The following is a 230,686-nucleotide window of genomic DNA, read 5'->3' on the forward strand; positions in this document are numbered from 1 at the left end:
TGTTAAAGAACAAGCTTAAAGTTCTAGCAATTGCATAGACGCCGACCTTTGTTAATAACGCACCGAAGAATGCAATAATAGCGAAAGGTGGCGCATAATAAGCGCCTGGTAGCCAAATATACATAGGGAAGACACCAGCTTTTGTAGCAAAGACAAATATAAATAATATAAATACAATGTTTACTAAGCCACTTTCATGTGCTGATAAATCATTCAAACGTTGACTAATATGCGCTAAGTTTAAAGTGCCCACGACAGAGTATAGAATCGCTACACCCATGACAAAGAATGATGATGATACAACATTGACTAATATATACTTAATCGTTTCTTGTAATTGAATCTTTGTCGTACCAATAACTAATAAACAGTAGGATGACATTAAGAATACTTCGAAGAATACGAATAAGTTGAAAATATCACCTGTTGTAAATGCACCGATGATACCAATAAGCATAAACATAATAGAGAAATAATAATAAAACGTTTCTCTTTCAACACCAATAGATCGATAAGAATATAATATGATGAGTGCAGTAATGATAATACTCGTAATAATCAATAATGCACTAAAAATATCTAATACAAAAACGATACTATAGGGTGCTTTCCATGAACCTAATTCTAATTTAATAGGTCCATCTTGTAAGACATTTTTTAAATTAAGTATTGCAATTATTAATGTAATGATTGTACCTACTAATGCGACATAACGTTTGATATGCGGTCTTTTTCCAATGAAAACGAGTAATATTGCCGTCAGAATTGGTACAACTAAAGTAAGAGCTAACATATTACTCTCTGACATCTTCTGGAACTCCTTTCATACTTTCAACGTTATCTGTACCAAGTTCTTTATAAGTTCTAAATGCTAAAACTAAAAAGAAAGCAGTAGTAGCAAAAGCGATAACGATGGCTGTTAATATAAGTGCTTGTGGGATTGGATCAACATAACTTTGCGTGCCTTTTTCATAAATAGGTGCTTTGCCATGTTTTAATCCGCCCATAGTTATTAAAAATAAATTTGCTGCGTGTGTTAGTAGCGTAGTCCCCATAATGATCCGTATCAAACTCTTAGACAAAACGAGATAGACGCTAATTGCTGTGAGGATACCACTAACAAATATCATAATAATTTCCACTATTCGTTCTCTCCAATCGATAAAATAATAGTCATTACAGTTCCAACTACGGCACATAAGACACCGAAATCAAAGAATACAGCGGTAGTCATATGCATGGGCGCTAGCAATGGAATAGGTATGTCAAATGTGACATGTGTAAAAAAGTTGTTGGACATGAACCAACTTGCCATTGGAGTACCAACGCAAAATAATAATCCGATACCAATTAATATTTTAAAATCAATTGGAAAAATACGTCTCATTGTCTTTATATCAAATGCAATGGCAATAACAACCAAAGCGCTTGAGAATAATAAACCTCCAACGAAACCGCCACCTGGTGTATAGTGACCTGCTAGAAATAGTGAAAAGCCGAACATCATAACCATGAAGAAAATGATGACTGCTGTATATTGGAACATTAAATCATTTTTCTGTCTGTTCATGACGTTTCACCTCACTTGTTTCTGAACGATGTTGATGTTTCATACGTAATTTAATCATTGTATAAATACCTAAACCTGCGATACCTAATACGGATGATTCGAATAAAGTATCCATGCCACGGAAATCTACTAAAATAACATTAACCATATTTTTACCTGAAGCAAGATCGTAAACATGATCTTGATAATAATGAGTGATTGATTCGAAGTGTCTATTGCCATACGCAATTAATCCTAAAATCGTCACAACAAGACCAACACCAGCTGAAATTAAAGCATTTGTGACTTTAAATGATCGTGTTTCGTTGTAACGGTTAAGATTAGGTAAGAAATAGAAACATAGTAAAAATAATGCGGTAGAAATGGATTCTACAACAAATTGTGTTAATGCTAAGTCAGGTGCTTTAAAGAATATAAACAACACTGAAACAGAATAACCGACAGCGCTTAACATAATAATGCTAAATAAACGAGATTTAGCAAAGACAATTAAGAACGAAGCAATGACAAGTAAAACAATGATGCCTACTTCAAATATTCTAATGCGACTGACATCTTTGAAATTAATTGTGAATGGAACGCTTAATAAAATTACTGTAGTTAATAAAATTAATAAACCGAAGATAATCACGAGATTATTTCGAGAAGATTCAGTGACATAGCTATTTGTCATATTTTTAGAATACGTTGGCATTATTTTACCAGTTCGATCGTACCAGTAATTAAGTGTAAGTTGGTTAGGTTGTGACTGTAATAATTTAATCCAATAAGCAAACGTTATGATGAGTAAAATACCAATGATGTAGATACCAATAGTTGTAATAAATGCCGGTGTTATACCGTGGAATAAGTGAAACTCGGCACTTGCTTGAGTTGTTTGACTCATTGATGTTGTCGCTGGTTCAATAATCGATTGTGTCAATACTCCAGGGAATAGACCAAATATAATAACTAATATAGCTAATATTGATGGTGAAATAAGCATTAATATAGATGCTTCATGAGCTCGTTTTGGTAATTGATTAGGTTTATATTCTCCAAAGAATATATGCATAATAAATTTAATTGAATAGACAAAAGTAAAAATACTTCCGACAATGGCAAGTATTGGGAAGATGAGGCCTAATGTATTTAGACTCATCACATGCGCGTGTGTTAATTCAATGACGGATTCTAAGAATTTCTCTTTAGATAAAAAGCCATTAAAAGGTGGGACGCCTGCCATACTTAATGAAGTAATAACGGTAATCGTGAACGATATAGGCATAATAGTTAATAAACCACCTAATTTCTTAATATCACGCGTTCCGGTACTATGGTCGACTGCACCAGTTATCATGAATAACGAACCTTTAAACGTAGCATGATTAATTAAATGAAATGCAGCTGCAGTAAAGGCAGCTATATAAAGTTGACTATCTTGACCTTCAAAATGATAGCTAACTGCACCCATACCTAACATAGACATGATCATTCCGAGTTGTGACACAGTTGAAAAGGCTAGTATACCTTTTAAATCTTGTTGTTTTGTTGCATTTAAAGATGCCCAAAATAAAGTGATTAATCCAACTAGTGTAACTGTCCAAATCCAACCTTGTGATACAGCAAAAATGGGCGTCATTCTTGCAATTAAATATAAACCAGCTTTAACCATTGTTGCCGAATGTAAATAGGCACTAACAGGTGTTGGTGCTTCCATTGCATCTGGTAACCATATGTAAAAAGGTACTTGAGCTGATTTAGTAAAGGCACCAATTAAAATAAATATCATAGCCAGGATAAAGAAAGGACTGTTTTGTATTTCTGCAACGTGTTGAATAATATAATGTAAACTAAATGAATCTGACGCTACAGAAAGTAAAATGATGCCACCTAAAAGGCTAAGTCCTCCAAAAACTGTGATGATTAAAGATTTTTGAGCACCATAAATGGAAGCCTGTTTCTCTCTCCAAAATGATATAAGTAAAAAACTTGAGAACGAAGTTAACTCCCAGAATAAGTATAAAATAATAAGGTTATCTGAAAGAACAACGCCTAACATTGCACCCATGAAAAGTAATAAATAACAGTAAAAATTCCCTAATTGTTCTGATTGGCTTAAATAACCAATGGAGTATAAGACAACTAAACTGCCGACACCAGTAATCAGTAAGCTGAATAACAACCCTAATCCATCAACATAAAGGTTGAAATTCATACCGATATGTGGCATCCACTTAAAAGTTTTCATTACGGTATTACCTGACGAAGTAGTCGTAATAAAGGATAAGAAATATATAAATAAGACGACGGGGACAGGTAATACAAACCAACCTATGTGAATTCTTTTGAAGAAGCGATATAGGATTGGAATAATGAGTGCAAATATTAACGGTAATAGAACCGCAATATGTAACAAACTCATTAAATTGTCCTCCTTTAAAAATGTTTATGATATTCATTATACATGAATCATATCATTCTGAAAAACGACTGAACGCTTGAAATTACTGAATTTCTATCCACTGTTAAATAAGAAGAAACACGCCAATTTTTAATGAAAATTTTGTTTGTATTGAATAGTATAATCATCTTTAAGTTGTTCTAAATTTTGTAATGAACGCTTTGCATGTGCGTCATTTTTTTCTTTTAATTGTGACTCTAAATTTGAAATAGCTTGTTGAAGAGAATCTTCATATGACATTTTTTCGACATTAAAGTCACGTAATTGTGAACGCTTAGCATATCTTTTTTCATAATGGCTTAATGCTTTACGCTCATGGAAAAATACACCTGTCGATTCATTAGGATTGTGTAAATCACCTTGTTTAGGATGTTTGATCACTTGTTCAACTTGAACTAAAACGTCGTCACCAGTATCTTCTTTAATTGAAACTCCGTAGCTTCCTGTCTTATGAGAAAATCGATATAACATGCTATATTACTTCCTTTCAAATGTGTTAATATATACGTATATCATAACATGAATGGAGAATTTTAATGACGAACTATCCTCAGTTAAATAAAGAGATACAAGAAGATGAAATTAAAGTTGTAATGCATACTAATAAAGGAGACATGACATTTAAGTTATTCCCTAATATTGCACCTAAAACAGTTGAAAACTTTGTTACACATGCTAAAAATGGTTACTATGATGGGGTAACTTTCCACCGCGTAATCAATGATTTTATGGTACAAGGCGGCGACCCGACTGCAACTGGAATGGGTGGCGAAAGCATTTATGGTGGTGCATTCGAAGATGAGTTTTCGTTAGAAGCGTTTAATTTATATGGTGCATTATCTATGGCTAATGCTGGTCCGAATACAAACGGTTCACAATTTTTTATCGTTCAAATGAAAGAAGTACCACAAAATATGCTAAGTCAATTAGCTGATGGTGGTTGGCCAGAACCAATCGTTAAAGCGTATGGTGAAAATGGAGGTACGCCTTGGTTAGATCAAAAACATACTGTATTTGGTCAAATGGTTGAAGGTGAAACAACATTAGAAGACATTGCGAATACGAAAGTAGGACCTCAAGATAAACCTGTACATGATGTAGTTATCGAATCTATCGATGTTACTGAATAAGGTGACTGTTTGTATTTAACGATTCGTAAACATGATTTTAGGATAATTTCAATTTAAAAAAGATTAGAAACTTCACGCTCAAGTAAAGTCATACTTTGAACGTGAAGTTTTTTAATGTTATATAACATAGAGGGGCACAACATTTTTATCAGACATTTTATTATTATCATTATGGGAATGAATAAAGTTCCATAGGATCTATTTCAAAATAATTCAAAAAATTCAACGTTATAGTTAGTCCCTTAATTTGTTTTATGCTATGATAATAGTGTTAAGAAAAACGAAATAAGGGGTTATCAAGTTGAATAATCACTACAAAGAAGGTCAACATATTAAGGTACGTGTGACTGGTATTCAACCGTATGGCGCATTTGTTGAGGCCCCTGACCATACTGAAGGACTTATCCATATTTCTGAAATCATGGATGATTATGTCCATAACTTGAAGAAATTTCTATCTGAAGGACAAGTCGTCAAAGCTAAGATTTTATCAATTGATGAAGAAGGTAAACTCAACTTGTCTTTAAAAGATAATGATTACTTTAAAAATTATGAACGTAAAAAAGAAAAACAGTCGGTGCTAGATGAAATAAAAGAAACAGAAAAGTATGGGTTTCAAACACTTGAAGAACGCTTACCGGTCTGGATCAAACGGTCTAAACGTACTATACGTCAAGATTAAAGTGACGTAATTATATTCGTTATATTTATACTAAGAATATAGGGATGATATAAACGATAGTATCTATTTTGTGATGGATATTATCGTTTTTATTTTGAGAAAGTTGAACAAGTATAGCTTCAGTCTCTAAAGAGCCCTTTGATTGTTTGATGATGATTCATATAAAAAATCTATAAGCAAATAAATAGAGCATAAAATCTTTTCATGTTATAGTCTCCATTATTATTAATCTGGAGGTAGAGTTATGAATAGTAAATATAATTCATTATTTGAAAGTGTGACATTGCCAAATGGCGTTGAATTAAAAAATAAGTTCGTTTTAGCGCCTTTAACACACATTTCATCTAATGACGATGGCACAATTTCAGATGTTGAATTAACATATATTGAAAAGCGTGCGAAAGATGTCGGATTAGCGATTAATGCAGCGAGTAATGTGAACAATCTTGGTAAGGCATTTCCTGGACAGCCTTCAGTAGCTCACGATGCAGACATAGAAGGTCTTAAAAAACTTGCACAAGCGATGAAGAAAAATGGTGCTAAAGCATTAGTTCAAATTCATCATGGTGGGGCTCAAGCATTACCTGAATTGACGCCCGATGGTGATGTAGCTGCTCCAAGCCCAATTTCATTAAAAAGTTTCGGCCAAAAACAAGAACACGATGCAAGAGAAATGACATCAGAAGAAATTGAACAAACGATTAAAGATTTCGGTGAAGCAACACGACGTGTTATACAGGCTGGGTTTGATGGTGTTGAAATTCATGGAGCTAACCATTATTTAATCCACCAATTTGTTTCACCTTACTACAATAGAAGAAACGATATATGGGCTGAGAATTTGAAATTCCCAATGGCTGTCATTGATGAAGTGCTTAAAGCGAAAAAAGATTATGCATCTGATGATTTCATTGTTGGATATCGTTTGTCACCAGAAGAAGCGGAATCACCAGGTATTACAATGGATATTACTGAAGAATTAGTTAATGCAATTACTAAAAAAGACATAGATTATATTCATGTATCAATTATGGATATTTATTCTAAAACACGTGATGGACAGTATGAAGGACAAAATAGATTAGAACTTATTCATAAATGGATTAATGGACGTATGCCATTAATCGGTATTGGATCAGTATTTACTGCTGATGATGCTTTAAATGCAGTTGAAGATGTTGGCGTAGAATTAGTAGCTTTAGGACGTGAGATTCTACTTGATTATGATTTTGTAGGGAAAATTAAAGAAGGTAGAGAATCTGAAATTATAAGCTATTTTGATCCAGAACGTGAAGATAATCATGAATTACCACCTAAATTATGGCAACAATTTAATAATGGTTTTTATCCTTTACCTAGAAAAGATCAATAATATATTTAAAGCTAGAAAAGATCATTTACCAATGATTATTTCTAGCTTTTTTTATACACTTTTATAGAATTTTTGGTATATTGTAAAATCAATAAAAGGTGTCACTATAAGGTTTTAGAAACAATAAAAGATATATTATGACGAATTTTTAAACTTTTACTTGTACAACATAGCGGGCATGTGTCATTATATTTGTAAGGGCTTTCAAAAATATAAAAATTTAAGTAATACATGTTGAAATAAGAGATAGAAAAATTACAACTTTAATAAAATGAGACTATTTAGAAATATATTAATGTAATCTGTTTGAGAGCCACTGGAAATCAGTTATGATATTGGTAACTAGCTTTAGTATTTATTAAACAAAGGGGAGATATTATGACTAAGTCAGAACAAATTATTGAATTAACAAATCACTATGGAGCACATAACTATGTACCGCTTCCAATCGTCATTGCCGAAGCAGAAGGTGTATGGGTAACTGATCCGGAAGGTAATAAATATATGGATATGCTATCTGCATATTCAGCAGTAAACCAAGGACATAGACATCCTAAAATTATTCAGGCACTTAAAGATCAAGCAGAGAAAGTAACATTAGTATCACGTGCTTTCCACAGTGATAATTTAGGTGAATGGTACAAGAAAATTTGTGAATTATCAGGTAAAGATAAAGCATTACCAATGAATACTGGTGCAGAAGCTGTTGAAACAGCATTAAAAGCAGCACGACGTTGGGCTTATGATGTGAAAGGTATTGAACCAAATAAAGCAGAAATCATTGCATTCAATGGTAACTTCCATGGTCGTACAATGGCACCCGTGTCATTATCGTCTGAAGCAGAATATCAAAGAGGATATGGTCCATTATTAGATGGTTTCCGTAAAATTGATTTTGGTGACGTAGAAAAATTAAAAGCAGCAATCACTGATAATACTGCAGCAATTTTAGTAGAACCTATTCAAGGCGAAGCTGGTATCAATGTGCCACCGGAAGGTTATTTAAAAGCAATCAGAGAATTATGTGATGAGCATAATATCTTATTTATAGCAGACGAAATCCAAGCTGGGTTAGGCCGTTCAGGTAAGCTATTTGCCACAGACTGGGATAATGTTAAACCAGATGTATACATTTTAGGTAAAGCGCTTGGCGGTGGCGTACTGCCAATTTCCGTTGTCTTAGCTGATAAAGAAGTTTTAGATGTATTTACACCAGGTTCACATGGTTCTACATTTGGCGGTAATCCATTAGCTTGTGCCGTGTCACTAGCTGCTTTAGATGTCATTGTAGATGAAGACTTACCTGGCCGTTCATTAGAATTAGGTGAATACTTCAAATCTGAATTACAAAAAATCGAACATCCTTCAATTAAAGAAGTACGTGGCCGTGGCTTATTCATCGGAATTGAATTAACTGAGAATGCAAGACCATACTGTGAATCATTAAAAGAATTAGGTTTATTATGTAAAGAGACACATGATACAGTTATTCGATTTGCACCACCACTTGTTATTACTAAAGAAGAATTAGACCTTGCAATTGAAAAAATTAAACAAGTTTTTAAATAAGTTCAAAAAGTTGTAACAATCATTTTGCAACCCCTTTAAAAAGGATAAAGTTGTGTTACAATAATAAATGAAAGCGAAATCATTAGTTAAAAAGAGGCGAAAAGGATCATGACTGAGAATAATAATTTAGTGACTTCTACTCAAGGAATTATTAAAGAAGCTTTGCATAAATTGGGCTTTGATGATGGTATGTACGATCTAATCAAAGAACCACTAAGATTTTTACAAGTACGTATTCCAGTGCGTATGGATGATGGTACAGTTCAAACATTCACTGGTTATCGTGCACAGCATAATGATGCAGTAGGTCCAACTAAAGGGGGAGTGCGTTTCCACCCAGATGTTGACGAAGAAGAAGTTAAAGCATTATCAATGTGGATGACATTAAAATGCGGAATTGTTAATTTACCATACGGCGGTGGTAAAGGTGGTATCGTGTGTGACCCTCGTCAAATGAGTATTCATGAAGTTGAACGTTTATCTCGTGGGTATGTTAGAGCGATTTCACAATTCGTAGGACCAAACAAAGATATTCCAGCACCAGACGTATTCACTAACTCACAAATCATGGCTTGGATGATGGATGAATACAGTGCACTAGATAAATTCAATTCTCCAGGATTTATCACTGGTAAACCTATTGTACTTGGTGGATCACAAGGACGTGACCGTTCAACTGCACTAGGCGTTGTTATTGCAATTGAACAAGCAGCTAAACGTAAAGGCATGGATCTTAAAGATGCTAAAGTGGTTATCCAAGGTTTTGGTAACGCAGGTAGTTTCTTAGCTAAATTCTTATATGATTTAGGTGCGAAAGTAGTTGGTATTTCAGATGCTTACGGTGCTTTACATGACCCTAACGGTTTAGATATTGACTATTTATTAGACAGAAGAGATAGCTTCGGAACTGTAACAAACTTATTTGAAGAGACAATCTCAAATAAAGAATTATTCGAATTAGACTGTGATATCTTAGTTCCAGCAGCGATTTCAAACCAAATTACTGAAGAAAATGCTAATGATATTAAAGCAAGTATCGTGGTTGAAGCTGCAAACGGACCAACTACACCTGAAGCGACACGTATTTTAACTGAACGTGGCATCTTATTAGTGCCAGATGTTTTAGCTAGTGCAGGTGGTGTAACAGTTTCATACTTCGAATGGGTTCAAAACAATCAAGGTTACTATTGGACTGAAGAAGAAGTTAATGAAAAATTACGCGAAAAATTAATTACTGCTTTCGATACAATTTATGAATTATCACAAAACAGAAAGATCGATATGCGTTTAGCAGCCTATATTGTTGGTATCAAACGTACAGCAGAAGCAGCTAGATATCGTGGATGGGCATAATAGCCTTTATTAATATCGGTTAAACCCACTTTCATATAAAATAAAAACATTCACTCAGAAATTGTTGAGTGAATGTTTTTTGTTTAATTTAAATCATTTTTAACTTGTTGCAAGACTTTTAAAATAGTTTCACTGTCTTCAATATTTAGATAGTGAACCATTGGTTTGGCATTTGGATAGGGCACAACCAATTCACAATCATTCAATATTTCTGACGAAGAAGGTGTCGTTTTAATCAATAATCGGTTATCGTATAATCCACCAACTACACATTTATCATAGTATATGATATATTCTCCCATCATTTTACGAGTCGTAATATGATCTTCATTCATGTATTGCATAAATCGATTGAGTATATTTTCAGATGTTGCCATGTTTTCACAACCCTTAAGTTAAAAGTATGAATCTAACGTTAGTATACACAATGATTTATAAGTATTGCTATTTTTGGTTTAAATTTTTGTATTTATCTGCATAGTTGGTAAATACACCATCAATGCCATAGTCATTCAAACGTTGCATATCTGCTTCTTCATTAACAGTAAATGGATGTATTAGGAATCCTAAATCTTTTAAATGCTTAGTATTTTCTTCATTTAAATCTGTATATTCAGGCCCTACACCAACTGCATAAAACTTAATACGTTTTAAATCTGCTTCACTTTGGAAAGGTAACTCGCCTTTATCTAATAAACGAATTAAAGGAATATTAGGATTTAATTGTTTCATTTTTTGTAGACTAGGTTCAGAAAAAGATTGAACAATGACATGACCATTTTTAAGTGATTGATCAGTCAACATACCATGTTTGTTTAAACTTTGAATTAATTGATTTTCCATACCTGGATAAACATCAGGAGATTTTGTTTCGATATAATAATTAGCGTTTTTACCGTAACGACTTAAAATTTCATCCAAAGTAGGGACCTTTGCATTGTTATATTCTGATTTAGCAAGGTCAGGATGTTGTTTGTTAAACCAACTACCAGCATCGAGTTTCTTTAACTCTGCTAATGTATAATCTTTAACTTGTCCATGTCCATTAGTAGTACGATCAACGGTTTCATCATGCATGGCAACGAGATGACCATCTTTCGTTCTTTGTAAATCAATTTCTATGTATGACGCTCCTAATTCTTTATGACTTTTATCATAGGCATTAAATGTATGCTCAGGAGCATAACCACTTGCACCTCTATGAGCAATTGTCGTGTGAGCTTCACCAGTTAAGTTTTTCTGCCATTGCGAATGACTTTGATTAGTATGATTAGATGTTTGAGTTTGTGTTTGATTTTCAGTTGAATCTGAGGTTTGTGTTGATTGACCATCTCCGCTTGCAAGTGCTGGTGTACTGACACTTAGCATAGATAAAGTGATTGTTGCAACTCCAACAGATACCCATTTATTTAATTTCAAAGTAATAACATCCTTTCAATTTGAGTGTTACTACAATCATGGCAATATTTTTAAATATGAGAAATAGAATTTACTGAATAATTAAACAACTATAAAGAACTTAATATTCATTTCAAAATATATTAATAATTAACAAACCATTTACATTGTTGAAGTTTTAAAAATATTGAGTAGTTATGCTTTATGATATGCATTTATCTTAATGTGAAATACGTTTATATTTATCTGCATAGTTGGTGAAGACACCGTCGACACCATAACGATTTAATCGTTTCATATCAGCACTTTTATCTACAGTAAAAGGATGTACGATAAAACCTAAATCTTTTAAATGAACAGTGTTAGATTCATTTAAGTCAGTATATTCTGGGCTAATGCCTGTTGCATATTTGCGAATATATTTTAAGTCTTTATCTGTCAATTGTTGTAATTGGTGTTTTTTTAATAATCTAACTAACGGAATAGACTTATTTTGATGATGGATTTTTAACAGACTATCTTCAGAAAAGGATTGAATCATAACATGACCATTTTTTAAAGAGGTTTTATTTAATAAATCATGTTTTTGAAGTGTTTGTAAAAGTTGATCTTCCATACCTGGATAAACATTAGGTGATTTTGTTTCGATGTAATAATTTGCATGTTTACCATATCTTGACAGTATTTCATCTAAGGTTGGTACTTTGGCATTTTGATATTCTGGTTTAGCCTTTTCAGGATGTAATTGATTAAACCATTCACCAGCGTTTAGTTCTTTAATTTGTGCTAGCGTTAAATCTTTGATTTTGCCATGACCATTAGTAGTTCGATCAACTGAATCATCATGCATCGCTATGAGTTGGCCGTCTTTTGTTCTTTGTAAATCAATCTCAATGTATGAGGCGCCAATATCATGATGACTTTTATCATAGGCATTAAGTGTATGTTCAGGCGCATAACCACTCGCGCCTCTAAGTGCAATTGTTACAAATGTTTCTTGTGTGGGATTGGTATGCCATTTTGAATGTTGACTGGCTTTGTTATTGAACTGTTCAGATTTAACACGAGTGTTTTGGAAGTAAGTATAAATAAACAGACCAATGAAAGACAAAAATATAAAAAATAATAAAAATAAAGTAGTTTTGGGATGTTTAAACATAGATTGCCCTTTCTAATAATTTTTGAATACTTGATTATTATACTATAAGTTGACAGGCAATATAATTATAATTTAAAACAGTTGTTTTAGTTTTTATGTTGGAAGAGGAGAGGATTGGAGAGAAAAACAAGGAGAGACAATTTGTCTCTCCTTGCTAAATATATTATGAATTCATTAATTGTTGTGCAACTGATAATTGGTGTTTAACAGCATCTTGACCTGTTGAACCATAACTTTTACGACGTTTTAAACAATTTTCAGGCTTTAAAAAGTCATAAATATCAGCTTCGATACTTTCATGATGTGATTGATAATCTTCTAAAGGTATATCAAGTAAATAAATACCTTTATTAATACAATCTAAGACGATTTTTCCAACAATTTCATGTGCTGTTCTAAATGGAACGTTCTTACTTACTAGATAATCTGCTAATTCAGTAGCATTTGAAAAATCTTTAGTAACTGTTTCATTTAAACGGTTGGTATTTACCGTCATAGTATCTAGCATACCTTCAAATATTTTTAATGAACCTTTAATGGTATGAATCGCATCAAATAAGCCTTCTTTATCTTCTTGCATATCCTTGTTATAAGCTAATGGTAATCCTTTGAGTGTTACTAACATACTCATTAAATGTCCTGTGGTACGTCCAACTTTACCTCTAATCAATTCAGCCATATCAGGATTTTTCTTTTGAGGCATGATGGATGACCCTGTAGAAAAGGCATCAGATAAAGTAATGAATTTAGCTTCATCTGTAGACCAAAAGATAATTTCTTCAGAAAATCTTGATAAATGAACCATAGTTAATGAGATATTATGCAAAGTTTCAACAATATAGTCACGGTCACTTACTGCGTCCAAACTATTTTCATAAACTGCACTAAAATTGAGTAATTCTTGTGTTTCATGACGATCAATAGGATGTGTTGTCCCACTTAATGCTGCTGCACCAAGAGGGGAGATATCGATTCTTTTCATACTATCTTGGAAACGTGATTTATCACGTTCTAACATCCAAAAGTAAGTCATAATGTGATGTGCAAATGAAATAGGCTGTGCACGTTGCAAGTGCGTATAACCTGGCATAATCGTGTCGACATGTTGGTTAGCAATTGTCAGTATTGTTTGTTGTAATGATTTAATTAATTCAATAATGCCAGTTACTTCTTCTTTAGTATATAAATGCATATCTGTAGCTACTTGGTCATTTCTACTTCTTCCTGTGTGAAGTTTACCCCCAGCTTCACCAACACGTTGAATCAGTTCATGTTCAATATTTAAATGAATATCTTCTAATGACGCTTTGAATTCGATTTTATTTTGATGTACGTCTTTTTGTATTGCTTTTAGCCCTTCGATAATTGTATGGGCTTCATCTTGACTAATAATATTTTGATTAGCGAGCATTGTAGCATGTGCAATACTGCCTTGTACATCTTGATCGATTAGATTTTGATCGAAATCAATTGAAGCATTAAATTCATCAACCCATTCTTCTGGTTGTGCTTCAAATCTGCCTCCCCAAGCTTTATTACTCATTACTATAGCCTCCATGTAACATAGCATTGACTTGTGTTGGTAAACCATAAATATCGATAAATCCTACTGCAGCTTCTTGATTAAAGGCATCTTCTTTAGTATAAGTCGCAAGTTTTTCATCATATAGTGTATATGGTGATTTTCTGCCGTTTACAATCGCATTGCCTTTGAATAATTTAACTCTTACGTCACCTTCAACATATTGTTGTGTACTGTCTATAAATTGTTTAAGGCTATCAGTCAATGGTGAGAACCATAAACCATTGTACACTTGTTCAGAAAATTGCTTTTCAATGACTGGTTTGAAGTGTGCCACGTCTTTAGTAAGCGTAATTGTTTCTAATGCATTATGTGCTTTTAAGATGACTTCCGCACCTGGTGTTTCATAGATTTCTCTTGATTTAATACCTACTAATCTATTTTCAACATGGTCAATTCTACCAATACCATGTTTACCAGCTAATTCATTTAAATAAAGGATTAAGTCATCTAAATTGTAATCTTTACCATCAACTTGAACAGGTACACCATTTTTAAATGAAAGGATAATTTCATCAGCTTCATCAGGTGTATCTTCTAATGCATTCGTTAAATCGAAGGCATCTTCAGGGGGAGCAGCATATGGATCTTCTAAAATACCGCATTCGTTAGCTCTACCCCATAAATTTTGATCGATGGAATAAGGTGAATCATAGTTAATAGAAACTGGAATATTATGTTTGATAGCATAATCAATTTCTTCTTCACGACTCCATGCCCATTCTCTTACTGGTGAAAATGCTTTTAAGTTAGGATTAAGGGCTTTAATAGCAACTTCGAAACGTACTTGGTCATTACCTTTACCTGTACATCCGTGAGCAATACCTACTGAATTTGTTTTTTCAGCAATTTCAACTAACTTTTTAGAGATTAGGGGACGAGATAATGCTGATACTAATGGATATGCATTTTCATACATTAAATTCCCTTTAATAGCATAGCTAACATAATCATCACTAAATTCTTTTGTTGCATCAATGATGTGACATTCTACAGCACCCATTTTTAATGCTTTGTCATGAACAAGGTCTAAATCTTTACCTTCTCCTACATCTAAACAACAAGCGACTACATCGTATCCTTTGTCAATTAACCATTGTACTGCAACGCTTGTATCTAATCCTCCGGAATATGCTAAAACGATTTTCTCTTTCATATTTACACCTCAAATTATTTTCAGAATTTTAATATAAATTCATCATAGCAAATTCTTGATGAAAAATAAACCATAAAACTACATAAATATACATTTTAGGTATAACTTTTTAGAACCGAAATACATGTAATGGTTGATTTGTAGGTATTTTGATTAATTAATAATTTTTAGAAAATTGTATAAAGGGAGGGTGGTGTTTTGATGATTTAAGAAGATGACACTGAAAATTCACTTTTTGAATATAAAATAGAGACTTGTGAATTGAATAGCATATACAAACTTAGTAGAATTAAAGTAGTAAAACTTAGGAGGCTTTTTAGATGACTCATATTCAATTAGATTATGGTAAGACTTTAGAATTTTTTGGAGAACATGAATTAGAACAACAAAAAGATATCGTGAAGACATTACACAAAACGATACATGAAGGAACTGGTGCAGGAAATGATTTCTTGGGTTGGGTAGACCTTCCTGTTGATTATGATAAAGAAGAGTTTTCAAGAATTGTAGAAGCTTCTAAACGTATTAAAGCAAATTCTGACGTGTTAGTTGTTATTGGTATTGGTGGTTCATACCTTGGTGCACGTGCTGCTATTGAAATGCTAACATCTTCATTCAGAACAAATAATGACTATCCTGAAATTGTGTTTGTAGGTAATCATTTATCTTCAAGCTATACAAAAGAGTTAGTAGATTATTTAGCTGACAAAGATTTTTCTGTAAATGTTATTTCTAAATCTGGTACAACTACAGAACCAGCAGTTGCATTCCGTTTATTCAAACAATTAGTTGAGAATAAATATGGTAAAGAAGAAGCTAAAAAACGTATCTTTGCTACAACTGATAAGCAAAAAGGTGCATTGAAACAATTAGCTACGAATGAAGGCTATGAAACATTTGTAGTACCTGATGATGTTGGTGGTCGCTATTCAGTTTTAACTGCTGTAGGTTTATTACCAATCGCAGCTGCAGGTATTAATATTGAAGCAATGATGATTGGTGCAGCAAAAGCACGTAAAGAATTATCTTCTGACAAATTAGATGAAAATATTGCTTATCAATATGCAACAATCCGTAACCTTCTGTATAGCAAAGGTTATACAACTGAAATGCTTATTAACTATGAACCTTCAATGCAATATTTCAATGAATGGTGGAAACAATTATTCGGTGAATCAGAAGGTAAAGACTTTAAAGGTATTTATCCTTCAAGTGCTAACTACACAACTGATTTACATTCATTAGGACAATACGTACAAGAAGGTCGTCGTTTCTTATTTGAAACAGTTGTAAAAGTGAATCATCCAAAACATGATCTTACTATTGAAGAAGATAGTGACGATTTAGATGGATTAAATTATCTTGCTGGTAAAACAATTGATGAAGTTAATACAAAAGCGTTTGAAGGTACATTATTAGCACATACTGATGGTGGCGTTCCAAATATCGTTGTTAACATTCCACAATTAGATGAAGAAACATTTGGTTATGTCGTTTACTTCTTCGAACTTGCTTGTGCTATGAGCGGCTATCAATTAGGTGTCAATCCATTCAATCAACCTGGTGTAGAAGCATATAAACAAAATATGTTTGCTTTACTTGGTAAACCAGGATTTGAAGATATGAAGAAAGACCTTGAAGCAAGATTATAAGGTATCAATTGCAAAGCAAACATGATTAATTTTAAATATTAAAATATAATTGAAATCATACCGATGGAACATATTAAGTTTCATCGGTATTTATATTGATATTGAGAATAATCTAGGTCTTAAGATGTATTTATTAAATTCAAAAAAGATAGTTGTTTCAAAAAGCTATAATTACAACTATAATAAATATAGTAATGTTTACCGAAGAAAGGATTTGGGATTTTGTCGTTTGAACAGTTAGAAGAGTGGTTTGATTTATTTCGGCAATTTGGATATATTCCAGGTTTTGTGCTCATTTATTTTCGTGCGATTATTCCAATATTACCACTAACGTTATATGTCATATTAATAATGCATACATATGGTGCAATCGTAGGTATTATCATTTGTTGGCTAGGTATTGTTTCCGGTACTTTTACTATGTTTTTAATATTCAAGCGATTAGTCAACACAAATAAGATGAAGCAATTTAAAACTAAGCGATCTGTACAACGATTAATTAGTTTTATTGATAGACAAGGTTTAATACCATTATTTATATTATTATGCTTTCCATTTACACCAAATACCTTGATTAATGTCGTAGCAAGCCTTTCACATATTAAGATAAAGTATTATTTTATTGTACTAACTTTATCTAAATTGATTTCTATCACTGTATTAGGGATAATGGGACGAGAAGTAACGACTATTTTCACTAATCCGATAAGAGCAATTGTGACTATACTTTTTTTCATCATACTTTGGTTTATCAGTAAAAGAGTAGAAAAGCATTTTATGGGCTCTACTAAGGAGTGAAAAAGTGAAAACTGTTATTAAATATTTGATTTCCTTAATATTTGCGATTATTATTGTACTGTTTATCCAAACATTCCTAATTAGAGGAGCTATTGTCACAGATGACAATATGTCACCTACTTTAGTTAAAGGTGATAGGTTAATTGTTAATAAAATAAAAGTGACATTCAATTTATTGGATACTGGTGATATTATTATGTACAACATTGACGGACATACGCATTTTGGTAGGATTATAGGCGAACCAGGTCAATCTATTGAAATAAGAAATAATAAAATTTATCGTGATGATAGAGAAGTTAAAGATAAATTTGCGAAAAATAGACAATTAAAAAACTTTTCATTAAGAGATATGAAATATTCTGATGGCGATATCATTTCCCCTAAACATTATTTTGTGTTAAATGATAATGATCATAATCAATCAGACTCTAGACGCTATGGTTTAATTGATAAAAAGAATATTATTGGAGATATAAGTATTAAATATTATCCGTTTGAAGCATTTACGACAGATTTTAAATGAATATAAGAGGTGTCTAATTTGAAAAAAGAAATTATGGAGTGGGTTATTGCCATAGTAGTGGCAGTAGCACTGGTTTGGTTTATTAAAGATTTTGTTGGTCAACCGTATACAATTAAAGGTGATTCAATGGACCCAACATTAAAAGACGGTGAACGTGTAGTTGTAAATATTATGGGATATAAAATAGGTGATGTGAAAAAAGGGAATGTCATCGTTTTCCATGCTAACAAGAAAGATGACTACGTAAAACGTGTGATTGGGGTACCTGGTGATAAAGTACAATATAAAAAAGACCAATTATACATTAATGGTAAGAAACAAGACGAACCATATTTAAATTATAATGAGAAGCGTAAGCAAGTTGAATATATTACAGGTACTTTCCAAGTGAAAGATTTAGCTAATGCAAATTCTAAATCTAATGTTATACCTAAAGATAAATACTTAGTTCTAGGTGATAATCGTGAAGTAAGTAAAGATAGTCGTTCTTTCGGCTTAATCGATAAAGATCAAATTGTTGGTAAAGTATCATTCAGATTCTGGCCATTAAATGAATTTAAATTTAACTTTAATCCAGATAATACTAAAAATTAATATGATTTGAAGCGGTAGATGTTGTGATGACGTCTACCGCTTTTTTGTTTTACATATCTTGCCGGGGAGCAGGGACCCAAACATAGAGAATTTCAAAAAGAAATTCTACAAACAATGAAAGCTATGGTTACGACGAAATCTCAATATTAATTTAAATTAAAGGATCACCCTAGCTAAAGCTAGTGCGCATAAAGTCATACTTTTGCAAAGCAAATTAGTATGACTTACCTAATAGTGAAAGCTATTAGGAACAATAATTTATAAAAATGTTACATATAATATTGAGTGACTTGGCAGTAGTTGACTGAACTAAAATCAATATTCTATTAATCTTAGTTCTAGTCAACCTTGTAGAGGAGTGGGGCCCCAGATATAGAGAATTTCAAAAAGAAATTCTACAAGCAATGCAAGTTGGGGTTACGACGAAATCTCAATATTAATTTTAGAGATTTCTTTACCACTCCCGTGTTAAAATGTTGTCAAAGGAGTGAAGGCTGTAATGGAATTAAATGCATATATAGGTAGAGCTGGGACTGGTAAATCCACAACGATGGTTAACGAAATTAAAGATAAAATGAAACGTGACCCACTTGGAGATCCAATTATTTTAATCGCTCCAACACAAAGTACATTTCAATTTGAACAAGCATTTGTCAATGACGAAGCATTGAATGGTAGCTTAAGAACCGAAGTACTTCACTTTGAAAGATTAAGTCATAGAGTATTCCAAGAAGTTGGAGGCTTTACGGAACAGCGACTTTCTAAGGCTGCGACAGAAATGATGATTTATCATCTAGTACAACAATATCAAGATGATATGAAATTATATCGTTCGCAAGCTAAATATTTTGGATTTAGTGAAAAGTTAGCAGAGCAGATTCAAGATTTTAAAAAGTACTCTGTTTTACCAGAACATATAGATGAATTTTTAAATACACATCATGTTCAAACAAGAACAAAACATAAATTAGAAGATATTTCTTTAATATTTAAGCAATTTGAATCGAGAATGCACGGACAATTTATTACAGTAGAGGACTCATTACGTCAATTTATCAAACAAATGGATCAATCTGAGTGGTTGAAACGGTCAGAAATATACATAGATGGCTTCCACAACTTTTCAACATTAGAATATGAAATGATACAAGCATTGGTAAAGCATGCTAAGAAGGTAACAGTATTACTCACTACTGATGGCAATCAAGATGCTTTCAGTTTATTTAGAAAACCCTCAGCAGTACTTACTCATCTCGAAGATATAGCACAAAATTTGCATATTCAATTAAATAAAAATATCTTTACAGATATTTATCGCTTTGAAAATAATGACTTAAAATCATTGGAGTCACAATTTGATGCATTACAAATCACGCCACAGAAATCAGAGGGATTTATCGATATCTTCGAATCATCAAGTATGAGAGAAGAAATAAATGAAATCGCACGTCAAATACTTAAAGACACACGTGATAATCAATTACGTTTTCAAGACATTGCGATCCTCTATAGAGATGCGTCTTATGCGGATTTATTTGAATCTATATTACCTTTATATCAAATTCCATTTAATATCGATACAAAGCGTTCAATGACACATCATCCTATTATGGAAATGATTCGTTCATTAATCGAAGTCATACAATCTAATTGGCATATCAATGCAATGATGCGTTTGTTAAAAACAAATGTACTCACAGACCAATTTAAAAATAGCACCCATCTTATAGATTTATTGGAAAACTTTGCGATAGAACGAGGAATATATGGCAAAAAATGGTTAGATGATGAGATATTTAATATTGAAAACTTTAGAAAAATGGGACGTAAAGAACATCAACTGACTCAAGAAGAAAGAGACACATTCGAACAGGTAGTTAAATTAAAAACAGATGTCATCGATAAAATTTTATACTTTGAACAAGCCATGAATGAAGGCGAAACAGTACGTGATTTTGCGACGGCATTTTATGAGAGTATGGAGTATTTTGAATTGCCGAATCATTTGATGACTGAGAGAGATATGCTAGATAATGATGGCTATCATGAACAAGCTGAAGAAATTGATCAAATTTGGAACGGATTAATACAAATTTTAGATGACCTAGTGACCGTCTTTGAGACCGAAAATATGTCATTATCCCGTTTCTTGGAAGTGTTTGATATAGGATTAGAACAATTAGAATTTGTTATGATTCCACAAACACTAGATCAAGTAAGTATTGGTACCATGGATTTAGCAAAAGTAGATAATAAAAAGCATATCTTCCTAGTAGGTATGAATGATGGTTCAATGCCACAACCCATTTCTTCCTCTAGTTTAATTAGTGACGATGAAAAGAAATTATTTGAAGAAAATGCCCAAATTGAATTAAGCCCTACGTCAGATATTCTACAAATGGATGAAGCATTTGTGTGTTATATCGCGATGAGCCGTGCAACATCTAAAGTGACATTTTCATATAGTTTAATGGGGGCATCTGGTGATGAAAAAGAAATGAGTCCATTTTTAGCTCAAATTAAAGATATTTATCAAGACTTGAATGCGATAAATCTCCATCAGATGCATCAAGCGCAACCTATGTCGTTAATTGAACATGTACATCAGACTAAAATTAATTTGTTTGAATCACTTAGAGCGTGGTTAGACGAAGAAATTGTAGCAGATACATGGATAGATGCATTCCAAGTTATGAGAGATGACGAGCATTTAAATAAGGACCTAGATTACTTAATTACGTCTTTAACTTATGATAATGAGACAACACAACTTAGTGAAACACTGGCGCAAGACTTATATGGTAAAACAATCAATGCAAGTGTATCGAGATTCGAAGGATATCAACAATGTCCATTTAAACACTACGCTTCACATGGCTTACGACTCAATGAACGTACAAAATATGAATTACAGAACTTTGATTTAGGTGATATCTTCCATTCTGTATTGAAATACATTTCAGATCGGATCAATGGCGATTTTAAACATTTAGATCAAAAGAAAATCAAGTCATTAACTACTGAAGCATTAGAAACTATTCTACCTAAAGTGCAATTTAATTTACTGAATTCATCTGCATATTACCGCTACTTATCACGAAGAATAGGTGCCATTGTTGAGACGACACTCAATGCATTAAAATATCAAGGCGATTATACAAAATTCAAACCACAACAATTTGAAACAGGTTTCCGTAAAAAGCCTAAATCTGATGATGAGTTAATTGCACAATCATTAACAACTAAACAAGGTGTACCCATTAATATCAGAGGTCAAATTGACCGTATTGATACGTATACTAAAGACAATCAAAGCTATGTTAATATTATCGATTATAAATCGTCAGAAAGTAGTGCTACGCTTGATTTAACGAAAGTGTATTATGGCTTACAAATGCAAATGATGACATATATGGATATTGTGCTTCAAAATCAAGATAGATTAGGATTAACAGATATAGTTAAACCTGGAGGATTGCTATATTTCCATGTTCACGAGCCAAGATTAAAATTGAAAAACTGGTCGGAAATTGATCAAGACAAAATAGAAAAAGACTATATTAAATCATTTAAAATGAGTGGATTAGTTAATAGTGATGAAGATGTTTTAGATGCATTAGATATTCGATTAGAACCTAAGTTTAAATCCGATATAGTACCAGTTGGTTTAACGGCTAAAGGTGCTATTAGTAAAGCTGGTAGTCAAGTTGCGGATGAAAAAACCATTTATAAATTTATAGAACATAATAAAAATAACTTTATTGATACAGCAACACATATTATGGATGGTCACACAGAAGTATCACCACTTAAATATAAACAAACATTGCCGTGCCAATTTTGTAGTTATCAATCAGTATGTCATGTGGATGGTATGATTGATAGTAAACGATATCGCACAGTTGATGAATCGATTAATCCAAAAGAAGTAATACAACAAATGGAAGAAAATGGAGGTGAAGATGAATGATACCTACAAAACCTAAAGATGTTATTTGGACAGATGCACAATGGCGTAGTATTTATGCAAAAGGTCAAGATACGTTAGTAGCGGCTGCTGCAGGATCAGGAAAGACAGCTGTTCTTGTAGAGAGAATTATTCAACGAATTTTAAGAGATGAAATTGATGTTGACCGTTTATTAGTTGTAACATTTACGAATTTAAGTGCTAGAGAGATGAAGCATCGTGTGGATCAACGTATTCAACAGGCATCCATAGAAGATCCCAATAACGAACATTTAAAAAATCAACGTATCAAAATACATCAAGCACAAATATCCACATTGCATAGCTTTTGTTTAAAACTAATTCAACAACATTATGATGTATTAGATATCGATCCGAATTTTAGAACGAGTAGTGAAGCGGAAAATATTTTACTTTTAGAACAAACGATCGATGAGGTTTTAGAACAACACTATGATAAGTTAAATCCTGATTTCATTGATTTAACAGAGCAATTATCCAATGATCGTAGCGATACACAATTTAGAAACATAATTAAACAGTTATATTTCTTTAGTATTGCTAATCCTGATCCATTCCAATGGTTAAATCAACTCTCTGCACCATACGATGATGAAAGACAGCAAGATGATTTATTAAAATTATTAAACGATTTAGCAATGATTTTTATTAATGCTGGTCATGAGTCACTTGAAAAAAGTTATGAATTATTTTCAATGATGGAAGGTGTTGAGAAACAATTAGAAGTTATTGAACAAGAACGTCGATTTATACGTGATTTATATCATAACGATCAATTACAGGTTGATGTACTTGTTCATCATCAATTTGTAAGTCGATTCCCAAGTATTAGCGCTAAAATAAAAGAAGAAAATGCGATGATGCTCGACGCTCTAGAAGATGCAAAAGCCTCATATGATAAATATAAAGACCTGATTAATAAAGTAAAAAACGATTATTTTTCAAGAACTCCAGAAGATTTAAAACGCGATATGCAATTACTTGCACCGCGTGTGCGCTATCTTTCAGAAATTGTGAAAGATGTCATCCATGATTTTAGTAAGCATAAGCGAAGTCGAAATGTATTAGATTTTGCAGATTACGAACATTTTGCACTTCAAATTTTAACCAATGAAGATGGTACACCTTCAGCCATCGCTGACATGTATCGTCAACATTTTTCTGAAATTTTAGTGGATGAGTATCAAGACACGAACCGTGTACAAGAGAAAATCTTATCTTGTATTAAAACGGGAGATGAGTCGAATGGTAATTTATTCATGGTTGGTGACGTAAAGCAATCCATTTATAAATTTAGACAAGCAGATCCTAGCTTATTTATTGAAAAATATAATCGATTTAATGTGGATGGACAGAATGCAGGAATGCGTATTGATTTATCGCAAAATTTCCGTTCACGTAAAGAAGTATTATCTACTACTAATTATTTATTTAGGCATATGATGGATGAAGCAGTAGGTGAAATCACTTACGATGATGCTGCACAATTGTATTATGGCGCACCATTTGATGAAGTAGATCATAATGTAGAATTACGTACATTAGTAGAAGCTAGCTCTGAAAATAGTAAATTAACGGGTACTGAGCAAGAAGCCAATTATATCGTTGAACAAGTAAAAGATATTTTAGAACATCGAAAAGTCTATGATATGAAAACAAATACGTATCGACCAGCGACGTATAAAGATATCGTTATTCTAGAACGAAGTTATGGCCAAGCACGTAATTTACAACAAGCATTTAAAGATAATGATATCCCTTTCCATGTCAATAGTAGGGAAGGATATTTTGAACAAACAGAAGTACGTTTAATATTATCGTTTCTTCGCACAGTTGATAATCCATTACAAGATATTTATTTAGTCGGGTTAATGCGTTCAGTGATTTATCAATTTACAGAAGATGAATTAGCTAATATTCGCGTATTTAGTCCGAATGATGATTATTTTTATCAATCGATTCAACAATATATAAAAAATGATATGGCTAATAAAAAATTAGTAACTAAGTTAAAACGATTTTTAGCTGATATTCAACATTATCAAGATTATAGTCAACGTTACCCTGTCTATCAATTAATTGATAAATTCTATAACGACCATTATGTGATTCAATATTTTAGTGGACTCATAGGTGGCAGAGGACGTCGTGCAAATCTTTATGGCTTGTTTAATAAAGCAATTGAATTTGAGAATTCAAGTTTCCGAGGATTATACCAATTCATTAGATTTATCGATGAGTTGATTGATAGAGGTAAGGATTTCGGTGAAGAAAATATCGTAGGTCCGAATGATAATGTGGTTAGAATGATGACCATTCATAGTAGTAAAGGATTGGAATTCCCATTTGTCATTTATTCAGGACTATCTAAACGATTTAATAAAAATGATCTGAGTAGACAAGTTGTATTGAATCAGAAATATGGTTTGGGTATGGATTATTTCGATGTTAATGAAGATATTGCGTATCCTTCATTATCTTCAGTTGCTTACAAGGCAATTAACGAGAAGGAAATGATTTCTGAGGAAATGCGTTTAATTTACGTTGCATTAACACGTGCCAAAGAGCAGTTAATTCTAATAGGAAGAGTAAAAGATGAAAAAGAGTTGGGCAAATTAGAAAGGTTACCAATTTCAGGAAATCATCTTGCTGTTAATGAACGTTTAACTGCATCAACACCATTTACTATGATTTATAGTATTTTAGCTAAATATCAATCTTCAAGTATTACGAATGATCAAAAGTTTGAATCAGACATTGAACAATTAGATAGTAATGTTAAACCGAGAGTGAATTTATATGTAGATAACTTCGAAGATATTTCTACAGAGACCGTAGTTTCAGAAAGTGAAATAAGAACTGTGGAAGATATTGAACGTTATCAAAGCGGTAATGATGACATCAAAGCTAAAATTAAAGAAAAACTTACATTTGAATATCCATATCAAAAGGATATTGAAAAACCATCAAAGCAGTCTGTATCTGAATTGAAGCGTCAATTAGAAACAGAGGAAAGTGGTACAAATTATGATCGAGTGCGTCAATACCGTATTGGTGTATCAACATACGAAAGACCTAAGTTTTTAAGTCAACAAGGTAAACGTAAGGCGAATGAAGTGGGAACATTGATGCACACAGTCATGCAGCACTTGCCATTTAAAAAAGATAGATTAACTGAAACCGAGTTAGACGAATATATAGATCTTTTAGTTGAAAGAAATATTATCGAATCAGACGCTAATGAGGATATAAGATTTAATGAGATTATGACATTTATACAAAGTGATTTATACATGAATATTGCATGTGCTGATCGCGTTTTCCGAGAACTGCCATTTGTAGTCAATCAAGCTAAAGTGGATCAGTTAGAGTTAGTTGATGAAGGTGTATCGATTATTCAAGGTATGATTGACTTGATTTATGTGAGTGAAGGTCAATATTACTTTGTAGATTATAAGACAGATGCCTTTAATCGTCGAAGAGGATTAACAGATGAAGAAATTGGACAACAATTGAAAGATAAATATCAAATTCAGATGAAATATTATCGCAACACATTAGAAACGATTCTTCAAACCAAAGTTAAAGGTTATCTATATTTCTTTAAATTTGGCATGTTAGAAATTGATAACCATGAATGATTTAAGACTATCCAAATGCAATATCATCATTAATCTGTAGAAACTTTCTTAATTTTCTTACTTATATATTTGTTATTTCGTGGTCATTATAGTTATAATATGTATTAAGATATAGATGAGGAGTTGATTATGAATGAAATTTTTATCATTCAAGCATAATGACAGAACTTCATACGGTGTTAAAGTTAAACGTGAAGATGCTGTTTGGGATTTAACATTAGTATTTGCTGATTTTGCGGAAAGTGATTTTCATCCAAAAACATTATTAGCAGGGTTACAACAAAACCAAACGTTAGATTTCCAAGAACAAGTACGTAAAGCAGTTGTTGCTGCAGAAGATAGCGGTAAAGCTGAAGATTATAAAATTTCATTTAATGATATTGAGTTTTTACCTCCAGTTACACCACCGAATAACGTTATTGCTTTCGGTCGTAACTATGAAGACCATGCGAGTGAATTGAACCATGAAGTACAACGTTTATACGTATTTACTAAAGCTGCGTCATCATTAACAGGTGATAGTGCCACAATTCCTAATCATAAAGATATTACAGATCAATTAGACTATGAAGGTGAATTAGGTATTGTCATTGGTAAGTCTGGAGAAAAAATCCCTAAAGCGCTAGCATTAGACTATGTTTATGGTTATACAATTATTAATGATATTACAGACCGTAATGCACAAAATAATCATGACCAAGCATTTTTATCTAAAAGTTTAACTGGCGGTTGCCCAATGGGACCATATATCGTTACGAAGGATGAACTTCCTACTCCTGAAAATGTTAACATTGTAACTAAAGTTAATAATGAAATCCGTCAAGATGGTAATTCTGGTGAAATGATTTTAAAAATTGACGAGTTAATTGAAGAAATTTCTAAATACGTTGCTTTACATCCAGGAGACATTATTGCTACTGGTACACCAGCTGGAGTGGGTGCAGGTATGCAACCACCTCAATTTTTACAACCAGGCGACGAAGTAAAAGTAACAATTGATAATATCGGTACTTTAACAACATATATTTCAAAATAATTGATGGAATTGTATAATGTTAAATAACAAAGTAGCTATCTTGAAGGTATTAAACTTCAATGATAGCTACTACTTTTATGTTATGATAATTAAAGTAAATAAATTAGTGGGGGGACATTGTCTTGTTACATGTTCATATTTTAAGTTGGGTATTAGCAATCATTTTATTTTTTGCAACATACTTAAATATTTCAAAAGTACAAGGAGCATCACCATATTTTAAACCTTTACAAATGTTGCTAAGATTATTTATGGTATTGGCGCTTATTTCTGGATTCTGGGAATTAATTAAAGAATTCGCAGCAGCAAGCCAAGGTGAAGGTGGCAATCATATGTTACTTACATTGAAAATGCTTTGTGGCTTAGGCGTATTAGCATTGATGGAAGTTTCAATTGCTAAGAGAAAGAAACATGAAAATAGTGATAAATTATTCTGGATGACGATTGCATTAATTATCGTAACTATCGCAATCGGTATTATTCTTCCATGGGGACCAATCAGTAAGATGTTCGGTTTATGATAATAAGTCATAAACCATGTTTATGTAAAATATAGGAGGTTGAGACATAAAGTTTTTGGGCTTTTGTCTCGACCTCTTTTACTTTATTTATTGTGCTTTGTAACCAATCATATTGATTAAATCTTTGGGATGACTATATGGTGGAGCGTAGGCAACTTCGAATTCTGTTAATTCATCAACTGTCATATTATTTTGCATCGCCATTGATAAAACATCAATTCGTTTATCTACGCCTTCTTGACCAACTGCAGCTGCACGTATGATTACTCTTGTATCTTCATCATAATAAACTCTTAAATGTACGGGTGTATTACCTGGGTAATAACCTGCATGTGCACCTTGATTCGTTTCAACCATTTTATAATTAAAGTGAGATAACTCATCAGGTTTGACGCCAACACTAGCAAATGTATAATTAAAGAATTTTACAATATTTGCGCCAAGATATCCTTTAAATTTAATATTGCTTTTTCCAACAAGTTGTTCTGCGATTACACTGGCAGCACGATGAGCGCCCCAAGCGAGAGGTACATTAGCTTTTAAGTTCACGTGTCTGTAATGGGATGTGATGACATCGCCTAATGCATAGATATTATGAATATTAGTTTGGAAATAATCATTAACCGGTATAAAGCCCTTGTCATCAATTTGGATATTAGATGACTTAATAAATTCAGAATTAGGTTTTGTACCGATACCTTCAATGATGATATCAAATTGTTCTTTTTTACCAGATTTGAATGAAACGTCATGACCATTGATATCAGTGATTTCTTCATTTAAACGATACTCAATATGTTTTTCTTCTAGTTCATCAAAGATAGGTTGATTCATATCTTGATCCATTAATTTATTGACTTGTTCGGAGCGATGAATAAGTGTGATATCTAACCCACGTTGATATAAATTTTCAAGCACTTCAAGCGAAATATAACCGGCACCTACAATAAGTGCTTTATGAACGTCATGAGTATCAATATATTCATTAATTGCATCAGTATCTTCTAAATTCCTTAAAGTAAAGGCCATGTCAGTATTAAAGTTAAGTCGATTGGCACTGCAACCAGGACTAAGTATTAAATAATCATAAGGTTCTTCAAATGTTTCGTCAGTTGTTCTATTTTTTACAGTAACAGTTTGACGCGTATCATTAATAGCTATGACTTCATGATATGTTTTTACATTAATATGCTTTTTGTCATAAAAGGCTTCAGGTGTATACGCTAAAACTTTTTCTCTTTCAGTGATTGTATCGCTTAAATAATATGGTAAAGCACAATTTGCAAAGCTCATATCTCTATCTTTTTCAAATACAGTAATCTCACTACTTTGATCTAAACGTCTAATTTGGCTTGCACAAGTTGCACCACCTGCAACAGCACCTACTACAACAATTTTACTCATTTGACAACCTCCCTATATCATAAAAATTCTGAGATAGGACTATGTGACCTTCTCAGATTGATTTAACATCCTGATCTATGAATAATATCGGATATTTAAATTAAAGAAGTCATTTAAATATCTACCAATACCATCATTGTTGTTACTAAATGTAGTTTCATCAGCTATATCCTTTAGTTCTTGTAAACCATTATCCATAGCAATACCATGTTGTGCATATTTAATCATTTCAATATCATTATCTTCGTCACCGAAAGCAATAATATGTTGTGGATCAATATTTAAAAACTGTCTGACTTGTTCAATACCACGCGCTTTATTAATACCACGTTTAACGATTTCTATCACTGGGAAAGGTGCGCCCCAACGACGATGTTCTATATTTTCAGCATAAAAATGAGTCAATTTATCTTTTATTTCTGGGATTTTACTTTCTTCAGCTTCTACTAACAGTGATGTAGGTGCTTCATTAAGTTGTTCAAGTAAGTTACCAGTTTGGATTCTAGGATTCCCCATAGAGAAACCTTCAAACAAACGAGGATCATGATTATTGATAAAAACATAATCTTTAACTTCTGCAATGATATTAGTCACTTGAAATTGTTGTAACTTTTCGATGATATTTTTTGACATATCAATGTCTAATACTTCATGTATTGTTTTGAATTCATCAGATTTAGGGTGATGTACATAGGCACCATTAAAGTTCACAACTGGTGTATCCATATTTAACTCATGATAATAAATTTGGCTCGCTCGGTATGGGCGTCCAGTTGCTATCATAATGGAGTGACCGCGTTGTTGTAATTCAGTTAACACTTGTTTCGTATAATTAGAAATTTCTTTATTATCATTTAGTAAAGTTCCATCTAAGTCTAAGCAAATTAAATAAGGTTGCATAACTATCTCCTTATGTCGTTGTAATATATTGTAGTAGTATCATAGCATTTTATTGGCGTTTTGTCGGATATTTGATATATTAGTATAAAGATAAATATAGAGAGGTGATACTAATGGAAGAGGCGTTAAAAGATAGTATCCTAGGGGCTCTAGAAATGGTAATCGACCCTGAATTAGGCATTGATATTGTTAATTTAGGTTTAGTATATAAAGTTGATGTGGATGATGAAGGACTTTGTACTGTTGAGATGACATTAACTTCTATGGGTTGTCCTTTAGGACCGCAAATTATCGAACAAATTAAAACTGTTTTAGCAGAGATTCCAGAAATTCAAGATACTGAAGTAAACATTGTATGGAGTCCACCATGGAATAAAGACATGATGTCTAGATACGCAAAAATTGCACTAGGCGTTGGATAATCTTTATGACAAAGAATAAGAATGGTCATGTAGTTTAATGCACGAATTGTGTATAGGATACTATGTGCCATTCTTTTTTATTTTTGAAGCGTATGACCATGCATATATAAGTCAAACTCTGACGTATTATTCCTAAATATAAAAAAATTCTTTGGAAAATTATCAGAAAAACAAATCGTCAATAAAAATATAGTATTCATTTAGTATTTAAATTGAATTTATATTACGGTTGTATTACAATATTTAAGACTGATTGTAACTAGAACACAATAAATTTAAGTTGTGAATAAATTGTCAGTAGAGTAACCTTAGTCCAACTCTACTGACTATTAAAGTTAATCTGTTTTGAAAATGATGATTTAGACATTTTATAAGACATACATATCTCTTTTAACTTAAGACTCGAATGACATTGATGTATTGATTAATCATATTAATTAGTAAGATGTCTTAAACGAAATTCGAAATGATTCTATGGGGAAGAAAGTGAAATATGGAAAAAGAATATAAAAGAACTAAAACTAGGGGTAAGCGATTAAGATATATGCCTGGTTTGGATGGATTAAGAGCGATAGCCGTTATCGGTATTATCATTTACCATCTAAACAAGCAATGGTTGACAGGCGGCTTTTTGGGCGTTGACACATTTTTTGTTATTTCAGGTTATCTAATAACAAGTTTATTATTAAAAGAGTATGAAGAAACTGGCATTATTAATTTAAAGAATTTCTGGTTACGTCGTTTAAAACGACTGGTACCAGCAGTATTAGCGTTACTTTTAGTAGTAGGAATAGCAACTTTACTATTCAAATCTGAAGATATAGTTAGAGTGAAACATGATATTATAGCAGCTATATTCTATGTTTCAAATTGGTGGTATATAGCTAAAGATGTCAACTACTTTGAACAGTTCTCGTTTATGCCATTAAAACATCTATGGTCGTTAGCGATAGAGGAACAATTTTATTTATTTTTCCCTGTTGTTTTAATTACACTATTGCTAACTATAAAGAAATATCGAAATATTACATTGATTTTTTGGATTATTTCATTATTATCACTCATGCTAATGATTGTGATTTCACAACCTCATCTTAATCATTCAAGAGTGTATTTTGGAACTGATACGAGACTCCAAACATTATTATTAGGTGTGATTTTAGCTTTCTTATGGCCGCCATTTAAACTTAAAGCCGAACCACCTAAAGTTTTACAACGAGCAATTGATGGCGTGGGATTCATTGGACTGGCCTTTTTGATCTTGCTGTTCTTTACAGTTCAAGATGAAAGCGACTGGATATATGATGGCGGTTTTTATATTATTTCTACTATGACTTTGTTGATTATAGCAAGTGTTGTTCATCCATCTACACTAGTATCAAAGTTATTAGGCAATCCATTGTTTGTTTATATCGGTAAACGTTCATATAGTTTATATTTATGGCATTTCCCTATTATAAGTTTTGTACATAGTCATTTTATTGCTGGTCAAATTCCGTTTTATGTTTACATTGTGGATATTATTTTAACAGTGTTATGCGCTGAAGCTTCATATAGATATATCGAAACACCATTTAGAAAAGAAGGTTTAAAGGCATTCACATTGAAACGTAAATACAAACCTGCGCTTATAAGAACAATTGCAATTATAATATGCATCATTCCGTTTGCATTTATTATGGGTGGTGCCTTTGATGGTTTAGGTAAAGATAAAATCGATCAAAAATCCAATTCATTCAATACTGATTTAGAAAATAAATATTTAATAAGAATGATTCCAATAGATAAAATTGGCCAAAAAAGTAATAGAGATACAGATGTTTATACTGATATTAGTCCATTGCTAATCGGAGATTCGGTAATGGTAGATATAGGTGAAAACTTTAAAGATAGAGTACCTAAAGCTAAAATTGATGGTAAGGTTGGTCGTAACTTATACCAAGCAATTCCACTAGTTGAAGCCAATTATAAACAATACAATAAAAAATCAGACCAAGTTATTTTAGAATTAGGTACTAATGGAGATTTTAATAAAAAGCAACTTGATGATTTAATTAATAAATTTGGAGATGCGCAAGTATATTTAGTCAATACCAGAGTGCCAAGAGGTTATGAGGATCATGTCAATAAACTTATGGCAGATGCAGCTAATGAAAAAAGTAATGTAACATTAATCGATTGGTACAAAAGGTCAGAAGGACATACAGAGTACTTTGCGCCAGATGGCATACATTTAGAACATAGTGGTGTAGAAGCCTTAACAAATGAAATTTTAAGTAAGATTAAAAAGAAATAATCATCCAACAAATTAATAAATCAAACTAATCATACGTGTATGATTTTACTAAAATATATTGAATGGTGAATAAATTCATAATAAAAACCCGAGATACTAGATATCTCGGGTTATTTTGTATCATTTAACAAAACCGTTTGATGCGGTTAAATGAAGTTATTAATACTTTGTTTGTTGTTTGAATTATTGGGAAATAGAATAATAAAAGGTTTGATTCATCACATTTGATATTAAAAATAAACCTAAAAAATATTACAAAAAACAAGCTTAAGTTGTTGATAATTTATTAGAAGGGGACTATAATGTAGTTAAGGTCAAAGAAAGTCAAAGTCAAATCGAAAATTTTTTACCTTTGACCGACTCTAAAATGATAGAGGTGAATACAATTGGATATCAATAAAATGACATATGCTATACAAGGTTCATTACAAAGAGCCATTGAGTATAGTAAAGAATTTGAATTACAAAATATCGAAATTGAAGCAATTTTAAAAGCGACATTAAATGAAAGTGAAAGTTTAATTAAGAGTGTTCTAGAACGTGCAAATATTGATGTAGAAGAACTAGAAAAAGCTTATGATAATAAATTAAAAGCTTATCCAACTGTACAAGGAGATAATGTACAGTATGGTCAATATATAAGTGCAAAAGCGAATGAATTGATGAATAAATCTGAAACATATATGAACGAATATGATGATGAATTTATTTCAATGGAGCATGTGCTTCGTGCAGCAATGGATATTGATCAAACTACACAAAACTTTATAGGTAATAAAACTGAAGTGGTTAAAGAAATAATAAATAAAATAAGAGGGGGAAATCATGTGACTAGTCAGAACCCAGAAGTAAATTATGAAGCATTAGAAAAATATGGACGTGACTTAGTAGAAGAAGTATGTCAAGGTAAAATGGATCCGGTCATTGGCCGTGATGAAGAAATTCGTAATACAATACGTATATTAAGTCGTAAAACAAAAAATAATCCTGTATTGATTGGTGAACCAGGTGTTGGTAAAACGGCGATTGTTGAAGGATTAGCACAACGTATTGTTAAAAAGGACGTACCTGAATCATTATTAGATAAAACCATTTTCGAACTTGATTTAAGTGCATTAGTTGCAGGTGCCAAATTTAGAGGTGAATTCGAAGAGCGCTTAAAAGCAGTACTTAAAGAAGTTAAGGAATCTGATGGTAGAATTATATTATTTATAGATGAAATTCATATGTTAGTAGGCGCTGGTAAAACGGATGGCGCAATGGATGCAGGAAATATGTTAAAACCAATGTTAGCACGTGGTGAATTACATTGTATTGGTGCTACAACATTAAATGAATATAGAGAATATATTGAAAAAGATTCAGCTTTAGAACGTCGTTTCCAAAAAGTGGGTGTCAGTGAACCAGATGTAGAAGACACAATATCCATTCTACGTGGTTTAAAAGAACGCTATGAAGTGTATCATGGTGTACGTATTCAAGACCGTGCATTAGTTGCAGCAGCAGAACTTTCCGACAGATATATTACTGATAGATTCTTACCAGATAAGGCTATTGACTTGGTTGACCAAGCATGTGCAACGATTCGTACGGAAATGGGATCAAATCCGACTGAATTAGACCAAGTGAACCGACGTGTAATGCAATTAGAAATTGAAGAAAGTGCATTGAAAAATGAATCTGACAATGCTAGTAAACAACGTTTAGAAGAACTTCAAGAAGAACTTTCAAATGAAAAAGAAAAACAAGCGTCATTACAATCACGTGTAGAACAAGAAAAAGAAAAAATTGCGAAACTACAAGAAAAACGAGCAGAATTAGATGAAAGTAGAAAAGCATTAGAAGATGCACAAACTAATAATAATCTTGAAAAAGCAGCAGAATTACAATATGGTAAAATACCTCAATTAGAAAAAGAATTAAAAGAATTAGAAGATGTTTTCCAAGATGAACAAGGCGAAGATAATGATAGAATGATTCGTGAAATTGTATCTGATGAAGAAATTGGTGATATCGTTAGTCAATGGACTGGTATACCAGTTTCTAAATTAGTTGAAACAGAAAGAGAAAAATTACTTCACTTAGGTGACATTCTTCATAAACGTGTGGTTGGACAAGATAAAGCTGTAGACTTAGTATCAGACGCAGTTGTACGTGCAAGAGCAGGTATTAAAGATCCGAATAGACCTATCGGTAGTTTCCTATTCTTAGGACCTACAGGTGTAGGTAAAACAGAATTAGCTAAATCATTAGCAGCATCACTATTCGACTCTGAAAAACATATGATACGCATTGACATGAGTGAGTACATGGAGAAACATGCAGTGTCTAGATTAATTGGTGCCCCTCCAGGCTATGTAGGCCATGATGAAGGTGGTCAATTAACTGAAGCAGTAAGACGTAATCCTTACTCAGTTATCTTACTTGATGAAGTAGAGAAAGCACATAGCGATGTGTTCAACGTATTACTTCAAATATTAGATGAAGGTCGATTGACTGATTCTAAAGGTAGAAGCGTGGACTTTAAAAATACAATTATTATCATGACTAGTAATATCGGTTCACAAGTACTATTAGAACAAGTTTCAGAAACAGGAGATATTAGTGAATCAACTGAAAAAGCAGTCATGGATAGTTTACATGCTTACTTCAAACCTGAAATTTTAAACCGTATGGATGATATTGTGTTATTCAAACCATTATCAGTAAACGATATGAGTATGATTGTCGATAAAATATTAGGTCAATTGAATATGAGATTAGTTGATCAAAGAATTTCCATTGAAGTAACTGACGAAGCGAAAAAATGGTTAGGTGAAGAAGCTTATGAACCTCAATTTGGTGCACGTCCATTGAAACGATTTGTACAAAGACAAATTGAGACACCATTAGCTCGTATGATGATTAAAGAAAACTTACCAGAAGGTACTAAAATAAATGTAGATCTTAATAATGATAACGAATTAACATTTGACGTGACTAAACCAGAATAATCGTGTTAATTCATAAAGAACAACAGGCTAGAAGAGCAATTCTAGCCTGTTGTTTTGTTTGTATTGGAAGATAAACAAAACAAAGCTGGTAGCGACTATATTAAAGTGCGCTACCAGCATTTTTTGTAATTAATAACAAATGTCTCGACTATTACAAGAGATGACCATTTGTTTAATTTTTATTATTCGTATTGTTCTGACGTACTTTTTGGACTTATTGTAGCAGCTAAGATAGCAACTGCTACAGTAAAGATAACAGCCATGATGATTGGAGATACGACGTTTAACGCACCGCCACCATTTAAACTATTCAATACGAAATTGACCATTTGTAATAAGACTAATGCCCAAATAAATGTCATGAGGTATTTCATTGTATGTGACCTCCAATATAATATATACCTTTATTTTAATAGAAAAATACATGTTTGTATAGAGCGAATCAGAATGTAGTAAGATATATAATCACATTAACGATATATGATATCATTATTAAAATAATCATTAATTTCAGAGATATGATTTGATTTGTATTAAACAAATGCAAATATAGGTTATCATAATAGAATCAGTACTTTATTTTGTTTATCATTTAAATGATAAATAAAAGTGATATGCTTGAGTTTAAAAACAGTAATATGTTAAATTAATACCTGGTATTAAAAATTTATTAAGAAGGTGTACAACCATGGATGTGGGTATTAAAGGTTTCGGAGCTTATGCTCCAGAAAATATAGTAGACAATGCCTATTTTGAACAATTTTTAGAAACGTCAGATGAATGGATTTCTAAAATGACAGGAATCAAAGAAAGACATTGGGCAAATGAAGATCAAGATACTTCAGATTTAGCTTATGAAGCAAGTGTTAAAGCAATTAAAGATGCTGGTATTCAACCAGAAGATATAGATATGATTATTGTGGCGACAGCTACTGGAGATATGCCATTTCCAAGTGTAGCGAATATATTACAAGAACGTTTAGGTACAGGTAAAGTGCCTACAATGGATCAACTTGCAGCATGTTCTGGATTTATGTATTCAATGATTACAGCTAAACAATATATTCAATCTGGAGATTATCATAATATTTTAGTTGTCGGTGCTGATAAATTATCTAAGATCACTGACTTAACAGATCGATCTACGGCAGTTTTATTCGGTGACGGTGCTGGCGCAGTTGTCATTGGCGAAGTATCAGAAGGTCGTGGTATTATTAGTTACGAAATGGGATCTGATGGAAGCGGTGGCAAATACTTATATTTAGATAAAGAAACTGGTAAATTAAAAATGAATGGACGAGAAGTATTTAAATTTGCAGTTAGAATTATGGGCGATGCGTCAACACGCGTTGTTGAAAAAGCAGGTTTAACTTCTGATGATATCGATTTATTTGTTCCTCATCAAGCTAATATAAGAATTATGGAATCAGCTCGTTTACGCTTAGGTATTGAACCAGAAAAAATGAGCGTATCTGTAAATAAATACGGCAATACATCTGCTGCATCAATACCATTAAGTATCAATCAAGAGCTAGAAAACGGTAAAATTAAAGATGACGATACTCTTGTCTTAGTAGGTTTCGGCGGAGGCCTGACTTGGGGCGCAATCGTTATCAAATGGGGAAAATAGGAGGATAACTAATGAGTGAAAATAATAGAGTTGTTATTACAGGTATCGGAGCCTTATCTCCAATCGGTAACGATGCTGAAACAACATGGCAGAATGCATTAAAAGGAGTTAATGGTATCGATACTATCACACGAATTGATACTGAAAATTATAATGTGCATCTTGCTGGTGAATTAAAAGATTTTAATATCGAAGACCACATCGATAAAAAAGAAGCACGCCGTATGGATAGATTTACTCAATATGCTGTTGTAGCGGCTAGAGAAGCGGTCAAAGATTCTCAATTAGATATCAAAGCTAATGCTAACCGTATTGGTGTGTGGATTGGTTCTGGTATTGGTGGTATGGAAACATTTGAAACGGCGCATACACAATTGGTAGAACGTGGACCAAGACGTGTCAGCCCATTCTTTGTACCAATGTTAATTCCTGATATGGCTACAGGCCAAGTATCTATTGATTTAGGTGCTAAAGGACCAAGTGGTTCAACTGTTACAGCATGTGCAACAGGTACTAACTCAATTGGTGAAGCATTTAAGATTATCCAACGTGGTGATGCAGATGCAATGATTACTGGTGGTACTGAAGCACCAATTTCTCATATGGCTATTGCAGGATTTAGTGCAAGTCGTGCATTATCTACAAATAATGACAAAGAAACGGCATGTCGTCCATTCCAAGAAGGTAGAGATGGATTTGTTATGGGTGAAGGTGCAGGTATTGTGGTAGTAGAATCACTAGAATCTGCAAAAGCACGTGGTGCCAAAATTTATGCTGAAATTGTTGGGTACGGTACAACAGGCGATGCTTATCATATTACTGCACCAGCACCAGAAGGTGAAGGTGGTTCTAGAGCAATGCAAGCTGCATTAGATGATGCAGGTATTGAAGCAAAAGATATTCAATATTTAAATGCGCACGGTACAAGTACACCAGTAGGTGATTTATATGAAGTACAAGCCATTAAGAATACATTTGGCGATGCAGTCAATAATTTAAAAGTAAGTTCTACTAAATCAATGACTGGTCATTTATTAGGTGCTACTGGTGGTATTGAGGCAATCTTCTCTGCACTTTCAATTAGAGATTCTAAAATTGCACCAACGATTCACGCTGAAACACCAGACCCAGAATGTGATATAGATTATGTTCCGAATGAAGCGCAAGACTTAGACATTACACATGCAATGAGTAATAGTTTAGGATTCGGCGGACATAATGCAGTATTGATATTCAAAAAATTTGAAGATTAATAAATATAAAGCGCAAGTGTGAATTACATCGCACTTGCGCTTTTTTACATATTGAATGAAATAATTATTGTGATTAAAACTAAAACGAAATGTATAAGCAGGTTAGGGAACACCCATGAGGAAATCATGTAGTGTTCTTTTTTGACGTGTTGAGGATTTAAAAAGCTATCATCTTCCATACTACGTTTTCTTGAATTAGAGGAAAGTTGATATTTTAAACGTCTAAATCCATAGCTTGTTACATCGAAGATACCTTCTTGAACTAATAAAATAATAAACAATATGATGAAAATCACTAATGAAACATAAAATAAGACATTGATGTACTCGACCCATGTATGTTTGGTCCATAGCCAAAAAATAAAAGAAATGAATAGAGTTATTAGTAATGGATAGAGATAAGATTTAATTAATTTCAATAACATCACTCCGTATCGTATTGGTTTTAGTTTACATGAATCAACTTATTCTGAAAACAAAAAAATTCTATTTTATAAATTGCTTGCTTTATTGCATTAACGCAAAACTATATTGATTTTACATGTAAGTTACAGATATAATACTAATAAAGTATTCTGAATATTTTGAAGGGATTGTCAATTGTGAAAAATAAATGGGGGGATTAGATGGGAAAATACATCCTTAAAAGATTAGGTTATATGTTTTTATCATTATTCATCATTATTACAATCACATTTTTCTTGATGAAAATGATGCCAGGATCACCATTCAATGATGCAAAATTAAATGCTGATCAAAAAGCGATATTAAATGAGAAATATGGGTTGAATGACCCTGTCGCAGTACAGTACGTACACTATCTAAAAAATGTTGTGACAGGCGATTTTGGTTATTCATTCCAATATCATAATCAACCGGTTTGGGAATTGATTAAGCCAAGATTAATACCATCATTTGAAATGGGATTAACGGCAATGATTATTGGTATTATCGTTGGACTCATTTTAGGAATTGCTGCAGCTACAAAACAAAATACATGGGTGGATTACACGACGACTGTGATTTCAGTTGTTGCAGTGTCAGTACCATCTTTCGTATTAGCTGTATTATTACAATATGTGTTTGCAGTACGTTTAAGATGGTTCCCAGTTGCAGGTTGGGAAGGATTTTCTACAGCAGTGTTACCTTCACTCGCTTTATCTGCAGTAGTATTAGCAACAGTTGCCCGATACATACGAGCTGAGATGATTGAAGTACTAAGTTCAGATTATATTTTATTAGCACGAGCAAAAGGTAATTCAACGATGAGAGTATTATTCGGTCATGCGTTAAGAAACGCTTTGATACCCATCATTACGATATTAGTTCCGATGTTAGCAGGTATTTTAACTGGGACACTTACCATTGAGAATATCTTCGGAGTACCTGGATTAGGGGATCAATTCGTACGTTCGATTACTACAAACGATTTCTCAGTCATCATGGCGACAACGATTTTATTTAGTACATTATTTATCGTATCTATTTTTATCGTAGATATCTTATACGGCATTATCGATCCTAGAATTCGTGTTCAAGGAGGTAAAAAGTAATGACAGATAAAAGAATGGATAAAGATTACTCAAATGCAGCAATGTCACATACCTCTGAAGGGGCAGTTTCTACGGATTTTGTATTAAGAGAATTAGATTTAAATCAAGAGCCAGAGTTACAACGTGAAAGTAAAAACTTCTGGCAAGATGCGTGGGCGCAATTAAAAAGTAATAAACTAGCTGTTGTTGGTATGATTGGACTGATTTTAATTGTGTTATTCGCCTTTATTGGACCTCTAATGAATAACAGAGATTATGCAGAACAAAATGTTGAACATCGAAATTTACCAGCGAAAATACCAGTATTAGATAAAGTGTCATTTTTACCATTTGATGGTAAGGGAACAGATGGCAAAGATGCCTATAAAGAAGCACATGCTAATGAAAATTATTGGTTTGGGACAGATCAATTAGGTCGCGATTTGTGGACAAGAACATGGAAAGGAACACAAATTTCATTATTCATTGGTATTGTTGCAGCAATATTAGATATCTTTATTGGTGTGACTTATGGTGCTATATCAGGCTTCTTTGGTGGTCGAATTGATAATGTCATGCAAAGAATCCTAGAAGTTATTGCGTCGATTCCTAATCTAATCGTCGTTATTCTCTTTGTATTGATCTTTGAACCTTCGATTTGGACTATTATTTTAGCGATGTCCATCACAGGTTGGTTAGGTATGAGTCGTGTTGTTAGAGGTGAATTCTTAAAATTAAAGAACCAAGAGTTTGTACTTGCTTCTCAAACTTTAGGGGCATCTAAATTCAAACTTATATTCAAACATATTTTGCCTAATACATTAGGTGCAATTGTTGTTACATCTATGTTTACTGTACCAAGTGCTATTTTCTTCGAAGCGTTTTTAAGCTTTATTGGTATTGGTGTACCAGCACCACAAACATCATTAGGATCACTCGTCAATGATGGACGTGCAATGTTATTAATTCACCCGCACGAATTATTTATACCAGCAATCATTTTAAGTTTATTAATTTTATTCTTCTATCTATTTAGTGATGGATTACGTGATGCATTCGATCCGAAGATGCGTAAATAAAGGAGGGGCATGTATATGGCAGAGAGAATTTTAGAAGTCAATGACTTGCATGTTTCGTTTGATATTTCTGCAGGTGAAGTTCAAGCTGTCCGAGGTGTAGACTTTTACCTGAATAAAGGGGAAACATTGGCAATTGTTGGAGAATCAGGTTCTGGCAAATCCGTTACGACTAAAGCAATCACGAAGCTATTCCAAGGGGATGCTGGTCGAATTAAACAGGGAGAAATTAACTTTTTAGGGGAAAATTTGGCAAATAAAAGTGAAAAAGAATTAATCAAATTGCGCGGTAGAGATATCTCAATGATATTCCAAGATCCAATGACCTCTTTAAACCCAACGATGCAAATTGGCAAACAAGTTATGGAACCATTAATTAAACATAAAAATCTAAGTAAATCTGAAGCTAAACAACGCGCATTAGAAATTTTAAATCTAGTTGGATTGCCAAATGCTGAAAAGCGTTTTAAAGCATACCCACATCAATTTTCAGGTGGTCAAAGACAAAGAATTGTTATCGCAACAGCACTGGCATGTGAACCCAAAGTATTAATCGCTGACGAACCGACGACAGCACTTGATGTAACAATGCAAGCGCAAATATTAGATTTGATGAAGGAACTTCAACAGAAAATTAATACTTCAATTATTTTTATTACACATGATCTAGGTGTTGTAGCAAATATTGCTGATAGAGTAGCCGTTATGTATGGTGGGCAAATGATTGAAACAGGTAATGTTGATGAAATCTTCTATGGTCCTAAACACCCTTATACTTGGGGATTATTATCATCAATGCCGGATTTAACAACAAGTAATGATACAGATTTAATTGCGATTCCAGGGACACCACCAGATTTATTACATCCACCAGTTGGAGATGCATTTGCTAGACGAAGTCAGTATGCATTAGATATTGATTTTAAAGAAGAAGCACCATGGTTTAAAGTATCACCTACACATTTTGTTAAGTCGTGGTTGTTAGATGAAAGAGCGCCTAAAGTTGAACCACCATTAGCGGTTCAAAAACGCTCAAAAACTTTACCTAACCGTTATGCACAACCCATCAAAGTAGAGAGGGTGGCGTTTAATGATTAAACAAAAAACGAAATTATTAGAAGTAAAACATTTAAAGCAATATTTTAACCAAGGTAAAAAGAACGAAGTTAGAGCAATTGAAGATATTTCGTTTGATATTTATAAAGGTGAAACTTTAGGTTTAGTTGGAGAATCAGGTTGTGGTAAATCAACTACAGGTAAAGCTATCATTAAATTAAATGATATTACTAGTGGAGAAATTATTTATGATGGTACGGATATACATAATATTCGTAAACGCCAAGATATGTTGAAATTCAATAAGAAGATTCAAATGATCTTTCAAGATCCCTATGCGTCTTTAAACCCACGTCTAAAAGTCATGGACATTGTTGGAGAAGGTATAGATATTCATCATTTAGCTACTGATAAACGAAATCGTAAAAAGCGTGTATATGATGCATTAGAAACAGTAGGCTTAAGTAAAGAACATGCGAACCGTTATCCTCATGAATTTTCAGGTGGACAACGTCAACGTATTGGTATAGCACGAGCATTAGCAGTAGAACCAGAATTTATTATTGCTGATGAGCCGATTTCAGCATTAGACGTTTCCATACAAGCACAAGTCGTCAATATAATGTTACGACTACAAAGAGAAAAAGGGATTACGTTCTTATTTATTGCACATGATTTATCAATGGTTAAATATATTTCAGACAGAATAGCTGTGATGCATTTTGGAAAAATTGTTGAACTCGGACCTGCAGATGATATATATAATCATCCTTTACATGACTATACGAAATCATTGTTATCAGCGATTCCTCAACCTGATCCAGATGTTGAAAGACAAAGAAAACGTATTACATATGAAGCAGACAAAACAGATGATCAAAACAGACGATTGCACGAGATTCGACCAGAACACTTTGTCTTTACAACTGAAGAAGAAGCAGAAAAATTAAAACAGCAAGTTAATACTGCTGGATAATCAAAGGGAGGGGGATACGTATGAGAAAATGGATAACATTGATTGCAATTTTTATCATTTCATTAAGCACCTTATCAGGTTGCAGTAACAGTAAAAGTTTATATTCAGATGAAGGTCAAGTTATGAGATTAGTTTTGAGTCAAGATATAACTTCATTAGATACTGGTCTAATTACTGAAGAGAAATCTTTTGAAGTAACCGCACAAGCTTTTGAAGGGTTATATGTATTGGGAAGAGGAGATAAAGCAAAACTTGGTGTAGCAAAAGAATTTCCTAAAAAATCTAATAATGGAAAAACATTAACTATTAAATTAAGGGATAATGCAAAATGGAGTAACGGTGACCCAGTAACTGCAAATGACTTTGTATTCGCTTGGAGAAAAGTAGTTAATCCTAAAACTGGATCAGAATTTGCTTATATCATGAATGATATAAAAAATGCAGAAAAAATAAATACAGGTAAAAAACCGGTTAAAGATTTAGGAATTAAAGCAATAGATAAATATACTTTGAAAATAGATTTAGAAAAGCCTATTCCATATATTAATCAATTATTAGCCTTAAATACTTTTGCTCCACAAAATGAAAAAGTAGCAAAGAGGTATGGAAATAAATATGGAACGAATGCAGAAAAAGCAGTATATAATGGACCATTCAAAGTAGATGAGTGGAAACCAGAAGATAAAATTCGTCTAACTAAAAATACAAAGTATTGGGATCAAAAAAATGTTAAATTAGATAAAGTTAATTATAAAGTATTAAAAGACCAACAAGCCGGCGCTTCACTCTATGACACTAAATCAGTTGATGATACTAGTATTACTGCAGATCAGGTAGATAAATATAAACATAATAAAGGTTTAAGGTATCGTTTAACTTCAGGAACATTTTTTATAAAGATGAATCAAAAAGAATTTCCAGATTTCAAAAATAAGAATTTAAGACTTGCTATCGCCAATTCTATAAATAAAAAAGGATATGTAGATTCAGTAAAAAATAATGGTTCGATACCGTCTTCTACTTATACTGCTAAAGGAGTAGCTAAATCTCCAGACGGAAAAGATTATACAAATCAAATTAAATCACCACTAAACTTTGATTCTAAAGCAGCTAAAGAACATTGGGAAAAAGCACAAAAAGAATTAGGAAAAAAGAAAGTAACTTTTTCAATGAATACTGAAGATACACCTGATGCTAAGATATCTGCAGAATATATAAAATCTCAAGTAGAATCAAATCTACCTGGAGTAACATTAAAAATAAAACAATTACCGTTTAAGCAACGTGTTAATTTAGAACTTACAGAAAATTATCAAGCTTCACTTGGCGGTTGGTCTGCTGATTATCCGGATCCAACAGCTTATTTAGAAATTATGCAAACAGGTAATGCGCAAAATAACACTAATTGGGGTAACAAGAAATATGATAGTCTAGTAAAACAAGCTAAAGGAAGCTTGTTACAGAAACCTAATGAAAGAAATTTAGCAATGAAACAAGCTGAAGAACTTTTATTAAAAGAAGCCCCTGTTGCGCCTATCTATCAAAAAGGAGAAGCACATCTAATAAACCCACAGGTTCAAAACTTTTATTATCATAAAGTTGGACCAAATTATTCATTAAAAGATGTGTATATCGATAAATCGATTGATAGAGAAACTGGTAAAAAGAAAAAATAATATAATAAAAAAGCACTGAGGAATGACAACCTCAGTGCTTTTTCGTATGGTGAATCGATTATCTTTTACGGCCAAGACCCATAGCTTTTTCCATTTTTTTCAATGTTTTAAATGAGGCTTGATGTGCCTTTTCTCTACCTTTATCTAAAATATCATCTAGTTCATCAGAGTTATAAAATGCGTCGTATTTTTCTTGGAAGTCAACTAGGAATGATTTAACTATTTCTGCTAAATCACCTTTGAATTTTCCGTAACCTTCACCATCATATTTCGCTTCAATTTCTTTAATAGGTTCGTTAGTTAAACCAGAATAGATTGAAAGTAAATTAGAAACGCCTGGTTTATTATCACGGTCAAACTTAATAATACCATCTGAATCAGTGACTGCACTTTTAATTTTTTTAGCTGCTACATTTGGTTCGTCTAATAATGAAATGAAGTTCTTTTGATTATCATCACTTTTACTCATTTTTTTAGTAGGGTCTTGTAAACTCATCACACGACCACCCACTTTTGGCATACGAATTTTTGGTTTAATTAATACGTCATTATAACGACTATTAAATCTATCTACCAAATTACGTGTCAATTCCATATGTTGTTTTTGATCTTCACCAACAGGAACAATATTAGTATTATAAATCACTATATCAGCTGCCATTAATGGTGGATAAGTAAGTAATCCAGCTGGGACGCCATCAGTTCGTTTTTGAGCTTTATCTTTAAATTGTGTCATACGTTCTAATTCACCAATTGAAGCTATTGTAGTGAGCATCCATCCTGCTTGAACATGTGCAGGTACTTCAGATTGAATGAATAGGGTAGATTTGTCAGGATCAATACCTGAGGCTAGATATATTGCTGCGAGTTGTCTAATTTGTTTTCGTAATTTCAAACGGTCTTGAGGTACAGTGATTGCATGTTGATCAACAATACAGAAGAAACAATCATAATCATTTTGTATTTCTTCAAATTGTTTTAATGCACCTATATAGTTACCAATTGTTGGTATACCGCTTGGTTGAATGCCTGAAAATAATGTTTCCATATTAGATGCCTACTTTCTCAAATATTATTTATCTCTCATTATAACAGTATTTCTTTAAATTGTAAGTTGTGTTAAAATGAATGTATATCTAAGTATTAAATAATTTGTGAGATAATTTTGAATAATTTCAAGATTTCTCAGAAAAATTAGGATTTTCTCATTTAATTTTAATGTTAGATGGTTATAATATATATTGTAAGGTTAAGAAAGCAAATAATAATCATTTCTTTAATCTATAACTAATTTAAAATTAATGAATGAATCCATTTATAGGAGAGTGAGATGTATGGTAACATTATTTACTTCACCAAGTTGCACATCTTGCCGTAAAGCGAAAGCATGGTTACAAGAACATGACATTCCATATACGGAGCGTAACATTTTTTCTGAACATTTAACAATCGATGAAATTAAATTAATATTAAAAATGACTGAAGACGGAACTGATGAAATTATTTCAACTCGTTCTAAAACATACCAAAAATTGAATGTTGATATTGATTCTTTACCATTACAAGATTTATATTCAATTATTCAAGATAACCCAGGTTTATTACGTCGCCCAATCATTTTAGATGATAAACGTTTACAAGTAGGTTATAACGAGGATGAAATCAGACGTTTCTTACCAAGAAAAGTCCGTACGTTCCAATTACAAGAAGCTCAACGTTTGGTTGACTAATTACTTTAATAACTATGTGATTTTATCACTTTACTAAAAGATATTAAGACAACACTATTGTTAAATGGTGTTGTCTTTTGTGTATGCTTTAAAAAGTAAATCGAGAATAAATACGCTGTTTTTTAGCATTAAAATAGGGAATATGTTAATATAAGAAGCCATCTTAAGAATAGTTAAATTTAATCAAACAAATAGATTGTAATTTGAGTCACGTTCTAATACAATATGGTTACTATTCATCGACTGTAAGGAGTGAGATGATATGAGAATAGAACGCGTTGATGATACAACAGTTAAATTGTTTATAACATATAGCGACATAGAAGCACGTGGTTTTAGTCGTGAAGATTTATGGACTAACCGCAAACGCGGTGAAGAATTCTTCTGGTCAATGATGGATGAAATTAATGAAGAAGAAGATTTTGTCGTTGAAGGACCATTATGGATTCAAGTACATGCCTTTGAAAAAGGTGTGGAAGTGACTATTTCTAAGTCTAAAAATGAAGACGCCATGAATATGGCCGAAGATGGTAATTTTGATCAATTTGATGACCAAGTAAATGAACTTTTAGCTCAAACACTTGAAAGCGAAGATAATATCGAAAATATATTTGAACAACGTAATCAACAAAAGAAAGCGCAACAAGAACAATCTCAAAGACAACGCAAACAAGCGAATATTCGTACAGTGATTGTAAAATTTGAGGATTTAGAACAAGTCATTAATTATGCATATCACAATAATCAAAGTGCTGATGAGTTTGAAGATTTACTTTATATGGTTGACTCACAATATTACTATGCTATTCATTTTGATGACACGGTCGATCAAGAGACAATTAATGATAGTTATAGTCAATTATTAGAATTTGCATACCCAACTGATAAAACAGAAGTATATTTAAATGATTATGGTAAGATTATTATGAGCCATGACGTTACTTCACAAGTGCGTCGTTACTTTACTGATGCAGTTGAATAATGATAATAGAGTGATTTAAACGAGACATGTTGATGTCTCGTTTTTTTATATTTAAGGAAACGATAATTGACACAAGTAAATTGAGGGTTTGCTTCGTTGAAATATATGAGGTGAACTGATGTTAGTAGCTATCAATGAAAATCATGAATATGTGTTAGCAAAACAAGCAATAAAGAATAGGAACTATTACTGTCCACATTGTAGAACGAAAGTAATTTTAAAAAATGGGGCGAAAGTAATAGCGCATTTTGCGCATATGGATCCATGTAAGATATGGCGTTCAAAAGGGGAAAGTGCATTACATTATCAAACTAAATACAAAATTGCCGCAATGTTTAAAAGGGTGAACTATAATGTTGAAATTGAACCATATTATGAAAATATACAACAGTTCCCTGACATCGTAGTTAATTCATCATTTGCGATTGAAGTACAATTTTCTTCCATTCCTTTGTCTGAAATTCAAAAGCGTACCGTAGGGCTAATGAGTGTCGGACTTAGACCAGTTTGGATTATCGAAGATATCAAATACAGAAACGGTAAATTAACATTAAATAACCAGCAAACCAGTTTTATAAATGCGATTCATAGGTCTTTGTACACATGGCAAGAAAAGTGTTGCCAATTAATTAGATATTCAAATATCCAAAATATTGGAGGGAGACAATTTCGTGCAACAAGGACCATTGTTGAAGATGTGGCAACAATACTGACGGAAAAAAGACATAACAATATGGCATATTATAAGTTAGATGAAAGCTTGATAACTCGATATATACAATACTGTCGTCGTAAGAATTCGGTATTAGAACCCACTTTAAGTGCTATGTATCAATTGCGACCTAATGACAAACATGTCATTCAACAGTTTGGTATCATTATCCCATTACAAATCTTTATCAAAACACATCCAATTGAATGGCAACTACAATTTCGACTTTTAGAACTACGTGACGAATTGACGTGTCAGAACATAGATACTGTGATTAAGTTACGACATTTTGCAAATCACCATTACAGCCAATCAATTCTGTTAAATAAAATAATAGAACAGTACCAAAATGCTCGAAAATCGAATTGTAATGACGTGCAAATTATCCGTTAAAATGAGAAAATTAAGTTATTGATTATTTCGAGGAGGTTTACATGATGAGTCAACAATTATCTAGAGAAGAACAGGAACGTAAATATCCTGAATATACATGGGATTTAACAACAATATTCCCGAGTGATGATGCATTTGAAGAAGCTTTTAAAGATGTAGAAAGTGACATTGGTAAAGAAGAACAATTTAAAGGTCACCTAGGAGATAGTGCAGATACTTTATATCAAGCATTAGCATTAGAAGATGAAATAGGCACCAAATTAGAAAAGGTATATGTCTATGCCCATTTAAAACAAGACCAAGATACTGCCAATGATCAATACACAGGAATGGAAGCACGTGCACATCAATTAATTATTAAATTTAGTTCAGCATGGAGCTTCTTAGTACCAGAAATTTTACAACTTGATGAAAAGACAATTCAAACGTTTATTCAATCAAACGATAAACTAAAACAATACGAATTTGATTTACAACTTATCAATGAAAAGCGTCCACATATTTTAGATGCTGATACTGAAAAGTTATTAACTGAAGCTCAAGATGCATTATCTACGCCTTCAAATGTATACGGTATGTTCAGTAATGCAGATTTAGAATTTGAAGATGCTATAGATAAAGATGGTAAAGCACATCCATTAACGCAAGGTACGTTTATAAAATATCTAGAATCAGATGATCGTGTTTTAAGAGAATCTGCATTTAGAAATGTATATAAAGCTTATGGTTCTCATAACAATACGTTAGGCGCGACATTAGCAGGTGAAGTGAAGAAAAATGTATTTAACGCGCGTACACATCACTATAAATCTGCTCGTGAAAAAGCTTTGAGTAATAATCATATTCCAGAAGAAGTCTATGATAATCTAGTGAAAACTGTTCACAAATATTTACCTTTACTTCATAGATATACGCGTTTAAGACAAGAGTTGTTAGGCATCGATGACTTAAAAATGTATGATTTATATACACCATTAGTGAAAGACGTTAAATTTGAAATGCCTTATGAAGAAGCTAAATCATGGATGTTAAAAGCACTTGAACCAATGGGCGAAGAGTATTTAAATGTGGTTAAAGAAGGATTGGATAATCGCTGGGTTGATGTTTATGAAAACAAAGGTAAACGATCTGGTGGATATTCATCTGGTGCACATTTAACAAATCCATTCATCTTATTAAATTGGTCAGATACAGTTTCAGATTTATATACTTTAGTTCATGAATTTGGTCATTCAGCACATAGTTATTTCAGTCGTCAAAATCAACCATCCAATCTAAGTGACTATACAATATTTGTAGCTGAAGTAGCATCTACATGTAATGAAGCTTTATTAAGCGATTATATGGATAAACATTTAGATGACGACAAACGTTTATTATTATTGAATCAAGAACTCGAACGCTTTAGAGCGACATTATTCCGTCAAACCATGTTTGCAGAATTTGAACATAAAATTCATCAAATAGAAGAAGCAGGGGAACCATTAACTCCAACTCGTATGAATGAAGAGTATGCCAAACTGAATAAACAATATTTTGGTGATGCGGTTGAAACAGATGAAGACATTAGTAAAGAATGGTCACGAATTCCTCACTTCTATATGAATTATTATGTATATCAATACGCAACAGGTTATAGTGCTGCACAAAGTTTAAGTCACCAAATCTTAACAGAGGGACAACCAGCTGTTGAAAGATATATAAATGAATTCTTGAAAAAAGGTAGCTCAAATTATCCAATTGAAATCTTAAAAAATGCAGGTGTAGATATGACATCACCTGAACCAATTGAGCAAGCTTGTGAAGTATTTGAACAGAAATTAGATGCTTTTGAAAAACTTATGAAAGCTTAATATGCTTGAATTCGCTTACATTATGAACAGATTGTGACAATTTAAATTTAATCAAACTCAAAGGTTGAAATGGGCTATACGTCGTGTTATATTATGAACATGAAATTAATCACATAACAAACATACCCCTTTGTTTGAAGTGAAAAATTTCTCCCATCCCCTTTGTTTAGCGTCGTGTAATCAGACACGGCGTTTTTTTATTTGTCTTAAAATAGGTAGTAGGCAATATACATAAATTATTCAAATTATGAATAAACAAAAAATCAGCGCAACAGATATCAAATAATCTGTTGCGCTGATTTTTAAATATTGATAGAGCCAAGATAGGATTTCAACATTTAGGCATTTTAGATTTCCAAAACTTGCCGTCTGGATAATTTAATTTTTCCACTTTCTGTTGAAGCATGAGTTTTTTCAATTCTTTATTTAATAATTTTTCAGGCCACTCATATATTGTGAGTAACTCTTCCATTGTCACAAGTTGCTTCTGTTGTATATATGTTTCTAACTTCGGTGGCAAACTCTTTTCGATTGGCGTTCCCATAAGTTCATTGATGATGTATGTGTATATGTGATATGGATAAAGCCCTTCAACTTTTAACCCTTCTTCATGCACGTCTTCACTGAAGAATACGAGGGATGGAGACTGTTCTATTTCCATTTCACGTGCTATATGCAAGTCAACTTTTAAACTTTCTGTTAGTTTACTTTTCTGTAAGTCTTCTTTAAACACATCATAATCAATTCCAGCATTTTTTACACAATCACATATCATTTCTTCGGTGATAATATCGCGCTTAGGTATAATTTCATTTTGCATTAAATGTATAAATCGTTCTGCTCTTAAACGGCCTTGTAATTCGGCCGCTTTGTATGCGAGTGCAATATTATCGAAATCAGAGGTGCTTTGTGCTTGGCATTTTGTTAAAACTTTTAATGAAGGATTAAGAATATGTCTAACACGTATATATTGATTATATTCAATTCTTAGTTTTGATAAGATTGCCGATATTTTGAAACAATCTTTACTAAAAGGATCGAAAAAAGAGTAAATTTCTATTTTGCATACAGGTGATAGATCAGTATTTGCATCTTCACGACTCTTATTCTCCATTACTCTTAACTCTTCAGCCATGTCTTTTCACCTACAATTATTTTTCGGAATTCACCATATGATTAGCTGTTAGTCGCAATCTTTCAAATAAATAGTCACCAACCCCAGCAGGGAAGTTAGCATGATTAATTGCTATAGACATATTTTCTAACCAAGCATCGCGCTCATATTCAGTAATCGTAAATTCCATATGTCGTCTTTTCAACATGGGATGTCCATGTTCCTGTGTATATAAATCAGGGCCTCCTAAAAACTGAGTTAAAAATTGTTTTTGTTTTCTACTCGTTTCTATAAAATCACCAGGGAATAAATGATTAATTCTATCGTCTTTTTCTACTAATTGATAAAAATGATCAATCATTTGATATAGTGCATCTTGCCCAATGATGTCATATGGTGTTTTAGGCATAATATCACCGTATTTCATTAATATATATCTAATATAACATGAATTTTTACATTTGAAAGTAATTTGCATTATAGCTTCCGTTGTTGTTGTTACGCTAAATTAGCTTTTCTATTAAAGAAACGTTGGACTTTGTTTAAAGGCTTCTCGTGGGTCATTTGAAATGATTTCAGTAAGTCATAAAACTTTTGTAAACCCTCTTCATAATCATGTACTTCGAATTCTAGCTCGTAATCTTCAGTGCCGAGATATTCACTTTTGTCTAACACAAGAAGTTCATTTTGATAAGGTGTCTCCATTCTATATGTAGTTAAAGCGCCTAATATCACTAATGTACCATCTTGAACATCAAAGTCATCCACTAAAATTTGTCTAATCTCGACAGGCAATTGATTGTGATAAACCATTTTGTCAATTTCAGGTTCAAGAGGGACATTAAAATTGTATTCCGTTAAACCTACCTCTGCAGGTACTTTGAGCGTCATCTCATAAGTATTGTCTTTGACTCGAATTCTTAAAGCAGAATAGTGATCTTTGAGTTTGAAATCGGCAGTATCTATATAGTAATTGATCTGTTTGAAAGGTGATTTATCCTTGAAATATTGATCTTTAATATTATTATATGTTGATTCACTAAGTATTTGTTTAAATTCAATTTCATTATTAGTTGCCATTCATTGTAACTCCTCTGCATCATTGTTTGATTTACTATTAGTATGACTGAATTGGCTCTTGTTTTAAAGTAAGACAATGTTTTGAAAAGACAAACATTATTTAAAATTGAAATTAGAATAATAATATATCTAAAAAAATTCAAATACATATAATAATGTGACAATATTCGGCTACATACGTGTGATGTAAGCATAAATTATGTTAAACTAATATGGAATAAGGAGGGGCAAGCATGCGTATATATATAAATGAAATCAAAGTGAAAGACGATACAATTTACTGTTATTCAGAAGATTCGATTGAAGGATTAGAAGAAGTAGGACAAATGCTTGTTGATAGTGATAATTATGGATTTGCATACATCTTAGATGATGGTCAATCCTATTCGTATTTAATCTTTGTAGAAGAAACATGGTCGATGTTACATGAAAACAAAGGGAAGAAACTCATTGTAAACGATGAGTTAGAACTTAAACATTTCCAAGAGGAATTAGATTACATATTAGACAATATTGAAGGCAATAATAACTATGGTAAGGAGTTTGTTTCTGCTGTTGAAAAAACTTTTGAACTAGAATGAAGCGGAGTGAAGTAATATGAACCAGTGGGATCAATTTTTAACACCCTACAAACAGGCTGTTAATGAATTAAAAGTAAAATTAAAAGGATTACGTAAACAATATGAGATTAGTGAACACAGTTCTCCCATTGAATTCGTAACAGGCCGCGTTAAACCTATTTCAAGTATTATAGATAAAGCAAACAAAAGGGAAATTCCATTTGATAGATTAAGAGAAGAAATGTATGACATAGCTGGACTCAGAATTATGTGCCAATTTGTTGATGATATAGATGTCGTAGTTAATATATTACGTCAACGTAAGGATTTTAGTGTTGTTGAAGAAAGAGACTATATTCGCAATACCAAACCAAGTGGCTATCGTTCATATCATGTGATTATTGAATATCCTATTGAAACATTAAATGGACAGAAATCTATTCTAGCTGAAATTCAGATTAGAACATTGGCTATGAATTTCTGGTCAACCATAGAACATACATTGCGTTATAAATATGATGGAGATTATCCAGATGAGATACAGCATCGTTTAGAAAGAGCGGCAGAAGCGGCTTACTTATTAGACGAAGAAATGTCCGAGATAAAAGATGAAATTCAAGAAGCACAGAAGTATTATACTCAAAAACGTGCGAAAAAACATGAAAATGACTAATGAGGTGTAAACATGCGTTATACAATCCTAACTAAAGGTGATTCTAAGTCCAATGCGTTAAAGCATAAAATGATTAACTATATGAAAGATTTTCAGATGGTTGAAGATAATGAAAACCCAGAAATAGTCATTTCAGTCGGTGGGGATGGCACTTTACTACAAGCATTTCATCAATATAGTCATATGTTGTCGAAAGTGGCATTTGTTGGTGTTCACACCGGACATTTAGGGTTTTATGCTGACTGGTTACCTCATGAAGTCGAAAAATTAATAATTGAAATCAATAATTCAGAATTTCAAGTTATTGAATATCCATTATTAGAAATCATTGTTCGATATAATAATAATGGTTATGAAACAAGGTATTTAGCATTGAATGAAGCTACAATGAAAACTGAAAATGGATCAACATTAGTTGTGGATGTTAATATTCGCGGTAAACATTTTGAGCGTTTTAGAGGAGATGGACTTTGTATATCTACGCCATCTGGGTCAACAGCTTATAATAAGGCTTTAGGTGGTGCATTAATCCATCCATCTTTAGAAGCAATGCAAATTGCAGAGATTGCTTCAATCAACAATCGTGTGTTTAGAACAGTGGGTTCACCATTAGTACTTCCTAAACATCATACTTGTTTGATAACACCTGTCAATCACGATACAATACGAACTACGATTGATCATGTGAGTATTAAGCATAAGAATGTAAATGCAATCCAATATAGAGTAGCAAATGAAAAGGTAAGATTTGCACGCTTTAGACCATTCCCATTCTGGAAGAGGGTACACGATTCATTTATTTCAAGTGATGATGAAGTATGATTTTTAGATATACGATTGCACAGCAAGAAACGCTTAAATCATTTTTACAACGACATGACTTTTCTAAGAAAACAATTAGCGCCATTAAAACTAATGGCGCTTTACTTGTCAATCAGAGGCCTGTCACAGTGAGGTATCAATTGAACTTAGGCGATCAGCTTGTTGTTCAACTACCGTTAGAAATACCTAGTGCCAATTTAATACCATACTTGAAACCACTAGATATATTATTCGAAGACGACTATATCATTATTGTATCTAAACCCAATAGACAAAACTGTGCACCTTCACGTGAACATCCACATGAAAGCTTAGTTGAACAAGTATTGGGTTATTTACAACATAAAGGTGAACATACCAATCCCCACATCGTAACCCGTTTAGATCGAAATACTACTGGGATTGTACTTTTCGCGAAATATGGTTATATCCACCATTTATTTTCAAAAACTAATATGGATAAGGTTTATACGTGTTTGGCACACGGTATTACTGAACCAAGTGGCGTGATTGAAGCACCCATTGCTAGAAATGAAGCAAGTATTATAGAAAGGCAAGTATCAGAAAACGGTAAATATGCCAAAACATTGTATCGTACTATAAAACAAAAAGAGAATGTAAGTTGTTGCGAAGTGCAACTGTGTACGGGTCGAACACATCAGATTAGAGTGCATTTTCAATATATAGGTCATCCTTTAATAGGTGATACATTGTACGGCGGAAAACATGGTAAAATAGAAGGGCAATGCTTACATTGTTCAAAACTTTGTTTTGAACATCCAGTTAATAAAAAAATGATACATATCGAAATTGATCATAAACAACTCAATCAATGGTATGACTTAATATAAAAAATTGTTTTGGAGGTGTTTAATTTGTCTAACGACACAGAATTAAAAGAGAAAGAACATGTGAACGAAAACGTGTATGATAAAGATTTATTAGATCGATTATTACAAGATGGCGACATTGATGCATTTAGAGAAGAATTTTTATCAATGCATAATTACGAACAAAGTGAGTACTTTGAAGATACCGATGAAGAAAAGCGACAAAAGATATTTGAATTCTTATCTCCTAGTGAAGTTGCTGATTTCTTCGACCATTTAGATATAGATGATGAAGAATATGAGGAGCTATTCGATAATATCAATGCGAACTATGCTAGTCATATTTTAGAAGAGATGTCTTACGATAATGCGGTAGATATTTTAAACGAATTATCCAAACCGAAAGTTGCTAGTTTACTCACATTAATGAATAACGAAGATGCAAATGAAATCAAAGCATTGTTACATTATGAAGAAGATACTGCCGGCGGTATTATGACGACGGAATATCTTTCTTTAAAATCAACAACACCCGTGAAAGAAGCATTGATGCATGTTAAAGAACAAGCGCCTAATGCAGAAACCATATATGTCATTTTTGCGGTAAATGAAGATGATCAATTAGTTGGTGTTCTATCATTAAGGGACCTAATCACTGCTGAAAACGATGCTTATATTGAAGATGTCATGAGCGAACGTGTTATTAGCGTTGATGTTGCAACAGACCAAGAAGACGTTGCACAAACAATGAGAGACTATGATTTTATTGCGGTACCAGTAGTAGATTATCAAAATCACTTACTAGGAATCATTACAATCGATGACATTTTAGATGTAATGGACGAAGAAGCTAGTGAAGACTACTCTCGTTTAGCCGGGGTTTCTGATATTGACTCTACGAATGACTCAGTCATCAAAACAGCGACGAAACGCTTACCGTGGTTAATCATTTTAACATTCTTAGGTATGATAACAGCGACTATTCTAGGTAGTTTTGAGGATACATTATCTAAGGTTGCCTTATTAGCAGCATTCATTCCTATTATTAGCGGGATGTCAGGTAATTCTGGTACACAATCATTAGCCGTTTCTGTGCGTAATATCTCAACTGGAGATATTGATGAACAAAGTAAGTTTAAAGTAGCTTTAAGAGAAGCAGGAAGCGGATTGTTGTCTGGAATTGTGTGCTCAATTATTTTAATTATTATTATTATTTCAATCTATCGACAACCATTATTAGCAGTCATCGTAGGTGGTAGTTTGACTTGTGCTATGACAGTTGGAACATTGGTAGGATCAATGATTCCATTACTTATGAATAAATTAAAAATTGACCCAGCAGTAGCAAGTGGTCCATTTATTACAACAATTAATGATATTGTCAGTATGTTAATTTATTTCGGCTTAGCAACATCATTTATGTCTTATTTAACTTAAGGAGGAACGAATGGAGTTCTTATCACTTGTGATTGTAGTCGTTGCTGCATTTTTAACACCTATTATTGTTAATAGGTTGAATATCAACTTTTTGCCAGTAGTCGTCGCTGAAATCTTAATGGGAATTATCATTGGTAATTCATTTTTAAATCTAGTAACCAAAGATTCTATGCTTAATATTCTATCAACATTAGGCTTTATCTTTTTAATGTTTTTAAGTGGTTTGGAAATTGATTTTAATGCATTTAAAAAGGATGCACGACCACGACAAGGTGAAAGTAAAGAAGAAAAGAAAGTGCCTGGTCATTTAAATCTAGCTATGTTAGTTTTCGGGTTAATTATGATTGTATCAATCATTTTAGCCTTTACATTTAAATGGTTCGGTTTAATCGATGATGTATTATTAATGGTTATCATCATTTCAACGATTTCTTTAGGTGTTGTAGTACCGACATTAAAAGAAATGAACATTATGAGAACTACGATTGGACAATTTATCCTTCTAGTAGCGGTATTAGCCGATTTAGTTACAATGATATTATTAACCATATATGGTGCAATGAACGGCCATGGTGGTAGCACTATATGGCTTACTGGCATATTAGTTGTATTCACTATTGTATTTTATGTTATCGGTGTATTATTCAAGCGCATGTCATTTTTACAAAAGTTAATGGGTGGTACAACCCAAATTGGTATTCGTGCTGTCTTTGCCCTTATTATATTGCTTGTAGCTTTGGCTGAAGGCGTAGGTGCAGAATACATACTCGGAGCATTCTTAGCAGGTGTTGTTGTATCATTATTAAATCCTGATGAAGAAATGGTTGAAAAGTTAGATTCATTTGGTTATGGATTCTTTATTCCAATTTTCTTCATTATGGTTGGTGTCGATTTAAATATTCCGTCACTTGTTAAAGAACCATCGCTACTGATTATTATTCCTATATTAATCTTAGCATTTATCGCATCTAAGTTAATTCCAGTATTCATTATCAAACGTTGGTTCGATTTAAAAACAACGATTGCCTCTGGATTTTTATTAACTTCAACATTATCGCTTGTGATTGCAGCTGCCAAAATTGCGGAGCAGCTTAAGACAATTTCGCCTGAGACATCAGGATTACTGATATTAAGTGCAGTCATTACATGTGTATTTGTACCAGTCATCTTTAAAAAATTATTCCCTGTACCAAATGAAATGAATCGTCGTATCGAAGTGAGTTTAATTGGTAAAAATCAACTCACTATTCCAATTGCTCAGAACTTAACATCACAACTGTATGATATTTCACTTTATTATCGTAAAGATTTAAGTGATAGTCGCAAGTTATCCGATGAAATTACAATGATTGAAATTGCGGATTATGAGCAAGAGATACTAGAAAGATTAGGTCTATTCGATCGTGATATTGTTGTTTGTGCGACAAATGATGATGAAATAAATAGAAAAGTAGCCTTAATGGCGAAAGAACATGGTGTTGAACGTGTTATTTGTAGATTAGAAAGTACCAATGAAGATATGGAAATGAAATCATTAGGTATTGAAATTTTCAGTAACTACTTAAGTAATAAGATTTTACTTAAAGGTTTAATAGAAACACCTAATATGCTTAACCTATTAAGTAATGTAGAAACATCATTGTATGAGATTCAAATGTTGAATCATCAATATGAAAATATGCAATTACGAAACTTCCCATTCGGTGGAGATATAATCTTCGTGAGAATTGTCCGTAATAATGACTCTATCGTTCCGCACGGTGACACACAATTACGCTACAAAGATAGATTGATTGTTACAGGATCAAAAGAATATGTTGACGAATTAAAACAAGAATTAGAATTTTATTATTAAGCTATTATACAAATCGTCTGTAAGTATAAGTAATACTTGCAGGCGATTTGCTATTGAAGAAGAAAGTCTAAATGGGTGATAGGAGTTAGACAAATCTAAAATGCTTTATTATCTGGTACTAAAAGTGTTAGAATATGATGAGTGAATAAAGAAGGAAACGTTTGAAATCAACTATTATATATCTAATTTAAAGGAGTTATTTGCATGTTAAATCTAGAAAATAAAACTTACGTCATTATGGGAATTGCTAATAAACGTAGTATTGGTTTTGGTGTTGCAAAAGTATTGGACCAATTAGGTGCAAAATTAGTATTTACATATCGTAAAGAACGTAGCCGTAAAGAATTAGAAAAATTATTAGATCAATTAAATCAACCTGAAGCACGTTTATATCAAATTGATGTTCAAAGTGATGAAGATGTTATCAATGGATTTGCTAAAATTGGTGAAGAAGTAGGTAATATCGACGGTGTTTACCACTCAATCGCATTTGCAAACATGGAAGATTTAAGAGGACGTTTCTCTGAAACTTCTAGAGACGGTTTCTTATTAGCACAAGATATTAGTTCATATTCTTTAACCATTGTTGCACATGAAGCTAAAAAATTAATGCCTGAAGGTGGTAGTATAGTTGCAACTACTTATTTAGGTGGCGAATTTGCAGTACAAAACTATAATGTTATGGGTGTTGCAAAAGCAAGTTTAGAAGCTAATGTTAAATATTTAGCGCTTGACTTAGGTGAAGACAATATCCGTGTGAATGCTATTTCAGCAGGACCTATTCGTACACTAAGTGCAAAAGGTGTGGGTGGATTCAATACTATACTTAAAGAAATTGAAGAACGTTCACCATTAAGACGTAATGTCGATCAAGAAGAAGTAGGTAAAACTGCTGCATACTTATTAAGCGACCTATCAAGTGGTGTGACAGGTGAAAATATTCATGTAGATGGTGGATTCCACGCAATTAAATAATTGAGTTATTAACTACAAAAGTATATTACTTATAACATAATAAAAGACCAAGTGATTGATGAAAGAATCACTTGGTCTTTTTGCTTTGTAAATATTGATAAGACAAATTTTATTAATCTTTGACATTGCTATTTGCTTTATCAATAATACGTTGACGATATTTAAAGATATTGCTAATAACTGTTTTTAACACTGCATATAAAGGTACAGCAATTAAAATAAGTGTGAAACCACCTAAATCACCTGCAGCTAATATAACCACAATAATTGTTAATGGATGCATGCTAAGTGATTTACCCATTACATTTGGCGTGATGACATTACCTTCCAATTGTTGAGCAATCAATGTAATGACACATACCCAAATGAACGTTGAAGGTCCATCGATAATACCTAAAATAGCTGCTGGCGTGAAAGAAAGCCATGGACCTAAGAATGGTATTAAGTTAGCAACACCAGCGAATAAAACAAGTAACGGTGTATAAGGTAAGCCGATTATTGTATAACCAATATACAAGATGATACCTAAAATAACACTAACTGTTACTTGACCTTGAATGTAAGATTTTAACGTATAGTTTAAGTCTTTTAATAAATCTACGACAAATACTTTACGTTCACCTTTGAAAAATTTAGCTACAGCAGGAATAAATTTTTCATGATCTTTCAACATGTAAATAAGGAAGAACGGTACCATTATTAATAAGAAAATGGTAGAAATTAATGATGTAATATATGAAATTGAGTTAGATAATACATCTGTGACGCCATCTCCCATTGATTTAACCATGTTATTTATTCGATGTGTGACATCACTAGGTAATTTATCAATTTGTGTTAGTGAGAAATTGATTAAACGCTCAGTTTCTTTTTGTAGGGCAGGTGTTTGTTTAATTAAGTTATTAATATTTGAAATAATGATAGGTGCAATAAAGGCTACAACAATAGCGATAATTGCAATTAATACTACAAATATAGTTAAAATACTTGCCCATCTTGGGAATCCCCATTTTTCTAATAATGTTTGAAATGGTAAACATATGTAGAATAAGAACCCACTAATTAAAAAAGGAAGAAAAACAGAACCGATGATAGTTACAACTGGTGTAAATACTTCATGCACTTGCATAAATAGTTTGATGAGTATGAACAACATAATTAAAGCTATGCCGGTTCTAAACCAAACTTTATTTAACATATATAGATCCTCCTGAAAATTTTCATTTTTTATAGTCTTATATAGTATATCTCAAATTGAAAAGCTACAAAAGAGTCATGATTCGATAAAGTGACATATTGAGTAAGTTAAAAATACATATTATTTAATGAAAATTCTGAAAATATATTGTAAAGTGTATATGTACATTGTATAATTTTTTTAATCGATAATAATTAAGGGGGTATACGATGATTGAAAAAATCGTTACATTTTTAAATGATCTCGTCTGGAGTAAACCATTAGTATACGGATTATTGTTAACAGGGATTTTATTTAGTTTGAGAATGCGTTTTTTTCAAGTGAGACATTTTAAAGAGATGATACGTTTAATGTTCCAAGGGGAAAAGTCACCAAGTGGTATCACAAGCTTTCAAGCTATAGCTATGTCGTTAGCAGGACGTGTTGGGACAGGTAACATTGTAGGTGTCTCGACTGCTATATTTATTGGAGGGCCAGGCGCTGTATTTTGGATGTGGATTAGTGCCTTTCTAGGTGCTAGTAGTGCATTTATCGAATCTACTTTAGGGCAAATTTTCAAACGTGAAGATAAGGGAGAATATCGTGGAGGACCAGCATACTATATTGAATATGGGATAGGTGGAAAATTTGGAAAGATATATGGTTTAATATTTGCGATTGTTACAGTAATTTCAGTAGGATTACTCTTACCTGGTGTTCAATCGAATGCAATTGCTAGCTCTATGCACAATGCTTTTAATGTTCCAAATTGGATAGTGGCTATTATCGTTGTCGTTATTTTAGCGTTAATTATTTTTGGTGGACTACGTTCAATTGCTAATGTTGCTACAGCAGTTGTACCGTTTATGGCGGTAATATATATATTAATGGCCATTGTAATCATTATTATAAATATTCAACATGTTCCAGCTTTATTTGCACTAATTTTCAAATCTGCGTTTGGGTTACAGTCAGCATTTGGTGGGATTGTCGGAGCCATGATTGAGATAGGTGTAAAAAGAGGTTTGTATTCTAATGAAGCAGGACAAGGTACAGGACCGCACGCCGCATCAGCTGCAGAAGTTTCTCATCCAACTAAACAAGGACTTGTTCAATCATTCTCAGTTTATGTAGATACCTTATTTGTATGTACAGCGACAGCGCTCATCATTTTACTTTCAGGTACATATAACGTAACTGATGGAGAGACTAATGCAAATGGCACTCCACATTTAATCAAAGATGGAGGAATATTTGTAGAAAATGCAGATGGCAGTAAAGATTATTCAGGTACTGCAATGTATGCTCAAGCAGGTATAGATAAAGCTTTCCATGGTAGCGGCTACCATTTTGATCCACATTTTTCTGGTATTGGTTCATACTTTATTGCCATTGCTTTATTCTTCTTTGCTTTTACGACGATATTGGCATATTACTATATTGCAGAAACCAATGTAGCTTATTTAACAAGACATCAAAGTAAGAGGACTACACATATCTTCTTTATCATAGCAAGGTTAGCTTTATTATTTGCAACTTTTTATGGTTCAATTAAAACAGCTGATGTCGCATGGGCATTAGGGGATTTAGGTGTTGGATTAATGGCATGGTTGAATATTATAGCAATATGGATATTGCATAAGCCTGCGTTAGAAGCACTTAAAGACTATGAACAACAAAAGGCACAATTGGGTTCTGGCTACTATGCTGTTTATAAGCCTGATGCGAAGAAAATACCTAATGCAATATTCTGGTTGAAAACATATCCAGAAAGATTGAAAAATAAATAATGAGTTTATCATTTTCAAGATGAAAGAATATACTTATTAATTATTAATCAGTATTGGAATAAATAGAACAAATAAACATAGCAGTAGATTTCATTTTGCAGTTTTAATCAAAGTTCATAACGCACATAATTTAAAAATATAACGTCTCTTGGTACAATATAAATAATACTACTAGGGGGCGTTTTAGCATGTCTGAATTTAAACCAGGTAAAATTAACAAACATATATTGTATAGTGACATATTAGAAAGAGATGTTACTATTTCTATTTACTTACCTGAAGAATATACTGATTTATTTAAATACCAAGTGATTATATGCTTCGATGGTTTAGACTTTTTAAGGTTTGGAAGAATTCAACGAGAATATGAAAAACTACGTAAAGATAATGAAATTCAAAGAGCGATTATTGTAGGTTTTCATTATGAAGATGTAGAAAAACGTCGTGAGGAGTTTCATCCAAAAGGTAGTCGATCACATTTAACAGTTCAAGCAGTTGGTAAAGAACTATTACCGTTTATAGATGCAACTTTCCCAACATACAAAGTGGGTAACGCTCGACTTTTAATGGGTGATAGTTTAGCTGGAAGTATAGCATTACTTACAGCATTAACGTATCCAACAATATTTAGCCAAGTTGCAATGCTAAGTCCACAATACGATGAAGTGGTTAAAGAAAAAGTTGAGAGATGTGACACGAAATCACAACTTTCTATTTGGCATGGAATTGGTTTAGAAGAGGAAGACTTTAAATTACCAACGAATGGCAAACGTGCTAATTTTTTAACTCCTAATCGTGAGTTGAATGCACTCATTAATCAATTTGATATTCGTTATCACTATCAAGAATTTGATGGGGGACATAATTGGAAATCATGGAAACCGTTGTTAGGGGATATTTTAAAATACTTTTTAGATGAAGAGTTACCAGAGTAAATCATACTCATAATTCATCATGTTCAATCGTTATTCAAATTAATAACGTACAAATATTATTATGTATATTGTTTAAAATAGAAAAAATAATTTTAAGTTTAAAGTAACGGTTTTCATAGAATTTTGATATAATGGAAATAGGTTAAACAAAGGAGGAATTCAAATGATTTTAGGATTAGCTTTAATCCCATCAAAGTCATTTCAAGAAGAGGTAAATGCATATCGTAAGCGTTATGATACACATTATGCACAAATTATGCCACATATTACAGTGAAATCTCAATTTGAAGTTAATGATGCGGATTTAGATTCAGTTAAAAAAGAAATTGAAACTCGAATTAAAGGTATTTCATCAATTGATATTCATGCAACTAAAGCATCTAGCTTTAAACCAGTAAATAATGTCATTTACTTTAAAGTTGCTAAGAATGACGAACTTGAAGAAATTTTCGATCGTTTTAATACAGATGATTTCTATGGTAAGGCCGAACATCAATTTGTACCTCATTTTACAATTGCTCAAGGTCTTTCAAGCCAAGAATTTGAAGATATTTATGGTCAAGTAGAGTTAGCAGGGGTAGATCATAAAGAGACAATCGAAGAATTATCATTACTACAATTTAGCACTGAAGAAGACAAATGGAATGTTATCGATACATTTAAATTAAATTAGAAATAAAAAAATAGTTATAAAAAAATGGAGTGAGATAGTGGAATCTATGGTACATAGATCTTTATCTCACTCCATTTTTAATTACTTAGCTCGTTTTCTATTTATAAAGTAATAGCCATAGAATAATGCTAAAACTAAGAAAATAAGTGCAGAAAAATAGAATGTATTATTTAAATTATTAGTAAACTGTGTAATTAAGCCCCCTAATAAAGGACCAATCATAGAACCAAAGCCTTGAACACTATTAAATACACCCCAAGTTTCTTCTTGTTCTTTTGGATTAATATGTCCAGCCATAAATGTGTTCCATGCCGGTAATAAGATGCCGTACATGAGACCAATGAATAGCGCGATACCCCACACAATATATATATTAGTGATTAGAGATAATCCAAATATCATAAGTGTGTATAAGATGAACCCACCGAATATAATACTATACATAAATCCTTTACTATTTTTATCAATTATTTTTGAAAGAAATAGCATTGAAACAGCACAACCAATTCCACCAATCATGATTGCGATTGTATATTCAATCGTTGATACATGTACAATTTTTGTAGCGTATGTAGGCAGAATAGGTATTAATGCTGAAATCGCAGCACCTTGGAGTAATATACCAGGGAATAAAACAATGTGTCGTTTAGTTACATTTACAATCTGTAATAATTGTTCTTTAACAGGTTTAGTATTGTAATTAGTCAATTGAATATTAACGAAGTAGTATAATACCCATGCGATTAATACTACTAAAGACATCATAAATACAAAATGTAATGGATGTATTTTAATTAAGAAGTTCATTACGACCCAACCAACTAATAAACCTAACAACCATGCAAAATATACATAGCCCATTTGTTTACCACGTTTATCTTCTTGAACGCTTGATAACATAATAACCCAAATAGGGCTAACGGCTATACCTAGCATGATAGCACTAATAATGATGACAATTGGTGATGATGGAAACCAAATGACTAAGAATAAACTTAGAAATGCTAATAAAAACCCAGAAGTTAATACTAGCTTAGCACCAAACTTCTTTAATAAAAAACCTATCACAAAATTTGTTGCTGCATCTGCAATAAAATGAATAGAAAATGCTAATGATGTCACTGCAACTGCAATTGAAGTGACAGTAGGTAGGTAGTTTATATAACTTAATATGTACATACCTCTCGCAAATTCCATAAGAAATAAAATGACTAGCATTATAATAAAATTTTTATTATTAGAATAGTTATTTAACGAAGAATCTTGCATATAAAGGCACCTTTCCATAAATCTCTTCTGGTTGCGAAGAATGGCCTAATAGTTCTAATAGATCTTTGCATAACTTTTGAGTGGCATACTCAATTTTAGATTCTTTCATGTTTGAAGTCATTTTATTTATTATTGATTCATTATTTGTAAGATGTGTAACGATATCTATAGCTTCATCTGGTGTATTGGCAATTTTACCAAATTCCATATCCTCAAAATAATTAGCATTTTCTAATTCTTGTCCAGGAGCTGGATTTAAGAAAATCATTGGAATACAACGAGTAAGTCCCTCTGAAATTGTAATACCACCAGGTTTTGTAACCATTAATTGACTTGATGCCATCCATTCATTCATATGTTTTGTGAAACCTAGAATGAGAACATCAGGATGATCTTTGAATTGAGCTTGTAAAGAACGTTTTAATTCTTTGCTACGGCCACAAATCATAACAACTTGTGAATGTTTACTTTTCTCTAAGATTTCATTAATCATTTGGTCGAACCCTTTTGAAACACCAAAAGCACCTGCAGACATTAATATTGTAGGTCTATCAGGATCTAAGTGATGTTTACTTAACCAAGCTCTTTGATCAATATGTTCTTCGAATTTATCTGAAATCGGGATTCCCGTGACTTTAATTTGTGAGGCTGGTACGCCTACTTCTATAAAATCATTTTTGGTATCTTTAGTTGCTACATAATAGCGATCTGATTCAGGAGTAATCCAGTTTTTATGCATTCTATAATCAGTCATCACTGTAGCTACTGGAATATTGATATTAAATTGTTCTGTTAAAACAGACATGACTGGTGTAGGGAATGTTAATAAAATTAAATCCGGTTTCTCATTAATGAGTATATTAATCAATTTATTTAGACCGTAATATTTATAAAAACATTTATCTAGTTGATCAGGGCGGCTATAATAAAAGTTTTTATACATATTTCTGAAATATCTAAAGCTATTGATATACCATTTTTTACATATAGAAGTTAAAATAGGATGCGCTTCCATAAATAAGTCGTGTTGAATCACACTTAAATGGTCCAAATTCATTTCATTTAATTGGTTTACGATGCTTTGAGTAACTTGCATATGACCGTTACCGAAAGAACCAGTAATAATCAATATCTTTTTATTTTGAGTAACCATTAAAAGCCACCCTCCGTTAATTTTTAAAATTTATAATAAGTGTAACGTATTTTAATACATTATAAAAGGAATATCGTGATTACATGTACATGAAATACCATTGATTTGTAGCAATTTAGTCTTAATTACAATTTAAAAGGGTAATTAGACACTGCCCGAAAATTTGTATTTATGCATTATACCACAACTAACTTAAAAATAAATTTGAAAGAACTTAATACAAGTGATGTATTATCTTTATAATTACTTTAAATAAGGTTGATAATCTATTTATAATGTTAGCATGGTTTAACAAGTATGTATTATTAAAACCTATCAAATAACAAGAATTTTAGTTTTATTTAATAGTAAATTAATAAATGGGGTATAAATTTACATTTTCATAGCTTTGAATGAGCTAAATGATTATCTTTCGTGGGCTTACAAGAGGTATAACCTCATTTAATATATGTAAGAAAAATCAAAATGATGATATAAGAAATTGGCTTGAAATAAGTTAGTTTTTGTTGTTTTAGAATAACCAATATTTAATACAGTTAAATAGAAAGAATAAATTTATCATAGTCATCAAAACGTGTATAATAGACTTATTGTAAAAAAAGGAGCGATTCATTTTGAATGCGAGTGTATTGTTCGAAAAAATTCGAGTAAAACAAGTTATAGGAACATTAGATAAAGAAGTAGTAGATATCACTACAGACTCAAGAACAGCTAAAGAAGGCAGTATTTTTGTCGCATCAAAAGGTTATACAGTTGATAGCCATAAGTTTTGTCAAAATGTAGTAGATCAAGGATGTAGTATCATTGTAGTCAATAGAGAGCAAGACTTAAAAGGTGAAGTTACTCAAATTATTGTACCTGACACTTTAAGAGTAGCGAGCTTATTAGCACATGAATTATTTGACTTTCCAAGTCATCAATTAGTTACATATGGTGTAACAGGAACAAATGGTAAAACATCTATAGCAACAATGATTCATTTAATTTATAGAAAATTAAATAAAAGTAGTGCTTATTTAGGAACGAATGGTTTTCAAATTAATGAAACAAAAACAAAAGGTGCGAATACAACACCAGAAACAGTATCTCTAACTAAAAAAATCAAAGAAGCTGTTGATGAAGGCGCTGAAGCAATGACAATGGAAGTATCTAGTCATGGTTTATCATTAGGTCGATTAAGAGGCGTGGAATTTGATGTTGCGATTTTTTCTAATTTAACGCAAGATCATTTAGATTTTCATGGAACAATGGAAGCATATGGACATGCTAAATCACTATTATTTAGTCAATTAGGAGAGGACCTCGCTAAAGAAAAATATGTAGTATTAAATAATGATGACGATTTTTCAGAGTATCTAGCTTCTGTTACGCCGTATGAGGTGTTTACATATGGTATAGATCATGATGCACAGTTTAAAGCAATTAATGTAGAAGAATCTTTACAAGGTGTTAAATTTGAATTTGACACACCATTTGGTAGTTATCAAGTTGAAAGTCCATATGTAGGTAAATTCAATATTTCAAACATTATGGCAGCTATGATAGCGGTTTGGAGTAAAGGTGCGACATTTGAAGACATCATTGAAGCGGTCAAATCGCTTGAACCAGTAGAGGGACGTTTAGAAGTATTAGACCCTAATTTGCCAATAGATTTAATTATAGATTATGCACATACTGCAGATGGAATGAATAAACTCATTGATGCAGTTAAACCATTTGTGAAACAAAAACTTATCTTCTTAGTAGGAATGGCTGGTGAAAGAGACATGACTAAAACGCCTGAAATGGGTAGCATAGCTTGTCGTGCTGATTACGTTATTTTCACGCCTGATAATCCTGCCAATGATGATCCTAAAATGCTTACAGCTGAATTAGCTAAGGGTGCCACTCACTCAAATTATGTTGAATTTGAAGATAGAGCAGAAGGTATTAAACATGCCATTGATGTGGCAGAACCTGGTGATACTGTAGTATTAGCTTCAAAAGGTAGAGAACCTTATCAAATTATGCCTGGGCATGTAAAGGTACCACACCGTGATGACTTAATTGGTTTAGAAGCGGCTTATAAAAAATTTGGCGGTGGGCCTGTTGAAGATTAGAGAATATACAGAAGGAACATACGCATTTCAAGTATATTTTCAAAGATTGAATGATACAATGCTTATTGCTATACCTGATCAATTTTGGTCAGTTGAAGTCGCCCTTGATTTAACTAGGTCAGAAATAAACGATACGTTATTGATGCAATTTTTCACATTTAATGGTGAAGAAGAAGCTCAAAAATTAGCAAATGTTGTAACCAATTGGTTTGAAACAATATTAAAGGAGAATGATTAATGAATATAAAGGAAGAAGTAGAGTCAAGAAAGACTTTTGCTATTATATCCCATCCGGATGCTGGGAAAACAACCTTAACTGAAAAACTACTATTCTTCAGTGGTGCTATTCGTGAAGCAGGTACTGTTAAAGGTAAGAAAACAGGTAAGTTCGCTACAAGTGACTGGATGAAAGTAGAACAAGAACGTGGTATTTCAGTAACGAGTTCTGTAATGCAATTTGATTATGATGATTATAAGATTAATATTTTAGATACACCAGGTCACGAAGACTTTTCAGAAGATACGTATCGTACTTTAATGGCAGTAGATAGTGCTGTGATGGTAATTGACTGTGCGAAAGGTATTGAGCCCCAAACACTCAAATTATTTAAAGTTTGTAAGATGCGAGGTATTCCTATCTTTACCTTTATTAACAAGTTAGACCGTGTTGGTAAGGAACCATTTGAATTATTGGATGAAATTGAAGAAACATTAAATATTGATACTTATCCAATGAATTGGCCAGTAGGTATGGGTCAAAACTTCTTTGGTATTATTGATAGAAAATCTAAATCTATTGAACCGTTTAGAGATGAAGAAAATATCTTACACCTAAATGACGATTATGAACTAGAAGAAGATCATGCGATTAAAAATGATAGTGCATTCGAACAAGCGATTGAAGAATTAATGTTAGTAGAAGAAGCAGGAGAAAATTTTGATAACGAAGCATTATTAAATGGTGAATTGACACCAGTATTCTTCGGATCAGCATTAGCTAATTTCGGAGTTCAAAACTTTTTAAATGCTTATGTCGATCATGCACCAATGCCAAATGCTCGTCAAACTAAAGAAGATGTTGAAGTAAGTCCTTTTGATACTGACTTTTCAGGATTTATATTTAAAATTCAAGCAAACATGGACCCGAAACATAGAGATAGAATTGCATTTATGAGAGTAGTCAGCGGTGCATTTGAACGTGGTATGGATGTAACCTTACAACGTACGAGCAAAAAACAAAAGATTACACGATCAACATCATTTATGGCGGATGATAAAGAAACAGTTAATCATGCAGTCGCAGGAGATATTATAGGTTTATATGATACAGGAAATTATCAAATTGGAGACACATTAGTTGGTGGGAAACAAAACTTTAGTTTCCAAGATTTACCACAATTTACACCTGAAATATTTATGAAAGTATCTGCGAAAAATGTTATGAAACAAAAGCATTTTCATAAAGGCATTGAGCAATTAGTACAAGAGGGTGCGATTCAATACTATAAAACATTGCACACGAATCAAATTATTTTAGGTGCAGTTGGACAGCTACAATTTGAAGTTTTTGAACATCGAATGAACAATGAATACAACGTAGATGTAGTGATGGAACCAGTAGGCCGTAAAATTGCAAGATGGATTGAAAACGAGGAAGATATTAAAGATAATATGAATACATCTCGTTCGATACTTGTACACGATCGTTATGATAATTATGTATTTTTATTTGAAAATGAATTTGCGACACGTTGGTTTGAAGAAAAATTCCCAGACATTAAATTATATAGTTTATTGTAAAATGTTTGTCTCTCTATATATATGGGTATCGCTTTAAATGTAATGATGATGTTATTAAATAATAAATTGTCATTATAGCAATTAACCTGTATAATATTTATATTCACAAATAAATACCTATGACACTCATGTCAGAGGGGAGTAACTTGATGGTCACTTAAATGATTTAAGTGATTTTACGCTTTATCGTCATTACGAAGTATTCACTTCCGGTAAAGTGGGCAATAATATTTGCTAAGTGAGACCTTTGCTATTATTTAGCATAGGTCTCTTTATTTGTATAAAATTTAAAGGAGTTGTCCACTATGGATCCGAGTTTGTTGTTATCCTATGCATGGGTATTACTAGTCTTAGTATTTTTAGAGGGTCTTTTAGCTGCCGATAATGCAATAGTAATGGCAGTTATGGTAAAGCATTTACCACCTGAGCAAAGAAAGAAAGCACTATTTTATGGTTTATTAGGCGCATTTATATTTAGATTTTTAGCATTATTCTTAATTAGTATTATTGCTAATTTCTGGTTTATTCAAGCAGCAGGAGCTGTATATTTAATCTATATGTCAATTAAAAATTTATGGGAATTCTTCCATAAGAAAGATGACAAGAATCAGGAAAATGTTGGAGATGACCATCACTTTGACGAAGAAGGTCAAGAAAAGAAAGTTGGTCCCAAAGCATTCTGGGGTACTGTATTTAAAGTAGAATTCGCAGACATTGCATTTGCTATTGATTCCATGTTAGCAGCATTAGCAATCGCTGTGACTTTACCAAAAGTAGGTATACATTTTGGTGGCATGGATTTAGGTCAATTCTCAGTGATGTTTTTAGGCGGAATGATAGGCGTTATTTTAATGCGTTTCGCAGCAACATGGTTTGTTGAATTATTAAATAAATATCCTGGTTTAGAAGGCGCAGCTTTCGCGATTGTAGGTTGGGTCGGAATTAAATTAGTCGTATTAGTATTAGCACATAAAGACGTAGGTATCTTACCAGAAGAATTCCCACATACAGTTTTATGGCAATCTATTTTCTGGGCAGTCCTAATATTACTAGTTGTTATCGGTTGGTTAACATCAGCTGTAAGTAATAAAAAGAAAAAGAAATAATAATCTAAGGCTTCGTATATTAATACGAAGTCTTATTTAATATTTGTTAAACATTGCAGTTTTAATAATAAAATAATAAAATTTATATATACATAATACTATTTATTGAGGTTATACATATCGCAGTGAAAAATGTTACCTTAAACCCATTGAGTATGTCATAATAAAAGTAATTGATTGAAATGATAGGAGTGGCTATCTAGTGGATAAAAATAAAAAACAAGTAATTCCTCGTAAAAGCTATCGACGTCAACGTCGTGAATTTTTTCATAATGAAGAAAGAGAAGAAAGAGTAGAAAAACAAAGACAAAAAGAAAGAATTCAAGCTAAAAAAGAAGAATACCAAGCTAAAGTTAATGAAGAAAGGGTTAAAGATAACTTAAGAAAAGCAAGAATAGAAAAGCTAACTAAAGAAGAAATCCAACAACAACAAAATCAAGTATCAAATCAAAATGATAAAACGAATAAAACGCAACAAGATCAAGAAAATGATAAGTCGAAATTAACATTACCTGAGGAACAACAACTTAAACGAACGCAAAATCGTAAAAATCAATCATCAAATGATAGCAAACAAGAAGATCATGAAAAATCTACTTATGGGGAGCATCAAAGTGATAGATTAGCATCAAAAGCATCTCAAGAAAATCACCTAAATAACGGTAGTGAAATTGAAAGTGAAAAGAAAAACAATAAAACAGAATCTAGTAAGAAGTTAAATAAACAATCAACTTCTGTTGAAAATCGTGATTTTGATACTGAAAAGAAACATCAGCATCATAGCAAGCAAAGTGCTAAACAAAATCAATTTGAAACAAAGAAAGATAATGCATCTTCAACTCAAAATAAAGTAGAAAATAAAACGGATTATCTAGATATTATCAAGTCATTCTTTAAGGAACATTGGCCTAAAATAGCGATTATTATAGGCGTGATATTATTAATTATTATACTTAACGCTATTTTTACTAATGTTAATAAAAATGACCATACAAATGACAGTGCTTTAACACCTACGAATAAACATTATACTGACACAATGAAAAGTGCGAATAGTACAGTAAAATCTGTAGTAACAGTAGAGAACGAAGGGACAAAAAATACTTCAGTTCCAAATAATACATCTAAAGCAGATAATGAAATTGGTTCAGGTGTCGTCTACAAAAAAGTGGGCGACTCTCTTTTTATTATGACAAATGCTCACGTAGTTGGTAATAAGGATAAACAAAAGATAACATTTGGTAATAATAAGTCGGTTCAAGGAAAAGTGATTGGTACCGATAAATGGTCTGATATAGCAGTCATTAAAGCTAAAAGTGCAGATGATTCTGTAAAAGCCATCACTACTGGTAATTCTAATCATCTTGTTTTAGGAGAACCTATTATTGTAGTGGGTAATCCATTAGGTGTTGACTTCAAAGAAAGTGTATCTGATGGTATAGTCTCTGGTTTAGATAGGCATGTACCAGTAGATATTGATAAAGACGATAGCTATGATGTACTAATGAAAGCCTTCCAAATTAATGCTCCTGTGAATCCTGGTAATTCAGGTGGTGCAGTTGTAGATAGAGATGGTAAACTGATAGGTATTGTTTCTCTGAAGATTGATATGGATAATGTGGAAGGTATGGGATTTGCAATACCAATTAATGATGCTCAAAAAATAGCTGCTCATTTAGAGAAAGAAGGTAAAATTGAATATCCTAATACTGGAATCAAAATTAAAAATGTAGCAGATATTGATGATGACGAACGCCAATCAATCAAATTACCCGATAGTGTTAAAAATGGTATTATAGTTGGTGAAGTAAAGCCTAATGCCCCTGGCGATAAATCAGGGTTGAAAAAAGATGATGTCATAGTAGAATTAGATGGGAAAAGAATTGAAGATAATTTAAGATATAGACAAATTATATTTAATCATAGAGAAGACAAAAGTACATTAAAAGCTAAAGTGTATAGAGATGGAAAAGTCATTAATATAGATATAAAACTAAAATAATGTTGAGGTGAAATGAATGTCGATATTTGGCCAACTATTAAAAAGATCCAGTCCTCAACAAGGGATAGTTCTATACTATTTAGCAGCAATTGTTGTCGCGTTCTTGTTGTTAAATCTACCATATGTACACAAATCTGGAGTCGACGTTAATCCAATAGATACATTATTTGTAGCAGTATCTGGAATAAGCGTTACGGGATTAACACCAATTAGTATTGTTGATACGTATTCTACGTTTGGTCAAATTATTATACTAGTCATTTTAAATATTGGCGGTATCGGTGTGATGGCCATTGGAACATTATTGTGGGTCGTATTAGGTAAACATATAGGTATTCGTGAACGCCAGCTAATTATGCTTGATAACAATAAAGATACAATGAGTGGGACTGTAAAATTAATCTTAGAAATAGTTAGAACCATATTTGTAATTGAATTTATAGGTGCACTTTTACTTGCATTTTATTTTTATAGAGATAATCCCGATTTAAAATATGCTATTATGCAGGGGATATTTGTTTCTATATCAGCCACAACTAATGGCGGTCTCGATATCACAGGTGATTCACTTGTCCCATATGCAAAAGATTATTTTGTGCAAACGATTGTAATGTTCCTAATCGTTTTAGGTTCTATTGGCTTTCCAGTGTTGCTTGAAGTCAAAGCCTACATTAAAAATAGAGTAACAAATTTTAGATTTTCATTATTTACGAAAATTACAACATCAACATATTTATTCTTATTTGTTTTTGGTGTTATCATTATTTTCTTACTTGAACATAACCATGCATTCAAAGGGATGAGTTGGCATCAGTCGTTGTTTTATTCGCTGTTTCAATCAGCTACAACTAGGAGTGCAGGATTACAAACCATTGATGTATCTCACTTTAGTGATGCAACAAATATCATTATGAGCATTTTGATGTTTATAGGTTCATCTCCTAGTTCAGTAGGTGGTGGTATCCGTACTACTACTTTCGCTATTTTAATTTTATTTGTCATTAATTTTAGTAATTCTGCAGATAAAATTTCAATTAAAGTATTCAATAGAGAAATTCATATTATGGATATACAACGATCATTTATGGTATTTACCATGGCTTCCATTTTGACCTTCACAAGCATGATTATTATATCTGTAGCAGAGCAAGGAAAACTATCGTTTTTACAAGTTTTCTTTGAAGTTATGTCGGCGTTTGGTACATGTGGTTTAACACTAGGTGTAACAGATGATGTAAGCAATATTACAAAAATTGTATTAATGATATTAATGTTTATAGGACGTGTAGGTTTAATTTCCTTTATTATAATGATAGCTGGAAGAAAAGAGCCTAAAAAATTCAGCTACCCTAAAGAACGTATACAAATTGGATAAATTTAATTAAAGACATTTTAAGTATCAAAGACAGTTTATACTTAAAATGTCTTTTGTATTATTGTTGATAAAATAAGTTATCTATCCAAAGAGATATCACTTAAACAAAAATACATGTTAAACTAACCATAATGAGAGGTGTGTTGAGATGGAGAGAAATGAGAATATCGATGTAGATGTCATAGCAACTTCTGATATGCATAGTCATTTTTTAAACGGAGATTATGGCTCAAATATATATCGTGCCGGAACTTTTGTTAAACAAGTAAGAGACAATAATCAAAATGTAATCTTATTAGATAGTGGCGGTAGTTTGGCAGGGTCATTAGCAGCATTTTATTATGCTATTGTTGCACCATATAAGCGCCATCCAATGATAAAGTTAATGAATGCCATGCAATATGATGCTAGTGGTATTAGCCCTAACGAATTTAAATTTGGATTGTCATTTTTAACGCGTTCTGTTGCATTATCTAGATTTCCATGGTTATCGGCTAATATAGAATATATCAAAACGAAAGAACCATACTTTTCAACACCATATTCTATTCAACATTTTGATAATTTAAAAATTGCAATAGTAGGATTAACAGCTGATGGCCTTATGAAAAATGAATATGCAGAGATGGAAGAAGATGTGAGTATTGAAAAAACATTATTATCAGCTAAAAGATGGATTAGATATATACATGAAATCGAAGAACCAGATTTTTTAATAGTGATATATCATGGTGGATTAGACAAAATTAGCAAATCTAATAAGAAACACGAGGTAAATGTCAATGAAGCTGAAGTATTGATGGAGGAATTAGGGGTTATAGATCTCATCATTACAGCACATCAGCATCAAACTTTAGTTGGTCAAGATCATGGAACAGTTTATGTACAAGCTGGACAAAATGCAGAAGAACTCGTGCATGTGAAAATTAGATTTAAAAAAAGAACTAATACCTATGAGGTTGAGGAAATTTTACCTGAAGTCATTGATTTGAATAATTATGATGAAGATGAAGATTTACTTAATGTCACGTATTATGATCGAAAAGCAGTTGAACATTGGGCAGGCGAAGAGATAAACGAAACTGAAATAAACGCACCAGTTAAAGATTTAGCAGAGTTAGTTGGACAACCACATCCTTTTGCTCAATTATTACATGATAGCATTAGATTAGCCTATAATTATCAAATTAGTTGTGTACATATACCACGAAATGGTGAAGAAGGACTAGACGGCGTCATAACGAATAGAGTTTTATATGATGCGTACCCATATCCAGATAAACCTGTTGATTTAACAATTAAAGGGCAATGTATTAAAGATATATTAGAATTTTCATATTCATATCTTGAATTTGAATCAGACACTTTAAAATCTACACTGATTGATGAAACGTTATGTACATTTTGGCAAGGATTTAACTATACCATTGACATGAATCAAGCACCATTTAACCGGGTAACTTTAGATGGTATTGATTTAAATGGATTATATAGAATAAATATGACTGATTATTGTTATAGAAACTATCAAGCATATTTAAAAGATGCTATTATTCATCAAACTAGTGAAAGTACAATGAGTACACTAATTGCCAAAAATTTATCAGATAAGCACTATTCAATTGAATTAATAAATAATTTTAAAGTGATTAAGTAATTCGATATCATTTCACCTTCATATTAATTAACGTATGTGTCGAAATAATTACTTTAAAAAATAAATAGAGCTCTAAATCATGTAAGGACACATGGTTTGGAGCTCTAAACTTATACTTTAAATATTTATTTTCTAATCATTTAATATTCTAAAAATTATCCGTGAAAAATTAATAAAAGAATAATAGCAACAATTTGTGCAATAGATGTTGTAGCAATACGTCTTGTATATTCATAACTAATTGACAGTAGTAATTGAGTTATAAAAATAAACAGTACTATCCACCAATTATCTAAATATATAAATAGAGAGCTTGAACAAATTGCAGTGATTAAGATAGATAACCAATTCGGCAAATTGTACTTATTTAACTCATTTTGTAAAACAGTGCGCATATATAATTCATGACACGGTATAACGAATGCTAATGTTACTAACATTTGCCATTTCCAGTGTACACCAGTTTTGGCTAATTCTTTTATTAATGAAGCATAAGTTAGTTCAGACGTCATGAGTGATAAGATCAATTGAATAATGATTAAAATAATACTGGCAATAATCCCAATACCTATGGATGTTAATAACCGTTTAGAATGTATATCACGTTGATAAAATACATAACTAATACCAGCTATTAGCATAATTCCAGTATACAAATACCAATATTCTTGATGTTCACCCCACATAACAAATAAAATGGCATGAAAAACTATGAAACTAATTATAAACCATAATAAAGCTTTCGAAACTTTTTTCATTACAACTAACCTTCTTGTTCAACAATTTTATAACGTTTATGATTAATAACCGTTTTTTCAGGTAAGTCTAGTGAGTTAAAGTTTTCCATTATTGTTAAGTCTACAATAACTGAGTTATCATTTATTTTTTCAACTCGGCCTCTTAAACCATCATAAAATTCTACGATATTACCTACTTCTGCAACAGTCATTTCGAGTCCTCCCTTAATTCATAGCTAGACTATATTGTACTAAAAAAAACACTACAAATAAACTAATAACACTAAAAACGCTTAGAATTAATGCATAAATTATGAAAATTTTGTCATTATTGAGTAAATAATTGGAATTTTAAATGTAAATTGTGCATAAATAAAGTAAGGGCATATATAGAGAATCTATAAGGAGCGTTTGTTATGAAATTTGTTAGTAATAATGATATAACTGATCCAACACTTAACTTAGCTATGGAAGAATATGTATTAAAAAATCTGCCGTCAGAAGAAAGTTATTTTTTATTTTATGTAAATAGACCTTCCATTATTGTTGGTAAAAATCAGAACACGATTGAAGAGGTCAATAAATCATATGTTGATGAAAAAGGTATAGATGTTGTACGTAGAATCTCTGGCGGTGGTGCAGTTTATCATGATACAGGTAATTTAAACTTTAGTTTTATTACAGATGATGATGGTAATAGCTTCCATAACTTTAAGAAGTTTACAGAACCTATCGTTCAAGCTTTACAATCATTGGGCGTAGACGCAGAAATGACAGGACGAAACGATATTCAAGTTGGTGCTGCTAAAATTTCAGGAAATGCAATGGTTAAAGTTAAAGATAGAATGTTTAGTCACGGAACATTAATGCTAAACAGTGAACTTGATGAAGTTCAAAATGCATTGAAAGTTAATCCAGCTAAAATTAAATCAAAAGGTGTTAAATCTGTTAGAAAACGTGTGGCTAATATTGAAGAATTTTTAACAGAGTCTATAGATATTGACCAATTTAAACAAATCATTTTAAAATCAATATTTGGTGAACAACAAGTTGAAGAGTATGTATTAACTGATGAAGATTGGAAAAATATCGAGAAATTAAGTAATGAAAAATACCGTACTTGGGACTGGAATTATGGTAAAAATCCAAAATATAATTTTGAACGAGAAGAAAAATTCGAGAAAGGATTTATTCAAGTCAAATTTGATGTGAAAAAAGGTAAAATTGAACATGCAAAAATCTTCGGTGATTTCTTTGGTGAAGGGGATATTAGTGATTTAGAACATGCCTTAGAAGGGTGCCTTCATGACTTTAACCATTTAGAAGAAGCATTGGCAAATTATAACTTATATTATTATTTTGGTGATATAGATAAAAATGAAATATTAAGATTAATGTCTTAATGTCTAATAAATTAAAAGGTCTATTCTCTAACTTTTTAGTAGGGAATAGACCTTATTTTGAATGACTCGAATCTAAATTATTCACTGAGAAATGCCTCCAAATTTTTATATTCTGTCGTGTACTCATTGAATGCTTTCTCATCTTTATTTACTAAAGCTTCATCAATTAGTAATTTCAATTCTTTTTTTCTAACTTCTCTAAGTGCTTCATCAATGACTAGTTCAACGCCTAAATCATTAACCGTAGTTACAAATTCTTCAAGTGTCGTATGTTTCACATTTGTATTATGATTCATAGGGATCTCGACCTTTCGTTTGAATTTAATATATAAATATTATACATTTTTTAAATTTTGAAATCAATGAATATTCTGACATTTTATGCGAAAAAATGTACCATATTACACTTTAAGAATAACTTGACTTTTGACATTTTTCTTATAAAATAAAAAACATATTATTGGTTCTATAAAATAGAATTGATAATAAAACTTAATAAAGCGAGGTTTTCCCAATGACAACTCAGAATATATACGTAATTAGAAAGGGAGACATGGTGATTAGGCCTAATTATGATGATCAAAATCAACCAAATGGTTCAGAAATTATTCGGTTTGATAAGACAGTCCTACAAAGTCCATTTAAAGTTCAGAAGATTATTGAGAGGTCATGTAAATTTTATGGCAACAATTATTTAAGTAAAAAGGCTGAAACCAATCGAATTACAGGTATCTCTAGTAAACCCCCAATTTTATTAACTCCTTTATTCCCAACTTACTTTTTTCCTACTCATTCAGATCGACAAGAAGAAAATTTATGGATTAACATGCATTATGTTGAGTCTATTAAAGAATTAAAACATCGTAAATGTAAAATCATATTTGCAAACAATGAAACCATTACCCTAAATGTATCATTCCACAGTTTATGGCATCAGTATACGAACGCAATCTTCTTTTATTATATGGTAGATAAACAATCCCGTATGAAATCTAATGACCCCGATAAACCTATCGATTATGAAAAATCCTCACTAAACATTTTTGAAGCATTATCACGTTATTCGCTATTTGTAGATAAATAAATTATGATGAAATTTAAAATATGCGGAACGTTATATTAATATAGTGTAAATGTTCCGTATATTTTTTTAAGTTATCTCTTGATAAATTACGTAAAATTGATATAATAATATTTGTGCTTGATAGAGAAAGCACTGCAATTTAATTATTCCACAGTAGCTCAGTGGTAGAGCTATCGGCTGTTAACCGATCGGTCGTAGGTTCGAGTCCTACCTGTGGAGCCATGGAAACGTACTCAAGTTGGCTGAAGAGGCGCCCCTGCTAAGGGTGTAGGTCGCGAGAGCGGCGCGAGGGTTCGAATCCCTCCGTTTCCGTTTTATAGTATAAATCAGTTTAATTCTGATTACCTTAAACTCGTTAGAACGTTGTTAAATCAACGTTCTTTTTTATTTTGTTAAAAATCCGTTTAAGTTTGTTTAATATATTTTGGTCAATATATGGTCAACACACTTTATTTAATGCGAATGGATAGTCCCTTCGTTACTATAAATAAGCCTAGAATGGTTTTAATCCATTCTAGGCTTATTTTTTTGACTTATTAAGAGTTGAACTTATTTATTTATAACATGTACTACGAAGAGTTAAGATTCTTTAGTGCGTGAGACCTTTAAAACGAAATACATTGAACATAGTAGCAAGCCAACTATGAGGCTAGGCGATAATTGAATATCATAGTATAAAAACACCATGAAATTAGAATCTAACCATAGGGCTGATTTAAAATCATGGTGTTTATTATTATAATATCAATGCAATACTCAAGCTGTATTCCTAAAGTGATAAGATACTTACAAAAGTCTGTTAATATTAAATAAAATGATTAGTAAAATTGTATCCACTTTTTCCAACTATAACTGCTCATCACTGCTACATTCATTACGATATGAATTACTTCGAACTCATAACCACTAACGTATCCTCGGGTTAACTTTAAGGTGAATATGGAACCTAACATCACACAAATATAGAAAACATTAACATACGGTGTTAAAATCCCAAATATCAAGAAGATACCTCCAACAACTTCACCAATTGACATTAAAATAGCAAGTAGTGGGGGTAAACCTAATGAACCTAGAAAATGTATCGTACCTTCTAGGTCTACAAATTTTAAAGTACCATGTACTAAAAAAGATGTCGCTAACATCCATCTAATTAATAAAATTCCAAATCTCATTGATAGACTGACCTCCAGATTGTTATAAAATAAAAAAGTAAATTTCATAAGTAATTAAGAATAAAAGACTTTAAATTTCTAATAAAAATTATAATACTTATAAAATTTATCTTATTATATAACGAATGGAAGGTTTTGTCTTTATTAAATGACCATTTATATAAAAAAGCCCATCAATAGTAATAAATACATTGACGAGCGATAATTTTGATAAAGCGTTCTTTATTTTTTACCGTTTGATTTACCTGAAATCAAATCACGGATAATTTTAACAATGTAACCTGTTATAAGCGATCTTACTACACGTTTAATAATGTTCATCATGGTTATGTCTCCCTTTTGCTTTTACTTGATAGATATAATATACCCAGTTTTTTATGTTTTAAAAGTGAATGGAAGATAAATCGTTAGAATAGGATAAATATTATTATTCAAAAACAATGTAGCCATCTTTGTCAGCCTTTTTAGTAAAAGCGACAATAACAGCATGAATAATAGCCACAATACTTGGAATACCAGTCCAAAAGAAGGCAAGATGTAAAATACCTTGTCCAACTTTGTCAGCATAAAACTTATGAACACCAATACCGCCTAAAAAAATAGCTACTAATATATAAATGACTTTATTAACTCTCATTATGATTGCCTCCTAAAGATAAAATGTATCGTTTAAAGATTTAAGTACATGACAAACTTATAAATCTATTTTAGATAGTCCTTCTAATAATTCAATTCTACCACCGAAATTTTTAAAATCTATATGAGGTAGGTCCTTTGATTTATATTATATCGTAGATTCTATATAATGAAATTAAGACATACTTTGAGGAAGGATATATGATGATTAGACAAGCGCATCCAAGTGATAATAAGCATATCGCTGAATTATGTTATATGATTTGGGAAGATATGGAATTAGATATAGTTAATGAAATTAGTAAAGAAAGAATGATGAACATACTAGAGCTAAGTGTTGTGAATGTTGAATATCGAAGTTATTATAAAAATGTTTGGGTTTATGAAGTGGATGGCAAAGTTGCAGGATGTGTTATTGCTTATGATGGTAAACATGAACTTGATTATGAGGAAAATTGGTTAAAGTTACCGATTGATGAAGATATCCGTAAATATGGGACGCCTTTACCAGTGAAAGAAGCAGCGGACGATGAGGTGTATATTGAAACTGTCGCTACGTTTCCCGAGTATCGAGGACAAGGTATAGCTACACAACTAATGACTTATCTCCATGAGATGTACCCTGAGAAAAAATGGAGCTTAAATTGTGATTATGATAATGAAAAAGCGTTAGGATTATATGAAAAATTAGGGTTTAAAACTGTGAGTGATATAGATCTTTACGGTCATTTATATAGACATATGATTAAGCAATAAAAAACTCGACAATGAATGATTATCATTGCCGAGTAATTAAATGTCATTAAATTGCACCTAACAACGCACTAATATAAATGCCTAATGCATATAATAAACCGAAAATAGTATTTGTTTTACCTGTAGCAGCCATGGCAGGCATCATTGTTGCAGGTGTATCATTTTTGTTAAATCTTCTTACAGCTTTAATTGGCATTGGGAATGACAATAAAACTAATAAATAGAATAATGATCCACCAGATTTAAATAAGGCTGTAAATACTACAAGCGCATATGCAACGATATACATTATTGCCATAAAGATAACTGAGGCGCGTTTACCAAGTAAAATAGGTAGTGTTTTACGTCCACTAGCTTTATCTTTGACGCGGTCTCTAATGTTGTTAGCCATATTTATAAGGCCAATCGTTATGACGATAGGGATACTTAACCAAATGATTAGTCCTTGAACATTACCTGTTTGAATGAAAAAGGCTAATAAGATGATAATCATACCCATAAATACGCCTGAGAATAATTCGCCAAATGGCGTCCATGAAATTGGCATTGGTCCACCAGTATATAAATAACCAATTGCCATACAAACAACGCCTATTGGAATAATCCAAAATGAACTATGGAAAGCTAGGAATATACCCAGTAAAGCTGCGATAATATAAAAAGCAATTGCGATATTCATCACAAGTTTAGGACTCATACCGTTTCGCACAATTGCACCACCGATACCTACAGAAGTATGATCATCTAAGCCTTTTTTAAAATCATAGTATTCATTAAACATGTTTGTAGCTGCTTGGATTAATAAGCAAGCAATTAACATGGCTAAGAATAAACTAAATTTAAGATGATCTTCACTACCAAGTAGGAATAATTTAGCTGACGCTGTACCAACTAGTACTGGCACAACTGCGGCAGTTAAGGTATGAGGTCTCATCAATTGCCAATACTTTTTAACCGTTGAATATTGTTGATATTGATCTGACATTTTTTATAACCTCTTAATTTTTTTAGTTTTAACATTAATATTTTAAAGTAATTATGAATAAAGGTCAATTCACGTGAAAAATTGCATGTGATTATTAAGCAATTCACACCAAAATTGGTATTGAAAAATGATACAATATACTAATGAGTAAATATAGAAGAAAGAAGTGAGATGAATGACTGTTAACGTAAGAGAAGATGAGATTGTCGACAAGCTATATGGAAGTTCTAAGGATTGGGTCTCCGTTGAAGTAGAGATAGAAAAACAGTTAGATCCAAGTAAGTTATTTCATATAACTGAATCGCAAGCAGGTGATCGTTTTTATTTGCGATTAAATGACAATCAGTCTTCATATTTCGGTTATCATGCGATTCGAAAATTTGAAAATGATTTCGAAAATAAACAGTCTATCTTTAAAGAATGGGAAACGTTAAAAAAAGATATAGAATTAATTCATCCAGATTATGAGAAACATCATTTACGTTTGTGTGGTGGGTTCCAATTTTCAAAACATAAGTCTGATGATGAATGGCGAGCATATGGTTTAAATCATTTTGTGTTACCTGAGGTATTGATTTCTATAGAAAACGAACGAACATTTGTAACTTATACAACTGAAAAAAGTACATTTGATATGGAGACATTCAAGTCATTAGTAAATGATTTGGAACAAGCCAATGTTGATACAGAAGATGATCACCTGGGAAATGTTACACGTATGGAGGATATCTATTTAGATGAATGGCGAGATTTAGTACAAGAAGCGATTGATCATATTGACTATTCTAAGAAAATTGTACTTGCACGTAGAAGATTAATAAAATTTGATAAAAAGATTAGCATTCCATATATTTTAACTAGAGCATTAAAGAATGAAAAAAACAGTTATATCTTCTTACTTGAATCTAATGAATCTGTGTTCTTCTCACAAACACCTGAACAATTATTAAAGGTTGAAAATCAAGTGCTTTCAACCAAAGCAGTAGCAGGTACGATTAAACGTTCTCAAAATGAACAAGAAGATGAAGCAAACATACAAGCTTTTCTAAACGATAAAAAGAATTTAAACGAACATCAAATTGTAGTTGAGAGTATATTGAATGACATTCAACCCTATGTTGAAGATGTATACTACAATGAAACACCAAACATTTTAAAAAATGACCATTTGTATCATCTATTTACAAAAATAGAAGGTAATTTAAAAGAACAGTCTTATATTGGGTTAATTGATCGAATGCATCCTACACCAGCGTTAGGTGGTTATCCTAAAGATGAAGCACTAGAATTTATAGAACAAAAAGAATTTGGCACACGTGGTTTATACGGTTCACCGGTAGGATATATAGATGTCTATGATGATTGTGAGTTTATCGTAGCAATTCGATCTATGTTGATAAAAGGTGATCAAGCAACACTATTTGCTGGATGTGGCATAGTTAAAGATTCTGATCCAGATAGTGAGATTGCTGAAACAGCAGTGAAATTTTCACCAATGATGAATGCTTTAGGAGTAGATAAACATGAGTAATAAAAATGAAGCTTTAACGACACAAGTCTTTACATTTGCATCAGAACTATATGCTTATGGTGTGAGAGAAGTTGTTATTAGCCCGGGGTCACGTTCGACGCCATTAGCTATTGCGTTAGAAGCACACCCAAATATTAAAACGTGGATTCATCCGGATGAACGTAGTGCAGCATTTTTTGCATTAGGTTTAATCAAAGGTAGTCAAAGACCCGTCGCTATTTTATGTACATCTGGTACAGCAGCGGCTAATTACACTCCAGCAATTGCAGAAAGTCAAATTAGTCGAATACCACTCATTGTATTAACGAGTGATCGACCGCACGAACTAAGAAGTGTAGGTGCACCACAAGCAATTAATCAAGTAAATATGTTCAGTAATTATGTCAATTTCCAATTTGATATGCCAATTGCTGATGGCACAACCAATATGCTAGATACGATACATTATCAAATGCAAATCGCAAGTCAGTATCTTTATGGACCACATAAAGGGCCGATACATTTTAATATGCCATTTAGAGAACCATTAACACCTAATTTAGATAGAAAAGATCTATTGAAATCAGAAACAAAAACATTACCTCATTATCAAAAAATGGTACATGTTGATCCTATTAAGGATAAAATTGAAAAGCCTAAAGGTCTAATCATTGTTGGAGATATGCAACATCAAGAAGTAGATCAAATTCTAACTTATTCAACGGTTTTCGATATACCTGTGTTGGCAGACCCATTAAGCCAGTTAAGACGACATAATCATCCTAATGTCATTACAACCTATGATTTATTATATCGAGCAGGTATGGATTGGGATGTTGATTTCGTAATCAGAGTTGGTAAACCGGTTATTTCTAAAAAGTTAAATCAATGGCTAAAAACGACTACAGCATTTCAAATTTTAGTACAAAATAATGATAAAATTGATGTTTTCCCTGTACCGCCAGATGTGTCATACGAAATATCGGCTAATGACTTTTTCAGATCACTAATGGAAGAAAGAACAATAGACAGAAAAGCATGGTTACAACAATGGCAATCATTAGAAAAACAATCTCGAATTGAAATCAATGATTTTCTACAACATGCCACTGATGAAGCGGCCTATGTCGGCACATTGCTTTCTAAATTAACTAATGAAGATGCTTTGTTTGTAAGTAATAGTATGCCTATTAGAGATATCGATAATTTACTATTTGATAATGAAGCGGAAATTTATGCTAATCGTGGCGCGAATGGTATTGATGGTGTTGTTTCTACGGCATTAGGTATGGCAGTACATAAAAATGTTACGTTACTCATTGGTGATTTAGCCTTTTATCATGATATGAACGGCTTACTTATGTCTAAAATTAATGACATACATTTAAACATAGTTTTATTAAATAACGATGGTGGTGGTATCTTTTCATATTTACCGCAAAAAGCATCAGCAGCAGAATATTTCGAGAGATTATTCGGAACACCAACTGGCTTAGATTTTGAACATGCGGCATTGTTATATGATTATAATTTTAAGCGATTTGATCATTTAACTGATTTTAAATTTGAATCGTTATCTAAATTAGGTTCGAATGTTTATGAAGTCATCACCGATAGAGAAGATAATTTACAACAACATCAAATTTTATATAAGAAATTGAGTGAAATGATTAATGTTATATCATAATTTTTATCAATCAAAATCATCTTCCAAGCAATTGTTAGTTATGTTACACGGATTTATTAGCGATGGCAGAACCTTCGATAATCATATTGATAAGCTAACAGAACAAACTAACGTATTAGTCATTGATTTACCAGGTCACGGAAAAGATGAAACTTCTATGGATATAGAATGGAGCTTTGATTATATCAATCAAGCATTAAATCAAGTTTTATCTGAATATCAACAATATCAGCTATATTTATTTGGTTATTCAATGGGAGGTAGAGTAGCTTTATATTATGCGTTGCATGGTTCTATTGAACTTGCAGGTTTAATATTAGAAAGCACATCACCAGGTATTCAAAGTGAAGAAGATCGAATTGAGAGACAACAAGTAGATGCTGCAAGAGCGAAAGTATTAGAAATAGCTGGTTTAGAAATATTTGTCAATGATTGGGAACGATTACCATTGTTCCAATCACAATATGACTTAGAAAAATCAGTTAAAAAGCAAATTCGGAATAATAGAATGAGTCAAGATCCTCATCGTTTAGCAAAAGCATTACGAGATTATGGTACAGGACAGATGCCTAATCTATGGTCATTACTATCACAAATCGATATTTCAACATATATTATGGCAGGAGAGCTAGACGCGAAGTTTGTAAAAATTGCACAAAAATTGAAAGACTCAATTGTTAATAGCAGAAAAACAATAGTTTCTAATGTTGGGCATACAATTCATGTGGAAGATAGCACGGAATTTGATACAATGATATTAGGTTTTTTAAAGGAGGAGCAAAATGACTAGACAGTGGAAAACACTTAGAGAATATGATGAAATTAAATATGAATTTTTCGAAGGTATTGCAAAGGTAACTATTAATCGTCCTGAAGTACGTAATGCATTCACACCTAAGACAGTGGCTGAAATGATTGATGCATTTTCACGTGCACGTGATGATCAAAATGTTTCAGTGATTATCTTAACTGGAGAAGGAGATAAAGCATTCTGTTCAGGTGGAGATCAGAAGAAACGTGGACATGGTGGTTACGTTGGCGAAGACGAAATCCCTCGTTTAAATGTTTTAGATTTACAACGTTTAATTCGTGTTATTCCTAAACCAGTTATAGCAATGGTTCGTGGTTATGCTATCGGTGGCGGTAACGTATTAAATGTTGTATGTGATTTAACTATTGCAGCAGACAATGCGATTTTTGGTCAAACAGGTCCAAAAGTAGGTTCATTTGATGCTGGTTATGGTTCAGGCTATTTAGCTAGAATCGTTGGACACAAAAAAGCAAGAGAAATATGGTACTTATGTCGCCAATATAATGCACAAGAAGCATTAGACATGGGCTTAGTTAATACAGTGGTACCATTAGACAAAGTAGAAGATGAAACAGTTGCTTGGTGTCAAGATATTATGAAACATTCACCAACTGCTTTACGTTTCTTAAAAGCTGCAATGAATGCAGATACAGATGGTTTAGCTGGTTTACAACAAATGGCAGGCGATGCGACTTTACTTTATTATACAACTGATGAAGCTAAAGAAGGTCGTGACGCATTTAAAGAAAAACGTGACCCAGACTTTGACCAATTCCCTAAATTCCCATAGAATCTCATAATAAAACCACTTGTTTGTTATAAAGCGATGATGGATGCATCGCTTTATAACTACAAGTGGTTTTTTATTTATTAAGCAAATTGATTAGGGTAATACGTTTTTAAATACGTTTCTAAACGTTGCATGCCCTCTTTAAGTAAAGTCATATCGTAAGCGTAAGAAATACGAACATGGCCTTTACCGATATCTGTGAAAGATGAACCAGGTACCATAGCGACGTGCGCTTTTTCTAAAACATCGACACAAAAGTTAAAATCATCTTCTGTGTAATTTTTTATACTTGGGAAAATGTAAAAGGCACCTTCGGGTTTAGCATTCAATTCAAATCCTAATGATTTTAATGTAGTGATTAAGTAATCTCGACGTTCTATATATGCTTTGTTCATATGTTGTGGTGCTTCTAAGCCTTCAGTTAATGCAGCGATACACGCGTGTTGGGCAGGAACATTAGCACAAATACAGTTATAAGCATGCATGAATGTTAACTTTTCAATTAAATATTCTGGTCCCATTAGGAAACCTATACGAATGCCCGTAGCAGAGTGTGATTTACTTAAGCCACCTATAAGTAGTAATTGATCTCTAATAATGTCAAATTCAGCAAATGAAGTATGTTGACCATTAAAGGTATTTTCAGCATAAATTTCATCACTAATAATAAATATCTCATAATCAGATAAAGTTTTTGCAATAACTTCAACTTCAGACTTGGATAGGGTGACACCTGTAGGATTAGTTGGATAATTAAGCAAAATCGCTTTAGTTTGATCAGAAATATGTTGCTTGATTAACTCGGGTGTGATTTTAAACGCAGAAGCAGATGTATCAATAAATACAGGTTTACCCCCTAAAGTTTGTATTAAAGGAATGTAACCAGCATAAGTTGGTCCAGGAATTAATATTTCATCACCTGGATTGATGATACTTCTTAATGCGGTATCTAATGCTTCACTAGCCCCGTTGGTAACGATGATTTCATCTACGTTATAGTTAAAGCCATATTTATTGTTAAAGTACTGTCTGATTGCCTCTCTGGTTTCAGGTAACCCTTTATTATGAGAATATGTAGTTTTATTGTCTTCGATAGCTTTGATATAAGCTTTTTTAACAACATCAGGCATAGAAAAATCAGGTTGCCCAATGGTTAGATTAATACAATCATCAATGTGTTGCATACGATTAGAAAATTGACGAATACTAGGCGCTCTTAAAAATTTAGATTGCTCGTTCAATTGTAATTTCATTTATCTTAACTCCTCTAAAAAATACCAAAATATAGTACTGTAATTGTTTGAATAGTCATATAATTCTTTCAAATTATTACTATCATAACATATTTTTTAGTACTACATTTTGGTATGAAAACAAAAATTTTATAGTGATTTTTACCCTTTGAATTTAGAAGGGGGCTTCAAGTTAATAATTGGATTAGTCCATTTACATATTAAGCGATTGGATAAAAGATATACAATAACACCTGATGTTATTATTAAAAACAAATACGTCATTATGGAAACGGGAGACTTGAATGGGTATAGTCCGAATCCACGAATAATACCGATAATTAAACCATGTAATAAATACACATACATTGTTCGACTACCTATATAAGTGTAAAAGCGTAACTTTTGTGATGTTAAATTTAAAAATGCAAACATCGAAGTTAGTATTACAGCATAGAGTAATAAACGTTTAAGAGGACTATATACATCTTCAGCATTATGTTCAAGTGACGTATAGGGTGAACTGCCTAACAACCAATCTGCATTTATAGGATGTATAAGATACCCAATAAAATAAAGGACAAATACAACAATAGAAATAGGTACCCATTTTTTACTTCTAATTATCATACTTTGTTGTTTAGTAAATAAATGACCTAAATAAAAAATAGGGAAAAATACAATCGTACGAGAAATACTCATATATTCATCAATATTAGCAGAGAATCCAGCAAAGATTGAAACAAGTAAAGATGTTCCTAACACAATCATAGGATTATATCTTCTAACGATCACTAATACAACGTGAAAGAAAAATAATGTTAGTAAGAACCACAATGCAAAGACTGGATTGAAAGGGTCCAATTGTAAACTATCACTTTTACCAGTTAAGAAATAATAAACTGAGTAAAATGCGAAAAATATAAAGTAAGGTAATAATAATTTTTTAGCAATATGTTCTAGATAATAGGGTTTATCCAAATTTTTCGCAAAATATCCTGAAATAAATAAAAATGTCGGCATATGGAAACTATAAATAACAAGATATAATGCAGATAAGTATTTATCTTCAGAAGTGTAAGGTTGCAATAGGTGTCCTAGCACCACTAAAAATATGAGTATTGCTCGGGCATTATCAAAGAAATAATCCCTTTCCTTGATGGAAGGCATATAAATGTCTCCTTTTTTCATGTTTGACTGTACTTAATTTATTATATTTTATGACAATTATGCAACGATTTTGTCCGTAGTATAAAATTCTATTGTATATCTTATAAAAAAAGCATATAATATTATCAACTAAATAAAGTGGAGTAGAACAGCATGTATAAACAACTTGAAAAACTTATCACACTTACTAACAACGATTTAAATATAGTTAACCGACGCTTTGGACAAAGAACAGACATTACATCAGAACAATTAGAATTACTACGTATATTGTACAATTATGATCGTTTATCTCAATATGATTTAACGATGAAAGTGAGTAGAGAACAATCTATTGTTTCAAGATGGATTAAGAAACTTGTATTGAAAGGTTATATTACAAGTCATCAATCACATGAAGATTTAAGATGTAAAGAACTTGTACTTACTGATGAAGCACGTGCACTTATTAAACAGATCAATACAGCGCGTTGTGAGTTAATAGAAGCCCGTTGCCAATGTTTATCAGATAGTGAGATTGAGAATTTAAACCAGCTATTAAATAAGTTGAATAGTCGTCATAGTTATATTTAATCATAACCGTGGAGTCAATGTTGTTGTAATAGAGATCATCTTACAATGGGTAGGGTGATTTCTTTTAATATTTAAATATATATAAGCCAGTAGATGAATTCATCTACTGGCTTTTTATCAGGGATTTAACCCGTTATTTTGTATTAAATTAAGCTTTGAATTTTGGAATATCGAAGAATTTACCAACTTCACCAATTTGATCATATAAACCTTTTAATACTTGTGCATTTGAATCTGCCCAATTAATATCTGTTGCATATTGGTGTGTACCAGGATTTTCTGGATTCCAACGCATTTTATATAACGTATTTTGTCCTGCTTTCACATAAGAATTGCCAATAAATTTAGCGCCACCAATAATAGCTTTTGAAACAGAATCCCAACCAGATGCTTTAGCAAATTTCACACCTTCACCTAAAGCATTATAGTCATAGGCAGCGATACCGAATACATTGTGATATTTAGTTGCAGAACGTGTATTAACTGCACCATTTGTTATATTAGCACCTTTAGCTAATTGAGATTGGCCATTTCCTGTTTCTAATAAGGCATGTGAAATTAAATAAATTTCATTTAGTCCATATTGCTTAGCAGCTTGACTAAATGCAGCACCTTGATTTTCAAGAACGCCCTTACCTTTAAGTAATTTATTTAAAGTAGCTTCAGATAAATATTGTGGTTGATCTAAACGTAAAAATTGATATTTAGAAACTGGATCTTTAGCAAGTTTATTTGAATCCATGGCATTTTTAGTTTCACTAAATGTCGCATTTGACCATACACCAGGTGTTCTTTGTACCTGTGGGCCATAACTTAAGTTATTTTGAATCGACGCCATTTGATTTAATGTACGACCTGTATTTGAATATTTAACTAATTCTTTTGTTAGATCACTTTCTTTAATCCATACGTATTTACCATTAGTAAGTTTACCATAATACCAAGTCACACCATTTTGTTGTTTTTGTTTAATGACTACAAATGGTTTCTCAAAATATGTTTTTAAAGAATAGCCATTTTTAGCACTTGGTTCGTCGTAATAGTGACCATTGTTATTTTTGATAACGAAAGTATAGTTATAAGGTGTAGCTGGATTATTTGAGTTTGCTTGTTCTAAATCTTTAGCAGCAATCCAACCAGTACGATTATTTACAGTACCATATAAATATTTTTCTTTACCAACATATACTGCTTTTGAAGCATTAAATGTTTGATTTGCTAATTGGCTAGCAGGTAATAATTGTTGATTTTTAGTACCCCAAGCTATTGAATAAAGGCCATTGTTATTATTATTAACTTTATATTGACCTGTTAATTTTGCTTCATTACCTAAGTTCTGAACGTCAACATCATTGATATTAACCCAGCCTAAAGGTGTATTTGAAGCTGTATTTTGCAATAATACGTATGTTTGATCGCCTTCGGTTCTTTGTTTAGAAATAGTGAAGGTACGGTCAGCATATTTAGTACCACTCTTAGCAGTTTTATCGTATACAGAACTACGGATACCAGTATTATTAGCTTTCACTTGACCAATTTGTTTAGTAGCTTGTGTTGTATTCACATTAGTTGGTGATTGAGCTTTAGCTGCTTCATTATTAGTTGTATCATTTGACTTTATAGCCATTTTAGGTTGTGCAAGTGCTGTTCTTGTAGCAGTAGGCTCAGTTAAATAATATTTGCTAATCCAACCAGATATACCATTGACAGTACCATATAAGTAAGTTGATTTATCGATTTGTTGTTGCTTTGTAGCTTTAAAGGTTTGGTTACCTTTACCAGATACTGTACCAGCTTCTTGTTTAAATGTACCCCAAGGGACTGTATAAGCTTTTGTACCAGGTTTAACATTATAAGATTTATTTACAGAAATAGGGGACTTAGCTGTATTGTAAGTAACATCACTTTGTTTAACCCATCCGTATTTTTTACCTGTATTATAATCTTGTACAAGGTAGAATTTATCATTACCTAAAGTAGCTGTTTTTGAAACTGCTAATGTTTTTTGAACTTGGTCAGTTGATTTACCTGTTTTATCATAAACAGTTGTATAAACACCACTGTTTGATGTCTTAATCTGTGCTACACCATTATTAGCAGCAACCGTTAATTGACTGTTAGTTGCAGGTTTAGAAGGTGTAGTTGGTTTAGTTGTATTAGATGTTGATGGTGTTGTTAAGAAACTTTTACTAATCCATCCATTTACACCATTAACAGAACCATATAAGTAAATAGCTTTATCAATTTGTTGTTGTTTTGTAGCTTTAAAAGTTTGGTTACCTTTACCAGATACAGTACCTGCAACTTGTTTATCAGTACCCCAAGGCACTGTATAAGCTTTGGTACCAGGTTTGACATTGTAAGATTGATTTACTTTAACAGGTGATTTAGCAGTGTTATAAACAACATCACCTTGTTTAACCCAACCAAATTTTTCACCAGTATTATAATCTTGTACAAGGTAGAATTTATTATTACCTAATGTTGCTGTTTTTGTTACAGACAATGTCTTTTGAGCTTGGTTAGTTGAATGACCTTTTTTATCATAAACAGTTGTATATAAACCATTATTAGTTGGTTTAATTTGAGCCATACCGCTATTAGCAGCAACTGTTAATTTATCATTTGTTGATGGTTTTGTTGTTGAACCACCTGTAGAAGGCTTCGTAGTTGTACCACCAGTAGATGGTTTTGTAGTAGTTGTTGTACCCCAAGGTGCAACTTGGCCCATTTTAATTTTATATTTTTCATTAATTAAATCATATAATTCGTTGTAACTATAATTATGTTGTTGTAAGTAACCGTGTGGATCAGCATGGTCTGTTCCACCTAACCATCTACTAATTGCTGCGTGAGTCCATACAGTACCACTACCGTCGTTTTCTGCACTATTTGGTTTTAAGCCATAGTACTGTAATTGAGTGGCTGCATAATCAGCGTAATTGTTCATTGAACGTGCAAATGAATCATAGTCGTGTGTATGTACGATTTCAACGTTGATAAAACGGTTATTCGCATTTGGACCAGCACCCCATGATAAATAGTCAGTAGGTGCAGTTTCAATAATTCGGTTACCATCTACAAATGCATGTACGAAAGCTGAGTTGTAATTATTTTTCATGTAGTTGATTTCGCCAGTAATTGTAGAATTCTCATTTGCTGTATCGTGAACCACAATACCTTCTGGACGGCCTACACCATTTCTATAGCCATATTTAGGGAAGTATGATGAATAATCTTCTTCGATTTGTGGTGCTTTAAAGTTCTTTTTACGAATATAATCATTAATTGAAGATTTCACTTGTGGTTGATACTTTGGTAATGATGAAGTTGCTCTATTAGCAGTTGCATACATCATTCTTGGTTTAGCTACTGAATTGAATGTAGTGACTTGTTTAGCATTTTCTTTAGTAGCATTGTCATTAGACTGAGTAGATGAAACCTTAGCAGATTCATTTACCACGTTATTAGCTTTTAACTCGTTAGCATTAGGTGTTGCTGACTGTGTTTTAGTATTAGAAGATGTAGCAACATTTTCTTTAGATTGTTGAGTTGCTTGTGTCTTTTGTGATGGTTCAACTGAATTAGCTTCATCGTCTACGTCATCTTCATCATCATCTAATCTGTAGCCACCATTATCCTTAACGGTTTGTTTAGCATTTTGATTAGTTGTATTAGTTTGTTGTTGAGCTTGGTTCTGAGTTGTAGTCTCAGATGTTTCTTCTTGTGCTGTTTGAGTCTCTTGTTTAGCATTTTGTTGAGCAACCTCTTGTTTGCTTTCTTCAGTTGAATTTTGTTGTGAAGATTGTTGTTTTTCATTGTTATCAAGGGCTTGATTTGATTCTTCTTGTTTCTGAGTTTCCTCAACAGTTGAATTTTCTATGATTTGATTATTATTTTGATTAGACGCATCAGTAGTTTGAGCTTTTACATTTGTATTTTCATTAGTAGAAGCATTTTCAGTCTTCTGTTGATTAATTGATGCATCATTATTTTCTGTAGAAGTAGTTTTTACTGGTTTGACTTTAGTTGGATCTTGATAAGTTTGAGTACCAGAAATATTTTGTGTAGGATTACTCACTTCTTGTTTGGCATTGTTAGCTTGTTTTAGTGTTGCTTGGTCATCCAGTACATTTTTATTTTTTGTTTGATCTTGTGCTGTTTCTGCTGCATCTGCATGGTGAGCCGTAAATGCTGTTCCCAATAAAGTTACTGCAACCATTGACGGTAATTTGCAATTGAATATTTTCGTCATTATATAATTACTCCTTGTATCTTTTGAATTTGTATTAATTATAGTATGAGAAAAGGAGTGTGTACGTCTTTTAACAGATTTGTAATAGAATTTTAACCTATAAAAATTTGCCATAGTAGGGATGTAAGGGCTTTAAACATTGATGGTACGCAAGTAATTTCATAGAAATTATTAATTTGAGTTTAATGAAATATTACAAAAGATATAGTGAAGATAAGTTATCAAGTAATCATATTTTTATTCATAACGATATGCTTAATATTTTCTTCATAAAAAGGTCGTCCAGAAGTGATATAACCTAACTTTTCATAAAAAGGGGTAGCATAATATTGTGCATGCATTGTCAAACGGGTAAGATGATGTTCACGAGCTATCGTTTCAATAAAAGTTAATAGTTTTAAACCTAACCCTAAGCCTCTATATTCTTTTAGAATTGCTACGCGTTCAACTTTACCTATATATTCATCTAAGAGTCGTATGCGTGCAGTTGCAATTGGTTGAGAATCATCCACATAACCAATAATATGTATTGCCACTTCTTCAAATTCATCTATCTCATGATCTTCGGCAACATGCTGTTCTTTTACAAAAACTTCTTTTCTAATTTTAAAACAATCTTCTAACATTTGTTCATTCGTCACTTTATTAAACATATTCAAACTCCTTTGGATATAAAATAGGGAAGGAGACAATTAATTCGATGTCTTCTTCCCTAAAGTAATCTATGATTTTATAAAGCTTCTTTTCTAATAATTGCGGTATATTGCCAAAATATTCTCATTTGAGCTATATTCCAATTGTTCATTCCCATTGTAAACCCAGACGGTTTAAATAGTGTTACATCCGTTACTTCAAGTGCCGCGGCAATTAAATATTGTAAAGGAACGCTAATACTTTTCATTTCTTCGGTAATACCATTTTCATCATATACCCAAGAAAATGGCAGTTCTGATTCGAAAATATCTACCTTATTAAAAATCTCTGGAAGAGCTACGATGTAACAAGCCCCATCTACAACAGGATTATGATTACTTTCTTTATAATAAATAAGTAGCGCTTCATAATTTTCTCTATGTTCATGATTCACATAGAAAAATTCATTTCTAAATAAAGCCATGTCTTTACTATGGATAATTTGTTGTTCTAAAACATTAAACATACCATTGATGTTGGCAATCTTTTCGTATGTTTTTCGTGACATCTTAGCAACTCCTTTCCTATCATTATATAATTGGATTAATAAGCAGTTGTATCAATTTCTTGACCCTGTTGGGACTGTTGTTGATTGTTTTGATTATTAACTGTGTCATTTGGTTGTTGTGCATTCATATCTGATTGCTGTGCATCCATATCGTTGCTTTGGGATTGATCATTACTACTATCTGATTGTTGATTCGCATCATTACTGTTATCTTTTTTATGCTTTTTATTTGTTGTATCATTTTGAGCTTTTCTTAATAACGAATCATCTAATTTAGTTAATGGAACTAATGAACCATAATGATCAATGACTCTTTCATTTAAGAAGTCATCTTTATCTGTAATTTTAGATAACCCTAAATCAGAGCGCAAGATATTTGAATATTTTTGAATACTTTTAATGCTAGGATTGTAATAATAAATATTTTCTAACATATCGTCTTTACCTTCTAGTTGTGATTTCTTCATCTCTACACTATCAGATAAATACATTTTAGCTAATGATTTAATTTCAGATTTAGTTAAATTATGTTTCGCATTTTTTCCGACAATACTAATGACTTCGTCTAACTTATCAAATGAATCTAACGTTTGGGCTTTTTGGAATAAGATTTTAATTAAGTCCATTTGACGTTGACCACGTTTTAAATCCGAATCATGGTGGCGTGTTCTAGCAACAGCTAAAGCTTCATCACCATTTAATTTTTGGTAGCCTTTTTTTATTTTAATTCTTCCCGTATCATCACTATTTGGTTCATTCAAATTATAAGGTACATCATAATATATACCACCGAGCTCATCAACAGCTTGAACGAACGCCTTCATATTAACACGTGCATAATAATCGACTGGTACATTCATTGTGGCCTCTACTGAATCCATAGCAGCAATAGGACCACCATATGCGTGTGCATGAGTTATTTTGTCATAATAGCCTACTTTAGGGATATAACTAATCGTATCACGAGGTATGCTTAACATTCTGATTTGATGTTTATCTTGATTAAAAGTTGACAGAATCATTGCATCTGATCTTGAATGTTCTAAACTCTGACCATTTTTTTCACGGCCTTCATTATCATCGATACCTAAGAATAAGATAGAGATTGGATCTTTTTCAGGGTCGATTTTTGAACTTCTTAAGTTAGATTGTCGATCAGCATTACTTTTATCTTGAGAAGATTCAAATGCTTTCTCCGATGATTTGAAAAGATTATTAGCAAAAACAACAGGGATTGCAATAAGAGCGAAGGTTAGTAGAATTAAAAAGAATTTAAAAAATTTATTCATATTTGTTGCTCCTAAATAGTATAAACTTATTTTTTTGTTTCATTAAAAGTTATGTTGTTTCTTGGTATCGGTGTTAATTATTTTCCACACTATAGCCTTAAATTGTATTACTTTATTGTTAAAATTACAACACATACATATGCAAAAATATTTACATTCTTAAAATTTAATTTACATATCATATTATAAATGATTCCACGTATTAAATGTGAATAGAGAATCATATTTATTGTGAAATTATAGAAAAGTACTGAAATTGATTAACCTATAACCAATGTTTGAATCATTATGTTATATATAGGTGATGCTTTTAAGAGTTTCAAGAAAAATTATGTTGCATATGTATAAATTGTTGCATATTTACACCTAATAAATTTGCTATGATTTTATTTTTAATCAATAGTTATTAGTTGTTTACAGATAAATAAAATAGAAGTGACAAATCATGTATATTAAATAAATACTATGAAAGCTGATTTGTGGCTTTAATTAATTTTTGATGTTTATTTTACCTTTATGGTACTAAAGTACAATGGAAATAATTTTTTAAAGAGGTATTATTTAATTTAAAGTGATTTAAAAAGGGATATACGTTATAATTATGCATAGTGTATAAAAGGTTTACCATGTGAATCGACCATATTTTCATTTACTAGATAAGTGTGTATTTATATTAAAGTAGATTTACTTGTTTAAAGGAGGATGGTATAAGTAAATTGAACATTAAATAAGGTAGTGTTGTGTTACTTCTGTATTCGAGAAAGAAAAAATAATAAAAGATTAATTAAAATATTTTTCTAGGCGTATTATGGATATAAAAAATGAATGTCATAATATCAAGATTTTATACTGACGAAAAGTATTGATATTAACATGTGAGGCAAATAATAACATGAAACTAAATAAGACTAAAATTATATTTTTTATAATAGTATTAGTAATACTTATTATATTAATGATTATATTTGGAAGAAAGTGGAGCGAATACTTACAAACGGATAGCCGCATATTTCAGAAAAATGATAACGAAACATACATATTGAAAAAAGATAAACATGAAAAGGCACCTAAAAAACTTAAAAATGTGATGGATAAGAAAAATCCTGTCTATAAAGATATTGATAATTATTTGAAAGAAACTAACTTTAATGGTACTGCAACAGTATTCGAAAATGGGAAAGTTAAATTAGATAAAGGGTATGGATTTAAAAATTTTGAAAATGGTGAAAAAAATTCAGCTAATACGATGTATTTAATCGGATCTTCTCAAAAATTTACAACTGGATTGATATTAAAACAACTTGAAGTTGAAAATAAGGTTAATATCAATGATCCTGTGACAAAATACTTACCTTGGTTTAAAACTAGTAAGGAGATAACATTAAAAGATTTGATGCTACATGAGAGTGGTTTACATAAATATGAAGCATCTACAAATATTAAAAACTTAGACCAGGCTGTTAAATCAATTCAACAAAAAGGTATTGATGATAAGTTTTATCATAAGCATCAATATAATGATGGAAATTATTTAGTGCTTGCAAAAGTGATTGAAAAAGTAACGCATAAGCCTTATGTTGAAAATTATTATAATAGGTTGGCTAATCCATATAAATTAAAACATAGTGCTTTCTTTGATGAGAAAGTATATCAAAAGTATATGGCTAGGGGTTATAAAATCATTCATAATAAATTCTCTTTAATGCATCCTAAAATTCTTGATCAGTATTATGGTGCTGGTAACTTATATATGGCACCTCATGATATGGGACAATTAATACTTGCTTTACAACACTATAAAATATTTGATGCGGATGTGACGAATCCACTACTTCACGAATTTGATACAAAACAATATCCTAAGGAATACCGATACGGTTTTTATGTTATGCCGACAATAAACCGAGTGAATGGTGTATTCTTCGGACAGAAATTTACAGTTTATTACAATGACAAATATATCGTGATATTAGCAAGTAACTTAACTGTAGAAGGTGAAACAGCTGATGAAACTAATGAGAATAAAATGAAACATGTATTCTATGATATGCTTCATCAGAAAAAGCAATATAATGTTCCTGGAATTCAAGTGAAATAAGTTGAATGATAAAAATATAAACGCACATGTTGTCTATGAGACAGACAACATGTGCGTTTTTGTATTAATTTATTTACAGTGAGCAAGTGCTTGTAAAAAAGCTTGTTGGTAATGCTTTGAAATAGGGGAATGAACAACCTGACAGTTGGGTTCTATTGGATCAAAGTCTACAACAGTTGCCCCTTTAGTAAGTATACCTTGTAATTCTATTTGAACGTTAGCATCAAATACATTAAATAGGTCAGCATCGATTAAATATAAAATAGTGAATACATCATATAATTTGATACCTTCATGAATATTTTCAGTTCGATAATGTTGGAATAGTTGAAATAACATATCACCGGTCTGATTCATTATTTTTATTTTTTTTATAAATTCATGAGAAAACATGGCTTGACGTGCTAAATCTAATCCAACCATAACCAATGGAAGTTGAGAATTAAAAACAATATTAGCTGCTTCAGGATCACAATACATATTAAATTCTGCAAGAGGTGTAACGTTACCTCTGCCGCTACTACCACCCATAATTACAATTTGCTTAATCTTTGATTTGATTTCTGGATAGGTAGCAAGTAGAAGCGCAATATTTGTTAATGGTCCAATAGCAACAATAGTAATGGGGGAAGTGCTTTCCTTTAATACATTTTTCATGGCTTCGATAGCGTTCATAGGTGAAATTGTTTCATCTGTAGGAGATTTAAAATCATAGCCATCCATACCGGATTCCCCATGAACTTCAGCTGCATCAACAGGATTTGAAATTAATGGACTTGATGCGCCTTTAAAAACAGGAACACTGCTATTGAAAAATTGTTTTAATTTTAAAGCGTTAGCAGTAGTTTTATCAATATTTACATTACCATTTACAGTTGTAATCATTTTTACATCTAATTGAGGATGATTGAGTGCTAAGCTAATCGCTGCAGCATCATCAATGCCCGGATCGGTATCTATAATTAATGGGATTGTCATGTCTATCTGCTCCTTAATAATATTAGATAACTATATTTTGACGTAAAAAAGACCTGCTAGCAAATGCTAACAGGTCTAAAAGTATGATTTTTATACTTTTTATAAGTGGTGTGAGTGACCACCTTGCATAACCCAATATGTTCCGATAACAGTAATTAGAGTTATGATAATTGCAAAGATAACTTTGAATAATTGAACTCGTCCATCTTTACCTTCAGTTAAATGCATGAACATTAATAATTGAAGTGCAGCTTGGATAAATGCAAATCCAAAAATAATAGTTACTTTTGCTTGGAAAGTCATTGATGTGTATAGAGTTACGAAAACTGCTAAAAGCGTTAATACGATAGAAGCAATAAATCCTACTGTATGTTTTACGATTGTATTCATCCGCTATACACCATCCCTATCATATATACGGCAGTGAAGATGAAGATCCAAACAACATCTAAGAAGTGCCAGTATAAACTTACTATAAATAATTTTGGAGCATTATATGAATCCAAACCACGAGTAGCAATTTGAATTAATAAGCAAATAATCCAAACAATACCAACTGATACGTGACAACCGTGTGTTCCTAATAGAATAAAGAAACTAGACCAGAAGGAACCGATAGTAGGGTTAACACCTTCAGTTGCGTAGTGTGCGAATTCGTAGATTTCGAAACCTACGAAAACAAGCCCTAGTAGTACAGTAAGAATCATCCAAAACATCATTAAGTTTTGTTTTTCTTTACGCATATAGTAAATTGCAATACCACAAGTGTATGAACTTAATAATAACGCAAATGTCATTATTAAAACTAATGGTAATTCAAATAATTCTGTAGTCATCTTGCCAGCGTAATCGCCACCGTGTTGCAAAGTTAATAACGTTGCGAATAGGGTACCGAATAACGCGAATTCGGCTGTAAGGAAAATCCAAAAGCCAAGTTTATTTAATTCGCCTTCATGCGTACGTGAATCGATTGTATTAGTATCATGACTCATGACTTACAGCCTCCCTTTCTTTAATTCGTGCTTCTCTTAAACGTGCCTCAGTTTCAGCTACTTCAGAAGCAGGGATATGATAACCGTGGTCGATTTGGAAACTTCTCCAAATCATTGTACCAAAGATACCTGCTAAGCAGATGATCGCTGGAATGATTGTTTCAAAGATTAAGAAGAAACCACCAATTGTGAAGAAGATACCCATCCAGAAACCAACTGGAGTGTCATTTGGCATATGAATATCTTTGTAATTATGGTTGTCTAAGTAATGACGACCATGTTCCTTCATATCTACGAATGTATCATAGTCATTCCAATCTGGAGTGACAGCAAAGTTGTATTTAGGTGGAATTGCTGAAGCAGTAGTCCACTCTAATGTACGACCAAGGCCATCCCAGTTATCACCAGTAGCTTCACGTGGTGCTTTGATGTGACTGTATACAATACTTACCACTAAGAATAAGAAACCGACTGCCATTAATAAAGCACCGATAGTTGAAATGAAGTTCAATAAGAACCAACCATCAGAAGGCATATAAGTGTATAAACGACGTGGCATACCATCTAATCCAAGGATGAATTGTGGTAAGAAACAAACGTTAAATCCGATCATGAAGAACCAGAAGCACCATTTGTTTAACGTTTCGTTTAATTTGTAGCCCATCATTTTTGGATACCAGAAGATTAAACCAGCTAAGCAGGCAAATACTACACCAGTAACCAATGTATAGTGGAAGTGAGCTACTAAGAAATAAGTGTTGTGATATTGATAGTCAGCTGATGCCATCGCTAACATTACACCAGTAACCCCACCTAATAGGAAGTTAGGGATGAATGCTAATGAGAATAACATCGGTGACTCGAAAGTAATTCGACCTTTATACAATGTTAATAGCCAGTTGAATAGCTTAACTCCGGTAGGTACACCGATTAACATTGTTGAAATTGAGAAGAATGAGTTGATTAATGCACCATTACCCATTGTGAAGAAATGGTGAACCCAAACTAAGAAACTTAAGAACGCGATACCAGCAGTTGCCCAGACCATGCTTTGATGACCGAACAAGCGTTTACGCGCAAATGTTGGAATAATTTCAGAGTAAATACCAAATGCAGGTAAGATAACGATATATACTTCAGGGTGCCCCCATACCCAGAAGAAGTTCGCCCATAACATAGGCATACCGCCATCTGCTACTGTAAAGAATGCTGTTCCAAAAATTCTATCTACTGTCATTAAAGCTAAAGCCACTGTTAATACAGGGAAAGCTAAAATAACGATTAATGTAGTAATAAAAGTTGTTACAGTAAACATTGGCATTTGCATAAACTTCATTGTAGGTGTTTTACATCTTAAGATTGTTACAAAGAAGTTGATACCGGTCATTAAAGTACCTAAACCGGAGATTTGAATTGCAACTAGATAGTAGTTAACACCTGGACCTGGACTAAATTCACCAGCAAGTGGTGCATAGTTTGTCCAACCAGCAGCTGGTGATCCACCTATGATAAATGATAGGTTGAATAAAATCATACCAGCAAAGAATAGCCAGAAACTTACGTTGTTCATTACAGGGAAGGCAACATCACGTGCGCCAATTTGTAATGGAACAACAATATTCCATAAACCAAAGATAAATGGCATAGCCATGAATATAATCATGATAACGCCGTGCGTACTGAAAATTTCATTGTAGTGATTTGATTCCAAGAATTTGTTATCTGGAATTGTTAATTGCGTACGAATAAGTAACGCGTCAATACCACCACGGACGAACATTAATACGGCACAGATTAAATACATAACACCGATTTTTTTATGGTCTACGGATGTGAACCATTCTTTATAAAGATATTTCCATAATTTGAAATACGTAATTACCGCTATAAGGCCGATAACTAAGAATGGCGCACCAATTTGTGCCATTGTAATCATCCAGTTACCTTTAACGATTAATTGATCCCATGGAAAATTCATTAATGTCCACCTCCATGATCATCTTTTTTAGACGGACTATCGTCTTTTGCTTCTTTGGAAATTTTTTCCATTTCCTTAGCATTGTGTTTTTCTTTCTTCTTGAATTCATTGTCGTATTTTTCATTGTTGCCAAGAATCATTGGTGTCATACCATGACGTTTGTAGTTAGCGTTTGAAATAGTAACCTTACGTGCTGGTTTCACTGGTTTATCTTTAACATCTTTATAAAGATCTTTTTCGTCGATGAAGTTAGGATCTTTTTGAACGTAATTATAACGTTTGTATGCGTGGAAGATATACTCAGGATCAGCTGCAGGGTCAACGAACGCCATATGAGTACCATTAAACGTTAATTCTTTGTTAGGTGTGCTTGGTAAGATTTGTTTATCAAATGTATCTTGATCTAACGTTTTCTTACTTTTAGCTTTTTTCACCCATTTGTTGAAATCACTTTGGCTTACAGAGTGAACATCAAATGTTTGACGTGAGAAACCTTCACCGTTGAAGTTTGAGTTTCTACCTCTGAAAGTACCTGTTTGATCTGCTGTTAATGTCCAATTCATAGTCATACCAGTCATGGCATATTTCTGACCACCTAATTGTGGGATCCAGAAACTTGTCATTGTATCCATAGATTGTAACTTGAATACAACTGGTCGATCTTTAGGAATTGTTAAAGTATTAACAGTTTCGATGTGTTGATCTGGGTAGGCAAAGAACCATTTGTAACCAGCGCTGACTGCGTAAACCACAAGTGGGTCTTTGTCTTTTTCTGGTGGTTTTTCATAATCGTATAATGTTTTAACAGTTGGAATTGCTAAAGCAATAACGATAATGATAGGTACCACAAACCAAATTGTTTCAATTAAAGAATTGTGGTGCATCTTACCTGATTCATCATTCTTATTGTAGCTATACTTAAAAATAAAGAATGCGAACATGGCAAGAACAACGACAACAATAACAAGCATGAAGATAATTGAATAGATGATCAAGAACTTCTGACTACTTGCTACTGGCCCTTTTGCATTGAAAACTTCAATGTTCGAACAACCACTAAGTAAAATTAGTGTTCCGACCATTAGAAGCAAAGACTTAAATTTTGACACTTTTTTGACCTCCTAATACTACAAATGTAGGGCTTACCATTAATTTTAGTTTATTACGCAATATTTACAAGTACCTAAAAGAAAAAAATTATTGATATAAGCAAAAAATTTAAAAAAATTTGAGATATGACGGGGATTGTAAGATTTGTTAAAATTGTGTGTACATTTTGTGAAAAGGGATAAATTTGTGAAATTGCAATAAATTATGATTTTCAAGATAGATATTTTGAAGAAATTCAGAAAATAAAAAAAGTTGAGAATTTAATCTCAACTAAATATAAAATATTATTTGACTTTAATATTTCTAATTGAAGTTTTTTGAGCACCGTCTGAATCTGTGACTTTGTACTTAACCTCATATGTACCTGATTTAGTAGTATCAACATCGCCATCAATTTTGATTTTATGTGTTAAATCACCATCTTCTTTATCATAAGCGCTAATGCCTTGAAGTAGGTTATAATCTTCACCTTTTTCGATGATGATGTCATTCACGCCTCTTAATTGAGGTTCTGAATTAGTTGTCGCTTCGGCATTTAGATTAGGTGTGACTAAAGTAGCAGATACTCCGATTGCTGATAGTGACTGAATTAGTTTATTCATAAAGTAACCTCCGAATGTTAGTCAACTACGATTTATGTATATCATACGTTAATTTTCAGAATAGTACATCATACTATAGTCTTAATATACCTGATTAATTAGATTTTTAAAACATATAATAAGAAATAAATAATTAAAATTATGTAAATTGAACGTTATGTGAACAATTTTACATTTCTTTGATTCAATATATATATAAGGTATAGAATGACAATGTAAAAAAGTTTTGGTTTTAAATACGAGTTATCTGGGAGTGGAAATAATGTTAAGTGAAAGAGAAAAAGACGTAGTTAAAGAAACAGTACCTGTATTACAAGATAAAGGGGTAGAAATCACTTCGAATTTTTATGCACGCATGTTCAAACAACATCCTGAACTAAAAAACATGTTTAATCAAACGAATCAACAGCGAGGATTACAATCTACTGCGTTAGCACAATCTGTGTTAGCTGCGGCGGTTAATATTGATCATCTTGAAGCTATCCTACCTGTAGTTAAAGAAATCGCGTATAAACATTGCGCTTTACAAGTACCACCAGCAGGGTATGATATCGTTGGTGAAAACTTAATTGCAGCAATCAAAGATGTTGTTGGATTAGATGATGACCATGAAATTATCAAAACATGGAAGAAAGCATACCAAGAAATTGCAGATATTTTCATCTCTGTTGAAAAGGATATATACACAGAAATGTTATGGGATGGTTTCCAACCATTTAAAGTTGAAACAATAGAACAAGTATCTTCTGATATTAAGGCTTTCACAGTATCTTCAAATGAATATGATTTAAGTCAGTTTGTACCTGGTCAATATATTACCGTTGATGTGGGTAGTGAAAAAATGCCATACAGAGCTAAAAGACATTATTCAATTGTAAAAGGTGATCAAAACCATCTTACATTCGCAGTGAAAAGAGATGTCACTACAGAACATGAAGGTGAAGTATCTACAATTTTACACGATGAATATCAAGAAGGAGATAACATTAATTTAACAGCACCTGTAGGACCATTCCATGTTGTTGAAAAGAGTAATAAACAATTGTTCTTAGGATCTGGTATAGGTGTAACGCCACTCGTATCTATGTTTAATGAAGTAGTAAATGACAATGGTGAAGCTCGATTTATACAAGTGACAAATGACACGAATGATGCACCATTCTCATCATTATTAACTTCTATTGCTAATAAGAATGCACAAGCAACATATGACTTACATGATAAAAATAAAAACGGTTATATTGGTAGAGAGCAATTAAAACAGTGGATTGATGATGATACGGAAATCTATGTTTGTGGTGGAAAATCATTTATTCAATCAATGATTAAATCTTTAAAAGAATTAAATGTTGATGAATCTAAAATTCATTACGAAACATTTATACCTAAATTAAGTGTAGCGGTATAATTAGAATTGAATATAATATAAAAATAGCAGGAGGTCATGGCCTCCTGCTATTTTTATTTATACGGTTATTCAATACCTCGACGCATTTTCTCTGCTAGTAAAGTATTATTCAGTACCATTGTAATTGTTAAAGGACCAACGCCACCTGGTACAGGTGTAATAGCACTTGCGACTTCTTTCACTTCGTCAAATGCGACATCTCCTTTTAATTTACCATTTTCATCAGGTGTATTACCTACATCAATAATAACCGCGCCTTCTTTAACCATTTCTTTAGTAACTAATTCAGGTTTGCCGACTGCGCTGACAACGATATCGGCTTCTTTAACGAAACGCGCCATGTCTTTCGATCTTGAATGTAGTATTGTGACAGTTGCATTTTGTTGCAGTAAAAGTTTGGATACAGGTTGACCTACGATATGACTTCTACCAATAACCACAGCGTTTTTACCTTCGATATCAATATCAGCATGCTTTAAAATTTCCATGATACCTAGTGGTGTACAAGGTACAAAAGTTTGTTCATCAATATATAATTTACCAATATTACTTGGATGGAAGCCGTCTACATCTTTTTCTGGATTAATAGCTTCTAATACTTTTTGTTCACTAACTTGTTTTGGAAGAGGTACTTGAACTAGGATACCACTGACAGAATCATCATTATTTAAACGTTCTAATTCTGATAAAACATCTTCTTCAGAAGTATCTTCGCTTAAATGAACGATTTCAGAAATCATACCAATTTTTTCTGCAGCTTTCTTTTTAGACCTAACATAGCTTTGGCTAGCACCATCGTTACCGACTAATATGACTGATAATTTTGGTGTATATCCTTTAGATTTAAGTACTTCAACTTGATCTTTTAAACCTTGACGATAATCTTTAGCGATTTGTTTACCATCTAATAATTTTGCTACCACAATATCTCCTCCTAATTTTTCAATAACTTAACTTTAACATTAAATTTACACAATTTAATAGCTAAAAGACGTAAATTTAATTAAAATTTCAAATTAAAGTTCGATTTTTGATTGAAAAAGCATTTGATGATTGTTATGCTATATCTGTAATATACAACTTACTGACAAATAAATCCAAAGTTTTGAAAGGGTGTACATCTTGAAAGTAGCAGTCATTATGGGTAGTTCTTCCGATTGGGAAATTATGAGTGAAAGTTGCACAATGCTTGAACAATTTGAAATTCCGTATGAAAAGAAAGTCGTTTCAGCGCATCGTACGCCTCATTTAATGGTAGATTTTGCGAGTCATGCATGTAACAACGGTTATGATTTAATCATAGCTGGAGCCGGTGGTGCAGCACATTTACCGGGGATGGTGGCATCGATGACTACATTACCTGTTATTGGTGTACCTATTGAATCTAAAAGTTTAAAAGGGATGGATTCACTGTTGTCAATTGTTCAGATGCCAGGCGGAATTCCAGTCGCGACGACAGCTATTGGTAAAGCAGGTGCCAAAAATGCCGGTATACTAGCTGCAAGAATATTAGGTATTAGTCATTCATCAGTTCGTAAAAATTTGGAAAATTATGAAAAAACATTGGTACAAAAAGTGGAGGAAATGCAAAATGAACTTCAATAAACTATCATTTGGCGCAACCATAGGCATTATTGGTGGTGGTCAATTAGGTAAGATGATGGCACAATCAGCACAAAAAATGGGATATAAAGTGATTGTTTTAGATCCAAGTTCTGATTGTCCATGTCGATATGTGGCACATGAATTTATAGAAGCGAATTATGATGACGAACGTGCACTTCAACAATTAGGTGAAAGTTCGGATGTCATCACTTATGAATTTGAAAATATATCAGCAGAGCAACTTAAGGTGTTAACCGAAAAATATAATATTCCTCAAGGCTATCAAGCCATACAATTACTTCAAGATCGTTTAACTGAAAAACAAACATTAGAACAAGCAGGGACACAAATTGTTCCTTATACCTCAATCAAACAAAAAGATGATTTATCAAAGGCAATTAACACACTTGGTTATCCATTCATTGTTAAAACACGTTTCGGTGGTTATGACGGCAAAGGTCAAATATTAGTTCAATCTGATGAAGATATCGAAGAAGCAGTTAGACTCGTATCAAATCAAGAATGTGTCGCAGAACAATTTTTAAATATAAATAAAGAAGTGTCACTTACTGTGACCATTGGTAATCATCAACAAATCACATACTTCCCACTACAAGAAAACGAACATAGAAATCAAATTTTATTTAAAACAGTAGTCCCAGCAAGATGTAATCAAACAGAGAATGCAAAACGAGAAGTTGAAAAAATTATAAAATCTGTCCATTTTGTAGGAACTTTTACAGTTGAATTTTTCATAGATGATAAAGACCAATTGTATGTAAATGAAATTGCACCACGACCTCATAATTCTGGACATTATTCCATTGAGTCATGTGATTATTCACAATTTGATACTCATATTTTAGCTGTCACTGGTCAAACGTTGCCTGACAAGATAGAGATACTAAAACCTGCTTTCATGATGAATTTATTAGGTAAGGATTTAGATTTATTAGAAGATGAATTTGGAGAACATCCTGAATGGCATGTCCATATTTACGGTAAATCTGAGCGTAAACCAAATAGAAAAATGGGGCACATGACTATATTAACGAACCAAATCGATGACACTGAAAAGGACATGTTGAAGCGTTTTGAAGGGAGAGACCAATAAATGTCATTACTTTATGAAGGTAAAGCTAAAAGAATATATACAACGGATAAACCCAATGAGTTACGTGTTGAATACAAAGATGAAGTGACTGCTGGCAATGGTGCTAAAAAGGATGCCATGTCTGGCAAAGGAAAACTAAATAATCGTATTACTTCCATTATCTTTGAATACTTAGAAAATAATGGTTTGAAAAGCCATTTTATCAAACAATTATCGGATACTGAACAATTAGTAGAATCAGTGAAAATTATTCCATTAGAAGTGGTAGTTAGAAATATTGCAGCAGGTTCTATTACACAAAGACTTGGATTTGAAAAAGGATATCAATTTGATGCGCCATTGGTTGAATTTTTCTATAAAAATGATGAGTTAAACGATCCATTGATTACAGAAGACCATATTAAGTTATTACACATCGCTTATGATGATCAAATTTCAACATTAAAATCAATGGCACTCGATATTAACAAAGTTCTTATTCAACTTATGGACGAAATGGAATTAAGACTTGTAGATTTTAAAATTGAATTTGGTATTACAGATGAAGGAAATATTTTATTAGCTGATGAAATTTCACCAGACACATGCAGAATATGGGATAAACACTCAGATACGAATTTCGATAAAGATGTCTATCGAAATGATACAGGCTCATTAATTGAAACATATCAATCATTTTTAAATAAATTGGAGGATTTAAAATAATGAAAACAATTGAATTACATGTCACTTTACAACCCCAAGTATTAGATACACAAGGTCAAGCATTAAATCGTGCAGTTCATGATTTAGGATATAAACAAGTTAATGATATTCGTGTAGGAAAGGTATTATACATGACTGTTGATGAAGCTACGGATGAAGCGGTTGATAATATTATTACAACATTAAGTGAAAAGCTATTTGCTAACACAGTGATTGAAGAATATAGCTATAAAGTGATTGATGAAAAGGAGAATGCATAACATGAAATTTGCTGTTCTTGTATTTCCTGGTTCAAATTGTGATAGAGATATGTATAATGCAGCAATCAAATCAGGTGTTGAAGCAGAATATGTTGATTATAGAACGACAACATTAGCAGGGTTTGATGGTGTACTTATTCCTGGAGGGTTCTCATTTGGAGATTATTTAAGATCAGGTGCTATGGCAAGTGTCGCACCAGTTATCAATGAAGTGAAAAGATTAGCGAATGAAGGTAAACCAGTGCTAGGTGTATGTAATGGATTTCAAATTTTAACAGAAATCGGTTTACTACCAGGTGCATTACTTCATAATGATTCACATTTATTTGTCAGTCGTAATGAATCTTTACGTATTGTAAATAATCAAACGCCATTCACTAATTTATATGAAGAAAATGAATTAGTTGTTTATCCAGTAGCACACGGAGAAGGACATTACTACTGTAATGAAGACATTTATAACGATTTGATTACTAACAATCAAATTATTTTGAAATACACTGACAATCCTAATGGGTCATACGCTGATATAGCAGGTATTGTTAATAAAGCAGGCAATGTTTGCGGTATGATGCCACATCCTGAAAGAGCAATGGAATCATTATTAGGTACTGATAGCGGTATTAAATTATTTGAGGCTATGGTGAATAGTTGGAGGGAACAAAATGTCTAAATTTATCGAACCAAGTGTTGAAGAAATTAAGTTAGAAAAACTATATCAAGATATGGGATTGAGCGATAAAGAATACGCTAAAGTATGTGAGATCTTAGGCAGAGAACCCAATTTTACTGAAACAGGTATCTTTTCAGTAATGTGGAGTGAACACTGTTCTTACAAACATTCAAAGCCATTTTTAAAACAGTTTCCTACTACTGGTGAACATGTATTAATGGGACCTGGAGAAGGTGCAGGTGTTGTAGATATTGGTGACAACCAAGCAGTCGTTTTTAAAGTGGAATCACATAACCATCCTTCAGCTATTGAACCTTATCAAGGTGCTGCTACAGGTGTAGGAGGAATCATTAGAGATATTGTTTCTATTGGAGCACGTCCTATTAATTTATTAAATAGCTTACGCTTTGGTGAGTTATCAAACAAGCAAAATCAGAGACTGCTTAAAGGCGTAGTTAGTGGTATCGGTGGCTATGGTAACTGTATTGGTATTCCAACAACTGCTGGTGAAATCGAGTTTGATGACCGCTATGATGGTAATCCTCTTGTTAATGCTATGTGTGTCGGCATTATTGATCATGACATGGTACAAAAAGGGACAGCTAAAGGTGTAGGTAATTCTGTTATTTATGTAAGTTTAAAAACAGGTAGAGATGGTATTCACGGAGCAACGTTTGCATCTGAAGAATTAACTGAAGAAAGTGAAAGCAAACGACCATCTGTCCAAATTGGTGACCCGTTTGTTGGTAAGAAATTAATGGAAGCAACATTAGAAGCTATAACATTTGATGAATTAGTCGGAATTCAAGATATGGGAGCGGCAGGATTAACTTCTTCTTCTTCAGAAATGGCGGCTAAAGGTGGCAGTGGTCTCCACTTAAGATTAGACCAAGTTCCAACAAGAGAACCAGGTATCTCACCATATGAAATGATGCTATCTGAAACTCAAGAAAGAATGTTACTTGTTGTCGAAAAGGGAACAGAACAAAAGTTTTTAGATTTATTTGAAAAACATGAATTAGATAGTGCAGTCATTGGAGAAGTGACTGATACAAATCGCTTTGTATTAACATACGAAGATGAAGTGTTTGCAGATATTCCAGTACAACCCTTATCAGACGAAGCACCAGTATATGTTCTTGAAGGTGAAGAGAAAGCGTACAATACATCTAAAAATGACTATAGTCATATAGATACTGAGAATGTATTTGACCAGTTATTACAACACCCAACGATTGCATCAAAACATTATTTATATGAGCAATATGATCAACAAGTTGGTGCAAATACGATTATTAAACCAGGATTACAGGCATCAGTGGTAAGAGTTGAAGGCACGAATAAAGCGATTGCTTCAACGATTGATGGTGAAGCACGATATGTATTTAATCAACCTTATGAAGGCGGAAAAATGGTAGTAGCAGAAGCGTATCGCAATTTGATTGCTGTGGGTGCGACGCCACTAGCAATGACAGATTGTTTGAATTATGGATCTCCAGAGAAAAAAGAAATTTACCAACAATTAATTGATTCTACAAAAGGAATGGCAGAAGCTTGTGATGTATTAAAAACGCCTGTTGTATCAGGTAATGTATCGTTATACAACGAAACAAGAGGTACATCTATCTTCCCGACGCCGGTAGTTGGTATGGTTGGGTTAATTGATGATGTTAATTATTTAGCTAATTTTAAACCACAGTCTGGAGAAACATTATATCTCGTTGGTGATACAAGAGATGACTTCGGCGGTAGCCAATTAGAAAAATTATTATATGGCACAGTGAATCATGAATTTGAATCAATTGATTTAAGTGATGAAGTTGCAAAAGGCGAAGCGGTGAAATCAGCTATTAGAAGCGGTGCTGCATCACATGTTCAAACAGTCGGAAAAGGTGGTTTATTAATTACACTAGCAAAAATGAGTGCTCATTATAATTTAGGATTAGAGGCTAATATAGATGTTTCTAATGCTCAGTTATTTAGCGAATCTCAAGGTAGATATATCATTTCTGTTAAAGAAAATGAATCACTAAACATTGAAAATGCTATTGAAATTGGTCAATTTAATAGTGGTAGTCAGTTCAAAGTGTCAAATAACCAAACAACGATTATCAAAAATGTAGCAGATATCAAAGATGTTTGGGAAGGAGCTATTAGCCAATGTTTAACTACTCAGGACTAAATGAGGAATGTGGTGTTTTTGGCATTTGGAATCATCCAGATGCTGCTCAATTAACGTATATGGGATTGCATAGTTTACAACATAGAGGTCAAGAAGGTGCAGGAATAGTAGCTGCCAATCATGAAAAATTAGTAGGTGAAAGAGGACTTGGTTTACTTACTGAGGCTATTAAAGATGATCAATTATCGAGATTAAAGGATTATCATAATGCAATTGGACATGTGAGATACGCTACTTCTGGTAACAAAGGTATAGAAAATATTCAACCTTTCTTATATCACTTTTATGATATGAGTGTTGCGATTTGCCATAATGGAAATCTGATTAATGCGCAATCTTTAAGACAAAATCTTGAAAAACATGGTGCGATTTTCCATTCGTCATCTGATACTGAAGTGATTATGCATTTAATTCGTAGAAGTAAAGCACCTACATTTGAAGAAGCTTTAAAAGAAAGTTTACGTCAAATTAAAGGTGGATTCACATTCGCAGTGTTAACTAAAGATGCATTATATGGTGCAGTTGATCCTAATGCTATTAGACCTTTAGTAGTCGGTAAAATGCAAGATAACACTTATATTCTAGCTAGTGAAACGTGCGCTATTGATGTTTTGGGAGCAGAGTTTGTACAAGATATTCATGCTGGTGAATATGTCATTATTAACGATGATGGTGTCCAAGTTAAATCATATACAAGACATACGAATACTGCAATTTCAGCCATGGAATATATCTATTTTGCCAGACCAGATTCTACGATTGCCGGAAAAAATGTTCATGCAGTTCGTAAAGCCTTTGGTAAACGTTTAGCACAAGAAAGTCCAGTAGAAGCTGACATGGTTATTGGTGTGCCTAATTCGTCGTTATCAGCAGCAAGCGGTTATGCCGAAGAGATAGGATTACCTTATGAAATGGGTCTTGTTAAAAATCAATACGTAGCGAGAACATTTATTCAACCGACACAACAACTTCGTGAACAGGGTGTACGTGTTAAATTGTCAGCGGTCAAAGATATTGTTGAAGGTCAGAATATTATCCTAGTCGATGATTCTATAGTTAGAGGAACAACATCTAAACGAATTGTGAAAATGTTGAAAGATTCAGGAGCCAATGAAGTCCACGTTAGAATTGCATCACCAGAATTTATGTTCCCAAGTTTCTATGGTATTGATGTATCAACAACTGCTGAATTAATATCAGCGAGTAAATCACCTGAAGAAATTTGTGAATATATAGGTGCTGATTCGCTTGCGTATCTTAGCGTAGATGGATTAATTGAATCGATTGGTTTAGATTATGATGCACCATATAGTGGTTTGTGTGTTGAGAGCTTCACTGGAGATTATCCAGCTGGATTGTTTGATTACGAAGAGAATTATAAAAAGCATTTAAGTGATCGTCAAAAAGCATATATTAATGAAAATAAACATTATTTTGATAGTGAGGGAAATATAAATGTCTAAAGCATACGAACAATCAGGTGTAGATATCCATGCAGGTTATGAAGCGGTAGAAAGAATGTCTAGTCATGTTAAACGTACGATGCGTAAGGAAGTTATCGGTGGTTTAGGTGGCTTTGGTGCCACATTTGATTTATCTCAACTCAATATGAAAGCCCCAGTATTAGTTTCAGGTACTGATGGTGTAGGTACCAAATTGAAATTAGCAATTGACCACGCTAAGCATGATTCAATAGGTATAGATGCGGTGGCCATGTGTGTGAATGATATTTTAACTACAGGTGCAGAGCCACTTTACTTTTTAGATTATATTGCAACGCATAAAGTAGTTCCTGAAATCATTGAACAAATCGTTAAAGGTATCAGTGATGCTTGTGAAGAAACTAATACAGCTTTAATCGGTGGTGAAACTGCCGAAATGGGTGAAATGTATCATGAAGGTGAATATGATTTGGCCGGCTTTGCAGTTGGCGCTGTTGAGAAAGATGAATATATTGATGGTTCAGACGTGAAACCTGGTCAAATCATTATAGGTTTAGTATCTAACGGCATTCATTCCAATGGATACAGTCTAGTTAGACAACTCATTAAAAAGTCAGGTATAAACCTTAACGATACATTTGAGCAACATACTTATTTAGAGACATTTTTAGCACCAACCCAATTATATGTAAAACCAATATTAGAATTAAAAAAACATGTGTCAATAAAAGCTATGAACCATATTACTGGTGGTGGATTTTATGAAAATATTCCTCGTTCTTTACCAGACGGATTATCTGCAGACATAGATGCAAATGCGTTTCCGACACCAGCAATATTCGATTGGTTGCAGGAACAGGGTAATATTAGTACAGATGAAATGTATAACATATTTAACATGGGCATTGGTTTTACTGTTATTGTCGATGAACACGATAAAACTCAGACATTAGAAATATTAAAACAACAGAATGTGAATGCCTATGAAATCGGTCGAATTGTAGAAGATAGCCATAAACCGATTCGTATTCAGGGGGTACAAACGTGGTCAAAGTAGCAATCTTTGCATCAGGTTCTGGAAGTAACTTTGAAAACATCGCACGACATGTTCAACAAGGACATTTAGAGGACATTGATATTACTGCACTTTATACAGATCATCATGATGCTTATTGTGTTAATAGAGCAGAACAACTTGGTATACCAGTACATATCAATGAACCAAAACATTTTGAATCAAAATCTCATTATGAACAACATTTATTATCTTTACTTTCTGCAGAAGGGGTTCAGTGGATTGTATTGGCCGGTTATATGAGATTAATTGGGGAGGATATTTTAACAGCTTATCCTCATAAAATATTAAACATTCATCCATCATTATTGCCGAAATATAAGGGGATAGACGCAATTGGACAAGCATTTCGTAGCGGGGATTCAATAACAGGATCAACGGTACATTATGTTGATAGTGGTATGGATACGGGAGAAATTATTGAACAAAGACAATGTGATATCAAAACGGACGATACTATTGAAATGTTAGAAGAGAGAGTCAAACAATTAGAGTACCAATTATATCCAAGCGTTATTGCGAAAATCATTCGATAGAGGAGTATAGCGAACAATGAAAAGAGCAATTTTAAGTGTTTCAAATAAAAACGGTATTGTAGAATTTGCGACATCTTTAAAGGAATTAGGTTATGAGCTTTATTCAACAGGTGGAACGAAACGTATTTTAGAAGAGGCACAAGTTGAAGTGAAATCTGTATCTGAATTAACACAATTTCATGAAATTATGGATGGACGTGTTAAAACTTTACATCCAGCAGTACATGGTGGGATTTTAGCAGATAGAGATAAATCAGAACATTTGGATGAATTAAAAGAACAACACATTGATTTAATAGATTTAGTAGTCGTTAATTTATATCCATTCCAAAAAACAGTAGAAAATCCAGATGTTACAGAAATGGATGCGATTGAAAATATTGATATTGGTGGTCCGACAATGTTAAGAGCAGCTGCCAAGAATTTTAAACATGTGACAACCGTTGTACACCCTGCTGATTATAATGAAGTGATTAGTAGAATAAAAAATGACCAATTAGACGAAGAATACCGCAAATCACTTATGATTAAAGTATTTGAACATACAACTCAATATGATGAAGCTATTGTGAATTTCTTTAAAGGGAATAAAGAAACCTTACGCTATGGTGAGAACCCACAACAATCTGCTTACTTTGTAAGAACAACTGATGCTAAACATACAATTGCTGGAGCTAAACAATTACATGGTAAGCAACTTAGCTTCAATAATATTAAAGATGCTGATGCAGCACTTTCATTAGTTAAAAAATTTGAAGAGCCAACTACGATTGCCGTAAAACATATGAATCCATGTGGTGTAGGAATTGGAAATACAATTGAAGAGGCTTTCCAAAATGCTTTTGATGCAGATAATCAATCCATTTTTGGTGGAATTATTGCATTAAATCGACCAGTGACAGCGACGTTAGCTGAAACACTACATTCTATCTTTTTAGAAGTCGTTATCGCACCTCAATTTACGAAAGAGGCTTTAGATATTTTAACGAAAAAGAAAAATATTCGACTATTAGAAATAGATACAACAATTGATAATAGAGAACAAGAATTTGTGTCAGTATCTGGTGGCTATTTAGTACAGGATAAAGATAACTTTGAAGTAAGTCGTGATGAAATGACTGTTGCTACAGAAGTACAACCAACTGAAGCGCAATGGGAAGCAATGTTGTTAGGTTGGAAAGTGGTAGGTGCCGTTAAGAGTAATGCAGTAATATTAAGTAACGCTAAACAAACAGTAGGTATTGGTGCTGGTCAAATGAATCGCGTAGGTTCAGCCAAAATTGCATTGGAAAGAGCAATTGAAATTAATGATAATGTTGCATTAGTATCAGATGGCTTTTTCCCAATGGATGACACTGTAGAATTAGCTGCTCAAAATGGTATTAAAGCAATTATTCAACCTGGTGGATCAATTAAGGATCAAGATTCTATCGATATGGCAAATAAATATGGCATTACAATGGTAATGACAGGAATGCGACATTTTAAACACTAATCATAAGATGTTGAAGGGAGAAAAGTCATGAAAGTACTCGTTATTGGTGCAGGTGGACGTGAACATGTATTAGCCTATAAATTAAGTCAATCATCAATAGTAGACCAAGTTCATGTGATACCAGGCAATGAAGCAATGGTTAATGTGGCACAAATCCATACTAATATTAAAGAAAATGATCACGAAGCTATCTTAGACTTTGTCACTAATCATCAAATAGAATGGGTTGTAATTGGACCTGAACAACCATTGATAGATGGTTTACCTGATTTATTAAGAAACCATCAAATTAAAGTATTTGGCCCTAATCGCGATGCAGCACAAATTGAAGGCTCAAAGGCATTTGCTAAAAGAATAATGGCTAAATATGATATTCCTACTGCACAATATAAGGAAATTAATAATAAGGAAGAGGCATTAGTTTTCGTTGAAACATGTGACTTGCCAATCGTTATTAAAAAAGATGGTTTAGCTGCAGGTAAAGGTGTAGTGATTGCTACAAAAAGAGATGAAGCTAAAGAAGCAGTTCAACAAATGTTTGAAGAAAAATCAGGAACAATTGTATTTGAAGAATTTTTAGAAGGTGAAGAATTCTCTTTAATGACATTTGTTAATGGTAAGAGAGCTGTTCCATTTGATTGTATTGCTCAAGATCATAAACGTGCTTATGATTACGATAAAGGGCCAAATACAGGTGGTATGGGTGCATATTGTCCAGTACCTCATATTAGTAATGATATAATTGCTAGAACAAATGAGGAGATTGCTCAACCGATTGCAGATGCAATGGCTAAAGAAGGCCACCATTTCTTTGGACTATTATACATCGGTGCTATTTTGACTCAAGAAGGGCCGAAAGTCATAGAGTTTAATGCAAGATTTGGTGATCCAGAAGCACAAGTGTTATTGACAAGAATGAATAGCGATTTAATGCATCATATTGTTGCACTTGATAATGATGAGCCGATTCATTTTGAATGGAAGGATGAATCAGTGGTTGGTGTCATGTTGGCTTCTAAAGGCTATCCAGGTAATTACGAAAAAGGGCATCAAGTTAGTGGATTTGAACTAGACTCAAATTACTTTGTAAGTGGTTTGAAGAAGGATAATGACCAGTTTGTTAACAGTGGTGGACGCGTCCTATTAGCTATAGGTGAAGGGCAAAATATAAAAGAAGCGCAAGCCGCTGCCTATAAACGTGTTAAAAAGATAAAGAGCAATCACTTGTTTTATAGAACAGACATCGGAAATAAAGCATTGAAATAAAAGAATAATTAAAGAGAACAGGACAGAAATAACATGTTACTAAAATTTATTTCCTTGTCTTGTTTCAACAAGGTTGACTATAATTGTAAAAATTTTATATTAGAGCATCTTTACAATTCATTACTTAGACGGTTGTAATTATGGACTTTAGCTCATGTATATTCCTATAGTTTATCTGAATATATAAGTTGATATACATGTGTAAGTCGTTCTAATTTCTATGAGAAAAAGAATGCGCCTACAGTCAACTACTATAATTATATGATTAAATCCTGAGACATTATTTTTGTCCCAGGATTTTTTATTTATATATGGAATGAATGGATAAAATACTTTATTCTAATCTACCTATTCGAACATCATGGATACCAGTTATTGGCAAGATAGATGATAAATAATAAGAAAGTCCGATAATAATTAATAAACATATAATCAATATAATATCTTTGTATGAGAATGGTGCGTGATAATAATACGTTCTAGGACCATCTTTAAAACCTTTAGACTCCATTGCAACAGATAGTTGATGTGCACGTCGTATGTTTTGACTTAATAACGGAATAATTAAATGTTTAAGTCTTTTGAAACCTCTATAATTAGATTTGTTTATCATTTGATATCTCATTTTTAAAGAACGACGTAATTGAATTAAAGAACTGATGATTAACGGTATCATTCTAATTGCGGCCATAAAGGCATAGGCAACTTTAGGCTTTACTTTTAAATGTTGCATTAGACTATAAAAAATCATGACTACTTGTGACGTTAATGCTATAAGAATACCAAACATCGACACTGTAATTGTACGAAGAGAAAGGTGAATACCTCTGACGATACTTTCCGTACTAATTTGAATGATTCCAAATTTAAATAAAATGTGGTCACCATCACCGTATAAAATCATGAATAGTGATGACAATAGAGCAAAGAACGTGGTTGCTAGTATAAAAGCACCAGTAATTTTAAATTGCGTTCCGTTAAACATAAGTAAAAAGATAAACATGAGACAAACGATGTAAATCATAAAGTCAAAATTATGAATAAAAATAATAAAGAAAAATAGTAAAACGCCTAAAACGAGTTTAGTGATAATATTGACGTCATCCATAAAGGTGTGTCTAATTTTCCAATGTTCAAACATGTTGATCACCTTTGATTTCTGTTAAATATTGGTTTTCAATTATCCATTGACGTGTTGGATAGCGTTTAATAATCTCTGGATCATGTGTAACCATAATGATACTTTGCCCCTTAGATACTCTCTCTTGAAATAGTTTTATTAATTGAAATGTATTGTGGCTATCCAAACCAAATGTTGGTTCATCTAAAAGGATGATATCTGCATTTGAACTTAATGCCGTTGCTACACTTAACCTACGTTTTTGACCCATTGATAATTCGTAAGGATGTTGATTTTTAACATTGGTTAAGTCTAGTAAATCTAATAAGTCGAGGGTTTTAGATTCTGCAATAGATGAATCTAAATGGTTAAAATGAATCAATATTTCATCATAGACAGAGTTAGTGATAAATTGAAGTTCTGGATTCTGATACACAAGATATATGTGCTTTGCAGCATCTTTAATTTTACGCAATTCCTGACCTTGAAATGTCATTACGCCTTTATATTTGATTAATTGTAATATGGATTCTAATAATGAGGTTTTACCAGTACCATTTTGACCAGTTATCGTGATCCACTCACCTGAATGAATAGCTAATTGATCCACTTTGAATAAATCTTTCTTATTACGAATAACAGCACCATTTTCAAATTTAAATAATGGCGCTTCAGATGAGGGAGCCATATATTTTGGCTTAGGAGCGTAATGCCATGCATTTGGATGCCACACGCCGTATTCACTAAGTAAATGTTCATAATGCTTTAAAATATGATTTGGCGTATCATCAGCAATAATTTGTCCTTCATAGTTCATTAATAAAACTCTATCCACATGTTGCCAAATATGTTCGACCTTATGTTCGACTATAAGTACTGTTTGGTCTTTCCAGAGCTTGATTAAACGTTGCCATAAATCTGATGTCGCATTAACATCTAACATTGCAGTGGGTTCATCTAAAAATAGCGTATCTGCTTGTTGTAATATGGTTTCAACTATAGCTAATTTTTGCTTCATACCGCCACTTAATTGATTGATTTGTGTATTTTCGTTTACATTTAAATTTACTGATGCTAATGCTTGGCTGATGGCTTCATCCATATCTTGTCTTGGCACTTCTCTATTCTCTAAAACAAAGGCAAGTTCTTCATAAACTTTAGGCATACAAAATTGTGAATCCGGATCTTGGAAGATAACCCCATTATGCTGATTGATTTGCAATTCGTCATATTTCATAGGTAATTCTATTAAATTGGGTACAATACCACTTAATACATTTAAAAGTGTACTTTTACCAGAACCGGACGGTCCTAGTAAAAGTACTTTTTCTTTATCTTTAATTTCTATATTTAGATTATCAAAAATTTTTCGATATCCATTAGGATATTTCAAACGTAAATTTGTAACTTTCAACACTTTTAAGTCCCCTTATAATGTATCGTAATCATCTTTAGAAGCGGGTCTGAATACTTTAGTTATACCAGTTTGATCCAATGCTTTAACCAATAAATAAGATAATAAACCAGCAATGATAATACCACTAATCGCACGGAAAACAATGAATAAAATTAAGTTCCATCCAGCAACTTCATTTAAATAACCATAAAAATAGTCGACTGGGAATGAAATAAGTGCAGTCACTAATCCCGCAAGCATAGCTACCATGACTGAACGAGACTGGTATTTGAATATAGCAAAGACAATCTCACAAGCTAAACCTTGTAGTAGGGCATAGATGATTGTAGGTATATCAAATTTACCCATCACAATTGTTTCACCGGCACCTGCAGCAAACTCAGCAAGTAAGGCGATACCTGGCTTAGGAATAATTAAATAACAAACAATCGCAGCCATAAACCATACACCATATGTTAATTGTTCAAGGTGTAAACCAGCGACTTGTGCAACATTATAAAATAGCCACCATAAGTTATAAATAATGGCAAAAATGAGAGAGATAAGTACTGTTACTAATATCTCAGAAAGCTTTAAACCTTTTGACATAAAAACATCCTCCTAAAAAAACGCACAACCATCTCTAGGAAAGTTGTGCGTAAAACATAAGAATATGATTCAACATACGATTATCATCTTTGTTAATTACACTTTCCTACGCTAGTATCTAGCTAGATCAGGTTCAAAGGGTTTGAGGGTTAACCTCATCTCAGTTCAAAACACCCCTAGTGCGTTTATTATTTTAATTTGTCTTTAATGTATGATTTTTCATGTGGATTGTCAAGTTAATAAAATATATAATAAATTAATATTTTTATATGATGTGTGCTTATGAAAACTCTAAGTCAGTCAATACGTAGTATTAAATATAAAATAGCACAAAGATGATTTAAAATTTCAAATCATCTTTGTGCTATTATTTTTTTGTATTTATGTCCCAAATTCATCGTTATTATAGAATATTGGATGATCTAATGGTTAAATAGTCAATTAGTAATTAATTTAATGCGTCATCAATATCTTTTTTAGTTTGTTCTGTATCATTTGTTTTTTCTTCCTTTTGCTCTTTTAATTTCTCTTCTGCTTTTTTGGCTTTTTCAGCTGATTTTTTTGCAAATTCTTCGTTACTCATAATAAATCCACCCCTAATTGTGTTTTATTGTTTACATACACCTTTTACCCAGTTATGCTAATAATAAACTTTTCTAGGTCTATAGACGTATTTAATGATTTATTAAAGACAAGAATAAGTTCTTCATATATAATAACTTTTGAGGTGAATAGTATGTCTTTTCTTAAGAAACACACCGAGATTATATTTAGTTATATCATCGGTATCGTTTCACTTTTCACAGGACTCATTATATTAATTAACTTACCGCTTATTAAACAATTAAATGGAGATAAGAAGGTAAATACACATGTGTATAATATATGGGAATTCCTGAACGCATTTTTCGCTGAAATAATTAAAGTGATGAGTAGATTTATCGGGAGTTTCCCAATTGTAAGTGCCATAATTATTATATTATTTGGTATCTTTGTAATGTTACTAGGTCATACGTTATTTAGAACAATTAAGTATGATTATGATATTTCAATTTTCTTCTTAGTCATAGGGATAATGTATTTCTTAATTACTCTAGTTCTTATGATGCAAGTATATGGGTTCTTTGGTATCGTATTTATTATTCCGTTCATCATACATATCGGTTATATTGTATATAAAGATGAATTGAATAGTGATAATCGAAAGAGTCATTATATGTGGATTATCGTATCATATGGTATCAGTTACCTTATTACGCAAATTGCATTACATGGTCGTATAGATGCTAATGAAATTGAATCTATTGACATCTTAAGTGTTAATACATTCTTTATTATTATGTGGTTATTAGGACAAATGTCAATTTGGAACTTCTTGTTCTTAAGACGTGCGCTACCGCTTACGAAACAAGAATTAGGTGAAGAAGAACCTGAATTATCAAGAACAAGTAAAGGTAATGTCTCGAATCAAACTAAAGTTCACTTAAAACAACTACAAGATAAGACAACAGAATATGCACGTAAAACAAGAAGAAGTGTTGATTTAGAAAAAATTAGAGTTAAAAGGGATAAATTTAAAGAAAAAGTAAAAAAAATTGTTGATATCCAAGAAGATGATATTCCACATTGGATGAGAAAACCAAAATGGATAAAACCAATGTATGTTGAAATTTTCTGTGGTGTAGTTATTTTCTTCTTTACATTTTTAGAATTTAACAACAGAAACGCATTGTTCTTATCTGGAGAATGGGAATTATCACAAACGCAATATGTGATAGAATGGGTAACATTATTGTTACTTTTATTTATTATCATAGTTTATATTGCTACAACACTTACTTATTTCTTAAGAGGTAAATTTTACTTCTTACAATTATTTATGGGAAGTATCTTATTCTTTAAATTATTAACTGAATTCATTAATATTATGGTTCACGGATTATTATTATCTGTATTTATTACGCCAACTTTATTGCTTATGTTACTAGCAATGATTGTTGCTTATTCATTACAGTTAAGAGATAAACCAAAAGAATAATTAAAAAACATTTAACAAATTAATTTAAACAAATCACACGTGTTATGGGGTGGGTTACAATTCCTTCTTTAATCGATCGAATTGTAAGCCCACTCTTTTTTGTTAGAAAATAGGACATCCTAGCATTCTTTGTTAAAATAATAAATGAATCATTCAATTAGTAATTATATATAATGTAAAATGCATTTACGAATCAGCATAGCAATATGACGGTTGAAGAAATTAAATGTATAAAAGAGAGGTTAGTGTAATAAATGAAGATTGCAACTTTAAATAGAGGTAAAGAATCAAAATATCAAATTCAATATCCATTAATTGATGAAGAAGATATTTATGCCCAAGATCATCTAAAAGAAGGTGATTTATTCAAATTAGTCGATGGAAAAGAACAATATATAGCAACGGCTTATGTAGGTAGACAGCATAAAGGTTTAGGTTGGGTGTTAAGTTATGATCCGTCCGAAGATATTAACACATCGTTTTTTAAACGATTATTTGAAAAAGCTTTAGCAGAACGAGAATATTACTATCACATAGATGGTACGAATGCTTTTAGATTGTTCAATGCTGAAGGTGATGGTGTTGGCGGCTTAACTATCGACAACTATGATGGCCATTTATTAATTCAATGGTATTCGAAAGGTATTTATAAATTTAGGTACCATATTTTAGAAGCTATCAAAATTGTTTTTGAATATCAGTCTATATACGAAAAAATGCGTTTTAAAGATACTGAATACACAGGTGGGTTTGTTGAGGGAGAACAACAAACATTTCCAATTGTAATTGAAGAGAACTTTACGTTTTATAATGTGGATTTAGATGACGGCTTAATGACAGGTATCTTCTTAGACCAAAAAGAAGTAAGAAAGAAATTACGTGATCAATTTTCAGAGGGGCGTCATCTTTTAAATGTGTTCAGCTATACAGGCGCTTTTTCTGTCGTATCAGCAACTAAGGCTAAAACAACGACAAGTGTAGATTTAGCTAATCGTTCAAGAGGACTAACCGAAGAGAATTTTGGGCTTAATGCCATTGATCCTAAATCACAATATATTTATGTCATGGATACATTTGATTTTTATAATTATGCAAATCGACACGGGCATCAATATGACACAATTGTCATTGATCCACCAAGCTTTGCACGAAATAAAAAGAAAACATTTTCAGTACAAAAAGATTACGACAAATTAATTAATGGCGCCTTAGAAGTATTAGCACCAAAAGGGACATTATTATTATGTACCAATTCGAGTGTCTTTTCTTTAAAAGCGTTTAAAAATGTTATTAAAACAACACTAGAAGAAGCTGAAGTTGATTATGAAATCAAAGAAGTGATGGGATTACCTAAAGATTTTAAAACACATCCACATTACAAACCTTCAAAATATTTGAAAGCAATTTTTGTTAATATTGAGCATTAAATAGTTGTATTCTGGGTATAGAGTCTTATTGAAATAAGATTCATGGGAGTGTGAATTAGATGAGCATTAGAAATAAAATGACGAATAGAGTTACAAATACAGTTGGTAATAAAGTATTAAATATTGAAGAAATCAAAGAAAAAAGTAATTTACCTGTGACTCAAAATGAGTTACAACAAAGACGTGCACAAGCAGAAAATCTCGTTAAAAAGAAATCTTTATTATCATCAGGAATGAGTGTAGTACCAATTCCTGGATTGGACTTTGGTGTTGATATAAAATTAATGAGAGATATCATTAGTGATGTCAATAAAATTTATGGACTAGATCATAAACAAGTCAATTCATTGAGTGATGATGTTAGAGAACGAATCATGTCTGCAGCAGCCATTCAAGGTAGTCAATTTATTGGTAAAAAATTAACCAATGCACTTATGAAAGTAGTGATTAAAGATGTAGCGAAACGAACTGCAGCTAAACAAACTAAATGGTTCCCATTTGTAGGACAAGCAGTTTCAGCATCAATTAGTTATTACTTTATGAAAAAATTAGGTCAAGATCATATTGAAAAATGTGAAAAAGTCATCAAAGAGTTACTTTAAGGGATATAATTTGTTAAAAAATTGTAGAAATATACTGAAACCGGTTTTAAACAAATTGAATTTAACTATTGGTTTTGGTAAAGTTAAGGTATAAAAATTTATGTTAGATTGTAAGTATATTGAAGATTCTAACTTATAGAAGGAGAAATAAATTATGGAACAAAAATCATATGTAATTATCGACGAAACAGGAATCCACGCTCGCCCAGCTACAATGTTGGTACAAACAGCTTCAAAATTTGATTCAGATATTCAATTAGAATATAACGGTAAAAAAGTAAACTTAAAATCAATCATGGGTGTTATGAGTTTAGGTGTAGGTAAAGATGCTGAAATTACAATTTATGCTGACGGTAGCGATGAGGCAGATGCAATCGAATCTATCAGTGATGTCTTATCAAAAGAAGGTTTAACTAAGTAATATGTCTAAATTAATTAATGGTATTGCTGCATCTGATGGTGTAGCAATCGCTAAAGCTTACTTAATAGTTGAGCCAGATTTATCTTTCGACAGCAGTGAAACAATCACTGATGTTGAAGGTGAAACTAGCAAATTCAATAACGCTATCGAAGCATCTAAAATTGAATTAACTAAAATAAGAAATAATGCAGAAGTTCAATTAGGCGCTGATAAAGCTGCCATTTTTGATGCGCATTTACTTGTTTTAGATGATCCAGAATTAATTCAACCAATTCAAGATAAAATTAAAAACGACCATGTTAATGCTGCTACAGCATTAAATGAGGTTACAACTCAATTCATTACTATATTTGAATCAATGGATAATGAATACATGAAAGAACGTGCAGCAGACATTAGAGATGTATCTAAACGTGTGTTAGCACATATTCTTGGGGTTGAATTACCAAACCCAAGTATGATTGATGAAAGTGTTGTTATTATTGGTAATGACTTAACACCTTCTGATACTGCACAGTTAAATAAAGAATTCGTTCAAGGGTTTGTAACGAATATTGGTGGTAGAACAAGTCACTCTGCGATTATGAGTCGTTCATTAGAAATCGCAGCTGTAGTTGGTACTAAATCAATCACTAAAGAAGTTAAACAAGGCGATATGATTATCGTTGATGGTTTAACTGGTGATGTTATTATCGATCCTACAGAAGATGAAGTTATCGCTTATCAAAATAAACGTGAACGTTTCTTTGAAGATAAACAAGAATTACAAAAATTACGTGATGCTGATACAGTAACTGTTGATGGTGTTCACGCAGAGTTAGCAGCTAATATTGGTACACCAAATGATTTACCTGGTGTAATTGAAAATGGTGCGCAAGGTATTGGCTTATATCGTACTGAGTTCTTATACATGGGTAGAGATCAATTGCCTACTGAAGAAGAACAATTCGAAGCATACAAAAAAGTATTAGAGACTATGGATGGTAAACGTGTTGTTGTTCGTACATTGGATATCGGTGGCGACAAAGAATTACCATACTTAGATTTACCAGAAGAAATGAATCCATTCTTAGGTTATAGAGCGATTCGTCTTTGCTTAGCGCAACCTGATATTTTCAGACCACAATTACGTGCGTTATTACGTGCTTCTGTTTACGGTAAATTAAATATCATGTTCCCAATGGTAGCTACTATCAAGGAATTCCGCGATGCTAAAGCAATGTTATTAGAAGAAAAAGAGAATCTTCAAAACGAAGGTTATGACGTTTCGGAAGATATTGAGTTAGGTATCATGGTTGAAATTCCAGCTACTGCAGCATTAGCTGATGTCTTTGCTAAAGAAGTAGATTTCTTTAGTATTGGTACAAATGACTTAATCCAATACACATTAGCAGCTGACCGTATGTCAGAACGCGTATCTTATCTATATCAACCATACAATCCTTCAATTTTACGCTTAGTAAAACAAGTCATTGAAGCTTCTCACAAAGAAGGTAAATGGACTGGTATGTGTGGTGAAATGGCAGGAGATGCTACTGCAGTACCATTATTATTAGGTTTAGGTCTAGATGAATTCTCAATGAGTCCAACATCTATTCTTAAAGCTAGAAGACAAATTAATGGTTTAAGTAAAAATGAAATGTCAGAATTAGCGAACCGTGCTATTCATTGTGCAACACAAGAGGAAGTTATGGAATTAGTTAATAACATTTCAAAATAATAATCAAAAGAACCAACTTGAGCAATTTAAATTGCTTTAGTTGGTTCTTTTATATCATTAGTATCTTTTAATTGCTAAGTACTTATTGAATGTCAAAAGCTTGATTAATTTTATCCATATCAACTTGATACATAGGTTCATCGTTCAATAAGATAAATGGCGTCGCAAATGCATCATAATCCATCATTTCTACTCGATATTGATTATTCTTTATATTTTTTTCTGTATAATCTACATGATTTGCTTGAAGATGATTTTTTACAAACGTACAAGGTGGACAATCATCTTGTGTATATATCGTAATATGTGACACTTTGGTCTTCCTTTCTATATGTTAATTTATATTATTCTATCTTATATTTAATTTTATAAAATATCAATGGTGTGAACATTATGTGTCTCTATAAAAAATTTATGTCAAAAATTCAAGCAAAAACATTTAGTTCATCATGATAAGGATTTATAATTTTAAGCATTGTGAAATTACTAAAAAATATAAATACAAGGTGATTATATATGGATTCAGTTGAAATGAGTCGATTACTTACAGGTATGACCTTAGCCGTTCATATCATATTTGCAACGATTGGTGTAGGTATGCCATTAATGTTTGTTATCGCTGAATTTCTTGGTATACGAAACAACGATGCACATTATATTGCATTAGCGAAACGATGGTCGAAAGGATATACCATTACAGTTGCTGTCGGTGTAGTGACGGGAACAATTATTGGTTTGCAATTATCGCTTGTTTGGCCAACATTTATGAAAATGGGCGGTCATGTAATTGCATTACCTCTATTTATGGAAACATTCGCATTCTTTTTTGAAGCTATTTTTCTTAGTATTTATCTTTATACTTGGGAAAGATTTAAAAATAAATGGATTCATTTTGTTATAGGCTTACCTGTAATTATAGGTGGATCATTCTCAGCATTTTTCATAACGTCAGTTAACTCGTTTATGAATACACCAGCTGGTTTTGAAATGAAAAACGGGCGTATGGTTAATGTTCAACCATTAGAAGCAATGTTTAACTCATCATTTATCGTAAGGTCCTTCCATGTTGTTGCAACAGCTGGCATGACAATGGCGTTTATTCTTGCGGCAATTGCTGCATTTAAATTGCTAAAACAGACGCATCCAGAAGATAAAAGATATCATTTAAAAGCATTAAAAATGACGATGATTGTTGGGTTTATTTCAACATTGTTATCGATGTTAGCGGGAGATATGTCAGCTAAGTTTTTACATAAAGTACAACCAGAAAAATTGGCTGCATATGAATGGCATTTTGACACACAATCTCAAGCTAATTTAGTATTTTTTGGTGTTTTAAACGAAAAGACGAATGAAGTATCAGGCGCAATAGAAATCCCAGGAATGTTAAGTTTCTTAGCTGATAATAGTTTGAAGACGACAGTAAAAGGACTTAACGATTTTCCTAAAAATGAATTGCCACCATTAATTGTTCATTATTTCTTTGACTTAATGGTTTCAATGGGCGTATTCTGTTTTGTGATTTCAGGAATTTTTATGTTGATTTTATTAATTAAGAAGTTACGACACTTAACTACACATAAGGTAGTTTTATATAGCATATTACTTACTGGTCCAGCGTCTATGTTAGCAATTGAATTTGGTTGGTTCTTAACGGAAATGGGACGCCAACCATGGATTGTAAGAGGATACTTAAGAGTATCTCAAGCAGCGACTCAAGCTGGTGGTATTACATTAGTGACGATTTTATTTGGTTTATTATATCTTGTACTCATCGTTACATCTGCATATGTGTTACTCAGAATGTTTAGAAACAAACCTGCAATCAATGATGTCAATCAAGTGCTCAAAGAAAGAGGTGATAACAAATGATATATTCATATATAGGTATTACAGTCTTATGGATATTTTTATTTTGTTATATAATCGTAGCCTCAATTGATTTTGGTGCTGGATTCTTCGCATTACATTCTAAACTTACTGGTGAAGAAAAGAAAATCAATCATCTTATTGAAAGATATCTTAGTCCAGTATGGGAAGTTACGAATGTCTTCTTTGTCTTTTTCTTTGTTGGATTTATTGGATTCTTCCCTGATTCCGTTAAATATTTAGGAACGGTTTTACTTGTACCAGGTTCAATTGGTACGATTCTTATTTCAATAAGAAACAGTTTCTATGCCTTTGAGAATTATGGACAAGATACAAAATTACCATGGATTTTTCTATATGGGTTAACTGGTTTACTTATTCCAGCTGCATTAGCAACCGCATTAACAATTTCAGAAGGTGGCTATATTAAAGAGGTAGGGAATCATGTTGATTTAGACTGGGTTCAACTATTACTAAGTCCTTTTGCATGGGCTGTTGTTTTCTTGGCAATTATCTCAGTGTTATATATCTCTTCTGGATTCCTTACATTTTATGCTAATAAAGCAAAGGACCAATCGGCATATCATTTAATGAGACAATGGCATATATTTTGGGGACCACCAATGATTATTATTTCCTTGTTTGTCTTTTTATCACTAAGAGTACAAAACTCAGAGCATTTTAATAATGCTGTCTTTAACTATTGGTGGATGTTCGTGATAAGTTTTATCTTTTTCCTAGTTGCAGGCGCACTAACTATTTTTAAAAGAAATCATGGTTTAGCATTTATAATGGTGATATTGCAAATGTTATTTGCTTTCTTTGGATATGGTATCAGTAAATTACCATATTTATTACATCCATTCGTAAAAATTTCTAGTTCTCATGTAAATGATGAAATGGGTCTAGCATTGGTTATTGCATTTATTTTAGGTTTACTTTTATTAGTTCCATCGTTACTATTATTATTGAGACTATTTGTTTTCGATAAAGATTATGTAGAAGGAAAAAAATAATCAACTATAGTAGAACAAATCATCATTTCGATTTTGCATCAGCTTTTACTATATATTTATTTGAAAAAAGTTGATTTGATCGTTGTTATTTAAATGTGTAATAAGCGGAGGACTATATGGAAAAGGAATACGTAGTAATTGGTTTAGGACGCTTTGGTGGCAGTATTGTTAGAGAGCTTAACGCCTTAGATATGGATGTTATGGCCATTGATAGTGATGAGAACAGAGTTAATGAATATAGTGATATTGCGACGCATGCTGTAGTAGCGGATACTACTGATGAAGCAGTCATGAAAAGTTTGGGAATAAGAAACTTTGACCATGTTATTGTTGCTATCGGTGAAAATATTCAATCTAGTACATTAACAACACTTATTTTAAAAGAATTAGGTGTTAAAAAGGTAACTGCCAAAGCACAAAATGATTATCATGCTAAAATATTAAATAAAATAGGTGCGGATACGGTTGTCCATCCAGAACGTGATATGGGCCGTCGTATTGCACACAATGTGGCTAGTGCGAGTGTGCTCGATTATCTAGAATTAGCAGATGAACACTCTATTGTTGAATTAAAAGCTACTGAAAAAATGACTGGCCAAACAATTATTGATTTAGATATTCGTGCGCAATATGGCATTAATATTATTGCGATTAAAAGAGGTAAGCAGTTTATTGTGTCACCAGATCCAAATTTAAATATTGAAATTGGTGATATCCTAATCATGATTGGTCATGATAATGACTTAGGTCGATTTGAAAAGAATATAGCTAAATAAAAAAAGGTTTAGTCAATGATCTTGGCTAAACCTTTTTTTATAAAGAAATCCCATAAGCCATATCATTAGAATGATAGTTGCTTATGGGATATTTTAATATTATTTCTTTTTATCTTCATTAACTTTCATAATGACAGGTAAGATCATTGGTCTACGAGCTGTTTTTTCAAATAAGTATGGTTGTAAAGTTTCAATAATTGATGATTTAATTTGATGCCATTGAATGTCTTTATTTTGGTTTAATTTAGAAATAACATCAGTTTTAATACGACGTTGAGCATCATAAATTAGTTGACCAGATTCACGCATGTACACAAAGCCACGTGAAATGATATCAGGACCAGAAAGTAATGTGTTTGTGTTGAAGTCAATGCTTACAACAACAATAACTAGGCCTTCTTCAGATAATAATTTACGGTCTCTAATAACAACATTACCGATATCACCAATACCACTACCATCAACAAGTACATTACCTGATGGAATTCTACCTGCTTTACGTGCTGAATCATGAGTTAAAGCAAGTACATCTCCGATATCGAAGATAAAGACGTTATCTTCGTCAACGCCACAATCAACACCAGTTTCACCATGTGCTTTGAGCATACGATACTCACCATGAATAGGTAAGAAGTATTTAGGTTGGATTAAACGTAACATCAATTGTTGATCGCCTTGTGATCCATGTCCAGAAGTATGGATGTTAGAAATTTTACTATGAATAACATCTGCACCAGCTTTATATAAAGCGTTAATTGTACGATTTATACTCTTAGTATTACCTGGAATAGGTGATGAACTAAATACGACAGTATCTTCTGGGATAATCTTGATTTGTTTATGTGTACCATTAGCGATACGAGATAATGCTGCCATTGGTTCACCTTGAGAACCAGTACATAAAATAAGTAATTCATGTTTAGGGATATTATTGATTTTTCCAGGTTCTACAAATGTTTCTGGTGGGGCTTTAATGTATCCGAGCTCCATACCTATTTTAATATTATTTTCCATTGAACGACCAAATGTAACAATTTTTCTATTATGCTTAACTGCTGCTTCAACAGCTTGTTGAACACGATAGATATTCGAAGCAAATGTCGCGAAAATGATACGACCTTTACAATTACGGAAAATTTTATCAACATTTTGTCCTACTTCTCGTTCACTAAGCGTAAAGTCCGGAACTAATGCATTTGTAGAATCAGAAAGCAGACAAAGTACGCCTTCTTCACCTAATTTAGCCATTTTTGCAATATTTGCTGGTTCACCTACAGGTGTGAAATCAAATTTAAAGTCACCAGTATGAACAATTTTACCTTCAGGTGTATCGACAATAACACCATAGGCTTCAGGGATACTGTGTGTTGTTAGATAGAATGATATTTCAAAGTGTTTGGATTTAATCACACTATCCTCATTAATTTCGTTTAATTGAGCGGTACGTAATAAATTATGTTCTTCTAATTTGTTTCTAATCAAACCTAAAGCTAATGGACCACCGTAAATAGGTACATTAATTTGCTTTAATAGGAAGGGCACACCACCTATATGATCTTCGTGTCCATGAGTGATAAACAGACCAACGATTTTATCTTGGTTCTGTTCTAAGTAAGTGTAATCAGGAATTACATAATCAATTCCTAGTAGATTATCATCTGGGAATTTAATCCCTGCATCAATAATCACGATTTCATTTTTGTACTCGATAGCATATGTGTTTTTACCTACTTCACCTAAACCACCAAGTGCATATACACCTACTTCATTTTGATGTAATTGCTTCATTATTCAGCATTCTCCACATTAAAATGATCTGAATGTTCTTTTTCGTAATCTAAATGTGCGCCCTCTAATTTAGTGATAAATTCGATATTAAAATTACGGTCTTTTAAATAACGTCTTACTTGTTCTTCAGTTTGTGCTTCAACATAAATCGTTTGCGTATTTTCACGCACGATTACTTCATCTTTATTATGTTGATAGAATACTTTAAATACTGCCATTGATATAATTCCTCCTAAGGATTGTTTTTAATATTTATTCAAGTCCCGTGGTTGATAGCTCGGGTTATTAAAGATAGAAATCAGATTTTGTCTTTGATATTGTTCTTCAATAAAAGTATGTGTATTTAAATTTAATAATAGACATACTAGCTAATCTAAATAAATATATAACTATAATTATTTAATTTCACTGCCGAGTATGTTTTCCAGGGAAATCATGTCGTTCAAATTTTGAAAAATAGGATTAATTCACTAAGATTTCAGTTAATGTATATTTTACATGATGTACTAAAAGAAATAAAGCAGTTTTATCATTAAGTGAGCGAACAGACACATATAATAGTAAGAACTTTTAATCTGTATTTAGAATAGAGAAAAACAATATTTAACTTTAGTCGCAGTATCGAAATTATTTACACGTTGATGTAACACCACGATGGTGATTGAATTCATCATCTGGGAGGGTTTCAACGATTTCATTTACATATCGGGAAATATCGTTTTTAGGGATAAGGATTGAAATTTCCATTGGTAGTGTAAGTTGAGACATGTTATAATCTTTATACATAAGGCACCTCGTTGATTTAGTTTATTGGTATTTATTAAATTATACGAAAGGGCCATATTTTTTTGTATTTTAATGTAAAATAACACATTAATACGTAGTATTGTTGACGAGACTCCTGAGGGAGCAGTGCCAGTCGAAGACCGAGGCTGAGACGGCACCCTAGGTAGGGACCCAACACAAAGAAACTGATTTAATCAGTTTCTACAAGTGATGCAAGTTGGGCATAGCGAAGTCATACAAAACGAAGTATTGAATATAAAAAGAAGCACAAAGGTGATTTGCAATTTCAAATCATCTTTGTGCTATTATTTTTGGGATTTATGTCCTAGACTCTTAAATCAAATTATGCTTCTACTGCATCTGGATGCGGTGCTAATGGATTAGCATCATCAATATGATCATAGAACATAATACCATTTAAATGATCAATTTCGTGTTGGAAAATGATAGCAGGATAGCCTTTTAAACGTAATTTAACGTCATTACCATCGATATCTTGAGCTTTAATTGTAACTCTATTATGACGATGAACTAAACCTGGGATATTTTCGTCTACACTTAGACAACCTTCACCAGTTGGTAAATAGGCTTCTTGAACACTGTAACTCATCACTTTTGGATTAACTAGCATGTAATCATAAGATTTTCCATTTCCGTCATCTGGTAAATACACGGCAATCATTCTTTTTGATACATTAATTTGTGGTGCAGCTAAACCTACACCTGAGCGTAAACCATATTTTTTAGCGATGTCGTCATCTTGACTATTGATTAAAAACTCTCGCATAGCTTTTAATGTTTCTTTATCTTCATTTGATAAAGGAAAACTTAATTCTTGAGCTTTTTCACGAAGTGTAGGATGACCATCTCTTATTATATCTTTCATTGTTATCATGTCTGACACCTTCCTTAACTACAAATATACCAAATATAATAGGTAGAAGTACATTGAAGTAAATTAGATTATTAGTAGAAAATGAAAATAAAAGTTAAAATAAGAATACACATGACATATTATGTGTTTAGAAAGTGACATTAAAAATTGAATAGAAAGATACGTCAACCTGATATATGTGTGAATTATAAGAGGTCGGGACAAAAGCGTTTAGGATTTGAGCAGAACCGAACGATGATAAAGAACTACTTCCTTATTCATAGGTTAGTAGTTCTTACAAACTCAATAGTTGAGTTTGTTCATTTGAATGGTTTTCCAAATTTTGTCGGATCGTGAGCGTTTGCCCAACTTGCATTATTTGCAGAAATTGGAATACCAATTTCTCTATGTTGGTTCCCTTCTGCCGATAATCCTGCTTTTGGGACGCCGTTAATCGGTTTCCCAGAAGCACAAAAACTTTATGTCTCAACCTCTAATGATTAGTAATTAAACAGAGATCAGACGCTTATCCAATTTCATTGATTTATGAGAGAGATTTATTTATGATAACAAGCGTACAACTTTGAGGAGGATACAGAAATGAAATTAAACAAAACAATAGCGGTTGTTGCAACATCGGCAGTGTTATTAGCTGGATGTACAACAGATAAAAAAGAAATTAAAGCATATGATGAACAAGTCCAAAATGCTTTTGATAAAGAGAAACCAGTTGCAAATGTGAGTAAAAAAATTAATAAATTAGAAGAAGAAAAACAAAAGTTATTTAAAAAGGCTAACGAGAAAGACCAACAAACAAGAGAAAAAGCAGCGGATGACATTGTTGAAAATGTAGAAAAACGTGAAAAGGAATTTAAGAAAGAAGAAAAGGCGTTAGACGATTCTGAAAAAGAATTTAAAAAGGCAGAATCACATATCGATAATATCGATAATAAAGATAAGAAAAAAGAAGTTGAAGAATTAGATAAAGCAATTAAAGATAAATATAAATCACATAGCGATTATGCAAAGGCTTACAAAAAAGCGCTTGGAAAAGAAAAATCACTGTTTAGTTTCATCAATAAAGATGGTGCAACACAAGACCAAGTAGATGAAAAATCAAAAGAATTAGGCAATGCATATAAAGACATGAACAAGAAGTTTAAAGCGTATTCAAAAGCGATGAATAAGGTAAATAAGGAAAAGCAAGATGTAGATCAATTAAAATAATTCCTTGACTGATACAGATGTGAAGAATGTAGTAGTACAGTTCTTGTGTCTGTATCTTTTTTTATGAAACAGAACTTTATGAAATCGTTTAACAGGCTTATTTATTTGTGATACAATTGTTATGGATAAAATGAATTTCTATTTATATATGGGAAAGGTATGGTGAATTGAATGGCTCCTAAGTTACAAGCCCAATTCGATGCAGTAAAAGTACTAAATGACACACAGTCGAAATTTGAAATGGTTCAAATTTTAGACGTAGATGGCAACGTTGTAAATGAAGACTTAGTACCTGATTTAACAGATGAAGAATTAGTAGAATTAATGGAAAGAATGGTATGGACACGTATTCTTGATCAACGCTCTATTTCTTTAAATAGACAAGGTCGTTTAGGTTTCTATGCACCAACAGCTGGACAAGAAGCATCACAATTAGCATCTCAATATGCGTTAGAAAAAGAAGATTTTATTCTTCCTGGTTATCGTGATGTGCCACAAATTATTTGGCATGGTTTACCTTTAACTGAAGCATTCTTATTCTCAAGAGGCCACTTTAAAGGTAACCAATTCCCTGAGGGTGTGAATGCACTGAGTCCACAAATCATTATCGGTGCACAGTATGTTCAAACAGCAGGTGTTGCGTTTGGTCTTAAAAAACGAGGCAAAAATGCAGTTGCAATTACTTATACTGGTGATGGTGGTTCATCTCAAGGTGACTTCTATGAAGGTATTAACTTTGCTTCAGCATATAAAGCACCAGCAATTTTTGTTATTCAAAATAACAACTACGCGATTTCAACACCACGTAGTAAACAAACTGCAGCAACTTCATTAGCTCAAAAAGCAATTGCTGTTGGTATCCCTGGTATCCAAGTTGATGGTATGGATGCATTAGCAGTATATCAAGCTACTAAAGAAGCTCGTGAACGTGCAGTTGCAGGTGAAGGCCCAACATTAATCGAAACAATGACATATCGTTACGGACCACATACTATGGCTGGTGACGACCCTACACGTTACAGAACTTCAGATGAAGACGCAGAATGGGAGAAAAAAGATCCATTAGTTCGTTTCAGAAAATTCTTAGAAAATAAAGGTCTTTGGAATGAAGACAAAGAAAATGAAGTTATTGAACGTGCTAAATCAGACATCAAAGCAGCTATTAAAGAGGCCGACAAAACAGAAAAACAAACTGTTACTTCTCTAATGGAAATTATGTATGAAGAAATGCCTCAAAATTTAGAAGAACAATATGAAATTTACAAAGAGAAGGAGTCGAAGTAAGCCATGGCACAAATGACAATGGTTCAAGCGATTAATGATGCGCTTAAAACTGAACTTAAAAATGACGAAGACGTTTTAGTTTTCGGTGAAGACGTTGGTGTTAACGGCGGTGTATTCCGTGTTACTGAAGGTTTACAAAAAGAATTTGGTGAAGATCGTGTATTCGATACACCACTTGCAGAATCAGGAATTGGTGGCTTAGCTTTAGGTTTAGCTGTTGAAGGTTTCCGTCCTGTAATGGAAATCCAATTCTTAGGATTCGTATTTGAAGTATTTGACTCAGTAGCTGGACAAATTGCACGTACTCGTTTCCGTTCAGGTGGTTCTAAAACTGCACCTGTAACTATTCGTAGCCCATTTGGTGGCGGTGTGCATACACCAGAATTGCACGCAGATAATTTAGAAGGTATTTTAGCTCAATCTCCTGGTTTGAAAGTGGTTATCCCATCAGGCCCATATGATGCTAAAGGATTATTAATTTCTTCAATTAGAAGTAATGATCCAGTTGTATATTTAGAGCATATGAAATTATATCGTTCATTCAGAGAAGAAGTTCCTGAAGAAGAATACACAATTGATATTGGAAAAGCTAATGTGAAAAAAGAGGGTAATGACATTACTTTAATCGCATACGGTGCAATGGTACAAGAATCATTAAAAGCAGCTGAAGAATTAGAAAAAGAAGGTTATTCAGTTGAAGTGATTGATTTACGTACAGTTCAACCAATTGATATCGATACATTAGTTGCTTCAGTTGAAAAAACGAACAGAGCTGTAGTCGTTCAAGAAGCTCAACGTCAAGCAGGTGTTGGTGCACAAGTTGCAGCTGAATTAGCTGAACGTACAATTCTTTCATTAGAAGCACCTATTGCACGTGTAGCAGCAGCAGATACAGTATATCCATTTACTCAAGCTGAAAATGTTTGGTTACCAAACAAAAATGATATTGTAGAAAAAGCAAAAGCAACTTTAGAGTTTTAATCTTTAAATAAAGTTTAAATTAAAAAGTGATTTCTTTATTAAGAAAATCTTAGGAGGAAAAAGACCGTGGCATTTGAATTTAGATTACCCGACATCGGGGAAGGTATCCACGAAGGTGAAATTGTAAAATGGTTTGTAAAAGCTGGAGATACAATTGAAGAAGATGATGTCTTAGCAGAAGTCCAAAATGACAAATCTGTTGTAGAAATCCCTTCACCAGTAAGTGGTACAGTTGAAGAAGTATTAGTAGATGAGGGTACAGTAGCAGTTGTCGGTGACATTATTGTTAAAATTGATGCACCAGATGCTGAAGAAATGCAATTCAAAGGTAATCACAGTGATGATTCATCAAGTGAAGAACCAAAAGAAGAAGCAGCAAAAGAAGAAAGTGCTTCATCACAAGAAAGTCAACCTGCAGCAAACACTCAAGATGCTGAAGTTGATGAAAATAGAACAATTAAAGCAATGCCTTCAGTACGTAAATATGCACGTGACAATGGCGTGAATATTAAAGCAGTTGCTGGTTCTGGTAAAAATGGTCGAATCATAAAAGAAGATATTGACGCACACTTAAACGGTGGCGCTACTCAAGCAACATCTAATGAAAGTGCAGCAAGTACTTCTGAAGAGACTACAACTACAGCAGCAACTCAATCATCAGTACCAGAAGGCGACTTCCCAGAAACAACTGAAAAAATCCCAGCTATGCGTAAAGCAATTGCCAAAGCAATGGTTAATTCTAAACACACAGCACCACATGTTACATTAATGGATGAAATTGATGTTCAACAATTATGGGATCACCGTAAGAAATTCAAAGAAATCGCAGCTGAACAAGGTACAAAACTTACTTTCTTACCATATGTAGTGAAAGCACTTGTTTCTGCACTTAAAAAATATCCAGCACTTAATACATCATTTAATGAAGAAGCTGGAGAGATTGTACACAAACACTATTGGAACATTGGTATCGCTGCAGATACAGACAGAGGTTTATTAGTGCCTGTTGTTAAACATGCAGATCGTAAATCAATCTTCCAAATCTCAGATGAAATTAACGAACTTGCTGTAAAAGCACGTGATGGTAAATTAACATCTGATGAAATGAAAGGTGCAACATGTACAATCAGTAATATCGGTTCAGCTGGTGGACAATGGTTCACTCCAGTTATTAATCACCCAGAAGTAGCTATCTTAGGAATTGGGCGTATCGCTCAAAAACCGATTGTTAAAGATGGAGAAATTGTAGCTGCTCCAGTTCTTGCATTATCATTAAGCTTTGACCACAGACAAATTGATGGTGCAACTGGACAAAATGCTATGAATCACATCAAGCGTTTATTAAATAATCCAGAATTATTATTAATGGAGGGGTAAAAAGATGGTAGTTGGAGATTTCCCAATTGAAACAGATACTATTGTAATCGGAGCAGGTCCTGGAGGTTATGTTGCAGCAATTCGTGCAGCGCAACTTGGACAAAAAGTAACAATCGTTGAGAAAGGTAATTTAGGTGGCGTTTGCTTAAACGTTGGTTGTATTCCTTCAAAAGCTTTATTACACGCATCTCATCGTTTTGTTGAAGCACAACATTCAGAAAACTTAGGGGTAATTGCTGAAAGTGTTTCTTTAAACTATGAAAAAGTTCAAGAGTTCAAATCATCAGTTGTTAATAAATTAACTGGTGGGGTTGAAGGATTATTAAAAGGTAATAAAGTTGAAATCGTTAAAGGCGAAGCTTACTTTGTTGATAACAATAGCTTACGCGTAATGGACGAAAAGAGTGCTCAAACTTACAATTTCAAAAATGCAATTATTGCAACTGGTTCTAGACCAATTGAAATTCCTAATTTTGAATTTGGTAACCGTGTTATCGATTCAACAGGTGCATTAAACTTACAAGAAGTACCTGGTAAATTAGTAGTAGTTGGTGGCGGTTATATCGGTTCAGAACTTGGTACTGCATTTGCTAACTTTGGTTCTGAAGTGACTATTCTTGAAGGTGCTAAAGATATCTTAGGTGGCTTTGAGAAACAAATGACTCAACCAGTTAAAAAAGGCATGAAAGAAAAAGGTATCGAAATCGTTACTGAAGCAATGGCTAAATCAGCTGAAGAAACTGAAAATGGCGTAAAAGTTACTTATGAAGCTAAAGGTGAAGAGCAAACTATCGAAGCGGATTATGTATTAGTAACTGTAGGTCGTCGTCCAAATACTGATGAATTAGGCTTAGAAGAATTAGGTCTTAAATTTGGTGAACGCGGATTAATCGAAGTTGATAAACAAAGCCGTACTTCAATCAATAATATCTATGCAATTGGTGATATCGTTCCAGGATTACCTCTTGCTCATAAAGCAAGCTATGAAGCAAAAGTAGCTGCAGAAGCTATTGATGGACAAGCAGCAGAAGTTGATTACATTGGTATGCCTGCAGTATGCTTCACTGAACCAGAATTAGCTCAAGTAGGTTATACTGAAGCTCAAGCGAAAGAAGAAGGTTTATCAATTAAAGCTTCTAAATTCCCTTATGCAGCTAACGGCCGTGCATTATCATTAGATGATACAAACGGTTTCGTTAAATTAATTACACTTAAAGAAGATGACACATTAATTGGTGCTCAAGTAGTAGGTACTGGCGCTTCAGATATTATTTCTGAATTAGGTTTAGCAATCGAATCAGGTATGAATGCTGAAGATATTGCATTAACTGTACATGCTCACCCAACTTTAGGTGAAATGTCTATGGAAGCAGCTGAAAAAGCAATTGGCTACCCAATCCATACTATGTAATTTAACATGACGTTAAATTAAACTGGCAACAGTACTTGTTGCCAGTTTTTTTGTTGTTTTATTACAATAAAGTTAATGATACTCACTTATGAATATTAGTCTATATGGGCTTATCATTGATAAACGATTTGTCAGTTTAAATCATCTCAGATACACTAATTCTGTAATCTAATTAAACTATAGGAGTGAATCAACTTGGAATATCAATACCCATTAGATTTAGATTGGACAAATGACGAAATGATGGATGTCATTCATTTCTTTAATAAAATTGAGAACTATTATGAATCATCAGTTAAAGGTGAAGCAGTTAAAAAAGCTTATCAAAATTTCAAACAAATTGTGCCTGGTAAAGCTGAAGAGAAGCAACTTTTTAAAGAATTTGAAAAAAGTAGTGGTTATAATAGCTATAAGGTAGTCCAAGAGGTAAATAAGAACCCTGATCAACAAGTTTTTTCTGCAAAATCTTAAGTAAAACTGACTAAACAAAAAGCAAAATGTTATGAATATAAAATGTTTGTCTTAAAACAATAAAAAGTATTGATTGTAGAGCTATATTTTGGTATTTTTATTAAGCGTTAAACAAAATGTTTGATAAAAGTAAACTTAATATAGCTCTTTTTAGGTGGTTTCATTATGGAAATAGGATATAAATTAAAAAATCTGAGAAAAATTAAAAATTTAACACAAGAGGAATTGGCAGAAAGAACAGATCTATCTAAAGGATACATATCCCAGATTGAAAGTCAAAATGCATCGCCTAGTATGGAAACATTTCTAAATATCTTAGAGGTTCTAGGAACATCGGCTAGTGATTTCTTTAAAGAAACAGAACAACAAAAAGTCATTTATAAAAAAGAAGAGCAAGTCATCTATGATGAATACGATAGAGGCTATATTCTAAATTGGCTAGTTACTAAATCTAATGAATTTGAGATGGAACCACTACTTTTAACATTGAAACCAGGTGCATCGTATAAAACATTTAACCCTTCAGAATCGGATACATTCGTTTATTGTTTACAAGGACAAGTGACATTGCAATTAGGTAATGTTTGTTATCATGCCAGTAAAGAAGATGTGTTTTACTTTAAAGCAAATGATGATCATCGTCTTTTTAATGAAGGAAAGCAGGAAGTGAAAATATTAATTGTTGCAACAGCATCATATTTATAAGGAGTTGTGAATATTGGCACCATTATTATCGTTTAAAGGCGTAAGCAAAGGATATGATGACGTTCAAATATTAAATGAAATTGATATAGACATAGAATCAGGTCATTTTTATACATTATTAGGACCTTCAGGTTGTGGTAAAACAACCATTTTAAAATTAATTGCCGGCTTTGAGTATCCTGACCAAGGAGAAGTGATTTATCAAAATAAGCCAATTGGAAAATTACCCCCAAACAAACGTAAAGTAAATACCGTTTTCCAAGATTATGCCTTGTTTCCTCATCTTAATGTGTTCGAGAACATCGCCTACGGTTTGAAATTAAAGAAAATGAGTAAAAACGCTATTAAAGCAAAGGTAGAAGAAGCACTTCGACTTGTTAAGCTATCAGGTTATGAAGACCGTAATATTAATGGCATGAGTGGTGGTCAAAAACAGCGTGTAGCTATCGCTAGAGCCATTGTTAATGAACCAGAAATTCTATTACTAGATGAGTCTCTCTCAGCTTTAGATTTAAAATTAAGAACTGAAATGCAATATGAACTAAGAGAATTACAATCACGTTTAGGAATTACATTTATTTTTGTTACACATGATCAAGAAGAAGCACTAGCTTTAAGTGATTATATTTTTGTTATGAAAGATGGTAAAATTCAACAATTTGGAACACCAAACGATATTTATGACGAGCCAGTCAACCGTTTCGTAGCTGATTTTATTGGAGAATCTAATATTGTAGAAAGTCGAATGGTAGAAGATTATGTTGTAAATATTTATGGTCAAGATTTTGATTGTGTAGATATGGGGATACCTGCAAATAAAAAAGTAGAAGTTGTGATTCGTCCTGAAGATATTTCATTGATTGAAGCAGATAAAGGTTTGTTCCAAGTAAAAGTAGATTCTATGCTCTTTAGAGGTGTACATTACGAAATTTGTGTGGTTGATCGAAAGGGATATGAATGGGTTATCCAATCAACACGTAAAGCTGAAGTAGGTAGTGAAGTTGGCTTATACTTTGAGCCAGAAGCAATTCACATCATGGTACCAGGTGAAACAGAAGAAGAGTTTGATAAACGAATTGAAAGTTATGAGGATGTTGAAAATGCGTAATACTAATCGTTTATTGCTCATTCCATACTTGATTTGGATGGTACTATTCATAATTATTCCAGTAGTATTGCTTGTTTATTATTCTTTTTTAGATAATCAAGGTCATTTTAGCTTAACTAACTATGAAAATATTTTTACATTGAGTTATTTAAAAATGTTTGCTGATTCTATCTTATTTGCTGTGATTATTACGCTTGTCACGTTATTGATAAGTTATCCAGCAGCTTATTATATCGCTCAATCTAAATATCAGAATTTACTATTGATGATTATGATTATTCCTACATGGATTAACTTATTATTAAAAACATATGCATTTATTGGTTTGTTAAGTCATGATGGATTAATCAATCAATTATTTAACATCTTTAATCTATCTCCAATTAATATGTTATTTACAGCAGGCGCATTCATAGTAGTATCAAGTTATATCTATATACCATTTATGATATTACCAATCTTTAATAGTATGAAAGCAATCCCTAATAATTTACTACAAGCATCAAGTGATTTAGGCGCTAATCCTCTGACAACATTTGGTAAAGTGATTGTGCCACTAACGAGGGAAGGCGTTATGACTGGTGTTCAAGTGACCTTTATACCTGCATTATCACTATTCATGATTACGCGTTTAATCGCTGGTAATAAAGTAATCAATATTGGTACAGCTATCGAAGAACAATTCTTAACTATTCAAAATTATGGTATGGGTTCAACAATAGCGTTATTCCTAATCATTTTTATGGCATTTATTTTAATTATGACAAAATCAAAATCTAATCATAGGAAAGGGTGAGTCGTGTGAAATGGTATGGCAAGCTATATATAGGTATATTAATAGCTGTATTATATATACCTATATTATTTTTAATGGTATATTCGTTTAATTCAGCAGGTAATATGGTTAATTTTGAACATTTCACACTAGAACATTATCAAACCTTATTCCAAAATGATAAATTAATGTCAGTCATATTTAATACTGTTGCCGTCGCATTAATAGCAGCAGCAATTTCTACATTGATTGGAACATTTGGTGCGATTGCAATATATCATTTGAGACATAAACAGTTTAAAGTCACGTTATTAACGCTCAATAATGTGCTTATGGTATCTTCAGATGTTGTTATTGGTGCATCATTTTTAATTATGTTTACTGCAATTGGTCATTTTACAGGATTAGGCCTTGGATTTTGGACAGTGTTAGCATCTCATATCGCATTTTGTATTCCAATTGTTGTTATTGTTGTATTGCCACAATTATATGAAATGAATGATAGCATGTTGAATGCTGCTAGAGACTTAGGTGCTACAGAATCGCAATTATTAAGTAGTGTGGTTATACCGAATATTATGCCAGCGATCATCGGTGGTTTCTTTATGGCATTAACTTATTCACTAGATGATTTTACAGTGAGTTTCTTCGTAACAGGTAATGGATTCAGTGTATTATCCGTAGAAGTTTATGCAATGGCTAGAAAAGGTATAAGCATGGAAATTAATGCAATTTCAACAATTTTATTCGGTGTAATCGTGGTAGGTGTTATTGGTTACTATGCAATTCAACACCTCGTTCAACGTAAAAAGCATCCGAAACGAGGTGTCAATACATGAAACGATTTTTACAATTGATTTTGGTGTCAATTATTGTCGGTGTTTTATGTTTAGGTATAAGTCAATGGTTTAAATCGAAAGAAAATACAGACACTAATCAAAAAATTTATGTCTATAATTGGGGAGAATATATTGACCCAAGCCTCATTAAAAAGTTTGAAAAAGAAACAGGTATCCAAGTGGTTTATGAAACATTTGATTCGAATGAAGCTATGGAAGCTAAAATTCGTAATGGAGGCACACATTATGATGTCGCTTTTCCAAGCGAATATACAGTGCAAAAATTAAAACGTGCACATTTATTAGAACCATTAGATCATAAGAAAATCCCTAATATTAAAAATTTAGATTCAGATTATATGAATATGCCATATGACCGACATAATCAATATTCATTGCCATATTTCTTTGGAACAGTTGGAATATTATATAATAAAGATAAGTACCCTAATGAGTCATTTAATAGTTGGCAAGACTTGTATAAATCTAAATATAAAAATGAAGTATTATTAGTTGATGGTGCTCGAGAAATAATAGGTTTGGGACTTAATAAATTAGGATATAGTTTGAATGATAAAAATCCACAACATATCAAAAAAGCGGAATCTGATTTACATCATTTAGCGCCACAAGTCAGAGGAGTTGTAGGTGATGAAATCACAATGATGCTTGAACAAAACGAAGGAAGTATAGCAGTTGTATGGAGTGGAGTCGCAGCACCATTAGTTCAAGAAGGTGACAAATACAATTATGTTATTCCAAAAGAAGGATCAAATTTATGGTTTGATAATATGGTAATACCTAAAACGGCACAAAATAAAGAAGGCGCATATCGCTTTATGAATTTTCTTCTAGATGAAAAAAATAATAAGCAGAATACTGAATGGGTAGGTTATGCTACACCAAATAAAGAAGCAAGAAAGATGTTACCAAAAGATATTAGAAACGATCATCGATTTTATCCAACTAAAAAAGAACAACAAAGATTGGAAGTATATCAAGATTTAGGTCAAGATACTTTAAGTGATTATAACGAAAGTTTTTTAAATTTTAAAATGTCGTTAAAGTAAAATGAAAATGGTAGTTATTTTTTGTTATATTCGATATAATAACTTGATAAGTAAAGTAAGGAGTTGTAACGAATGACAGGAGAGCAATATACTCAAATTAAACGTCCAGTCAGTCGACTAACAGAAAAGGTTTTAGGGTGGCTTAGTTGGGTATTCTTATTAATTTTGACAATAGTCACGATGTTTATAGCTTTAGTGTCATTTAGTAATGATACATCTATTGCTAACTTAGAGAATACATTAAATAATAATGATCTTATTCAACAAGTATTAGCAAATAATAGCTTAAGTACTACACAATTTGTGATATGGTTACAAAATGGTGTTTGGGCTATTATAGTGTATTTCATCGTTTGTTTATTGATTTCATTTTTAGCTTTAATTTCTATGAACATTAGAATTCTATCTGGTTTCTTATTCTTGTTATCTGCAATCATCACGATACCTTTAGTATTACTTGTAGTAACATTAATTATTCCAATTTTATTCTTCATCATTGCTATTATGATGTTTGTTAGAAAGAATAAGGTTGAAACAGTACCGAGCTATTATAATGGTGGATATGGTTATCAACCATATGAGGAAATGCCAGAACAAGAAGCTCATGCGCATCATAATGAAACTGAAAGTGAACCAGTTGAAGAGCCACAACAGCGTAGACGTCCATCACGTCGTAGCATGGAGCGTAAAGAACAAGCATTTGACACAACAACAGGTTCAACAGATCAAATACAAAACGAACAAGAATCATATGATGATAAATATGAACAGTTCCCTAAACGTGCTGTAGAAAGTGAATATCGTTCAGATGATAGTGAGCACGATGAAGAACCGACAATATTATCACGTCAAGCAAAATATAATAAAAAGTCATCTTCAGATAAGGCTTCTACAAATAATCAAGATGTATATCATGAGCAAGATGATGTAGAGTCATCTAATCAATATAATGAAGAACCTCAAGTTGATCCTAAAGAGCTTAAAGCGCAACGCAAACGAGAAAAAGCTGAAATTCGTGCTAAGAAGAAAGAAAAGCGTAAAGCATATAATCAACGTATGAAAGAAAAACGTAAGAATCAACCGAGTGCGGTTAGTCAAAGAAGAATGAACTATGAAGAACGTCGTCAAATGTTTGGTGATACGGAAAAAGATATGAGAGATCAAGTGAAACAAGATCATCAAAAAATTGACGAAAATGACAATCAAAAATAATTAATTACAATACCAAAAGTGATAATTAACATTCACTTTTGGTATTTTTTGTTATAAATAGATTTTTATGATATTGAATAGCATGTAAAGATAGTTTTTAGTATGATTAATGTAAGAGTTAAAGGAGGTACTGTAATGAAAAGAAAAACTGAATTGATATTAGCATGGATAGCAAATGGTTTAAGTAGTTTATATTTACTATTTGTAATCATAGGTTATTTTGCGATGAAATCAGGAAGTGGTGCATCTCAAAATAAGGAAATGGTTAATCAAATGATGGGCGGAAATCAAGAAATGTCGATGGAGATGCTTACTGCTTCGATCGCCTTATCTATGGGTGTGCTTGCATTTTCTACTATTTTAGGTATTGTTGGTGCATTAACAGTAAAAGGCAGACATAAATTGGGAGCCAGTTTATTAATTGCTGCAGCAGTGGTTGGTATTATGGCAACGAATATCATAGCTATGATTTTATGGTTCATTGCAGGTATTATGCTATTAACAAAATCTAATCAACAGAGACCTAAAACTGACCATGCTGTAAATAATCATCAAGAGGATATTTATAAGAAAGATGAGTGGGATCCTGAAAAAGAATTAAAAGAACATCAACAAAAGGACAAACCATATACCTATTAATAAATTTATACAAGTATCATGATATATCAAAAACCGGTTGAAATGCTAAGGCATTCAACCGGTTTTTATTAAAGTTATGATTTTACAATTCTTGGAACGTCTGGATAATGAGGTAGACATTCAAGATACTTAAAATAATGATAAGTGACCATGAAATAATATTAACCCATGTTTTATTAATAAATGGTCCCATTAACTTTTTATTACTAGTTGCTAATTGCAGTGGTATTAAACTAAAAGGTAACGCTATACTTAAAAATACTTGTGAGAATACTAATAATTGTTCAATTTTGGCGGCATTACCATTAAAGATGATTAAGCATATAATAACGGGAATAACAGCTAAAGAACGTGTGATGAGACGACGGAGCCAATTAGGTATACGTAATCTCAAGAAACCTTCCATTAAAATCTGACCTGCTAATGTCCCTGTAATTGTTGAGTTTTGTCCTGAAGCAAGTAAAGCAACTGCAAATAAGGTACTCATGACACCACCTAATGTTGCACCTAATAATGGTTGTGTTTTTAAAGCGTGGTATAAATCATAAAATCCACCTAATTCATCAGTGTTAGTACCGAAGAAAAGTGCTGCCCCCAGTGTTAATAGCAAGCAATTAACTACAAATGCAACGGATAATTGGATGTTGGAGTCAATCGTTGCATATTTAATGGCTTGTGCTTTATCTTCATTGTTATTTCTATCATATTTCCGAGATTGAACAATAGAAGAATGTAAATATAGATTGTGTGGCATAATAGTTGCCCCTACGATACCTAAAGCAATATATAAGATACCTTGATTCGTAATGATTTCAGTATGTGGTACAAAGCCATTTAATAAATTCAATATATTAGGTGAAGAAATATAAACTTCAAAGGTGAAAATGGCTAAAACTGTAAATATAAGTGTACCTACTATGGCTTCTATTTTTCTAAATCCAAATTTCATAATAAATAATAATAAAAATACATCACATACTGTAATTAAAGCGCCAACTATCAATGGAATATTAAATAGTAAATTAAGTGAAATTGCACTACCAATAACTTCGGCAATATCTATAGCAATGATAGCTAATTCTGCGATTATCCAGAAAATAATCGCGATGGGTTTAGATAAAAAATGTCGCGTCATTTGAGCTAAATCTTTACCCGTAGCAATTCCCAATCTTACTGTCATACTTTGTAATAACATTGCAGCTAAACTAGAAATTAGTATTACAAATAGGAGGGTATATCCAAATTGTGCGCCACCTTGCATAGAAGTTATCCAGTTACCTGGATCCATATATCCCACAGCGACTAATAATCCAGGTCCTAAGAAAGCCAAAAGTTTTTGACTTGAATTACTTTTATAGTCAAAATCAATCGTATTATTAATTTCGTCTAAGCTTTTTTGATGTTCTTGGTCGACTGATTGCTTATTCATAAACAAAAATCACCTCTAACTTAAAATATATTGATATATTAACCTAATGTTATTTTTAGGTCAACCTAAAAATATTTTACGAAACAAAAAACCTGGACATGAGTGAATGTCGCAGGTTCAAATATCGTGAAACTCTTTTGACTTAAGCAGAATAGAATTTTAAGAATTGATCAAATGTTTCTTCAACAAATTGAATAAAAGCTTTATCAGTTTTTAACCTTTGGTCATCTGGTGTAATAGATCTAGCTACGAAGAATTCACCTTTTTTAACATTTTTGACACGATCAATGGCTTCGTGTAATTGCACATCAGTACAGTCTTTGATAAGCGTCTTTTCAGACTTCATATGATCAAGACAAATGCTATAATCTGACGGTAGGTTTCTTAACGTATCAAAATGTTTATCAAATATTTTAACTCGTTCAGCCTTATCTTTTGCTTCGTGCATGACACCAAACATTATAAATAATTGGTCTCTAAATAAGCCGATTTGGAAATGAGGTAACATTTTGTAGCCGCGTTTATTTAGAGCAAATGCAACCCACGTATCTTTAGGTGGATTGACACTTCTTCTAGCATGTTTTGCCACGTGAGGATAAAATGTTTCACCTGTTTGAGTTGTAAAGTATTCAGTGAAATACTCTCCTAATTGATGCAATTGCGGTCTAACATGCTCATTGAGTGCTTCCATTCTAGCATCTAGGCCATCCACATCAAAGGCTTCAAAATTTTTAGGTGAAAATGTGTATTTAGTCATGATTTGCCTCCTAGGATAATGATTAAAATTATTGTAGCATAACAAAGCATTAAAATTCTAAATTGCAGTTTCAAAAGAATGCATAAATTGTTAAAAATAGGGGAGCCTATAAATATAAAATCAAGACCATAATCATGTATAATAGAGATAAATAGGAGATGATACCATGGCACTTTACGATTTTGCAAAGGGGTTAGTATTAGAAGCGGGTAATAAAGTACGCTTGATGATGAAAGATGAATTAAATATTGAAACTAAATCTAATCCTAATGACTTAGTAACAAATGTAGATAAAGCAACTGAAGATTATATTTATGATATGATACATCAAAATTATCCAGAGCATAAAGTGATTGGTGAAGAGGGTCATGGTCATGACTTGATTGATACGTCTGGAATCGTTTGGGTAGTTGATCCGATAGATGGCACGTTAAACTTTGTTCATCAACAAGAAAACTTCGCTATTTCAATTGGTATTTACCACGATGGTCAACCATATGCTGGCTTTGTATACGATGTGATGAGAGATATTTTATATCATACCAAAGTAGGGGAAGGTGCATTTGAAAATAATCATGCTTTAGAACCTTTAAATGACACGCATTTAAAAACAAGTATTATTGGCATTAACCCCAATTGGCTAACTAAACCTATTATGGGGCCCATTTTTGCACCAATAGTGAATGATGCACGTAGTGCAAGAGCTTATGGCAGTGCAGCATTGGAAATTGTGAGTGTAGCTAAAGGACAATTAGATGCCTATCTGACGCCAAGACTACAACCATGGGATTATGCTGGTGGGTTAATGATACTCAATGAAGTCGGTGGAAAAGGAACGAATTTACTTGGAGAAACGTTATCTATTACTCACCCCAATTCTATTGTCATGGCCAATCATTCATTACACGATGAAATAATGAAGAAATACTTAAAAGATCATGAAGATACTTGTAAGAACACATCATAAAAAACGTTTTGGTAATTAATATAATAAAAGACAAAGCATGGGACTTCGTATTACGTTCCAGGCTTTGTCTTTTTATTTAAAATTTAAATAAACATATTTGTAAGAATACTTCCCACAAAAGGAGAAAGTAGTTATGGTTCGATGATGCCAAGATTTTAAATGGATATGTCTCAAATGTTTAATCATGTTGATTAATATTCGTTTGACTAACCATGAGACAGCCATTTTAATCAATGAATCTTATAATAAAATGCAACTAACACTTGATTTTAAATAAAGTTTTATTTTATTGATATTGGGTTATATCATCTATAACCAGTCATTTTCGCGATATTTCTTTTTCACTGTGAAACCGACGCCAAATGTTGCAACGAGTAATATAAATGTTAAAATCATCATTGGAACATTTGCTGCACCAATACTAAAGCTAAATAGCAATAAAAAGATTAAAGCTAAAATTGAGAATATCCAGAAAATGCCTTTAGATTTTTTTTGTTGCATCCCATACCCCACCTTTTACTTATTTTTTCTCTAATCTATGATATAATAAAAAAGTTGTAATTAAAAGTGGGAGTTTACTTAAGAAAGGAAATTTATAATATGACGAATATAAGAGAAGATGTACGTAATATAGCAATTATTGCGCACGTTGACCATGGTAAAACGACGTTAGTAGATGAATTATTAAAGCAATCAGGAATTTTTAGAGAGAACGAACATGTTGACGATCGTGCTATGGACTCTAATGACTTAGAAAGAGAACGTGGTATTACGATTCTTGCGAAAAATACTGCGGTTGACTATAAAGGTACACGAATTAATATCTTAGATACACCAGGACATGCCGACTTTGGTGGCGAAGTAGAACGTATCATGAAAATGGTTGATGGTGTTGTATTAGTTGTCGATGCGTATGAAGGTACTATGCCTCAAACACGTTTCGTACTTAAAAAAGCATTAGAACAAAATTTAAAACCAGTGGTAGTAGTAAATAAAATTGATAAACCATCTGCAAGACCAGAAGGTGTAGTTGATGAAGTATTAGATTTATTTATCGAATTAGAAGCTAACGATGAACAACTTGATTTCCCTGTTGTATATGCTTCAGCTGTTAATGGAACTGCAAGTTTAAATTCAGAACAACAAGATGAAAACATGCAATCATTATATGAAACTATTATCGATTACGTACCAGCACCAGTTGATAATAGTGATGAACCATTACAATTCCAAGTAGCGTTATTAGATTATAATGACTATGTTGGACGTATCGGTGTAGGACGTGTTTTCAGAGGTAAAATGCGTGTAGGAGATAATGTATCACTGATCAAATTAGATGGTAGCGTTAAAAATTTCCGTGTAACAAAAATATTTGGTTACTTCGGATTAAAACGTGAAGAAATTGAAGAAGCACAAGCAGGGGACTTAATTGCGGTTTCTGGTATGGAAGATATCAACGTAGGTGAAACAGTTACACCACATGATCATCAAGATGCGTTACCAGTATTACGTATTGATGAACCAACACTTGAAATGACATTTAGAGTTAATAATTCACCGTTTGCAGGACGTGAAGGTGATTTTGTAACAGCACGTCAAATTCAAGAACGTTTAGATCAACAACTTGAAACAGACGTATCATTAAAAGTTACACCAACAGATTCACCAGATGCTTGGGTAGTTGCTGGACGTGGTGAATTACATTTATCAATTTTAATTGAAAATATGCGTCGTGAAGGTTATGAGCTTCAAGTATCTAAACCACAAGTTATCATTAGAGAAATTGATGGCGTTATGTGTGAACCATTTGAAAGAGTACAATGTGAAGTACCTCAAGAAAATTCTGGTGCTGTTATTGAATCTTTAGGTGCACGTAAAGGTGAAATGTTAGATATGATGACGACTGATAATGGTCTTACTCGTCTTATCTTTATGGTACCAGCACGTGGAATGATTGGTTATACTACAGAATTTATGTCAATGACACGTGGTTATGGTATTATCAACCATACATTTGAAGAATTCAGACCTCGTATTAAAGCTAAAATCGGTGGCAGAAGAAATGGTGCATTAATTTCAATGGATCAAGGTTCTGCTAGTACGTATGCGATTTTAGGTTTAGAAGACAGAGGCGTTAACTTCATGGAGCCAGGTACTGAAGTTTATGAAGGTATGATTGTTGGTGAACATAACCGTGAAAATGACTTAACAGTTAATATCACTAAAACAAAACACCAAACTAACGTACGTTCTGCTACGAAAGACCAAACACAAACTATGAACCGTCCTCGAGTACTAACACTTGAAGAAGCGTTACAATTTATCAATGATGATGAATTAGTAGAGGTAACACCTGAAAGTATTCGTTTAAGAAAGAAATTATTAAACAAATCAGTACGTGAAAAAGAAGCTAAACGTGTTAAACAAATGATGTCTGACGAAGAATAATTATCGTCTATTTCACTATTTACAAACCACTTGATTATTGATTGTATTCAATTCTCAAGTGGTTTTCTTTTTTTAATATTAAACAAGTACATCATAAATTAATTAGAATAAACTATGTGCTCATATAAAAAACGTATGATTACAACTTCTTATATAAAGACGCTACAATCATACGCTAGTTAATTAGTCATTTTATTTTTTATGATTATTTGTTGCAAATGGTTGAGGCTGTTTAGGTGTATCTAGACGACTTTTACAATCATCACACATAAATGTGCGAATAGGATTATTTCGAAGTCGTTTTGCTTCTACAGTGTTTTCATCAATATGTACTGTAGTATCACAAATGATACATTTGACTGGAACCAATTAAATCACCTCAATATATTTTACATACTTAAATTCATAGCTATAACCTTTTTCAGTATCATATACAAAACTATCCACAGAGTTATCGTCATATAGACGTTTACCATCTTTAGCAAATTGGAAGAATAAATATGGTAATAAATCTAATGGCACTTCAATAGAATCTTCATCATTAAATAATTTAATAGCAGTTGCATTTGATTGTGGTTCTGCAGTTTTAAAGAAGGGTGTCATATTAATTACAAATGAACCTTCTAGTACAGAACGCTTTTTGTATTTAATTTCAGAATTTAATGTTGGTGGATTTGTTTGACCTTCTAAGATAGCACGATTCCACTCGCGATTATCCTCGAATTGAATTGGTTTAGTACCATCGAACACGCCTTGTTCTAAGTCTTCGATGCTAACCTTTCTATCATCGAAAATCCATGTTGTACTATCTAATGTGATGGGGAAATTTACCGCACCTTTTATTTGAATCATCTTGCCCACTCCCTAAATTTTTATCTTATATTATTTTATCATAAAATACGTTATACTTAATTTAAAGATACTTGCTTTTTAACATTCAGTAAGATAGAATTTTATATATTGAAGATATTTAATGAAATGATAGGGGGAGTGCGTGTCATGGCTAATCAGTCGAAACTAAATAATGTGGCTTATGACCAACTGAACAAAGATGCAGATAGAATATTACATCTTATTAAAGTTCAAATGGACAATTTAACAGTACCTTCTTGTCCACTATATGAAGAAGTTTTAGATACACAAATGTTCGGTCTTCAAAAAGAAGTAGATTTTGCTGTACAACTCGGGCTAGTTGAGAAAGAAGATGGCAAAAATCTAATGTTAAGACTTGAAAAAGAACTTTCAAAACTACACGAAGCATTTACAAACGTTTAATTTTTATATAAATTTGATGTGTTGATATAGTGTTATTAATGTTACTAGTATTCACTTAATACATTTATGACAACACTTTCATGTTGAAATAAAATGTGAAATCGCAACTTGCACATTGTATAAATGGTGGCTGAGATAGTATCATAATTGATATTTTCTCAGTCATTTTATCTTTTTTGAATAATCGTTAAGTTTATATTTGTTTTGTGATACATAGGAAGTTTATAATAAAAAAGATAGGTTTTAGAGTTAGTGATTATTTATTTCGGGACTCTTAAAATCAACTCTCAAAAAATTCGAATTGGATGTACAAGTATATGAAAAATTTTAAAAATATAATGCGATATATTGGAAAAACATCTAAATTTATCGATTATCCATTGTTGGTCACATACGTCATCCTATGTTTAATTGGTCTAGTTATGGTTTATAGTGCCAGTATGGTTGCTGCTACAAAAGGTACTTTAACAGGTGGCGCTGAAGTATCGGGAACATATTTCTACACAAGACAGTTGCTATACGTCATTATGAGCTTTGCTATTGTCTTTTTTATGGCATTTATCATGAATGTAAAGATCTTGAAACAACCCAATGTCCAAAAATGGATGATGATAGGTATATTTGTTTTACTATTAATTACGCTAGTCATTGGTAAAAATATTAACGGTTCAAAAAGTTGGATCAACTTAGGATTTATGAACTTACAAGCATCAGAATTACTTAAAATTGCTATTATATTATATTTGCCATTTATGATAGAAAAGAAAATGCCGGCAGTGCGTAATAAAATTAAATTAATTTCAGCACCTATTATTTTAGTTGCTAGTTGTGTCGCATTAGTCTTTTTACAAAAGGACGTAGGACAAACACTATTAATATTAATTATATTCTTTTCAATCATGTTTTATGCTGGAATCGGTGTACACAATGTTTTGAAATACGGTGTTATGGTAGCAATTGCAGGGATTTTGATTTCTGTATTAGTTCTTATTGCAGGCTTATTACCAAGCTACCTAGAAGCAAGATTTAGTACATTAACTAATCCGTTTAGTGCTGAATCCGGAACAGGTTATCACATATCGAATTCACTGATGGCAATAGGTAATGGCGGTCTATTTGGCCGAGGCTTAGGTAATAGTATTATGAAATTAGGCTATTTACCCGAACCACATACTGACTTTATTTTTGCGGTAATCTGTGAAGAGTTAGGTTTAGTAGGCGGCTTGTTTGTCATTTTGCTTGAATTTTTCATTGTTTATAGAGCTTTCCAACTTGCGAATAAAACAAACTCATATTTTTACAAATTAGTTTGTGTTGGTATCGCCAGTTATATAGGAAGTCAAACATTTGTTAACTTAGGTGGTATTTCAGCAACGATTCCATTAACAGGGGTACCATTACCATTTATAAGTTTTGGTGGGTCTGCTATGATTAGTTTAAGTATAGCAATGGGCTTATTGCTCATTACCGCTAAACAAATCAAAATGGATGAAAAAAGGGCCAAACAACATAAAGTCGATATTAAACGACGATATCAATAAGTATTTAGCTAATCTCGCTTTAGAAAATTCATTATATTGAATTTTCTAAAGTTATAGAGATTAGCTTTTTTTATTATAAATATTTATTAAACATACAAGATTTAACTGGAAATATGATTGATGCAATGATAATATAAAGTTATTGTTTATGATAAGTTTATATGAATTTTATAACTAGAGTTAGCTGCACAATAAGAATATTTATCTTATGTGACATATAAATTAAAGAATTATGACTAATATGCAATAACTATAGAAAAAGCAATCTATATAAGATAAAATCTTAGTATCAGATTAGTAAGAAAATTCCGAAAATTTAACAGGGGTGTGATCACTTTTGAAACATATTAAAAAGTTATTAGTAGCCAATCGTGGGGAAATCGCTATCAGAATTTTTAGAGCTGCTGCAGAATTAAATATTAATACAGTAGCCATATACTCTAAAGAAGATAAATCATCGTTACATAGATATAAAGCTGATGAGTCCTACTTAGTTGGTAGTGATTTAGGACCAGCTGAAAGTTACTTGAATATTGAACGCATTATTGATGTAGCTAAAAGAGCAAATGTAGATGCGATCCACCCAGGTTATGGATTTTTAAGTGAAAATGAACATTTTGCGCGCAGATGTGCAGAAGAGGGCATCAAATTTATTGGACCACATCTAGAACATTTGGATATGTTTGGAGATAAAGTTAAAGCTAGAGCTACTGCACTTAAAGCTAACTTACCAGTTATACCAGGCACAGATGGACCTATGGAAAGCTATGAGGCTGCACAATCTTTCGCTAACGAAGCAGGTTATCCATTGATGATTAAAGCTACCAGTGGTGGTGGCGGTAAAGGTATGCGTATCGTTCACGAAGAAAGTGAGCTTGAAGATGCATTCCATCGTGCTAAATCTGAAGCAGAAAAATCATTTGGTAATAGTGAAATATATATAGAACGTTACATTGATAACCCTAAACATATTGAAGTACAAGTTATAGGAGATGACTATGGTAATCTAGTACATCTTTATGAGAGAGATTGTTCTGTTCAACGTCGTCATCAAAAGGTAGTCGAAGTAGCACCGTCTGTCGGATTACCTGAAACTTTAAGAAAGAAAATATGTGACGCTGCGCTTCAATTAATGTCTCATATCAAATATGTAAACGCAGGAACAGTCGAATTTTTAGTATCAGGTAATGAATTCTTCTTTATAGAAGTCAATCCACGTGTACAAGTGGAACACACAATCACAGAGATGATTACAGGTATTGATATTGTTAAAACGCAAATATTAGTTGCTGATGGTGCAGAATTATTTAGTGAAGAAATAGGTATGCCAAAGCAAAAAGATATTCAAACATTAGGTTATGCGATCCAGTGTCGTATTACTACTGAAGATCCACTCAATGATTTTATGCCTGACTCTGGCACAATTATTGCATATCGTTCTAGTGGTGGATTTGGAGTCCGTTTAGATGCTGGCGATGGTTTCCAAGGTGCAGAGATTTCGCCATATTATGATTCATTATTAGTAAAACTATCGACACATGCTATGTCATTCAAACAAGCTGAAGAAAAGATGGAACGTTCATTAAGAGAAATGCGTATTCGAGGTGTGAAAACGAATATACCATTTTTAATCAATGTGATGAGAAATGAACAATTTAGAAGTGGCGATTATACAACTAAATTTATAGAAGAGACACCTGAATTATTTAATATAGAACCAACTTTAGATAGAGGTACGAAAACATTAGAATACATAGGTAATGTAACTATTAATGGGTTCCCTAATGTTGAACAACGACCTAAACCGCTTTATGAAGCTGCATCTATTCCTAAAGTATCACAAAAGAAAATAGCTACGTTTTCAGGTACGAAACAGTTATTAGATCAACAAGGCCCTAAAGGTGTGGCAAATTGGGTACGCGAACAAGAAGATGTTTTAATGACAGATACAACATTTAGAGATGCTCATCAATCTTTATTAGCCACACGTGTACGTACTAAAGATATGTTGAATATTGCTTCTAAAACAGCAGAAGTATTTAAAGATAATTTTTCACTTGAAATGTGGGGCGGTGCAACGTTTGATGTAGCATATAACTTCTTAAAAGAAAATCCGTGGGAACGACTTGAAAGATTGCGTCAAGCAATACCTAATGTGCTATTTCAGATGTTATTACGTGCTTCAAATGCCGTGGGTTATAAAAATTATCCAGATAATGTTATACAAAAATTTGTGAAAGAAAGTGCAGAAGCAGGTGTTGATGTATTCAGAATTTTTGACTCATTAAACTGGGTAGATCAAATGAAAGTGGCGAACGAAGCAGTTCAAGAAGCAGGAAAGATTTCAGAAGGTACTATTTGTTATACAGGAGATATCTTAAATCCTGAAAGATCTAATATATATACATTGGACTACTATGTGAAATTAGCAAAAGAATTAGAAAAAGAAGGATTCCATATTTTAGCCATTAAAGATATGGCCGGCTTATTAAAACCGAAAGCAGCCTATGAACTTATTGGACATTTACGTGCAGCAGTTGATATGCCGATACATCTTCATACTCATGATACAAGTGGCAATGGTTTATTAACGTATATGCAAGCGATTGATGCAGGTGTAGATATCATCGATACGGCTGTAGCATCAATGAGTGGTTTAACAAGTCAACCTAGTGCCAATTCATTATACTATGCTTTAAACGGCTTCCCACGTCAATTGAGAGCAGATATAAATGGGTTAGAAGAAATAAGTCATTACTGGTCAACAGTGCGCCCTTATTATGTTGATTTTGAAAGTGATATCAAAACTCCAAATACAGAAATTTACCAACATGAAATGCCAGGCGGACAATATTCGAATTTAAGTCAACAAGCTAAAAGCCTTGGTTTAGGAGAACGCTTCGATGAAGTTAAAGATATGTATCGTCGTGTGAATTTCTTATTTGGTGATATTGTCAAAGTAACACCATCTTCGAAAGTAGTCGGAGATATGGCACTATTTATGGTTCAAAATGATTTGAACGAAGAGGATGTCATTAATCAAGGACATAAATTAGATTTCCCAGAATCTGTCGTTTCATTCTTTAAAGGTGAAATTGGTCAACCTGTAAATGGATTTAATGCACAACTTCAAAAAGTGATTTTAAAAGGACAAACAGCGTTAGAAAATAGACTTGGAGAATATTTAGAACCTGTTGATTTTGAGGAAGTAAAACAGAAATTAGTTTCATTACAAAACACTGAAGTGACAGAACAAGACATTATTAGTTACGTATTATATCCAAAAGTATACAAACAATTTATTACAACGAAAGAGCAATTTGGTGACTTATCATTATTAGATACACCTACATTCTTGTTTGGAATGAGAAATGGAGAAACTGTTGAAATAGAAATTGATACAGGTAAACGATTAATCATTAAGTTAGAAACGATTAGTGAACCAGATGAAAATGGTCAAAGAATCATTTATTTCTCAATGAATGGTCAAGCAAGACGTATATATATCAAAGATGAAAATGTTAAAGCGAATGTAAATGTAAAACCAAAAGCAGATAAAACTAATCCTAGTCATATAGGTGCGCAAATGCCTGGCTCTGTGACTGAAGTGAAAGTAGCAGTTGGAGATAAAGTAAAGGCAAATCAAGCGCTACTTATCACTGAAGCAATGAAAATGGAAACAACTGTTCAAGCGCCATTTGATGGTGTAATTAAACGTGTCACTGTATCTAGTGGTGATGCGATTGCAACAGGTGATTTATTAATAGAAATTGAAAAAGAAGCGAACTAATTAAAAAGCCCAAACATTCAATCATTAAGATGAATGTTTGGGCTTTGAATTATGATTTGTTTTTTGAGCTTCTTGTTGTTCTTAACATTAATAAAATGAAGTATGCAATCATACCAAATAAATAAGTAATAAATAAAGCATGAAGTAAAGCAATAAACAAATTAACATTTGTAATGACTGATAATGCACCAGTGACAACTTGTAAAATAACTAAAATAAATGCAGCTGTGTAACCATATTTGATGGTACGATTATCAGCATAATTTTTCACGGCATGAATAAATGTGAACATAATCCACATGAAAGTAACCAATGCCATACCTCTATGTGCGAACTGTACCCAATCATGTACGTTGTGTGGGACAATATCCTCAAAAGGTACTGGCCATGCACCATAAGCTAAACTAGAATCAGTATGTCTTACTAATGCACCAGTGTAGATTGTAAGATAAACAATAATCGCCATTAACCAAGTCAATGTACGTAATGGCTTTTTAATGATTACCTCATCAGCTTCATACTTTTGATCAATTGAGAAAACAATAAGTGTTATTAAGAATACAGAAGAGAAACTTACAAGAGATATACCAAAATGTAGCGCTAAAACATAATCGTTTTGTTGCCAAATAACCGCTGCAGCCCCTACTAAAGCTTGCAGTAATAAAAAGCCAACACTTATGATAGATAATGGTTTGATCTCTTTGATATATCCGATATGTTTCCATGCAGTAATCACTAGCCACAATACCACGATAAGTGACAATGCTGATACAGCTCTGTGACTCAATTCGATAATGGTTTGTATAGGTAAATTCTGTGGTAGAAATGCACCATTACATAATGGCCAAGAGGAACCACAACCATCTTCGGAACCAGTTTTAGTGACGAGTGCACCACCTAATTGTACAAATGTCATGATAATTGTTGCTAAGACACTTAACCATTTAAGGTTTTCTTTTCTAAACAATGATAAACACCCCATCATTAAATTAAAGTACTCCGTCTAATCACGTATTTCATGTTAGATCATTCCTTTAAATTAACGTATATATTTTTCTTCTACATTATATTAATGATACCATTTTTAAATGCTATACAAAATCAACTATTTAGAATGTCGTTAAAGTGTCACAATTTAATTTTTTAAAACCTAGTCTTTTATAACTATTTGCTATATCATTATATTATATGAAAAAGTTCAAGGAGGGGAATTATGAACAGAGAACAAACGTTGTCACAAGATACGGGCCGTGTGACATTTAAAGAATTACAACAGATTATTAAGATGGGCCTTGTTCAAGGGAATTTGATTCCTGCATTTGCCGGGGCTTGGTTGGCTGTTGTAATGACAAACCATTCCTTCCTATCGTCTATACCTCAAATTTTATTAATGATTATAGGTTCTACATTGATTATGGGCGGTGCATGTGCACTAAATAACTATTATGATCAAGATATTGATCAAATCATGCCTAGTAAACAAAATAGACCCACTGTAAATGATAGAATTTCAAATAAACACTTATTAATTTTAAGCTTTGGTATGATGTTAGTAGGTGAGGCATGTTTATTTTTACTCAATATTCCATCAGGCGTATTAGGATTAATTGGTATCGTAGGATACGTTTCTTATTATTCGATTTGGTCTAAACGACACACAACTTGGAATACTGTTGTAGGTAGTTTCCCAGGTGCTGTACCACCATTAATTGGTTGGGTAGCTATTGATGGTTCTATCAGTGTTGCAGCAATAGCATTATTTTTGGTAGTATTTTGTTGGCAACCTATTCATTTCTATGCTTTAGCTATTAAACGTAGTGATGAATATTCATTAGCAAATATTCCAATGTTACCATCTGTCAAAGGATTCAATAGAACACGTATAAGCATGTTCATTTGGTTAGTATTATTATTACCAATTCCATTCATGTTATCTAATTTAGGTACTACATTTATAGTATTAGCTACATTATTAAATTTAGGTTGGATGGCACTCGGTTTTACATCATTCAAACGTAATACTAATCAAACTAAATGGGCAACCACTATGTTTATCTATTCGTTAAACTATTTAGTCGTTTTCTTTGTACTAGTTGTAGTCGTATCACTTATTAAAATGATATAAATATAAAATTAAGTAAGGATGAAACATATGAACGTACCTATATTACCAACGTTAAGTACCTCATGCATTGTTATTAGTGCGATATTAGTGGCAATTGGTTGGAGACTTATTTGGAAAAAACAAATTGATAAGCATAAAAAAGTAATGCTATGGGCAGCTATTTTCGCAGCTACATTCTTTATTATTTATGCTAGTCGTACAATCTTTATAGGAAATACTGCATTTGGTGGTCCAGATAGTATTAAAATTTACTATACGATTTTCTTAGTATTCCATATTAACCTAGCAACAATTGGTGGGGTATTAGGCTTAATACAAATTTTTACGGCCTTCAAAGATAAATTTAATATTCATAGAAAAATTGGACCTATTGCTTCAATTATTTGGTTCTTTACAGCTATTACTGGTGTGGCAATATATTTACTTTTATACATCTTATATCCAGGCGGCGAAACAACATCATTAATTAAAGCGACTTTAGGTTTATAATTTAAGTGAACTGATAAAACTTGATTGAAAGTTTTATCAGTTTTTTAATATTCTTATGTCTTTAATTCATATTACAAACATATTTAGGTGAAAGTATTTATAATGAAATTCATGATGAAAATAGACTTATCTTGATTATGAAATATATATTTATGTACAATGATAATAATTCTATTAAGGTGGGTGAAAGATGAAAAAATTAGTAATACGCATATTAGGTGTTGTCTTTTTAGTTTCTTTTCTAATCTATTTATTTTACTCACCACGTTTAAAGTTTGATGTTTTAGAAAATCCTAATAAAAATCATAAAACTGAGCGAACTGAACAGTTTAAAAATACAAATAAAGATATTGAAAATCCAAAGCCTAAAAAAGGTGTAGGTACCTGGATTGGAAAAGATATCAATCAACTTACTAAAAAGTATGGACAAGCTAGTCGTACTTATCCTTTTAGAGATGGTTATAAAAATTATGTTTTTAAAAAGAAAGATCAATATTACATTGTAAGTGTTAAAGACGATCATATTAAATCTGTATATGCAACTGGCAAGGATGTAAATGTAAGCCCACTGCATATTGGTGAACAAAATTCTAAAATCTACGAAAATACAAGTATTAACCCAGAACCAACCATTAAATCTAAAGGTAAGGTTTATGAGTTTGAGTTGTCTGATGAGGATTTAAAAACACAAACATTAATTAAATATGGTAATGTGTATGCTCAAGTGTATTCTGATCAACAAACTAATAAAATTATGGCGATTCGCTTTTTAGATAAAGATACATTAGCATCTCTACAACCGTATAAAACAAATGAATCTCAATCTTCATCTAATAGTAAACATAAGGATTTACCATATGAACAAAATACGAATCAATTAATGACACTGTATGAAGTGACAAATGAGATGAGAAAATTAAAAGGGTTAAAACCATTAAAAGTAAATAACGATATTGCACATATTGCCTCTTTTAATTTATTTGATGCGACAAAGAGCGGCTATGATTCAGTTGAATTCACTGAAAATGCATTGAAACAACAATTAGATGAACGAGATATTAGTTATACTTCTACAAGTCAGAATGTGGGTTATAACTTTGATGACGTTCCAACATTAATTCATAGTTGGATGAATTCGGATATTCATCGCTCAAGAATGTTAAATACCAAGTATGATGAGATGGGTGGAGAAGTGATGAAAGATTATTATTCATTAATTTTCTTAGAAAAATAAGTGAGGGGAAAATGACAAATGATAAATGAAGAAACATTGTCTATTTTAGACGATATCGAAGCATTGTCTGATATGATAGTAGATTCTGAAATATATCATGACTATATCGAAGCAAAGGAATTATTAAATCAGGATGATGAAGCACACTTATTATACTCTGCGTTCTTAAAGTCTAAAGATAAGTATGATGATGTCATGCGCTTTGGTAGATATCACCCGGATTATAAAACCATTATGATGGAAACACGTCAACGTAAACGCGCGTATGAAATGTTGCCTGTGGTCATGGACTATAAATCTAAAGAAGTGGAATTACAAAATTTAATTGATGAAGTAATTAGTAAAATTGCATTAGCAGTATCAGATAATGTGAAAATTGAGACGGGTAATCCATTTTTCCAAACAACTGCACATGGATGTGCCTCCGGAGGATCATGTAATTGCTCACTATAGAAAGATAAATGGCAAGGTCTAAGGTAAACTTTAGACCTTGCCATTTATTATTTTAATGTTTCTTTAAATTGTTGAGCTAAATCAGGACGATCAGTTACAAGGGTATGCGCACCTTTTTGATATAGGTCTGTCATTAAGTCAATGCTATTGATCCCATAATATCCTGGTACGATGTTTAATAGTGTTAACCATTTAATAAATCTTGCAGATGTAAGTCGGATACCTTTAAATTCGGTAGGCATTTGGAATGTATTCGCTTTAGGATGATAAGTGTTACCTCTAAAGGTATTGAACTTAATGAAAGCTTCAGTAACTTCACTTTGACTTGCACCAATTGCAACTGTACCTTTACTTAATTGGTCAAAGCGTTCTATTTGTTCTTTGTGAAAACTTGTGACTAATACACGATGTTCTGCTTGATGTTTAGAAATTTGATCATAAAGTACTCCAGGAGCTATGGCACCTTCATAGCTATCAGGATGATCTTTCAAATCTACATTGATGTACATTTCTGGGTAAAGTTCTAATAACTCTTCAAACGTAAGAATTTTTGCGTCTGAATGTCCACGATATGGGTATTGACGATTAATATCTGTAAAATAATAACCGGCATCTAGTTTTCTTAATTCAGCAAGCGTGTGTTCGCATACTTTACCTGATCCATTCGTAGTACGATCTACCGTTGCATCATGGAAAACAATGAGTGCTTTATCTTTGGTTAATCGTACATCCGTTTCAAAACCATCCACACCATATTGAACCGCATTATCGAATGCTAATTTAGTTTGTTCAGGTCTTACGGCCATACCACCTCTATGAGCAAACAGATATGGTGCTACACCTGAAAAGAATAGAGGGATTGCATTAATTTCACGTGGCTTTTTATTTTGATTAACATAAAGCACACTTCCTATTATACTTGCCGCTGCTAATGAGCCATTAACTAACCACTTATTTAGTTTAACCATTTAATATCCTCCTTAAGTTATTAAAGTAATATTAACAGATATCAGTTACATATGGAAAATGAAGTGCGTATTGAAATAGAATGTGTTAACAATCAAATAAATGACAAGATATTTGGCGAATTAAATGTGTTTCCAAATGCCATTCTCTAGTTTATATTAGAAAGTGATTGTTATTTCATAAAATTTAAACTCATGATATGATAAAAACTGTATATCAAATGGAGTGAAGAGAGATGAACTTAGTTCCTAGAGTAAGCCTCGTCGTTTACTTAAAACACATTAAACACGAGAGACAAATTAGAAAATATGGGCACATCGTTCATTCTAATAGACAACGTAAATACGTCATTATGTATGTTAATGAGAATGAAGCGGATGATGTTGTAAATAAATTAATGAAATTAAAGTATGTAAGACATATCGATGGATCACCTTATCGATTTTTAAAGAAAATCTATGAAAAAGAAAAACACGAAGTTCTATAACTCGTGTTTTAGATGACGTATTTTATTGTAACGGTGGAATCCATCGTTGAAGTCTTAGCACACTAATTAAATAATTAAAATATAAGTCATTGTCATGAAATGCTTCAGGTGGTTGAACGTCTATGCCTAAAACTGGAATATCATAGGCTTCGGCCTTGTTGTTAATCATTTCAAACTTTTTATTGCTATCAGGATAAGGATATTTTACTGCATTCATCATCATGTACAATGCTTGAAAATAATTACCTTCGGTTGGTTGCATGACAATAGCGACAGATGATAATTGTTTCTCAGTTTGTGGTGAATGAAAATAAATAATTTTATCAATGCGTGAATGGTTATAGTCGATCAGTGTAGTAAATTCAAACAAATCTGTTAAACCTTCGCCCAAGACAATAAATGATTGTTTCATATGTTAAATCAGTCTCCTTTTAAGTCAAATTATATTAAATTACATAGTGAAATGGAAGTGTGAATGGAATGCGTGTGATAGCAGGAATACATAAAAGTAAAGCGTTAGAAAGTTTAGAAGGTCGTAATACTAGACCAACTATGGATAAGGTCAAAGAAGGCATCTTCAATAGTTTACATGAAGTATCAGGTCTTGGTTTAGATTTGTTTGCCGGTAGTGGTGCCCTTGGTATTGAAGCCTTATCTTGGGGTATGGAGAAGGTCATTTTCGTAGATCAAAACTTTAAAGCAGTTAAAGTAATCAAATCAAATCTTAAACAACTCGATTTGATGTCACAATCAGAAGTCTATAAAAATAATGCAGACCGAGCTTTGAAAGCATTAGCTAAAAGAGACATACAATTCGATTACATTTTTCTAGATCCACCATATAAAAAAGGTTTGATTGATGAAGCATTAAAAAGCATTGCAGAGTTTAATTTACTAAAAGAAAATGGTATTATCATTTGTGAGTTTAGTAATGATGAACATATTCAAAGCGCACCGTTTAAAGAAATAAAAAGATATCATTATGGTTTGACAGATACTTTGTTATTAGAAAAAGGAGAATAATATGAATAAGACGAAAGCAGTCATTCCCGGGAGTTTCGATCCAATTACATATGGTCATTTAGATATTATAGAAAGAAGTGCAGATCGTTTTGACGAAATACATGTTTGTGTTTTAAAAAATAGTAGCAAGGGTGGCACTTTCAATTTAGAAGAACGTATGGATTTAATTAGGGGTTCAGTAGCACATTTATCTAATGTGGAAGTCCACCATTATAATGGTTTGTTAGTAGATTTTTGTAAGCAAGTAGGTGCAAAAACAATTATCCGAGGTTTGAGAGCGGTAAGTGATTTTGAATATGAACTACGATTAACATCTATGAATAAAAAGTTAAACAGTGATATCGAAACCATGTATATGATGACTAGTACGAATTATTCATTTATTAGTTCGAGTATAGTTAAAGAAGTAGCAGCATATAAAGCTGATATTTCAGAATTTGTGCCACCCAATGTAGCAAAAGCCTTAAAAGAAAAATATCATATATAATAAAAAATGTACTGTTATATAATGCGAATCACATTATGTAACAGTACATTTTTTAAGATTTGATAACTGGTGTGTTGAAATCATCATCAGATTGTTCGGTCATAAGATTATAAATATGAGTTGCTTTAATTTCAATTGGAAAGTAAGCGGAAGATGATTGATTGATATTTGTAATAAAATGACGTTCTGGGAACTGATGTTTCAGGTATTTTAAATATGCTCGACCATTGTCATTCATACCTAATATTCTAGCGGCATAGATATTATGGTTAACATCAGTTTGTTGAATGTTAAGTAAAATGTTCATTAATATACGCTGGATATGCGTATAAGTGTATCGTTTCGTTTTGACTTTAGTTAATAAATCTTTAAATGAGTGTGCATCCTTAATCATAGAGATTAATCGATTTTCCAATCCTTCACTCATAGTGTATATAGTTTTAAGTGTTGACGTACGTTGTGTTAACAATTGATATTTTATATAGGGAAAGGCGTGCTCTACAGTTGTGAATTGTGAATGATATAATGATTTAATTGCTCCTGGTACAACATTTTCCCAGTCAGAGTGATGGTGAATGATAGATTGGCGTATGGATGATCCGCTAGCAAATTGTTGATGTTGAATCGTTTGCTCACGATGTTGTGCAGTATCGCGATGAATAGTGATAGCTTCTATTTGAGGTGCGAATTGCTGAATCCCTTTTAAATATCCAATACTTAGAATATTATTAGGTGATTGTAAAATATCATTCGTAGATTGATGTTGGATTAATTCGTTAATGATTCTAGGATAACTTTTACCTTCTTTTAATTTTGATTTAAAGGCATCACTATTTTCCAAATCAAGAACCTGTTGCGCTGCTTCTTTTAAGGCATTAATATTTCCATGTTCACTTCCAAATGAGATGGTATTGACATCTAAATAATCAGCCAATTTAATTGCCATTTCACCAAAATAATCACCCGATGAAAGGCTAGCAATGGTAGGAAGTTCAACTACTAAATCAACAGCTGATAGGGCCATTTGTGTACGAATGAATTTATTAAATAAAGCGGGTTCGCCTCGCATGACAAAGTTGCCACTCATGAAGGCAATGGATACATCTGTTTGAGATAGTAATTTGGATTGTTGTGCATGGTATAAATGCCCGTTATGGAATGGATTATATTCAGATATAATGCCAACACTTTTCATTTGCAATTCGTCCTTTCAGAATTCATTATTAGTATTGTAACAGAAGTACGTATGTTAAGAAAAAATCTTGACATATTATACTGAGAAAGTTAAAATAAATTTTGTGCTTGTTAGAGGTGAAGCCATATGAAATGGTCAATAACACAATTAAGAAAATATCAAGGTAAACCATTTGAGTTTAATCAAACGGTGAATTTTGAACATTTAAAAGAATCATTAGATCTTATCGATCTTTCTGAAATCAATGTTGAAGGTCAATTAACTGTTAAATCAAACGAAGTTATTGCAGATATGCATATCACTGGTACTTATACGATGCCGTGTGCACGTACATTAGTACCTGTTGAAGTATCGCTAGATGTCGAAACTTCCGAAGTGTTTGATTTAGAAGGCAGTGATTATTATACCGACGAAGAAGAGCAGGATGAGCATTATCATTCAGCGACTGACGGTATGATTAACATTAAAGATATTGTTGAAGATTTTGTCATTATCGAGAAACCGATGAGAGCATATTCAGACAATAGCAATCAAATGTTAACTGAAGGCAATGGTTGGGAAGTGATTGATGAAGATGAATTCGAGGAACTTGTTCAAGACCAAGAAGATGATGATTCAGACAGAAAGCAAGTTGATCCAAGGCTTCAGAAATTACAACAATTATACGATAAAGACCAATAGCAGTTTAATTAATGATATAATATTGTTAAATAAACTGATATCATTTAATGATGTGTTTAATTTTAAGGAGGATAAATCATGGCAGTACCTAAAAGAAGAACGTCTAAAACAAGAAAAAACAAACGTCGTACTCATTTCAAAATTTCAGTACCTGGTATGACTGAATGCCCAAGTTGTGGCGAATACAAATTATCTCACCGTGTTTGTAAAAACTGTGGTTCTTACAATGGTGAAGAAATCGTATCTAAATAATTTTAGATATCAATAAATATCCTAATTGGAATAGTCATTTCAATTAGGATATTTTTTATTTATTATCATATATTTAACAGGATAAAATACTTTAGTTGCTTTTACAGTAAATAACATAAACAAATCATGGACTCACTTTCTTTATTTAAAAAAGTAGCTCAATCATATACAATTAAATTGAATAAGAAATCATCATATTGGAGATTAGATATATGGAACAAATTACATCGGCACAGAATAATAAAATTAAAAATGCGAATAAATTAAAGAAAAAGAAAGATCGAGATAAAACAGGATTAGCGCTTATAGAAGGTGTACATTTAATTGAAGAAGCTTATCAAAGCGGGTTAGTAATTGAACAATTATTCGTTGTTGATCCAAGTAGAACTGATAGTGACTTAATTGAATATGCCAATGAAACATTTGAAATCAATTTAAAGGTAGCTGAATCATTATCTGGAACAGTAACACCTCAAGGTTTTTTTGCTGTCATTAAGAAACCGGACTATGATATAACGACTGCGAAACAGGTTTTATTAATTGATAGAATACAAGATCCAGGTAATCTGGGTACTTTAATTCGTACAGCAGATGCTGCAGGTATTGACCTGATTGTAATGGAAAAGGGAACAGCAGATCCTTATCAAGATAAAGTGTTACGTGCTAGTCAAGGTAGTGTATTTCATATTCCAGTTATATCAGAATCATTACAGTCATACATTAATACCTTTAATGGTCCTGTTTATGGCACTGCATTAGATAACGCAGTAAGTTTTAAAGAGGTTGAAGCACAAGAGACATTTGCATTGATTCTTGGCAATGAAGGTGAAGGTGTAGAGCCTGCACTATTAGAACATACTACGCAAAATATAACGATTCCAATATATGGACAAGCTGAAAGCTTAAATGTAGCCATTGCGGGGAGTATCTTGTTATATCAACTCAAAGGGTAATTTATAGACATTAAATGATAAATCTGATTTTCATAATGTGCTATGGCGCGATTGTAGGTTGACCCTATATATCTAAATCGTCTATAATGAATGATGAATTCATAACAATAAATATTAACTGATATAAAAGTGAATCATTAGCCTATAAAAAGACTTAAATTAATGTATAAAGTTGTATAAGGGAGAATAATCGTGACTGAAAGTTATTCCAACTTTGATTAGTTTTTTTCATCTTTTTGGCTACTTAAAGAGATTTAAGTCGGAGTACGTCTTCGTTAGCAACGTATACAAGTGTATGCATAAGCATAAATTTGGGTGGTACCACGGAAGGCTTTCGTCCCAGTTATCGGGCGAGAGTCTTTTTTATTTAATGAAATAAAATAAGAGAAAGCAGACTGGGATATTAATAAATGTCTTAATTTAAAATATCTATTGGCACTAAGGAGGAAGTTAAAATGACTCAAAATGATCATATGAGTGAATTAAAACAACAAGCGTTAGTTGATATTAATGCTGCAAATGATGAAAAAGCATTACAAGATGTCAAAGTAAAATATTTAGGTAAAAAAGGTTCAGTAAGTGGTTTAATGAAAAATATGAAAGACTTACCAAATGAAGAAAAACCAGCATACGGACAAAAGGTAAATGAATTAAGACAAACGATTCAACAAGAATTAGATGAAAGACAAACGATTTTAGCCAATGAAAAGTTAAATCAACAACTTGCTGAAGAAACAATCGATGTGACATTACCTAGTCGCCAAATAGAAATCGGCTCTAAACATCCATTAACACGTACGATTGAAGAGATAGAAGATTTATTCCTAGGTCTAGGTTACGAAATTGTTGATGGTTATGAAGTTGAACAAGATCATTATAATTTTGAGGCATTAAACTTACCTAAATCACATCCCGCACGTGATATGCAAGATAGTTTTTATATCACGGAAGAGACTTTAATGAGAACGCATACGTCTCCAGTACAAGCACGTACTATGGAACAACGTAATGGACAAGGTCCAGTGAAAATCATTTGTCCAGGTAAAGTATACCGTCGTGACTCAGATGATGCGACGCATAGTCATCAATTTACACAAATTGAAGGTTTAGTTGTAGATAAAAATATTAAGATGAGTGATTTAAAAGGTACATTAGAATTATTAGCTAAAGAATTGTTCGGTGCAGATAGAGAAATTCGTTTACGTCCAAGTTACTTCCCATTCACTGAACCATCTGTAGAAGTTGATGTATCATGTTTTAAATGTAAAGGGCAAGGTTGTAATGTATGTAAACATACAGGCTGGATTGAAATTTTAGGTGCAGGAATGGTGCACCCTAACGTATTAACAATGGCAGGGTTTGATGCTAATGAATACTCTGGATTCGCGTTTGGTATGGGACCTGACCGTATCGCTATGTTGAAGTACGGTATTGAAGATATTCGACACTTCTATACAAACGATGTGCGATTCTTAGATCAATTTAAGGCTGTAGAAGATAGAGGTGAAGCGTAATGTTAATTTCAAATGAATGGTTAAAAGATTATGTTGACGTTGAACAAAATGTTCAAGATTTAGCTGAACGTATTACACGTACTGGTATCGAGGTAGATGATTTAGTTGATTTAACAAAAAATATTAAAAACTTAGTAGTAGGCCATATTATATCTAAAGCATCTCACCCTGATGCTGACAAATTAAATATTTGCCAAGTTGATATTGGTGAGGAAGCACCTGTACAAATTGTTTGTGGGGCACCAAATGTTGATGAAGGACAATATGTCATTGTTGCTAAAGTGGGTGGCAGATTACCAGGTGGCATTAAAATTAAACGTGCTAAATTACGTGGGGAACGCTCTGAAGGTATGATTTGTTCATTACAGGAAATTGGTATTTCAAGTAATGTTGTGCCTAAAGCGTTTGAAAATGGTATTTTCGTATTCCCAGAAGCAATGACACCGGGTACAAATGCATTGGACGCATTGTATTTAAATGATCAAATTATGGAATTTGATTTAACACCAAACCGTGCAGACGCGCTAAGCATGGTAGGTACTGCTTATGAAGTTGCAGCACTATACGACACAAAAATGACTAAACCAGAAACAAATAGTAATGAAGAGACTAACTCTGCAATGGACGAATTGCAAGTGACAGTAAAAAATAGTGATAAAGTTCCATACTATAGTGCTAGAATCGTTAAAAATGTCACTATTGCACCATCGCCAATATGGATGCAAGCACGTTTAATGAAAGCAGGTATCCGACCAATCAATAATGTCGTTGATATTTCTAACTATGTACTATTAGAATATGGACAACCGTTACACATGTTTGACCAAGATCAAATTGGTTCAAATCATATTGAAGTTCGCCAAGCACATCAAAATGAAACGATGACAACTTTAGATGATCAAGAAAGAACATTACTTGAGTCAGATATAGTTATAACAAACGGACAATCTCCAATTGCACTTGGTGGTGTGATGGGCGGTGACTTTTCAGAGGTTAGCGACAAAACGACAAATGTAGTTATAGAAGGTGCTATATTTGATTCAGCATCAATTCGTCATACATCAAGACGTTTGAATTTACGTAGTGAAGCATCAAGTCGATTTGAAAAAGGTATTGCTACAGAATTTGTCAACGAAGCAGTGGATCGCGCTTGTTATTTATTAGAAACTTATGCGTCAGGTCGTGTACTTAAAGATCGTGTAGCTGAAGGAGATTTAGGAGCTTTCATTACACCGATTCAAATTACAACAGATAAAATTAATCGTACAATAGGATTTAACTTATCTACTGAAGAAATTAAAAATATCTTTGAACAATTAGGGTTTGAAACTGAAACTCAACAAGATGAGCTTACTGTTTATGTACCATCAAGACGTAAAGATATTTCTATCAAAGAAGATTTGATTGAAGAAGTTGCCCGTATATATGGTTACGATGAAATTCCATCAACGTTACCAGTATTTGAAGATGTTACGAATGGTGCACTAACAGATCGTCAACATAAAACAAGAACAGTTAAAGAAACCATTGAAGGTGCAGGTTTAAACCAAGCGATCACGTATTCACTCGTGTCAAAATCACATGCGAAAGACTTTGCATTACAAGATAGACCGACTATAGAATTATTAATGCCAATGAGCGAAGCACATTCAACTTTACGACAAAGTTTATTACCACATTTAATCGAAGCGGCTGCGTATAATGTTGCACGTAAAAATCAAGATGTTAAATTATACGAAATTGGTCGTGTATTCTTCGGTAATGGTGAAGGTCAATTGCCTGATGAAGTAGAATATTTAAGTGGTATTATGACAGGTGAATATGTTGTAAATCAGTGGCAAGGTAAAAAAGAAGCTGTTGACTTTTACTTAGCTAAAGGTGTCATTGACCGTGTAGCACAAAAACTCAACTTAAATTTTGAATATCGTGCTACTGAAATCGATGGTTTACATCCTGGAAGAACTGCGATGGTATCTTTAAATGGTAAAGATATTGGTTTCATTGGAGAATTGCATCCTACAGTAGCTAATGATAATGATTTAAAACGCACATATGTCTTTGAATTGAACTATGGAGAAATGATGAATGTATCAGTAGGCTATATCAATTATCAACCAATACCTAAATATCCTGGTGTATCTCGTGATATTGCATTAGAAGTTGAACATGATGTACCTGCTTCTGAATTAACAAATACGATTCATCAACGCGGTGCTGATATTCTTCAAGATACACTTGTATTTGATGTTTATGAAGGTGAGCATTTAGATGAAGGTAAAAAATCAGTTGCTATTAGATTGTATTATTTAGATACTGAGAATACTTTAACAGATGAACGTGTAACGAAAGTACATGATCAAATCATCGAAGCATTAAAAGCAAAAGGTGCTACAATTAGATAATTAAATATAAAAAGAAACGGCAAGTTCTAATGTTTGTACAAATAGAACTTGCCGTTTTAATATACATAAATTTATTGATATTTTTTATTCACTAAAGTTTGTGCTTTTTCTCTATTTTTAAAATGTTGTTTTGAAATAACGTCGAGTTGTTCGATACCTAATTTTTCAATGAGTTTTGCAGCGAATAAATCGACTTTATTGCTAGCACCTTTAGGTACATCCATTTTTATTGATTTAGACATTTGATCCATATGTTTAACAAATGCATATCTAGAGATAATACTCGCAGCTGCGATAGCTAATGACTTAGATTCACCCTTCGTTTCAAACTTTGTTTTATTTGGGAAAGGTAAATCGGACAAGGCATAACGTTGATAAACACCACGTTCAGCAAATTGATCAATCACAATATAATCTAAAGCATGCGTATCAATTTTTTGAACAACATTAGCGATTGCTTGATTATGTAAGACTGCTTTCATTTTCACCTGTGACCAACCTGCACGTTGGCGCTCATTATATTTAACGTTATCAAGTGTGAGCAGCGAATGTGGAATGAATGTCACAAGTTGTTCGGCAAGTTCGACGATTTTAGCGTCGGTTAACTTTTTAGAATCATCTACACCCAATTCTTTCAATATTTTGACGTGATCCTTTGTGACATATGCAGCACATACTGTGAGAGGACCAAAATAGTCACCGCTACCAGCTTCATCACTACCAATGCAGTTATATTGATTATATTTAATCGAAGAAGTTGTGTTTTTAGATGTTGAAGAAGTTGAAGTTGAACTACTTTTGTCAGGTAGCAATTGTTGTGCAACTATTTCAGCATTTTTTCCTTGAAACATCACTTTTCCAGAATTGTAAATATTGATCACAGCATTATTATGTTTTGCTCGTGCTTTCATACCCTGGGGTAATTGGGATGTATTAAATTTAATTTTAGACATTAATGATTGAATCTCAGTTGTTGTTAGTTTATGGACAACATTTGCCATATATCGTTAGACCTCTCTTTGTTAAATTCTTTTCATAATAATTAAATGATATCATAACATTTATTACCTTAGAATAATGACAAAATGAAAATATATTTTAGTTTATAAGACTCAAGCTCTAAATGAATATAAAGTTATTCTTTATCATCTCACTACTTACAAAATAAAGATGACTCATGTATAATGTTTAATGATAAGTAAATGTATAAAACCAAACATTAATATTATGTTATGTTCAAAATAATATAGAAACATGATTTTGGTTAAATTAAACACAGAAACGGAATAATTTAATTAAAAGTCAGGAGATATCGATATGGGTGAGTTTAAGAATAGGATAAATGTTACAATCAACGATCAACATTTCACAATAATCGGCGATGATAGCCCGGAACATATAAGACATGTTGCACATTTAGTGGATGAAAAAATGAAAGAATTAGGACGAAAATCTGCAGGTTTAGATACCACTAGAAAAGCGATTTTAACAGCAGTGAACGTGATGCATGACAAAGTGAGTTTAGAAGAAGAAAATCGTCGATTACAACACGAATTAGATCAAATTAAGCAACGAGAAGACTAGATGCTATTAGATATCGTTGTACTTATTATATTATGCTATGTTTCAATTGTTGGATTTCGACGGGGATTATGGCTTTCGAGTATTCATGTGATATGTACGCTTGCATCGTTATGGATTGCGCAACAATTTTATCGAGAGATTGCGCAACGATTAATTGTTTTTTTACCATTTCCAAAGACAGTCGCATTTGATACGCAATATGCAATTCATTTTAATCATTTACAGTATCGTTTTGAATCAATAATTGCTTTTATTGTGATTGCTATTAGCTGTAAGTTGATTTTATATCTAATCATCGTCACATTTGATAATATAGTGGCATATCAACCTTTAAATATCATAAGTCGCACTTTAGGTATTGTATTAAGCCTATTCATCGGTGTGATTATCATACAAATATTGACGTATATCATAGCGTTATATCCTAATACAATGCTACAAAGTCAATTAGGGCATTCATTACTTGCCAAGCAAATTTTATTGCATACACCTTATGTTTCACAAATGATTTTAAATTTATAAAGAAAATGATATTGAGGTCAGGACAGACAATTTGAAAAATGAGAAATGTCCTGGTCTTCTTTTTATGGAGAGATGTATATGACTAAAAAAGATGTGATTCAATTACTAGAAAAGATTGCTACCTATATGGAATTAAAAGGAGAGAATGCCTTTAAAGTATCAGCATATCGTAAGGCAGCACAAAGTTTAGAAGTAGACGAAAGACCGTTAGATGAAATAGAAGATGTAACAGAACTTAAAGGTATCGGTAAAGGTGTAGGCGATGTGATTAATGAATATAGACAAAATGGTCAGTCTACAGCTTTAGAAGACTTACAAAAAGAAGTCCCAGAAGGATTGGTACCATTATTGAAAATACAAGGTTTAGGTAGTAAGAAAATTGCTAAATTATATAAAGAATTAAATATCACTGACAAAACGTCATTACAAGAGGCTTGTGAAGCAGGAAAAGTCAGTGAATTAAGCGGTTTTGCGAAAAAAACTGAACAAAATATCTTAGAAGCAGTCAAAGCGTTAGGAGCTAAGAAAGAAAGTTATCCTATTGATCAAATGAGAGGACTTAATCATCAAATTATTGATTATATTAGTCAGCTAGATGACATAGATCAATATGCTTCGGCAGGTAGCTTTAGAAGATATAAAGAACAAAGTAAAGATTTGGATTTTATTATAAGTACAAATAACCCTGAAAAAGTTCAACAACAATTATTGGAAATCCCTAATAAGGTAAAGGATGTTGCAGTTGGGTCAACCAAAGTATCTGTAGAATTAGAGTACGACGATGAAACGATTGGTGTTGATTTTAGATTAATTGAACCTGCAGCTTTTTATCACACATTACAACATTTCACAGGTTCAAAAGATCATAACATTCGAATTAGACAATTAGCAAAAGCACAAGAAGAAAAAGTGAGTGAGTATGGCATTGAAAAAGCCAATGGAGAATTACTTCAATTCAATAGCGAGGCGGAGATTTATGAACATTTCGGTGTATCGTGGATTGAACCTTCAATGCGTGAAGATGGCAGTGAATTTGATAAAGATTTAAGTCAGATTATACAACTCGACGATATTAAAGGTGATCTTCACATGCATACTACTTATAGTGATGGTGCATTTTCTATTAGAGATATGGTTGAGGCTAATATTGCTAAAGGTTATGAATTCATGGTTATTACAGATCATTCACAAAGTTTAAGAGTAGCCAATGGTCTACAAGTTGAACGCTTACTTCGCCAAAATGAAGAAATTAAGCAATTAAATAAAGAATATGATGAGATTGATATATACTCTGGCATTGAAATGGATATATTACCGGAAGGTTCTTTAGATTATGATGATGAGATATTGGCACAACTAGATTATGTTATTGCAGCCATTCATCAAAGTTTTAATCAATCAGAAGCGGAAATTATGCAACGTTTAGAAAATGCTTGTCGTAATCCATATGTGCGTCATATTGCTCACCCAACAGGTCGCATTATTGGACGTCGTCCCGGTTATGAACCTAATATAGAAAAGTTAGCGCAATTAGCTGAAGAAACAAATACCATATTAGAAATCAATGCAAATCCTAAACGTTTAGACCTAAATGCACAAACCGTACGCCAATATCCAAATGTAAAGTTAACTATTAATACGGATGCGCATCATGTTGATCATTTAGAATTTATGAAATATGGTGTTGCTACTGCTCAAAAAGGATTTGTAACTAAAGATCGTGTGATTAATACGATGTCTAGAGAAGCATTTAAATCATTTATTAAAGACAATAAAAAATTGAAGAAATAGAGGGATTGCATGAGACAAAAAACATTAGACGTCTTAGAATTTGATAAAATAAAATCATTTGTAGCTAACGAAGCTATTAGTGATTTAGGACGTGAAAAAGTCGCAGAAATGTCTCCAGCAACAGATTTTGAAACTGTAGAATTTCAAATTAATGAAACGGATGAAATATCACAAATTTATAATAAACATCGATTGCCAAGTTTAAGTGGCCTATCTAAAGTAGCACAGTACATTCACCGTTCAACTATTGGTGGTGTGTTAAATGTGACCGAATTAAATGCGATTAAACGCTTAATTCAAGTTCAAAATCAGTTTAAGACATTTTATAATCAATTATTAGAAGAAGATGAAGAAGTTAAATACCCTATCTTAGATAGTCAAATGGCACAGTTACCAATTTTAACGGATTTATTTAAGGACATTAATGATAAATGTGACGCCCATGATTTATACGACCATGCTAGTTACGAGTTACAAAGTATTCGAAGTAAAATATCAAGTACAAATCAACGAATTAGACAGAATTTAGATCGAGTGGTTAAAAGTCAGGCTAACCAAAAGAAATTATCAGATGCGATTGTAACTGTTCGAAATGATAGAAACGTCATTCCAGTAAAAGCGGAATATAGACAAGATTTTAATGGTATTGTTCATGACCAATCTGCCTCAGGTCAAACATTGTATATAGAACCATCATCTGTAGTTGAAATGAATAATCAAATTAGTCGCTTGCGTAATGATGAGGCAGTTGAACGTGAACGTATATTAGCTGAGTTGACTTCGCAAGTCGCTGTAGAATCAGATGCATTATTATTAGCTGAATCGATAATGGGACATCTTGACTTTTTAATTGCAAAAGCAAGATATGCCCGTGCGATCAAAGGTACGAAGCCTACATTTCATAAAGAAAGAACAGTTTATTTACCTAATGCATATCATCCTTTATTAGATCATAATACGGTTGTAGCAAATACAATTGAGTTTGTAGATGATATAGAAACAGTGATTATCACAGGACCTAACACAGGTGGTAAAACTGTCACATTAAAAACATTAGGCCTTATTATTGTTATGGCTCAATCAGGCATGCTTATTCCAACATTAGATGGTAGCCAGCTCAGTGTCTTTGAGAATGTATATTGTGATATTGGTGATGAACAATCTATTGAGCAATCACTATCAACATTTTCATCTCATATGAAAAATATTGTAGAAATCTTAAAAGAAGCAGATAAAAATAGCTTGATACTATTTGATGAATTAGGTGCTGGAACAGATCCGAGTGAAGGTGCTGCGCTTGCTATGAGTATATTAGATCATGTAAGGAATCTAGGTGCACTCGTGATGGCAACTACCCATTATCCCGAACTAAAAGCATATAGTTATAACCGTGAAGGTGTGATGAATGCAAGTGTTGAATTCGATGTGGAAACGTTAAGTCCAACATATAAGTTATTAATGGGTGTTCCAGGGCGATCTAATGCATTTGATATTTCAAAAAAATTGGGCTTGAGCCTTAATATTATTAATAAAGCTAAAACAATGATTGGTACAGATGAACAAGAAATTAATAATATGATTGAATCATTAGAGAAAAATTCAAAACGTGTGGATGAACAACGTATTGAATTAGATAGATTAGTTAAAGAAGCACAGGCGACACATGATGAGTTAGCAAAGCAATATCAACAATATCAAAATTATGAGAAATCATTGATGGATGAAGCGAAAGAAAAAGCAAATCAACGTGTCAAATCTGCTACAAAAGAGGCAGATGCTATTCTTAAAGAATTAAGAGAACTTAGAGATCAAAAAGGCGCGGATGTTAAAGAACATGAACTTATTGATAAGAAAAAGCAACTTGATGATCAATATGAAGCGAAATCAATCAAACAAAATGTTCAAAAACAAAAATACGATAAAATCCAAGCTGGTGATGAAGTTAAAGTATTATCATATGGTCAAAAAGGTGAAGTGCTAGAATTAGTTGGAGAAAAAGAAGCAGTTGTTCAAATGGGAATATTGAAAATGAAATTACCAATTGAAGATTTAGAAAAAATGAAAAAGAAAAAAGAAAAACCAACTAAAATGGTTACAAGATCTAACAGTCAGACAGTTAAAACTGAACTTGATTTAAGAGGATATCGCTATGAAGATGCTTTAATTGAATTAGATCAATATTTAGATCAAGCTGTTTTAAGTAATTTTGAACAAGTTTATATTATTCATGGTAAGGGTACAGGAGCATTACAAAAAGGTGTGCAACAACATCTAAAAAGACATAAAAGCGTGAAGACATTTAGAGGTGGTATGCCAAGTGAAGGTGGATTTGGCGTTACCGTTGCATCCCTAAAATAGATAATCGTCTTAGAAATATGCTTAAATGATGATGTTTCTATTTGAGGACACTTCTACAAATGGCTTTAAAAATTTGATTTTTTAAACGAACATAAGCAGATTGCAATGCATTACCTTATAAATTCTGTTATAATTTGCTCATCATTTAAAAATTAAGGAGGATTGGCAATTATGGCAATCGTAAAAGTAACTGATTCTGATTTTGATAGTAAAATTGAATCTGGTGTTAAATTAGTAGATTTCTGGGCTACTTGGTGTGGACCATGTAAAATGATCGCTCCAGTTTTAGAAGAATTAGCAGGGGACTATGAAGGTAAAGCAGATATCTTAAAATTAGATGTAGATGAAAACCCATCAACTGCTGCTAAATATGAAGTAATGAGTATTCCAACATTAATCGTATTTAAAGACGGACAACCAGTTGATAAAGTAGTAGGTTTCCAACCTAAAGAAAACTTAGCAGAAGTATTAGACAAACATCTATAAGAATATAGAACCTGAGACTGGGGCATTTTCATAAATGCTCCAGCTTTGTTTTGTCTATTTATATATTAACGTGCCCATTAAGAATGGATATGAGCATGTTTGGCTAATAAAAATTTTCGAAGAGAGGAGGACGTAGATGGAGACGTATCAAGAAAAAATTAAAACAAAACTAAATGTAGTGCCATTAGAGCCAGGGTGCTATTTGATGAAAGATCGTAATGATCAAGTGATTTATGTTGGTAAAGCTAAAAAACTACGTAATCGATTACGTTCTTATTTTACGGGTGCGCATGATGCTAAAACAACTCGCTTAGTAAGTGAAATTCGTAATTTCGAGTTTATAGTGACATCAAGTGAAACAGAATCCTTACTTTTAGAATTAAACTTAATTAAACAATACCAGCCACGTTATAATATTTTATTAAAAGATGATAAAAGTTATCCTTTTATCAAGATTACTAAAGAAAAACATCCAAGATTAATTGTAACTAGAACCGTTAAAAAAGGGACTGGCAAATATTTTGGTCCATATCCTAATGCTTATTCCGCACAAGAAACAAAAAAATTATTAGATCGTATATATCCATTTAGAAAATGTGATAAAATGCCAGATAAATTATGTCTTTATTATCATATTGGTCAATGTATGGGCCCGTGTGTGTATGATGTCGATTTAGATAAATATGCACAAATGACAAAAGAAATTAGTGATTTCTTACATGGTGAGGACAAAACAATATTAAACCATTTACAAGAACGTATGGAAAAAGCGAGTGAGTCTCTCGATTTCGAACGTGCAAAAGAGTACCGTGATTTAATCCAACATATTCATAATCTCACTAAAAAGCAAAAAATTATGTCAACAGATAATACGATTCGTGATGTCTTTGGTTATAGCGTGTCGAAAGGTTGGATGTGCATTCAAGTCTTTTTCATTAGACAAGGGAATATGATTAAAAGAGATACTACGATGATTCCAATTCAACAAACTGAAGAAGAAGAGTTTTATACCTTTATCGGTCAATTTTATAGTTTAAACCAACATATATTACCGAAAGAAGTACATGTGCCCAAACACTTAGATAAAGACATTATTCAATCGGTTGTTGATACGAAAATTGTACAACCTTCTCGTGGTGCGAAAAAAGAAATGATTGATTTGGCAAATCATAATGCAGAAGTTTCGCTCAATAATAAGTTTGAATTGATTGCTAGAGATGAATCTAGAACGATCAAAGCAATTGAAGAACTTGGTGAAAGAATGGGGATCCAAACACCTATTAGAATCGAAGCATTCGATAATTCCAATATACAAGGTGTGGATCCTGTATCTGCGATGGTAACTTTTGTTGATGGTAAACCAGATAAAAAGGGCTATCGTAAATATAAAATTAAAACAGTTGAAGGCCCTGATGACTATAAATCAATGCGAGAAGTTGTTCGACGCCGATATACTCGTGTACTAAATGAAGGTACACCTTTACCTGATCTCATCATTGTCGATGGAGGTAAAGGACATATGAACGGCGTTATGGATGTACTTGAAAATGAACTAGGCTTAGATATACCAGTGGCTGGATTACAAAAAAACGATAAGCACCAAACATCCGAGTTGTTATATGGTGCAAGTGCAGAAATCGTACCATTAAAGAAAAATAGTCAAGCCTTCTATTTACTTCACCGCATTCAAGATGAAGTGCATCGATTTGCCATTACATTCCATAGGCAGACGAGACAGAAGACAGGACTTAAATCCGTACTTGATGATATCGATGGTATCGGAGCGAAACGGAAAACGAAATTATTAAGAACATTTGGCTCGATTAAGAAAATGAAAGAGGCATCATTAGAAGATTTAAAAAAATCTGGACTTCCGGAAAATGTTGCAACAAACTTACAACACGCACTTCAAAACAAATAAAATTTCAATTTTTGGACATGAGAATAATTCTCATGTCCAAAAATGCTTTAAATAATGTTACAATATAGTTAACAAAAGGCTATTTTTTTTAAGTTGTTTGGAAGCGTTTTCTAATTGAGAATTGTTATCAATCATGTAGGGTTACATGAATTGCTATAGTACAGACATTCTACGACATCATTATATGAAATCTATAACATGACGAGCCCTTTTCTTTTTTATGCCATACTTGTTTTCTTTTTAACTTTGATTAGGATGCTTCCAAAGTATCTAAAGTTAATCAATGGAGACGAGTACCAAATAAAGAAGTAAAAGAAGCTAGTATTTTATATGGTTTTTTACGGCAGTTTACATACAACTTTTTAATTTTAGTCAATTAATTAAATGTTTACAGGGGGGACTCCTTTTGGCTCAATCAAAAAATGAATTCTATCTAAGACGAATTCACTCGTTATTAGGTATTATCCCAATCGGTGCATTCTTAATTGTTCACTTATTGGTCAATCATCAAGCAACACAAGGGGCGGAAGCTTTTAACAAAGCATCAGGTTTTATGGAATCATTACCATTCTTATTGGTAGTTGAATTTGTATTAATCTATATTCCGCTGTTATATCATGGTTTATTTGGATTACACATTGCATTCACAGCAAAAGAGAATGTTGGACATTACTCTTTATTCAGAAACTGGATGTTCTTCTTCCAAAGAGCAAGTGGTATTTTATCTTTCATCTTTATCGCAGTGCACTTATGGCAAACACGTCTACAAAAGGCATTCTTCGGTAAAGCAGTTGATTATAATATGATGCATGAATATCTACATAATCCAGTATGGGCAATTATTTACATTGTTTGTGTCATTGCAGTTGTATTCCACTTTTCTAACGGATTATGGTCATTCTTAGTAACATGGGGTATTTTACAATCTAAAAAATCACAACGTGTCTTCACATGGGTATCGTTAATTGTATTTTTAATCATTTCTTATATCGGCGTTTCAGCTGTCATTGCATTTATGTAAAGAATACACATTAACTAGTCTTAGTTTTAATATTTCAGGGGAGTGACATTTCTATGGCAGAGAAAAAAATTATTGTTGTCGGTGGAGGACTTGCCGGTCTGATGTCAACAATTAAAGCAGCAGAAAAAGGTGCACATGTAGATTTATTCTCATTAGTACCTGTAAAACGTTCGCATTCAGTTTGTGCCCAAGGCGGTATTAATGGTGCGGTAAATACTAAAGGTGAAGGTGACTCACCTTGGATTCACTTTGATGATACTGTTTATGGTGGGGACTTCTTAGCTAACCAACCACCTGTAAAAGCAATGGCTGAAGCTGCGCCTAATATTATTCATTTATTAGATCGTATGGGTGTAATGTTTAGTAGAACGAATGAAGGCTTACTTGACTTCAGACGTTTTGGTGGTACGTTATATCACAGAACAGCATTTGCCGGAGCAACAACAGGTCAACAATTACTATATGCATTGGATGAACAAGTTCGTGCTTATGAAGTAGATGGATTAGTAACGAAATACGAAGGTTGGGAATTCTTAGGTATAGTCAAAGATGACGACAATACTGCTAGAGGTATTGTTGCACAAAATATGACGACTTCTGAAATTCAATCATTTGGATCAGATGCTGTAATTATGGCTACTGGTGGTCCTGGTATTATCTTTGGTAAAACAACTAACTCAATGATTAACACAGGTTCAGCAGCATCAATCGTTTATCAACAAGGTGCTATTTATGCTAATGGTGAATTCATTCAAATTCATCCTACTGCTATTCCTGGTGATGATAAACTACGTCTAATGAGTGAATCAGCACGTGGTGAAGGTGGACGAATTTGGACATATAAAGATGGTAAACCTTGGTACTTCTTAGAAGAGAAATATCCTGACTATGGTAACTTAGTACCTCGTGACATCGCGACACGTGAAATCTTCGATGTATGTATTAACCAAAAATTAGGTATCAACGGTGAAAACATGGTTTACCTTGATTTATCACATAAAGATCCACATGAGTTAGATGTTAAACTTGGTGGAATTATCGAGATTTATGAAAAATTCACTGGTGACGATCCACGTAAAGTACCAATGAAAATCTTCCCAGCAGTACACTACTCAATGGGTGGATTATATGTAGATTATGATCAAATGACAAATATTAAAGGTTTATTTGCAGCAGGGGAATGTGACTTCTCACAACATGGTGGTAATAGACTTGGTGCTAACTCATTATTATCTGCTATTTATGGTGGTACAGTTGCAGGTCCAAATGCAATTAAATATCTTGATGAAATCGAAACTTCATACACTGATCTAGATGATAGTATCTATGAAGCACGTGTTAAAGAAGAACAAGAACGTTTCGATAAATTATTAAACATGCGCGGTAGCGAAAATGCTTATAAACTTCACCGTGAATTAGGTGAAATCATGACAGCAAACGTAACTGTTGTGCGTGAAAATGATAAATTGTTAGAAACAGATAAGAAAATTCAAGAATTGATGAAGCGTTACGAAGATATTGATATGGAAGATACACAAACTTGGAGTAACCAAGCCGTATTCTTCACACGTCAATTATGGAATATGCTTGTACTAGCACGTGTAATCACTATCGGAGCTTATAACCGTAACGAATCACGTGGTGCACACTACAAACCAGAATTCCCAGAACGTAATGACGAAGAATGGTTAAAAACAACTATGGCTCACTACCAAGGTAGAACTGAAGCGCCTAAATTCACTTATGAACCAGTTGATATTAGCTTAATTCCACCACGTAAACGTGATTACACTAGTAAGTCTAAAGGAGGTAAAAAATAATGGCTGAACAATCAGTAAAAGACACTCCAGAAACTCAAGGTAATCAACCAACAGAAGAACAAAATAATCAACCTAAACAAAAAACGGTTAAATTGATTATTAAACGTCAAGATGATAGCGAATCTAAACCATATGAAGAAACATTTGAAGTTCCTTACAAAGAAAATTTAAATGTTATCGCATGTTTAATGGAAATTAGACGTAACCCAGTTAATAGTAAAGGTGAAAAGACAACGCCTGTAACTTGGGATATGAACTGTTTAGAAGAAGTATGTGGTGCTTGTTCAATGGTGATTAATGGCCGTGCAAGACAATCATGTTCTGCTATCGTTGATCAATTAGAACAACCTATACGTTTAGAACCAATGAGTACGTTCCCAGTTATTCGTGACTTACAAGTTGATCGTTCAAGAATGTTTGACAACTTGAAACGTATGAAAGCTTGGATTCCAATTGATGGTACGTATGATTTAGGTCCAGGTCCTCGTATGCCTGAGAAAAAACGTCAAACAGCTTATGAATTATCTAAATGTATGACTTGTGGTGTTTGTTTAGAAGTTTGTCCTAACGTCACTCAAAAAAATGATTTCGTTGGTGCGCAAGCCATCTCTCAAGTACGTTTATTCGACTTACATCCAACAGGTGCTATGACTAAAGATGAACGTTTAGATGCTTTAATGGGTGCAGGTGGATTACAACAATGTGGTAATTCACAAAACTGTGTGAATGCTTGTCCAAAAGGTATTCCATTGACTACATCTATTGCAGCAATGAACAGAGAAACATCATTCCATATGTTTAAATCATTCTTCGGCTCTGATCACAAAGTTGACTAATATTGAATTGTTAGCGGTACTCCACATAGGAGTGCCGCTTTTTTGTGTATTGATTGATAAAATAGCATTAGTGATTTCGTTCGAATTAATCAACACTAAAGTATGCATATGATAAAATAAAGTTTAACTATAAAATAAGGATGTAAGACTATGAATAGACCAATTGGAGTAATAGATTCAGGTGTGGGTGGTTTAACAGTAGCTAAAGAGATAATGAGACAACTTCCTAATGAAACCATTTATTATTTAGGTGATATTGGAAGATGTCCATATGGACCTAGATCAGGTGAAGAAGTTAAACAATTCACAACTGAAATAGCACAGAAACTTGTCGAATTCGATATTAAAATGCTCGTGATAGCTTGTAATACAGCTACTGCAGTAGCATTAGAACATTTACAGAACATATTACCTATACCAGTAATCGGTGTCATTGAACCCGGTGCTCGAACAGCTATTATGACGACTAAGAATCAAAATGTTTTAATTTTAGGTACAGAAGGTACGATAAAATCAGAAGCTTATAGAAAGCATATTAAGCGAATTAATCCTAACGTAGAGGTATATGGTATTGCTTGTCCAGGCTTTGTACCTTTAGTTGAGCAAATGAGATATAATGATCCGACAATTACAAGTATTGTCATACATCAAACCTTGAAACAATGGCGTAATAGCGAAGCTGATACAGTTATTTTAGGTTGTACGCACTATCCATTGTTATATCAACCTATCAATGATTATTTTGGTGGTAAAAAAACAGTTATTTCTTCAGGATTGGAAACAGCTAGAGAAGTCAGTGCATTATTAACATTTAGTAACGAACATGCAAGTTATACACAACATCCGCCACATCGTTTCTTTGCAACTGGAGATACAACACATATTGAAAATATTATTAAAGAATGGCTAGTTATGGATACTAAAGTAGAGCGTATCTCAGTAGGTTAAATGGAGGAATTGTTAATGGAAAATATTGTAATAGCATCTAATAATAAAGGTAAGATCAATGATTTTAAAGCTATATTTCCTAACCATAATGTCATAGGTATTAGTGAATTGATTAAAGATTTTGATGTAGAAGAGACAGGAACGACATTTGAAGAAAATGCTAAATTAAAATCTGTTGCAGCAGCTAAAGCTTTAAATAAACAAGTCATTGCTGATGATAGTGGTTTAGAAGTCCAAGCATTAAATGGTGAACCAGGTGTCTATTCTGCAAGATATGCAGGATTAGATAAAAATGACCAAGACAATATTAATAAATTATTAAAAAATATGGAAAATATCTCTGATAGAAATGCACAATTTGTGTGTGTGATTAGTATGAGTGCACCTAATGGTGAGACGACCCAATTTAAAGGGACAGTAACAGGCGAAATAACTACAGAACCAATCGGAGATAATGGATTTGGATATGATCCCATTTTTTATGTACCTTCTTTAAATAAAACGATGGCACAATTATCAGATTCTGAAAAAGCTAAAATTAGCCATCGAGGTCATGCTATAAAACAGTTACAACAATTTTTAGCAGGTGAGAATAATGAGTAAATGGATTATAGTGAGTGATAATCATAATGAAACAGGTATCCTGTACCAAGTGTATGATCAACATCAAGATGCAGATGTATTCCTTCATCTTGGTGATTCTGAATTTCAATATGATGATACAGAATTGAGCTTATATCATCGAGTTAAAGGAAATTGTGATTTTTATCCAGAATTTCCAGAGGAGCAATTTATTACACATCATGATGTTCATGCATTTTATACACATGGCCATTTGTACGGGGTCAACCAAACAAGAATGAAATTAGCTGAAAAAGCTAAGACAGTTGGTGCGCAATTAGCATTTTATGGACATACACATGTCGCTAAATATGAAAATATTGCAAACGTGCATGTTATTAATCCGGGAAGTATTTCACAATCAAGAAGTAATGTCGAAGAAACCTATGCGGAACTTCTCATTGATGATACGACATTAAAATGTACTTTGAATTTTAGAAATCGTGAAGATAAAGTGATAGATACAATTGAATTTAAATTAGAAAACAGTTAGGCATTCAATATTGCCTAACTGTTATTTTGTTTGCATATAAAAAAAGAGTTGTAATCTTAAGAGATTACAACTCTTTTTAGCGTCCTGGGAGGGATACTATAAACCTTATAACGACGGGTTTCATGGGCTTTCGGGTCCCTAATGGGTCCCTAAAAATCACATTGCACTTATTATTTGTGTTGCTTTTGCATCTTCTTCTTTGTATGTTTCTTCAAGTAAATGTGAATAAAATTCAGTAGTAACTGATATATTTTTGTGTCCTAGTCTTTTCGAAATGTAATATATAGAAATGCCTTTGGCTAGTAAATATGAACAGTGAGTATGACGTAAAGCATGTGAAGTGATTTCTTTGATACCTAGATTGTTACAATATTTTTTTAAACGTTTGTTAACTGCATTGTTTGTTAGTTCACCAAAGATAGTACCGTCAATTGTTCTAGGTAATTGATCAATAGATTTAATGATATAATTCAAATCCTTTTGACTAATAGACACATAACGTGGAGATGAATCAGTTTTATGTTCATCAATATATATTTCGCTTTTAATTTGATTGATATATTCACGCTTTAGATTTAAAGCGCCACTTATACGACAACCAGTACAAATCATGATGAATAGTACGAGTGATGATGCGTTGTCTTTAGTCATCAAATGCTGTTTTAACACTTCATAATCTTTTAGATTGATATACTTACTATCTTCACTTTTATTAGGGTTATTAGCTCTATAATTAACCTTAAAGGTAGGGTTCTTTGCAATAAGCCCTTCGTATACTGCATCGTCTAATGATGTTCTTATATAGCCATTTAATTTTCTTATCGACTCTTTAGAATGATTTTTTGAAAATTCATTAATAAAATCTTGATAGTGATACCTGGATAAATCTTTCAGCTTTTTCTTGCCAATAGGGTGGTTATTGATATGTTCTATAGCAGCAGCGTAAGACTTATATGTTTTAGGTGTTACAGTCGATTTCTTAAAAGTTTCACACCACGTTTTAAAATAGTCATACAGGGTTAAATTTGGTTCATAATCAATGCCTTGCTTTAACTCATTTAACTTATCTAATCCAGCAGAATTAGCTTCTCTTTTTGTTCGAAAACCTTTTTGTCTATACCGTTTACCTTCATACTTAAATTCGTATTGCCATTTTTTACCGTCATAACATCTTGTTTGCATGTTATCCCTCCTCAAAAAAGGTAAAAAATAATAAGGGTAGTTGGACTACCCGAGAATTGCATAAAAAAAAACAGGAAGTACAAGTGCACTTCCTGCGAGCCCTCTCTTCCAAGGGTTAATATAATATAAAGTCCTCTTTTTCAAGGATTAATCTATAATTATATTACCAGGAAATCAGCAACTATTCAAGTTTAATGTTTAAGAATAAGTGCCACTAAAAATACAATTATCAAACTTCATGTGTTTCTTTCATAAATAACAATTCCTTTGGAGTTACTTTCTTTTTTTATCAATTTCACGGGCGTATTTTTGTAATTTTCTGCGTGTTTTCATGATACTTTCTTTTTTAGGACGTGACTTTCTAAAAACATTACCTCTGTTAGTTCTAACGGTATAAAAAATTTTTCTCAGTTTAACTTGATAATTAATTATTTTCATTATATTTCTCCTTTATAAATTTATGATTTATTCTACAGGGTAGATTAATAGTTTCAAGCTATTAAAAAAATACATATCTATAGTTTTATGTTATAATTAAGTTAACAGGATATCGGGCGCTCGTGATGTTGAATTCTGTTGCGCGGCTGAAGTTGTCTAGGGTAGTTGTTCCGATACTCAATATTGTTATCACCACGGTTTTTTATCCGTGGTTTCTTTATGTTTCCATAAAGTTCAGCATATATGTTTATCCTGTTAATTTATATCTGCCAATAGCACGGCGTTAATCAACTCTATGCAACTTATACACCCTCAACGGCTCAAACGTGATAGAGTAATAGTCATAATGGGTGTAATAAAGAAGGGTAGTCAAACTACCCTGAGAATTATTCATAAGGTCCTGCTTGAGTAGGTTCTTGCAATCCGTATGGTGAATTTTTACTTAATTCTCGCATTCTCTCTATTTCTTCGTCAGTTGGATTGTCAAAATCTATACCTTCTTTTAGAGCTTGTTCTCTAGCACTATTTACAGGTTGTTGAGTTTGTTGACTAGACTGAGAATCTTGAGATTGATAATTTTGTTGTGGTACTCCTTCTTGTTGGTTATTTTGGTTGTTTTGCTGTTGCGTTTGTTGTGTTTGTTGTTGTTCTTGTGTGTTAGTTTGCTGTTTTTGTGACTGTTCTTGGCTGTTTTGACTCTCTTCATTAGAAGATTTTTCTTTATCTTTTGACTCGTCTTTATTTTTCTTTGGATCATTAGACTTCTTATCAGATTTTCTTTCAGATTTTTTGTTATGCTCTTTTTTAGAATTGTCTTCACTTTGACCACATGCAGTTAATAATAATGTTGCAGATAGCAATGCAGTTCCTAATATTTTGAATTTCATTTTTGTCGCTCCTTTATATATTTTTATATTCAAACACTCTTAATGGTTCAAATGCGATTACATAATCACCGCATCGAGTAGTTAATCCATACTTTTGCTTATAGTGTTCTAAACTTTTGATGATGAAATTCTCTGATACTTCTAGGAATTCGGCAAGTTCATATAAATTATGAACGCCATGTTTAAATGCTTTAACGATGTTTTCTAATGGTATTAATATTTCACTAGCTAAACGTCTAGCTTTCAACTCATATTTTTTATTCTGTATTTTACTAGAGTCTAGAATATTCCCATAAGTAATTTGATGGTGAGCTAATTCTTCGGCTAATGCCTCAAGTTTAGAAGTTGTCGATTTATTTTCATTGATGAATATTTCTCCATTCATATAAAAACCGGATTGAAAGTGAGGTAATCGGTTTGTTTCAGTTATAGGTAAGTGATTATTCTTTATTATCAAATCTTCATACTTCCCCATATTAACACCCTTTATTTTCTTTTATTTTTAACAAATTCAATAAATTGTTTTACTTCTTCAATTTCTTCTTCAGTTAGGCCATCTTTATCGAAATGAGCAGCCATTGTGTTTTGTTTTATTTCATTTTTATCTTCAGTAATTCGTGATTTCGGTACATTAAAGTAATTAGCTAATTCCTGTATTTTACTAATTCTAGGATATTTAACTTCTTTCAACCAATTAGAGATTGTGGATTGGCTTACCCCGATTGCTTCAGAAAGTTCTATTTGCGTTACGTTGTTCTCTTTCATAAGTTGATCTAAATTCTCCGACAAAATTTTTCTCGCACTTTTATATTCCATGTTTTTTCTCCTTTTAGTATTACTTAATGTAATACTAATTTACCATAAGTGATATTACTTTACAATACTTATTATCACTATTTTTAAATAAATATCACTTTAAGTGTTGACATATTACTTTAAGTGATAGTATAGTTGTAAGTGTCAATAGGAGGTGATACGAAATGCCAGAGGATTTTAAAGAGTTTCCAGTAAAAGTGTGGCGTACTAATTCAAAAATGACACAACAAGATGTAGCTGATAAATTAGGTGTCACTAAGCAATCTGTAATAAGATGGGAAAAAGATGACGCTGAACTAAAAGGGTTACAACTTTATGCTTTAGCCAAATTATTCAACACCGAAGTTGATTATATAAAGGCTAAAAAAATTTAATATTATTATCACTTTAAGTGATAATAATTGAACGAATTACAACTTAGCAACGATTTAACCCACAATCGAACAAACAACTTAAAGGAGGTTAGTTATGAACATACAAGAGGCAACGAAGTTAGCTATGGAAAATGGAAAATCAATTTATCGTTCTTCTCAGTTCGATAGTGATATAGAACCTGGAAGTTCAGTTGAACTTATACCAACTAATACATTTGGTTATATTGTGACTATTCCGCGTTAAAAATCTTCACACCAATGTGGCAACCAATGGCGGAAGACTTGTTAGCAGATGATTGGAAGGTGGTAGGCATTCGCGATTAAAAACCTAATAACTGTCTTAAATTATTCAAATCTTTAATTAATGATTTAGCCTTTTTTGAGTATTCTTTTTCGAAATAAGCAATAGAACTATTCTCTAGAATTATAGCGCACGGAACGTTACTACCATATGTAACGTTCAAGTAATTATTAAAACTTAACTCATTAATACAATCATGTAATTGATTGTAAGTGTGACCAATAAAATACTTTTGTTGTAGTTCTTCGCAACTACCAAAATATTTTGATTGACTCGAAGATTCGCCTTCTTCAAGTCTATCTAAGTAAATTTTATACATGTGCTTTAAAACAAATTCAGACCCATTTCTGATGTTATCCATATTTATCACCTCCAACGGTGATTATACCAAAACAATCGAACAAACAATTTAAAGGAGGAAATGGAATGAAATATTTAAATCTAATAAAAAAAGCACTCTTAATAGCAACTACTGCAATAGTTACTAAAAAGGTGCTTGATAGAAAAGGACCTAAAGTTATTCACCAATTAAACATTAATACTAAGGATTTAGAAGTTAAACAATTAAAGATAAATAAAGCTATTAGAGAATTAGAGAAATCTAAAAACACGATTGATGAATTAATTGATGAAGGTATACCATTCGAGACTACTTTCTAACAAAATCAAGTTTACATCTTGGACATTTATTGTGTTTCTTCTTAGTCGTAATTTTCATGCCTTTACCACAATTAGGACAAGATGTCTCGATGGTCATATGATCCTTAGCCATAGGCAACACCTCCCTTCGTAAAGGGATAACAACATTATACCAAACAATCGAACAAACAACTTAAAGGAGGAAATCAAATGTTTAAACGAAAAAAGAATAAAGTTGAATTAAAAATAAATATAAAAAACCGCAATGAACTAGATGAATTGCTGGAGACAATTCAAAAAGACATTGCAGCTTTAAAGAAGGATTTTGATAAATTAAATCAATTTAAAATCACTTTCGATTTAGAGTGAATTCAACCCCGCACTTTGGACAATCAGTTTTATAATTTCTGAACTTGAAAGTCACTTTTTTACCACATGCCGGGCATTTCATTTTCTTATCAAATTTAGCTGATTGTTTATCCAAAGCTTTTCGAAAGTCTTTATCAAATTGTTTTTCATCAAAATCAATAGAAACGTTTAACTTTTTAGCCATAGGCAACACCTCCCTTCGTAAAGGGATAACAACATTATACACGAAAGGAGCACCTAAGATGACGCAAACTTTAACCGTGTCTGTACCAATACCAGACACACACGTGCTTGTCGCTAAAGATGAATACGATGAATTAATAAATTACTCACTAGATCCAGTTTGGGACTTAAAAGAATTGAAACGCAAATTAAAAATGTCATCTGACGACACTATTAAAGACAGATTACTATTCAATCCGAAGTTTGAGAAATTACTTAAAAAACAAGGTATCGCACATTATCCGGATGAGAGTTTAAACCGTTGGAGATTCAACGCTAGAAAGATGAATAAATTCATCGAAGAACATTTTGAAGAAATACACGGAAAGGGGAGATGAACATGAGCAAACTACAACTCATTAAAATAGCACTCCTAACAGCACTTTTGGTTGAGGAAGTTAGGAATGCTAGTAAAGGTTTTTATAATTACAAACACGTAACGTATAAACCTAAAAAAAGAAAAATTACTAGTCTTGATAAAGTTTTTTAACTTTTAATGCGGCTTCATCTTCGATAGCACCAGATAGATTTGATTCTATTTTGCAAATTAAAAATGAATCATCGCTATCAAAAATTTTACTTAAAACATTACTAATATCTTTACTTGATTTTGGAGATTTTATCAACCAAACAGAATCTTGAATGTGAATAGCATCTCTAAACGAATTAAGTAAATGCCATAAATTTTCATAGTCTTTGCGTGGTGCATGAAGATCATAGCTAATTAAATACTTGTCCATATTTTCTCACCATCCTTTCACATTAGATAAAAGGATTATAACAAATAAATAATTTAGAAAGGAGCGTCACCAATGAACAAATCATTTTTAATCGCATTACTATCATGGATTGTACTATCACTAGCACTAACGTTTTCAGGTGTCTACTTCACAACTGCATTAGGTACCGCAATGTTAATCAGTATCGTAGCATTTGTATTTTTCGAATATGAATTTTTTCAAATAAAGGAGAGTTAAAAATGGAAGAAATAACAGTATCAAAAGACGAGTTACTTGAGTTAGTAGAAAAAGTAGTAGCTAAACGTGTAGAAGGTACGTCTAAAAAAGGACCCAGTTCGATCTTTAAAGATGTATCGCTAACAAAAGAAGATATTCAATTGGTTAATTCTAAATTTGTAATCCCTGAACCTAGATATGGATATCTTCATAACAATGTAAATATAAAAGAAATGTTGAGGGTCACAAGATGGTTTTCTGAACGCGAACCTCATGTGATTTCAAAATCTCATTTTGAATTTGCTGTCCATGAAAATTTGAGATTACTTACTCAAAGAATATTAGGGGCTAGTCGAAATACGGATATAGACAAAGAAGACTATGAGTTTGCAGAGATTTGTTATAAAGAGTTAAAAGAAAAAATGTTAGAGCTATACGAAAGAAATTTAGAAAGAAATTTAGAAAAAAAGACTGAATGCTAATGGCAGTTAGCAAACAGTCAACACTAAGTATTTTCAAAAAAAGAATATACCAATAATGTATCACGGAGGTACAAATGAAACAACATAAATTTAAACGAATGGCACATGATTTGATGGATTTGATACCAAACAATCGTTTTCAAGTTGACTATAAATACGATGTTATATGGTTCTCACATTACCATACAAACGGTGTGAGCGTTCTTCAAATAGACAACACAATTCATTCAGAAGGTGAAATGCTAACCAATTTTGAACTAGCCAAAAAAGTAATCAAAGGAGAGTGTTTGATAGATGAAAATTAAATGATAAGGAGAGTAATTAATGCAGTACGAAATTATATCAACAGGTTCAAAAGGAAATTCAGTGGTTATTAACGATGTCATGGTCGATTGTGGAATAGCTTTTAAAAAGTTAAAAGAATATTTATATGATGTTAAGTACCTTCTATTAACCCATATACACAGTGATCACATCAAACCCACAACTTTAAAGAGAATTAGAAAAGAATTTCCACATATTAAAATAATCAGTAATTACGAAGTGGCTCAATTGTACGACGTAGATCATATTATCAATGCAGGTTACCCAATTGATATCGAGGATTACACTTTTGAAGCATTTGAATGTGTACATGATGTAGTGACATACGGTTATGTATGGACGTTTGAAAACAATGAAATTATTTATGCAACAGACACTAACTCATTGGAAAATGCACCAGAAAGAAAATACGATTATCTATTTCTTGAATCAAATTATGATGAAGAAAAATTAGAACTCGCTAGGGGAAAACGAAGCAAATATGGATACGATCCATATATATCAGGTTTAAGACATTTGAGCACAAAAGATTGCAAAACATTTTATTACCTAAACCGTAAAGATAAAAATTCTGAATTAATAGAACTTCATATGTCAGAACGATTTTATTAAATAAGTAAAGATAGGAGAAAACTTATGACTTTAGAACAAAGAGTATTGTTAGCTTTCGAAAATGCTGAACAATTCACGTATAAAGATGTAGCAAATGAATTTCAAATCAAACAACAATACGCCAAAACAATTTTATCTAGATTGAAATCGAAAGAAAAAATTGAAGCTACAGACAAAGGTTTTTGGAAAGTTATCCAAAACGAAATCACATATTCAACCAATGAACGAAAGAAACAGGTGCTTCAAGAACAATTCGAGCACTTGGCTGAACTTAATCAAGAATCTACAGACGCTTCAGAAATCGAAGAAAGAATTAAGTTAATGATAAGACTAGCTAATCTATTCTAAAAGAAAGGAAGGTTTTTATGAATGATTTAATGAAAGAACATAATTATAAAATCATTACCACTCAAGGTAATGTAACGTTTGAAGAATATGACAATTTATTGTCAGAGGCTAATAATCTTGCAGAACACGTTAAACAAGTCGAAGTAAATGAAGAAAACGTAAAAGAAGCCAAACGGCTCATGGCACAGATGAACAATCGTGTTAAAGAATTAGAAAATACTAGAAAAGATGTTAAGAAAACTATATTAGAACCCTACAATCACTTTGAGAATCAAGTAAAAACTATCAAGAGCATTATAGATGACGCTGTATCACACGTGAAAAAACAAGAGCGAGAACTTACTGAGCAAGAACGTGAAAATAAAAAACAAGCAATAGCAGATATTTTTGACAAACGAATCAAACATTATGGTTTTGAAAAGTTAATGGGATTTGCTGAGTTCTTAAAACCACAGTATTTAAATAAATCGTTTTCTATGAACAAAGTCGAAAATGAACTTGTCGAGTGGTTAGAAAAAACAAAACGAGATTTAGACACAATTGACAAATTAGATAATCGAGATGAATTAATTGTCGAATATCAAAACACCCAAGACTTAGCTGTGGCCTTTGAAATTATTGATAAACGTAACCAAAGAAGGAAACAAATTGCTGAACAGGTTAAGAGACCTGAGACTAAACAAGTTCATCATGTATTCACAATATCAAACGAGAAAGACGCACAAGTAACAAAATTACTATTAGAACAAAATAATATCGAATTCGAATATAAAAATTATTAATAAAGGAGATTTTAACTATGGAATTATTAAAAGATTTAGAACTTGTAGAGGTAACAGTAGAAGATGGAAAGGCAGAATTAACATTCTTAGATGAAGAAAATATGGAAATTAGGGCGGTTAAAATCAACAAGAAAAAATACGACCAAGACAAAAATAAGTGGTACGAAGACGCAGAGCAAGCTGAAAAGGCTGAAAAAATTGCACAAGATGAATTTGGTGTAAGTTTTGAAGACTTAGAAAATGCAGTCGGACAACATAAAGACATTTACGCATACGATAAATTCAATTCATTATTTGAAGTGCAGATGATTGAAAAATTTGATACTGATCAAGAAGGTTTAATTTTCCAAACAGAGATTACCGAAATAACTGAGGATAACGTAGGTATTCATATTCGTTTTGAATACGAAGGTGAAAAATACGAATCTAAAATGACTTATTCCACTTACCTAGAAGCTAAAAAACAATTCATTGTAGATCCTATTAAAAAACAAAAACAATATGACAAATTTGAAAACAAATTCAATAAACCTATTGAAGAAAAGGATGAACTAATCGGTCAAAATATCACAGTGGAAGTCAAAGTAGCATTTGGAAAATTCGCATATTGCGAAATTAAAAACATTCCAAAGAAAAAATAAGAAGCATAGCCGGTTTTATCCGGCTTCTCTTTTAATAATTTAGGAGGAAAAAGAATGACTGATGATTTACTTTTCTACGATATTGAGGTCTATAAATACAATTCATTTGTTGTATTTAAAAATATAAACAAAAAAACGTTGAGAATTTTTACAAACGAACAAAAGTTTAAAGGATTAACAGAATTCATAAAAAATAAAACTTTAGTTGGTTATAACAATAACTATTATGATGACAAAATTCTAAAAGCAATGTCAGACGGTAAAACTCAAGAACAAATCAAACTCATTAACGACAACATCATATCTGGAAACTTTGTTAATTACCCGAAAATAAAAAACAAAACTTATGATTGTTTTCAACAAATTGATGTTTCTAACCCATCACTTAAAAAGATAGAAGGTAATGTTGGAAAAATGATTTTAGAAACTGATATCGGCTTTGACATTGATCGTGAATTGACTGAAGAAGAACTTGTACAAGAAATGAATTACTGTGCATACGATGTAGATAATACTATCGATGTGTATAAGGAACGTAAACATAATTACTTTGACATTAAGGATGATCTAGTCAACATGTTAGGCAATGAAAAAGCAGCTAAATGGAACACAACAACTATTTCATCAAATATCTTACTTGGTGAACAAAAAGGGTTAAAAGAATGGGCGGACTTCCAAACACATATACCTGAAGGTTATTTAAATAATGTACCTGAACAAGTGATAGATATGTGGACTTCAAGAAAAACTACTAAAAAGTCTATTAAAATAGAGGATTTTGATTGTGAAATAGAATTTGGATTTGGTGGCCTTCATGGTGTGCATAAACACATTTACAAAGCCAAAGACGTTAAATTACTAGACGTTGCTTCAATGTATCCTCATATCATATTAAACATCAAAGCGTTACCACCAAAGGCTTTAGAAAAATATCAAAATATTTTAGAGGAACGTATCAAGATTAAACATTTAGATAAAAAGAAATCGAACGCACTTAAACTAATTTTAAATAGTGTATACGGTAATTTAAAAAATAAATATTCTCCTTTGAAAAATAGTCAAGCAGCTGTGGGCGTTTGTGTATATGGGCAAGTTGCACTTTACACACTCTGTAAAAGACTTTCAGAAACATGCACGATATTAAATATCAATACAGACGGTGTTGCATTTACTACTGACTCTGAAGAATATAAAAAAATTTGGAAAGATTGGGAAGAGGAATTTAATCTCACACTTGAAGAAGACCTATTCAAATTACTTATTCAAAAAGATGTTAACAACTATATCGCAGTTGAGCCCGATGGAAATATCAAAGTCAAAGGTGGCGACGTAAATCGATACCATGAAGACGCAAAATTCAAGAATAATAACGCACGAATTTTAGATATAGCTTTAGTCGATCATTTGGTTTATAACAAACCTATCTTAAAGACCCTATCAGAATACAAATCACAACCTCATTTATACCAATATATCTTACAAGCCGGTAGAACGTATGAAGGTACGTTTGATAGCAATAATCAAAAACTGCAAAAGGTTAACCGAGTATTTGCAGCAAACCAATCCATTAACCCCTACGTGCTTTATAAAGTTAAAAAAGTGGACGAGCAAGATTCTTGGGCAAGGTTTCCAGACGCACCGGAAAATATGTTTTTATGGAACGATGAAATCTATGACAAAGAAGAACATAGTTTAATTAAAGATTTTGATAATCAAATAGATATAAACCATTACTATCAAATACTTATGAAAAGATTAGAAAGATGGAAAGAAACAATTTAAGAGTAAAGGAGGATAACCATTGTATGTAGAGTATAAAGACGATGATTCAAAACACGCATTACCTGATGCAGATATTAGTGAATTTCCCGATAGTTTTAGAAACGCTGGTTGGTTATTAACAGAAAACGATTTGATAGTAGATATTGACCATCTACCTAAAGAAACTATCAAGAAGATGTTGAAGACATTTAATATCAACACCCAGACGGTATGGACCGATAGAGGCGTACATCTTTACTTCAAAAAACCTACAACATTTAGAGGTGCTAGCGTAATTACACCATTAGGATTTGAAGTAGAATTTAAACATATTAAAAATACCAAATCAATCACTATAAAACGACGAGGACAAATGCGTGAAGTGGAGAATAAAGGCGTTCGAGAAGCCTTACCATTCGTGTTATCGAATTCAGTTAGCAAGCTAGACTCTCTTTACGGATTAGATGATGGTGATGGAAGAAACCAAAAATTATATCGACACAAGATGAAATTAAATCGTCATAAATATACTGACGCAATACTAGCGTTCATTAATGATTACATTTTTGCTGAACCGCTAGATCAATCAGAATTTGAACAAGTATCACGTTCAAGTGATTCAACATCATCTGATGAAGATGAACATTACGCTAAAGCGACAGAAATTATGAACATTTTTAACACCGTTATATACAACGATGTATTGTTCTTCAAGGACAGTGACGGTGAGTATACAGATGATACGGCTATCCTAAGACAACACATTTTTAGATTATCTGGTCCTAAAAAAACAAATTTCATAGATGAAGTCATGAAACAAGTTGAATATAGAAGCCACCGTATACCGCCCAACACTGTATTTCCAATTAGATTTAAAAACGGAATATTGCAAGATGGTGAATTTATCAATGTAAACTATCAAGAATTCACACCATATGTTATTGATATAAACTACGAACCAGATGCAGAACCTGTTCAAGAAGTGGACGATTACATTAAATTACTTACAAATAATGATAAAGACTATGAACGACTACTTTACGAGATCATTGGTCACACACTGATAGTAAATCCTGAATTCAAAAGATTAATGGGTAAGTTCTTTATTTTTGTAGGAGATGGTGGTAACGGAAAGGGAACATTATTAACCATTATCAGAGCGATATTAGATAGAAAAAACGTTACAGGGTTATCAATTAGAAATATGAGTGATGAAAGGTATTTTTCAAGCATGAAAGGTAAGCTTGCGAATCTCGGTGATGATATTCAAGATGAACCGATTAATAACGACCAAATGAAGTTACTAAAAAACATTTCGACCTGTGATTATGTATCAATGAGACAGTTATATAAACAATCAGAAGATGTTGAATTAACTTGTACACTTATTTTCACATCTAATCACATCTTAAAATCATTTGAAAAGGGAGAATCATACAAACGTAGAGTAGTTTGGTTACCAATGTATTCAAAACCGACAAAAAAAGACCCCAAATTTATCACTAAACTTACAACACCTAAAGCTATGAAATATTGGATAAAACTTATCATAGATGGCTATATGCGTTTGTATAATAACGTGACATTTACAGAAAGTAGTAATGTTACAAAGTTTAATCAAGATTACCACGATGAAAATGATACGTCAGGTTTATTCCTACAGGATTTTAAAAAAGAAGATATACATGGTTTAAGACCTCCAGAAATATACGAACAATATGAATCCTTTTGTGAAGAAAATGGACTGAACACGATGAGTAGAAAACAGTTCCAGACTAACATTAAAGAAAGATTTGGACTTACCCCTAAACCGATTAAAAAGAATGGTAAAACAATGAGAGCTTATGAGGAGGACGACGAATGAGAATGTCAATTAAAGAATTAGAAGATAAACAGGAAATCACTAAACATTTCAAACTTGTTTTCGATAATACTCTTACAATAGAAGATTTTAGTTCAGAAGATGAATTTATTAATGCTTATCAAGAAAGTGCTCGAATAGAGCTTAATGAATTTGCTGATCACGAATATATAGAACTATAAAGGGGTGGTCCAGTGCCGAATATTCCTTTTAGTGAAGCTGTAAAAAGACATAGAAAAAATCGTGGAATGACTAGAGAAGATGTGGCAAAGGTCTCACAGTTAACGGTTCACAGGATAAGAAAAATTGAAAGTGGCGACTATTATTTTGAAGGTGTTCATCAAATAGAGAATTTATGCGACGCACTCAGAATGAATAGCGCGGTCAAAAAGATATGGATATATGAAATGAGTGAATACGTTCAGATACCTGAATATATTTACTCACCATACCAAGTAGAAAAGCACAAATAAAGTGCGTTACAAAAAAGAGGTAACCGTTATAAATCAGTCATATCAAGGGTTTTGAGCTATTTGAACTAAGGCGGGTTACATAAATTCAAGGTTTTTTTTAAAAATGTAACCGCCAAATCCCTTGGGAGAGTAAGAGTTTGGAGTAAATCGGGTTATAAGTTACATGATTTGTCGGCTCCAAAGAATTTCTCAGAAAACCATCTGCACGAAAGTTACGACTTTCTATATTCTATATACTTTCTACTCCCAAAAAAATGTAACAAGTAACTAGATACTATATAAAGACCGTCGTTGAGGGATTTTGGAGGTTCAAAAAATGGTTACATTTGGTTACATAAATTTTAAAAATGTAACCTTTCTGGAGTAAATATAGTTCTTGAGAGTAATAAGTAACTTTTGTCGCATGAATTATTCTGAATTCTGTAAATAAGCGAGGTGATTAATTGGAACACAGAGAAGAAACAATCGAAGTTGAGGCAAAGTTAAAAGTACGCGTGAAGTACCCTGTGTGGATTAATAACAGAATCACTACTGAAGAAGAACGCGAACGACTTTTAGATTTAATCGCAAAGAACCCAGAAAAAGAATTGATGCATGAAGATTTAGAACTGATTGAATTAATAGAGGTGGAGTAAATGGTTAAGTTAAGAAAAAGAATGAAAGATGAGTACGGTAACCTATATTTCTTGATGAGAATTATGTATCAAAATGTTGAGGTGCCAGCAGAAATATATGAGCTAGCAAATAAAAACGGATTAAGCAATTATGATTTGAGACGAAGAATTATAGAAAATGGATTTGCAGTAACACAGTATGTTGCTAGACCGTTGGCAGACAGAACGGTTAAACCACTTATTGAAGAAGATAATGAGCGTGAACAACGTATCGCTACGAGAGAAGAACAAGAATTACGTAGAAAGAAACCACATTTATTTAAAGTTAAGCAGAAACACACACGTAGTAAGTATTTGCAAGGTCTAATGGATAATAACGCAATAGCTAAATTAAAAACCGACTCATACGGTAGAGTGCAAAGGGGATAAGCGAATGGAATTACATGAATTAAATCCAGGCGATGATATTTGGTTCAAATATCCAAACGCGACCAACTCATTCCCTGCAGTTGTGGAAGAACTCCATTACAACTTTAAAGGCAAACCATACCTAAAAGTACGAGTAGGTAGTGGATTAGTAGTGATTGATGAAAAATACGACATAGTAAAGGTGTAGATGACAATTATTAGTAATCAGAAAGTGGATATGGTTAAGCAACCACCACATTATCAATTTGGGATATTTACGGCAAACGTAATCATTGAAGCAGTTGGGAAGACTTATAAATCTGCGTCAGTATTCTATCACGTAGGTAACGCCTTGAAATATTTAATGCGTGCCCCAAGAAAGAATGGACTGCAAGATTTAGAGAAAGCAAAAGAAAGCGTTGATATAGCAATCAAAGTGTGGGACGAAAAGTAATACATCAACATATGAAAACAATAGGGAGTGTATGAGATGAATATCAAAAACCAACTATACACATTTAAAGCAACATGTACCAATGTTGTTGACGGGGACACGATAGATATAGATATAGATTTAGGGTTTGAAACATTTGCTAAAAGGCGTGTCAGGTTACTCAATGTTGATACGCCAGAGAGAGGACAAGAAAATTATAGTAAAGCTACTAACTTTACTAAGCAATGTGTAGAGAATAAGAAGATATATGTTCAGACGTATAAAGATGATGCTTTCGGCAGATATTTAGCCAATGTTTTTTATGATACAGGTAATGAGATACGTTCGTTGAATGATGATCTGCACATTAACCAATTAATCAAACCTAATTCGAAATGGAATGAAAGCAATGAAAAATAAAAAAGCATTCCTTAACCAGTATTTCGGTACCAAGCGTTACTTGTACCAAGACGATAAAAGAGTGGCGCATATGCACACAGTAAATGGTGTGTATTACCTACACGGTCATTTTAAGACACAGTGGACTAACTTTAAAACTAAGTTCAACAGTGAGTGGGAGTTTAACGAGTACATTAAGCAGCACGGATTAAGTTTGGAAGATGAAAGACAATTAAGTTTATTTTAGGAGGACAACGATAATGACTAATCAATTAGATCAATTAGTAAATGCAGTAGAACAATGGAGTATCGATAAAGGGTTGCATAATGGCAATCCGGACAGACAAGCTTTGAAATTTTATGAAGAGGCGGGAGAAGTTGGAGCAGCTTTATCACGTGGCAATATTGAGGCTTTAAAAGATGGTATAGGCGATACGGTAGTAACATTAATTATATTAGCTCAACAACACGAAATGAGTTTACAGGAGTGTTTACAGTTTGCGTATGACGAAATCAAAGGGAGAAAAGGAAAAACGATTAATGGCACATTCATCAAAGAATCAGACTTACAGTAATTCTAAACGTGTCGAATTCGAGGCGGTTAGAAACAAAGATATTCTAACAAAAGTGAAAGAGGTGCTGGGGAAGTGAATGTATTAGCAATCGTTTTAATTGTAGTTTGTAGTATAGCTCTAGAATTTTTAATAGATTACATGTTTACAAATGCAAGATTAGATGCACTAGCCGAATTAGGTTGCATGGTACTTACGCTAGCAATATTAAGCATTGGATATCATCAAGGTGAATGGCTATTAGAAATATTTGTGTTGGCTACTGTATTGGTTAGAAAAGTCAGACGTCTTAATCTTGGCAAGGAGTGAGTGGGAATGTATAAAAAAGAATTGTATTACATTATAGAAGCTAACGAAGGTGTTTATTTAACTAAAACTCAGTTGGGTGGCTATAATTTTACTGATGACATAGAACGTGCAAAGAAATATTCAGATGTAGAGAATGCTAAAAACATTGCGAAAAATTCTGGCGGAAAAATATTGTATTACACAATTACACATGAGGTTAAATGATGACACAATACCTTATCACAACATTCACAGATAGCACAGGCTTACCTCACAATCATGTGACTAAGGCTAGAGAGAATCAGTCGTTCAAAGTGGTTGAGGCAGAGAGTAAGGAAGAAGTAGAAAGTATGTTAAAACAATCTTCAGTAATAGATAGTCAGTTACAACGAAATATTGATTGATTAAACATGAGGTCATTGGAACGCAAAACTTGGAGCAATAAGAAGTTAAGAGATTGGAAGAGAGGTAAATTTATACAATGATTAAACACATTCTAAAATTAATATTCACGTTAGCAATGTATGAGTTAGGTAAGAATGCGACGGAACAACTGCTAATTAAATATACATCTAACGATGATATAGAAGCGCCACAGGATTTTACGCAAGATGATCATATCCATTTAAACGCGGAGGTATCTGACTAATGTGGATAATCATATCAATACTATTAGGCATTGTTTGTCTCATCTCTCTAGGTGTACAACACGAACAACGGAAAGAATTAGAAGAATATAAATATGCTAATGCTTACATGAAAGATTACATTGTTAGATATATAGATAAGAAACGTAAGTAATGGAGGTAGTAGATGTATACACGTGACGAAGTAAGAAACATGATAGACAATTATAAGTGGATGCGTAATATTATTGAAGCACAGGTATATGATGCAGACAGTACATCTACTGCACAATATGGTATAGAAGCAGTAATGCCTAAAGCTAAAGGTGGAACAGGTGATAAAGTATTAGTTAAAGTGTTAGATAGGAATAAAGAATATCGACGTAATGTTAAGCTACTGAATAAACTACAGTTCATAGATAAGTATGAGGAGTATGTAACTAATGAGATGAACTATCACATACTTCAATTAATTAAGATAGGCATCAAGCACAAGACTATCATGGAGCTTATGGAGATAAAGAGTAAGTCTACATTCTATGGATGTGTGAATGAAATAGTTAATGTATACATGGATGCACAACAAGGTCACTATGATTAATCGAACCATTCGAACACATCGAACCATTCGAACCATGTGTGCACTAGTCATATCAATAACATTATACTAGAGTCATACGATACGAATACATGAGGCACATCACATAGTGGTGTGTCTTTCTTTGTTATATAAGAGGTTTAACTATGGAAGATTACAATGAATACAAAGAACGTAAACGATTCTACAATAGTAAATCTTGGGAAAATGTTAGACAACAAGTGTTGAAACGTGCTCACTATGAATGTGAATGGTGCAGTAAAGAAGGTAAAGTGACGACTGATAATTTAGAAGTGGACCACATTGAAGAATTACAGGATAGACCAGATTTAAAATTAGAGCCTGATAATCTGCGTGTACTCTGTAAAGCTTGTCATAATAAAAGACATCAAAGATTTCAATATGGTGGAAATCAATTCAAACCAAAAGAAATTAAATGGAAAGATGAACGTTGGTAAAATCATGCGCCCCCGGTAAAATCATTTCCCAATTATTTCCCGATAGGGAGAACGGCGTGAGGGCTCGATTTCGCAAGTTTTCATAAAATTTACATATGTAACCCTAACCCCACCTATAACTGTAGAAAGGAGTGAATTAAATGCAATTAACTGCAAAACAACGCAAAGAGCGTGAAAAGTTAGTAGATAAAGAAGAAAAAAGGCTCCATGCCATCTTCAAAGATATCCCACAAGAAAAACAGAATGTAGTTCAAGGACTTATCATTCAAGCAGCACGTATGCGAGTGATGTTGAACTATATGTGGGAAGATATTCAAGAAAATGGCGAATATGATATGTTCCAACAATCTCAAAACGTACCTGCATACGAACGTGAACGTCCAATTGCACGTTTGTACAACACACGAGATCAATCTTATCAACGTGTGATGAAACAATTAACCGATTTATTACCGAAAGACGCCAAACCTGTAGAAACCGACGAACCAGTAGATGATTATGTATGATTTATAACAAATATGTAGATGAATACATTGAACAATGGCGTGACGGTAAAATTATTTTAAATCAAGAACGTATTGATCTGATTAACTATTTAGAAAATCATGTTTTAGTGAAAGATAATATCTACTTTGATGATGAAAAGATAGATAAGTGTATCAGATTCATTGATAAATGGTACTTTCCAGTACAACCCTTTCAGAAATTCATCATTGCTTTTTTGTTCTTGATGGATGAAGAGTTAGATACTCCATATTTCACAGAATTTGCTTTATTCATGGGGCGTGGTGCAGGTAAGAATGGTTTTATAAGTGCAATAAGTGATTTCTTCACTACACCAATACACGGTATTAAGAAATATGACATTTCCATTGTTGCAAACAGTGAGGACCAAGCGAAAACATCATTTAATGAAATATATGATACTTTACTTGAACATAAACGAAATAAAGTAGCAGAAAGACCTAAAGCACCTTATGAAGTCAGTAAAACTGAAATTAAAAATAGGTCTACGCAATCGATAATCAAATATAATACTTCAAATACGAAAACTAAAGATGGTGGACGTGAAGGTTGTGTTATTTTCGATGAGATAGCTATATATGAAACGGCTGACATGGTTAACGTAAAGCGTGGTGGATTAGGTAAAGTACCTCATGATAGAACATTCTACATCTCAACTGATGGGTTTGTGCGTGAAGGCTTTATGGACGGTATGAAAGATAGAATTTTAGAAGTCTTAGCAGGTAATAATTCAGAAGATAGAATATTCCCGTTTTATTGTAAACTTGACGACCCTAAAGAAGTTGATGATGAAACAATGTGGGAGAAAGCTAATCCTATGTTGCATCCACCATTAACCGGTTATGCAAAAAATTTAAAGCGTAAAATTAAAGAAGAATTTAATGTATTACATATCAATCGCTCAAACAAACCGGAATTTATGACAAAACGAATGAACTTACCAGAAGTTGATGAAGAAAAAGTTGTTGCGCCGTGGGAAGAAATAAAAGCAACGAATAAACCTTTACCTAATCTCGAAAATAAAGCCTGCATTGGAGGTCTTGACTACGCGTTAGTTCGAGATTTTGCCAGTGTGGGCTTATTATTTAGAGATAACGATGAGTATTATTGGTTAACACATTCGTTTATCAGACGTGAATTTTTAGAAACAACACATCTTGAGCCTCCAATTGAGCAATGGGCAAATGATGGTTTATTAACTATCGTTGATGATGACGTCATTGATATTTCATACATTGTTAATTGGTTTTTACAACAACAAAGTAAATATAATTTAACGAAAGTAATATCAGATAATTTCAGAACCGATATTGTTAGACGACCATTTGAAGAGGCAGGCATACCGTTAGAAGTGATCAAGAACCCAACTGCTATACATGGTTTGCTTGCACCTAGAATTGACACCATGTTTGCTAAGAAACAAATTACCTTTGGGGACAATCCATTGATGAGATGGTTCACCAACAATGTGGCAGTCAAAATGCAGCCAGATGGTAGTAAGAAATACATCAAAAAAGATGAAGTTAGACGTAAAACTGATGGTTTCCATGCCATGTTACACGCGCTTTATCGTGCAGATGAGATATTAGAGTATGATCAACCGTTTATCATGGCAGATATTAGCTTTTAGGAGGTGAGATTTTGAGTATATTCGACAGAATTATGGGAAGGAACGAAGCAATCGAGTTTAGTTACGATTTTGAATTGTTACATGAGACATCACACAAAGCTTACATAAAAAAGTGGGCATTAGATACGTGTATAAATCATATAGCTAGAACAATTAGTCAAACTAAATTTGAAATTATTGATAGTGAAAGTAAAGATACATCTTCGACAACGCACTATAAATTGAATGTTAGGCCAAATACTGATGAAAGTGCTGCAACATTTTGGCAAAAGGTAATACGAAAGTTGATTTATGACAATGAAGTATTAATTGTTGTGACTGATTCAAAAGATTTAGTTATTGCGGATGACTTTGTAAGAGAGGAATACGCACTCTATGATGATATATTTGACCACATCATTTTAGGAGAGTTCGAGTTTGAACGTTCATTTAGAATGAGTGAAGTGATATACCTTGAATACAACAATGAAGCAATTACAAACATGTTATATGGCTTGTTTAATGATTATGGAGATATCTTTGGTCGCATGATTAAGTCTAATTTAATGAACAACCAGATAAGAGCTACCTTAGGTATGGAGGCTAATACACCATTAACCAACGCAAGTAACGATGATATGCAGAGATTTATTAATAATGCATATAAAGCCTTTGAAAGTAATGACATAGCTATTGTTCCAGTTCAAAAAGGTTATAAATATGAAGAACATTCAAACGGTAATGGTACGAAAACATCATCACAAATTGATGATATGGCTAAAGTACCTAATCAGTTATTAAATTATGTAGCTAGAAACCTTGGAATTCCAGTTGGATTGATTAATGGGGATACGGCAGACATAGAAGCTATGACTGATAACTATATGAAGTTCTGTATTAAACCTATTATTGAAAAAATTACTGATGAATTGAACGCTAAATTGTTTAGTGAGCGTGGATATAAAGAAGGAAAACGAATTAAAGCGATAAGTATAGATCAAAAAGGACCACTTGAAGTGAGTGAAGCAGTAGACAAACTCATTGCAAGTGGTTCTTTCAATAGAGATGAAATTAGAGTGCTTACAGGCTTTGAGCCTATAGGAAGTGAAGAAATGCAGAAATTTATTATCACTAAAAACTATCAAACTGTGGATGAGGAATCTTCAGGTAATGAAGGAGGTGATATAAATGGCGAATAATGAAATTGACATCTATGGATTGATTGATAGCGCAACAATTGAAGGTATGACAATAAGCCCTCAAACGGTGCGTGATCAATTAAAAGCTATGGGAGATGTTGATGAAGTCGTTGTAAACATAAATAGCAACGGCGGAGATGTGTTTTCAGGTGTAACGATTTATAACATGCTAAGACGCTTTGATGCACACATCACTGTAAATGTTGATGGTCTTGCTGCAAGTATTGCTTCTGTGATTGCAATGGCAGGCGACACCATAAATATGCCAGGAAATGCAATGCTTATGGTTCATAACGCATGGACTGTTAATGAGGGCGATGCTAGAAGTTTTAAAAAGCGAGCCGAAGATTTAGAACGCATTAACAGTGTTGTGTTTAACAGTTATGTCGATAAAAATCCTGACATCGACCATGCGATTCTTCAAGACTATATGGATGAAGAAACATGGCTAACGGCTAAAGAAGCTAAAAAATTAGGTTTAATCGACAATATTACTGAAAATTCAAGAGTTGCAGCCGCAACGACATCAACAATTTTGGGAGGTGACAAATTCATGGCTAGATACCGTAACGAAGATTCACAACAACCTGGGCAACCAAAAGAATCAAGTGAAATCACAGTTGAAGATGTGATGGATAAACTTGAAGAGATTTTAACAGAAGTAAAAAAAGGTAATAACAAAGGTTCAGAAGAAACTGAAAAACAAACGGAAAGTAAACCTGCAGAAAACTCATTTGCACGTTTATTTAACATGAATATTAAATAATAAAGGAGAATTTAATTATGGCAATTGATTTAGAAAATGCACAAGAGTTTCAAAACTCTCAACAATTATTAAAAGAGTTTTCGAATATGAGTCCAAAAGCGACGGACGAAGAAGTGAAAGAAAAATACACAGAATATATGAATGCTTATTCTGAAGAATTAGCTAACGCTATTCGTAAAGACATGAAACAAGAACAAGGTGACAATGCGGTATTAAATGCGCGTAATGTTAACCGTTTAACTAATGAAGAAAAGAAATTCTACAACGCATTAGTTTCAGAAGACCATGTTAATACGGATACTAACTGGAAAGATGGAGAATTATTGCCTGAAACAGTTGTTGATCGTATCTTTGAAGATATTGAAACTGAACACCCATTATTGAAATATATCACAATTCAACGTACTGGATTACGTGCACGTGTGATTCGTTCAGTACCAGAAGGTCAAGTTGTTTGGGGTCCAGTGTTCTCAGAAATTAAAGGTCAATTAGAGACTTCATTCTTTGAACAAGACGTTACATTAGGTAAAGCAACTGCGTTTGTTGTTGTTCCTAAAGATTTAAAAGATGCAGGTGTACAATGGGTTGACCGTTATGTACGTGCACAAATCAAAGAGGCTTTCGCAGTAGCAATTGAAAAAACTGCTATTCAAGGTTTAGGCGCTGCTAAAAACCAACCAGTAGGATTAATGAATGAAATTAATCGTACAAACGGTGCGGTATCAGAAAAAACTTCTGCAGGCACATTAACATTAGCTGATGCAGAAACATCAATTAAAGAAATTGGTAACATTATCAAAAACTTATCAATTAAAGAATACTATGATAAAGACGGTAATGTTAAACGTTCTAAAGGTGCTAGCGTATTAAATAACGTTGTTATTGCGTTAAACCCTGCAGACTATATCTACACTGGTATTGCATTCATGCAATTACACAATGGCCAATTTGTAAGTCCGGTTCCATTTAACGTGACGTTTGAGCAATCTGAATTTGTACCTGCTGGTAAAGCAATAGCATTTGATAAAACACGTTATAATTTCTATGCTGGAAGCGAAGTAATTGTACGTGAATTCGACCAAACATTAGCATTAGAAGATATGGATCTTTATACTGCAAAACAATTCTTATATGCAGAGCCTGACGATAATAAAACTTCATTCGTATATGATGTTGATTTCAGTTCATTCGGTGCGCCTACATCAACTGACGCTGCAGCAACTGAGCCGACAGCATAGGAGGTGTATATAATGGCCAATTATAAAGTGTTAAAAAACTACAACGATAAGCAATTAGAAAAGTCTCTTAAAGCAGGAGACAAGGTAGAAATGACAGTAAAACGTGCAGATGAAGTTGAAAAAACTTTGTCTGCAAATGGTTTTAAAGGACCTTTCTTAGAACGAGTTAGAGAATCGAAGTGATTTAAATGATTACTGATACGCATGTGGAAGAATTCAAAAATCGTAATAGAATTTTTTATGATATCGAAGATGATCGTATTAAAAACGATTTAGGGATGTCTTATGAAGATATCAAAGCAAAATGTGGGGACTTCGATATGGAACAATCCTCATTAGGTCGTGAATTAGTTTATGAACGTACAAGATATGTATTCAACGATAAACTAGAGGAATTCCATAATAATTTTTTATCTAGTATTGTTCAATTCCAAATCATGAACATGGAGGTGTCAGATGATGGCACTACAACGTAATGAATTTGTGACTGGTGGCGACATGAGAACGCCAGTTGCATTTTATAAAGCAACACCGACAGACGACTTCTTTCCTGGTGAAACCGTGGAAGAGGTCGTTTTTAAGTGTTTTGCTAATGTTTATCAACCATCACAGAAAGATTTGGATATGACGAACAATCAAGCTAGTTTAACTATGGTTACGTATCACCCTATTAATATAGAAATTACTGATGATATGTATTTTGAAATTCAACTACCGCAATATAAGAATAAAAAATACAATATTCAACAAGTCTTTGATGATACAGATAACCATAGGAACATTAAGATTATTGGGAAGATTTCAGAATGAGCGTAGACGTTAAAGGTGTTCACCAAATGCTTAGGCAGATTGGCGAAAAGTACGGAGAATCCCAAATGCTTAAAGCTCAAGATAAAGCATTGAACAAAGGCGCTAAATACTTTGTAAGTGTGTTGAAAGCGAATTTTGAAGTGTTCCGTGATACAGGTGCAAGTATTCATGAACTTTCAGTTACTGACCCTTATTATGTTCACGGGAAAACAAGAATGGTTAAAGTTCACTGGCACGGTTCAATGAATCGATATGCGATTATACATTTAAACGAATGGGGAACAATTAAAAATCCAAACCCAAGAGGTAAAGGTGCAATTGCTAGAACAATGTTTATGACTGAACGACCATTCAGAGAAATTATAAAGCAATCATTGGAAGGAGACTTGTAAATGTTTGATATGTTGAAAACTTTAAAAAAATATCTATTGAACAACGCAACAATTGCTCAACATTGTACAGGTCGAATTCGAGCTTACACATATGATGAGACGGCAGATAGGTCAAATCATTATATATTGATTGACCCTCTTGTCTCCCCACAACCTGAAACCTACGCAAGTGATACTAATTTAACAACCGAATATCTATACCAAATTGATGTTCGTGGTCCTAATTATGATGTGGTTAAACTTCTACAAGAAGAGATCCGTCAAACCTTATGGTCAATAGGATTTAAACAAGTGGATGGAACTGATGAATATGACACAGATTTAAAACTGTATATGGATGCACGACGCTACCGTGGAAATCCTTATACGATAGATGGTTTAAGACATATAGATAAAAATATTTAATTGATTAGCCTTTCGTGAGAAACGAAGGGCTATTTTAATGCAAAAATTTAAGGAGGATATTTAAATGGGTAGATATAATGCCGCTACAGGTTTAGGAAAAATGTACTATGCAGTATTACAAGAAGAAAGTGATGGGACAGTTAAAACATCAGGTATTAAAGAAGTAGATTATGTTCAAGAACTTTCTATTGAATTTGGTGAAGAATTAGAAAAAGCTTATGGTTCTAACAAGGTTGCTGAGATTGCAAAATCAGCAGGTGAAACACAATTATCTTTAACTTTCCATAAACTGCCAATTGATGTTCAAAAAGACTTATTAGGATTAATTGAACATGAAACAAATAAAACAGTTTATGGCTTTGGTAAATCAACTGGTATTACTTATACAGCCGTAGCTATCCCACGTACAATGGAAGATGGGTCTCAAGAGTGGTTTGGATTATCAAAAGGTGTATTCACACGACCAAACAAAGAAGGACAAACTAAAGAAGATGGTGTTGAATTCGGTTCAGATGAAATCGAAGGTCAATTCATGGAACGTAAAGTTGATGGATTCGATGAAGAGTTAGCAGTGGTTATGGCTTACGATGACCAAGGCAAAACTGAAGGTCGTGACACGATTTTCAATTCAATCTTCGGTAAAACGTTTGATACAGTTCAAACAACAGCTGAACCTTTAAGTACATCAACATCTTCTGATGACACTACTGCAACTGAACCAACTTCAGATGCAGGCGCGACTGAACCAACAGCATAATTGATTTATAGACGACTTCGGTCGTCTATTTTTGTATACAAAAATAAAAACTAATTATTCGGTCTAACAGAAAACCCGATGAAAAGGAGAATATAAATTATGGCAGTTAAGAAATTTATTGAATTATACGATGAAAATGGAGAAGTAAAAAAATATCATGCACCTGCTTTTATTAAAGGTAGTGTTGCACGTAAAGGTTTCAATTTAGGTAAAGAATTCCAAAAACTAGAACAAGACGGTGGCGAATTTGACGATAACTTACTAGATAAATTATATAGCTTTATTGCAAATGACTTATATGATGGTCAATTCACCGCAGAAGAGTTTGAAGATGGTATTGATGCACGTGAAGTTATCACGGTTGCAATGGAACAATTAGGCGGTATCTTAGGTGACGAGGGAAAGACAACGAAATAGATGACTCTCGTTTAAAGCCCGAAGATTTCACTTATGAAAAACAATCAGAATATCTTGATACGCTTTATAAAGAGTTGATGGAAAATGGTTGGAAAATGCCTGAGATTGACAACACAGATATTTATCAGTTACTTCGCATTATGAATAATAAGAAGAAATCTAAAACGAAGAAAGTTGGTAAGAACGAGAGCCTAATTGGAGCTATAACAGGTAAAGACCCTAGAGCTTCAAGCTAGGCTCTCTTTTTTTATTTCTAAAGAAAGGAGAGTGAGTTGAATGGCAGATGAAATTAAAGGTTTTACGATTGATTTAGGCCTAGATACATCAGATATTGATCGCGGTATGGCCAATTTAAAGCGTAAGTTACAAACTACCGATGCAGAAATGAAAAAGAACCTTTCAAGTTTCGATAAAGCCGAAAAATCAGTAGAAAAATACGAAACTGAAATTGAAGGTCTCAACAAAACACTTACTCAACAAGGTAGAGCGAGTGAACAAGCACAGAAGAAGTTAGATCAGTTAAGACATGCACAAGAAATCATGTCAGATAAGCTTGAAGAATCGGCACGTAACGCTCAAAAAGCTAAAAAGAATTATGAATCACTAACCAATTCTTATGACAAATTAAATAATGAATTGAAAGAATATACTAACACAGTAAATAAAGCTCAAAACACTGAAAAACAGCACAGTAACACTCTTAGAGCATTAAAAGCTCAATTGGCTAATGCTAAAAGCTCTGTCGACAGTTTGCAAAATGAATTCAATGAATTAAGTAAATCTGGTAAAGCAAGTAAACAAGAGCTAACGGCATTAGGTAATCAGTTAACTAAAGCTAAAACGCAATATGCGAACCTTTCAAAATCAGTAGATAGTGCTAAACGTGATTTAAATGAGTCTAAAATAGCAACGGCCAACGCTAAGAATGAATTACAAAATTTTAGTAAAGCAAATCAACAAGCGATGGCAAGTGCAAAATCTGCAATGGATACGGCTAAGAAAGAAGCAAACGCAGCAGAACAATCTTACGCTAGTTTAAATCGTGAAGTTGGTCAACTACCCGCCAAATTAGACAGAGCCGAAAAAGAAGTTTATCAACAAGCATTGGCTTACAACGTTCTACAAAATAGAATAGATGAAACAACATCAGAAATGCGAGAATTTCATAGAGAACAAACGAAATTCTTTGGCATGGGACCAGCATTAACAGCTATGGGTCAACGTTGGGAAGAAGTCAACGCTAAAATAAATAAGATAGGTAATAGCTTTAGAAACGTTGGTTTTGTTGTTAGAGGTATATCGTTCGGGGGTTTAGTATCTAACATATCTACCATCATACCAGTTGCTGGAAGTGCCGTAAGTGCTTTATCTGGTATTGGTGGCGCTGCAACTGCTGCTGCAGGTGGTGCTATTGGGCTTGGTGGTGCTTATGGTGTAGCACTAGGTGCAGTAACGGCATTTAGTGGCCAAGCTACAACCGCGTTGAAAATGCTTGAAGATGGTGAATTGAGAGCAACTGCAGAAGTTAGAAATTACCAGTCAGTTTTAAGTAGTTTGCAAAATCAATGGAAAGGTTTAGTACAAGCTAATCAAGCAGATATCTTTAATACTATGGCTAATGGTATTAATATCGCTAAGATTGCGTTGACAAGACTTACACCATTCATTTCAAAAACCACAAGTCAAATAGCGCAAGCATCTGCTAGAATGCGTGATTGGGTTAACTCATCTAATAATGCAAACAATGCATTCAAACTCATTAATAATATAGGTCCGCCGATATTCCAAAACTTATTAAATGCAGCAATGAAAGTGGGAGACGGTATCACCCACATGTTTACACAGTTTGGACCATTATTTACATGGACAGGTAAAGGTATTGAAAGTCTAGCTAATAAATTTAATGCTTGGGCAAATAGCACAAGTACAGATAAAGGTATAGCTCAATTCATTCAATACACTAAAACGAACTTGCCAATTGTAGGTCAAATATTCGGTAATGTGTTTAGTGGTATTATCAGTCTATTTAGTGCATTTAGTGGTCATTCACATAACGTACTAGTAGGCATGCAAGGTGTGACACAATCGTTTAAAGATTGGGCGGCGAACTTAAAGAACACAGAAGGCTTTAAAAACTTCTTGAAATACTTAGAGACGAACGGACCTATTGTATGGCAATTACTTAAGAATATTGGATCCATTATTGTAGGGTTAATTAAGGGAATGGCACCAGTTGGCGCAGTAATGTTAAGAATAACTACTGCATTGACAGGCTTTATCGCTAAAGGTGCTACGGCTAATAACACAATGGGACTAATGACAGGTATCTTAACAGCAGTGGGTGGTGCACTGGCTGCAATTCTTCCAATGTGGGGAGTATATAGAACAGTAGTTGGTGGTGCCTCGTTAGTAACAGGTGCATATAATGCTATAGTAAATGTAACTAAAACTTCGATGGCTATTTGGACAGGTGTTACACGAGCTCTTGCATTAGCACAAATATTAAATGCTAGAAACACTTCATTAGCAACCATAATGACAGGTAAATATTCTATTGCTACAAAAATGGCAGCTATAGCAACACGCGGATTAGGTTTAGCCATTAGGTTTATGACTGGTCCAATCGGTATAGTTATTACTGCTATTAGTGCTTTAGTTGCAGGTATTATATATCTATGGAAAAATAATGAAACTTTTCGTAGTTTCGTTATCTCTGCTTGGAATGCCATAAAAAATACTGCTATATCTGTGTTTGGATTCCTTAAACCTTACATCATCGGTATTTGGAATGGAATTAAAACGGCATCAATGATTATATGGGGATTAATGAAAACATCAGCCACATTAGCATGGAATGCTATTAAAATGGCCGTACTACATCCAATTCAATCATTAAAACTAGTTATCACTGCAGTATGGAACGCGATTAAAATAGGTGCAGTGCTTGCATGGACTGGCATCAAGACTGCGGTTATGTTAATAATTCAAGGTTGGCTTACTGCCGTTAAAATTTATTTCGGTATGTGGAAGACAGTCATCACTGCAGTGTGGAATGGTATTAAGTATGTATCAATTGCGATTTGGAATGCCATTAAAAATGGTGTAATGGCGATTATTAGAGTTTGGTTCACTATGATGAAAGCGTCCTTTGCCATGTGGAAAGCCGTAATTACTGCGGTATGGAATGCAATTAAAACTGTTTCAATAGCAATATGGAACTCTATTAAGAACAGTGTATTAGCTATTATTCGAGCTTTCATTGCAGGAGCAAAAGCCATAATTGGCGGTTTAAAGGCATTTGTTACAAGCGCTTGGAATGTCATTAAAAGTGTCTCAATTCGAATATGGAATACTATAAAAAACAGTGTGATTGGAGCAATTCGAGCACTTTCAAATGGTGTTCGTAAAATCATTGGCACTTTAAGAAGTTGGATTATAGCAGCGTGGAATTACATTAAGAATAAAGTCGTTGCATTGGCAAAAGCTTTAGGTGCAGGAGTAAAAAGAGCTTTCACAAGTTTATCAGGTATAGTTAAAAAGATATTTACTGGTATTCGAAACTTTACGATTAAAGTATGGACTTATATTAAGAATAAGGTTATTTCTTTAGCTAAAGGCCTTTATAATGGTGTAAAACGTGCGTTTACAGGTACATGGAACTTTGTAAAACGTGTATTTAATAATATTAAAAACTTTTCAGTTAAAGTTTGGAATTATATTAAAAACAAAGTGATTGGTTTTGCTAAAAGTTTATATAACGGTGTCAAACGTAACTTTACATCAACTTGGAATATCACTAAATCAATCTTTGGTAAACTGCGTGGTTGGCTTACTAAGACTTGGAAAAACATCAAAAATTCTGTGGTGAATTACGCTAAAAATCTTTGGAGTGGCGTAAAAAATACATGGAACCGTTTAAAAAGTGGTACAAGTAGCACATTCAGTAGAGTGAAAAGTGATACGATTTCTAAATGGAAAGGTATCAAAAATTCTGTTACTGGTCTTGCAAAAAGTTTATGGAGCAGTGTTAGAAATACATTTAGAAATATGTCCAGTGGATTAAAAACATTGATTGGTAGGATCAAAGGCCATATTGGCGGTATGGTCAGCGGAGTTAAAGGCGGATTAAACAAATTGATCAGTGGTGTTAACTGGGTAGGTAAAAAATTAGGCATGGATAAATTACCATCGATTAAACTACACACTGGTACAGAAGCAACTCATACTCAAAACTATGTAACAAATGGTAAGTTGAACCGTAGTACACTAGCCACTGTGGGAGATAAAGGTAAAGGTAACGGTCCAGGTGGTTTTAGACACGAGACTGTTATTCCACCGAAAGGTAAACCTTTCATCACTCCTGCTAAAGATACAACAATGCCGTTACAAAAAGGAACGCGTATCTTGAATGGCGATCAAACACACGCAATGTTGAATCGTCCGCAATTCAATGATGGAACAATACCTAAATTTAGTATTGGTTCTATGTTAGGAAATGCTTTATCGTTCGGTAAAAAGCCTAAAAAAGCGAAACCTGAAAAACATAATGATATTGCCCATACAGCTAAAGATAAATTGAGTGATGCTTGGGGTGCAACTAAAAAAGGTGTCTCAAGCGCAGTAGAAACAGGTGCAGGTTGGGCTAAATCTGCAGGGAAAGCTGTATCTAAAGCAATTGGAGATATTATGGAATGGGTAGAGAAGCCTGGAAAATTACTTGATATAGTATTTAGTAATTTTGGAGTTAATCTAGATGCATTTGGTGTTAGCAAAGCAGCAGAATTACCATACAATATGATGAAAGTCGTCTTTGGTAAGATGAAAAAAGCCGCTAAAGACCTAATCGGTGGTTGGTTAGAAGATGCCGGGGGCGATGGTGACGGAAGTTATATAAAATATTTAAACAACATTACCACCCCGTACAGTCCTAATGGTCCACCTCCAGGTTATGCGTTTAGTTGGCCACATCCAGGTATTGATTTACCATACATTTATGAAAAAATACAGTCTACTTTAAGTGGTAAAGCTTATAACAAAGAAATGCCTGGTGGATTTGGTCATTATGTAGTTGTAAAATCTGGAGCCTTAGAAGCTTTTTACGGTCATTTAAGCAAACGCTATAAAAAGAATGGTGAAAGTGTTAAACCAGGTGACGTTTTAGGTGTTTCTGGTAACTCTGGCGCTTCTACAGGACCACATTTACACTATGAAATGCATAAAAATGGTAAACCGATAAATCCAGTAACTTGGCTCAAGAAAAACATGGGCGGAGGTAAATCTGGAGGTTCAAGAGCCGCAAGTAAATGGCGTCCAGAAATTATCAAAGCTTTAAGGGCTAATGGACTACCAACAAGTAGTAATTATGTCAATGCTTGGATTAGACAAGTTCAATCTGAGTCTGGTGGTAATGCAGGTGCGAGACAACAAGTGCAAGATGTAAACAGTGGTCCAAACGCTGCAAGAGGTTTATTACAGGTTATACCTACAACGTTCGCAGCAAATAAATTGCCAGGTCATGGCAATATTATGAATGGTTTAGATAATGCTATGGCAGCTATCAATTACGCTAAAAAACGTTATGGTAAATCAGGCATGTTACAAGTTATCGGTCATGGTCACGGTTACGCTACAGGCGGATTAATCAAATCTGCAGGTTGGTACAATATCGCAGAAGGTGGTTATCCTGAATGGGTAATCCCAACAGACCCTAATCGACGAACAGACGCTATGAAATTACTAGCACTTGCTGCTAAAGACATTCAAGGTTCTAAATCAAAAGGTAATAAACGTCCTAGTGCATTCAGTAGTAAAAGTGTACAAACTAATAACAACGATACTGAATTATTACTCAAAATGATTGAGGGACAACAACAACAGATTTCACTATTGATGCAACTTGCACGTAGCAATCAAGACATTGCAGACAAAGATTTTGAACCTGTCATTGATCAGTTTGCGAACGAAAAACAAATTTTTAAAGGTATTGATAAATACGAAAGACAGAAATCAAGAAAAGCAAAATTTAAACCAGTGGGAGGTTAGATAATGCTTGATACAATAAAAGTAAATGATAAAACACTTCCATGGTTGATTGTTGAAAGAGGGTTTGAAATACCCTCTTTTAATTTTGCTATTGAAAGTGAAGAAATAGCTGGGAGACCAGGAAGCATTGTAAAAAGTAGAAATTTAAAAGAATATCGTTTTGAATTACCTCTTATCATACGTAATGATTATTTATCGCATGGAGGCATGAAAAAGTTAGACGATGTATTAAATGAAGTCGTACGATTTTTCAATTATGATGAACCAGTTAAGTTACAGTTCACGTCTCAAGATTGGTATTGGAATGCATATATAGAAGGATCCATCGAATTAGACAAAGACCGTATCGGTTTTTGGTCTTTTAAAATAAATGTTGTTTTAGCAGACCCTTACAAATACGCCGTTGAAGGCACCAAAAACACTGCTATTTCAGACCAAGTCAGTGTGGTTAGTACAGGAACTGCAGATAGTCCAGTAATTGTGCAAGCAACTGCATTACGAAATGCAAGTTACTATATGATTACTAAGAACGATGAAGATTATTTCATGATTGGCGATGATGACTTGGATAAACCAGTTGAAGATTACTCTCCAATTCTTTGGAATAATGAAATGCGAGCTTTTACAGGTTGGGGAAAACAATCAGGAAGCACTATCAATGATAATTACACAGGCGGTACTAATGGCGGTAGTTTTGAAATGAGTTCATCAAACGATTCATTCAAATTAAAGTTAGATAGCATTACGGCTACATCAGGTTGGAATGGTGCAGAGTATAAGCATAGCTTTGGTAAGTCTGCACAAGATTTTGTTTCCACTTGTAAAATTCATGTGAATCAAAAGAATAAAGGTTCTACACATTGTGCTCAATACTTATACGATACAGATAATCGCTTAATTGCAAGTATCGGCTATAGAAATGCTAGAGCAAGCCAAGCGATTGGTAGTATTGTAATTACATTATTTGACCAGTTAGGCCAACAAAAGAAAATCTATGAATACACAAATCTACCTATGTTTTATAAATGGGAAGATATTGTTATATATATGCGTTTAGAACGTGTAGGTACAACCTTTAAAATCAAAACATGGAAATATAAAGAACTCGATTATCCTAAACGTGTGATTCCAGTCGATGTAAACGAAAAACAATGGGAAGATAGTGGGAAGTTTTACCAACGACCTATCGCAGCAGTAAGTGTTTATATCGCAAAAAATGGTAATTATAATCACATGCCTACGTACGTTTTAGGTAGTTACACTCATGAGAAGTTACCTAAACCACCTAAAGCACGTGACATGATAATCAAAAAAGGTGATGTGATTAACATTAATACACAAGATAAAACTGTGACGATTAATGAAGATCCGTCACTTGATTTAAAAACGTTTGGTAGTGATTTCTTTAATATCAATAGTGGTTATAACGAATGTATCATCTATCCAGAAAAAACTTTTGATACTACCGTTTATTGGCAAGATAGATATTTATAAGGAGGTGACGAATTGAAACATACAGGCATTCATATTTTAGATTTCAATGACAAAATCATTGATTATATTAGTCGTGATGACGGCGCATTATTAAATGCAGTGATGAGTAACAACGCCGAAGAAAAATCAGAAACATTCGATTTCACAATGTTAAATGATCGTGCTGAACATTTGCGTGAACGTAATCGTATTATTGCACAAGATAATAATGGTGTTTATCGTGAGTTCATTATTTCTCATGTGGTAGATAACTTTGATGGTACAACTGATGTAGAAAGTAATGCATCATATTTAGAAGATATCGACAAATCACGTCCAATCAAACCTGGGAAATATAGTTCGTATAGTACGTCTCAAGCCTTGAATGAGACACTACGTAATACTGGTTGGGAAATGTCAGATGACACTGAACATGGTGGTATGAGAACAACATCATGGACATCTTATTCAACACCATATGAAGTTATCAACATGTTATGTACAACATACGGTATGGTGGCAGAATACTATATAGAACTTGGTTCTCATACAGTAGAACATAGATATGTAACATTAAAGAAACCAGTTAGTCTATTTAAAGGTAAAGAAATCACTAAAGGTAAAGATTTAACAGGAATGACACGTACCGTTGATATGTCAGAAGTACGGACTGCATTATATGCGATTGGTCCTGAAAACGACACTGGACAACGATTAGAAAAAATAGTTACAGATGATGACGCTCAGGCACAGTTTGGATTGCCTGGGCGTTACTTATGGAGTGTATACGAGCCTGAATCAGACGATAGCAATATGACTGATGAGCGTTTAACCACACTTGCTAAAACCGAACTTAACAAACGTAATAAATCGGCAATCAGTTATGAAATAACTTCTACAGATATACACAAACACTATCCAGAAATGGTTGTATCCCTCCACGACACAGTACGTATTAAAGATAGAGATTTCAGACCACCGCTTTATATAGAAGCAGAAGTCATCGGCGTTGATTACAACTTACTCACTGATGAAAGTAACTATAAATTCGGCAACGTAGTTGAATATGAAGAAAATAACTTAAGAGATATATTCAATAAAAAACTTGCCGATATAAGCAAAAAGTTGAATGATAACGTAACGAATATCAATACTATTGTGAATGATGTTGTATCTGGTCAATTAGAATATTATGAACGTAAAATCTTTAAACAAGACACGCCACCAGATAATCCAGTTAATGACATGCTTTGGTACGATACAAGCAATCCTAATGTTGCAGTGTTACGTCGTTACTGGAATGGTGAATGGTTAAATGAAACTGTAGATGATGTTGAGAAAATCGGAGGTATCACGAGAGAGAAAGCTCTACTAAGTGAATTACAAAACACATTTGCTAACCTTTCAATTCAACATAGTAAGATATTGAATGATACAAACGAAGTATTAAACAGTGAATACTTGGTTGATACAGATCTTAAAAACAAACTTCAAACTGAAATTAATAATATTGATGAAATCTATCTAAGTATTCAAAGTGATTTAAACGCTATGACTCCAGATACTGCTACTATTGGTGCTTTAATAGATGTTCAAAGTCAATTTAGTTCCTATAGACAAAAGTTACAAGATTTATATAAAGCTATGCGTGATGCTCAAGTTTCGGCAGATAAACGATTGCAGTTACTTCAATCCCAATATACTGATGAAAAATTTAATGACGCATTGAATAAAGTGGCTACTAAATTTGGGTTAACTATTGATGAAAACAACAATATGGTCGGCACACCAGACGTAATTGAAAAAGCAATTCAAGCTTCACGTGAAGATACAAAAGAACAGTTGAAAAGTTATGTAAAAAGCGTAGATTATCAAACTGATCAAAACGGTATTGTTCAACGGCTGGATAGTGCCGATAGTGAAAGATTGCAATTAAGTAATCAAATTAGCGATAAAGTGAGTTTGAGTGAATACAACAAAGAAAAACAAGACGCAGACACAAAACTAACCAACATGACGACTTCTATTACGCAAAATGGTCAAGATATTCAACAAAGAGCAACTAAAGAGGAGTTTAATACTAGTAAAAAAACATTATCTAAAGTAATATCGGACTTCACAAACAATGTTGCTACAGGTATGACATTCACATACGACGAAAATGGCGCCATTCAATTGATGAATATTGGTAGTGACGGTATCAAGTTGAAAGGCGATAAAGTCGATATCACAGTGAATAAAGATTTTAACGTGGTCACTCAAAATTTAAATAATAAAGTGGGTAAAGATGAAGTTATTAACCGAATAAACTTATCTAATGAAGGTTTAGATATCAATGTAAACAAGTTAGGTATTGTTGGTGGCGACAGTACAAATTCATTAACGATTAGAAATAACCAAATTTTATCTAGAGGAAAGTATTCTCGAACATGGTCAGGAGTAACCGATACACCAAATGCAACCGTTGGTATTCGTAACGGTTATATTATGAGTTCTAATGAAGATACGGGCTATAACCTGTATATGACGGAAAAAGGTTTATCCACAATGATGAGTGGAGGTCTTGGTTCTGAACAAGCCGGTGCATTAGAATTTCATTATGATTTAATGAATGATAAATCACGAGGTGTAAGATTAAGTTCAACCTACGGTGTTGTATTCCTACAAGCTGAACAAAGTCGTATATATACTAGATCACGTTTTACAACCAATATAGAAACATGGGAAGGCTCTATCTATTTAAGACCATGGGCAGGCGGTCGTGTTGGAGCTAATGAATTTTCATTCTACATTAAACAGAATGACACGGCACAGTTTACCGATGGTGTTTTGTTATTCGGAGAAATAAGTAACGAAACAAACATACCTGGATACGGTAATGCAGGTTCGGGTATTAGATTTAGAAAAGCTGGTATGCCAACAGAAACATATGGTGATTATGAGCCTATTGTATATGCTACAAATAATCAAGGTGATATCGGTAGTGGTAGTTTCTATGCAAATCGATTATATGGCGATTGGACAACGAAAACAGATAACTTATACGCATGTGTTAACGACAAATTAAGAATCACAGACATCAAAGGTTACAATAGCGGTAATACTAATTATAAAAATTTGCAGTGTAAAGATATTCAAGCTAATACTATACGTGTTAACACTGGTAATAACTTTTATCTAGGTGTTTCTACTGGTGAATTACGAGTAACTAATAACTTAATGTATAACGGTGGAGATATTGGATATAAACCAGTTGTAGCAAGTGACTTTGTAAAAGCTTCAAGAGCTGAGTATAAAAAAGATATTTCACTTTGGAAAACAGATGCTTTAAGAACTATCGCAGAAGATTTAGATTTATATAGTTATAAATATAAAGAGGATGAACAAGAAATAATTCATCATGGTCCAGTAATTGGAGATGATTATAAAACGCCAAATGTTTTTGTAACAGGTGATGGTATAAATACCAATGAATTATTAACTTATGCTTTAAAAGCAATACAACAATTAAATGAAAAAGTTGAGAAACTGGAGGAACAAATCAATGGAAAATAATAATCAAGGATTACAAGCTAATCCACAATTAACAATTAATTACCTTACACAGGAAGTGGCAAGACTAACGCAAGAAAACGCAATGTTAAAAGCAATCATACAAGAACAAAATTCAGAAAGTGCCGAAGAAGAGTAATCTTTGGCACTATTTTTATACAAAAAATTAGGAGGAATTTATTATGGCAAACGAAGTAGTAAATAGAAAAGAAAATTATATTTTGGTACAGGTATCACCAGATGGTAGTGAAGCTGTTTTAAATCTAGACTATAGAGGGCAATTTTCTTCTACGCCAATTTCATCACAAGCTTATAAGATTGATGATTTAAATAAAGCACAACAATTAGCAACACGATTAAATAGTTTAAATCAACTTAACTTTGAATTCGGTATCGTTCAAACTTTATTAACAATTAAAGTAGCTAAACAAATTGTAGATGTAACGTTTGTGGATGATACAGAAAGTGTTTAATGACGTTTATGCCACAATCTTTTATAGGTTGTGGCTTTTAATTATGTATAAGGTGGGAGCAATGTGATAGACCAATTCGACAACGAAAGTTTAAAAGAACCTCAAAATATGAGGATTGTTTTTAAAGATTTAAGTAATAACGTTAAGAAACTTAGAAATGAATGTGACGCGTTAGAGAATAGTTTGAATGATCCCGATGTCGGGATAAGAATGTCTTTGAAAGAAATTAGAAGAGATATCGAAACATTAGATAAAAAAATAAATATCATGACAGAACAACAAAGCGATACACGAAAAACGGTAAAAAATGCATCAATTGGTGGTGTGTTAACAGCTAGTATTGGTGGGATAGTTGCGTTTGTTCTGAAACAGATAGGGTTATATTGAGGTGTTGAAATGAGAAAAACAAGTACGATCGAAAATATAAGTATTATGTATCTTTTATATTTCTATGTAACATTATTCTTTACACCCCGTTTATTTGAGGCAGAACATTCAGACTTGTACAAGGCTCTACAAAGGGTCATGGAATCACAAGACGCTTGGGAATTTACAAGTTTAACCTTAATCATTTTATATGTCATAACACTGTTCATAAAACACTATGTAGCAGAAATGTTTATAAATGGAATTGTAGGTTTGTTTTTCGCTTTAATAGCTGTTACTTATGTTTTTACTTACCCTAACATTGGAGCAGGGTTATTTATGTTTGTAAGTTTCTATTGTTTTAGACAAGTTTATAGAGCTAGTAATAGACATGAATACATGCAAGTAAGAAAAGTAAAGCAAAAATTGAGTGATAGTGAAGATTGCGAATATAAACAATATAAAGGTGAAAAGTAAAGTCGACATAATGTCGGCTTTTTATTTTACTCAAAAGGAGTTTTTTGATGAATTGGAAATTAAGATTAAAAAATAAAACAGTTTTAACAGGCTTAGTTGGTGCATTACTACTTTTTATTAAACAAGTGACTGAATTATTTGGACTTGATTTAACTTCTCAATTAGAACAAGCGAGTGGATTAATAGGAACAATATTAACTATTTTAGCAGGACTAGGTGTTATTGTAGATCCGACTTCGAAAGGTGTAAAAGATAGTGGTATAGTACACAGTTATTCTAAACCACGTGATAGTGATAACCCTAATGAATTTGTACAATGGCAAACTCATCAAGATGATGTAAGTGAACTAACACCAGAAATTAATAAAAAACATTTTGAAGAACATGATACATCTGAACCGTTTTCTGATGATAGCGATGAAATCGAATGGGATGTAGCAGAACATGAAAAAGATGAAACATTAACGCATGGTCAATCAAGATTGCATGAGGAGGTTAAATAATGGTTGCAAATTTAACAGAAAAAGAAGCAATTGATTATATATACAGTTTAGAGGGGAAAGGTTGGGACTTTGATGGTGTTTATGGCTGGCAATGTGTTGATTTAGCCAATATGTACTGGTATAAATTATTTGGGCATGGTTTAAAAGGCGAAGGTGCTGCAGACATTCCTAATGTTAATGATTTTAAAGGTGAAGCAACCGTTTACCAAAATACACCCGAGTTTAAAGCTAAACCAGGTGATGTAGTTATATTTAACCGTAATTATGGTGGTGGTTATGGACATGTTGCTATTGTGTTAGATGGAAACCATGATGGTAGTTACAATTCGTTCGTCTCATTAGATCAAAATTGGTATGGCGGTGGACTAGCTAAAACAGAAATTGCACAACGTATTGTCCACAACTATGATTTTCCTATGTGGTTTATACGTCCGAAATATAAAACTAAAACACAATCACGTTCAACACAATCACCAACGCTTGAGAAGAAAAAAGTAACAGTAAAGAAAAAACGTAAAGCTAGAAAATTAAAATATATTCAAGATTATGTTACGGGGTACAACTTACCCAAGCGTGGCCACAATCCCAAAGGTATAGTTATACACAATGATGCCGGTAGTATAGAAGCTACTGCGGAAGGTTATAGAAATGGTTTGGTTAATGCACCATTATCAAGACTTGAGGCTGGTATTGCGCACAGTTATATAAGTGGTAATACTGTATGGCAAGCATTAGATGAATCACAAATCGGTTGGCATACGGCTAATCAAAGCGGAAACAAAAGTTTTTATGGCGTTGAAGTTTGTCAGTCTATTGGTGCAGATGATAAAACATTCTTACAAAATGAACAAGCGGCATTCCAAGAATGTGCTAGACTATTAAAAAAATGGGGTCTACCTGCTAACAGAAATACTATAAGACTACATTGTGAATTCGTTAGTACATCATGCCCACACAGAAGCTCAGAACTTCATACTGGTTTTGACCCAGTTACTCAAGGCTTACTACCTAAAAACAAGCAACTGAAATTAAAGGATTACTTTATTAAACAGATTCGTAGCTATATGAACGGGGATATTCCTGTAGCAACTGTAGTTAAAGGGACAAGCGCATCTAGTAATACTAAATCGACTGTAGCAGGCGCTTGGAAACGCAACAG

Annotated in this window: 236 protein-coding genes, 2 tRNA genes, 1 pseudogene and 1 riboswitch (2 of these 240 running past the window's edge); of the genes and pseudogenes, 170 read left to right on the plus strand and 69 right to left on the minus strand. The window is 32.7% G+C overall.

Features of this window, described 5'->3' with window-relative positions:
• The 5 genes from mnhD1 to kapB form a co-directional block, all read right to left on the minus strand.
• Positions 1-808: the 5' portion of a Na+/H+ antiporter Mnh1 subunit D gene (gene mnhD1, locus ACJQQZ_RS01785; RefSeq protein ID WP_124228453.1), read on the minus strand. The gene continues 692 nt to the left of window position 1, outside the view; only the first 808 of its 1,500 coding nucleotides appear in the window; the start codon lies at positions 806-808; its stop codon lies off the left edge, out of view.
• A complete protein-coding gene (gene mnhC1 / locus ACJQQZ_RS01790; protein ID WP_002450812.1) occupies positions 795-1,142 on the minus strand; it encodes a Na+/H+ antiporter Mnh1 subunit C in 348 nt (115 codons plus the stop codon). Before mnhC1 ends, mnhD1 begins: the two co-directional genes overlap by 14 nt.
• Positions 1,142-1,570, minus strand: coding sequence for a Na+/H+ antiporter Mnh1 subunit B (gene mnhB1 / locus ACJQQZ_RS01795; protein ID WP_002450811.1), 429 nt, complete (start codon positions 1,568-1,570; stop codon positions 1,142-1,144). The genes mnhC1 and mnhB1 overlap by 1 nt, the downstream gene beginning before the upstream one ends.
• Complete coding sequence (locus ACJQQZ_RS01800; RefSeq protein WP_124228451.1) at positions 1,551-3,974, minus strand: Na+/H+ antiporter subunit A; 2,424 nt, start codon at positions 3,972-3,974, stop codon at positions 1,551-1,553. The genes mnhB1 and ACJQQZ_RS01800 overlap by 20 nt, the downstream gene beginning before the upstream one ends.
• Before the next feature lie 129 nt (positions 3,975-4,103).
• Positions 4,104-4,484: a sporulation phosphorelay system protein KapB gene (kapB, locus tag ACJQQZ_RS01805; RefSeq protein WP_107532364.1), complete on the minus strand. Its 381-nt coding sequence runs from the start codon at positions 4,482-4,484 to the stop codon at positions 4,104-4,106.
• A 65-nt stretch (positions 4,485-4,549) separates the two neighbouring features.
• On the opposite strand from kapB, the gene ACJQQZ_RS01810 reads away from it, so the two are divergent.
• The 5 genes from ACJQQZ_RS01810 to ACJQQZ_RS01830 all read left to right on the plus strand — a co-directional run bounded on the left by ACJQQZ_RS01810 (position 4,550) and on the right by ACJQQZ_RS01830 (position 10,119).
• Positions 4,550-5,143: a peptidylprolyl isomerase gene (locus ACJQQZ_RS01810; RefSeq protein ID WP_002450808.1), complete on the plus strand. Its 594-nt coding sequence runs from the start codon at positions 4,550-4,552 to the stop codon at positions 5,141-5,143.
• 301 nt (positions 5,144-5,444) lie between these two features.
• Entirely contained in the window at positions 5,445-5,825 is a 381-nt protein-coding gene (gene ygs, locus ACJQQZ_RS01815; RefSeq protein WP_002450807.1) for a S1 domain-containing post-transcriptional regulator Ygs, read from the plus strand.
• Between the two features lie 244 nt (positions 5,826-6,069).
• Positions 6,070-7,197, plus strand: a complete 1,128-nt coding sequence (locus ACJQQZ_RS01820; RefSeq protein WP_124228449.1) for an NADH-dependent flavin oxidoreductase — start codon at positions 6,070-6,072, stop codon at positions 7,195-7,197.
• 378 nt (positions 7,198-7,575) lie between these two features.
• On the plus strand, positions 7,576-8,766 hold the full coding sequence (locus ACJQQZ_RS01825; protein ID WP_023374987.1) for an ornithine--oxo-acid transaminase: 1,191 nt from the start codon (positions 7,576-7,578) through the stop codon (positions 8,764-8,766).
• A 108-nt stretch (positions 8,767-8,874) separates the two neighbouring features.
• Positions 8,875-10,119, plus strand: coding sequence for a Glu/Leu/Phe/Val family dehydrogenase (locus ACJQQZ_RS01830; RefSeq protein ID WP_002450804.1), 1,245 nt, complete (start codon positions 8,875-8,877; stop codon positions 10,117-10,119).
• Between the two features lie 83 nt (positions 10,120-10,202).
• Here the strand turns inward: ACJQQZ_RS01830 and ACJQQZ_RS01835 are convergent, their stop codons facing one another.
• The 5 genes from ACJQQZ_RS01835 to ACJQQZ_RS01855 form a co-directional block, all read right to left on the minus strand.
• Complete coding sequence (locus tag ACJQQZ_RS01835) at positions 10,203-10,496, minus strand: TfoX/Sxy family protein (RefSeq protein ID WP_124228447.1); 294 nt, start codon at positions 10,494-10,496, stop codon at positions 10,203-10,205.
• 67 nt (positions 10,497-10,563) lie between these two features.
• Positions 10,564-11,487, minus strand: a complete 924-nt coding sequence (locus ACJQQZ_RS01840) for a glycerophosphodiester phosphodiesterase (protein ID WP_408023096.1) — start codon at positions 11,485-11,487, stop codon at positions 10,564-10,566.
• A gap of 250 nt (positions 11,488-11,737) precedes the next feature.
• The gene (locus ACJQQZ_RS01845) at positions 11,738-12,676 is read right to left on the minus strand and encodes a glycerophosphodiester phosphodiesterase (RefSeq protein ID WP_124228445.1); all 939 of its coding nucleotides are present in this window, start codon (positions 12,674-12,676) and stop codon (positions 11,738-11,740) included.
• Between the two features lie 163 nt (positions 12,677-12,839).
• Positions 12,840-14,219, minus strand: coding sequence for an argininosuccinate lyase (gene argH / locus ACJQQZ_RS01850; RefSeq protein WP_124228444.1), 1,380 nt, complete (start codon positions 14,217-14,219; stop codon positions 12,840-12,842).
• Complete coding sequence (locus tag ACJQQZ_RS01855; RefSeq protein ID WP_408023020.1) at positions 14,212-15,414, minus strand: argininosuccinate synthase; 1,203 nt, start codon at positions 15,412-15,414, stop codon at positions 14,212-14,214. Before ACJQQZ_RS01855 ends, argH begins: the two co-directional genes overlap by 8 nt.
• A gap of 320 nt (positions 15,415-15,734) precedes the next feature.
• Here ACJQQZ_RS01855 and ACJQQZ_RS01860 point away from each other — a divergent pair, with 320 nt between their 5' ends.
• The 8 genes from ACJQQZ_RS01860 to ACJQQZ_RS01895 all read left to right on the plus strand — a co-directional run bounded on the left by ACJQQZ_RS01860 (position 15,735) and on the right by ACJQQZ_RS01895 (position 28,170).
• Positions 15,735-17,066 carry a glucose-6-phosphate isomerase gene (locus tag ACJQQZ_RS01860; RefSeq protein ID WP_145505874.1) on the plus strand — a complete coding sequence of 444 codons (1,332 nt, stop codon included), beginning with the start codon at positions 15,735-15,737 and terminating at the stop codon, positions 17,064-17,066.
• Between the two features lie 222 nt (positions 17,067-17,288).
• Positions 17,289-17,864, plus strand: a complete 576-nt coding sequence (locus ACJQQZ_RS01865) for a TVP38/TMEM64 family protein (RefSeq protein WP_124228441.1) — start codon at positions 17,289-17,291, stop codon at positions 17,862-17,864.
• 4 nt (positions 17,865-17,868) lie between these two features.
• The gene (gene lepB / locus ACJQQZ_RS01870; protein WP_002450796.1) at positions 17,869-18,390 is read left to right on the plus strand and encodes a signal peptidase I; all 522 of its coding nucleotides are present in this window, start codon (positions 17,869-17,871) and stop codon (positions 18,388-18,390) included.
• An 18-nt stretch (positions 18,391-18,408) separates the two neighbouring features.
• Positions 18,409-18,984, plus strand: a complete 576-nt coding sequence (gene lepB / locus ACJQQZ_RS01875) for a signal peptidase I (protein WP_124228440.1) — start codon at positions 18,409-18,411, stop codon at positions 18,982-18,984.
• Between the two features lie 499 nt (positions 18,985-19,483).
• Positions 19,484-22,954, plus strand: coding sequence for a helicase-exonuclease AddAB subunit AddB (gene addB / locus ACJQQZ_RS01880; protein ID WP_145505877.1), 3,471 nt, complete (start codon positions 19,484-19,486; stop codon positions 22,952-22,954).
• On the plus strand, positions 22,951-26,613 hold the full coding sequence (addA, locus tag ACJQQZ_RS01885; protein WP_145505879.1) for a helicase-exonuclease AddAB subunit AddA: 3,663 nt from the start codon (positions 22,951-22,953) through the stop codon (positions 26,611-26,613). Before addB ends, addA begins: the two co-directional genes overlap by 4 nt.
• A gap of 133 nt (positions 26,614-26,746) precedes the next feature.
• A complete protein-coding gene (locus tag ACJQQZ_RS01890) occupies positions 26,747-27,649 on the plus strand; it encodes a fumarylacetoacetate hydrolase family protein (RefSeq protein WP_002450792.1) in 903 nt (300 codons plus the stop codon).
• Positions 27,650-27,771: 122 nt separating this feature from the next.
• Positions 27,772-28,170: a YisL family protein gene (locus ACJQQZ_RS01895; RefSeq protein ID WP_145505882.1), complete on the plus strand. Its 399-nt coding sequence runs from the start codon at positions 27,772-27,774 to the stop codon at positions 28,168-28,170.
• An 87-nt stretch (positions 28,171-28,257) separates the two neighbouring features.
• Here ACJQQZ_RS01895 and ACJQQZ_RS01900 read toward each other — a convergent pair whose 3' ends face one another.
• On the minus strand, positions 28,258-29,574 hold the full coding sequence (locus ACJQQZ_RS01900; RefSeq protein ID WP_145505885.1) for a CoA-disulfide reductase: 1,317 nt from the start codon (positions 29,572-29,574) through the stop codon (positions 28,258-28,260).
• Positions 29,575-29,649: 75 nt separating this feature from the next.
• Entirely contained in the window at positions 29,650-30,474 is an 825-nt protein-coding gene (locus tag ACJQQZ_RS01905) for a Cof-type HAD-IIB family hydrolase (RefSeq protein WP_293754843.1), read from the minus strand.
• Positions 30,475-30,587: 113 nt separating this feature from the next.
• Here ACJQQZ_RS01905 and ACJQQZ_RS01910 point away from each other — a divergent pair, with 113 nt between their 5' ends.
• The 3 genes from ACJQQZ_RS01910 to clpB all read left to right on the plus strand — a co-directional run bounded on the left by ACJQQZ_RS01910 (position 30,588) and on the right by clpB (position 36,185).
• Positions 30,588-30,896, plus strand: a complete 309-nt coding sequence (locus tag ACJQQZ_RS01910) for a metal-sulfur cluster assembly factor (protein ID WP_002450788.1) — start codon at positions 30,588-30,590, stop codon at positions 30,894-30,896.
• A 493-nt stretch (positions 30,897-31,389) separates the two neighbouring features.
• Positions 31,390-33,192 carry an acyltransferase family protein gene (locus ACJQQZ_RS01915; protein ID WP_145505891.1) on the plus strand — a complete coding sequence of 601 codons (1,803 nt, stop codon included), beginning with the start codon at positions 31,390-31,392 and terminating at the stop codon, positions 33,190-33,192.
• Between the two features lie 386 nt (positions 33,193-33,578).
• Entirely contained in the window at positions 33,579-36,185 is a 2,607-nt protein-coding gene (gene clpB / locus ACJQQZ_RS01920; protein WP_145505894.1) for an ATP-dependent chaperone ClpB, read from the plus strand.
• Between the two features lie 182 nt (positions 36,186-36,367).
• Here the strand turns inward: clpB and ACJQQZ_RS01925 are convergent, their stop codons facing one another.
• Positions 36,368-36,559, minus strand: a complete 192-nt coding sequence (locus tag ACJQQZ_RS01925; protein ID WP_002450785.1) for a YjzD family protein — start codon at positions 36,557-36,559, stop codon at positions 36,368-36,370.
• A gap of 314 nt (positions 36,560-36,873) precedes the next feature.
• Here ACJQQZ_RS01925 and ACJQQZ_RS01930 point away from each other — a divergent pair, with 314 nt between their 5' ends.
• Together ACJQQZ_RS01930 and fabF are read left to right on the plus strand one after the other, a co-directional pair.
• Positions 36,874-37,815 (plus strand): beta-ketoacyl-ACP synthase III, encoded by a 942-nt coding sequence (locus ACJQQZ_RS01930; protein WP_002450784.1) that lies wholly within the window; start codon positions 36,874-36,876, stop codon positions 37,813-37,815.
• A gap of 11 nt (positions 37,816-37,826) precedes the next feature.
• Complete coding sequence (fabF, locus tag ACJQQZ_RS01935) at positions 37,827-39,068, plus strand: beta-ketoacyl-ACP synthase II (RefSeq protein WP_002450783.1); 1,242 nt, start codon at positions 37,827-37,829, stop codon at positions 39,066-39,068.
• Between the two features lie 44 nt (positions 39,069-39,112).
• Here the strand turns inward: fabF and ACJQQZ_RS01940 are convergent, their stop codons facing one another.
• Complete coding sequence (locus tag ACJQQZ_RS01940) at positions 39,113-39,493, minus strand: DUF3899 domain-containing protein (protein ID WP_261369356.1); 381 nt, start codon at positions 39,491-39,493, stop codon at positions 39,113-39,115.
• A 201-nt stretch (positions 39,494-39,694) separates the two neighbouring features.
• Between ACJQQZ_RS01940 and opp3b the strand changes: the two genes are divergently transcribed.
• The 5 genes from opp3b to ACJQQZ_RS01965 are packed head-to-tail and all read left to right on the plus strand — an operon-like array spanning position 39,695 to position 45,384.
• Complete coding sequence (opp3b, locus tag ACJQQZ_RS01945; protein ID WP_002450781.1) at positions 39,695-40,621, plus strand: oligopeptide ABC transporter permease; 927 nt, start codon at positions 39,695-39,697, stop codon at positions 40,619-40,621.
• Positions 40,621-41,679, plus strand: a complete 1,059-nt coding sequence (gene opp3C / locus ACJQQZ_RS01950; RefSeq protein WP_075778086.1) for an oligopeptide ABC transporter permease — start codon at positions 40,621-40,623, stop codon at positions 41,677-41,679. Before opp3b ends, opp3C begins: the two co-directional genes overlap by 1 nt.
• 15 nt (positions 41,680-41,694) lie before the next feature.
• A complete protein-coding gene (locus ACJQQZ_RS01955) occupies positions 41,695-42,774 on the plus strand; it encodes an ABC transporter ATP-binding protein (protein ID WP_107532372.1) in 1,080 nt (359 codons plus the stop codon).
• Positions 42,767-43,708, plus strand: a complete 942-nt coding sequence (locus tag ACJQQZ_RS01960; protein ID WP_145505900.1) for an ABC transporter ATP-binding protein — start codon at positions 42,767-42,769, stop codon at positions 43,706-43,708. The genes ACJQQZ_RS01955 and ACJQQZ_RS01960 overlap by 8 nt, the downstream gene beginning before the upstream one ends.
• A 20-nt stretch (positions 43,709-43,728) precedes the next feature.
• The gene (locus ACJQQZ_RS01965; protein ID WP_408023021.1) at positions 43,729-45,384 is read left to right on the plus strand and encodes a peptide ABC transporter substrate-binding protein; all 1,656 of its coding nucleotides are present in this window, start codon (positions 43,729-43,731) and stop codon (positions 45,382-45,384) included.
• Positions 45,385-45,442: 58 nt separating this feature from the next.
• On the opposite strand, the gene trpS is transcribed toward ACJQQZ_RS01965, so the two are convergent.
• Positions 45,443-46,432: a tryptophan--tRNA ligase gene (gene trpS, locus ACJQQZ_RS01970; protein WP_408023022.1), complete on the minus strand. Its 990-nt coding sequence runs from the start codon at positions 46,430-46,432 to the stop codon at positions 45,443-45,445.
• 286 nt (positions 46,433-46,718) lie between these two features.
• On the opposite strand from trpS, the gene spxA reads away from it, so the two are divergent.
• From spxA to pepF, 4 genes are all read left to right on the plus strand, one after another.
• Positions 46,719-47,114, plus strand: coding sequence for a transcriptional regulator SpxA (gene spxA, locus ACJQQZ_RS01975; RefSeq protein WP_002450775.1), 396 nt, complete (start codon positions 46,719-46,721; stop codon positions 47,112-47,114).
• 262 nt (positions 47,115-47,376) lie between these two features.
• Positions 47,377-48,096: an adaptor protein MecA gene (gene mecA / locus ACJQQZ_RS01980; RefSeq protein WP_145505903.1), complete on the plus strand. Its 720-nt coding sequence runs from the start codon at positions 47,377-47,379 to the stop codon at positions 48,094-48,096.
• 118 nt (positions 48,097-48,214) lie between these two features.
• Positions 48,215-49,201, plus strand: coding sequence for a competence protein CoiA (locus tag ACJQQZ_RS01985; protein WP_145505906.1), 987 nt, complete (start codon positions 48,215-48,217; stop codon positions 49,199-49,201).
• 44 nt (positions 49,202-49,245) lie between these two features.
• Positions 49,246-51,054, plus strand: a complete 1,809-nt coding sequence (gene pepF, locus ACJQQZ_RS01990) for an oligoendopeptidase F (protein ID WP_145505909.1) — start codon at positions 49,246-49,248, stop codon at positions 51,052-51,054.
• A gap of 331 nt (positions 51,055-51,385) precedes the next feature.
• On the opposite strand, the gene yjbH is transcribed toward pepF, so the two are convergent.
• The 3 genes from yjbH to ACJQQZ_RS02005 all read right to left on the minus strand — a co-directional run bounded on the left by yjbH (position 51,386) and on the right by ACJQQZ_RS02005 (position 53,248).
• Positions 51,386-52,189 (minus strand): protease adaptor protein YjbH, encoded by an 804-nt coding sequence (gene yjbH / locus ACJQQZ_RS01995; RefSeq protein WP_002450771.1) that lies wholly within the window; start codon positions 52,187-52,189, stop codon positions 51,386-51,388.
• A gap of 16 nt (positions 52,190-52,205) precedes the next feature.
• Positions 52,206-52,577 carry a truncated hemoglobin YjbI gene (locus ACJQQZ_RS02000; RefSeq protein WP_002450770.1) on the minus strand — a complete coding sequence of 124 codons (372 nt, stop codon included), beginning with the start codon at positions 52,575-52,577 and terminating at the stop codon, positions 52,206-52,208.
• Between the two features lie 89 nt (positions 52,578-52,666).
• The gene (locus ACJQQZ_RS02005) at positions 52,667-53,248 is read right to left on the minus strand and encodes a CYTH domain-containing protein (protein ID WP_145505912.1); all 582 of its coding nucleotides are present in this window, start codon (positions 53,246-53,248) and stop codon (positions 52,667-52,669) included.
• Positions 53,249-53,481: 233 nt separating this feature from the next.
• Between ACJQQZ_RS02005 and ACJQQZ_RS02010 the strand changes: the two genes are divergently transcribed.
• The 7 genes from ACJQQZ_RS02010 to fabI all read left to right on the plus strand — a co-directional run bounded on the left by ACJQQZ_RS02010 (position 53,482) and on the right by fabI (position 60,400).
• On the plus strand, positions 53,482-53,829 hold the full coding sequence (locus ACJQQZ_RS02010) for a UPF0738 family protein (RefSeq protein WP_002450768.1): 348 nt from the start codon (positions 53,482-53,484) through the stop codon (positions 53,827-53,829).
• A gap of 16 nt (positions 53,830-53,845) precedes the next feature.
• Complete coding sequence (gene yjbM, locus ACJQQZ_RS02015; RefSeq protein ID WP_002450767.1) at positions 53,846-54,481, plus strand: GTP diphosphokinase; 636 nt, start codon at positions 53,846-53,848, stop codon at positions 54,479-54,481.
• Between the two features lie 12 nt (positions 54,482-54,493).
• Positions 54,494-55,303 carry an NAD kinase gene (locus ACJQQZ_RS02020; RefSeq protein ID WP_002450766.1) on the plus strand — a complete coding sequence of 270 codons (810 nt, stop codon included), beginning with the start codon at positions 54,494-54,496 and terminating at the stop codon, positions 55,301-55,303.
• Complete coding sequence (locus ACJQQZ_RS02025) at positions 55,300-56,154, plus strand: RluA family pseudouridine synthase (protein ID WP_049425027.1); 855 nt, start codon at positions 55,300-55,302, stop codon at positions 56,152-56,154. The genes ACJQQZ_RS02020 and ACJQQZ_RS02025 overlap by 4 nt, the downstream gene beginning before the upstream one ends.
• 24 nt (positions 56,155-56,178) lie before the next feature.
• Positions 56,179-57,570 (plus strand): magnesium transporter, encoded by a 1,392-nt coding sequence (mgtE, locus tag ACJQQZ_RS02030; RefSeq protein WP_145505920.1) that lies wholly within the window; start codon positions 56,179-56,181, stop codon positions 57,568-57,570.
• Positions 57,571-57,580: 10 nt separating this feature from the next.
• Positions 57,581-59,425 (plus strand): monovalent cation:proton antiporter family protein, encoded by a 1,845-nt coding sequence (locus ACJQQZ_RS02035; protein WP_145505923.1) that lies wholly within the window; start codon positions 57,581-57,583, stop codon positions 59,423-59,425.
• 204 nt (positions 59,426-59,629) lie between these two features.
• Complete coding sequence (fabI, locus tag ACJQQZ_RS02040) at positions 59,630-60,400, plus strand: enoyl-ACP reductase FabI (RefSeq protein WP_002450762.1); 771 nt, start codon at positions 59,630-59,632, stop codon at positions 60,398-60,400.
• Between the two features lie 112 nt (positions 60,401-60,512).
• Here fabI and cozEa read toward each other — a convergent pair whose 3' ends face one another.
• Positions 60,513-61,598, minus strand: coding sequence for a lipoteichoic acid biosynthesis protein CozEa (gene cozEa, locus ACJQQZ_RS02045; protein ID WP_002450761.1), 1,086 nt, complete (start codon positions 61,596-61,598; stop codon positions 60,513-60,515).
• A 209-nt stretch (positions 61,599-61,807) separates the two neighbouring features.
• Here cozEa and ACJQQZ_RS02050 point away from each other — a divergent pair, with 209 nt between their 5' ends.
• From ACJQQZ_RS02050 to ACJQQZ_RS02060, 3 genes are all read left to right on the plus strand, one after another.
• Positions 61,808-63,367, plus strand: coding sequence for an alanine/glycine:cation symporter family protein (locus ACJQQZ_RS02050; protein WP_293754874.1), 1,560 nt, complete (start codon positions 61,808-61,810; stop codon positions 63,365-63,367).
• 188 nt (positions 63,368-63,555) lie between these two features.
• On the plus strand, positions 63,556-64,302 hold the full coding sequence (locus ACJQQZ_RS02055) for an esterase family protein (protein WP_002450759.1): 747 nt from the start codon (positions 63,556-63,558) through the stop codon (positions 64,300-64,302).
• Between the two features lie 163 nt (positions 64,303-64,465).
• On the plus strand, positions 64,466-64,975 hold the full coding sequence (locus ACJQQZ_RS02060) for a YjcG family protein (protein WP_107532380.1): 510 nt from the start codon (positions 64,466-64,468) through the stop codon (positions 64,973-64,975).
• An 81-nt stretch (positions 64,976-65,056) separates the two neighbouring features.
• On the opposite strand, the gene ltaA is transcribed toward ACJQQZ_RS02060, so the two are convergent.
• Both ltaA and ACJQQZ_RS02070 read right to left on the minus strand, forming a co-directional pair.
• A complete protein-coding gene (gene ltaA / locus ACJQQZ_RS02065; protein ID WP_049425010.1) occupies positions 65,057-66,244 on the minus strand; it encodes a lipoteichoic acid biosynthesis MFS flippase LtaA in 1,188 nt (395 codons plus the stop codon).
• On the minus strand, positions 66,222-67,397 hold the full coding sequence (locus ACJQQZ_RS02070; protein WP_145505931.1) for a diglucosyl diacylglycerol synthase: 1,176 nt from the start codon (positions 67,395-67,397) through the stop codon (positions 66,222-66,224). Before ACJQQZ_RS02070 ends, ltaA begins: the two co-directional genes overlap by 23 nt.
• Before the next feature lie 614 nt (positions 67,398-68,011).
• Here ACJQQZ_RS02070 and ACJQQZ_RS02075 point away from each other — a divergent pair.
• From ACJQQZ_RS02075 to ACJQQZ_RS02105, 7 genes are all read left to right on the plus strand, one after another.
• Positions 68,012-69,496 carry a UDP-N-acetylmuramoyl-L-alanyl-D-glutamate--L-lysine ligase gene (locus ACJQQZ_RS02075; RefSeq protein ID WP_145505934.1) on the plus strand — a complete coding sequence of 495 codons (1,485 nt, stop codon included), beginning with the start codon at positions 68,012-68,014 and terminating at the stop codon, positions 69,494-69,496.
• Positions 69,477-69,734 carry a YueH family protein gene (locus tag ACJQQZ_RS02080; RefSeq protein WP_261369360.1) on the plus strand — a complete coding sequence of 86 codons (258 nt, stop codon included), beginning with the start codon at positions 69,477-69,479 and terminating at the stop codon, positions 69,732-69,734. The genes ACJQQZ_RS02075 and ACJQQZ_RS02080 overlap by 20 nt, the downstream gene beginning before the upstream one ends.
• Positions 69,734-71,296 carry a peptide chain release factor 3 gene (locus ACJQQZ_RS02085; RefSeq protein WP_002450753.1) on the plus strand — a complete coding sequence of 521 codons (1,563 nt, stop codon included), beginning with the start codon at positions 69,734-69,736 and terminating at the stop codon, positions 71,294-71,296. The genes ACJQQZ_RS02080 and ACJQQZ_RS02085 overlap by 1 nt, the downstream gene beginning before the upstream one ends.
• A 305-nt stretch (positions 71,297-71,601) precedes the next feature.
• The gene (locus tag ACJQQZ_RS02090) at positions 71,602-72,402 is read left to right on the plus strand and encodes a TerC family protein (RefSeq protein WP_002450752.1); all 801 of its coding nucleotides are present in this window, start codon (positions 71,602-71,604) and stop codon (positions 72,400-72,402) included.
• Positions 72,403-72,604: 202 nt separating this feature from the next.
• The gene (locus ACJQQZ_RS02095; protein ID WP_107532382.1) at positions 72,605-74,404 is read left to right on the plus strand and encodes a S1C family serine protease; all 1,800 of its coding nucleotides are present in this window, start codon (positions 72,605-72,607) and stop codon (positions 74,402-74,404) included.
• Positions 74,405-74,420: 16 nt separating this feature from the next.
• Positions 74,421-75,779: a TrkH family potassium uptake protein gene (locus ACJQQZ_RS02100; RefSeq protein WP_002450750.1), complete on the plus strand. Its 1,359-nt coding sequence runs from the start codon at positions 74,421-74,423 to the stop codon at positions 75,777-75,779.
• Positions 75,780-75,927: 148 nt separating this feature from the next.
• Positions 75,928-77,436: a bifunctional metallophosphatase/5'-nucleotidase gene (locus ACJQQZ_RS02105; RefSeq protein ID WP_075778100.1), complete on the plus strand. Its 1,509-nt coding sequence runs from the start codon at positions 75,928-75,930 to the stop codon at positions 77,434-77,436.
• A gap of 155 nt (positions 77,437-77,591) precedes the next feature.
• Here ACJQQZ_RS02105 and ACJQQZ_RS02110 read toward each other — a convergent pair whose 3' ends face one another.
• Together ACJQQZ_RS02110 and ACJQQZ_RS02115 are read right to left on the minus strand one after the other, a co-directional pair.
• Positions 77,592-78,194 (minus strand): CPBP family glutamic-type intramembrane protease, encoded by a 603-nt coding sequence (locus ACJQQZ_RS02110; protein ID WP_002450748.1) that lies wholly within the window; start codon positions 78,192-78,194, stop codon positions 77,592-77,594.
• A 5-nt stretch (positions 78,195-78,199) separates the two neighbouring features.
• Positions 78,200-78,385, minus strand: a complete 186-nt coding sequence (locus tag ACJQQZ_RS02115) for a YkvS family protein (RefSeq protein WP_002450747.1) — start codon at positions 78,383-78,385, stop codon at positions 78,200-78,202.
• Between the two features lie 204 nt (positions 78,386-78,589).
• Between ACJQQZ_RS02115 and lplA the strand changes: the two genes are divergently transcribed.
• Positions 78,590-79,576 (plus strand): lipoate--protein ligase, encoded by a 987-nt coding sequence (lplA, locus tag ACJQQZ_RS02120; protein ID WP_145505940.1) that lies wholly within the window; start codon positions 78,590-78,592, stop codon positions 79,574-79,576.
• 77 nt (positions 79,577-79,653) lie between these two features.
• Here lplA and ACJQQZ_RS02125 read toward each other — a convergent pair whose 3' ends face one another.
• The gene (locus tag ACJQQZ_RS02125) at positions 79,654-79,872 is read right to left on the minus strand and encodes an IDEAL domain-containing protein (RefSeq protein WP_002450745.1); all 219 of its coding nucleotides are present in this window, start codon (positions 79,870-79,872) and stop codon (positions 79,654-79,656) included.
• Between the two features lie 218 nt (positions 79,873-80,090).
• On the opposite strand from ACJQQZ_RS02125, the gene ACJQQZ_RS02130 reads away from it, so the two are divergent.
• From ACJQQZ_RS02130 to ACJQQZ_RS02140, 3 genes are all read left to right on the plus strand, one after another.
• On the plus strand, positions 80,091-80,660 hold the full coding sequence (locus ACJQQZ_RS02130; RefSeq protein WP_049425458.1) for a competence protein ComK: 570 nt from the start codon (positions 80,091-80,093) through the stop codon (positions 80,658-80,660).
• 147 nt (positions 80,661-80,807) lie between these two features.
• Positions 80,808-80,882: transfer RNA gene (locus tag ACJQQZ_RS02135), tRNA-Asn, on the plus strand.
• Between the two features lies 1 nt (position 80,883).
• Positions 80,884-80,972, plus strand: a tRNA-Ser gene (locus ACJQQZ_RS02140).
• Positions 80,973-81,478: 506 nt separating this feature from the next.
• Here ACJQQZ_RS02140 and ACJQQZ_RS02145 read toward each other — a convergent pair.
• From ACJQQZ_RS02145 to ACJQQZ_RS02155, 3 genes are all read right to left on the minus strand, one after another.
• The gene (locus tag ACJQQZ_RS02145; protein WP_002450743.1) at positions 81,479-81,835 is read right to left on the minus strand and encodes a DoxX family protein; all 357 of its coding nucleotides are present in this window, start codon (positions 81,833-81,835) and stop codon (positions 81,479-81,481) included.
• Between the two features lie 222 nt (positions 81,836-82,057).
• The gene (locus ACJQQZ_RS02150; RefSeq protein WP_253187594.1) at positions 82,058-82,159 is read right to left on the minus strand and encodes an SAR1012 family small protein; all 102 of its coding nucleotides are present in this window, start codon (positions 82,157-82,159) and stop codon (positions 82,058-82,060) included.
• Positions 82,160-82,262: 103 nt separating this feature from the next.
• Positions 82,263-82,472 (minus strand): TM2 domain-containing protein, encoded by a 210-nt coding sequence (locus ACJQQZ_RS02155; protein WP_002450742.1) that lies wholly within the window; start codon positions 82,470-82,472, stop codon positions 82,263-82,265.
• Between the two features lie 203 nt (positions 82,473-82,675).
• Here ACJQQZ_RS02155 and ACJQQZ_RS02160 point away from each other — a divergent pair, with 203 nt between their 5' ends.
• On the plus strand, positions 82,676-83,227 hold the full coding sequence (locus ACJQQZ_RS02160; RefSeq protein ID WP_145505943.1) for a GNAT family N-acetyltransferase: 552 nt from the start codon (positions 82,676-82,678) through the stop codon (positions 83,225-83,227).
• Between the two features lie 46 nt (positions 83,228-83,273).
• Here ACJQQZ_RS02160 and ACJQQZ_RS02165 read toward each other — a convergent pair whose 3' ends face one another.
• A complete protein-coding gene (locus ACJQQZ_RS02165) occupies positions 83,274-84,212 on the minus strand; it encodes a 1,4-dihydroxy-2-naphthoate polyprenyltransferase (protein ID WP_075778623.1) in 939 nt (312 codons plus the stop codon).
• A 175-nt stretch (positions 84,213-84,387) separates the two neighbouring features.
• Between ACJQQZ_RS02165 and ACJQQZ_RS02170 the strand changes: the two genes are divergently transcribed.
• The 4 genes from ACJQQZ_RS02170 to menB are packed head-to-tail and all read left to right on the plus strand — an operon-like array spanning position 84,388 to position 89,010.
• Complete coding sequence (locus ACJQQZ_RS02170; protein WP_049423516.1) at positions 84,388-85,743, plus strand: isochorismate synthase; 1,356 nt, start codon at positions 84,388-84,390, stop codon at positions 85,741-85,743.
• A complete protein-coding gene (menD, locus tag ACJQQZ_RS02175) occupies positions 85,736-87,409 on the plus strand; it encodes a 2-succinyl-5-enolpyruvyl-6-hydroxy-3-cyclohexene-1-carboxylic-acid synthase (RefSeq protein WP_145505945.1) in 1,674 nt (557 codons plus the stop codon). Before ACJQQZ_RS02170 ends, menD begins: the two co-directional genes overlap by 8 nt.
• A complete protein-coding gene (gene menH, locus ACJQQZ_RS02180) occupies positions 87,396-88,199 on the plus strand; it encodes a 2-succinyl-6-hydroxy-2,4-cyclohexadiene-1-carboxylate synthase (RefSeq protein ID WP_002450737.1) in 804 nt (267 codons plus the stop codon). The genes menD and menH overlap by 14 nt, the downstream gene beginning before the upstream one ends.
• A complete protein-coding gene (gene menB, locus ACJQQZ_RS02185; RefSeq protein ID WP_145505949.1) occupies positions 88,192-89,010 on the plus strand; it encodes a 1,4-dihydroxy-2-naphthoyl-CoA synthase in 819 nt (272 codons plus the stop codon). Before menH ends, menB begins: the two co-directional genes overlap by 8 nt.
• An 80-nt stretch (positions 89,011-89,090) precedes the next feature.
• Here the strand turns inward: menB and ACJQQZ_RS02190 are convergent, their stop codons facing one another.
• Together ACJQQZ_RS02190 and ACJQQZ_RS02195 are read right to left on the minus strand one after the other, a co-directional pair.
• The gene (locus tag ACJQQZ_RS02190) at positions 89,091-90,263 is read right to left on the minus strand and encodes an aminotransferase class I/II-fold pyridoxal phosphate-dependent enzyme (protein WP_145505952.1); all 1,173 of its coding nucleotides are present in this window, start codon (positions 90,261-90,263) and stop codon (positions 89,091-89,093) included.
• A 141-nt stretch (positions 90,264-90,404) separates the two neighbouring features.
• Complete coding sequence (locus ACJQQZ_RS02195; protein ID WP_107532390.1) at positions 90,405-91,412, minus strand: acyltransferase family protein; 1,008 nt, start codon at positions 91,410-91,412, stop codon at positions 90,405-90,407.
• Positions 91,413-91,565: 153 nt separating this feature from the next.
• Here ACJQQZ_RS02195 and ACJQQZ_RS02200 point away from each other — a divergent pair, with 153 nt between their 5' ends.
• Complete coding sequence (locus tag ACJQQZ_RS02200) at positions 91,566-91,985, plus strand: MarR family transcriptional regulator (RefSeq protein WP_107532391.1); 420 nt, start codon at positions 91,566-91,568, stop codon at positions 91,983-91,985.
• A gap of 148 nt (positions 91,986-92,133) precedes the next feature.
• On the opposite strand, the gene ACJQQZ_RS02205 is transcribed toward ACJQQZ_RS02200, so the two are convergent.
• From ACJQQZ_RS02205 to ACJQQZ_RS02220, 4 genes are all read right to left on the minus strand, one after another.
• Positions 92,134-96,240 (minus strand): GW dipeptide domain-containing protein, encoded by a 4,107-nt coding sequence (locus ACJQQZ_RS02205; protein WP_145505955.1) that lies wholly within the window; start codon positions 96,238-96,240, stop codon positions 92,134-92,136.
• 221 nt (positions 96,241-96,461) lie between these two features.
• The gene (locus ACJQQZ_RS02210; RefSeq protein WP_049423527.1) at positions 96,462-96,893 is read right to left on the minus strand and encodes a GNAT family N-acetyltransferase; all 432 of its coding nucleotides are present in this window, start codon (positions 96,891-96,893) and stop codon (positions 96,462-96,464) included.
• 77 nt (positions 96,894-96,970) lie between these two features.
• Positions 96,971-97,441 carry a DUF2538 family protein gene (locus ACJQQZ_RS02215; RefSeq protein ID WP_002450730.1) on the minus strand — a complete coding sequence of 157 codons (471 nt, stop codon included), beginning with the start codon at positions 97,439-97,441 and terminating at the stop codon, positions 96,971-96,973.
• Positions 97,442-97,476: 35 nt separating this feature from the next.
• Complete coding sequence (locus tag ACJQQZ_RS02220; protein ID WP_049423529.1) at positions 97,477-98,730, minus strand: LCP family protein; 1,254 nt, start codon at positions 98,728-98,730, stop codon at positions 97,477-97,479.
• 892 nt (positions 98,731-99,622) lie between these two features.
• On the opposite strand from ACJQQZ_RS02220, the gene ACJQQZ_RS02225 reads away from it, so the two are divergent.
• On the plus strand, positions 99,623-100,828 hold the full coding sequence (locus tag ACJQQZ_RS02225) for a serine hydrolase domain-containing protein (protein WP_049423531.1): 1,206 nt from the start codon (positions 99,623-99,625) through the stop codon (positions 100,826-100,828).
• Positions 100,829-100,897: 69 nt separating this feature from the next.
• Here the strand turns inward: ACJQQZ_RS02225 and rihC are convergent, their stop codons facing one another.
• The 6 genes from rihC to ACJQQZ_RS02255 all read right to left on the minus strand — a co-directional run bounded on the left by rihC (position 100,898) and on the right by ACJQQZ_RS02255 (position 106,488).
• The gene (gene rihC, locus ACJQQZ_RS02230; RefSeq protein ID WP_145505958.1) at positions 100,898-101,806 is read right to left on the minus strand and encodes a ribonucleoside hydrolase RihC; all 909 of its coding nucleotides are present in this window, start codon (positions 101,804-101,806) and stop codon (positions 100,898-100,900) included.
• A 99-nt stretch (positions 101,807-101,905) separates the two neighbouring features.
• Positions 101,906-102,196, minus strand: a complete 291-nt coding sequence (gene qoxD, locus ACJQQZ_RS02235; protein ID WP_075778632.1) for a cytochrome aa3 quinol oxidase subunit IV — start codon at positions 102,194-102,196, stop codon at positions 101,906-101,908.
• On the minus strand, positions 102,193-102,798 hold the full coding sequence (gene qoxC / locus ACJQQZ_RS02240) for a cytochrome aa3 quinol oxidase subunit III (protein ID WP_002450725.1): 606 nt from the start codon (positions 102,796-102,798) through the stop codon (positions 102,193-102,195). The genes qoxD and qoxC overlap by 4 nt, the downstream gene beginning before the upstream one ends.
• Complete coding sequence (qoxB, locus tag ACJQQZ_RS02245; RefSeq protein ID WP_049423535.1) at positions 102,788-104,776, minus strand: cytochrome aa3 quinol oxidase subunit I; 1,989 nt, start codon at positions 104,774-104,776, stop codon at positions 102,788-102,790. Before qoxB ends, qoxC begins: the two co-directional genes overlap by 11 nt.
• Positions 104,776-105,885: a cytochrome aa3 quinol oxidase subunit II gene (gene qoxA / locus ACJQQZ_RS02250; protein WP_002450723.1), complete on the minus strand. Its 1,110-nt coding sequence runs from the start codon at positions 105,883-105,885 to the stop codon at positions 104,776-104,778. Before qoxA ends, qoxB begins: the two co-directional genes overlap by 1 nt.
• A gap of 285 nt (positions 105,886-106,170) precedes the next feature.
• Positions 106,171-106,488, minus strand: coding sequence for a DUF5011 domain-containing protein (locus ACJQQZ_RS02255; protein ID WP_002450722.1), 318 nt, complete (start codon positions 106,486-106,488; stop codon positions 106,171-106,173).
• 262 nt (positions 106,489-106,750) lie between these two features.
• On the opposite strand from ACJQQZ_RS02255, the gene ACJQQZ_RS02260 reads away from it, so the two are divergent.
• Positions 106,751-107,896 carry a globin domain-containing protein gene (locus ACJQQZ_RS02260; RefSeq protein WP_145505961.1) on the plus strand — a complete coding sequence of 382 codons (1,146 nt, stop codon included), beginning with the start codon at positions 106,751-106,753 and terminating at the stop codon, positions 107,894-107,896.
• 65 nt (positions 107,897-107,961) lie between these two features.
• Here ACJQQZ_RS02260 and folD read toward each other — a convergent pair whose 3' ends face one another.
• The gene (gene folD / locus ACJQQZ_RS02265; RefSeq protein ID WP_145505964.1) at positions 107,962-108,819 is read right to left on the minus strand and encodes a bifunctional methylenetetrahydrofolate dehydrogenase/methenyltetrahydrofolate cyclohydrolase FolD; all 858 of its coding nucleotides are present in this window, start codon (positions 108,817-108,819) and stop codon (positions 107,962-107,964) included.
• Between the two features lie 199 nt (positions 108,820-109,018).
• Here folD and purE point away from each other — a divergent pair, with 199 nt between their 5' ends.
• From purE to purD, 11 genes are read left to right on the plus strand one after another with little or no spacing between them, the layout of a single operon-like run.
• Positions 109,019-109,501, plus strand: coding sequence for a 5-(carboxyamino)imidazole ribonucleotide mutase (gene purE / locus ACJQQZ_RS02270; protein ID WP_049423542.1), 483 nt, complete (start codon positions 109,019-109,021; stop codon positions 109,499-109,501).
• On the plus strand, positions 109,488-110,615 hold the full coding sequence (purK, locus tag ACJQQZ_RS02275; RefSeq protein WP_145505967.1) for a 5-(carboxyamino)imidazole ribonucleotide synthase: 1,128 nt from the start codon (positions 109,488-109,490) through the stop codon (positions 110,613-110,615). Before purE ends, purK begins: the two co-directional genes overlap by 14 nt.
• The gene (gene purC, locus ACJQQZ_RS02280; protein WP_002450717.1) at positions 110,616-111,320 is read left to right on the plus strand and encodes a phosphoribosylaminoimidazolesuccinocarboxamide synthase; all 705 of its coding nucleotides are present in this window, start codon (positions 110,616-110,618) and stop codon (positions 111,318-111,320) included. It abuts the gene before it with no gap.
• Positions 111,320-111,580 (plus strand): phosphoribosylformylglycinamidine synthase subunit PurS, encoded by a 261-nt coding sequence (gene purS / locus ACJQQZ_RS02285; RefSeq protein ID WP_002450716.1) that lies wholly within the window; start codon positions 111,320-111,322, stop codon positions 111,578-111,580. Before purC ends, purS begins: the two co-directional genes overlap by 1 nt.
• 1 nt (position 111,581) lies before the next feature.
• Positions 111,582-112,253 (plus strand): phosphoribosylformylglycinamidine synthase I, encoded by a 672-nt coding sequence (purQ, locus tag ACJQQZ_RS02290; RefSeq protein WP_002450715.1) that lies wholly within the window; start codon positions 111,582-111,584, stop codon positions 112,251-112,253.
• The gene (gene purL / locus ACJQQZ_RS02295; protein ID WP_145505970.1) at positions 112,246-114,435 is read left to right on the plus strand and encodes a phosphoribosylformylglycinamidine synthase subunit PurL; all 2,190 of its coding nucleotides are present in this window, start codon (positions 112,246-112,248) and stop codon (positions 114,433-114,435) included. The genes purQ and purL overlap by 8 nt, the downstream gene beginning before the upstream one ends.
• Positions 114,414-115,898 carry an amidophosphoribosyltransferase gene (gene purF, locus ACJQQZ_RS02300; protein WP_145505973.1) on the plus strand — a complete coding sequence of 495 codons (1,485 nt, stop codon included), beginning with the start codon at positions 114,414-114,416 and terminating at the stop codon, positions 115,896-115,898. Before purL ends, purF begins: the two co-directional genes overlap by 22 nt.
• Positions 115,891-116,934 carry a phosphoribosylformylglycinamidine cyclo-ligase gene (gene purM, locus ACJQQZ_RS02305; RefSeq protein WP_145505975.1) on the plus strand — a complete coding sequence of 348 codons (1,044 nt, stop codon included), beginning with the start codon at positions 115,891-115,893 and terminating at the stop codon, positions 116,932-116,934. The genes purF and purM overlap by 8 nt, the downstream gene beginning before the upstream one ends.
• Positions 116,922-117,488, plus strand: a complete 567-nt coding sequence (gene purN, locus ACJQQZ_RS02310) for a phosphoribosylglycinamide formyltransferase (RefSeq protein ID WP_002450711.1) — start codon at positions 116,922-116,924, stop codon at positions 117,486-117,488. Before purM ends, purN begins: the two co-directional genes overlap by 13 nt.
• Before the next feature lie 16 nt (positions 117,489-117,504).
• A complete protein-coding gene (purH, locus tag ACJQQZ_RS02315) occupies positions 117,505-118,983 on the plus strand; it encodes a bifunctional phosphoribosylaminoimidazolecarboxamide formyltransferase/IMP cyclohydrolase (protein WP_145505977.1) in 1,479 nt (492 codons plus the stop codon).
• A gap of 27 nt (positions 118,984-119,010) precedes the next feature.
• The gene (gene purD / locus ACJQQZ_RS02320) at positions 119,011-120,249 is read left to right on the plus strand and encodes a phosphoribosylamine--glycine ligase (protein WP_145505979.1); all 1,239 of its coding nucleotides are present in this window, start codon (positions 119,011-119,013) and stop codon (positions 120,247-120,249) included.
• Positions 120,250-120,583: 334 nt separating this feature from the next.
• Here purD and ACJQQZ_RS02325 read toward each other — a convergent pair whose 3' ends face one another.
• The 4 genes from ACJQQZ_RS02325 to graF all read right to left on the minus strand — a co-directional run bounded on the left by ACJQQZ_RS02325 (position 120,584) and on the right by graF (position 123,957).
• Positions 120,584-121,390 (minus strand): energy-coupling factor transporter transmembrane component T family protein, encoded by an 807-nt coding sequence (locus ACJQQZ_RS02325; RefSeq protein ID WP_145505981.1) that lies wholly within the window; start codon positions 121,388-121,390, stop codon positions 120,584-120,586.
• Positions 121,383-122,786 (minus strand): ABC transporter ATP-binding protein, encoded by a 1,404-nt coding sequence (locus ACJQQZ_RS02330; RefSeq protein WP_145505983.1) that lies wholly within the window; start codon positions 122,784-122,786, stop codon positions 121,383-121,385. The genes ACJQQZ_RS02325 and ACJQQZ_RS02330 overlap by 8 nt, the downstream gene beginning before the upstream one ends.
• A 12-nt stretch (positions 122,787-122,798) precedes the next feature.
• Positions 122,799-123,374: an ECF transporter S component gene (locus ACJQQZ_RS02335; RefSeq protein ID WP_145505985.1), complete on the minus strand. Its 576-nt coding sequence runs from the start codon at positions 123,372-123,374 to the stop codon at positions 122,799-122,801.
• A gap of 86 nt (positions 123,375-123,460) precedes the next feature.
• A riboswitch (TPP riboswitch) is annotated at positions 123,461-123,562 on the minus strand.
• Positions 123,563-123,822: 260 nt separating this feature from the next.
• Positions 123,823-123,957, minus strand: a complete 135-nt coding sequence (gene graF, locus ACJQQZ_RS02340; RefSeq protein WP_145505987.1) for a glycopeptide resistance-associated protein GraF — start codon at positions 123,955-123,957, stop codon at positions 123,823-123,825.
• A 153-nt stretch (positions 123,958-124,110) separates the two neighbouring features.
• Between graF and auxA the strand changes: the two genes are divergently transcribed.
• The 5 genes from auxA to ptsP all read left to right on the plus strand — a co-directional run bounded on the left by auxA (position 124,111) and on the right by ptsP (position 129,582).
• Positions 124,111-125,412 (plus strand): lipoteichoic acid stability factor AuxA, encoded by a 1,302-nt coding sequence (gene auxA, locus ACJQQZ_RS02345; RefSeq protein WP_145505989.1) that lies wholly within the window; start codon positions 124,111-124,113, stop codon positions 125,410-125,412.
• Between the two features lie 254 nt (positions 125,413-125,666).
• Positions 125,667-126,839: a class I SAM-dependent rRNA methyltransferase gene (locus tag ACJQQZ_RS02350; protein WP_145505992.1), complete on the plus strand. Its 1,173-nt coding sequence runs from the start codon at positions 125,667-125,669 to the stop codon at positions 126,837-126,839.
• Positions 126,840-126,898: 59 nt separating this feature from the next.
• A complete protein-coding gene (locus ACJQQZ_RS02355; protein WP_002450702.1) occupies positions 126,899-127,441 on the plus strand; it encodes a DUF697 domain-containing protein in 543 nt (180 codons plus the stop codon).
• A 154-nt stretch (positions 127,442-127,595) separates the two neighbouring features.
• The gene (locus tag ACJQQZ_RS02360) at positions 127,596-127,862 is read left to right on the plus strand and encodes a phosphocarrier protein HPr (protein ID WP_002450701.1); all 267 of its coding nucleotides are present in this window, start codon (positions 127,596-127,598) and stop codon (positions 127,860-127,862) included.
• A 1-nt stretch (position 127,863) separates the two neighbouring features.
• Positions 127,864-129,582, plus strand: a complete 1,719-nt coding sequence (gene ptsP / locus ACJQQZ_RS02365) for a phosphoenolpyruvate--protein phosphotransferase (protein ID WP_049423563.1) — start codon at positions 127,864-127,866, stop codon at positions 129,580-129,582.
• Between the two features lie 82 nt (positions 129,583-129,664).
• On the opposite strand, the gene ACJQQZ_RS02370 is transcribed toward ptsP, so the two are convergent.
• Complete coding sequence (locus ACJQQZ_RS02370) at positions 129,665-129,895, minus strand: glutaredoxin family protein (protein ID WP_002450699.1); 231 nt, start codon at positions 129,893-129,895, stop codon at positions 129,665-129,667.
• Between the two features lie 203 nt (positions 129,896-130,098).
• Here ACJQQZ_RS02370 and ACJQQZ_RS02375 point away from each other — a divergent pair, with 203 nt between their 5' ends.
• From ACJQQZ_RS02375 to ACJQQZ_RS02385, 3 genes are all read left to right on the plus strand, one after another.
• Positions 130,099-131,454, plus strand: coding sequence for a cytochrome ubiquinol oxidase subunit I (locus tag ACJQQZ_RS02375; RefSeq protein WP_075778646.1), 1,356 nt, complete (start codon positions 130,099-130,101; stop codon positions 131,452-131,454).
• Positions 131,451-132,467, plus strand: coding sequence for a cytochrome d ubiquinol oxidase subunit II (locus ACJQQZ_RS02380; RefSeq protein ID WP_145505994.1), 1,017 nt, complete (start codon positions 131,451-131,453; stop codon positions 132,465-132,467). Before ACJQQZ_RS02375 ends, ACJQQZ_RS02380 begins: the two co-directional genes overlap by 4 nt.
• Before the next feature lie 116 nt (positions 132,468-132,583).
• Positions 132,584-133,243, plus strand: a complete 660-nt coding sequence (locus tag ACJQQZ_RS02385) for a potassium channel family protein (protein ID WP_002450696.1) — start codon at positions 132,584-132,586, stop codon at positions 133,241-133,243.
• 99 nt (positions 133,244-133,342) lie between these two features.
• Here the strand turns inward: ACJQQZ_RS02385 and rnjA are convergent, their stop codons facing one another.
• From rnjA to def, 4 genes are all read right to left on the minus strand, one after another.
• Complete coding sequence (gene rnjA / locus ACJQQZ_RS02390) at positions 133,343-135,031, minus strand: ribonuclease J1 (protein ID WP_049423571.1); 1,689 nt, start codon at positions 135,029-135,031, stop codon at positions 133,343-133,345.
• Entirely contained in the window at positions 135,031-135,249 is a 219-nt protein-coding gene (locus ACJQQZ_RS02395) for a DNA-dependent RNA polymerase subunit epsilon (protein ID WP_002450694.1), read from the minus strand. Before ACJQQZ_RS02395 ends, rnjA begins: the two co-directional genes overlap by 1 nt.
• A gap of 409 nt (positions 135,250-135,658) precedes the next feature.
• Positions 135,659-135,817: a hypothetical protein gene (locus ACJQQZ_RS02400; RefSeq protein ID WP_158256388.1), complete on the minus strand. Its 159-nt coding sequence runs from the start codon at positions 135,815-135,817 to the stop codon at positions 135,659-135,661.
• Positions 135,818-136,160: 343 nt separating this feature from the next.
• Positions 136,161-136,712, minus strand: a complete 552-nt coding sequence (def, locus tag ACJQQZ_RS02405; protein ID WP_002450692.1) for a peptide deformylase — start codon at positions 136,710-136,712, stop codon at positions 136,161-136,163.
• A 579-nt stretch (positions 136,713-137,291) separates the two neighbouring features.
• Between def and ACJQQZ_RS02410 the strand changes: the two genes are divergently transcribed.
• The 13 genes from ACJQQZ_RS02410 to ACJQQZ_RS02470 all read left to right on the plus strand — a co-directional run bounded on the left by ACJQQZ_RS02410 (position 137,292) and on the right by ACJQQZ_RS02470 (position 149,790).
• Positions 137,292-137,918: a YkyA family protein gene (locus tag ACJQQZ_RS02410; protein WP_408023023.1), complete on the plus strand. Its 627-nt coding sequence runs from the start codon at positions 137,292-137,294 to the stop codon at positions 137,916-137,918.
• Between the two features lie 171 nt (positions 137,919-138,089).
• Complete coding sequence (gene pdhA / locus ACJQQZ_RS02415) at positions 138,090-139,202, plus strand: pyruvate dehydrogenase (acetyl-transferring) E1 component subunit alpha (protein ID WP_145505996.1); 1,113 nt, start codon at positions 138,090-138,092, stop codon at positions 139,200-139,202.
• A gap of 3 nt (positions 139,203-139,205) precedes the next feature.
• On the plus strand, positions 139,206-140,183 hold the full coding sequence (locus ACJQQZ_RS02420) for an alpha-ketoacid dehydrogenase subunit beta (protein WP_002450689.1): 978 nt from the start codon (positions 139,206-139,208) through the stop codon (positions 140,181-140,183).
• Between the two features lie 66 nt (positions 140,184-140,249).
• Positions 140,250-141,560, plus strand: coding sequence for a dihydrolipoamide acetyltransferase family protein (locus tag ACJQQZ_RS02425; RefSeq protein WP_145505998.1), 1,311 nt, complete (start codon positions 140,250-140,252; stop codon positions 141,558-141,560).
• A gap of 4 nt (positions 141,561-141,564) precedes the next feature.
• A complete protein-coding gene (gene lpdA, locus ACJQQZ_RS02430) occupies positions 141,565-142,971 on the plus strand; it encodes a dihydrolipoyl dehydrogenase (protein ID WP_002450687.1) in 1,407 nt (468 codons plus the stop codon).
• 195 nt (positions 142,972-143,166) lie between these two features.
• The gene (locus ACJQQZ_RS02435) at positions 143,167-143,442 is read left to right on the plus strand and encodes a UPF0223 family protein (RefSeq protein WP_002450686.1); all 276 of its coding nucleotides are present in this window, start codon (positions 143,167-143,169) and stop codon (positions 143,440-143,442) included.
• Positions 143,443-143,607: 165 nt separating this feature from the next.
• Entirely contained in the window at positions 143,608-144,147 is a 540-nt protein-coding gene (locus tag ACJQQZ_RS02440) for a helix-turn-helix domain-containing protein (protein WP_002450685.1), read from the plus strand.
• Between the two features lie 13 nt (positions 144,148-144,160).
• Positions 144,161-145,255 (plus strand): ABC transporter ATP-binding protein, encoded by a 1,095-nt coding sequence (locus tag ACJQQZ_RS02445; protein ID WP_145506000.1) that lies wholly within the window; start codon positions 144,161-144,163, stop codon positions 145,253-145,255.
• The gene (locus tag ACJQQZ_RS02450; RefSeq protein WP_002450683.1) at positions 145,248-146,051 is read left to right on the plus strand and encodes an ABC transporter permease; all 804 of its coding nucleotides are present in this window, start codon (positions 145,248-145,250) and stop codon (positions 146,049-146,051) included. Before ACJQQZ_RS02445 ends, ACJQQZ_RS02450 begins: the two co-directional genes overlap by 8 nt.
• Before the next feature lie 5 nt (positions 146,052-146,056).
• Positions 146,057-146,869 (plus strand): ABC transporter permease, encoded by an 813-nt coding sequence (locus tag ACJQQZ_RS02455; protein ID WP_145506002.1) that lies wholly within the window; start codon positions 146,057-146,059, stop codon positions 146,867-146,869.
• Positions 146,866-147,939: an ABC transporter substrate-binding protein gene (locus ACJQQZ_RS02460; RefSeq protein WP_145506005.1), complete on the plus strand. Its 1,074-nt coding sequence runs from the start codon at positions 146,866-146,868 to the stop codon at positions 147,937-147,939. The genes ACJQQZ_RS02455 and ACJQQZ_RS02460 overlap by 4 nt, the downstream gene beginning before the upstream one ends.
• A 72-nt stretch (positions 147,940-148,011) precedes the next feature.
• Positions 148,012-149,151, plus strand: a complete 1,140-nt coding sequence (auxB, locus tag ACJQQZ_RS02465) for a lipoteichoic acid stability factor AuxB (protein ID WP_145506008.1) — start codon at positions 148,012-148,014, stop codon at positions 149,149-149,151.
• A gap of 135 nt (positions 149,152-149,286) precedes the next feature.
• Positions 149,287-149,790 carry a DUF4064 domain-containing protein gene (locus ACJQQZ_RS02470; RefSeq protein ID WP_145506011.1) on the plus strand — a complete coding sequence of 168 codons (504 nt, stop codon included), beginning with the start codon at positions 149,287-149,289 and terminating at the stop codon, positions 149,788-149,790.
• A gap of 82 nt (positions 149,791-149,872) precedes the next feature.
• On the opposite strand, the gene ACJQQZ_RS02475 is transcribed toward ACJQQZ_RS02470, so the two are convergent.
• Together ACJQQZ_RS02475 and ACJQQZ_RS02480 are read right to left on the minus strand one after the other, a co-directional pair.
• Positions 149,873-151,219 carry an Nramp family divalent metal transporter gene (locus tag ACJQQZ_RS02475; protein WP_408023024.1) on the minus strand — a complete coding sequence of 449 codons (1,347 nt, stop codon included), beginning with the start codon at positions 151,217-151,219 and terminating at the stop codon, positions 149,873-149,875.
• Positions 151,220-151,361: 142 nt separating this feature from the next.
• Positions 151,362-151,976 (minus strand): YktB family protein, encoded by a 615-nt coding sequence (locus ACJQQZ_RS02480; protein ID WP_145506017.1) that lies wholly within the window; start codon positions 151,974-151,976, stop codon positions 151,362-151,364.
• 166 nt (positions 151,977-152,142) lie between these two features.
• Here ACJQQZ_RS02480 and ACJQQZ_RS02485 point away from each other — a divergent pair.
• A pseudogene (locus ACJQQZ_RS02485) lies at positions 152,143-152,962 on the plus strand (inositol monophosphatase family protein).
• 290 nt (positions 152,963-153,252) lie between these two features.
• Here ACJQQZ_RS02485 and ACJQQZ_RS02490 read toward each other — a convergent pair.
• The gene (locus tag ACJQQZ_RS02490; protein ID WP_023375088.1) at positions 153,253-153,444 is read right to left on the minus strand and encodes a DUF5325 family protein; all 192 of its coding nucleotides are present in this window, start codon (positions 153,442-153,444) and stop codon (positions 153,253-153,255) included.
• Positions 153,445-153,543: 99 nt separating this feature from the next.
• On the opposite strand from ACJQQZ_RS02490, the gene typA reads away from it, so the two are divergent.
• Positions 153,544-155,391 carry a translational GTPase TypA gene (gene typA / locus ACJQQZ_RS02495; protein WP_002450674.1) on the plus strand — a complete coding sequence of 616 codons (1,848 nt, stop codon included), beginning with the start codon at positions 153,544-153,546 and terminating at the stop codon, positions 155,389-155,391.
• A gap of 192 nt (positions 155,392-155,583) precedes the next feature.
• Here typA and ACJQQZ_RS02500 read toward each other — a convergent pair whose 3' ends face one another.
• Both ACJQQZ_RS02500 and ACJQQZ_RS02505 read right to left on the minus strand, forming a co-directional pair.
• Complete coding sequence (locus tag ACJQQZ_RS02500; protein ID WP_107532525.1) at positions 155,584-155,760, minus strand: DUF2197 domain-containing protein; 177 nt, start codon at positions 155,758-155,760, stop codon at positions 155,584-155,586.
• Positions 155,761-156,243, minus strand: coding sequence for a hypothetical protein (locus ACJQQZ_RS02505; protein ID WP_075778518.1), 483 nt, complete (start codon positions 156,241-156,243; stop codon positions 155,761-155,763).
• Between the two features lie 147 nt (positions 156,244-156,390).
• Here ACJQQZ_RS02505 and ACJQQZ_RS02510 point away from each other — a divergent pair, with 147 nt between their 5' ends.
• The 3 genes from ACJQQZ_RS02510 to ACJQQZ_RS02520 all read left to right on the plus strand — a co-directional run bounded on the left by ACJQQZ_RS02510 (position 156,391) and on the right by ACJQQZ_RS02520 (position 161,997).
• Positions 156,391-156,666, plus strand: a complete 276-nt coding sequence (locus tag ACJQQZ_RS02510; RefSeq protein ID WP_145506023.1) for an Fpa/YlaN family protein — start codon at positions 156,391-156,393, stop codon at positions 156,664-156,666.
• Positions 156,667-156,983: 317 nt separating this feature from the next.
• Complete coding sequence (ftsW, locus tag ACJQQZ_RS02515; RefSeq protein ID WP_002450670.1) at positions 156,984-158,207, plus strand: cell division peptidoglycan polymerase FtsW; 1,224 nt, start codon at positions 156,984-156,986, stop codon at positions 158,205-158,207.
• Positions 158,208-158,544: 337 nt separating this feature from the next.
• Positions 158,545-161,997, plus strand: a complete 3,453-nt coding sequence (locus tag ACJQQZ_RS02520) for a pyruvate carboxylase (RefSeq protein WP_145506026.1) — start codon at positions 158,545-158,547, stop codon at positions 161,995-161,997.
• A gap of 49 nt (positions 161,998-162,046) precedes the next feature.
• Here ACJQQZ_RS02520 and ACJQQZ_RS02525 read toward each other — a convergent pair whose 3' ends face one another.
• Positions 162,047-162,964 carry a COX15/CtaA family protein gene (locus ACJQQZ_RS02525; protein ID WP_107532523.1) on the minus strand — a complete coding sequence of 306 codons (918 nt, stop codon included), beginning with the start codon at positions 162,962-162,964 and terminating at the stop codon, positions 162,047-162,049.
• Between the two features lie 246 nt (positions 162,965-163,210).
• Here ACJQQZ_RS02525 and cyoE point away from each other — a divergent pair, with 246 nt between their 5' ends.
• The 4 genes from cyoE to ACJQQZ_RS02545 all read left to right on the plus strand — a co-directional run bounded on the left by cyoE (position 163,211) and on the right by ACJQQZ_RS02545 (position 166,298).
• Positions 163,211-164,122, plus strand: coding sequence for a heme o synthase (gene cyoE / locus ACJQQZ_RS02530; RefSeq protein ID WP_075778521.1), 912 nt, complete (start codon positions 163,211-163,213; stop codon positions 164,120-164,122).
• A gap of 27 nt (positions 164,123-164,149) precedes the next feature.
• Entirely contained in the window at positions 164,150-164,611 is a 462-nt protein-coding gene (locus tag ACJQQZ_RS02535; RefSeq protein ID WP_145506028.1) for a DUF420 domain-containing protein, read from the plus strand.
• A gap of 190 nt (positions 164,612-164,801) precedes the next feature.
• On the plus strand, positions 164,802-165,845 hold the full coding sequence (locus tag ACJQQZ_RS02540; protein WP_002450664.1) for a CAP-associated domain-containing protein: 1,044 nt from the start codon (positions 164,802-164,804) through the stop codon (positions 165,843-165,845).
• 18 nt (positions 165,846-165,863) lie between these two features.
• Entirely contained in the window at positions 165,864-166,298 is a 435-nt protein-coding gene (locus ACJQQZ_RS02545) for a YlbF/YmcA family competence regulator (RefSeq protein WP_002450663.1), read from the plus strand.
• 47 nt (positions 166,299-166,345) lie between these two features.
• On the opposite strand, the gene ACJQQZ_RS02550 is transcribed toward ACJQQZ_RS02545, so the two are convergent.
• The gene (locus ACJQQZ_RS02550) at positions 166,346-167,266 is read right to left on the minus strand and encodes a lysophosphatidylglycerol phospholipase D (RefSeq protein WP_145506031.1); all 921 of its coding nucleotides are present in this window, start codon (positions 167,264-167,266) and stop codon (positions 166,346-166,348) included.
• Positions 167,267-167,499: 233 nt separating this feature from the next.
• Between ACJQQZ_RS02550 and ACJQQZ_RS02555 the strand changes: the two genes are divergently transcribed.
• Positions 167,500-167,751, plus strand: a complete 252-nt coding sequence (locus tag ACJQQZ_RS02555) for a DUF2129 domain-containing protein (RefSeq protein WP_124228396.1) — start codon at positions 167,500-167,502, stop codon at positions 167,749-167,751.
• 22 nt (positions 167,752-167,773) lie between these two features.
• Here ACJQQZ_RS02555 and ACJQQZ_RS02560 read toward each other — a convergent pair whose 3' ends face one another.
• On the minus strand, positions 167,774-168,163 hold the full coding sequence (locus tag ACJQQZ_RS02560; RefSeq protein ID WP_124228395.1) for a DUF7147 family protein: 390 nt from the start codon (positions 168,161-168,163) through the stop codon (positions 167,774-167,776).
• 68 nt (positions 168,164-168,231) lie between these two features.
• On the opposite strand from ACJQQZ_RS02560, the gene rsmD reads away from it, so the two are divergent.
• A complete protein-coding gene (gene rsmD / locus ACJQQZ_RS02565; protein WP_124228394.1) occupies positions 168,232-168,774 on the plus strand; it encodes a 16S rRNA (guanine(966)-N(2))-methyltransferase RsmD in 543 nt (180 codons plus the stop codon).
• 1 nt (position 168,775) lies between these two features.
• Complete coding sequence (gene coaD / locus ACJQQZ_RS02570) at positions 168,776-169,261, plus strand: pantetheine-phosphate adenylyltransferase (RefSeq protein WP_002450658.1); 486 nt, start codon at positions 168,776-168,778, stop codon at positions 169,259-169,261.
• Positions 169,262-169,313: 52 nt separating this feature from the next.
• Here the strand turns inward: coaD and ACJQQZ_RS02575 are convergent, their stop codons facing one another.
• Complete coding sequence (locus ACJQQZ_RS02575; protein ID WP_124228393.1) at positions 169,314-170,456, minus strand: nucleotidyltransferase; 1,143 nt, start codon at positions 170,454-170,456, stop codon at positions 169,314-169,316.
• A gap of 126 nt (positions 170,457-170,582) precedes the next feature.
• On the opposite strand from ACJQQZ_RS02575, the gene ACJQQZ_RS02580 reads away from it, so the two are divergent.
• From ACJQQZ_RS02580 to pheT, 5 genes are all read left to right on the plus strand, one after another.
• Positions 170,583-171,137 carry a YceD family protein gene (locus ACJQQZ_RS02580; RefSeq protein WP_145506034.1) on the plus strand — a complete coding sequence of 185 codons (555 nt, stop codon included), beginning with the start codon at positions 170,583-170,585 and terminating at the stop codon, positions 171,135-171,137.
• A 78-nt stretch (positions 171,138-171,215) separates the two neighbouring features.
• A complete protein-coding gene (gene rpmF / locus ACJQQZ_RS02585) occupies positions 171,216-171,389 on the plus strand; it encodes a 50S ribosomal protein L32 (RefSeq protein WP_002442221.1) in 174 nt (57 codons plus the stop codon).
• A 212-nt stretch (positions 171,390-171,601) separates the two neighbouring features.
• Positions 171,602-172,342 (plus strand): TrmH family RNA methyltransferase, encoded by a 741-nt coding sequence (locus tag ACJQQZ_RS02590; protein WP_124228391.1) that lies wholly within the window; start codon positions 171,602-171,604, stop codon positions 172,340-172,342.
• A gap of 455 nt (positions 172,343-172,797) precedes the next feature.
• Positions 172,798-173,856, plus strand: a complete 1,059-nt coding sequence (pheS, locus tag ACJQQZ_RS02595; RefSeq protein WP_049423882.1) for a phenylalanine--tRNA ligase subunit alpha — start codon at positions 172,798-172,800, stop codon at positions 173,854-173,856.
• Positions 173,856-176,258, plus strand: a complete 2,403-nt coding sequence (gene pheT / locus ACJQQZ_RS02600; RefSeq protein ID WP_145506037.1) for a phenylalanine--tRNA ligase subunit beta — start codon at positions 173,856-173,858, stop codon at positions 176,256-176,258. The genes pheS and pheT overlap by 1 nt, the downstream gene beginning before the upstream one ends.
• A gap of 71 nt (positions 176,259-176,329) precedes the next feature.
• Here pheT and rnhC read toward each other — a convergent pair whose 3' ends face one another.
• Positions 176,330-177,259: a ribonuclease HIII gene (rnhC, locus tag ACJQQZ_RS02605; protein WP_408023025.1), complete on the minus strand. Its 930-nt coding sequence runs from the start codon at positions 177,257-177,259 to the stop codon at positions 176,330-176,332.
• A 316-nt stretch (positions 177,260-177,575) separates the two neighbouring features.
• Between rnhC and zapA the strand changes: the two genes are divergently transcribed.
• The 12 genes from zapA (at position 177,576) to ACJQQZ_RS02665 (ending at position 190,659) form a co-directional block, all read left to right on the plus strand.
• The gene (gene zapA / locus ACJQQZ_RS02610) at positions 177,576-177,842 is read left to right on the plus strand and encodes a cell division protein ZapA (protein ID WP_002450651.1); all 267 of its coding nucleotides are present in this window, start codon (positions 177,576-177,578) and stop codon (positions 177,840-177,842) included.
• On the plus strand, positions 177,843-178,364 hold the full coding sequence (locus tag ACJQQZ_RS02615; RefSeq protein WP_002450650.1) for a CvpA family protein: 522 nt from the start codon (positions 177,843-177,845) through the stop codon (positions 178,362-178,364).
• A gap of 78 nt (positions 178,365-178,442) precedes the next feature.
• On the plus strand, positions 178,443-180,155 hold the full coding sequence (gene polX / locus ACJQQZ_RS02620) for a DNA polymerase/3'-5' exonuclease PolX (protein WP_124228388.1): 1,713 nt from the start codon (positions 178,443-178,445) through the stop codon (positions 180,153-180,155).
• Positions 180,156-180,164: 9 nt separating this feature from the next.
• Entirely contained in the window at positions 180,165-182,513 is a 2,349-nt protein-coding gene (locus ACJQQZ_RS02625) for an endonuclease MutS2 (protein ID WP_408023026.1), read from the plus strand.
• 171 nt (positions 182,514-182,684) lie between these two features.
• Positions 182,685-182,999 (plus strand): thioredoxin, encoded by a 315-nt coding sequence (trxA, locus tag ACJQQZ_RS02630; protein ID WP_002450647.1) that lies wholly within the window; start codon positions 182,685-182,687, stop codon positions 182,997-182,999.
• 136 nt (positions 183,000-183,135) lie between these two features.
• The gene (gene uvrC, locus ACJQQZ_RS02635; RefSeq protein ID WP_408023027.1) at positions 183,136-184,920 is read left to right on the plus strand and encodes an excinuclease ABC subunit UvrC; all 1,785 of its coding nucleotides are present in this window, start codon (positions 183,136-183,138) and stop codon (positions 184,918-184,920) included.
• Positions 184,921-185,326: 406 nt separating this feature from the next.
• Positions 185,327-185,941, plus strand: a complete 615-nt coding sequence (locus ACJQQZ_RS02640) for a succinate dehydrogenase cytochrome b558 subunit (RefSeq protein ID WP_145506042.1) — start codon at positions 185,327-185,329, stop codon at positions 185,939-185,941.
• A gap of 53 nt (positions 185,942-185,994) precedes the next feature.
• Positions 185,995-187,761, plus strand: coding sequence for a succinate dehydrogenase flavoprotein subunit (gene sdhA / locus ACJQQZ_RS02645; protein WP_002450644.1), 1,767 nt, complete (start codon positions 185,995-185,997; stop codon positions 187,759-187,761).
• The gene (gene sdhB / locus ACJQQZ_RS02650) at positions 187,761-188,597 is read left to right on the plus strand and encodes a succinate dehydrogenase iron-sulfur subunit (protein ID WP_002450643.1); all 837 of its coding nucleotides are present in this window, start codon (positions 187,761-187,763) and stop codon (positions 188,595-188,597) included. Before sdhA ends, sdhB begins: the two co-directional genes overlap by 1 nt.
• A 150-nt stretch (positions 188,598-188,747) precedes the next feature.
• Positions 188,748-189,545, plus strand: coding sequence for a glutamate racemase (gene racE / locus ACJQQZ_RS02655; protein ID WP_124228384.1), 798 nt, complete (start codon positions 188,748-188,750; stop codon positions 189,543-189,545).
• A gap of 15 nt (positions 189,546-189,560) precedes the next feature.
• On the plus strand, positions 189,561-190,148 hold the full coding sequence (locus ACJQQZ_RS02660) for an XTP/dITP diphosphatase (protein ID WP_145506048.1): 588 nt from the start codon (positions 189,561-189,563) through the stop codon (positions 190,146-190,148).
• On the plus strand, positions 190,141-190,659 hold the full coding sequence (locus ACJQQZ_RS02665) for a YfcE family phosphodiesterase (RefSeq protein WP_049423865.1): 519 nt from the start codon (positions 190,141-190,143) through the stop codon (positions 190,657-190,659). Before ACJQQZ_RS02660 ends, ACJQQZ_RS02665 begins: the two co-directional genes overlap by 8 nt.
• Before the next feature lie 156 nt (positions 190,660-190,815).
• Here ACJQQZ_RS02665 and ACJQQZ_RS02670 read toward each other — a convergent pair whose 3' ends face one another.
• From ACJQQZ_RS02670 to ACJQQZ_RS02690, 5 genes are all read right to left on the minus strand, one after another.
• Positions 190,816-191,841 (minus strand): tyrosine-type recombinase/integrase, encoded by a 1,026-nt coding sequence (locus ACJQQZ_RS02670; RefSeq protein WP_408023028.1) that lies wholly within the window; start codon positions 191,839-191,841, stop codon positions 190,816-190,818.
• 273 nt (positions 191,842-192,114) lie between these two features.
• Positions 192,115-192,279, minus strand: coding sequence for a hypothetical protein (locus tag ACJQQZ_RS02675; RefSeq protein WP_193390820.1), 165 nt, complete (start codon positions 192,277-192,279; stop codon positions 192,115-192,117).
• A gap of 386 nt (positions 192,280-192,665) precedes the next feature.
• Complete coding sequence (locus ACJQQZ_RS02680; protein WP_124227914.1) at positions 192,666-193,166, minus strand: hypothetical protein; 501 nt, start codon at positions 193,164-193,166, stop codon at positions 192,666-192,668.
• 13 nt (positions 193,167-193,179) lie between these two features.
• On the minus strand, positions 193,180-193,641 hold the full coding sequence (locus tag ACJQQZ_RS02685) for an ImmA/IrrE family metallo-endopeptidase (RefSeq protein ID WP_135019219.1): 462 nt from the start codon (positions 193,639-193,641) through the stop codon (positions 193,180-193,182).
• An 11-nt stretch (positions 193,642-193,652) separates the two neighbouring features.
• A complete protein-coding gene (locus tag ACJQQZ_RS02690; RefSeq protein WP_124227912.1) occupies positions 193,653-193,982 on the minus strand; it encodes a helix-turn-helix domain-containing protein in 330 nt (109 codons plus the stop codon).
• 164 nt (positions 193,983-194,146) lie between these two features.
• Here ACJQQZ_RS02690 and ACJQQZ_RS02695 point away from each other — a divergent pair, with 164 nt between their 5' ends.
• The 3 genes from ACJQQZ_RS02695 to ACJQQZ_RS12645 all read left to right on the plus strand — a co-directional run bounded on the left by ACJQQZ_RS02695 (position 194,147) and on the right by ACJQQZ_RS12645 (position 194,680).
• Positions 194,147-194,356, plus strand: coding sequence for a helix-turn-helix transcriptional regulator (locus tag ACJQQZ_RS02695; RefSeq protein WP_119527341.1), 210 nt, complete (start codon positions 194,147-194,149; stop codon positions 194,354-194,356).
• 94 nt (positions 194,357-194,450) lie between these two features.
• Positions 194,451-194,600 (plus strand): hypothetical protein, encoded by a 150-nt coding sequence (locus ACJQQZ_RS02700; RefSeq protein WP_408023029.1) that lies wholly within the window; start codon positions 194,451-194,453, stop codon positions 194,598-194,600.
• A gap of 26 nt (positions 194,601-194,626) precedes the next feature.
• Positions 194,627-194,680 (plus strand): hypothetical protein, encoded by a 54-nt coding sequence (locus tag ACJQQZ_RS12645; RefSeq protein ID WP_486387907.1) that lies wholly within the window; start codon positions 194,627-194,629, stop codon positions 194,678-194,680.
• Here the strand turns inward: ACJQQZ_RS12645 and ACJQQZ_RS02705 are convergent.
• Positions 194,677-195,018 (minus strand): hypothetical protein, encoded by a 342-nt coding sequence (locus tag ACJQQZ_RS02705; RefSeq protein ID WP_206140621.1) that lies wholly within the window; start codon positions 195,016-195,018, stop codon positions 194,677-194,679. The two genes, ACJQQZ_RS12645 and ACJQQZ_RS02705, sit on opposite strands and share 4 nt — an antisense overlap.
• A 65-nt stretch (positions 195,019-195,083) precedes the next feature.
• Between ACJQQZ_RS02705 and ACJQQZ_RS02710 the strand changes: the two genes are divergently transcribed.
• Positions 195,084-195,317 carry a hypothetical protein gene (locus tag ACJQQZ_RS02710; RefSeq protein WP_262551628.1) on the plus strand — a complete coding sequence of 78 codons (234 nt, stop codon included), beginning with the start codon at positions 195,084-195,086 and terminating at the stop codon, positions 195,315-195,317.
• Here the strand turns inward: ACJQQZ_RS02710 and ACJQQZ_RS02715 are convergent.
• Entirely contained in the window at positions 195,307-195,429 is a 123-nt protein-coding gene (locus tag ACJQQZ_RS02715) for a hypothetical protein (RefSeq protein ID WP_408023030.1), read from the minus strand. The two genes, ACJQQZ_RS02710 and ACJQQZ_RS02715, sit on opposite strands and share 11 nt — an antisense overlap.
• A gap of 77 nt (positions 195,430-195,506) precedes the next feature.
• Here ACJQQZ_RS02715 and ACJQQZ_RS02720 point away from each other — a divergent pair, with 77 nt between their 5' ends.
• On the plus strand, positions 195,507-195,665 hold the full coding sequence (locus tag ACJQQZ_RS02720) for a hypothetical protein (RefSeq protein WP_408023031.1): 159 nt from the start codon (positions 195,507-195,509) through the stop codon (positions 195,663-195,665).
• On the opposite strand, the gene ACJQQZ_RS02725 is transcribed toward ACJQQZ_RS02720, so the two are convergent.
• Complete coding sequence (locus ACJQQZ_RS02725; RefSeq protein ID WP_408023032.1) at positions 195,646-195,849, minus strand: hypothetical protein; 204 nt, start codon at positions 195,847-195,849, stop codon at positions 195,646-195,648. The genes ACJQQZ_RS02720 and ACJQQZ_RS02725 overlap by 20 nt on opposite strands.
• Positions 195,850-195,907: 58 nt before the next feature.
• Here ACJQQZ_RS02725 and ACJQQZ_RS02730 point away from each other — a divergent pair, with 58 nt between their 5' ends.
• Positions 195,908-196,225, plus strand: a complete 318-nt coding sequence (locus ACJQQZ_RS02730) for a DUF771 domain-containing protein (RefSeq protein WP_015365164.1) — start codon at positions 195,908-195,910, stop codon at positions 196,223-196,225.
• A 129-nt stretch (positions 196,226-196,354) separates the two neighbouring features.
• Here the strand turns inward: ACJQQZ_RS02730 and ACJQQZ_RS02735 are convergent, their stop codons facing one another.
• Positions 196,355-196,627, minus strand: coding sequence for a hypothetical protein (locus ACJQQZ_RS02735; RefSeq protein ID WP_145506069.1), 273 nt, complete (start codon positions 196,625-196,627; stop codon positions 196,355-196,357).
• A 72-nt stretch (positions 196,628-196,699) separates the two neighbouring features.
• Between ACJQQZ_RS02735 and ACJQQZ_RS02740 the strand changes: the two genes are divergently transcribed.
• The 47 genes from ACJQQZ_RS02740 to ACJQQZ_RS02970 all read left to right on the plus strand — a co-directional run.
• Positions 196,700-196,864: a DUF1270 family protein gene (locus tag ACJQQZ_RS02740; protein ID WP_408023033.1), complete on the plus strand. Its 165-nt coding sequence runs from the start codon at positions 196,700-196,702 to the stop codon at positions 196,862-196,864.
• 2 nt (positions 196,865-196,866) lie between these two features.
• A complete protein-coding gene (locus ACJQQZ_RS02745) occupies positions 196,867-197,325 on the plus strand; it encodes a hypothetical protein (RefSeq protein ID WP_408023034.1) in 459 nt (152 codons plus the stop codon).
• 74 nt (positions 197,326-197,399) lie between these two features.
• A complete protein-coding gene (locus tag ACJQQZ_RS02750; protein ID WP_408023035.1) occupies positions 197,400-197,630 on the plus strand; it encodes a hypothetical protein in 231 nt (76 codons plus the stop codon).
• A 19-nt stretch (positions 197,631-197,649) separates the two neighbouring features.
• Positions 197,650-198,261, plus strand: coding sequence for an MBL fold metallo-hydrolase (locus tag ACJQQZ_RS02755; protein ID WP_408023036.1), 612 nt, complete (start codon positions 197,650-197,652; stop codon positions 198,259-198,261).
• A gap of 24 nt (positions 198,262-198,285) precedes the next feature.
• The gene (locus ACJQQZ_RS02760; protein ID WP_408023037.1) at positions 198,286-198,609 is read left to right on the plus strand and encodes a TrmB family transcriptional regulator; all 324 of its coding nucleotides are present in this window, start codon (positions 198,286-198,288) and stop codon (positions 198,607-198,609) included.
• A 17-nt stretch (positions 198,610-198,626) separates the two neighbouring features.
• Positions 198,627-199,391, plus strand: a complete 765-nt coding sequence (locus tag ACJQQZ_RS02765) for a DUF1351 domain-containing protein (protein ID WP_408023038.1) — start codon at positions 198,627-198,629, stop codon at positions 199,389-199,391.
• A gap of 17 nt (positions 199,392-199,408) precedes the next feature.
• Positions 199,409-200,032: a hypothetical protein gene (locus tag ACJQQZ_RS02770; protein WP_408023039.1), complete on the plus strand. Its 624-nt coding sequence runs from the start codon at positions 199,409-199,411 to the stop codon at positions 200,030-200,032.
• A gap of 54 nt (positions 200,033-200,086) precedes the next feature.
• Positions 200,087-201,814: a hypothetical protein gene (locus ACJQQZ_RS02775; RefSeq protein WP_408023040.1), complete on the plus strand. Its 1,728-nt coding sequence runs from the start codon at positions 200,087-200,089 to the stop codon at positions 201,812-201,814.
• A gap of 19 nt (positions 201,815-201,833) precedes the next feature.
• Positions 201,834-203,657 carry a DNA primase family protein gene (locus ACJQQZ_RS02780; RefSeq protein WP_408023041.1) on the plus strand — a complete coding sequence of 608 codons (1,824 nt, stop codon included), beginning with the start codon at positions 201,834-201,836 and terminating at the stop codon, positions 203,655-203,657.
• Positions 203,654-203,836: a hypothetical protein gene (locus ACJQQZ_RS02785; RefSeq protein ID WP_408023042.1), complete on the plus strand. Its 183-nt coding sequence runs from the start codon at positions 203,654-203,656 to the stop codon at positions 203,834-203,836. Before ACJQQZ_RS02780 ends, ACJQQZ_RS02785 begins: the two co-directional genes overlap by 4 nt.
• Positions 203,837-203,848: 12 nt before the next feature.
• Positions 203,849-204,127, plus strand: a complete 279-nt coding sequence (locus ACJQQZ_RS02790) for a helix-turn-helix domain-containing protein (protein ID WP_408023043.1) — start codon at positions 203,849-203,851, stop codon at positions 204,125-204,127.
• Between the two features lie 443 nt (positions 204,128-204,570).
• A complete protein-coding gene (locus ACJQQZ_RS02795; protein ID WP_107529264.1) occupies positions 204,571-204,762 on the plus strand; it encodes a hypothetical protein in 192 nt (63 codons plus the stop codon).
• Positions 204,763-205,170, plus strand: coding sequence for an SA1788 family PVL leukocidin-associated protein (locus ACJQQZ_RS02800; RefSeq protein ID WP_293725831.1), 408 nt, complete (start codon positions 204,763-204,765; stop codon positions 205,168-205,170).
• 4 nt (positions 205,171-205,174) lie between these two features.
• Positions 205,175-205,357 (plus strand): hypothetical protein, encoded by a 183-nt coding sequence (locus ACJQQZ_RS02805; RefSeq protein WP_408023044.1) that lies wholly within the window; start codon positions 205,175-205,177, stop codon positions 205,355-205,357.
• Positions 205,358-205,603 carry a DUF3310 domain-containing protein gene (locus tag ACJQQZ_RS02810; RefSeq protein ID WP_408023045.1) on the plus strand — a complete coding sequence of 82 codons (246 nt, stop codon included), beginning with the start codon at positions 205,358-205,360 and terminating at the stop codon, positions 205,601-205,603.
• Between the two features lie 36 nt (positions 205,604-205,639).
• A complete protein-coding gene (locus tag ACJQQZ_RS02815) occupies positions 205,640-206,002 on the plus strand; it encodes a thermonuclease family protein (RefSeq protein ID WP_015365145.1) in 363 nt (120 codons plus the stop codon).
• Positions 205,983-206,228: an SAV1978 family virulence-associated passenger protein gene (locus tag ACJQQZ_RS02820; protein ID WP_049423812.1), complete on the plus strand. Its 246-nt coding sequence runs from the start codon at positions 205,983-205,985 to the stop codon at positions 206,226-206,228. Before ACJQQZ_RS02815 ends, ACJQQZ_RS02820 begins: the two co-directional genes overlap by 20 nt.
• Before the next feature lie 13 nt (positions 206,229-206,241).
• Entirely contained in the window at positions 206,242-206,556 is a 315-nt protein-coding gene (locus tag ACJQQZ_RS02825; protein WP_293725848.1) for a MazG-like family protein, read from the plus strand.
• A 72-nt stretch (positions 206,557-206,628) separates the two neighbouring features.
• Positions 206,629-206,862, plus strand: a complete 234-nt coding sequence (locus ACJQQZ_RS02830) for a hypothetical protein (protein ID WP_408023046.1) — start codon at positions 206,629-206,631, stop codon at positions 206,860-206,862.
• 6 nt (positions 206,863-206,868) lie between these two features.
• Positions 206,869-207,066 (plus strand): hypothetical protein, encoded by a 198-nt coding sequence (locus ACJQQZ_RS02835; protein ID WP_293725854.1) that lies wholly within the window; start codon positions 206,869-206,871, stop codon positions 207,064-207,066.
• Positions 207,066-207,245 carry a DUF1381 domain-containing protein gene (locus ACJQQZ_RS02840; protein WP_408023047.1) on the plus strand — a complete coding sequence of 60 codons (180 nt, stop codon included), beginning with the start codon at positions 207,066-207,068 and terminating at the stop codon, positions 207,243-207,245. The genes ACJQQZ_RS02835 and ACJQQZ_RS02840 overlap by 1 nt, the downstream gene beginning before the upstream one ends.
• A gap of 77 nt (positions 207,246-207,322) precedes the next feature.
• The gene (gene rinB, locus ACJQQZ_RS02845) at positions 207,323-207,490 is read left to right on the plus strand and encodes a transcriptional activator RinB (RefSeq protein ID WP_408023048.1); all 168 of its coding nucleotides are present in this window, start codon (positions 207,323-207,325) and stop codon (positions 207,488-207,490) included.
• Positions 207,490-207,642: a DUF1514 family protein gene (locus tag ACJQQZ_RS02850; protein ID WP_408023049.1), complete on the plus strand. Its 153-nt coding sequence runs from the start codon at positions 207,490-207,492 to the stop codon at positions 207,640-207,642. The genes rinB and ACJQQZ_RS02850 overlap by 1 nt, the downstream gene beginning before the upstream one ends.
• Positions 207,643-207,654: 12 nt before the next feature.
• The gene (locus tag ACJQQZ_RS02855; RefSeq protein ID WP_145471268.1) at positions 207,655-208,068 is read left to right on the plus strand and encodes a hypothetical protein; all 414 of its coding nucleotides are present in this window, start codon (positions 207,655-207,657) and stop codon (positions 208,066-208,068) included.
• Between the two features lie 143 nt (positions 208,069-208,211).
• Positions 208,212-208,523, plus strand: a complete 312-nt coding sequence (locus ACJQQZ_RS02860) for an HNH endonuclease (RefSeq protein ID WP_408023050.1) — start codon at positions 208,212-208,214, stop codon at positions 208,521-208,523.
• Positions 208,524-208,663: 140 nt separating this feature from the next.
• Positions 208,664-209,029 (plus strand): hypothetical protein, encoded by a 366-nt coding sequence (locus tag ACJQQZ_RS02865; protein ID WP_072291780.1) that lies wholly within the window; start codon positions 208,664-208,666, stop codon positions 209,027-209,029.
• Positions 209,026-210,678 carry a terminase TerL endonuclease subunit gene (locus ACJQQZ_RS02870; RefSeq protein ID WP_408023051.1) on the plus strand — a complete coding sequence of 551 codons (1,653 nt, stop codon included), beginning with the start codon at positions 209,026-209,028 and terminating at the stop codon, positions 210,676-210,678. The genes ACJQQZ_RS02865 and ACJQQZ_RS02870 overlap by 4 nt, the downstream gene beginning before the upstream one ends.
• 11 nt (positions 210,679-210,689) lie before the next feature.
• Entirely contained in the window at positions 210,690-211,856 is a 1,167-nt protein-coding gene (locus ACJQQZ_RS02875) for a phage portal protein (protein ID WP_284570639.1), read from the plus strand.
• Positions 211,846-212,622, plus strand: a complete 777-nt coding sequence (locus ACJQQZ_RS02880) for a head maturation protease, ClpP-related (protein WP_284570640.1) — start codon at positions 211,846-211,848, stop codon at positions 212,620-212,622. The genes ACJQQZ_RS02875 and ACJQQZ_RS02880 overlap by 11 nt, the downstream gene beginning before the upstream one ends.
• Before the next feature lie 17 nt (positions 212,623-212,639).
• Positions 212,640-213,860 carry a phage major capsid protein gene (locus ACJQQZ_RS02885; protein ID WP_408023052.1) on the plus strand — a complete coding sequence of 407 codons (1,221 nt, stop codon included), beginning with the start codon at positions 212,640-212,642 and terminating at the stop codon, positions 213,858-213,860.
• Between the two features lie 12 nt (positions 213,861-213,872).
• The gene (locus ACJQQZ_RS02890; RefSeq protein ID WP_002452335.1) at positions 213,873-214,043 is read left to right on the plus strand and encodes a hypothetical protein; all 171 of its coding nucleotides are present in this window, start codon (positions 213,873-213,875) and stop codon (positions 214,041-214,043) included.
• 5 nt (positions 214,044-214,048) lie between these two features.
• Positions 214,049-214,336 (plus strand): hypothetical protein, encoded by a 288-nt coding sequence (locus ACJQQZ_RS02895; protein WP_002452336.1) that lies wholly within the window; start codon positions 214,049-214,051, stop codon positions 214,334-214,336.
• Positions 214,320-214,670 (plus strand): phage head-tail adapter protein, encoded by a 351-nt coding sequence (locus ACJQQZ_RS02900; RefSeq protein WP_124224504.1) that lies wholly within the window; start codon positions 214,320-214,322, stop codon positions 214,668-214,670. The genes ACJQQZ_RS02895 and ACJQQZ_RS02900 overlap by 17 nt, the downstream gene beginning before the upstream one ends.
• Positions 214,667-215,062: a hypothetical protein gene (locus ACJQQZ_RS02905; RefSeq protein ID WP_242238348.1), complete on the plus strand. Its 396-nt coding sequence runs from the start codon at positions 214,667-214,669 to the stop codon at positions 215,060-215,062. The genes ACJQQZ_RS02900 and ACJQQZ_RS02905 overlap by 4 nt, the downstream gene beginning before the upstream one ends.
• Entirely contained in the window at positions 215,063-215,467 is a 405-nt protein-coding gene (locus ACJQQZ_RS02910) for a hypothetical protein (protein ID WP_108017056.1), read from the plus strand.
• 64 nt (positions 215,468-215,531) lie between these two features.
• Complete coding sequence (locus ACJQQZ_RS02915) at positions 215,532-216,224, plus strand: major tail protein (protein ID WP_002452340.1); 693 nt, start codon at positions 215,532-215,534, stop codon at positions 216,222-216,224.
• 99 nt (positions 216,225-216,323) lie between these two features.
• Positions 216,324-216,641: a phage tail assembly chaperone G gene (gene gpG, locus ACJQQZ_RS02920; protein WP_029056527.1), complete on the plus strand. Its 318-nt coding sequence runs from the start codon at positions 216,324-216,326 to the stop codon at positions 216,639-216,641.
• Positions 216,638-216,877, plus strand: a complete 240-nt coding sequence (locus tag ACJQQZ_RS02925; RefSeq protein ID WP_201454198.1) for a UPF0158 family protein — start codon at positions 216,638-216,640, stop codon at positions 216,875-216,877. The genes gpG and ACJQQZ_RS02925 overlap by 4 nt, the downstream gene beginning before the upstream one ends.
• A gap of 40 nt (positions 216,878-216,917) precedes the next feature.
• The gene (locus ACJQQZ_RS02930; RefSeq protein ID WP_408023053.1) at positions 216,918-222,683 is read left to right on the plus strand and encodes a peptidoglycan DD-metalloendopeptidase family protein; all 5,766 of its coding nucleotides are present in this window, start codon (positions 216,918-216,920) and stop codon (positions 222,681-222,683) included.
• 3 nt (positions 222,684-222,686) lie between these two features.
• On the plus strand, positions 222,687-224,177 hold the full coding sequence (locus ACJQQZ_RS02935; protein WP_408023054.1) for a phage distal tail protein: 1,491 nt from the start codon (positions 222,687-222,689) through the stop codon (positions 224,175-224,177).
• Positions 224,178-224,189: 12 nt separating this feature from the next.
• Positions 224,190-227,711 carry a phage tail spike protein gene (locus ACJQQZ_RS02940; RefSeq protein WP_408023055.1) on the plus strand — a complete coding sequence of 1,174 codons (3,522 nt, stop codon included), beginning with the start codon at positions 224,190-224,192 and terminating at the stop codon, positions 227,709-227,711.
• Positions 227,701-227,847 (plus strand): hypothetical protein, encoded by a 147-nt coding sequence (locus tag ACJQQZ_RS02945; protein ID WP_002452346.1) that lies wholly within the window; start codon positions 227,701-227,703, stop codon positions 227,845-227,847. The genes ACJQQZ_RS02940 and ACJQQZ_RS02945 overlap by 11 nt, the downstream gene beginning before the upstream one ends.
• Positions 227,848-227,890: 43 nt before the next feature.
• Positions 227,891-228,181 (plus strand): hypothetical protein, encoded by a 291-nt coding sequence (locus tag ACJQQZ_RS02950; RefSeq protein WP_242238343.1) that lies wholly within the window; start codon positions 227,891-227,893, stop codon positions 228,179-228,181.
• 63 nt (positions 228,182-228,244) lie between these two features.
• Entirely contained in the window at positions 228,245-228,568 is a 324-nt protein-coding gene (locus ACJQQZ_RS02955; RefSeq protein WP_124227884.1) for a hypothetical protein, read from the plus strand.
• Between the two features lie 9 nt (positions 228,569-228,577).
• Positions 228,578-229,024, plus strand: coding sequence for a hypothetical protein (locus tag ACJQQZ_RS02960; protein WP_408023056.1), 447 nt, complete (start codon positions 228,578-228,580; stop codon positions 229,022-229,024).
• Between the two features lie 47 nt (positions 229,025-229,071).
• Positions 229,072-229,527, plus strand: a complete 456-nt coding sequence (locus tag ACJQQZ_RS02965; protein WP_408023057.1) for a phage holin — start codon at positions 229,072-229,074, stop codon at positions 229,525-229,527.
• Positions 229,527-230,686, plus strand: the 5' portion of a protein-coding gene (locus ACJQQZ_RS02970) for an SH3 domain-containing protein (RefSeq protein ID WP_408023058.1). Its footprint extends 274 nt past the window's final position; only the first 1,160 of its 1,434 coding nucleotides appear in the window; its start codon is at positions 229,527-229,529; its stop codon lies beyond the right edge, outside the window. The genes ACJQQZ_RS02965 and ACJQQZ_RS02970 overlap by 1 nt, the downstream gene beginning before the upstream one ends.

The sequence above is a fragment of the Staphylococcus sp. KUGN1 genome, from assembly GCF_045984185.1.
GTDB classification, from domain to species: Bacteria; Bacillota; Bacilli; order Staphylococcales; family Staphylococcaceae; genus Staphylococcus; species Staphylococcus warneri_A.

What these genes read in the sequence shown, in the direction of transcription:
- mnhB1 (WP_002450811.1), bottom strand. Translation starts at nt 1,570, where the DNA reads ATGAACAGACAGAAAAATGATTTAATGTTCCAATATACAGCAGTCATC.
- ACJQQZ_RS01800 (WP_124228451.1), bottom strand. Translation starts at nt 3,974, where the DNA reads ATGAGTTTGTTACATATTGCGGTTCTATTACCGTTAATATTTGCACTC.
- kapB (WP_107532364.1), bottom strand. Translation starts at nt 4,484, where the DNA reads ATGTTATATCGATTTTCTCATAAGACAGGAAGCTACGGAGTTTCAATT.
- ACJQQZ_RS01810 (WP_002450808.1), top strand. Translation starts at nt 4,550, where the DNA reads ATGACGAACTATCCTCAGTTAAATAAAGAGATACAAGAAGATGAAATT.
- ACJQQZ_RS01820 (WP_124228449.1), top strand. Translation starts at nt 6,070, where the DNA reads ATGAATAGTAAATATAATTCATTATTTGAAAGTGTGACATTGCCAAAT.
- ACJQQZ_RS01825 (WP_023374987.1), top strand. Translation starts at nt 7,576, where the DNA reads ATGACTAAGTCAGAACAAATTATTGAATTAACAAATCACTATGGAGCA.
- ACJQQZ_RS01830 (WP_002450804.1), top strand. Translation starts at nt 8,875, where the DNA reads ATGACTGAGAATAATAATTTAGTGACTTCTACTCAAGGAATTATTAAA.
- ACJQQZ_RS01835 (WP_124228447.1), bottom strand. Translation starts at nt 10,496, where the DNA reads ATGGCAACATCTGAAAATATACTCAATCGATTTATGCAATACATGAAT.
- ACJQQZ_RS01840 (WP_408023096.1), bottom strand. Translation starts at nt 11,487, where the DNA reads ATGCTAAGTGTCAGTACACCAGCACTTGCAAGCGGAGATGGTCAATCA.
- ACJQQZ_RS01845 (WP_124228445.1), bottom strand. Translation starts at nt 12,676, where the DNA reads ATGTTTAAACATCCCAAAACTACTTTATTTTTATTATTTTTTATATTT.
- argH (WP_124228444.1), bottom strand. Translation starts at nt 14,219, where the DNA reads ATGAGTAATAAAGCTTGGGGAGGCAGATTTGAAGCACAACCAGAAGAA.
- ACJQQZ_RS01855 (WP_408023020.1), bottom strand. Translation starts at nt 15,414, where the DNA reads ATGAAAGAGAAAATCGTTTTAGCATATTCCGGAGGATTAGATACAAGC.
- ACJQQZ_RS01860 (WP_145505874.1), top strand. Translation starts at nt 15,735, where the DNA reads ATGACTCATATTCAATTAGATTATGGTAAGACTTTAGAATTTTTTGGA.
- addB (WP_145505877.1), top strand. Translation starts at nt 19,484, where the DNA reads ATGGAATTAAATGCATATATAGGTAGAGCTGGGACTGGTAAATCCACA.
- addA (WP_145505879.1), top strand. Translation starts at nt 22,951, where the DNA reads ATGATACCTACAAAACCTAAAGATGTTATTTGGACAGATGCACAATGG.
- ACJQQZ_RS01890 (WP_002450792.1), top strand. Translation starts at nt 26,747, where the DNA reads ATGAAATTTTTATCATTCAAGCATAATGACAGAACTTCATACGGTGTT.
- ACJQQZ_RS01900 (WP_145505885.1), bottom strand. Translation starts at nt 29,574, where the DNA reads ATGAGTAAAATTGTTGTAGTAGGTGCTGTTGCAGGTGGTGCAACTTGT.
- ACJQQZ_RS01905 (WP_293754843.1), bottom strand. Translation starts at nt 30,474, where the DNA reads ATGCAACCTTATTTAATTTGCTTAGACTTAGATGGAACTTTACTAAAT.
- ACJQQZ_RS01910 (WP_002450788.1), top strand. Translation starts at nt 30,588, where the DNA reads ATGGAAGAGGCGTTAAAAGATAGTATCCTAGGGGCTCTAGAAATGGTA.
- ACJQQZ_RS01915 (WP_145505891.1), top strand. Translation starts at nt 31,390, where the DNA reads ATGGAAAAAGAATATAAAAGAACTAAAACTAGGGGTAAGCGATTAAGA.
- ACJQQZ_RS01925 (WP_002450785.1), bottom strand. Translation starts at nt 36,559, where the DNA reads ATGAAATACCTCATGACATTTATTTGGGCATTAGTCTTATTACAAATG.
- ACJQQZ_RS01930 (WP_002450784.1), top strand. Translation starts at nt 36,874, where the DNA reads ATGGATGTGGGTATTAAAGGTTTCGGAGCTTATGCTCCAGAAAATATA.
- fabF (WP_002450783.1), top strand. Translation starts at nt 37,827, where the DNA reads ATGAGTGAAAATAATAGAGTTGTTATTACAGGTATCGGAGCCTTATCT.
- ACJQQZ_RS01940 (WP_261369356.1), bottom strand. Translation starts at nt 39,493, where the DNA reads ATGTTATTGAAATTAATTAAATCTTATCTCTATCCATTACTAATAACT.
- opp3b (WP_002450781.1), top strand. Translation starts at nt 39,695, where the DNA reads ATGGGAAAATACATCCTTAAAAGATTAGGTTATATGTTTTTATCATTA.
- opp3C (WP_075778086.1), top strand. Translation starts at nt 40,621, where the DNA reads ATGACAGATAAAAGAATGGATAAAGATTACTCAAATGCAGCAATGTCA.
- ACJQQZ_RS01955 (WP_107532372.1), top strand. Translation starts at nt 41,695, where the DNA reads ATGGCAGAGAGAATTTTAGAAGTCAATGACTTGCATGTTTCGTTTGAT.
- ACJQQZ_RS01960 (WP_145505900.1), top strand. Translation starts at nt 42,767, where the DNA reads ATGATTAAACAAAAAACGAAATTATTAGAAGTAAAACATTTAAAGCAA.
- ACJQQZ_RS01965 (WP_408023021.1), top strand. Translation starts at nt 43,729, where the DNA reads ATGAGAAAATGGATAACATTGATTGCAATTTTTATCATTTCATTAAGC.
- trpS (WP_408023022.1), bottom strand. Translation starts at nt 46,432, where the DNA reads ATGGAAACATTATTTTCAGGCATTCAACCAAGCGGTATACCAACAATT.
- spxA (WP_002450775.1), top strand. Translation starts at nt 46,719, where the DNA reads ATGGTAACATTATTTACTTCACCAAGTTGCACATCTTGCCGTAAAGCG.
- mecA (WP_145505903.1), top strand. Translation starts at nt 47,377, where the DNA reads ATGAGAATAGAACGCGTTGATGATACAACAGTTAAATTGTTTATAACA.
- ACJQQZ_RS01985 (WP_145505906.1), top strand. Translation starts at nt 48,215, where the DNA reads ATGTTAGTAGCTATCAATGAAAATCATGAATATGTGTTAGCAAAACAA.
- pepF (WP_145505909.1), top strand. Translation starts at nt 49,246, where the DNA reads ATGAGTCAACAATTATCTAGAGAAGAACAGGAACGTAAATATCCTGAA.
- yjbH (WP_002450771.1), bottom strand. Translation starts at nt 52,189, where the DNA reads ATGGCTGAAGAGTTAAGAGTAATGGAGAATAAGAGTCGTGAAGATGCA.
- ACJQQZ_RS02000 (WP_002450770.1), bottom strand. Translation starts at nt 52,577, where the DNA reads ATGCCTAAAACACCATATGACATCATTGGGCAAGATGCACTATATCAA.
- ACJQQZ_RS02005 (WP_145505912.1), bottom strand. Translation starts at nt 53,248, where the DNA reads ATGGCAACTAATAATGAAATTGAATTTAAACAAATACTTAGTGAATCA.
- ACJQQZ_RS02010 (WP_002450768.1), top strand. Translation starts at nt 53,482, where the DNA reads ATGCGTATATATATAAATGAAATCAAAGTGAAAGACGATACAATTTAC.
- yjbM (WP_002450767.1), top strand. Translation starts at nt 53,846, where the DNA reads ATGAACCAGTGGGATCAATTTTTAACACCCTACAAACAGGCTGTTAAT.
- ACJQQZ_RS02020 (WP_002450766.1), top strand. Translation starts at nt 54,494, where the DNA reads ATGCGTTATACAATCCTAACTAAAGGTGATTCTAAGTCCAATGCGTTA.
- ACJQQZ_RS02025 (WP_049425027.1), top strand. Translation starts at nt 55,300, where the DNA reads ATGATTTTTAGATATACGATTGCACAGCAAGAAACGCTTAAATCATTT.
- ACJQQZ_RS02035 (WP_145505923.1), top strand. Translation starts at nt 57,581, where the DNA reads ATGGAGTTCTTATCACTTGTGATTGTAGTCGTTGCTGCATTTTTAACA.
- fabI (WP_002450762.1), top strand. Translation starts at nt 59,630, where the DNA reads ATGTTAAATCTAGAAAATAAAACTTACGTCATTATGGGAATTGCTAAT.
- cozEa (WP_002450761.1), bottom strand. Translation starts at nt 61,598, where the DNA reads ATGTTAAATAAAGTTTGGTTTAGAACCGGCATAGCTTTAATTATGTTG.
- ACJQQZ_RS02050 (WP_293754874.1), top strand. Translation starts at nt 61,808, where the DNA reads ATGATTGAAAAAATCGTTACATTTTTAAATGATCTCGTCTGGAGTAAA.
- ACJQQZ_RS02055 (WP_002450759.1), top strand. Translation starts at nt 63,556, where the DNA reads ATGTCTGAATTTAAACCAGGTAAAATTAACAAACATATATTGTATAGT.
- ACJQQZ_RS02060 (WP_107532380.1), top strand. Translation starts at nt 64,466, where the DNA reads ATGATTTTAGGATTAGCTTTAATCCCATCAAAGTCATTTCAAGAAGAG.
- ltaA (WP_049425010.1), bottom strand. Translation starts at nt 66,244, where the DNA reads ATGCAAGATTCTTCGTTAAATAACTATTCTAATAATAAAAATTTTATT.
- ACJQQZ_RS02070 (WP_145505931.1), bottom strand. Translation starts at nt 67,397, where the DNA reads ATGGTTACTCAAAATAAAAAGATATTGATTATTACTGGTTCTTTCGGT.
- ACJQQZ_RS02085 (WP_002450753.1), top strand. Translation starts at nt 69,734, where the DNA reads ATGAATATAAAGGAAGAAGTAGAGTCAAGAAAGACTTTTGCTATTATA.
- ACJQQZ_RS02090 (WP_002450752.1), top strand. Translation starts at nt 71,602, where the DNA reads ATGGATCCGAGTTTGTTGTTATCCTATGCATGGGTATTACTAGTCTTA.
- ACJQQZ_RS02100 (WP_002450750.1), top strand. Translation starts at nt 74,421, where the DNA reads ATGTCGATATTTGGCCAACTATTAAAAAGATCCAGTCCTCAACAAGGG.
- ACJQQZ_RS02105 (WP_075778100.1), top strand. Translation starts at nt 75,928, where the DNA reads ATGGAGAGAAATGAGAATATCGATGTAGATGTCATAGCAACTTCTGAT.
- ACJQQZ_RS02110 (WP_002450748.1), bottom strand. Translation starts at nt 78,194, where the DNA reads ATGAAAAAAGTTTCGAAAGCTTTATTATGGTTTATAATTAGTTTCATA.
- ACJQQZ_RS02115 (WP_002450747.1), bottom strand. Translation starts at nt 78,385, where the DNA reads ATGACTGTTGCAGAAGTAGGTAATATCGTAGAATTTTATGATGGTTTA.
- lplA (WP_145505940.1), top strand. Translation starts at nt 78,590, where the DNA reads ATGAAATTTGTTAGTAATAATGATATAACTGATCCAACACTTAACTTA.
- ACJQQZ_RS02125 (WP_002450745.1), bottom strand. Translation starts at nt 79,872, where the DNA reads ATGAATCATAATACAAATGTGAAACATACGACACTTGAAGAATTTGTA.
- ACJQQZ_RS02130 (WP_049425458.1), top strand. Translation starts at nt 80,091, where the DNA reads ATGACAACTCAGAATATATACGTAATTAGAAAGGGAGACATGGTGATT.
- ACJQQZ_RS02145 (WP_002450743.1), bottom strand. Translation starts at nt 81,835, where the DNA reads ATGAGATTTGGAATTTTATTAATTAGATGGATGTTAGCGACATCTTTT.
- ACJQQZ_RS02150 (WP_253187594.1), bottom strand. Translation starts at nt 82,159, where the DNA reads ATGATGAACATTATTAAACGTGTAGTAAGATCGCTTATAACAGGTTAC.
- ACJQQZ_RS02155 (WP_002450742.1), bottom strand. Translation starts at nt 82,472, where the DNA reads ATGAGAGTTAATAAAGTCATTTATATATTAGTAGCTATTTTTTTAGGC.
- ACJQQZ_RS02160 (WP_145505943.1), top strand. Translation starts at nt 82,676, where the DNA reads ATGATTAGACAAGCGCATCCAAGTGATAATAAGCATATCGCTGAATTA.
- ACJQQZ_RS02165 (WP_075778623.1), bottom strand. Translation starts at nt 84,212, where the DNA reads ATGTCAGATCAATATCAACAATATTCAACGGTTAAAAAGTATTGGCAA.
- ACJQQZ_RS02170 (WP_049423516.1), top strand. Translation starts at nt 84,388, where the DNA reads ATGACTGTTAACGTAAGAGAAGATGAGATTGTCGACAAGCTATATGGA.
- menD (WP_145505945.1), top strand. Translation starts at nt 85,736, where the DNA reads ATGAGTAATAAAAATGAAGCTTTAACGACACAAGTCTTTACATTTGCA.
- menH (WP_002450737.1), top strand. Translation starts at nt 87,396, where the DNA reads ATGTTATATCATAATTTTTATCAATCAAAATCATCTTCCAAGCAATTG.
- menB (WP_145505949.1), top strand. Translation starts at nt 88,192, where the DNA reads ATGACTAGACAGTGGAAAACACTTAGAGAATATGATGAAATTAAATAT.
- ACJQQZ_RS02190 (WP_145505952.1), bottom strand. Translation starts at nt 90,263, where the DNA reads ATGAAATTACAATTGAACGAGCAATCTAAATTTTTAAGAGCGCCTAGT.
- ACJQQZ_RS02195 (WP_107532390.1), bottom strand. Translation starts at nt 91,412, where the DNA reads ATGCCTTCCATCAAGGAAAGGGATTATTTCTTTGATAATGCCCGAGCA.
- ACJQQZ_RS02200 (WP_107532391.1), top strand. Translation starts at nt 91,566, where the DNA reads ATGTATAAACAACTTGAAAAACTTATCACACTTACTAACAACGATTTA.
- ACJQQZ_RS02205 (WP_145505955.1), bottom strand. Translation starts at nt 96,240, where the DNA reads ATGACGAAAATATTCAATTGCAAATTACCGTCAATGGTTGCAGTAACT.
- ACJQQZ_RS02210 (WP_049423527.1), bottom strand. Translation starts at nt 96,893, where the DNA reads ATGTTTAATAAAGTGACGAATGAACAAATGTTAGAAGATTGTTTTAAA.
- ACJQQZ_RS02215 (WP_002450730.1), bottom strand. Translation starts at nt 97,441, where the DNA reads ATGTCACGAAAAACATACGAAAAGATTGCCAACATCAATGGTATGTTT.
- ACJQQZ_RS02220 (WP_049423529.1), bottom strand. Translation starts at nt 98,730, where the DNA reads ATGAATAAATTTTTTAAATTCTTTTTAATTCTACTAACCTTCGCTCTT.
- ACJQQZ_RS02225 (WP_049423531.1), top strand. Translation starts at nt 99,623, where the DNA reads ATGAAACTAAATAAGACTAAAATTATATTTTTTATAATAGTATTAGTA.
- rihC (WP_145505958.1), bottom strand. Translation starts at nt 101,806, where the DNA reads ATGACAATCCCATTAATTATAGATACCGATCCGGGCATTGATGATGCT.
- qoxD (WP_075778632.1), bottom strand. Translation starts at nt 102,196, where the DNA reads ATGAATACAATCGTAAAACATACAGTAGGATTTATTGCTTCTATCGTA.
- qoxC (WP_002450725.1), bottom strand. Translation starts at nt 102,798, where the DNA reads ATGAGTCATGATACTAATACAATCGATTCACGTACGCATGAAGGCGAA.
- qoxB (WP_049423535.1), bottom strand. Translation starts at nt 104,776, where the DNA reads ATGAATTTTCCATGGGATCAATTAATCGTTAAAGGTAACTGGATGATT.
- ACJQQZ_RS02255 (WP_002450722.1), bottom strand. Translation starts at nt 106,488, where the DNA reads ATGAATAAACTAATTCAGTCACTATCAGCAATCGGAGTATCTGCTACT.
- ACJQQZ_RS02260 (WP_145505961.1), top strand. Translation starts at nt 106,751, where the DNA reads ATGTTAAGTGAAAGAGAAAAAGACGTAGTTAAAGAAACAGTACCTGTA.
- purK (WP_145505967.1), top strand. Translation starts at nt 109,488, where the DNA reads ATGAACTTCAATAAACTATCATTTGGCGCAACCATAGGCATTATTGGT.
- purC (WP_002450717.1), top strand. Translation starts at nt 110,616, where the DNA reads ATGTCATTACTTTATGAAGGTAAAGCTAAAAGAATATATACAACGGAT.
- purS (WP_002450716.1), top strand. Translation starts at nt 111,320, where the DNA reads ATGAAAACAATTGAATTACATGTCACTTTACAACCCCAAGTATTAGAT.
- purQ (WP_002450715.1), top strand. Translation starts at nt 111,582, where the DNA reads ATGAAATTTGCTGTTCTTGTATTTCCTGGTTCAAATTGTGATAGAGAT.
- purL (WP_145505970.1), top strand. Translation starts at nt 112,246, where the DNA reads ATGTCTAAATTTATCGAACCAAGTGTTGAAGAAATTAAGTTAGAAAAA.
- purF (WP_145505973.1), top strand. Translation starts at nt 114,414, where the DNA reads ATGTTTAACTACTCAGGACTAAATGAGGAATGTGGTGTTTTTGGCATT.
- purM (WP_145505975.1), top strand. Translation starts at nt 115,891, where the DNA reads ATGTCTAAAGCATACGAACAATCAGGTGTAGATATCCATGCAGGTTAT.
- purH (WP_145505977.1), top strand. Translation starts at nt 117,505, where the DNA reads ATGAAAAGAGCAATTTTAAGTGTTTCAAATAAAAACGGTATTGTAGAA.
- purD (WP_145505979.1), top strand. Translation starts at nt 119,011, where the DNA reads ATGAAAGTACTCGTTATTGGTGCAGGTGGACGTGAACATGTATTAGCC.
- ACJQQZ_RS02325 (WP_145505981.1), bottom strand. Translation starts at nt 121,390, where the DNA reads ATGTTTGAACATTGGAAAATTAGACACACCTTTATGGATGACGTCAAT.
- ACJQQZ_RS02335 (WP_145505985.1), bottom strand. Translation starts at nt 123,374, where the DNA reads ATGTCAAAAGGTTTAAAGCTTTCTGAGATATTAGTAACAGTACTTATC.
- graF (WP_145505987.1), bottom strand. Translation starts at nt 123,957, where the DNA reads ATGAGTAACGAAGAATTTGCAAAAAAATCAGCTGAAAAAGCCAAAAAA.
- auxA (WP_145505989.1), top strand. Translation starts at nt 124,111, where the DNA reads ATGTCTTTTCTTAAGAAACACACCGAGATTATATTTAGTTATATCATC.
- ACJQQZ_RS02350 (WP_145505992.1), top strand. Translation starts at nt 125,667, where the DNA reads ATGAAGATTGCAACTTTAAATAGAGGTAAAGAATCAAAATATCAAATT.
- ACJQQZ_RS02355 (WP_002450702.1), top strand. Translation starts at nt 126,899, where the DNA reads ATGAGCATTAGAAATAAAATGACGAATAGAGTTACAAATACAGTTGGT.
- ACJQQZ_RS02360 (WP_002450701.1), top strand. Translation starts at nt 127,596, where the DNA reads ATGGAACAAAAATCATATGTAATTATCGACGAAACAGGAATCCACGCT.
- ptsP (WP_049423563.1), top strand. Translation starts at nt 127,864, where the DNA reads ATGTCTAAATTAATTAATGGTATTGCTGCATCTGATGGTGTAGCAATC.
- ACJQQZ_RS02375 (WP_075778646.1), top strand. Translation starts at nt 130,099, where the DNA reads ATGGATTCAGTTGAAATGAGTCGATTACTTACAGGTATGACCTTAGCC.
- ACJQQZ_RS02380 (WP_145505994.1), top strand. Translation starts at nt 131,451, where the DNA reads ATGATATATTCATATATAGGTATTACAGTCTTATGGATATTTTTATTT.
- ACJQQZ_RS02385 (WP_002450696.1), top strand. Translation starts at nt 132,584, where the DNA reads ATGGAAAAGGAATACGTAGTAATTGGTTTAGGACGCTTTGGTGGCAGT.
- rnjA (WP_049423571.1), bottom strand. Translation starts at nt 135,031, where the DNA reads ATGAAGCAATTACATCAAAATGAAGTAGGTGTATATGCACTTGGTGGT.
- ACJQQZ_RS02395 (WP_002450694.1), bottom strand. Translation starts at nt 135,249, where the DNA reads ATGGCAGTATTTAAAGTATTCTATCAACATAATAAAGATGAAGTAATC.
- ACJQQZ_RS02400 (WP_158256388.1), bottom strand. Translation starts at nt 135,817, where the DNA reads ATGTATAAAGATTATAACATGTCTCAACTTACACTACCAATGGAAATT.
- def (WP_002450692.1), bottom strand. Translation starts at nt 136,712, where the DNA reads ATGATAACAATGAAAGATATAATAAGAGATGGTCATCCTACACTTCGT.
- ACJQQZ_RS02410 (WP_408023023.1), top strand. Translation starts at nt 137,292, where the DNA reads ATGAAATTAAACAAAACAATAGCGGTTGTTGCAACATCGGCAGTGTTA.
- pdhA (WP_145505996.1), top strand. Translation starts at nt 138,090, where the DNA reads ATGGCTCCTAAGTTACAAGCCCAATTCGATGCAGTAAAAGTACTAAAT.
- ACJQQZ_RS02420 (WP_002450689.1), top strand. Translation starts at nt 139,206, where the DNA reads ATGGCACAAATGACAATGGTTCAAGCGATTAATGATGCGCTTAAAACT.
- lpdA (WP_002450687.1), top strand. Translation starts at nt 141,565, where the DNA reads ATGGTAGTTGGAGATTTCCCAATTGAAACAGATACTATTGTAATCGGA.
- ACJQQZ_RS02440 (WP_002450685.1), top strand. Translation starts at nt 143,608, where the DNA reads ATGGAAATAGGATATAAATTAAAAAATCTGAGAAAAATTAAAAATTTA.
- ACJQQZ_RS02450 (WP_002450683.1), top strand. Translation starts at nt 145,248, where the DNA reads ATGCGTAATACTAATCGTTTATTGCTCATTCCATACTTGATTTGGATG.
- ACJQQZ_RS02460 (WP_145506005.1), top strand. Translation starts at nt 146,866, where the DNA reads ATGAAACGATTTTTACAATTGATTTTGGTGTCAATTATTGTCGGTGTT.
- auxB (WP_145506008.1), top strand. Translation starts at nt 148,012, where the DNA reads ATGACAGGAGAGCAATATACTCAAATTAAACGTCCAGTCAGTCGACTA.
- ACJQQZ_RS02470 (WP_145506011.1), top strand. Translation starts at nt 149,287, where the DNA reads ATGAAAAGAAAAACTGAATTGATATTAGCATGGATAGCAAATGGTTTA.
- ACJQQZ_RS02475 (WP_408023024.1), bottom strand. Translation starts at nt 151,219, where the DNA reads ATGAATAAGCAATCAGTCGACCAAGAACATCAAAAAAGCTTAGACGAA.
- ACJQQZ_RS02480 (WP_145506017.1), bottom strand. Translation starts at nt 151,976, where the DNA reads ATGACTAAATACACATTTTCACCTAAAAATTTTGAAGCCTTTGATGTG.
- ACJQQZ_RS02490 (WP_023375088.1), bottom strand. Translation starts at nt 153,444, where the DNA reads ATGCAACAAAAAAAATCTAAAGGCATTTTCTGGATATTCTCAATTTTA.
- typA (WP_002450674.1), top strand. Translation starts at nt 153,544, where the DNA reads ATGACGAATATAAGAGAAGATGTACGTAATATAGCAATTATTGCGCAC.
- ACJQQZ_RS02505 (WP_075778518.1), bottom strand. Translation starts at nt 156,243, where the DNA reads ATGATTCAAATAAAAGGTGCGGTAAATTTCCCCATCACATTAGATAGT.
- ACJQQZ_RS02510 (WP_145506023.1), top strand. Translation starts at nt 156,391, where the DNA reads ATGGCTAATCAGTCGAAACTAAATAATGTGGCTTATGACCAACTGAAC.
- ftsW (WP_002450670.1), top strand. Translation starts at nt 156,984, where the DNA reads ATGAAAAATTTTAAAAATATAATGCGATATATTGGAAAAACATCTAAA.
- cyoE (WP_075778521.1), top strand. Translation starts at nt 163,211, where the DNA reads ATGAACAGAGAACAAACGTTGTCACAAGATACGGGCCGTGTGACATTT.
- ACJQQZ_RS02535 (WP_145506028.1), top strand. Translation starts at nt 164,150, where the DNA reads ATGAACGTACCTATATTACCAACGTTAAGTACCTCATGCATTGTTATT.
- ACJQQZ_RS02540 (WP_002450664.1), top strand. Translation starts at nt 164,802, where the DNA reads ATGAAAAAATTAGTAATACGCATATTAGGTGTTGTCTTTTTAGTTTCT.
- ACJQQZ_RS02545 (WP_002450663.1), top strand. Translation starts at nt 165,864, where the DNA reads ATGATAAATGAAGAAACATTGTCTATTTTAGACGATATCGAAGCATTG.
- ACJQQZ_RS02550 (WP_145506031.1), bottom strand. Translation starts at nt 167,266, where the DNA reads ATGGTTAAACTAAATAAGTGGTTAGTTAATGGCTCATTAGCAGCGGCA.
- ACJQQZ_RS02555 (WP_124228396.1), top strand. Translation starts at nt 167,500, where the DNA reads ATGAACTTAGTTCCTAGAGTAAGCCTCGTCGTTTACTTAAAACACATT.
- ACJQQZ_RS02560 (WP_124228395.1), bottom strand. Translation starts at nt 168,163, where the DNA reads ATGAAACAATCATTTATTGTCTTGGGCGAAGGTTTAACAGATTTGTTT.
- rsmD (WP_124228394.1), top strand. Translation starts at nt 168,232, where the DNA reads ATGCGTGTGATAGCAGGAATACATAAAAGTAAAGCGTTAGAAAGTTTA.
- coaD (WP_002450658.1), top strand. Translation starts at nt 168,776, where the DNA reads ATGAATAAGACGAAAGCAGTCATTCCCGGGAGTTTCGATCCAATTACA.
- ACJQQZ_RS02575 (WP_124228393.1), bottom strand. Translation starts at nt 170,456, where the DNA reads ATGAAAAGTGTTGGCATTATATCTGAATATAATCCATTCCATAACGGG.
- ACJQQZ_RS02580 (WP_145506034.1), top strand. Translation starts at nt 170,583, where the DNA reads ATGAAATGGTCAATAACACAATTAAGAAAATATCAAGGTAAACCATTT.
- rpmF (WP_002442221.1), top strand. Translation starts at nt 171,216, where the DNA reads ATGGCAGTACCTAAAAGAAGAACGTCTAAAACAAGAAAAAACAAACGT.
- ACJQQZ_RS02590 (WP_124228391.1), top strand. Translation starts at nt 171,602, where the DNA reads ATGGAACAAATTACATCGGCACAGAATAATAAAATTAAAAATGCGAAT.
- pheS (WP_049423882.1), top strand. Translation starts at nt 172,798, where the DNA reads ATGACTCAAAATGATCATATGAGTGAATTAAAACAACAAGCGTTAGTT.
- pheT (WP_145506037.1), top strand. Translation starts at nt 173,856, where the DNA reads ATGTTAATTTCAAATGAATGGTTAAAAGATTATGTTGACGTTGAACAA.
- rnhC (WP_408023025.1), bottom strand. Translation starts at nt 177,259, where the DNA reads ATGGCAAATGTTGTCCATAAACTAACAACAACTGAGATTCAATCATTA.
- zapA (WP_002450651.1), top strand. Translation starts at nt 177,576, where the DNA reads ATGGGTGAGTTTAAGAATAGGATAAATGTTACAATCAACGATCAACAT.
- ACJQQZ_RS02615 (WP_002450650.1), top strand. Translation starts at nt 177,843, where the DNA reads ATGCTATTAGATATCGTTGTACTTATTATATTATGCTATGTTTCAATT.
- polX (WP_124228388.1), top strand. Translation starts at nt 178,443, where the DNA reads ATGACTAAAAAAGATGTGATTCAATTACTAGAAAAGATTGCTACCTAT.
- ACJQQZ_RS02625 (WP_408023026.1), top strand. Translation starts at nt 180,165, where the DNA reads ATGAGACAAAAAACATTAGACGTCTTAGAATTTGATAAAATAAAATCA.
- trxA (WP_002450647.1), top strand. Translation starts at nt 182,685, where the DNA reads ATGGCAATCGTAAAAGTAACTGATTCTGATTTTGATAGTAAAATTGAA.
- uvrC (WP_408023027.1), top strand. Translation starts at nt 183,136, where the DNA reads ATGGAGACGTATCAAGAAAAAATTAAAACAAAACTAAATGTAGTGCCA.
- sdhA (WP_002450644.1), top strand. Translation starts at nt 185,995, where the DNA reads ATGGCAGAGAAAAAAATTATTGTTGTCGGTGGAGGACTTGCCGGTCTG.
- sdhB (WP_002450643.1), top strand. Translation starts at nt 187,761, where the DNA reads ATGGCTGAACAATCAGTAAAAGACACTCCAGAAACTCAAGGTAATCAA.
- racE (WP_124228384.1), top strand. Translation starts at nt 188,748, where the DNA reads ATGAATAGACCAATTGGAGTAATAGATTCAGGTGTGGGTGGTTTAACA.
- ACJQQZ_RS02660 (WP_145506048.1), top strand. Translation starts at nt 189,561, where the DNA reads ATGGAAAATATTGTAATAGCATCTAATAATAAAGGTAAGATCAATGAT.
- ACJQQZ_RS02665 (WP_049423865.1), top strand. Translation starts at nt 190,141, where the DNA reads ATGAGTAAATGGATTATAGTGAGTGATAATCATAATGAAACAGGTATC.
- ACJQQZ_RS02670 (WP_408023028.1), bottom strand. Translation starts at nt 191,841, where the DNA reads ATGCAAACAAGATGTTATGACGGTAAAAAATGGCAATACGAATTTAAG.
- ACJQQZ_RS02675 (WP_193390820.1), bottom strand. Translation starts at nt 192,279, where the DNA reads ATGAAAATAATTAATTATCAAGTTAAACTGAGAAAAATTTTTTATACC.
- ACJQQZ_RS02680 (WP_124227914.1), bottom strand. Translation starts at nt 193,166, where the DNA reads ATGAAATTCAAAATATTAGGAACTGCATTGCTATCTGCAACATTATTA.
- ACJQQZ_RS02685 (WP_135019219.1), bottom strand. Translation starts at nt 193,641, where the DNA reads ATGGGGAAGTATGAAGATTTGATAATAAAGAATAATCACTTACCTATA.
- ACJQQZ_RS02690 (WP_124227912.1), bottom strand. Translation starts at nt 193,982, where the DNA reads ATGGAATATAAAAGTGCGAGAAAAATTTTGTCGGAGAATTTAGATCAA.
- ACJQQZ_RS02695 (WP_119527341.1), top strand. Translation starts at nt 194,147, where the DNA reads ATGCCAGAGGATTTTAAAGAGTTTCCAGTAAAAGTGTGGCGTACTAAT.
- ACJQQZ_RS02700 (WP_408023029.1), top strand. Translation starts at nt 194,451, where the DNA reads ATGAACATACAAGAGGCAACGAAGTTAGCTATGGAAAATGGAAAATCA.
- ACJQQZ_RS02705 (WP_206140621.1), bottom strand. Translation starts at nt 195,018, where the DNA reads ATGGATAACATCAGAAATGGGTCTGAATTTGTTTTAAAGCACATGTAT.
- ACJQQZ_RS02710 (WP_262551628.1), top strand. Translation starts at nt 195,084, where the DNA reads ATGAAATATTTAAATCTAATAAAAAAAGCACTCTTAATAGCAACTACT.
- ACJQQZ_RS02715 (WP_408023030.1), bottom strand. Translation starts at nt 195,429, where the DNA reads ATGGCTAAGGATCATATGACCATCGAGACATCTTGTCCTAATTGTGGT.
- ACJQQZ_RS02720 (WP_408023031.1), top strand. Translation starts at nt 195,507, where the DNA reads ATGTTTAAACGAAAAAAGAATAAAGTTGAATTAAAAATAAATATAAAA.
- ACJQQZ_RS02725 (WP_408023032.1), bottom strand. Translation starts at nt 195,849, where the DNA reads ATGGCTAAAAAGTTAAACGTTTCTATTGATTTTGATGAAAAACAATTT.
- ACJQQZ_RS02730 (WP_015365164.1), top strand. Translation starts at nt 195,908, where the DNA reads ATGACGCAAACTTTAACCGTGTCTGTACCAATACCAGACACACACGTG.
- ACJQQZ_RS02735 (WP_145506069.1), bottom strand. Translation starts at nt 196,627, where the DNA reads ATGGACAAGTATTTAATTAGCTATGATCTTCATGCACCACGCAAAGAC.
- ACJQQZ_RS02740 (WP_408023033.1), top strand. Translation starts at nt 196,700, where the DNA reads ATGAACAAATCATTTTTAATCGCATTACTATCATGGATTGTACTATCA.
- ACJQQZ_RS02745 (WP_408023034.1), top strand. Translation starts at nt 196,867, where the DNA reads ATGGAAGAAATAACAGTATCAAAAGACGAGTTACTTGAGTTAGTAGAA.
- ACJQQZ_RS02750 (WP_408023035.1), top strand. Translation starts at nt 197,400, where the DNA reads ATGAAACAACATAAATTTAAACGAATGGCACATGATTTGATGGATTTG.
- ACJQQZ_RS02755 (WP_408023036.1), top strand. Translation starts at nt 197,650, where the DNA reads ATGCAGTACGAAATTATATCAACAGGTTCAAAAGGAAATTCAGTGGTT.
- ACJQQZ_RS02760 (WP_408023037.1), top strand. Translation starts at nt 198,286, where the DNA reads ATGACTTTAGAACAAAGAGTATTGTTAGCTTTCGAAAATGCTGAACAA.
- ACJQQZ_RS02765 (WP_408023038.1), top strand. Translation starts at nt 198,627, where the DNA reads ATGAATGATTTAATGAAAGAACATAATTATAAAATCATTACCACTCAA.
- ACJQQZ_RS02770 (WP_408023039.1), top strand. Translation starts at nt 199,409, where the DNA reads ATGGAATTATTAAAAGATTTAGAACTTGTAGAGGTAACAGTAGAAGAT.
- ACJQQZ_RS02775 (WP_408023040.1), top strand. Translation starts at nt 200,087, where the DNA reads ATGACTGATGATTTACTTTTCTACGATATTGAGGTCTATAAATACAAT.
- ACJQQZ_RS02785 (WP_408023042.1), top strand. Translation starts at nt 203,654, where the DNA reads ATGAGAATGTCAATTAAAGAATTAGAAGATAAACAGGAAATCACTAAA.
- ACJQQZ_RS02800 (WP_293725831.1), top strand. Translation starts at nt 204,763, where the DNA reads ATGGTTAAGTTAAGAAAAAGAATGAAAGATGAGTACGGTAACCTATAT.
- ACJQQZ_RS02805 (WP_408023044.1), top strand. Translation starts at nt 205,175, where the DNA reads ATGGAATTACATGAATTAAATCCAGGCGATGATATTTGGTTCAAATAT.
- ACJQQZ_RS02810 (WP_408023045.1), top strand. Translation starts at nt 205,358, where the DNA reads ATGACAATTATTAGTAATCAGAAAGTGGATATGGTTAAGCAACCACCA.
- ACJQQZ_RS02815 (WP_015365145.1), top strand. Translation starts at nt 205,640, where the DNA reads ATGAATATCAAAAACCAACTATACACATTTAAAGCAACATGTACCAAT.
- ACJQQZ_RS02820 (WP_049423812.1), top strand. Translation starts at nt 205,983, where the DNA reads ATGAAAGCAATGAAAAATAAAAAAGCATTCCTTAACCAGTATTTCGGT.
- ACJQQZ_RS02825 (WP_293725848.1), top strand. Translation starts at nt 206,242, where the DNA reads ATGACTAATCAATTAGATCAATTAGTAAATGCAGTAGAACAATGGAGT.
- ACJQQZ_RS02835 (WP_293725854.1), top strand. Translation starts at nt 206,869, where the DNA reads ATGTATAAAAAAGAATTGTATTACATTATAGAAGCTAACGAAGGTGTT.
- ACJQQZ_RS02840 (WP_408023047.1), top strand. Translation starts at nt 207,066, where the DNA reads ATGACACAATACCTTATCACAACATTCACAGATAGCACAGGCTTACCT.
- rinB (WP_408023048.1), top strand. Translation starts at nt 207,323, where the DNA reads ATGATTAAACACATTCTAAAATTAATATTCACGTTAGCAATGTATGAG.
- ACJQQZ_RS02850 (WP_408023049.1), top strand. Translation starts at nt 207,490, where the DNA reads ATGTGGATAATCATATCAATACTATTAGGCATTGTTTGTCTCATCTCT.
- ACJQQZ_RS02855 (WP_145471268.1), top strand. Translation starts at nt 207,655, where the DNA reads ATGTATACACGTGACGAAGTAAGAAACATGATAGACAATTATAAGTGG.
- ACJQQZ_RS02860 (WP_408023050.1), top strand. Translation starts at nt 208,212, where the DNA reads ATGGAAGATTACAATGAATACAAAGAACGTAAACGATTCTACAATAGT.
- ACJQQZ_RS02865 (WP_072291780.1), top strand. Translation starts at nt 208,664, where the DNA reads ATGCAATTAACTGCAAAACAACGCAAAGAGCGTGAAAAGTTAGTAGAT.
- ACJQQZ_RS02870 (WP_408023051.1), top strand. Translation starts at nt 209,026, where the DNA reads ATGATTTATAACAAATATGTAGATGAATACATTGAACAATGGCGTGAC.
- ACJQQZ_RS02880 (WP_284570640.1), top strand. Translation starts at nt 211,846, where the DNA reads ATGGCGAATAATGAAATTGACATCTATGGATTGATTGATAGCGCAACA.
- ACJQQZ_RS02885 (WP_408023052.1), top strand. Translation starts at nt 212,640, where the DNA reads ATGGCAATTGATTTAGAAAATGCACAAGAGTTTCAAAACTCTCAACAA.
- ACJQQZ_RS02890 (WP_002452335.1), top strand. Translation starts at nt 213,873, where the DNA reads ATGGCCAATTATAAAGTGTTAAAAAACTACAACGATAAGCAATTAGAA.
- ACJQQZ_RS02895 (WP_002452336.1), top strand. Translation starts at nt 214,049, where the DNA reads ATGATTACTGATACGCATGTGGAAGAATTCAAAAATCGTAATAGAATT.
- ACJQQZ_RS02900 (WP_124224504.1), top strand. Translation starts at nt 214,320, where the DNA reads ATGGCACTACAACGTAATGAATTTGTGACTGGTGGCGACATGAGAACG.
- ACJQQZ_RS02905 (WP_242238348.1), top strand. Translation starts at nt 214,667, where the DNA reads ATGAGCGTAGACGTTAAAGGTGTTCACCAAATGCTTAGGCAGATTGGC.
- ACJQQZ_RS02910 (WP_108017056.1), top strand. Translation starts at nt 215,063, where the DNA reads ATGTTTGATATGTTGAAAACTTTAAAAAAATATCTATTGAACAACGCA.
- ACJQQZ_RS02915 (WP_002452340.1), top strand. Translation starts at nt 215,532, where the DNA reads ATGGGTAGATATAATGCCGCTACAGGTTTAGGAAAAATGTACTATGCA.
- gpG (WP_029056527.1), top strand. Translation starts at nt 216,324, where the DNA reads ATGGCAGTTAAGAAATTTATTGAATTATACGATGAAAATGGAGAAGTA.
- ACJQQZ_RS02930 (WP_408023053.1), top strand. Translation starts at nt 216,918, where the DNA reads ATGGCAGATGAAATTAAAGGTTTTACGATTGATTTAGGCCTAGATACA.
- ACJQQZ_RS02935 (WP_408023054.1), top strand. Translation starts at nt 222,687, where the DNA reads ATGCTTGATACAATAAAAGTAAATGATAAAACACTTCCATGGTTGATT.
- ACJQQZ_RS02945 (WP_002452346.1), top strand. Translation starts at nt 227,701, where the DNA reads ATGGAAAATAATAATCAAGGATTACAAGCTAATCCACAATTAACAATT.
- ACJQQZ_RS02950 (WP_242238343.1), top strand. Translation starts at nt 227,891, where the DNA reads ATGGCAAACGAAGTAGTAAATAGAAAAGAAAATTATATTTTGGTACAG.
- ACJQQZ_RS02960 (WP_408023056.1), top strand. Translation starts at nt 228,578, where the DNA reads ATGAGAAAAACAAGTACGATCGAAAATATAAGTATTATGTATCTTTTA.
- ACJQQZ_RS02965 (WP_408023057.1), top strand. Translation starts at nt 229,072, where the DNA reads ATGAATTGGAAATTAAGATTAAAAAATAAAACAGTTTTAACAGGCTTA.